We start from the raw sequence: 230,686 nt of genomic DNA, 5'->3' as shown, positions 1-230,686 counted from the left end.
ACCTGGCATTCCGCGATCACCACACGCACGCGCCCCAACCTACCCGACGAGCCGCGGGCTAGGCTTGTGGCGTGGCCCGTCGTCCCAGCAAGCACCTGCGGCCTGCCCGTCCGCTGCGCATCGCCGACCAGTCGTCCGCCCACAAGGCCGACGGCCTGTGGGTCGTGCGCCACGTCCGGCCGGAGAACGCGGTGAAGTCGTACACCTGCCCCGGATGCCTGCGGACGATCCCGCCCGGCGTCGCCCATGTGGTCGCCTGGCCCCACACCCCGCCCATCGGGTCGACCTCGGGGGTGGAGTTCCGCCGCCACTTCCACACGGCCTGCTGGAACGCCAGGCCATGACGACACCCCACGAGCCCCTGGGCCCAGCGCCCGTCCTCAACACCCTGACCATCGGAACCGGACCGGCCCGGCTGGTGTTCGTCCACGGCCTGTTCGGCCAGGGACGCAACTTCGGCACGATCGCCAAGACGCTCGCAGACCAGGCGACCAGCCTGCTCGTCGACCTACCCAACCACGGCCGCTCGCCCTGGACGCAGGAGTTCGACTACGGCCTTTTCGCCGGCATGCTGGCCGCCGACCTCGAGGCACGCGGTGCCCGCGAGCAGCCGGTCGTCCTCCTCGGGCATTCCATGGGCGGCAAGGTCGTGATGCGCCTGGCGCTCGATCGCCCCGACCTGATCCGCAAGCTCGTGGTCGTCGACATCGCACCGGCGAACACCGGGAACCCCGAGGAGTTCCAGCACTACGCCGATGCGATGGCAGCGCTCGACCTGGCGTCCCTCACCTCGCGGGCCGACGCCGATGCCGCGATGCGTCCCGCGGTGCCGAACGACATCACACGGTCGTTCCTGCTCCAGAGTCTCCACCGCGGCGAGAACGGGCAGGGCTGGCACTGGCTGCCGAACCTCGACCTGCTGCGACGATCGATGCCACTCATGTCGGGCTGGCCCGACCTGCCGGGCGCCCACTGGGACGGCCCGGTGCTGTGGCTCGTCGGCGAGCTTTCCTCACTGCTCCCCCACCGCCACGAACAGGCCATGCGCGGCTATTTCCCGAACACGCGCCTCCAGGTGATCCCTGGCGCCGGGCACTGGGTGCACGCCGATCAGCCCCGGGCGTTCGCGGACGCCCTCGCGGCTTTCATCGACGAGTGAGCGCCTGAGGATCAGCGGTACCGGCCGACCACCGTGTAGAGGCCTGGCGTCGCCTCGGCGATCTGGGCAGTGCGTTTCGCGAACGCTGCGGACTCGGGATCGGTCTGCACGTTGCGCACGTCCTCCGGGTGCTCCCAGGTGGCAAGGTTGATGACGTGCCGGCCGTCCCGGGCGGCGTACAACGTGACGGAGATGAAGCCGGGCATACGGCTGATGACCCGTTCGGTGCCCTCCTTGAGGATGTCGATCACCTGCTGCTGGGTCTCGGGGGCGGTCTCGATGATGTTGACGAACGTCGCGCCGACCTCGGGTGTACTACTACTACTCATTGCGCATGGTCCTTCCTGTTCGGTTCCGGACGCCGATCGCGCCCGTAATGTTGACGACGCACGGGGCGGGAACGTCAGACAGCCAGGTCGACCACAGCCCCACCTGACGTTTCGCCGGGCTGCCTCGTCATTTCGATGGGTACGCAACACGCCCGCGGTCCACTCGCCGGAAGAAGGGGTCGAAGCCGCGATGGAAAGCCTGGGGGATGCCGAGAAGGACGAATGGGTACGGCTACGGTCGGCCGCGTACCGCCTGCTCGCAACACTGAGTGATGCCGAGGACGCCGTCCAGGAGACGTTCGCGCGGTGGGCGAGGCTCACCGAGGGGCAGCGCGCCGAGATCGTCGCGCCGCAGGCGTGGCGCAGGCGCGTCCTGGGGCGAGTATGCATCGACCAGTTGCGCTCGGCCCGGGCACGCCGCGAGACCTACGTCGGGCAATGGCTGCCCGAGCCCGTTCCGGACGTCGTGTTCGCTCCCCGGACAGGCCGGAGCCCGGCCGAGAGCGCCGAGACGGCTGAGGCGGTGTCGATGGCGCTGATGATCGTGCTCGAGCGGATGACTCCGGCCGAGAGGGTCAGCCTGCTCCTCCATGATGTGTTCGGCTACTCGTTCGCCGAGATCGCCGAGATTCTCGATCGAACACAGGCGGCCTGTCGTCAGCTGGCGTCGTCGGCGCGGGGCAGGATCGATCGCGAACGCTCCCAGGCGGTCTCCGTGGCTGAGCATCGCCGCGTCAACGAGGCATTCCGCGCAGCATGGGCGAGCGGCGACATCGCGGCGCTGGTCGCTGTGCTCGACCCGGACGTCGTCATGGTCACCGACGGCGGAGGTCGCGTCCACGCCGCTCTCGACCCCCTGGCCGGCCCCGACGACGCCGCCGCGTTCCTCCGCGATGTCCTCGTCCACGAGGCTCGGCTGCGGACGGCCCCCGTCTCCGTCAACGGGGAACCCGGAATCCTGGCCATCGCCGACGGAAACGTGCTCGCCGTCATCGCCACGAAGATCACCGACGGACGCATCGCGCGACTCTGGGTCGTCCGAAATCCCCACAAACTCGGTGCATGGGGTCCCGACGCGTCAGCGAGACCCTAGCCATTCCCGGATCGCGGCGGCCAGCGGCGCCGGGTCGACGAAGAAATCGAGCTCATCCCAAGGCTGGATGACCGTCTCGACGTTGGGCAAGCTCGCGGTCAAGTAGGCCTGCCGTGCGGTCGGCGGCCGGCCCACGTTGTCATGGGACAGCCAGATGGTCGCCGCGCCGGGCGGGGCGTCGCGGAGGTCGGCGAGCCAGTCGAAGCCGGGCTCGGGCTGCATGGGCGGCCAACGCTGCTCGTCATAGGGCTGCCGGGGCTTCTCGACAGCCCGAAGGGCTGCCTCCAGCTTTGCGTGTGCCTCGGGACGACGGCTCATGCCGCGGACGAGCACCCCGTAGGCCGTCTCAGGTAGAAACCCCCGCTTGATCAGGGGGTCGGTCCAGATGGCAAGAGCCTCGGGGTCCGGCTCGATCGGGGCTCCATTAGCCAACTGCTCGAGCCGCGCGAGCAGTTGGCTATCGGTCCGATCGGCCTCGCTGAAACCGCCGTCGGCGGTGGACGTCGCGACCGGGTCGATCAGCAGGACACGGGTGACGATACCGTCGGCCAGCAGCCGCGACCCTGTGTTGCAGCCCGCCGCACGGGCGACAACGACTCGCGGTGGAACGCCCTCAGCACGGATCCCGGCCAGGGCGTCGTAGGCCTGCGGAAGCGCCCGCATCGAACTGATGGTGGCTGCCGGCCACGTGCGAGCATCCGGCAGCGCGCTCTCCAACAGCCCGAGCCCGTGCACACCGAACTGGGGATCGATCAGCATCAACGCATCGGCCATGGTGACTCCTCGGATCTGCGCTTCGGTCTGCAGTCGAACCCGTCCCCGGATCGGGCCAGGTATCGGCTTCCCCTACCCGACGCTCACGCGCTCGATGACCGCCGGTGCGATCGGCTTCGGTGATTCGTCCCGCGAGACGCCCCGGGACGCGATGGTCTGCACCACCGCCAGGGAGGGCTCGTCGATCGTCCCGAAGACCGTATAGGTGGGTGGCAGCGGGCTGTCGGCCCACACGATGAAGAACTGCGACCCATTGGTGTTCGCCTGCTCGGCGTTGGCCATGGCCACCGTCCCCGCCGGATAGGTCTCGGAGCCGGTCAGCTCGTCGGCATAGACGTATCCCGGCCCGCCGGTGCCTGTGCCGGTGGGATCACCGCACTGGAGGATGAAGATGGTCTGGTCGATGAGCCGGTGGCACGCCGTGTCGTCGTAGAACCCCTGCTTGGCCAGCGCCGCGAACGAGTTCACGGTGCACGGGGTCTTCGCGCGGTCCATGGTGACGGCGACGTCCCCGGCGCTCAGAGCGAGCGTGTAGACGACGGTGCCTGTCGCCGGCACATCCTTCGACGGCGGCGGATCCACCGGCCTCGCCGGATTGCCGTTCGCCTCGTAGACGCACAGCGCGGTGCCCTCGGCAGCTGTGGCGGACGACGTCACCGCGCTCGTCGTGACCGCGGTGGAGGGTGCGTCGAGTGCCGTGGCCGCTGCGGAGGACGCCGATGACGACTGTCCGCTCTCGCCGCTTCCGCCCGGCGGCGCGGCGCATCCGGTCGCCAGCAGCCCGCATCCGATCACCATCACGATCGCCGTGGCCACCGGCCGCGGCGCCCTCCAGCGTCCTGCCATCCGATCGTCCTTCCCGTCCGCCGACAGCGCTAGGCTGCCCCCATGCCCGTGCACCTCACACGCATCTATACCCGAACCGGCGACCAGGGCCAGACCAGACTCTCCGACAACTCCGTCGCGAACAAGACCGACCCGCGCGTATGCGCCTACGGCGACGTCGACGAACTGAACTCGGCCATCGGCCTGCTGCTCGCGACGCACCCGCTGAGCGACGAGATCCGCGCCGCGCTGTCGCTGGTCCAGAACGAGTTGTTCGACGTCGGCGCCGATCTGTCGAATCCCGTGGTCGCCGACCCGCCGATGGAGCCGTTGCGCATCACCGCCGGGAGCATCGAGCGACTCGAGCACTGGTGTGACCAGTTCTTGGAGGGGCTGCCCGATCTCAGGTCGTTCATCCTCCCGGGCGGCTCCCCCGCCGCGGCCCAACTCAACGTCTGCCGGACGATCGCCAGGCGCGCCGAGCGATCTGCCTGGATGGCGGCCGACACCTACGGTCTGACCGTCGACGGCGAGCCCGAAGGCGGAATGAATCCCCTGGCCATCCGCTATCTCAACCGCCTGAGCGACCTGCTGTTCATCCTCGGGCGCCGCGCCAACCATGAGGCGGGCACCTCCGAGGTGCTCTGGCTTCCCGGGGGCGAGCGGAATCCGTCGATCAGGGGACGCGATACGTCCACTCCGGAGTAGCGAACTTCGTGCGCACCAATTCCTCGGCACGAGCCAACTCGTCGTCGGTGTAGTCGGAGTCGACGCAGGCATAGCGTCCCCTGAAGTAGTCGAGGAAGCTCGCCATGATCGCCTCGCGGGTCATCCCCGTCTGCGACCGCATCGGGTCGACCCGCTTGTTGGCGCTCTTCGTCCCCTTGTCCGACAGCTTCTCACGGCCGATCCGCAGCACTTCCAGCATCTTGTCTGCATCGATGTCGTAGGCGCTGGTCACGTGATGCAGCACCGTGCCGTCGGTGAACCGCCGCTGGGCCGCACCACCGATCTTGCCCTTGTCGGAGGCGATGTCGTTGAGCGGCAGGTACTTCGCGTCCACGCCGACCCTGGCCAGCGCCCCGAGCACCCAGTCGTCGAGGAACACGTACGACTGCTCGAAGCTCAACCCCTCGACGAGGGCCCCCGGCACCACCAGCGAATAGGTGATGCAGTTGCCCGGCTCCATGAACATGGCTCCGCCGCCCGAGATCCGCCGCACCACCTGAATGCCGTGCCTGTCGGCACCGGCCTGGTCTATCTCGTTGCGATACGACTGGAACGATCCGATGACGACCAGCGGGGAATCCCAGTCCCACAGCCGGAACGTGGGGTGGCGCCGCCCCGCCCCCACCTCTTCCGAGATCACCTGATCGAGAGCCACATGCATGGCCGGCGGCAGCGTCCGGGGCCCGATCACGTCGAAGGTGAGATCCTCCCAGCGAAGGGCGTGGCCCAGCGCGCGGCGCACGGCGATGCCGACCGCCTCGGGGCTGAAACCGATCATCGCGACACCGTCGTCGAGCGCGTTGTTGATGGCACTCGCCAGTTCACGCACGGACGAACCGACGGGCATCCCGTTGAGCGACGCGTCGATGTCCTCGAGCGCCCGGTCGGGTTCGAGGAAGAAATCCCCCGAGATGTGGGCATTCGCGAGCCTGCCGTCGATCACGTCGACATCGACTGCGACCAGCTTGCCGCCACGCACCTTGTATTCGCCGCGCACTGTGCAACTCTCCTGTTCCCGGGGGCTCAACCGTCCAGGCGACGACGATAGCCCACTTGGCCGGGCGGCGCCGCCTCCAGCCAGCTGAGCAGGCCCGTCGCCGATCCCTCGTTCAGCGCCAACTCCCACTGCACATCAGGATCGGCCTTCGACTGGACGCGGACGACCCTTGCCGTGCCGTAGGTGAGCATCGCCTCGTCCCTGGTGGGCTCGCGCTGACCACGAAAAATGACCGCCGACCGCCGGAAGACAAGTGTGGGACGCGGGAGCGGGTGCCAGACACGAAACCACTGCAACGTGTCCTCGGCATACCGCGCCAATCCCGGGTGCCAGGACCCCCCGACCTCACGCAGAGCACAGTCGAACAGCCCACCGGAGGCATTGAGCCACCACCGCCGCGCCAGCAGCGCGACGACGTAGAGCAGGGCCCCGACCACCGCCGTGGTGATCGCAACACCCAGCCAATCCTCCGGCGTCATGGGTAGACGCTACCGCAACGAGCGGCATGCGGCGCCGCGGTCCGCCATTCGTGAGGCGTATCAGGCCAAGACCCCACGCCCGTTGGTGAGCAGCTCGTACTTCTCGGCTGCTTTCACCTGGGCCTCAAGCCTGCGGTACTGACGCAACTCGCGATCATCGGCCTCGGCCGCGTCCACCTTGTCGTGCAGCCGCGCGAGCCCCACGCGGGCCTGTTCGAGCGAGATCTCCTGGGCGAGCTCGCCGAACGCCGACAGCACCGACACGTTGTTCTCGAACACCGAGATGAAACCGCTGTCGATCGCGATGACGTGCCGTACGCCGTCGGGGGTCACGATCTCGGCGCCGTGGGGCACCAGCGCGGCCATCACGGGCTCGTGATTCGCCAGGATGCCGATGTCGCCCTCGGTGGTGCGGACGAGCACGCTCACGGCGTCGCCCTTCCACACGAGGCCGTCGGTGGCGACCACCTTCACCGACAGCAACGGGGCTGCCATCAGGCGCCCTTCTTGATCTGTTCCCACTTCTTCATGACGTCGTCCATGCCACCGACGTTGAAGAACGCCTGCTCCGGGATGTCGTCGCATTCACCTTCGCAGATCTTCTTGAAGCTCGCGACGGTCTCGTCGACAGGAACCGTGGAGCCGGGCACCTGCGTGAACTTCTCGGCCACGTAGAAGTTCTGGCTGAGGAACTGCTGGATGCGCCGGGCGCGGTTGACGAGGATCTTGTCCTCCTCCGACAGCTCGTCGATGCCGAGGATGGCGATGATGTCCTGAAGCTCCTTGTTGCGCTGCAGGATCTGCTTCACGCGCGTCGCGACGTCGTAGTGGTCCTGCCCGATGTACTGCGCGTCCAGGATTCGGCTGGTGGAGGCCAGCGGATCGACGGCCGGGTAGATGCCGCGGGACGCGATCGCGCGCGACAGTTCGGTGGTGGCGTCGAGGTGGGCGAAAGTGGTCGCCGGTGCGGGATCGGTGTAGTCGTCGGCGGGCACGTAGATGGCCTGCATCGAGGTGATCGAATGGCCGCGCGTCGAGGTGATCCGCTCCTGCAGCTGCCCCATCTCGTCGGCCAGGTTGGGCTGGTAGCCCACGGCCGAGGGCATGCGTCCGAGCAGGGTCGAAACCTCCGAGCCCGCCTGCGTGAACCGGAAGATGTTGTCGATGAACAACAGCACGTCCTGGTTCTCGACGTCGCGGAAATGCTCGGCCATCGTCAGGGCCGACAGAGCGACACGCAGGCGGGTGCCCGGGGGCTCGTCCATCTGACCGAAGACGAGCGCGGTGTCCTTGAGGACGCCGGCCCCGTCCATCTCGTTGATCAGGTCGTTGCCCTCACGGGTGCGCTCCCCCACCCCGGCGAACACCGAGGTGCCGCCGAAGTTGTGGGCGATGCGGAAGATCATCTCCTGGATGAGCACCGTCTTGCCCACCCCGGCACCACCGAACAGGCCGATCTTGCCGCCCTGCACGTACGGGGTGAGCAGGTCGATGACCTTGATGCCGGTCTCCATCATCTGGGTCTCGGGCTGCAGTTCGTCGAACTTCGGCGGGTCGCGGTGGATCGGCCAGCGTTCGGAGACCTGCACGGTGGCGGGGTCGACGTTGAGCACCTCCCCCGTCACGTTCCACACGTGACCCTTGGTGATCTGCCCGACGGGCACGGTGATCGGGGAGCCGGTGTCCTGCACCGGGGAGCCCCGCCTGATGCCGTCGGTCGGCTTGAGCGCGATGCAGCGCACCTCGTTGTCGCCGATCTGCAACTGCACCTCCAGGGTGATCGGACGCCGCGCGTCCCCCACACCTGCGTCGACGAGCAGCGCACTGTAGATCTCCGGGATCCGGTCTGAGGGGAACTCGACGTCGACCACCGACCCGATGACGCGGGTGACTCGTCCGTCACCCGAGGTCGGTGCGGCAGCGGTACCGGTGCCCTCGGCAACTGTGGTCATGGGTTCAGCGCTCCTGTCCCAACTCCGACAGCGCTCCAGCGCCGCCGACGATTTCGTTGATTTCCTGGGTGATCTCTGCCTGCCGTGCCTGGTTGGCTTGCCGGGTCAGGTCGCGGATCAACTCGTTGGCGTTGTCCGTGGCGGAATGCATGGCCTGTTGGCGCGACGCCAGCTCCGAGGCGGCTGCCTGGCGCAGCATGAACTTGATGGAGTCGATGATGTACATCGGCAACAAGGCGTCCAGCACCGTCTCCGGATCGGGCTCGAAGGCGTAGTCGGGCACGGGGCCGTCCTGCTCCTCGAGGGTCGGGGCCTGCTCGTCGGCGTCCGAGATCTGTTCCTCCGCGCCCTCGACCACCTCGAGGGGAAGCAGCCGGACGATGCGCACGCGCTGCGAGAACTGCGACCGGAAGTGCGTGTAGACCACGTGGAGTTCCGACACGCCGCCCTGCGACTGGCGGGTGAGGAACGCGTCCATCAGTACACGGCCGATCTCGCTGGCGTGCTCGTAGTGCGGTTCCTCGCTGAATCCCACCCACGACTGCTTGAGCTGCGTGCCGCGGAACTCGAAGTACTCCTGGGCCTTGCGTCCCGAGGTGTACAGCTCGACCTCCATGCCCTTGGCCCGCAGCATGTCGATCAATCCCTCAGCGGCACGCGCCACGTTGCCCGAGTATGCGCCCGCCAGGCCACGGTCGCTGCTGATCACGAGCACGGCCGAGCGTTTGCGCTCCCGATGCTCGTTGGTCAGCGGATGATCCACGTGGGCGAAGGTCGCCACCGCGTTCACCGCCCGGTGCAGTTCGTAGGTGTACTCCTGCGACGCCTCCGCCTTTTGCATCGCCCGGTTCACCCGGGACGCAGCGATCAACTCCATGGCCTTGGTGATCTTCATCGTTGTGGCCACGGAATTGCGGCGCTGCCGCAGTTCTCTGAGGGACGACGCCATGGTCAGCGCGCCTGCTTGACGATCTGCTGCTGGTGGATGTCGTCCTCGGTGACCTCGTCGGCGTCCGAATCGCCGAGCAGGTGCCCGTCGGCCGTGCGGAAGGTCGCCTTGAACACGGTCATGAGCTCCGCCAGCGTCGCCAGGTTCTCGTCGCTCAACTGCCCGGTGGACGCCACCTCGGTCAGCAGGGTCGAGCCGTGGCGCAGGTGGTCGAGGAACTCGCGCTCGAACCTTTGCACATCGGCGACCGGGACGTCGTCCAGTTGCCCGGTCGTCCCGGCCCAGATCACCGCCACCTGCTCCTCGGCGGGCATCGGATGGTACTGGGGCTGGCGCAGGAGTTCCATGAGGCGAGCGCCGCGGTCGAGCTGGCGCTTCGAGGCCTCGTCCAGGTCGGACGCGAACATCGCGAATGCCTGCATGTCGCGGTACTGGGCCAGTGAGATCTTCAGAGTGCCGGCGACCTTCTTCATGGCCTTGGTCTGCGCGGCGCCGCCGACCCGGGAGACCGAGATGCCGACGTCGACGGCCGGACGCTGGTTGGCGTTGAACAGGTCGGACTGCAGGAAGATCTGCCCGTCGGTGATCGAGATCACGTTCGTCGGAATATAGGCCGACACATCGTTGGCCTTGGTCTCGACGATCGGCAGCCCCGTCATGGATCCGCCGCCCAGGTCGTCCGACAGCTTCGCGCAGCGCTCCAGGAGGCGGCTGTGGAGGTAGAAGACATCGCCCGGGTAGGCCTCGCGGCCCGGCGGACGACGGAGCAGGAGCGACATGGCGCGGTAGGCCTCGGCCTGCTTGGTGAGGTCGTCGAAGACGATCAGCACGTGCCGACCCTGGTACATCCAGTTCTGGCCGATGGCCGAGCCGGCATAGGGGGCGATGTACTTGAAGCCCGCGGGGTCGGACGCCGGCGCGTTGACGATCACCGTGTAGTCCATGGCGCCGCCCTTGGTCAGCACATCGTGCACCTCGGCGACGGTGGTGTTCTTCTGGCCCACCGCCACGTAGATGCACAGCACCTGCTTCTTCGGGTCACCCGAGGCCCAGTTGGCCTTCTGGTTGAGGATCGTGTCGATCGCGATCGCGGTCTTGCCCGTCTTGCGGTCGCCGATGATGAGCTGGCGCTGGCCGCGCCCGATCGGGGTCATCGCATCGACGGCCTTCAGACCCGTCGCCAGCGGCTCGTTGACCTCCTGACGGCTCATCACACCCGCGGCCTGGAGTTCCAGCGGGCGCCGCTCCAGCGACCCGGTGATCGGCCCCTTGCCGTCGATCGGGTTGCCCATCGCATCCACCACACGGCCCAGGTAGCCGTCGCCGACCGGCACCGACAGGATGTCACCGGTGCCGCGCACGGTCGATCCCTCCGCGATGCCCTCGCTGTCGCCGAGCACCACCACGCCGATCTCACGTGGTTCGAGGTTGAGCGCGATGCCGAGTGTGCCGTCCTCGAACTCCAGCAGTTCGTTGGCCATCGCCGAGGGAAGTCCCTCGACCCGGGCGATACCGTCGCCCGAGGTGATGACGGTCCCGACTTCTTCGCGCGCGCTCTGCGCGGGGTTGTAGCTCTCGACGAACGAGGTCAGCGCATCACGGATCTCGTCCGGGCGAATCGTCAGTTCCGCCATGGCGTCGTCTCCACTTCCTTACCTCCCCGCCAACCGGGGTCGTCCCTTGTTGCCCTGCCGCGGGCAGCTGTACATGTCAGCTGATCAGGCGGCGCGCATCGTCCAACGTGTTGCGGACCGTGCCGTCGATGAGGTCGTCGCCCACCTCCACGCGGACGCCGCCCACCACCTCGGGGTCGACGAAGACCTCGGCGTCGATCCCCTGCCCGTAGATCCGGGTCAGCTGGGTGCGCAGCCGCGACAGCTGCTCGCCGGTCAGCGGTGTGGCCACCGTCACCCTCGCCACCTGATGGCGCCGCAGCGCCGCCGCCTCCTCGACGTACTCGTCAAGCGTACGCACGATCGTCCGCCCCCGGTCCAGCACCGCACGATCGGCCAGGGTGAGGGTCTCCGGCTGGCTCCTGCCCGCCAGGATCTGGGCGACCAGGGCCTGGCGCGCGGGCACCTCGACCAGCGGATCGGTCAGGGTGCGCTGCAGATCGGGGTCGGCCTCCACGAGCCGCGCCACGTGGAACAGTTCGTCGCGCACGGCATCCACCGACGCGGCCCGCATCAGGGTGACCCGCACGGCCTGGCGTTCCACGGCCCGTTCCAGCTCTCCCGCGCTCGTCGACGCCGCTGAGGCCGCCGCCAGGGCATCGGCCGCCCCGGCCGGGATCCTGCCGTCGAAAAGCCTGTGGGCGATCAACCGGCGCGACCCGGCCGGGATCGCGGGATCGCTCAACGTCGCCCGCAGCCGGAACTGCGCTGCCAGCGCGTCGGAGGCGTCGAACAGACCCTGGACGTCCGCGGCGGTCAGGCCGAGGGCGTCGATCTCGCGGTCGAGCCGGTCGCTCATCAGTCGCCCTGCCCCGTGAGGTCATCGGGCACGTAGTCCGGGGCGGTGCGGGCCGGCTGATGCTCCAGTTCGTCCAAGAACCGGTCGACGGAGCGCTGAGCCAGGGCGGAATCGCGCAGCGACTCGCCCACGATCCTCTCCGCCAGCGTCATGGCCAGGCCGCCGACCTCGCCGCGGAGGTCGTCGAATGCCTGGTCGCGCTCCACCTGGATCTGCTGGCGAGCACGCTCGATGATCCGCTCCGACTCCTGCTGGGCCTGCGCCCGGGCTTCGGCGAGGATCTGCGTCCCCTGGGCACGAGCCTGCTCGCGCAACTCCGCCGCCTCCTGGCGCGAGGCGGCCAACTGCTCCTGGTACTGCTTCTTGACCTGCTGGGCCTCGGCCTGCGCGACCTCGGCCCGGTTGATGCCGCCCTCGATCTGCGCGGATCGCTCGGCGTACATGGCCTCGAACCGGGGCACCACGAGCTTCTGCACCCCGGCGGCCACGATGACGGCCAGGACCAGCCCCACCGCGAACTCCTGCCAGTGCTCCGGCGCTAGCGGCCCCAGCATGCCCTCCAGGGGGACCAATGCGAAAACCGACATGCCGGGCCCGATCAGCGGATCACGAACGCGAGGACGAAGCCCAGGATGGCCAGCGCCTCGACGACGGCGAAGCCGATGTAGACCGCGCCCATCAGGGCACCGCGGGCCTCGGGCTGACGGGCGATGCCGTTGATGGCCGAGGAGAAGATCATCGCGACACCGATGGCGGGGCCGAGCGTGGCAAGGGCGTACCCGATGACGTTGATGGAGCCGGTCATTGGTTGTTCCTTTCGATATGGATCGTCGGAGGACGAGGCTTGCGCGATCAGTGGTTTTCGCTGATCGACGATGAGATGTACTGGGCGGTCAGAAGGGTGAAGATGTACGCCTGCAGGAACCCGATGAACAACTCGAATCCCATCATGACGAAGCTGAACAGCAGCGAGAAAGCCCCGCTGACGTTGTAGACGGCGTTGCCGGCGTAGGTGAGCAGGAACGAGCCGCCCAGGACGAAGACCATGATCGTCAGATGACCCGCGAACATGTTCGCGAAGAGTCGCACCCCCAGGGTCAACGGCCTGGTGATGAAGGTCGATATGAACTCGATCGGGATGATCATGATGTAGAGGTACCAGGGCACGCCCTCGGGGATGAGCGCGTGCCGTAGATACCCCGGGCCGTGGGCCTTGAAGCCCGCCCACACGTAGATGACGAACACCATGGCCACCACACCCCAGGTGTAACCGATGTTCGAGAACGTGGGGAACATGAACAAGAACAACTCGCCGAACCAGTTGTTGAGCAGGACATAGGAGAACAGACCGACCAGAAGGCCGATGTAGGGACGGAATCCCGGGCCCAGCATGTCGCGTCCGACCCCGTTGCGGATCGAGTCGTAGATGAGTTCCATGACGTACTGGGCCTTGCCCGGGACGACCCGCAGTCGGCGGGCCATGACCGCCCACACGACGACGACCACGACGGCCGCGATCACGGCCTGGAGCATCGGCTTGGTGATCCAGTCGGTGCCGAACAGACCCTCGAACTTGAAGTCGTCCAGGCCTGGCGCGGTGTAGCCGCCGCCCTCCATGGGGATCATTCGCCGCTCCCGAACCTCTTGATGATGATGTACAGGCTTGCCGCGAGACCCACTATGATCCCGACGGGCAGCCCCCACGAGATGTGCCAGAAATGATCGGCCAACCAGCCCAACCCACCATAGAGCCCGATGCCCGCGAGCAGGTAACTGAGGATCACCATGCCTTGATCCCTGCCCCCCGGGCGCGCACCGGACGCGGCGTCGGCGGCCCGATGCTGCGGCTCACGCACGCTCATTCGTCCCACCCCGCCGGGGCACGATAGGGCTGATCGTAGATCGCGACACGCGAGCGGGCGTGACCGGTCACGAGGCCGGCCAGCCAACCGATGACCGACGCCAGGGCGCCCACGACCACCCACACGGGGCGCGTCCAGCCGGTCAGACCGGGATGGGACACAGCCCACCACAGGACGATGCCCAGCAGCCCCACCCGCACCGCGTACGAGGCGAGGACGATGGCCAGGCCGGTGACGTCGGCGAACCCGAGGGCGAGGCTCTCGACGATCTGCCCCGAGACGAAGTAGGCCAGCACCACGACCGACACGATCGCCACGCTGCCGGTGCCGCGGAACCCGCCGACGAACCCCGCGACCACCGCTGCCAGCGCCGACGCGCCCACGCAGCCGACCAGGGCGCCCGTGATCGGGCGTGACCGGACGGAGAGGGCTCCAGGCTGCGACCCCACCCGGCACCTCCTCATCGTCCCTGATCGTCGTGGAATAGTCCCACTGTAGGCCACCGGTGGCCGACGCGACGAGTCACCCTTCGTGCAAGCCGAGTCACTTTTCGGACGTCCAGGGTCACTTGTCTGCCACGTCGGCGGGTACCCGGGGTGTCGCGGGCTCCCGCGGCGCAGGCGCCACGCGGGCGGTCGTCACGATCAGCGTCACCACGGCGGCCACGAACGCGACCACCACCCACCAGGAACGCAGCAGACCGATCAGGACGACCCCGAACCCGATCACCGCGGTCCACAGGTACATGACGAGCACGGCTCCCACCACCGAGTGGCCGCGCTGGAGCAGACGGTGATGCAGGTGCTGCTTGTCGGCGACGAACCACCATTTCCCGTTCCACGTGCGGCGGACGTAGGCCGCCACGAGGTCGAACAGCGGAAGCGCCATGATCGCGAACGGAAGGACGAGCGGCAGCCAGCTGGGCAGCACGCCCGTTCCGCTCTCGCTGAGCGCGCGGGAGTCGATCTGGCCGGTGAACGAGAGCGAGGAGCAGGCCAGCAGCAGGCCCAGGAGCATGGAACCGGAGTCGCCCATGAACATCCTGGCCCGGTGGAAGTTGTGGGGCAGGAACCCGAGGCATACGCCCGTGGTGGTCGAGGTGACGAGGCTGGCCGTGGTCGCCACCACGAAATTCTGCTCACGGGCGAGCACATATGTGTAGGTGAACATCGCCGCGGATCCGATCGCGACCACCCCGGCGGCCAATCCGTCCAGGCCGTCGACGAAATTGATCGCGTTCACGCAGATGAAGATGAAGACCACCGTGATGATGATCGACGTGGGCTGGTCGAGCGCGATGATCCGGTCGGGCAACGAGATCCAGTACATGCGGACGCCGTTGAGCACGGCGATGCCCGCAGCGAGCACCTGGCCGGCGGCCTTGGCGACGGCGGGGAGTTCGATCGCATCGTCGACGACACCGACGGCGCAGACCAGCGCCGCGGCCGCGAAGATGCCCAAGGAATCACGTGTGACCACCTCGTGACGTCCCAGGAACGGCATGATCGAGGCCAGCAGGAACGCCACGGCGACACCGGCCAGCATCGCCACCCCGCCGAGGTAGGGCGTCGGCCTGCTGTGCACGTCCCGCTCGCGCACCTGGGCCTCGATGCCCAGCTTGATCGCGACGGCCCTGGCCAGCCCTGACAACAGATAGGTCGTGGCGGCGCCGGCCAGCATCACCAGGATGTACTCACGCATCCGGTTCTTCCTCGCCGGCCGGAGGTGCCAGGTCGACCAGGCCGGGGGCGACCTCGGCTAGTTCCTCGAACGGGATGACACCCGCGCGCACGATCCTGCCGGTCGCGGTGCCGGTGAAGTCGATGATCGTGGACGCCACGGCTCCCGGTGTCGGCCCGCCGTCGAGATACACCGCGACGGCCTCACCCAACATGGCCGAGGCGTCGTCCACGGTCGTGGCCGGAGGGCGGCCGGAGATGTTCGCCGAGCTCACGGCGAGGGGGCCCGTGTGGCGCAGGAGGTCGCGCGCGTTGCGATCGTCGGGGACGCGCACCGCGATCGTCCCGTGGGTCGTCCCCAGATCCATCCGCAGTTCGGACTGGGCCTTGCAGATGAGGGTGAGGGCACCCGGCCAGAACGCCGACACCAGCCGTTCCGCGCTGTCCGGGACGCTGTCCACGAGAGCGCGCAGCATCGCGGGCTCGGCGATCAGCACCGGCGGAGGCATGTCACGACCGCGCTGCTTGGCGTTCAGAAGACCCTGCACGGCGTCGGGATCGAACGGATCGGCACCGATGCCGTACACCGTGTCGGTCGGCAGGACGATGCAACGCCCCTGGCCGATCGCACGTGCGGCGGCGTCGAAGGCGGCCTCGCGATCCTGCGAGAGGTCGAAGCGCGAGGAAGTGGGTTCGGGAACGGACTCGTTCGTCACGGTGCTCATCCTCCCACGCCGGATCCGTGAAGGCCCCGATCGCCGTGGGAACCCCGGTCGTCGTCCGCGCGCCGCGCGGTGGTGAAGCGAGGGCGTCCGGCCAGGTCGTCGTGGTCCTCGACGTCGACGAACCTACCGTCGGCGACGGCCACCGCTGGCGCGGAGGCACCCTGGGAGTCGTCGTGCTCGAAGGCCAGCACTCCCCCGGGACGCAGCAGCCGCCCGGCGACGCCCACGAGCACACGGACGGCATCGAGCCCGTCGGTGCCCGCGAAGAGCGCCTCGTCCGGATCATGACCCGCCACATCGGGCGGCAGATGCGTTCCCGAGGGCACATAGGGTGGGTTGGCCACAACGAGGTCGACACGACCGTCGAACTCGTGCGGCACCTCGGCCATGTCGCCCGCCACGATCTCGACCGGTGTGCCCTCGACGTTGCGCCGCAGCCACACCAGTGCCTGCGGCGAACGTTCCACGGCCAGCACGCGGGCACCCGGCAGCACATCGTGCATCGCCAGCGCCAGCGCACCGGAGCCCGAACACAGGTCGACGACGAGGGGCGACTGCCCGCTCGTGCCCGGAGACGTGACCACCCCCCGGGAACGAAGCCGTCGTCCGGCCCAATCGGCCAGCATCTCGGTCTCAGGACGGGGGATGAACACACCCGGTCCGACGGCCAGGTCGCGGCCCCAGAACCCCGCGATCCCGGTCACGTGCTGCACCGGCGTGTGCGCCGCGACGCGATCGGCACCCTCGCGCGCCCTGCTCACCGCGGCGGCGTCCAGACCCGTGACCGCGTACAGGCGGCCCGGAGTCACCCCGGCCACCCAGGCGACGAGTTCGCGGGCGACGGCTGCGGCCTGGTCGATGCCGGCGGATTCCAGGCGATCGGCCAGTTCGCGGACGAGGACGTCGGCCCTCATGTCAGCGCTCCGCGACGCGGTCCAGGCGTTCGGCGAGGTCGGCAGCCTGGAGCGCCTCGATGAGTGGGCCGAGGTCGCCGGCCAGCACCTGGTCGAGGTTGTGCGCCTTGTACCCGATGCGGTGGTCGGTGATGCGGTTCTCCGGGAAGTTGTACGTGCGGATGCGCTCCGAACGGTCGACGGTGCGCACCTGCGACTTGCGCTGTGCCGCGGCGGCCTGTGCGGACTCCTCCTCGGCCTGGGCCACCAGTCGGGCACGCAGGATGCGCATGGCCTGCTCCTTGTTCTGGAGCTGCGAGCGCTCGTCCTGGCACGTCACGACGATGCCCGTCGGCAGATGGGTGATCCGCACCGCGGAATCGGTGGTGTTCACGCCTTGACCGCCCTTGCCATGGCTACGGTAGACGTCGATACGCAGGTCGTCGTCGGCGATCTGCACCTCGTCCGGCTCGACGTCGGGCATCACGAGCACACCGGCGGCCGAGGTGTGGATGCGTCCCTGGGACTCTGTGACGGGCACGCGCTGCACACGGTGCACACCGCCCTCGAACTTCAGGACGCCGTAGGGTGCCTCGTCCGGCCCGGGCTGTCCGGGCGCCCGGATGGCGATCGTCGCCGACTTGTAGCCGCCGAGGTCGGTGGGCTCGGCGTCCAGCATGTCGAGCTTCCACCCGTGCTGCTCGCTGAACCTCGTGTACATCGAGAGCAGGTCGCCGGCGAACAGCGCGGATTCCTCGCCGCCCTCCCCCGACTTGATCTCCATGATCGCGTCGTTGGCGTCGTTGGGGTCACGCGGTGCCAGCAGGGCGGTCAGCTTGTCCTGGACGACGGCCAGGCGCTCACGAATGGCGTCGCCCTCCGGCGCAAACGCCGGATCCTCCGCGGCGAGCTCGTCGGCAGCCTGTTCATCGGCGGCGAGCTGGTCGTACTCGTCGAGCGCCTTGACTATCTGGCCCAGCTCCGCGTAACGGCGGCCGATGGTGCGCGACCGGCTGACGTCGGCCAGCACCGCGGGATCGGCCATCTGGGTCTCGAGCTCGGCGTACTCGTGACGCATGCCCTCGGCTGCCTCGAACAAACTTTCCTCCCGGGTGCGAACAGGTTCGGACAATGCAGCAGGCGCCGGACGACGGACCTGCCGCCGACCAGCGCCTGCACGCGATGCCTACTTCTTGTTCCCCTTGCCGTAGCGGCGCTCGAACCGTGCCACGCGGCCACCGGTGTCGAGGATCTTCTGCTTGCCGGTGTAGAACGGGTGGCACGCGGAGCACACGTCGGCGGCCATCACGTCGCCGGTGAAGGTGCTGCGTGTGGTGAACTGGTTGCCACAAGTGCACACGACCTTGACGTCGTGGTACTCGGGATGAATGCCCTGCTTCATGGGTTTCTTCTCCTTGTATGTCGTGCCGGGTCGCCTGCCGCCCGGGGGCGGTCCTCCTCTCGGAGGCATGGCGTGAACCGGCGCCGAGGAACAAGCCTACAACGCGGGGGCCGCTCGTCCTATTCCACGTGGTCAGCCCGGCAGACACCGGCGACCGCCCGGTTCTCGTCAGGACGCGGACCGGCTGTCCCCCGGTTCCGTGAGTTCGGCCGGCCGGTCCCACTCGTCGTTGAGCTTGCGATAGTACGAGCCGTTCAGGTAGAGCGCCGCGATCGGGTTGTGCCCCGTGACCCTGTCCTTGGCGACCAGGGTGGTGGCGTAGGCCTTCGAGTGCCGGACGAACAGCGCGTCGTGGCCCACGCACAGGCCCACCACGATGTTGAGGTCGGTGCCCTCCTCGTTGAGCAGTTCGGCCTGGAGGATCGGGTTGCACATGTTCACCCCGGTCTGCTCGCAGGCCGCGTCGATGCCGACCTCGTGCTTGGCCGTCGTCCCCACCTTGCACCCCACACCGAACACCTCGAAGCCCCGATCGCGCAGGATGCGAGCCAGGGTGCGGGACTCCTGGATCAGCCCCACGCACGTGGCGATCCCGAGCTTGTGCGCACCGATCTTGCGGGCGAACTGGATCGTCTCCTCCACCCGCGGCCAACGGCCGTATCCCTCGTGCTCGGTCTCGGCGGCGGCGACCATGACGCGGTGCGCATCCTGCTCGTCGTAGCGGCCGAGGACCTCGGTGAGGGTCGAGGGATCGAGCGAGGTGCTCAGGCAGAAGTCGGGGAAGCGTGTGCCGTTGCCCAGCCCGGTGCCGACCCGGCAGGCCGTCACGGCACAGTCGGTGCACGTGAGGTCCGTGGCCTTGACGCGCGCTGTCTGCCGCGTCCTCGTGGTCGTCTTCTTGGCAGTCATGGTGTTCCTTTTCAGATCGCGTGCTCGGTGACGGTGCCGCGAGCCGGGTGGGCGAACCGGCGCTGTCACGGGATGAGGGGCTTTGCGAGGGCCGTGGTCCGACGGCGTGAACCGGCCGGCGGCCCGGGCGGGAGCACATGCGCGTCCCCACGAGGCCGAACGGCGTATCGCGAAGGCGAGCGAGCCGCGCGTCAGGCGCGACGACAGCAACACAGGCGCACCCATGCCAGCGACGCGGCGGCATGGGTACTGGGTTGCATGCGCGTCATGCTAGCAGCGCCGGGCGCGGCGCCACAGGCCGAGCCACGACGCCGGATGCTTGCGATTCCGTCCGTTCCCCGATGGAGTTGAGACATGCAGGAACGAGCGAACGACACGGCAACGGGCGGGCCCGAGGACACTCCGCCGAACGACGCGGGCCAGGCCGGGAACGACGACCACGGCCACGCGGACGGGAACCAGGCCGGATGGCCGGAGATCGCGCCCGTCGACTACTGGGAGGATCGCTACTCGGGTTCGGGACCGGTGTGGTCCGGGCGGGTCAACCGGGTGCTGGCCGACATCGCCGGGGCCCTTCCACCGGGACGCGCCCTCGATCTGGGCTGTGGCGAGGGAGGCGACGTCATCTGGCTCGCCCAGCACGGCTGGACCGCGACCGGCCTCGACATCTCACCGACCGCGATCGCCCGGGCGGCGGAGGCCGCCCGGGAAGCGGGCATCCCCGGCAACCGGGCGCAATTCCTGGCCACCGATCTGTCCGAACCGGGCGGCCTCGGGGACTACGACCTGGTGACGGCGAGTTTCCTTCACTCCCCGGTGGGTCTGCCCCGCACCGAGATCCTGCGCCGTGCGGCCGGTCATGTGGCTCCCGGCGGGCACCTGCTCGTCACCTCGCACGCCGCTGCCCCGCCCTGGGCGAGTGCCCTCCACGAAAAAGAGCACCGATTTCCCACTCCACGGGAGGAGGCCGAGGCTCTGGCTCTCGACGAGCGCGAATGGCAGGTGCTCGTCTGCGAGGTCAGGCAGCGCCTCGCCACGGGCCCGGACGGCGAACCGGCGACCCTGAGCGACGGGGTGGTGCTGGCGCGGCGATACCCGGACGCAACACGCGGGGACGCTTGATCCGTGCCCCGGGGGCGCACAGAGTTGATCCATGAGCCCGAGCGAGCCCCGGCCCACATCCTCGTCCACCCCCACGATGCATGCTCGTGATCTGACGGAACTGATCACGGAACTGCGGACCGATCCGGCCGCGGGCCTGAACGCCGCCGAGGCGGCACGCCGGCTCGCCGACGAGGGCCCCAACGAGCTGCGCGGCAAGCCACCGGTTCCCCTGTGCCGAAAGGTGCTGGCACAGTTCCAGGATCCGCTGGTGTATCTGCTGCTCGTCGCGATCGCCATCTCCGTGGCGGCGTGGGTGGTCGAGGGCGGGCACGGCCTGCCCGTGGACGCGATCGTCATCGCCCTGATCGTCGTCGCCAACGCGGTCATCGGCTTCGTGCAGGAGGCGAGGGCCGCTGACGCCGTCGCCGCGCTGTCGTCGATGACCGCCCCCAATTCCACCGTGGTGCGCGACGGTGCCCGGGTCACGATCCCGACCATCACGATCGTTCGCGGGGACGTGCTCGTCCTCGCCGAGGGCGACACCGTGGGCGCCGATGCGCGGCTGGTCACGGCCGCCGCACTGCGCGTCCAGGAGGCCTCGCTCACCGGCGAGTCGGAGGCGGTGGACAAGACCGAAGGGACGCTGCCACCCGATGCCCCGCTGGCCGAGCGCACCAACATGGTCTTCAAGGACACGTCGGTCGTCCAGGGTGTGGGACGCGCCGTCGTGACCTCCACCGGGATGGGCACGCAGATGGGCGCGATCGCCACCCTGCTCGACGAGACCGAGCAGGCGCCCACACCGTTGGAGCGCGAGATCGCCGCGGTGTCACGCATGCTGGGCCTTCTGGTCATCGGGATAGCCGTGGTGGTCATGGCGGTGCTCACCGTCATCAGCGGCGCGCGATCGCCCGAGGACCTCGTCGACATCCTGCTCATGGGCGTGTCCCTGGCCGTCGCCGCTGTGCCCGAGGGGCTGCCCGCGATCCTGACCCTCGTCCTCGCGATGGGGGTCCGCGTCCTGGCGCGGCACAACGCGGTGATGAAGGACCTGCACTCGGTGGAGACGCTGGGCTCGGCATCGGTCATCTGCTCGGACAAGACCGGCACCCTCACCCGCAACGAGATGACACTCGCCCGCGTCGTGACGCCCTCGGGTGAGCTGGAGCTCACCGGCACCGGCTACCGACCCGAGGGGCAGGCGCGTGTCGTCGATGCCGGACGCGACCCCGACACCGTGTTACGGGAGGCCACCGGCGTGCTGCTGGCCGGGTCGCTGGCCAACGACGCCGCTCTGAACGAGGACGACGGCGAATGGGGCATCCAGGGCGATCCGACCGAGGCGGCCCTGCTGGTCGCCCTGCGCAAACTCGACGGGGCGGCCGAGCACGCGGAGGGCTTCACACGCCGCGCGGAGATCCCGTTCAACTCGCAGCGCAAGATGATGTCGGTGGTGCACGATGCCGGGTCGGGGCTCGTCCTGTTCAGCAAAGGCGCCCCGGACGTCCTGCTCGACCGGTGCACGGCGGTGAGCGTGGACGGGGGCGAGGAACCCCTGACCGACGCCTGGCGGCGCCGGATCCTCGGCCGGGTGGAGGAACTGTCGGGCCAGGCCTATCGCACCCTGGGACTGGCCAGGCGTGATGTCGACGCCGGCGAGCTGTCCTCCGAGAGCCGGATGGGCGAGGAGGCCGAACACGGGCTGACGTTCCTCGGGGTCGTCGCCATCATCGATCCGCCGCGCGAGGAGGTCACCGGAGCCATCGCGCAGGCGCATCGAGCCGGTATCCGCACCGTCATGATCACCGGGGATCATCCGGCCACGGCCACCCGCATCGCACGCGACCTGGGCATCGTCCCCGGTGGAGCTTCCACTGCGCTCACCGGCAACCAGATCGACGCCATGACCGCGGACGAGTTCCACCAGGCCACCCGCGAGGTCTCCGTCTATGCCCGGGTCGCCCCCGAGCACAAGCTGCGCATCGTCGACGCGCTGCAGGCCGACGGCCACGTGGTCGCGATGACCGGCGACGGGGTCAACGACGCACCCGCGCTCAAGAGCGCCGACATCGGCATCGCGATGGGGATCACGGGCACCGAGGTCACCAAGCAGGCCGCCACGATGATCCTCGCGGACGACAACTACGCGACCATCGTCACCGCGGTGCACCAGGGCAGGATCATCTTCGACAACATCCGCAAGTTCCTGCGCTACCTGCTGTCGTCCAACATGGGCGAGGTGGCCACGGTGTTCCTCGGCGTGGTGCTCGCCGACGCGCTCGGCCTCACCGAGGCCAGCCCGGCGGGTGGGATAGTCGTGCCTCTGCTGGCCACCCAGATCCTGTGGATCAACCTGGTGACCGACTCCGGGCCGGCACTGGCCATGGGTGTCGATCCCGAGATGGACGACGTCATGGCGCGTCCGCCGCGCGACCCGCGGGACCGCATCATCGACACGGCGATGTGGACCCGCATCATCGTGATCGGGCTCGTCATGGCGGGGTGCGCGCTGATGGCCATCGACGTCCTGCTGCCCGGCGGCCTTGTGGAGGGCACCGAGTCCCTCGCCGTCGCCCGCACCGCGGCCTTCACCACGCTGGTCTTCGCGCAGCTGTTCAACGCCCTCAACGCACGCTCGGACGCGACGAGTGCCTTCCATCACCTGTTCGCCAACCGATGGCTGTGGGGCTCCCTGGCGCTCGGCGCCGTGCTGCAGGTGGCCGTCGTCCACGTGCCCTTCCTGCAGGTCGCCTTCGGCACCGCGGCCCTCCGGCCGGCCCACTGGGCGATGGCTCTGGGCCTGGCCTCGGTCGTGCTGTGGGTGGACGAGGCCATCAAGCTGGTGGGACGCCTGCGCGCCTCCTGAGCGGCCGAAGGGTCACACCAGGCCGTCACGCAGCCCGCGGGCGATGGCGTCGGACCGGGTGGACACCCCGAGCTTGCGATAGATCGACCGCAGCTGGGTCTTGACGGTGTTGCGCGAGACCTGCAGCGCGATGGCGATCTCGCCCGCCCCCGGCGAACGGACGAGTTCGGCCAGCACGATCCGCTCCCGCTCAGTCAGGTCTGCCTGACGAGCGGCCGGGACGAACCGGAACGGCACGTCCAAGAAGTCCCGTCCACGCGGGTCCAGGGCGGCGAGTTCCTCGCGATCCTCCAGCGGTATCACGCCGAAGGCGGCCCGCAGCCCGTGACGCTCGGCGATCCCCAACGCCCGGGAGAACGCGTCCGCGGGCGAGGAACCGAGCCGCAAAGCAGCCGATGCCTCCAGGAGCAGCAGTGACAGACGGGGGGCCGCCGTCAGCCGGGAATCGGAACGATGCGCGGCACCGAAGGCGGCGAGCGAGGTCCATCGGCCACGCTGGAAGAGCAGCAGGGCCTGGGACAGCACCAGCCTGGGCCGGGCGGCGACCGACCCGCTGCCGATGACGCGCGCCGCTTCGGCGGTCCGGCCCTGGGCGAGCAGCAGGTCGGCTCTCAGCGCACGCAACACGTCAGCCAGCCCCGGGGTGATCGGTGGCACGCCACGTTTTTCCCCCATGCCCGCGGACAGATGCCGGAGCGCCTCCTCGGCGCCTTCGGTGAACCACAGCAGCCGCGTGCCCACTTCCAGCAGCATCGGCCACCGCTCGATCGTCGCCCAGCGGGGGCTGAGGATCTCGAGTTCGTGGGAGGCCACGTCCAGGTCCAGTCTCTCCAACGCCACCTCGGCGGCGGCGAGGTGCAGCGGATTGGCATAGACCGTCCCGACGAACTGGGCCGCTCCGGTCATCGCCCGCACCTCGTCGATCGCGCGGGCCGCCCGGTGGGTTTCCCCGAGTCGGGCCGCGGCGAGGGCGCGCAGGGAGACCACGTGGAGTTGCGGGATCCAGAAGTCGGGGGAATCGAACAGCGCCGGGCGCTGGGCGAGTTCCCGGGAGGCATCCTCCAACTGGTCGAGGTTGATGAGGGTCGAGGAGCGCTGGATATGGAAGAAGCTGCGTAGCTGATCCAGATCGGGATCGGTGTCGTCCATCGCCTCCAGGGCGCCGGAAGCGTCGGCGAAAGCCTGCGGCACCTCGTCCCAGCGACCGAGTTGGCGCAGGGCGAGCGCCGCGAGGCCGCGGCACCACGCGGCCTCGACGGGAGGCCCGCCGTGCCCGGAGGTTCGTTCCTCGCAGGCCTCCACCGTCCGGCGGTACGCGGCGGCGGCCTGCGGCCAGCGGCCACGAGTGCTGTGCGACACGGCCACGGCGTAGCCCAGCAGGGGGTCGCGGGCGCGGGCGGCTGCCGGGACGACGGCAAGATCGGGCCCCTGCGGGCCAAGGATCTCGGTTATCCCTCCGATGCAGTGGCGCAGCGCTCGGCCGGCAGCCGCCCAGTCGCGGGCCTCGACAGCGGCGGCCAGCGCCCGCGCATGGTCGCCGTGGGCGGCATGCCACACGGCGAGTGCACGGTAGGCGGCGCGCTCGGCGTCCGGATCCGCCGCGAGTTCCTCGCGGAGCATCCTGCGTACCAGCAGGTGAAAACGGAACTCCCGGACGCCACCGGCTTTCTCCCACGTGCCGAGTCCCCGACCAGCGAGCCCCGTGAACAGTTCGCGGGAACGGGGCTCCACGCCGAGGGCCTCGGCCAGAGACATGGAGAACGTGTCCACGACGCTCACCGCCCGCAACCGGTCGAATCCCGGCAGGTCGGCCACAGCGTCCCGGAGCAGACCGTGCACGACGTCGGCATCCGCCGTGGCTCCACGGCCACCGGGCGCCTCGAACGAGGATGGCACGGAGGGCGCCCTCCGACGGCGCTCCAGCACCGCACGGACCCCGAACGGCCAGCCGTCCGTCGCGTCCCACACCGTGCGCACGTCGAGCGGTGACAGCTTCAGATCGAGCCGGGCCGCCAAGGCGGAGGCTTCGTCCACCGTGAATCGCAAGGCCTCGGGGCCGACCAGGATCGTGTCCAGGCGTGCGGCGGTGGAGACATCGCCGACCAACGAGGTGACGCGGGTACCGACCAGCAACCGCAGACCGGGAGCCCGCGACACCATGGTGATCAGGTCGCGCTCCACCGGGCTGCCGGCGAGCCGCTCGAACTCGTCGATCACCACGCTCAGCCCACCGGGGACCTCACCGGCCGCCCGGCCCAGGGCCGCGACGAAGCCCGGGCCCACCTCACGGTGCTGAGCCAGCGGCTCGATGCCTCCCACGGGCCCGATCGCCTCTGTCAGGCGGCCCGCCAGCATCCCCCAGAAGTCGGCCGGATCGACGACGGCGCCCGCGGTGACCCACACCAGGCTGGTGGAGGCCGCCTGGTGGTGTGCCCAGGAACTGAGCAGTGCACTCTTTCCGTATCCCGACCCCGCCTGGAGCACCACCAGCGGCTCCGACTCGGCTCCGCCCAGCAGCGACAGCAGCCGGGGCCGGTCCAGATGCGACGGGGTGCTCCGCGGCAGGCCGGTCACATCCGTTGGGGAGCCACCAGCACCGGCCATCTCGTCCTGCACGCCTTCAGGCTAGACGAGTGCTCCCCCAGCCTCGTCGCAGGCCGTCGGACCTTGATCGGCCACGCTCGCGTCATGGCAACCGCGGGCAGACCCGCCATCAGCCGCGGGCCTGTCCGGCGGTTTCCCGGCGACGCCGAACGCCTGCCACGAGCCACACGCCACCGGCGAGCGCCACGAGCGCCGCACCGAGAGCGAGCACCGCCTGTTGCGACGATCCCGTCCGGGGCAGCCCGCCGAGGAAGGGCAACGGGACGCCCCAGCTGTTCTCGACCTCGATGCCGACGGTGCCGGCCGGGACGACCACGGCGGCGCTGGCTCCGGTGACGTCGACCTTGTGCCCGTCGGCGCTCATGGCGACATGATCGGCGTCCCCGGTCCTCGTCTCCGTGAGTGTGCACGTGGCCCCCGCGGGCAGATCAGCGTAGGAGGTCGTCCATCCGCCGTCGGCCGACACCGTGCGCCCGGCGCCGCCGGGAACGGTCACGGCCGTGCCGTCGGACAAGGTGCAGGCAAGCGCGAAGTCGAACCCGTCATCGGTGCGGCCGTTGCTGAAGCCCGCGAAGGTCTTCGTGATCTGCAGCGCCCCGAGGTCGAACGTGTTGGTCACGCTCGCCCGGACGGGCCCGTCCGCCACGATGCCGACCTCGTCGGTCTGCTCGCCGTCCACCTCGACGACCGAGGTGGTGGCCCCGCCGTCATCGGTCTCGTCCAGGACGCACTGCGCCCCGACAGGCAGGCCGTCGTAACGTGCCGGGTCGTCCACCGAGAACGCACGCGTCGCACCGCCCGGCACCTCGATCGGCGCGTCGGCCAAGGTGCAGGTCAGCGACACCTCGAACGGGCCGCTGCCGTAGAGCCCTGCGCCTGCGCCCGTGACCTGCTTGGTCACCTCGAGGGAACCCACGGCGTAGGTGTTGGTGATAGTCGCCGTCACCGTCTGGTCCGCGACGATCTGTACCGTTCCCGGATCGATCGCCACGCTCGTCGCCCCACCGGTGCCGGTCTCGTCGGCCTCACAGTTGGCGCCGGCAGGGATGTCGGTGATCTCCGCCGTCCACGGCTGGGTGCCACCGAGGGTCACCTCGCCGTCCCACACCGTTCGCGTCCCGTCACCGTCGGGCAGGGTGCACCGCACGTCCACGGTGAACGGCCCGACGCCGAAGGCGGCGCCGTCACCGTCGACCACCTTGCTCAGGGCGAGAGTTCCGGTCGCGAAGACGTTGGTGATCTCGGCCGTGGACGCGGGCTGGTCCTCACCGGCCACCAGGATGACCCCGGCGGACGCCCCGTCGGTGACCACAGGCTCCCCGTCGCCCTGACTGACGGAGATCGAGGTGCTGCTCGCCCCCGCGGTGTCGGTCTCGGTCACCGTGCAGACCGCGCCCACAGGCAACCCCGTCAGGTCGGCGGACTCGCCCGCGGCCAGGTCGACGCTCATGGCACCCTGGGCGTTCGGCTCGTAGCCGTCCGCGTACACGGGCCGACCCGCGAAGGTGCACACCGCCTCCGCCGAGAAGAGCCCGAATCCGATCGGTTCACCGGACGCGTCGACCGCGCTGGTGTCGACCGTCTTGAGCAGACGCAGGCTGGTGGCGTCGTACCGGTTGGTGGCCACGATCCTCGCCGGTGAGCCCGTGGCGTCGCCGACGGTCACGGTGGTGGCGGTGAACTCGGTCGCTCCCGAGCCACCGGGCTCGGTCACGGTGCACTCGGAGCCGTAGGGGATCCCGTCCACCGTCGCCGGCACACCGGCGGTCACCGTCAGGTTCGCTGCGTCCCCCAACGGCACGTCTTCTCCCAACGAAGTGCACTCCAGCGTGAGATCGAAGCTCTCGGGTGCGACGTCGGAACGATCGCCGGTCACCTCCTTGACCACCTCGACCGGGCCGCTGGCCAGCGCGACACCGACCCGCAAGCCCTCGGCGGGAAGCGTCGACGCGCCCGCAGCCGTCTCACCGATCGCCGCAACCGAGTTGTAGGCGATCTGATCGACGTCCGCATCGGCCGCGTAGGCCGGCGTGGTGGTGGTCAGGTCGATCGAGAACTGCCCACCGCCGGCCCATGCTCCGGTCTCGGGGAACGTGACGCTGAACCGCAGGGCACGGATCCCGGCCCGCACGTCGCGGGTCTCGGTGCCCGTCAGCTCCTGCCACTCGTCCTCCGGGCAGGTCAGCAGGCTGGTGCCCGAGCCGACGTCACAGGCCGGGACGCGGGTCATCACGTCCTGCGTGAGGTACTCGACCTTGAGTGTCGCGCCTTGCGGTGCATCCACCAGGACGGGAAGGCCGGCGAGCACCGGCTGCCACTGCGACCCACGTGATCCGGGGTTGATCGCCCCGGTGTCACCCGGGTAGGGCAGGAGGTCGTAAGCGACCATCTGGGTCTGCGCCTGGTTCCCGGTGTTGGTGAACACCATCCGCCACTGCTCGTCCTGGCCAGGCGCGGTGCGCGGGACGCAGGGGTTGGCGTAGAAGCCCTCGGCCGCCCCGGAATCCTCCGGCGCGCACTCCACGCCCTGCTTGGTGGCGAAGACCCCCAGGTCGGGGCCGCTGCTCAGATCGGCGCGGACGAACTTCTGCGAACGCAGCGCCACCGCGGAGGTGACGCGGAAGTCGGCCTGCGCCGTGCAGGCCTCCGCGGTCGCGGGGTTGCGAATCTCGCCGTTGCACGAGTCCCAGGCCCGCTCACCGGTGACGCCGACCGTGTTGGTGTAGGAACCCTCCACCAGGCCGGGCCGGGTGGTGACCGCGACCGTCACGGTGTAGGTCTGGCCGACCTCCAGCACGGTTCCGGCCGGGAAGCCGAATCGGAGCTGGGTGATCGTGCCGTCGTCCGCCAAAATCGCCTCGGAGGTCACCTGGGAGGCATCGGTGGGCATCGCGGTGCCGGACGCGGGATCCGGCGCTTGCCCACTGAGGGCGTAGCTGTAGTAGCTCTCGGGTTCGGTGTCCGGATCGAACTGGAGCACCGGGTTCCCCGAGCCGTCGGTCGGCATGTCGTCGACCATCACGGGATCGACGATCGGCACGTCGCCGGTGTTGGTCATCGTCAGGGTGTAGGTGATCGTGCTGGCCGGAGCCACCTGAGGCGTCGTCGACACCCCGTTGACCAGCTTCGTCACCTCCACCGCGTTGAGCGCGTGGTGGTAGGTCACATCGTCGGTCGCGGTGTCTGTCGCGCTCACCGGGACGAAGCCGCCGTCGCCGTCGGGCACGAGATCCGCGCCCTCCACGAACCCGTCGACCGTGTCGGTGGCCACGCCCGGTGAGGTCTCACCCGGGGCGGGCTCGTTGCCGAGCAGATCGCTTTGCACCGGGGAGTCACTGCCGCCGTCCGTGCCCACGTTGAGCGTGGCACGCCGCGTGGCCTGGAAACCGACCGTCTCCACGGGGTACTGCGGGTTCTCCCAGATACCGCCGTCGGCGCGGCTGAAGACGTACCGCAACCCCTGCACGTCGGCGGGCTGCACCTCGTCGGGCAGCGTGGGCGCGCTGCCGTCGCTCCAGGCGCCCTCCACCCAGGTGCCGCCGGTCAGCGTCGGATTGCCGTCGACATCGAGCGAGAAGGTGCCGCCGACCAGCGCGTCGACGCGCACCTGGTCGACCGGGGCGGCCAGCGTGATCGCATCGAGCCCGGTCAGGTCGTACTGGTTCCAGAACCTCGGGTCGTCGTCGGTCAGGGTCATCTCGCTGGCGCGGGAGTAACCCACGCACGTCCCGTCGGCCATCTCACAGGTGGGCTGCCCGGTCAGGACGACGGCCACCGGCCCGCTCTGCGGTTCGGTGACCTGCTCCGGGGTGATCGTCTTCGTGACGTCCAGACCGATACCGACCGCCTGCAGCGTGATGGACGCATCGTCCTGCGCCGTCGGCGTCGCCTCGGACGTGTTGCCGCCCGCATCGGCGACCTGCGCCTCGGCGACGTTGCAGATGGTCTGTCCAGCGGTGACGTCCGTACCGTCGCTGCGGAGCGTCTCCCGCAAGCGCGTGTCGAAGACGAGCACCGCCTTGGCGCTGGCGTCGATCCGGCCACCGAACTCGACCGTGACGCCGGTCACGCCGGCCAGGTCGTCGGCGTCGAGGGCGAGTACCTGCGAGATCGCGTTCGCACCGCTGTAGACCGCCGGGTCGGCGCCGTCGAGCGTGATTCTCGTACGCGTCGCATCGGCGCCCCCCGGCGTGCTGATCGACACGATTCCGGTCAGATCGAAGACGTCGAAGGTGTTCTGGCTGGTGGACGCCGCGCAGGCGTTCGGATTGCTGGCCTGGACGGGATCGCTGATCGTCAGCGAGTCGACCTTGGCCGCCGACCGGTTCGTCGCGGAGATCGTCACCCGACCGGACGGATAGTCCTGCGCCGAGACACCGTCGGGTGGCACGCTCAGCGGTCCACCGCTCCAGGACTTGTCGATGCCGACGTTGAGCGGGACGTCGAGGATCGTGACGGTGTCATCGGCTGTGTCGGTGGCCACTTGGGAGTCCCCGTCGTAGCCGGTGGCGCGCGCGGTGTTGTCCACCATGCCCGGTTCGCCCGCGACGTTGTAGGTGGTGCCGGTCGGCGTGGGCAGCAAGGTGCCCAGCGCCGGTGCGCTGTCGCTGCGGCGGGTGTCCCGTACCTCGAAGACCAGTCGCAGTGCGCGATCGTTGCCCATCGAGCTCGCCACCCCGGTGCCGACCTGCGGAGCGGTCGGATCGGTGCCGATCCGGTCGGCCCGAGTCGGTGACTCGACGACTGCCAAGCGCACGCCCAGGGTCGTGTCCTGCTCGTCCGAGGTCAGCGTGACCCCGGGGAAGGTACCGTCACAGGCGTCCGGGCAAGGGTCGTTGGTGGCCCGCACCCAGTCCGTGCCGTTCCACAGTTCCACCCTCGTGACCTGGTCGTAGGTGAGCAACGGGTCCATCGCGGCGGTGATCCGTTGGACGGACACCAGGTCGAAGGCGTCGAAGACGCTGCTGGCCACCGCGGTGTCCTCGGGATCCGCGGTGTCGCTGATCACCATCTGGTCGAGGTACTGGTAACCACCGGTCGACCAGTTCAGCTGAGCGGTGACCTGGTCGCCGGACCGCGCCTTGACCGTGGCCATGCCGGAATCGGAGACGAACTCCTTGTCGATGAGGTTACCGGTGCCGTCCCCTGCCGGAGGCTCGACGCCCACCTCACCGGTGTCCCCGTCGTCGTCGCTCAGGTCGCCGTTGCTGGCCGAGGCGGCATACGCGTTGGTGAAGGAGCGCTCCTGCGTGAGGGTCTCACGCAGGGTGGCGGTGTAGTTCGGCTGCACAGTGGTGCCGGGATCGAAGGTGGTGCCCTCGTCGCTGACGAAGGTGAACCTCAGGCCCCCGATCACGTCGCGGATCGAGTCGTCGATGGTGTGGTTGACGATGGCCGGGCCGGCGATGTCGCTCAGCAGCGTCCGCCACTCGTGCGCATTGAGGTCGTAGTAGTCGACGCGCAGCGTCGCATCGGCGGGTACCGCTGTCTGCGTGATGGCGCTGGCGTCGAACGCGGACCACCAGTCGTCGGTGCCGGTCGGGGTGCCGGAGGGATCCTGGACGACGATCGTCCGGGCCCCGACGGTCGAGGCACCCTCGAGATCGGACGGCGTGTCCGGGTAATCGGCGACGGTCGTCGGCAGCTGGACGACGACGCCCGTGCCCGCCACACCGAGGATCCGACTGGGCGTGATGTTCTTGGCGGCGTCCACCTGGAGCTGCGGCGAATAGGTGGTGAGCACGGCGTCGCCGGTGGCCACCCCCTGGGAGCCGTTCAGCGGGTTGTCGGGGTCGGTGATCTGCGTGGTGAGCTGCACCTCGTTGGGCCACTGCACACCGGGGGTGGCGGAGTCCGCGTCGAGATGATCGCCACCGTCGGCCGGGGTGCTCAGCGTCACGCCGATGCTGGTGGACGCGCCGGCCGGCATGTCGCCGGTGAAGCCCACGCCGAAGCCGACAAGGACGTCACCCGGGTTCGTCGGCTCTGGGATCGCCGGCAGTGTGCCGACGACATCGGTGGTGAACGGGCCGACGGTGTAGGAACCGCCGGTGGACGGCTGCCATTCGAAGGTGATGTCGGCCTCGGTGGCACCCGTCGGCCAGGTCACGTTCCCCCACCCGGTGACCGACACCCCGTCGCTGAAGATGTCGGTGGCGTTGTCGAGGAAGATCATCCGGTTGACGGTCTCCGACGAGGTGTTGGTGCCCGTCAGCGTCAGGGTGGTGTCCTCGCCCGATGTCACGGCAGACGGGCTGAAGGACTTGCCCGCGGAGGCCGCCAGGTCGCCGGAGCCGATGAAGTAGGTGTCGGAACTGGTGTCGGGGTTCGAGGTCGTCTCGCCGACCGCGGTTGTGGCGGATGCCTGGTTGTTGACGGTGTAGTCGTCGGTGAGCTCGGTGACCCGGTCGTTCTGAGCGACGTTCACCTGGACGCGAGCGACCGCCTGGGCCTCGATGGCCCCGGAGAAGACCAGCCGGACGGCCCGCACGGTGGACAGGTCGGCGACTGCCGGGCCCGAGACCGTGCCACCGGCGCTGGCCGGACCGTTCACCCAGCTGCCGTCGACGTAGTAGGACAGCACCACCTGGTCGGCGCCCTCGGGCAGCTGGCTGACGGTCGCCGTCCCGGTGGGCGACAGGTAGTGGAACGGGTTGGTCGTCGAGCTGAGGTTCGACAGGTCGTAGGGATCCTGGATCGTGAGGTTGTCTACAGCGTCGTTGGACGAGTTCGTCGCGGCGAAGGTGAGCAACGTACTGGTGCCGGGATTCGCGGTGCCGCTCTCCGGCGTGATGATCTTCGTCAACTCCGCGCCCAGCGTCAGCGGCACCTCCGGGGTGACGACGGCACTGTCGGAGACCGGATCGGCGTTGGTCGCCACGATGGTCGCGGTGTTGGTCACCGGTAGCCCACTGGCCGATCGCGGGAGGTCGGGATCGACCCGTACCGGAATGGTGATGGTGTGGGTCGAGCCCGCGCTCACCGGCGCGCTGAAGTGGACGGTCACGTTCTGGCCGTCCACCGACGCCTCGGCGGCGACGTTGCCCACCACCGTCACGTCGCCGTTGATCAGGTATTCCGCGGGCACGGGGTCGGTGACCACGACGTCCTCGCAGGGATCGTCGAAGTCGGTGCACTGGATCTGGATCTGGTAGTCGAACTCGTCGCCCGGCGCCACGGTCGTGGCGGTCGCGCTCTTGACGATCGAGGTGCGATCACCCACTGCGGCCGACACCGGCGCTGTGGGCAGCGTCAGCATCCCGCAGGCCACGGCGAACCCACACAGTACGGCCAGAAGTTTTCTCGAGCGCCCCACGACCAACCCTTTCAAGCCAGGTCGAATGCGTTGGCCCAGCGGCTCATCGTCCGGAGCGGCGCATTCGGTGGTCCATCCCCCGCGGACCATCCCTATGGGAGGCTAGGAGTGCCGCTCAGGTGGCCGGCACCGCCGCTGAGCCCGGGCCGGTGAAATCACCCCGGTTTTCACCCCGCGGGGACGCCGAGGCTCCTGATTGCCTCAGCAAGGAGGCCCGGTTGTCCCGGCAGGCGGACGATCCCGTGCGGTCCCCAGGGTGTCCGCCATACGGGCGTCACCGGCATGCAACATCGGGGCCTCAGGCTGGTGACATGTTCCGAGGAGGCACCGTGATTGCACCGAGCACCGCCCTGATCGATCGGCTGCTGGCCGAGGACGTCCCCTACGGCGACCTCACCACCCACCTGCTCGGCATCGGCGACCGAGCGGCACGCATCCGCTTCGCCGCCCGTGACGAGATCGTCGTCGCGGGCGTCCCCGTGGCACGGGAGCTCTGCCGACGCGTCGGCGCGGAGATCACGTTCAGCCTCGACAGCGGGCAGCGCGTCGGACGCGGGGATCCGCTGCTGGTGGCCGAGGGCCCGGCGGCCGGTCTGCACGCGGCATGGAAGGTGTGCGCCAACGTCTTCGAGAGTTGCTGCGGGATAGCCACCAGAACCCGCGCACTCGTGGACGCGGCCCGCTCGGCGGCGCCGGGAATCGGCGTGTTCGGCACCCGCAAGGTCTTCCCCGGCGTCAAGGAACTCGCCATCGAGGCCCTCGAAGCGGGCGGCGCGCTGCCGCACCGGCTCGGGCTGTCGGAGACCGTGCTCGTGTTCGAGCAGCACACGGCGCTGTTGGGTGGCATCGAGGCACTCGTCGACGCCGTCCCCGGGCTACGGCGCGACGCGTGCGAGAAGAGGGTGCTGGCCGAGGTGACGAGGCGGGACGAGGCGCTGTTGCTCGCCGCGGCCGGGGTCGACGGGCTGCAGTTCGACAAGGTCCCGCCGTCCGAGCTGGCCGGGATCGTCGCCGCCGTCCGGGAAGTGGATCAGCGCATCGTCCTGATCGCGGCAGGTGGCATCACCGGGACCAACGCGGCCGACTACGCGGCCACGGGCGTTGACGGCCTGGCCAGCTCGTGGATGTACGCCGGGCGACCCGCCGACATCGGCGTGGTCATCGAGCCCGCATAGGGAAACGCTGACCAACGACCCCTGAGCCTGTCGAAGGGTCGTGGAGCTGTCGTCCGGAAGCGGGCTTCGACAGGCTCAGCCAGCGTTGCCCACATTGATCAGCGGGTCCCTAAAGAAACGCTGACCAACGATCCCTGAGCCTGTCGAAGGGTCAGGGAACTGTCGTCCGGAAGCGGGCTTCGACAGGCTCAGCCAGCGTTGCCCACATTGATCAGCGGGTCCCTAAAGAAACGCTGACCAACGATCCCTGAGCCTGTCGAAGGGTCAGGGAACTGCCGTCCGGAAACGGGCTCCGACAAACTCAGCCAGCGTTACCCGCATTGATCAGCGGGTCCATAGGCGCGGCGGCCTCCCGGCCGTTCCGCCGCTCGGAGCGAGGGAACGGCCGGCGCGGCTCAGTCGGCGCTGGGCGTGGTCTTGCTGATGAGGACGAGGAACTCGGAGTTGTTCTGGGTCTTGCGCATACGGCTGAGCAGCATCTCGAGGGCCTGCTGGTCCTCGAGGCCGGACAGCACCCGGCGCAACTTCCAGATGATGTCGAGCTCCGTGCGTCCCATGAGGAGTTCCTCACGCCGCGTGCCGGAGGCCTCCACGTTGATGGCGGGGAAGATGCGCTTGTCGGCGAGCTGACGCGAGAGCCGCAGCTCCATGTTGCCGGTGCCCTTGAACTCCTCGAAGATGACCTCGTCCATCTTCGATCCGCTCTCGACCAGCGCCGTGGCCAGGATCGTCAGAGAGCCGCCGTTCTCGATGTTGCGCGCCGCACCGAAGAACTTCTTCGGCGGATAGAGGGCCGCGGAGTCGACGCCGCCGGACAGGATCCGGCCGGAGGCCGGGGCGGCCAGGTTGTAGGCGCGTCCCAGGCGGGTGATGCCGTCCAGCAGGACGACGACGTCGCGTCCCAGTTCGACCAGGCGCTTGGCCCGTTCGATCGCCAGTTCCGCGACGATCGTGTGGTCCTCGGCCGGACGATCGAAGGTCGACGCGATGACCTCACCGGTGGTGGTCCGCTGGAAGTCGGTGACCTCCTCGGGACGCTCGTCCACCAGGACGACCATCAGGTGCACCTCAGGGTTGTTGGCGGTGACCGCGTGCGCGATCGACTGCATGACCATCGTCTTGCCGGCCTTGGAGGGTGACACGATGAGGCCGCGCTGTCCCTTGCCGATCGGGCTCACCAGGTCGATGATCCGGCCGGTCATGTTCTGCGGTGTGGTCTCCATGCGCAGCCGCTGCTGCGGGTACAGGGGGACGAGCTTGTTGAAGTCCGGGCGGTCCTTCATCTGATCGGGAGAGACCCCGTTGACGGTGTCGAGCCGGACCAGCGGGTTGTACTTCTCGCGGCGTTCGCCCTCGCGGGGCTGGCGGATCGCGCCGCTCACGATGTCGCCCTTGCGCAGCCCGTTCTTGCGGACCATCGACAACGACACGTAGGCGTCGTTCGGACCGGGCAGGTATCCGGCAGTCCGGACGAAGGCGTAGTTGTCGAGGACGTCGAGGATGCCACGCACATCGATGAGGACGTCGTCCTCACGCACGGTCTCGTCCACGCGATCGACGTCGCCTGACGAGCCCCGGTTGCGGCGGTTGCTGTTGTTGTTATTGTTCCGGTCGCGCTGCCGGCGATGCCGCGAGCGGCGGCTGTTGGGCTGGGACGAGTCGTCGTCCCGCGAGGGGCTGACCACGGTCGCGGGCGCCTGACGTTGGGTCGGCGCCAGATCGACGCCGGCGTCGGCCGGCTTGGTCTGCTCGGCGGGCCGGTTCGTTCCCCGCTCACGCAGGCGCTCACGCACCTTCGGGTCCTGGCTCAGTGCCGCCAGGCGGGCGCCGACCTCGTCCGACGTGCCGTCGGAGTCCACCACGGGCGCCGGCTCGTTCACACGCTCGTGGGTCTCACGCACGGGGGTCTCGACGCGGGCTTCGACGGCCTGCTCACCCGCTTCCTGGGGACGCTCGCCACGCTGCCGACGGCTGCGGCGCGAGGGCTGAGCCCCGTCGGACTGCGGACCGGCGACGACGGTGTCACCGGAAGCGGACGCCGCAGGCGTCTTCGCGGGCCCGGCCTCGGTCACGGCGGGCAACGCTTCCTGGTGGAGTTCTACGGCGCCCACGGAGGCGCGCGGCGTCGACGGCGCGGCGCCACGACCACGTTGGGACGCCTGGATCGCCGTCACAAGATCGGCTTTGCGCATGGTGCCCGCACCCTTGATGCCCATCCCGGAAGCCATTTTCTTGAGCTCCGGCAGCAACAGGGACGACAGGCCGGTCTGTGGGCCAGTTGAAGTCTCGGTCACGAGATTCCTTTCCTTTGGGGCTGTCCCCGCAGCCCCGACGCATCGCCACGGCTCGAATTGCACAGGCCTGAGGCGTGCTGATGTTCGGGTTCGGTCATCCGGATGATGTGAATCGGAGGTCACCCGAAGGGCGAACCGGTGGATCCGGTGGTCCTGAGGAGGTGGCCAGTCGTCCAGCTTTCTCGGACGCATGGGTTTGAACAATCAGACCCATGACGGCGTCTCAAATCGCCGTGCCGAGTCAAGGCTAGCAAATCATCCACCGAAATAACGACCCCGGGAATGCACGTATTCCCGTGATCCGTGCAGTTGTGAGCCGCGCAGGGCGGTCAGGACGCGGTGATCCGCTCCTGCGCCGCGAGGAATTGCGTGCGTAGCTCGGCGTAGTCGTACGCCACCGGATACTGCGGGAAGCGGTCGGCCAGGGCGCGCGGCGGGTTGAAGAAGATCCCCTCGTCCGCCTGACCGAGCATCGACGTGTCGTTGTGCGAGTCGCCCGCGGCGATGCAGGCGAACCTGACCTGCTGCAACGCCGCCACACAGTGCCGCTTCTGGTCGGCCATACGAAGCCGGTAGCCGGAGATGCGCCCCGCGGCGGTGACCTCGAGATCGTGGCAGAACAGTGTGGGACGGCCCAGCTGGACCATCAGCGGATCGGCGAACTGGTAGAAGGTGTCGGACAAGATGATCACCTGGAAGCGCTCGCGCAGCCAGTCGAGGAACTCCGGCGCCCCGGGGAGAGGCGTGAGACCCGCGATCACCCGCTGGATGTCGGCCAGACCCAGCCCGTGCTCGTCCAGCACCCGCAGACGATGCCCCATGAGCTCGTCGTAGTCGGCGATGTCGCGAGTGGTGAGGGCCAGATCGGCGATACCGGTCTGCTCCGCCACATTGATCCAGATCTCGGGCACGAGCACGCCCTCGAGGTCGAGGCAGGCGACGATCATCGGCGTCCGGCTTCCGGGATCCGGCCGGGCATGCTCATCACATGCCCTCGACGCGCATGAAGCGCACGGCTGCCTGCACCTGCGGGCTGGCCTGTAGGTCTGCGACGCATTCCAGCAAGTCGGCCTCCTTGGCCTCGTGGGTGAGCAGGTACAACTCGGCCGACGCGTCGCCGGCCTTGCCACCCGCGGGTGTCTGCTGCACGTCCTGCACCGAGATGTGGTGCCGGGCGAAGACGCCGGCGACCCCCGCCAGGACGCCGGGCTCGTCCTGCACCCTCAGCCGGACGAAGTAGCGCGTGGTCACCAGGCCCATCGGGGCGACCTCGTGGTCGTTGTACATGGGCTGCACGGGGCCGACGACGCCCCGCGACCGGTTGCGGGCCACTGTCACCAGGTCGCCGACCACGGCGCTGGCCGTCGGCGCGCCGCCCGCGCCCGGTCCGAGGAACATCAGGCGCCCCGCCGCAGCTGCCTCGACGAAGATGGCGTTGTACGCGCCCTTCACCGAGGCGAGCGGATGCGTGTTCGGCACCATGGCCGGGTGGACGCGCACGCTGATCTGGCCGTCGTCGAGGAGCTTGGCCACCGCCAGCAGTTTCACCACGCATCCCAGGCCGCGTGCCGCACGGATGTCCTGCGGCGCGACGCCGGTGATGCCCTCGCGATGCACCTGGTCGCCCCGGACGCGTGTGTGGAACGCGAGGCTGGCGAGCAACGCGGCCTTCGCCGCCGCGTCGTGCCCCTCGACGTCCGCGGTGGGATCGGCCTCGGCGTACCCGAGGTCCTGGGCCTGCACGAGGGCGGTCTGGTAGTCCATGCCCTCGGCGGTCATCTTGTCGAGGATGTAGTTCGTCGTGCCGTTGACGATGCCCATCACCACCTGGATCTCGTCACCGACCAGCGACTCGCTCAGCGGACGCACGATCGGGATCGCACCGGCCACCGCGGCCTCGTAGTAGAGATCGACGCCGGCGTGCTGGGCCGCGCCGAACAGCTCGTCCCCCTTGGCCGCCAGCAGTGCCTTGTTGGCCGTGACCACCGAGGCACCGTGCGACATGGCCTTGAGGATCAGGTCCTGCGCCGGGTCGATCCCGCCGATGAGCTCGATGGCGATGTCGATGCCCTCGCGTGTGACGAGCCCCTCGGCGTCCGTGGTGAGCAGGCTGGCGGGCAGGCCCGGTCGCGGCCGATCGAGGTTGCGGACGACGATCCCCACCAGTTCGAGCGGACGGCCGATGCGGGCCGCCAGGTCGTCACCGTGCTCGAGGATCAGGCGGGCCACCTGGCTGCCGACGGTTCCCCCGCCGAGCAGCCCGACCCGCAAGGGTTCACCGTCCATCGGGATTCCTCCTCCACTCACCGCTCACTCCCCCACGTCCAGGGCCAACAGGTCGTCCAGCGTCTCGCGGCGCAGCAGGGTCGTCAGCGACCCCTCGCGCACCGCGACCACAGGAGGACGCGGGGTGTGGTTGTAGTTGCTCGCCATGGCCCGACTGTAGGCGCCCGACGCCGGCACCGCGACCAGGTCTCCCGGCCTGATGTCGGAGGGCAGGAAGACGTCGTGGACGAGGATGTCGCCGCCTTCGCAGTGCTTGCCGACGACCCGGCACAACACGGGGGACGCGTGCGAGGCCCGGTTCGCGAGTGCGGCGGAGTACTCGGCCGCGTACAGCGCGGGCCGGATGTTGTCGCTCATCCCACCGTCCACGCTCACGTAGACCCGCTGGGCCCCGCTCTCAAGGTCGACGGGCTTGACCGTCCCGACGGTGTAGACGGCCATGGTGCTCGGTCCCACGATCGCGCGGCCGGGCTCGATCGACATCCGCGGCACCGGCATCGAATGGGCCCTCGCCTCCAGTGCGACGATCTCGCGCAGGTTGGAGGACAGCTCGTCCGGCGTCGAGGGGCTGTCGTCGCTGGTGTAGGCGATCCCGAAGCCGCCACCGAGATCGAGGTCGGGCAGCAGCTCGCCGGTCGCGTCGCGGAACTGCGCCATCAGCTTCATCGTGCGGCGGGCCGCCACCTCGAACCCGCCGGTGTCGAAGATCTGTGAGCCGATGTGGCTGTGGACGCCGATCAACGTGATCTGGGGGCTGTAGTGGCACCGGACCATCGCCACCATCGCCTGCCCGTTGGTGATCGAGAAACCGAACTTCTGGTCCTCGTGGGCGGTCGCTATGTACTCATGGGTGTGCGCCTCGACGCCCGGGGTGACACGCACCATCACTCGCGCGTGCCAGCCGTGCAGCTCGCAGAGCCGCTCGATGCGGCCGATCTCGTCCAAGGAATCGACGATGATCCGCCCGACCCCGGCCTGCAGGCCCGCGGCCAGCTCGTCGGAACTCTTGTTGTTGCCGTGCATCCCGATGCGCTCGGCGGGGAACCCCGCGAGCAGGGCGGTGCGCAGCTCGCCGCCCGAACACACGTCGAGGAACAGTTCCTCCTCGGCCACCCAGCGAGCGATCGTCCTCGTCAGGAAGGCCTTGCCCGCGTAGTAGACGTCCCAGCCGGCGAAGGCCGTGCGGAAGTCCCGGGCGCGCCGACGGAAATCGGCCTCGTCCAGCAGATAGACGGGCGATCCGGTCTCGGCCAGTGCGGTGGTCACGGGCATGCCACCGGTCACCAGCGCGCCGTCCGAGCCGCGGAACGTGGTGTCGCTCCACAGCGACGCATCGAGCGCGTTGACGTCGGCCGGTCGCTCCAGCCACTGGGGCCCCGGCGAGGAGACGTCCGCGTGGATCGCCCCGGCAACATGCATGTGGGTCACAATGTGCCATTGTCCCAGACGGCGCAGCCACGGGCCAGTCGCCGCCGAACGATGGAATCTGCGGCGGTTTCCGCTTCAGCCGCCGGGCTGCTAGCCTGAACTTTGCGCGCTGGCCGGCTTACGGCCATGCCCCCGTAGCTCAGGGGATAGAGCACCGCCCTCCGGAGGCGGGAGCGGGCGTTCGAATCGCCCCGGGGGCGCCCCATCGGGCCAGGTCATTCCCCGCGCCGTGGCCACCGAAGGTGAAGGGCTCCGGAAGGAAGGCACGGCAATGGACGAGGCACCCCACTCGTCGGGTGCCAGCAGGGCGAAACCACCGGTGTGGCATCGTCGGCTCATCTCGATCAGCCTCCGCGTGTTCCGCGACTGGGATCTCGAGACGCCCCGGAGCCTGCTTCTGCTGTGGTTCGTCGCACGCCTGGCGGTGCTCCTCGTGTGGGGGGTGCTCACCCCGTCCACACAGGGCGACGTCGTCTACTACTACGAGCACATCGAGAACATGATGAGCGTCGGCCCGGCGCAGACCATGACCGAATACCCGACGCCGGTGCTGTGGCTGCTGACGGTGCCCTGGCTGCTCGGGTTCGGCACCCAGCAGGGCTACGTGATCGTCTTCGTCCTCATGATGCTCGGGCTCGACATCTGGTACACCCTGGCCCTGTGGCGCCTCGGTGGACGCCTGGGGGCGCACGCGGCGGTCTTCTGGACGTTGTTCATCGCCTTCATCGGGCCGACCGTCTACCTGCGCTTCGACCTGGTCACCTCGGTGCTGGCCGGGGCCAGCCTGCTGCTGCTCCTGCGGCGCCGGTGGTCGGCCTCGGGCGCCCTGGCCGGGGCGGGTGCGGCGATCAAGCTGTGGCCCGCCCTCCTGTGGCCGGCCCTGTGTGGGGGCACCTGGCGTCACAAGCTGCGTGCGTCCCTCGGATTCTGGGTCACGGGAGGAGCGCTGGCCCTCGTCTCCCTCCTGTGGGCGGGGTGGGATCGCCTGATCTCCCCGCTCACCTGGCAGAGCGGACGCGGGCTGCAGGTGGAGTCGATCTGGGCGAGCGTGCCCATGCTGCTGCGCGCGACCGGCCTGTTCGACTACGCCGTCACCATCTCGCGGTACCAGGCCTTCGAGATCTACGGCCTCAGCGTGCCGTTCTGGGAAGCCACCAGCTCGATCGCCACGATCGTCGGCATGGTGGCGATCGCGATCGCCTACCTCGCTTGGTGGCGGCGGGGCCACGGGCGGGCGATGGAGGCGGCGGCGCTGATGCTGCTCGTCATCCTCGTCATGATCGCCACCAACAAGACCTTCAGCCCCCAGTACATGATCTGGCTCGGCGGGCCGCAGGCGGCCGCCTACGCGATCCTCGGCCGGCGGACCACCGATTCGCCCGGCTACGCCGGCGACCGGGCACGCGTGTGGCACACCTCGGTGATGATCCTGCTGATCACGCTTCTGACCGGTATCGTGTACCCGATCGGGTACGACCCCCTGGTGCGCGACACCACACTGGCCGGATGGGTCCGCTTCCCGATCACCGTCGTCCTCGTGATCCGCAATGTCCTCGTCTGCGTCCTGTTGGGGGTCGTGGTGAAGTGGGTCTGGGGATTCGTGCGCCCCGGCTCGCGGTCGGTGGGCCGGGCGGGCCCGACGCCCGCCGACCAGGACCACCCGACCATGGAGGACGCATGAGCGCCACCGCCGCGACGGCACGCCCCACTCCCCCCGTGCCTGCCGCGAGCCAGTCGGGACGAGCCGTCGCGGCGCTGGCGTCCACCGTGATCTGGCTGCTGAGCCGCGCCGTGATGGGCGTCCTGTGGTACAGGCGGGAGCAGTTCATCGACAACGACGTGCGCTACTACCTGTGGCAGTCGGCCTCCGGCGACATCGGGAGTTCCCTGGTGGAGTACCCGACCCCGATCGCCGTGTTCCTGGGTGTTCTCGCACGGGTGGCGGGCTCGTCCGAGAACACCTACGTCGCCACCTTCGTGGCGTTGATGTTCCTGCTGGACGCGGCGGCCACGATCTGGCTGTGGACGCGTTTCAGCCGCAGGGCGGCCACCTACTGGGCGACGTTCACCTTCCTCGTCGGCTCACTGATCTGGTTCCGCATCGATCTGATCCCGGCCGTCACGGTGCTCGCCGGACTGGTCTGGCTCAACCGCCGACCGGGATCGGCCGGGGCAGCCGTCGCGCTGGGGGCCGCGACGAAGCTGTGGCCCGCCGTCCTCGTGGCCCCCATGCTCGGCGTCGACCGGCCGGGACGACGCCGCGGCCTGGGCTTCCTCGCCGCGGGCGGCGCCCTGGGCCTGGTCTCCCTGCTGCTCTTCGGCTGGGAGCGCTCCGCCTCACCTCTGGTCTGGCAGTCCGACCGGGGCCTGCAGATCGAGTCGATCCCCGCCACGTGGCTGATGGCCCTGCGCGCCTTCCACCCCGATTCGTCGCACTGGCTGGAGTTGTCGCAGTACAACGCATGGGAGATCTACGGCCCGGGTGTGGACGCGTGGCTGGTCGTCGCCGACGTGCTGATGGGGCTGTTCGTGGTGCTCGCCGTCGTCCTGGCCTGGTTCATCGCCCTCGGCGGGGCCGGCCTGCCGGGCCACAGCGCCCGCGCCGCAGCCGATCCCGAGCGGAGCATGGCACGTACGCACGCGATCGTGCTGGCCCAGACCGCGTTGATCTGCGCCGTGATGGTCGCCAACAAGACGTTCAGTCCCCAGTACATGATCTGGTTGTCCGGGCCGCTGGCGGTGCTCGTGACTCTTCCGGTGCCGCGCCGACAGCGCATCGAGGCGCGATGGCTCGGCGGTCTCGGGCTGGTCGTCGCCGCGCTGACGCAGTTGGTCTTCCCCCTCGGCTACGGCGGCATTCTCGCGGATCCGCCCCATGTCTCGACCACATTGCTCCTCGTCGGACGCAACCTGCTGATGATCATTCTTACGGTGGCGACGGCCACTGCTGCCCTCCGTGAGGCCTGGCGACTGGGGAGCGTAGGGTAACGACCCGGAAAAAGACTCGCTGGCGGGGTTCACAAGGGGTGACCCAAGGCCGTTAGAGTTGACCATGCAACCACCGGCCCGCAACCGTGGGAACGGACTCACACCGGAAGGGGCGAGGAGTGGCCTGCGGCCACATCTGACATGTCTGACGACTTCGGCGCGAACGACTGGCTCATCGACGAGATGCGCGAGCGGTACCGGCAGGATCCCTCATCGGTCGACCAAGTGTGGGTCGACTTCTTCGAGGGGCAGCAAACCGCGGTGGCCAAGCCCACCGCATCAGCCCCCACGAAGCGAACGGTCGACGCGGTGGCCAGCCTTTCCGCGCGGCCCAGGACCACATCGACATCCTCCGCTCCCACCAGCCCGCGCCCCGCCGCGAGGCCCACCGGCACCGGCGGAGCGCCGATCCCGACCGTCGAACCGCGCAAGGCGGGGGTCGAGACCCCCAGCCAGCCGGGTGCGGCGAGCAGCCTCGGCCCCGAGGTCCCCAACCCGTACGAGCGCCCCACGTCGGCCTCGGACGAGCCGCGCCGGACCATCCTCAAGGGCGCCCCGATGCGCACCGCCCGGAACATGGACGCCTCCCGGTCGATGCCCACCGCAACATCGGTGCGCACCGTGCCCATGAAGCTGGTGATCGAGAACCGCGCGACGATCAACAACTTCCTGCGCCGCAGCCGCGGCGGCAAGGTGAGCTTCACCCACATCATCGGCTTCGCCATGCTGCAGGCCATCAACGCCGTTCCGGCGATGAACTCCAGCTACGACGAGACCGACGGCAAGCCGGTGCTGGTCGAACATCCCAACGTCAACCTCGGCATCGCCGTCGACGTCGTCAAGGGCGAGACCCGCCAGCTGCTGGTCCCCAACATCAAGGCCGCCCAGGATCTCGACTTCAGCCAGTTCTACGCGGCCTACGAGGCGATCATCCGCAAAGCGCGTGACGGCAAGCTGACCGTCGACGACTTCGCCCACACCACGGTCTCGCTCACCAACCCGGGCGGGCTGGGCACCAACATGTCGGTGCCCAGGCTCATGCCCGGCCAGGGAGTGATCCTCGGGGTCGGATCGATCGACTACGCCCCCGACTTCGAGGGGACGAGCCAGTTCAACCTCACCCAGATGGGCATCAGCAAGGTCACCACCCTGACGTCCACCTACGATCACAGGGTCATCCAGGGTGCTCAGAGCGGCGAGTTCCTGCGCGAGATCCACCGGCTGCTCCTCGGCGCCGACGGGTTCTACGAGCGCATCTTCGAGGCTCTTCGCATCCCCTACCCGCCGCTCAAGTGGGCGGCCGACATCCCGATCAACCGCAACCATCAGGTGGGCAGGCAGGCCCGCGTCGCCAGCCTCGTGCACGCCTACCGCGTCTACGGGCACCTGCAGGCCGACATCGACCCACTCGAGTACCGCATGCGCACGCACCCCGATCTGGAACTCGAGAGCCACGGCCTGACGCTGTGGGACCTCGACCGTGATTTCCCGGTCAAGCGCATCGGCGGGCAGGACGGGCTGTTCCTCACCCTGCGCCAGATCCTCGACATCATGCGCGACTCGTACGCCCACACCACGGGGCTGGAGTACATGCACATCCACGATCCCGAGCAGCGACGCTGGCTGCAGGAGCGCCTGGAGGGGCCGCACCAGCCACGCCCCCGCACCGAGCACCTGCGGATTCTCGATCAGCTGTCGGAGGCCGAGGTCTTCGAGACGTTCCTGCAGACCAAGTACGTCGGCCAGACCCGGTTCAGCCTCGAGGGGGCCGAGTCGGCGATCGTCATCCTGGCCCAGATCTGCGAGGAGTCCGCCGACGACGGCATCGACGAGGTGTGCATCGGCATGCCCCACCGCGGGCGGCTCAACGTGCTCACCAACATCGTCGGCAAGCTCTACTCCCAGGTCTTCCGCGAGTTCGACAACCGCGCCGACAGCGTCGAGGTGATCAGCGGCGACGTGAAGTACCACCTGGGCGCCGACGGCGAGTACACGGCCGCGAGCGGACGCACGGTGCGCACGTCGGTGGCCGCCAACCCGTCCCATCTGGAGGCCGTCGACCCCGTCCTGCAGGGCATCGCCCGCGCGAAGAACGACCGGCAGTCGTCCGACGGCGAATACCGGGTGCTGCCGGTGCTGATGCACGGGGACGCGTCCTTCGCCGGGCAGGGGGTCGTGTACGAGACCCTGCAGATGAGCCAGCTGCGCGGCTACCGCAACGGCGGGACGATCCACATCGTCGTCAACAACCAGGTGGGGTTCACCACCGGCACCGCCGAGGGCCGCAGCTCGATCTACGCCACCGACGTCGCCAAGACCATCCAGGCGCCCATCCTCCATGTGAACGGTGACGATCCGGACGCCTGCGCGCGCGCCGCGCAGATCGCCCTCGAGTTCCGTCAGAGGTTCGGCAAGGACGTCGTCATCGACATGCTGTGCTACCGGCGGCGCGGGCACAACGAGGGTGACGACCCGAGCTTCACCCAGCCGTTGATGTACGACCTCATCGCGAAGAAGCGCTCGGTGCGCAGGATCTACACCGAGCAGCTGATCGGCCGTGGCGACATCTCGATCGAGGACGCGGAGCAGGCGGTCAACAAGTTCCGGGCCCGCCTCGAGGAGGTCTTCACCAACGTCCGCGACCCGGAGGTGCCGCGCGAGGCCGACGAGTACCGGCTCGCCCCCGAGTACCCCGTGAAGCCGAAGCAGGGGCTCGCGACCCCCACCACCGCCGAGGCCATGGCCCGGGTCGCTGCCGTGTACAGCACCCTGCCCGAGGGCTTCCACGTGCATCCGAAGGTCGCCCCGCAGCTGGAACGCCGCGCGAAGGCGATCCTGTCGGGCCCCATCGACTGGGCGACCGCCGAACTGCTGGCCTTTGGCACCCTGCTGATGGAGGGCCACCAGGTACGCATCAGCGGCCAGGACACGCGCCGGGGGACGTTCAGCCAGCGCTTCGGTGCCATCGTCGATCGGACCACCAACGAGTCGTGGGTGCCGCTCAAGCACCTCACCGCCGATCAGGCCCCGTTCGACATCTTCGACTCCCTGTTGTCGGAGTACGCGGCGATGGGCTTCGAGTACGGCTACTCCGTCGCCGCCCCGGACGCCCTGGTCTGCTGGGAGGCCCAGTACGGCGACTTCGTCAACGGTGCCCAGACGATCATCGACGAGTTCGTCAGCTCCGGCTTCAGCAAGTGGACGCAGAAGTCCGGCGTCGTCCTCCTGCTGCCGCACGGCTACGAGGGCACCGGCCCCGACCATTCCAGCGCACGCATCGAGCGCTTCCTGCAGTTGTGCGCGGGCGACAACATGGCCGTCTGCCAGCCGTCGACCGCCGCCAGCTACTTCCATCTGCTGCGTCAGCACGTCCAGGTCAACTGGCATCGTCCGCTCGTGGTCGCCACGCCGAAGTCGATGCTGCGCAACAAGCTGGCCGCGTCCATGCCGGAGGAGTTCACCTCCGGCACCTGGCGGCCGGTGCTGGGCGATCCGACGATCGCCGACCCGTCCACGGTCGGCAGGGTGCTGCTGTGCTCCGGAAAGATCCGCTGGGAACTCGTCCGCGAGCGCAGCCGCCTCGGTCTGGATCAGAAGGTGGCGATCCTCAGCCTGGAACGCCTGTTCCCGCTCCCCGACCGGGAGCTGGCCGCCGAGCTGGCCCCCTACGGCCACGTGAGCGACATCCGGTGGGTGCAGGACGAGCCGTCGAACCAGGGACCGCGAGAGTTCCTCGCCGCCCACTTCCAGCCGGCGATGTCGGCCAGGCTGGGCCGGGAGTTCGATCTGGGGCTGATCTCGCGGCCGGTCGCGGCTGCGGCGTCCACCGGCTCGTACGCCGTACACACCCAGGAAGAAGAGAAATTGCTGGAATCCGCCCTCCTGGGCGGGTAGGGTCTCGCACGGCGTTTCCGTGATCCGCCCGAGGTCGCACGTTGGCCGAGTTTCCGGCGGGGGCTACCGATCCTTGCCCTGACATGGCAAGGTTGTCTGGCGGGTTTTCTCCCGCGTCGTTTAGAAGGAGTCGAATTTCGATGGACTGGCGCCACCGCGCAGCGTGCCTGACCGAGGATCCCGAGCTGTTCTTCCCGATCGGCAACACCGGGCCCGCGCTCGCTCAGGTCGAAGAAGCCAAGCGCGTGTGCCGGCGCTGCGATGTGCGCGAGGAGTGCCTGAGTTGGGCCCTCGACGCCGGGCAGGACCACGGCGTGTGGGGTGGATTGTCCGAGGACGAGCGGCGCGCCATGAAACGCCGCGCGTCGCGGGCGCGGCTGCGCACCAGCTGACTACTCCGACTCCCAGCTCACCCGCGCCCGCGCCGTCGAGCCGCCGTTCGCGTTGTTCGTGAGGCTGAACTCGCCCCCCAGGTCTTTCACGAGCGTCGACACGATCGACAGCCCCAGGCTGCTCGCACTCGACAGGTCGAACCCGTCCGGCAGCCCGGCGCCGTTGTCGACGACGTCGAGGATCAGGCCGTCGGCCGTCCGCTGGGGGTGGACGAGCACCTCGCCGCTACGCGACATCAGGCCGTGCTCGATGGCGTTCTGGAGCAGTTCGGTCATGACCAGCGACAGTGACGTGGCCACGTCGGCCGGCACCTGGCCGAACGAGCCCTCACGCCGGGCCTGTACCTGTCCCGTGGCCGATGCGACGTCTCCCACCATCAACAGGATGCGGTCGGCGATGTCGTCGAACTCGACCGCCTCGTTGAACCCCTGCGACAAGATCTCGTGCACCGCGGCGATCGACTGGACCCGCCGCATGGCGTCGCGAAGCGCGTCCTTCGCCTCGGGCGAACTCATCCGGCGCGACTGGAGCCGCAGCAGAGCCGCGACCGTCTGCAGGTTGTTCTTCACGCGGTGGTGGATCTCGCGGATGGTCGCGTCCTTGGTGACGAGCTGGCGCTCGCGCTCGCGCAGGAGCGTGACGTCGCGGCACAGGACGACGGTGGCAACCCAGGCGCCTCCCGCGGTCAGCGGGAGCACGCGGAAGCGCACGCTCGCGTCGGGCTGTTCCGCGGTCAGCTCCCACGGGCTCGTGTGATGGTCGCCGTGGCCCGCGAGGTGCTCGGCCACCGACGGCACGATGGTCCGCACGTCCTCGCCGATGAAGTCGCCCACCAGCCCCAGCTTGCGCAAACATGACACCGCGTTCGGGCTGGCGTAGTCGACGCTGCCGTCGACGTCCACCCACAGCACCCCGTCGCCCACCCGGGGGCTCATGGTCGGGTCGCTCGGCGGGCTGACGGGGAACTCGCCCCGCCACAGCATGTCGCTGAGGGTGTCGGCCATCGCCAGGTAGGTGTCCTCGAGCGCTCCCGGCGCACGGACACCCATGCGGTTGGTGTGGCGCTCGACCACGGCGATGACCTCGTCGTGCCGGACGACCGGGATCGCCCAGACGTCCACCGGTATTCCGGCGCGCAGGCGGTTGTCGCTGGTCTCGACGATCTCGCGGCTCAGCCAGGCGGAGGTGACCAGCGACTCGGGGTCGTAGCTGACCGTGTCGCCGACCACGTCGTCCTCGACCGCCGTCGGGCCCGTGGTGGGACGCACCTGGGCGGCCGCCCAGAAGACGTTCTCGTCGTCCGCGTCCTGCAGCCACAGGATGAGGTCGGAGAAGCTGGTGTCGGCCAGCAGGTGCCATTCCCGCTCGAACGCCTCCAGCCAGGCGGAATCATCAGGACCCAGACGGGTGTGGTCGGACATCACCTGGGACAGGCGCAGCATGATGACCACAATAGACCGACCCCCACAGCCACCCATCTCTGAGCCCCCGGCAAGCAACGATGCCCCCGGTTTGGGAGCTGGGCCCGAATTTGGCACAATGGACGATTGTGCGCCTCGGGCGCGGAAGGCTGACGACCCCGAGCGGGGAGATCTGGAGGACCGACATGGGTAAGGGTGGACGCAAGCGTCGCGCTCGTCGCAAGGGCGCTGCCAACCACGGCAAGCGCCCCAACGCCTGAGAGCGCAGACCTGATCAGCACAGATCCCCGGCAGCATGGCTACCGGGGATCGTTGGTGTCGTGGGGCGACGCATGAAAGTGTGCAGGGGCACGCGCGATGCCTCAGCCGTGCGCGGTCATGCCCTCAGACCGATTCGGGACCGGTCTCGTGTGTGGTGATGGAGAGCCTGGTGATGCGCATGCGCAGCGGTTCGGGAGCCTGCGTCGGCCCGTAACAGCGCCTCAGCAGCGCTCCGATGAAGGTCTCGACATCGAAGTTGTCCATGCACTTCTCGCAGGCGAGAAGATGCCTGCGGATCTCATCGGCGGACGATTCGGGCAGTTCCCCGTGCAGGAAGGCGTGGACGCCGCGCATCGCGAGATCGCATTCGTTCTCGGCCGCCAGGTCGTCGGGGAACTCGATCGGGAACTCAATCATCGGCGTGCTCCCGTTCCGGGTCGCGGCTGCGGTCGCGGCCGATGCCCCGCTGCGCCGCATAGTCGGCGAGCTTGGTGCGCAGTTGTGCGCGTCCCCGGTTGAGTCTCGACATCACGGTGCCGATCGGCGTCCCCATGATCTCGGCGATCTCCTTGTACGAGAAGCCCTCGACATCGGCCAGCAGAACCGCCTGACGGAAGTCGGGCGACAGCGAGTCGAGTGCCTCGGTCACCGCCGAGTCGGGCATCTTGTCGAGCGCGTCCCGCTCCGCCGAGGGCAGCCCCTCGGAGGTGTGGGACGCCGCGCGGGCGAGTTGCCAGTCCTCGACGTCGGCCGACCCGCTCACCTGGGGCTGGCGTTGCGCCTTGCGGTACGAGTTGATGTAGGTGTTCGTGAGGATCCGGAACAGCCATGCCTTGAGGTTCGTCCCGGGCTTGAACTGCCCGAACGACCCGAACGCCTTCGCGTAGGTCTCCTGGACGACATCCTCGGCATCGGCGGCGTTCCGTGTCATGCGCAGGGCGGCACCATACAACTGATCGAGGTACGACATGGCGTCCCGCTCGAAGCGGGCGGCGCGTTCCTCATCAGTCTCGGTGTCCCGAACATCGGCGGCAGGAATGCTCATCGGGGCCCAGACTACCGAATCCCGCACAACCCGGCTGTGACCGCCGCGAGTTGAGGTACCCGCCGGATCGCGTTCAAGCGTTGCGCACGTGGACATACCCACCCAACGCGTCACGCGATGCGACTATTCCCCGGACGCGGGTCGTGGTGCGACCTTCGTACGCCCCCGAGCCCGTCGTCCCCCCGCCAAGGGTCCCTGAGCCCGTCGAAGGATCCCTGAGCCTGTCGAAGGGTCCCCGAGCCCGTCGTACGCCCCCTGAGCCCGTCGAAGGATCCCTGAGCCTGTCGAAGGGTCCCCGAGCCCGTCGAAGAGCTCGTCTCGAACGCTTCAGGAAGCCTCGGCGATAGGAACGACGAGATCAGGGCCGTCGTTGCCCACCCGGTTCACCCGGGTGGAGACCGCATGCGCGGTCATCTCCCCGGGCAGTGGTACGTGGACGAGTTGTCTTGCCTTGCCGGAGTCGGTGAGCGCGGGGTCGAGCCAGGCGTCCCAGTCATCCGGGGCCACCTGGACGGGCATGCGATCGTGGATGCGCCCGAGATCGTCGGAGGCCGCGGTCGTGATGATGGCGCAACTGACCAGCCACCCGTCGTCCGGGCCGTGGCGCGGGTCGCGCCAGAACTCGTAGATGCCGGCCATCGCCATGAGACCTTCGTGGGGATGAATGTAGAAGGGCTGCTTGTACGCACGCCCGGCCGCGGTCGCCGGATACCACTCGTAGTACCCGTCGGCCGGGAGCAGACACCGCCGGGCGGCGAAGGCGCGCTTGAAGGACGGCTTGGTGGTCACCGTCTCGAGCCGGGCGTTGATCATGCGGGCACCCGTGGCGGCCGAGGTGGACCAACTGGGGACGAGCCCCCACCGCAGGCCTTCCAGCCGCCTGACGACCTGACCGTCGCGTTGTCGTTCGAGGATGCTCGGGACGACATCGGTCGGTGCGATGTTCCACCGCGACCGCGTCCAGTCCGTGGGCCCGGTCGCCTCAGGCTCCGGATCACGCCGCGGTCCCCCCTCGGTCCCGAAGATCTCGATCAGCCTGTCCGTCTGGACCGAGGCCGCGTAGCGCCCGCACATGCCGCCAGACTAGTGTGGGAAATCCGCAAACCGGTGGCTCCGGCCGCCTCGACCGAGTAGGAATGGACTATGTCATTGCTGCGATTCGCCGGTCGCGTCCTGTACTCAGCCTTCTTCGTGGCGGACGGCTACCAGTTGCTCACCAAACCCGATCAGCACGCCGACGAGCTCGGCCCCACGGTCGACAGGGTCGTCCCCGCGGTGCAGTCCGTCCTGCCTCCCGACGCCGCCGATCGTGTCCCGGAGGATCTCCGCACGTGGACGCGTCTGCTCGGCATCGCCCAGATCGTCGGCGGCATCGCCTACGCCACGGGCTTCGCCCGTCGTCCCGGTGCCGTGCTGCTCACCGTCGCGACGGTTCCCAGGGTCGTCAGCGCCGCCGGCAGCCGCGACTCCGCCGACATCCTCACCAGCGCCGCACTCCTGGGCGCCGGCGTCGTCGCCACGCAGGACACGAACGGCAGGCCCGGTCTCCGCTGGCGCGCCCAGCAGTCGCGGGCAGCCATCGAGGGTCGCGCCAGTTCGGCGAGCAAGTCGGCCGGCAAGCAGGCCGGGCGCCGCGCACGGGCTCTGAAGCGCGCGGCCAAGCGGGCCTCGGCCGCCCCGGAGAAGATCGTCAAGAAGGTCAATCACCAGGTGAAGGGCGTGCTCAACTGAGCGCCGAGGGGTGGCCCGCCCCAAGGCCGGCCGGGCCCGTCGACGCCGTCTGCCCGCTTCCCGGATCGAAGTCCGAGAGCAACCGCGCGCTCGTCCTGGCCGCCTTGGCCGGCGCGCCGAGCCGCCTGATCGGCGTCCTCAGGGCGCGCGACAGCGACTTGATGATCGACGCCCTGTGTGCCCTCGGCGCGCAGATCAGTGACGAGCCGTCGGAATCGGACGGCTCCCCGATCCTGGTCGTGCGACCCCCGGATGCCTTCCAGGCGGTGCCCTCGGGCATCGACTGCGGCTTGGCGGGCACGGTGATGCGGTTCGTCCCCCCCATCGCGGCCCTGGCTCCCGGGACGACCCGGTTCTTCGGGGACGAACGCGCCGGTGAGCGCCCGATGGCCCCACTGCTCGATGGGCTGCGCCAACTCGGGGCCGAGGCGGACGCTGACTCGCTGCCGTTCACGCTCACGGCGCCGCATCGGCTTCGCGGACCCGAGGTCGCCATCGACTCCAGCGCGTCCAGCCAGTTCGTCTCCGCGCTCCTGCTGGCCGCGCCCCGCCTGCCCCACGGCATCGTCCTGCATCACACCGGTAGCACGGTGCCCTCGGCCCCGCACATCGCGATGACCGTCGCGATGCTGCGCGCCCGTGGCGTGGAGGTCGACGATTCCCGCCCCGGCGTCTGGCGCGTGTCGCCGGGCGTCATCGCCGCTCGTGACCAGCGCATCGAACCTGATCTGACCAACGCGTCGGTCTTTCTCGCCGCGGGGGTCGTGAGCGGCGGGCGGGTGACCGTGCCGGGGTGGCCGTCGTTGACCACCCAGCCCGGCGACCACATCCGTCATGTCCTGGACGCTCTGGGCGCCCGCTATGAGCTGGTCGGCGACCTGCTGACCGCGCACGCCGCCGGCCCGTTGCACGGCGCCGACCTCGACCTGCACGCCGCGAGCGAGCTGACACCGGTCGTCGCGGCGCTCGCGGTCTTCGCCGAGGGCACGACCGTCATCCGCGGAGTCGGCCACATCCGGGGACACGAGACCGACCGCATCGCTGCCATCGCCCGCGAACTGGCCAGCCTCGGCGTCCACGTGGACGAACTGGACGACGGACTGCGCATCGAGGGAGCCGGATTCGAGGGCACCGGTCTTCGTCCCACCCGGCCGCTCCGCGCCTACGCCGACCATCGGCTGGCGCACCTGGCCGCCATCGTCGGCCTCAAGGTGCCGGGCGTGGTCCTGGACGACATCGCGGCGGTCGGCAAGACCATGCCCGACTTCACTACCAGGTGGGACGCCATGCTCGCCGCCGGGGCGGGAACCCGCGCGTGAGCCCGGTCGCGCGATCGGCCGGCCGTTATGCCGATGTCGACCCCGATTCGTTCGGGCGACCGGCCAAGCGCTCCCGGCCGCGTACGAAGGATCGTCCCGACTTCACCGGCGCGCAGACGGGCCGGGTCATCACGATCGACCGGGGCCGATACCGTTGCCAGCTTCTGGACGCCGGCACCATGGTGACCGCGACCAAGGCCAGGCGGCTCGGCCGCAAGGGTGTGATCGTCGGCGACATCGCCCGGATCGTCGGCGACACCAGCGGGGACGAAGGAACCCTCGCGCGAATCGTGGAGGTCGAGCCCCGCACGACCGTGCTGCGGCGCACGGCCGACGACACCGACCCGAGCGAGCGTCCGATCGTCGCCAACGCCGACCAACTCATGGTGGTGACCGCGCTGGCCGACCCGCCGCCCCGGCCGGGCATGATCGACCGCATCCTGGTGGCCGCCTACGACGCCGACGTCGCTCCGATCCTGTGCCTCACCAAGGCCGATCTGGCGGCGCCGGACGACATCGTCGCCCAGTACACCCCGCTCGGGCTGCCCGTGGTCGTCACCGACCCCGATCGTGCCCTCGACGAGGTGGACGAGCTGCTGAGCGGACATGTCACCGTGCTCGTCGGGCACTCCGGCGTCGGCAAGTCGACGCTGATCAACCGGCTCGTGCCGGGCGCCGACCGTAGCACCGGGGCGGTCAACGAGGTGACCGGACGAGGCCGCCACACCTCCACGTCCGCGATCGCGTTGCGACTGCCGAGCGGCGACGGTTGGGTGATCGACACACCCGGCGTCCGAAGTTTCGGTCTCAGCCATGTGACACCGGCATCGGTGCTCGAAGCGTTCACCGATCTGGCCGACATCGCCGAGGCATGCCCTCGAGGCTGCCGCCACACCTCCGACGAACCCGAGTGCGCGCTCGACGACGCCGTGGCCCGCGGCGACCTCACCCCGGAGCGCCTCGAGTCGTTCCGGCGGATCGTCGGCGCGCTGGTGGAGCAGTCCCCCGCCGACAGCCACTAGCCTTGGGGGCATGGCCTCCTACACCGACGACTTGCGCCTTGCCCACCTGATGGCTGACAACGCCGACTCGATCGCCACCAACCGTTTCCGGGCTCAGGACCTGCGCGTCGAGACCAAACCCGACCGCACCGCCGTGTCGGACGCCGACAAAGCCGTCGAGGAGGCACTTCGCAGGACGCTGGCGACCGCTCGTCCGCGCGACGCCGTGCACGGTGAGGAGATGGCCGACACCGGTTACGGCCCCCGCCAGTGGGTGCTCGACCCGATCGACGGCACGGCGAACTACGTGCGCGGCGTGCCCGTCTGGGCGACCTTGATCGCCCTCATGGTCGAGGGCCGTGTGAAGGTCGGCGTCGTGAGCGCACCTCTGCTGGGACGCCGCTGGTGGGCCGCCGAGGGTGAGGGCGCCTTCGTCGGCAAGACCCTCCTCAAGGGGACGCCGATCCATGTGTCCGGTGTCGGATCGGTGGAGGACGCGTTCTTGTCCTATTCGTCGGTCGGCGGCTGGATCGCCGCGGGACGAGGCCAGGGCTTCGTCGACCTGCTGCGTGACGCCGACCGCACGCGAGGCTTCGGGGACTTCTGGAGCTACATGCTGGTGGCCGAGGGGGCCGTCGACATGGCCTGTGAGCCGGAACTCGCCCTCCACGACAAGGCGGCGCTCGACGTGATCGTCCGGGAGGCAGGGGGCAGGTTCACCGACATCGACGGCGTCGACGGCCCCCACGGGCCTGGAGCCATCGCGACCAACGGCAGGCTGCACGCGGCGCTCGTCGAGCGTTTGCGTCCGCCTGTTTCCGAACAGGGTGCGGACAGCTGAGGAACCGCTGATCAACGCCGGCAACGCTGGCTGATGATCAATGCGGGCAAAACGCCGGCTGATGATCAACGCAGGCAAAACGCCGGCTGAGCCCGTCGAAGCCCGTCGCCGGACCACAGCCCCACGACCCTTCGACAAGCTCAGGGATCGCTGACCAACGCTGGCTGAGCCTGTCGAAGCCCGTCGCCGAACCACAGACCAACAACCCTTCGACAAGCTCAGGGATCGCTGATCGATGGCGGCTGAGCCTGTCGAAGCCCATTGCCGCACGACAGCTCCACAACCCTTCGACAGGCTCAGGGATCGCTGATCAACATATCCCTGACTCCGGATCTCCGGGACTTCAACGGGCGGTCACACGCCGTTCACCTGTGCCGGGGAAGCTGGAGAGGTGACCACAGTTCAGCCGACCCATCGGATCGTCCAGCTCAGTGACCTGCACCTGACCGCCGAGCACCGCCCGTTACACGGTGTCCTCGACAGCGACGCGCTCCTGCAGGCAGCGTTCGATCGTGTAGCGGCCCGGGGCCTGCGGGTGGACGCATTCGTCTGTTCCGGCGATCTCGCCGACGCCGGGGCCCCCGACGCCTACCGTCGTCTGCGCGCGATCCTCGACGAGCAGTCTGCCCGGTTCGGCTGCCCTGTGCTCGTCGGGATGGGTAACCACGACGAGCGTGGGAGCTTCCACGAGCACCTGCTGGGTTCCGCGCGGACACAGGACGAGATCGACTCGGTGACCGATGTCCGCGGCCTGCGGATCGTCCACCTCGACTCGTCGGTCCCGGCATCGGGATACGGGGAGCTCACCGGATCACAGCTGGCACGGCTACGTGATGTGCTGTCGTCCCCTGCCCCTCACGGGACCGCACTGGTCGTCCATCATCCGCCCGTGCCTGTTCCTACCCCGCTTCTGCAGCCGTACGACTTCCGCAGCACCGAGGCGCTCGCCGAGGTTGTGGGTGGAACCGATGTGCGGGTGATCCTGTCGGGCCACTGGCACGTCGCTGCCACCAGTGCCCTGGCCGGTGTGCCCGTCGTGATCTCCAGAGCGGTGGCCTACGACAACGACCCCGCGAGCGCACAAGACGGATACCAGGCCACCCGGGGAGACCAGGGGTTCACCATCGTCGAGTTCTTCGAGGGCCAGGTGCTCGCGACCTCGGTGCCCATCGCCGCGCCGGACGCGCTCGAGACCGCCTGACCTTCTGCCGGCTGTCCCGCTTCGCCGAGCCGGCCTGCTTCGCCGAGCCGATCTGCTCCACCAGATCCGGCCGCTCAGCCGCGCACGTTCACGCGGGCCGCGTGACCTCGCGCGGGCGCGATGTGTTCCCGCAGGCGTCACAGTGCGCCAGATACCCTTTCGACAGGCTCAAGGGTCGGTCCCCCCACGCCCGCTACGGCGTCCCCTGGTCGGTTCCACCCGCGCCCCTTGAGCCACCGGCGGCCAGCAAAGCTACGGCGTCCCCGTGGTCGGTCCCGCCCACGCCCCTTGAGCTTGTCGAAAGGGGTCCTGGGAGCACACGACACCCGCGGGAATCACCTATCTCACCCGCGTGGACCGGGCTGGTGGAGCCTCGACTCAGATGACACGCGAGCGGATCGTCGCCGGGATCTCCGCGAGTTCCTCGGCGAGCCCCGCCGACGCCGAGGTGACGTCGGTCACCACGTAGCCGACCGAACCGCTGGTGCTCAGAGCCTGGAACGCGATGTTGGCGTCGTGGGCGCTCAGCACCCGGTTGAGTGCCGCCAGCACCCCCGGGACGTTACGGTGGATGTGGAGGACGCGTCGTCCCTGCTGCGTGGGCACCTGCACCTGCGGCAGGTTCACGCTCATCACGGTCGAGCCCGAGTCGACGTAGTCGACCAGCTTGCCCGCGACGAACCGGCCGATGTCGACCTGTGCCTCCTGCGTCGACCCGCCGACGTGTGGGGTCAGGATGACGTTCGGGAGCCCCTGCAACTCGTTGACGAACGGCTCACCGGCGGCCTTGGGCTCGGTCTGGAACACGTCCACCGCCGCACCCGCGAGGTGACCCGATGTGATGTTCTCGGCGAGCGCCTTCGTGTCGACCACGAAGCCGCGGCACAGGTTGAGGAACAGCGAACGCGACCGCATCTGCGCGAACTCATCGGCACCGAACAGCATCCGGTTCTCTGCCCGGCCGTCGACGTGCAGCGACACGGTCTCCGCGTTGGCCAAGAGTTCCTCCAGGCTGTCGCAACGCTTCGCGTTCCCGAGCGCGAGCTTGTCGACGACGTCGTAGAACAGGACGTGCATGCCGAACGACTCCGCGAGCACCGACAGCTGCGAGCCGATGTTGCCGTAGCCGACGATGCCCAGCGTCCGGCCGCGCACCTCGTGCGCCCCGGCAGCCGACTTGTCCCAGACACCCTGATGCATCTGCCGGTTCTTATCGGTCAGATGCCGGGCCATCACGACGATCTCGGCCATGGCGAGCTCGACGACACTGCGCGTGTTGCTGTAGGGGGCGTTGAAGCACGCGATACCCAGGTCTCCCGCGGCTTCCAGGTTGATCTGGTTCGTACCGATGCAGAAAGCACCGACGGCCCGCAGGTCGCCCTGGCAACTCGACAGCACACGTTCGGTCACCTGGGTGCGCGATCGGATCCCGAGAAGCTGGACGCCGTCCAGCGCGTCGATCAACTCGTCCTCCGACAGGGCGCCACGCCGGTTCTCGACGTCCCAGCCGGCCTCGGTCAGGATGCGGGTGGCTTCGGGATGGATGTTCTCGAGCAAGAGTGCCTTCACGACGAACCATTGTATGGTCCGTCCGTGCGTCCCTCCGACGCACGCCGTCCACGTGATTGGGGTGGATCCTGGGTCGTAGTCGACCTACGATCCACCCCAATCATTTCTCAGGGACGCGCTGATCAACGATCCCTGAGCCTGTCGAAGGGCTCCCTGAGCCTGTCGAAGGGCCCCCTGAGCCTGTCGAAGGGCCCCCTGAGCCTGTCGAAGGGCCCCCTGAGCCTGTCGAAGGGCCCCCTGAGCCTGTCGAAGGGCCCCCTGAGCCTGTCGAAGGGCCCCCTGAGCCTGTCGAAGGGCCCCCTGAGCCTGTCGAAGGGTCGTGGAACTGCCGTCCGGCAACGGGCTCGACAGGCTCAGCCAGCGTTGCCCGCATTGCGCGGCGTATCCTCAGGGGTTCACATCCCGCCGCAGTCGAGGCACCGAGGCCAGCAACTGCCGCGTGTAGGGGTTCTGGGGGTCCACGTACACCTGCTCGGTCGGGCCGTGCTCGACCACCCGCCCCGACCTCAGCACGAGCACGGCATCGCAGACATGCCGGACGACCGTCAGGTCGTGGCTGACGAACACCAGCGTCAGGCCGTACTCGGCAACGAGGTCGCCGATGAGGTTGAGCACCTGTGCCCGGACGCTGACATCGAGGGCGGAGACGGCCTCGTCCGCGATGAGGACGCGGGGTTTGGGCGCCAGTGCCCGCGCGATGGCGATGCGCTGTCGCTGGCCGCCACTGAACTGGTGGGGATAGCGCGAGGCATCCTGCGGATCCAGGCCCACCTGCGTCATCACCTCCACGAGCCGGGCTGCACGATCGGTGCGCGTGATCCCTTTCCAGACCCGCGAACGCAACGGCTCGGTGATGATGTCGCCCACGGTCATGCGTGGGTCCAGCGAACTGCGCGGATCCTGGAAGACCATCTGGACGCCGCGTCGCAGGCCGGTGAGCTCGTCGTCCGTGCGTCCGACGATCGACGTGCCCTCGAATGCGATGTCTCCGCTCGTCGGACGCGAGAGAGCCGCCATCATGCGAACCAGCGTCGACTTGCCGGAGCCCGACTCCCCCACGATTCCCAGCCGCTCTCCCGGCATCAGGTCGAAGTCGACGTGGTCGACGGCGACGACCTCCTGCGAGCCACGCCTGTACAGCTTCACGAGGTCGCGTATCTCGTAGATCGGGGTCGCCGTCATCGCTGTGTCCTCCGCGTCGACCCGAGCGGACGACGGGCACCTGCGCGGCCCGGCACATCCACGGGGACATCCCAGAAGTCGTCGATGACCGGCAGGCGCTGCCCGGGCGACACACTCGCGATGTCCGCCGTCGCGATCAGTCCCGCCGTGTACGGGTGGCTGGGCCGGGCCAGGACGTCGGCGATCGCGCCCTCCTCGACCACGCTGCCGCGGTACATGACCAGCAGCCGATCACACATCTGGCTGACCACCGCCAGGTCGTGGCTGATGAACAGCATCGCCGAGGACGAGACGTCCAGCGCGTGTCGCAGTAGCTCCAGGACGCGAGCTTGCACGGTCACGTCGAGGGCGGTCGTCGGCTCGTCGCAGATGAGCAGTTCGGGTGTGTTGATCAGGGACATCGCGATCAGGACGCGCTGGCGCTGGCCACCGGACAGCTGGTGCGGAAAGCTGTCCGCGACGCGCTCGGCGTCCGGCAACCCGACCGCAGACAGCATCTCGCAGACGCGTCCCCTGGCCCGTCCCGGTGGCGCCCCCTCGTGGAGCCGAAGTACCTCGGCCACCTGTCGTCCGACCGGCATCGTGGGGTCCAGGGCCGTCATCGGCTCCTGGAAGACCATCGCGAACTCCTCGCCGCGCAACCGCGAGTATTCGGCGTCCGGCATCCCGATCAGTTCCCGATCGTGCCAGCGGATCGATCCGGTGCACGACGCGGTGTCGGCGAGCAGCCCCATGATCGCCAGCGCGGTCACCGACTTGCCCGACCCCGACTCGCCGATCAGGCCGACTCGTTCCCCCGGCTCGATCGAGAAGCCCACCCGTTCGACGGCGGGCTGCCGGGATCGGCCGAATCGCACGGTCAGATCGTCCACCCGCAACAGGCTCATCGCTCCACCTCCCGCAGCGTCGGATCGAGCAGGTCGCGCAGGCCGTCACCCAGCAGGTTGAACCCGAGCACGGCGATCGCGATGAACAGCCCTGGCCAGATCGCGAGGTTGAGGTCGGAATACATGTAGGGCTGCGCCTCGAAGATCATGCGACCCCAACTCGGGGTGGTCGGCGGGGTGCCGAGCCCCAGATAGCTCAGCGAGGCCTCGGCGAGGATGGCCAGCCCGAAGCTCACCGAGGCCTGCACGACGACGACCGGGAGAATGTTGGGCAGCACGTGACGTACGGCGATGGTCGTCCGCCGAATGCCCGAGGCGCGTGCCGCCAGCACGTAGTCCTGGCTAAGGACTTGGAGCGTCGCCCCCCGCGCCACACGCGCGAACGCGGGGATCGACGAGATCCCGATGGCGGTCATCGCGGTGAGGGTCGAGCCCTGCCCGCGGGCCGCCGCGAGCAGGATCGCCAGCAGCAGCGCCGGGAACGCGTACAGGATGTCGCTGGCTCGCATGAGCACTCGTCCCAGCACGCCACGATCGATGGCCGCGACGACACCGAGCGGGACGCCCAGCAGCGCGCCGATCGTCACCGCCACGACCCCTACCAACAGGCAGCTGCGTGCCCCGATGAGGACGCGGCTGAAGATGTCCTGCCCGAAACCGTCGGTGCCCATCAGGTGGGCGGACCCCGGTGGCCAAAGACGGTCGGGGCTCACCTGGGTGGCGGGCCACGGCGTCCACACGACGGAGACGAGGGCGAGTGCCACCACGATGCCCACCATCGCGGCACCGGCCACCAGAGTCGGGTTACGCCTCATTCGTCGGCCTCCGATGCGGCGGTGGCGTCGCCGCGCAGCCGAGGATCGATGAACGTGTAGGCGAGGTCGACAAGCAGGTTGATCACCAGCACGAGGGCCACCAGCACCATGACGATCGACTGGACGACCGGCAGGTCACGGTTGGCCACCACCTGCAGCAGGTAGAGGCCCAACCCGGGCAACGCGAACACGCTCTCGACGACGATCGCCCCGACGAACAGGGTGGCCATCTGCAACCCCAGTACCGTGACGATCTGCAGGGACGCGTTCCGCAGGCCGTGGCGGAGCATCGCCGGCCAGCGCCGCCAGCCGATCGCACGGGCGGTGCGGAAGTACTCGGTCTGCAGCACCTCGATGAACGCCGAGCGCACGTACCGGACGAGCACGGCCCCTTGCACCAGCCCGAGCGTCAGACAGGGAAGGACAAGGTGTGCCAGCCATTGCCCTGGGGAGTCGGTCAACGGTACGTAGCCGTTGGCCGGTAGCCAGCGCAGCTTCACCCCGACGATCAGGCTGAGTGCGAGCCCGACGACGAACACGGGCACCGCCATGCCCAGCTGGCTCAGGCCGGAGGCCGCCAGCCCGTCCACGCGTTGGCGGCGCATGGCCGCGAACATGCCGACCGGAAGGGCGATCAGGAGGGCGAGAAACATGCCGAGGACGACGAGCCAGGTCGTGACGGCGAGCCGGGACCCGATCACACCGGCGACCGGATCGCCGCTCAACGCCGAGGTGCCGAAGTCCCCCGTCAGCAATCCTCCGAGCCAGTCGAGGTAACGCAGCCACACCGGACGGTCCAGGCCCAACCTCGTCCTCATCGCCTCGATGGACTCCGGGGTGGCGTTGGGCCCGAGGATCACGCCCGCGACGTCGCCCGGCAACAGGTTGAGCAGTCCGAAGACCACCGCCGAGGCACACAACAGGCTGACGGCGAACGAGAGGAGCCGACGTCCCAGGGCCGCGAGGCTCACTGCGGTGGTGCTACGGCCGCCGTCATGTCGAAGCTGAGGCTGGGCGCATTGGCCTGCACACCGGTCACGTCCGACTTCGTGACCACCAGGTTGGGCAGCAACCACAGGAAGTCGGCGGCGGCATCGTCCGACAGGATCTGTGCGGCCTGTTTCATCAGGGCGGTCTGTTCGGTCTGTGTGGACGCCTCGTCCGCCTCGACGAGAAGCTGCTGGAACTCGGCGTTGTCGTAGTGCCAGTAATAGGTGGGGTCTGCCCACAGCGAGATGTCGCGGCTCTCGACGTGGGCCACGATCGTCATGTCGTAGTTGCTCTGTTGCAGCACCTGGTCGATCCACGTCGCGGGGAACTCCAACTCGTCCACCTGCACCTGGATGCCCACCTCGGAGAGCTGACTGGCGATGTAGGTGGCCGCCGGCGTCGCGTACGGCAGGGTCGGGACGCGCAGCCGCAGCGTCAGGCTCCCCGATGCGATGCCGGCCTCGGCCAGCAGTTCGCGGGCCTTGTCGGGATCGTAGGGATACGCGCCCGACAGGTCCTCGTACCAGGGGTCGGTCGGCGCCACCATCGAACCGATCAGCGGCCCCTTGCCCGCCCACACCGCGTCCCGGAGGGCTTCGCGGTCGATCGCGTAGTTGATCGCCTGGCGCACCTTGAGATCCTGCAGCGCCGGCGTCTGGTGGTTGTAGCCGAGGACGATCTCACCCGTCGTGGTGCCCTCGAGCACGGTGAAGCGGCTGTCCTCGAACTGATCGAGCGCCTGCGGCGCAGCCACGTTGGACAGCACATCGAGGCTGCCCGAAAGCATGGCGGCGTTCAGCGCGTTGGCGTCCGTGTAGTACTTGAACGTCACCCCGGCGAGCCGGGTCTCGGTGCCCCAGTAGCTCTCGTTGCGCGTGAGGACGACCGAGTCACCCTTGACCCACTCGGAGAAGACGAAGGGGCCGGAGCCGACAGGCGTGGTGGCCAGGTCTGCCAGCGAGGTCGGCTCGTAGATGATGCCCGCCCTCTCGGCCATCGAGTACAGCCAGTTGTTCGACGGATGCTTCAGGACGAACTCGACGGTGGTGTCGTCCACCGCCCGCACCGAGTCGACGACCTCCATCTGCGTCTTCAGGACGGGCAGCACCGCGTCGTCGTCGATGATCCGCTCGACCGAGGTGACCACGGCCTCTGCGTTGACCGGTGCGCCTGTCGAGAACTTCGCCTGGGAACGCAGTGTGAACGTGTACGTGAGGCCGTCAGGCGACACGGCCCACTCGCTGGCCAGCAATGGCTGGAGTTGCCCGTCGCCGTCGATCTTGAGCAACGTCTCGTAGACGTTGTAGAGCAGGGCCTGTGAGATCGCGGCGGCGTCGGACGTCGAGGGATCCATGGAGTTCGGGGCGACGCTGGCGCCCACGACCAGCTGGCGGTCCGCGGTCTCGGTGGACGACTGCCCACACCCTGCGAGAACGATCACCAACACGGAGATGAGGGCCGAAGCAAGTGCCCTGGCTCGTGTGGACTTCATGGACGCTCCTGACTGACATGGTCGCACGATGGCGTTGAGTCTAGTCATACGGGTGCTACCACGGGCCTCGCGGTGGTTTCGCGTCCCCACTGCCACGGTGGACGAGGTCTCGGTTTGTCAGCCTCCGAGAAGCTGGCTATAGTTGATCGAGCGCCGCGGGGTGGAGCAGCTCGGTAGCTCGCTGGGCTCATAACCCAGAGGTCACAGGTTCAAATCCTGTCCCCGCTACGAAGTTCGACTCGTTCGGACAAATGGATTGAGGGTAATGCCCTAGGTCCGATGCGTGAGAAGCGCTGGGTGAAAGCCCAGCGCTTCTCTCATGCCCGGCCTTCCCGGACTACCTAGCGCTTGACGACCTGATCGCAGCCTGGAGCAACGGCTTTACCACCTGCGTCATGCTTCCGCTCGCCGGCGAGTATGCGACGCGCTTAGGACGCCACATTCTGCTTGTCTCGCCGACGACTCGCCATTCACCCGATAGTTATCGGGACGCGTTGCGAGTCCTGTTCGCATGAGGGCGAGCTGTAGTGGATTCTCTAGAGCGTCCAGCGTGGCGAGGGTCCCGTCCAGGTCCTCAAGATTGCGCCTGAGGATCCTGTCCGGCTCCTTCGCGTCGCTGTGAATCCGTCGTCCACCCTGATTTCTGCACATCGACACACCAAAACGCTGGTGGAAAGCGCTTGCTCTGGCGTGTCGATGTGCAGAAATCAGGGTGAAGCCGCAGCCTCGGGACCTTCGCCACTGAGGACGCGTGCCGGTCGTCCGGGCGGCGTCCCCTGGTCATGAGGGCGCCCGAGGATGCCGCCGAGGACAAGGCGACCCCCGGCACTCCACTGCCTTCTCTACTGGGGACGCCCGCCGTCCAGCCGGGCGGCCTCGCCGTCGATGAGGTGCTGGGCGCGCTCCAACGCCTGGGAACTGTAGGTTCCGGACGCCCGGGCGTCCAGCAGTGCCGTCTGCTCGGCATCGATGAGAAGCCTCTGCAACTCCCGGAACTGGCGCGCGGGGCTGTCGGGGTCGTGCTCGCCCACCATTTTCTCGATGGCCTGAGCGGCGACCAGGCGCCGCTTGCGCATCTGCTCGACGAGGGCCGGGTCGAAGGGCTGACCGTCCTCGCGCCGCAGCGCCGGGTTCTGCAGGAGCGCGTCCGAGGCGGTGTTGAGCTCGTCGGCGAGGCGGGCCAGCTCGCGACGCGCATGCTCCGCGTCCGTGCCCTGAATGCCGAGCTTCTTGATGAGTGCGGGAAGGGTTCCTCCCTGCACCACCAGGGTGACGATGGCCACGGTGAACGCGATGAGGACGAGCTCCGACCGATGCGGGATATCGCTGGGCAGCGACTGGGCCGCGGCAAGCGTGACGACCCCGCGCATCCCCGACCAGGCCAGCACCGCTCCCCCGCGCCAGTCCAGCCCCTCCTGGGCGAGGAACGTCGCGTCGGCGTGACGCCGCCTCAGGATGCGAGTGACTTTCTGCCGTCGCCCGTGCTCGAGTTCGTGGGTCGGAAGGGACGCGAGATCGTCCAGCCTGGCGTCGATGCGTTCCGCCCGGTCGCTCGCCCGTTGCTGTCCCCCGCGCAGGACGACGATCAATCCGGTGACGAAGGCGAACCGGATGAGGATCAGGACGAGCACCGCGAGCAGGCCGAGGAGGAAAACGCCCCACGGCCCCTCCCCCGACTCCTGCACGGCGGTGACGATGGCGGTGATCTCGAAACCCATCAGCAGGAAGACGCCGTTCTCCAGCAGCAACTGGATCGTGCGCCAGTTCGTACGCTCGGTGATGCGATCGTGGGCGCTGAAGCGTTTCGCACTCTGGTTACCCGTGATGATGCCCGCGGTGACGACGGCTATCACGCCGGACGCGTTCAGCTCCTCGGCCGGAATATAGGCGATGAACGGCACGACGAAGGAGATCGCCGTGGTCAGCACCGGTTGCTGGCGGATCTGCGAGCGCGCCCACACGGTGACGACGCCCGCGGCCGCGCCGACGGCCACGCCCACGAAGACGGCGAAGGCGAAGTCGCCGATAGCTCCCCAGAACGACACCGAGCCGGCGATCGCGGCGACGGCCGTGCGCAGCATCACGAGCGCGGTCGCGTCGTTGACCAACCCCTCGCCCTCGAGGATGGTGACGAGCCTTTGCGGCAGCCCGAGCCGCTTGCCGATGGACGTGGCGGCCACGGCGTCCGGCGGGCTGATCACCGCACCGAGGGCGATCGCGGCGGGCAGCCCCAGTTCAGGTAGCAGCCACCACAGCAGCAGCCCGGTGCCGAACGCCGACGCCACCACCAGAAGTACCGACAGCGCCCCGATCGTCCCGAGGTCGCGACGGAAGTCCATGGCAGGCACGTTGACCGCAGCCGCGTACAGGATGGGCGGGAGCACCGCCGACAGGATCCACTCGGGCTCGACGAGGAGCTCGGGGGTCCAGGGCAGCAGACTGCAGCCGATACCGACGACCACCAGGAGCACGGGGGCCGCGATGCCCAGCTTCGGGGCGAAGTAGGACACGACGACGATCAGCAGGACGCCGATCACCGCGAGCATCGCCAATTCCTCCATGACGGGCCTCGCTTTCGTCGGTGAACGCGAGCGGCTCCCGGCCGCTCCGCGCGTGAGGGGTCGCGTCCAGGGGCCTGGCTTGTGAGGGGCTTCGTCCCGGGGACGACGAGTGTCGATTGCGACAGTACCCGAGGGGGCAACGGCACGTGAGGGGTCTAGCGACGGTCAAGGCTCACAGGACGATCAGGCACACGATGCGATCGCCAGCGAGCCTCGCCGATGAGATACCTTCCGGCGTCTCCATATTCCATTCGCGGTTCCACTCTGGCCCGATCGACGAATTGATGCTGGCGGCAGTGAGGTTCCACACGAGAGTTCCGCTGTCGGTTTGCAGCCATCCAGACGCTCTTTCGGCGAAACAGTGCTCGAAGACGAATGCGGTCGACCCAAGTTGATCGGCGAGCACATCCCCGGTCACTGGGACGACTCCACTGATGAACTCCGCACCAGGTGAAAAGCAGTCGACCAGCGAGTACGACGTTGGCGAGTTACTGCCGGTGGCCGATGCCACGCAGTCACCGGGGCCGTAGTCGACGATCTGCCCCTCGGCGTTCGACACCGCAAATCCCTCAATCCTCGTGACATTCCCACTTCCGCAACCAATCGCTCCCGGCCCACAGAGCTGAGACGATGGTGAAACGGGCTGCGTGGATTCGAGTGGAGCGGTCGGTGGCTGAGGCTGAATGGACAACGCGGGTACCGTGTCGTCGGAGGAGGAGATCGGTTGCACAGTCGACAGCTCCTGGGCCTGCCGTGGCGTGGAATCACTGTTCCCGGGCGATGACTCATCCACTTCGTCGCTTACCGTGTGTTGCGGCTCGGCGGTAACTACGAGTTGCGGTGGTAGGTCTACCGAGGCGGCGCCCCACGCGATCGCGACCACAATGATCGCCAAACCCGCCAGTGCAGCGAGCCTGATGCGCCATTTTCGGCGACGCTCAGCGGCACGAACCTCCGCGAAAGGACTTTCGCTCACCCGTCGACCTCCGAATGTCGGCCGAGCAGTCCCACCACGGCTGCTCGCGCAGCATTGTTTCTCTTTCCTGCACCGACCACCGCGAACATGGTGATCCTCTCTGCGGCGGGGTAGCCGCGACGGTTCGCCCGTTTCGCGTCCGATGCCGAGAATGAGGGGTTTCGCCTTGCGCTCGGCAGGGTCGCGTCCAACAGCAGCGCCACGAACGTACCGGACCGGGAGCGATCACGCACTCTCCCTGGCGACCTGTAAGCGATAAGGGAAAGAACACTGCGTTAACTGCATGTGGCCAGCTGGCACCAGCCGCTCAGACGCCGCGCCCCCGCGCATGGGCACCAGCGCCTCGCACCCTAGGCTGATCCCCGATCGGAGCGATCAGCTCTCCGAGTGCCACCGCATCCCAGGAGCCGTCATGCCCGATGCCCACGACCAAAGGCCGCCCATCCGAACTCTGCGCACGATCCTGCTCGTCCTCGCCGTCGCCAACGTCCTCGGGTGCGCGGGCGGCGCGGGAGGAATTGCTATCGCGGGACCGTCCTTCTTCGGCACCGACCTGTTGGCGGGCACCCCGTTCGAAGGTCGCTACTGGCTGGCGGTGCTGCTACTGGGCGGCGTGGTCGGCGGCACGCAACTCGTGGCGGCGGTCGTGACGCTACTGAAGTCGGCCTGGTACCCCTTCTTCCACCTCGTCGCCGGAGTGACGATGGTGTGCTGGATCTACGGCGAGGTCACGGTCATCGGCGGCGGCGCCTGGCTCCAGCACATCTACTTCGTCCTCGGCCTGCTCCAGATCGGCCTGGTCACCCTGCTGCTGGGAGTGATACCCACCCGGGACGCGCCCCGCGGCGCCGACCCGACGCGGAGCTGACGCGGCACCGGGCCGAGGACGCCGACCCGGCCTCGCCGTCCACGACCGCCGCCCTGGCTCGCGGCTCACCGTCCGACCTGGGTTGTACGGTTCGGTCATAGGGCATTGCCGGACGACCATGACGCGCCGGCCGGGCACGGCGCCTCGCCCACGCCGGTGGGCGGAAGGACACCGATGACGACTGGGGAGATCGTCCTCACCGAGGAGTTCCGACGCGCGCTGGCGATCCTGGATGCCGGCGGCAATCTGTTCCTCACGGGCAAGGCGGGCACCGGCAAGTCGACGCTGATCCGCCACTACATGGCGAACACCTCCAGGCGCGTGGTGGTCGCCGCACCGACCGGCATCGCCGCGCTCAACGTCGACGGCTACACGATCCACCGGCTCTTCGGATTCGGTACGAGCACGGGCCTGGACGACGTCATCGGCGGCGACTATCGACCCACCCAGTTCACGAAGACTCTCGCCTCGCTCGACACCCTGATCGTCGACGAGGCTTCCATGGTGCGCGCGGACACGTTCGACATGCTCGTGGCGGCCCTCGAACGATTCGGCCCCAGGCCGGGCACCGCGTTCGGCGGGGTACAGGTCGTCCTCGTAGGTGACCTCTTCCAGCTGCCGCCGGTCGTGACCGACCCCGAGGCCGACTTCTTCACCACCCGCTACGCGACGCCGTACTTCTTCTCTGCCGACCGGTTCAGCCGGGACGATTTCCCCACCGTCGCGCTCACCACGGTGTTCCGGCAGCTGGGCGACCAGCGGATGACCTCGATCCTCAACGCGATCCGCGAGGGAGTGCTCGTCGAGCAGGCCCGGGACGAGCTCAACGCGCGCACCGACCCCGATTTCGTGCCTCCGGACGACGAGTTCTGGCTCACCCTGGCACCCACGAACCGGATCGTCGACGCGCGCAACCGCCAGCAACTCGCCCGCCTTCCCGGTGACGAGATCGAGCACCACGCGCGCCAGTCGGGCGATCTCGGTCTGTTCGACGCCCCTGTCGATCGGGTGCTGCGATTCAAGCCGGGTGCCCAGATCATGATGCTCACCAACGATCCCGGCGGTGCCTGGGCCAACGGGACGCTCGGCCGGATCGCCGAGGTCCGTGACGGGGACGACGGCCCGCAAGTCGTCGCAGAATTCATGGACGGGTCGACCGCGGAGTTCAGCGAACACACCTGGGAGGCGACAAGGCCGGTCGTGGACGGCGGCAGCCTTCGCCGGGAGGTGATCGGCTCGTTCACCCAGTTGCCGTTCAAGCTCGCCTGGGCGATCACCATCCACAAGAGCCAGGGTCAGACGCTCGACAGGCTCGTCGTCGACCTGACCGGAGGCGCCTTCGACTACGGACAGGTGTACGTCGCGCTGAGCCGGTGCACCTCGATGGACGGGCTCGTGCTGAAACGGCCCGTGCTCGCCAAGGACCTCAAGACCGACCGGCGCGTCGTGCGTTTCCTGCGCGAGTCGACCTCGGACGCGCAGCCGCTGCGGCACTGCGCCGTGGGCATCCTGACGGTCGGCGAGGAGGGACGGATGTCGCGTCCCCGGCCCGTCGAGATCGCCGTGGCATTCGACGACGGCTCCGCGATCAGCACACTGGTGAATCCCTGCCGCGACCTCGCAAATGCCAGGGACGACTACGGCATATCTGTCACCGACATCCTGCTGGCGCCGACGCTGGCACAGGCGTGGTCGGTGCTCGGCCCGGTGCTCGAAGGAGCCACGCCCGTGGGTGTGGGAACCGACGAGGCGCTGGGGCTGATCGACTTCGAGCTCAAGCGGCTGGGCGTCGTCCGCCCCCTGCCGCTGGGCATCGACCTGCCCACCGCGGCCCTGACGGCCGCCGAGCGTGGCGGGCTGCGAGCGGGACGAGCGCTGGAGCGCGCACGGGCGGCTCTGGCGATCCGCACCCGCACCGGCATCGAGGACGCGAGCGCCGGTCCCTTCGAGGCGTACGAATCCGAGCCGGACGACAACGACGCGTCCGGCATGGGATACCTGCTCACCCGCGACCCGGACGCCGCGCCGCCGGTGTCGTCCCGTGCCCCGACCCTGTCTGCGCTGCTGACCGTCAGCCGTGCGATCAGCGCCGTCCTGCTCGACGGACGCAGCGCGGCTGATGCCGGGTCGCTGCTGGGATCGGGCATCGACGACCTCGACCCCCTCGCACTGCGCGGCGTGGTCGGCGGTCGCCTGGCGTCGGCCGTCGAAGGGGCGATCGGGCTTCCTCCCGTGTTGGGGGCACGGATCGGGGAACTGGAGAAGCTGTTCGGGATCGCGCTGGTGGATGGCCGGGAGCACGGCTCCCGGCGTGCGCCGATCGACGACGTCCTGGTGCCGGGCGCACGCGTCTGCTTCACCGGCACCGTCCACGACCCGGACGGCCGCGCGATGAGCAAGGGCGAACTCGAACACCTGGTGACCGGGCTCGGGCTCCGCTGGGCCGCCAATGTCTCCCGGACACGGTGCGAGGCCCTCGTCGTCGCCGAGGTGGGAACGCAGTCCGGCAAGGCCCGCAAGGCCGGCGAATACGCCAAGCCGGTCTTCTCGGCCGACGACTTCTTCGGCTGGGTCGCGCGGTCGCGAGCGGAGAACCGATCGTCCGGCCACTGAGACAACAGGCCAACAAACGCCCCTGAGCCTGTCGAAGGGTAGGACAGCCTTCCCTGATGCCGCTATTATCTGCGCATGGATGCAGATATGCAGACACGAACGCTCACCGCCCCGGACGCCGTGCCCACAAAAGCCCCGGAAGCGAGCACCACACGGTTCGACGCAGCGCAGTTCGATCCCGCACGGTTCGACCTGCGCAGCGAGTATGTCGAACTGGCCGCCGAGGTGTTCTCCCTACTGTCCGACCCCACCCGAATCCGCATCATCCTCGCGCTCAGCTCCGGCGAGCTGTCGGTCGGTGAGCTGGCCGACCGCGTCGGCAAGGCACCGACGGCCGTGTCGCAGCACCTGGCCAAGCTGCGATGGGCCAAGGTCGTCCAGACCCGTCAGGAGGGGACGCGCGCCTACTACAGCCTGATTGACGAGCACGCCCAGCTACTGGTGAGCCAGGCGATCTTCCAGGCCGAGCATGTGATCGACTTCTGGCCGCGCCACCACCGCGGCACAGCCGGGACGAGCGATCGGACGCGCCGTGAGCAGCGCTGAGGCCGGGACGATCCCCGGCACGGAGCCCGGCCAGGGCACGCCGCCGACCCCGTCCCTGTGGGCGAGGATCGATCGCGGCGACCTGACCCGACTCGGTGCCGTGGCCGTGCTGGGCGTGCTCGCCGCGCTCTCGTCGGGGCTCGGCGCCTGGTGGTGGACGACGCCACTGCTCGCCGGGGCCGGGCTCGTGGTCGGCTGCTGGCCGATCGTCGTCGAGGCCTGGCAGGACGTGCGTGCTCGACGCATGAGCATGGAACTGTCGATGCTCATCGCCATCGCCGCCGCCGCGCTCATCGGCGAGTGGGTGACGGCCGTCACCATCACCGTGTTCGTCCTGGCGGCCGAGATCCTCGAGGACCTGTGCGTCGACCGGGGCCGTGACGCGCTGAGCGAACTGCTGGCCTTCCTACCCTCCAGCGTGCACGTGCGGCGCGGCAACGAGGTGTGCGACACCCCGTTGGACGAGGTCGTGGAGGGCGATGTCCTGTCCGTGCTCCCGGGTGAGAGGATCCCGGTCGACGGAACGGTGATCGACGGCGCCTCCAGCGTCGATCAGTCCCGCATCACCGGCGAGCCGCTTCCGGTGGACGTCTCGGACGGCAGCTCCGTGTTCGCGGGCTCGGTCAACCAGTTGGGCGCCATCGGTGTCGTGGCCGAGCGTGTCGGCGAGACGTCGTCCTACGGCCAGATCGTGGCCGCCGTCCGGGCCGCCCAGGGATCGCAGGCCCCGGTTCAGCGGCTGGCCGACCGGATCGCCGGGCTCCTGGTCTATGTGGCGCTCGCCGCCGCCGCCGTGACCTACCTGATCACCCGCGATCTCCGCGCGACCATCTCGGTGGTGATCGTGGCGGGCGCCTGTGGTGTGGCCGCAGGCACTCCCCTGGCCATCCTCGCCGCCATCGCGCGCACCGCGCGGGCGGGGGCGTTCGTCAAGGACGGCACGCATCTCGAGTTGCTCTCGGGCATCGACACCGTGGTCTTCGACAAGACCGGCACCCTGACCAGAGGCCAGCCGGTCGTCACCGGGGTCGTCCCGGCCGAGGGATTCGACGTCACCGAGGTGCTCCAGGCCGCCGCCGGTGCGGAGATGCTGTCCGAGCACCCCCTGGGCGCGGCGATCCTCGCCCATGCCCGGGACGAGGGACTCACCCCGCACACCCCGTCGGACTTCGGCTACCAGCCGGGCCGTGGCCTCACAGCAACGGTGGACGGCCGGTGTGTGCGAGTGGGCAACGCGGAACTCGTCCCCGAGGCCTCCGCGTGGACGCCACCCGCCGACGTCCAGGGCGTGACATCACCCGGCACGTCCCTGCCCGGAACCTGGGTGCACGTGGCCATAGGCGACGCGTACGCGGGCACCATCGTGCTGGCCGACGCCGTCCGGGAATCGGCGCGCCGGTGCATCGACGAACTGCGCGGCATGGGGCTGCGAACGGTGATGATGACCGGCGACGCAGAAGCCGCGGCCCGAGCGGTCGGCCGGACCCTCGGCATGGACGAGGTGCATGCCGAGTTGCTCCCCGCGGACAAGTCCCGGCTGATCGAGGCCCAGGTCGCCGCCGGGCGGCGTGTCGCCATGGTGGGCGACGGCGTCAACGACGCTCCCGCTCTCGCACTGGCCGGCGTCGGCATCGCCATGGGCAGCGGCACGCACATCGCACGCGAGAGCGCCGACATCGTCCTCATCAGCTCCGACCTCGACGACCTGACCTCGACGATCCGCACCTCACGCCGTGCCCGCCGGATCATCATGGCCAACGTCGCAGGCACGATAGCCGTCGACCTGCTCGGCATGGTCCTGGCGGGCTTCGGCGTTCTCGGGCCGTTGGCGGCGAGCATCGTCCACGTGGGGAGCGAGTCCGCGTTCATCCTCAACTCCGCGAGGCTGATTCCCGGACGCCGGGGACGCTAGGTGTACTTCCTCGGAACGTTGTGAATGGCTGAGTTGAGGGGGAGGCCTCCGGCAGGATGTGGGTTACCACACTCGCATCGCTGAAACCGGAGGCCTCCGTGACCCACGCTAACGCACCACTGACCCCTGCTGGCCGTGTCCGGCTTGCCCGCTGCATTGTGGAGGACGGGTGGAGCCTGCGCCGTGCGGCGGAGCGGTTCCAGGTCGCTCCAGTGACCGCGAAGCGGTGGGCTGACCGGTACCGGGCTGGGTTGCCGTTGACCGACCGTAGCTCGCGTCCTCACCACAGCCCAGCCCGCCTGCCGACACGGACGGAACGTCGGATCATCGGGTTACGGTTCACCCATCGGTGGGGTCCCCACCGCATCGGCTATCACCTGGGGATACCTCGTTCCACTGTCGGGCGGGTCCTGGCCCGTTACCAGATGCCGCTGTTAGCCCATCTGGATCAGGCCACGGGTCTGCCGGTGCGTCGACCCCAGCCACGCCGCTACGAGAAGAACACCCCCGGAGAGTTGGTCCACGTCGACATCAAGAAACTCGGCCGGCTCCCCGACGGCGGAGGCTGGCGGGTCCACGGACGCGATTCCGACCAGGCCAGGGCCGTGGCGGTATCCCGAGTACGCGCTGCTCGAACGAAAGCAACCCCCTCACGCGGCTACCGATACCTCCACCACGCTGTCGATGACCACTCTCGGATCGCGTACTCAGAAATCCTTGATGACGAGCGTAAAGAAACCGCTGCCGGGTTCTGGATCCGCGCGAACGCGTTCTTCACCAGCCTCGGAATCCGGGTGAGCGCAGTGATGACCGACAACGGTGCCTGCTACCGCTCTCACGCCTTCGCTGAAGCCCTCAGCCAAGACATCAAACACAAGCGAACCCGCCCATACCGGCCACAGACCAACGGCAAGGTCGAACGGTTCAACCGCACCCTGGCAGCCGAGTGGGCCTACGCCATGCCCTACACCAGCGAGACCGAACGCGAACAGGCCTACACCGACTGGCTCCACTACTACAATCACCACCGACCCCACACCGGGATCGGCGGCCAGACCCCCTCAACCCGCGTTCACAACCTCACAGGGAAGTACAGCTAGGGAAACGCTGATCAATGCGGGCAACGCTGGCTGAGCCTGTCGAAACCCGTCGCCGGATGACAGTTCCACGCCCCTTCGACAGGCTCAGGGATCGTTGATCAGCGTTTCCCTAGGCGCCCGGGCGTCCCGCCGGGCCGTGGGGCGCGTGGTACTCGGCGACGCCGCGCTTCCAGTAGCCCTTCACCACGGCGCGATCGAGGTCGACGCCTCGCTCGGCGAGGAGTTGCCGGGCCGGGGAGACGATCGCCTGCTCGGCGGCGACGAAGGCGAACCCCTCGCCGTCGCGACGCGGCACCTCGGCGAGCGCCGCCACAAGCGCTGTGACGTCGCCGGTGGGCCATCCGGGCTCGGGGTGTACCCACCTCACGGTCAGGTCCCCAGGACTCGACAGTTCCTGCTCGTCGGCGGCATCGTCCGACCAGACGATCGCGTCCACGGGGGTCCCCGAGGCGACCGCCGCCAGGTGGCGGCGGATGGCGGGCAGGGACGTCAGGTCCCCCGCCAGGAGCCACCAGTCGGGCGCACCCTCGACGAGGAGCGATCCGCGCGGCCCACCGACGAACACCTCGTCACCCACTCGCGCGGACGATGCCCAGCCGGACGCGACACCATCGGCATGCAGCGCGAAGTCGATGCTCAGGATGCCGTTCTCGGCGTCCCATACCGCCGGGGTGAACTCGCGACTGGCCAGCCCCGCAGGCATTCCCTCACCCTCGGCCGGTGGGAGAGGCTCACCCTTCGGCGGGAAGAAGATCCGGATGTGGTCGTCAGCACCCGGTGTCCGGAATCCTGCCAGTTCCTCACCGGCGAAGCGGATCCGTCGGTACGACGGGGTGAGGTCGGCCACATGGTGCACGGCCACGCGCCGGCGCTGGAGGGGCAGAGGACAACGGGTCAGGGCGAACGCGGCCATGGATGTGAGACCACCTATCTGAACTCGACACGACTCCTGTATGTTGCGCAGGCAAGCCTAACCTCACCAAAAACTCCGAGAGGTGACAGCTCGCCGTCACCCATGAGGGTGACCCGAGCGTCGGCGGTCACACGTGGCAACAGCAGATTGACACCTACTTAGGATAGCCTAAACTTAGTAATGGTTGAGTTGCCGGACCCGGTCACCGGGTCCAGGGCGGTTCACCGATGTCCTGTCGGTCGTGACACAACACCGATGTCGCCATATGAACTTGGGAGTTCCCTTGACCAAACTTGCACAACGCCGCCGATTCATCGCGCTCACCGCCGCCTCCACCGCGCTGGCACTGACTCTCGCAGGCTGTGCCTCCGGCGAGGATTCCACGACGGAGGCGAGCAGCGCGGCACCCACGTCCGTCGAGATCGAGGACAACCACGGCACGTACACGATCAGCGTGCCGCCGACGAGCGTGATCGCGACCGACAACCGCCTGTTCGAGACCCTGTCGGACTGGGGCATCACGCTCGCCGCCGCGCCGGTCACACTCATCCCGGCCGACAACCCCTACAAGACCGACTCCTCGATCGTGAACCTCGGCTCGCACACCGAGCCCGATCTGGAAGCCGTGGTGGCCGCAGAACCCGACCTGATCCTCAACGGCCAGCGCTTCAGCCAGTACTACGAGGACCTGACGACACTCGTCCCGGAAGCGACGATCATCGAACTCGATCCGCGCGACGGAGAGCCCTTCGACGAGGAACTCAAGCGGCAGGTCGAGGTGCTCGGTCAGATCTTCGGCCACGAGGAGGACGCGCAGCAGCTCATCGACGACTTCGACGCGTCGATCGCGCGTGTGCAGGCCGCCTACGACTCGTCCGACACCGTGATGGCGGTCATCACCTCCGGCGGAGAGATCAACTACGCGGCCCCCGACACCGGACGCACGCTCGGCCCGGTGTTCGAGATCCTCGGCCTGACCCCCGCACTGGAAGCCGAGGGCTCCAGCGACCACCAAGGCGACGACATCTCGGTGGAGGCCATCGCCGCATCGAACCCCGACTGGATCCTCGTGATGGACCGTGACGCCGCGGTGAGCGCCAACTCGGGCGAGTCGTACACCCCGGCGAACGAACTGATCGCGAACTCCGCCGCGCTGCAGAACGTCACCGCCGTCACGCAGGACCGCATCATCTACATGCCGCAGTACACCTACGTGAACGAAGGCATCCAGACGTACACGACCTTCTTCAACTCGCTGGCCGACGCCCTGGAAAGCAACTGACGGGCAGGCTCGGGACGCCCGGCCGCCCGGCAGTCATGTGACGCCGGGCGGCCGGCGACCTTTCGACAGGCTCAAGGGACCTTCCCTCCGACAAGCTCAAGGGACCTTCCCCTCGACGGGCTCAAGGGGCCTTCCCTCCTTTCGACAAGCTCAAGGAGCCTTCCCCTCGACGGGCTCACGGAAACCCCTTTCGACAAGCTCAAGGGGCCTTCGCAGACTTCGCTCCTTGAGCCTGTCGAAAGGAGCAGCCCCGATCCGCATCCGACCGACACGCAGACCACAGGCCACACATGACTGAACCGCTCATCAGCGCCGCCTCCGCTCCGGCGCAGCCACCGCCCTCGGCGGCGCCTCCCGTCCGGTCCGGAACCCCGAAGGGTCGCCTGCTCACCTGGCCACTGCTCATCGGCCTCGCTGTCACGGCCGGGCTGGTCGTGCTCTCCCTGTTCGTCGGCGTCTACGACGTCCTCGGCGCCGACGACGGGGCCGAGATGTTCGTGATCACCCGCATACCGCGCACGATCGCGCTCATCCTGGCCGGAGCAGCGATGTCGATGTCCGGACTGGTGATGCAGCAGCTCACGCAGAACCGCTTCGTCGAGCCGACGACGACCGGCACCACGGAGTGGGCCGGGCTCGGGCTGCTCATCGTCATGATCGTCGCCCCGGAGGCGCCGCTGCTGGTGAAGATGATCGGCGCGGTGATCACCGCCTTCCTCGGGACGATGACCTTCTTCGCCTTCCTGCGCCGGGTGACACTGCGGTCGTCGATCATCGTCCCGATCGTCGGCATGATGCTCGGCGCGGTGGTCGGCGCCGTCTCCACCTTCATCGCCTTGTCCACGAACATGTTGCAGAGCATGGGCGTGTGGTTCCTCGGCTCGTTCACCTCGGTGCTCCAAGGCCAGTACGAGCCCCTGTGGGCCGTCACAGTGGTCGTCGTGGCGGTGTTCATCGCCGCCGACCGCTTCACCGTGGCCGGGCTCGGCCAGGACATCGCCACCAACGTCGGCCTGAACTACAACCGCGTCGTGCTCCTCGGCACCGGCCTCATCGCCGCCGCGACCGGCATCGTCACCGTCGTCGTCGGCAACCTCCCGTTCCTCGGGCTCATCGTGCCCAACATCGTCTCCCTGTTCCGCGGAGACGACCTCCGCTCGAACCTGCCGTGGGTGTGCCTGCTGGGCATCAGCGTGGTCACCGTGTGCGACATCATCGGGCGCGTCATCGTCATGCCGTTCGAGGTGCCGGTGGCCCTCATCCTCGCGATGCTGGGTTCGGTCGTCTTCATCGGGCTCCTGTTGAGGCAGCGTCGCCGTGGCTGAGCAGACGCTGACACACGAGCAGGCTCCGGCACTCGAACAGACGCCGGCGCCCGGCCGGACTCCGCTCACGGGTGAGCGTCGCTCCGGCGCACTGCCCACCGCACGGGCGGGACGACGCTATCTCGTCGTCGTGGTGGCGCTCGCCGTCCTCACGGTGCTCATCACGCTGGGCAACCTCGCCTGGGACAACCCGATGCCGATCGGCAGCACGGGATTCTGGCGCATCGCCGAACTGCGAGCCACCAACCTCGTCATCATCACCGTCGTCGCGTTCTGCCAGGCGCTGGCGACCGTCAGCTTCCAGACCGTGACGAACAACCGCATCATCACGCCGTCGATCATGGGCTTCGAATCGCTCTACCGGGTCGTGCAGACCGGGGCCGTGTTCTTCTTCGGGGTCGCCGGGATCACGATCATCCAGGGTGTCTGGCAGTTCATCGGCCAGGTCGTGCTCATGGTGGCCTTCGCCGCGATGCTGTACGGCTGGTTGTTGTCGGGCAAGTACGGGAACCTCCAGATCATGCTGCTCATCGGCATCATCCTCGGTGGCGGTCTGGGCGCACTCTCGACGTTCATGCAGCGCCTCCTGACTCCGACGGAGTTCGACGTGCTCACCGCGCGACTCATCGGCAGCATCGCCAACGCGGACGCCAGTTACCTCGCGATCTCGATCCCGCTGGCCGCCGTGGCGGGCGGGGTGCTGTGGCTCCGGGCGAGGCAGCTCAACGTCCTCGCGCTGGGCCGCGAGACCGCGGTCAACCTCGGGGTGGACCACCGGCGGCAGACGATCGCCGTGCTCCTTCTCGTCTCGGTGCTGATGGCCGTGTCCACCTCACTGGTGGGCCCCATGACCTTCTACGGATTCCTCGTCGCGATGATCGCCTACCAGCTCGCCGACACCCACGATCACCGTTACGTCTTCCCCGTCGCCTGGCTGACGGGTTTCGTCGTCCTCGGCGGCGCCTACTTCGTGCTCAAGAACGTCTTCTACGCCCAGGGATCGGTCGGCGTCATCATCGAGATCGTCGGGGGGACCTTCTTCCTCGCCCACATCCTGAGAAAGGGACGACTGTGATCACCCTGAGTTCTGTCGCCAAGAGCTACAACGCCGAGATCGCCATCGGCCCGGTCGACCTCACGATTCCCGCCGGCGGTATCACGGCCCTCGTCGGCCCCAACGGCGCGGGCAAGTCGACCCTGCTCACCATGATTGGCCGGCTGCTGGGCATGGATTCCGGGTCGATCGAGATCGCCGGGTACGACGTCGCGTCCACGAACTCGAGAGACCTCGCGAGGATCGTGTCGATCCTGCGTCAGGAGAACCACTTCGTCACCCGGCTGACGATTCGTCAGCTCGTCGGCTTCGGACGCTTCCCGTATTCCGGGGGCCGGCTCACCGCAGCGGACGAACAGATCATCAGCCGATCGATCGATTTCCTCGGTCTCGGGGAGATCGAGGGCCGATACCTCGACGAGCTGTCCGGGGGCCAGAGGCAGCGCGCCTACGTCGCGATGGTGCTTGCCCAGGACACCGAGTACCTACTCCTGGACGAGCCCCTCAACAACCTCGACATGCAGCATTCCGTACAGATGATGCAGCACCTGCGCCGGGCCGCCGCGGAACTGGGACGAACCGTCGTCATCGTCCTGCACGACATCAACTTCGCGGGCCACTACGCCGATCGGATCTGCGCGGTCAAGGACGGCCGGGTCTGCCAGTTCGGCACCCCCGACGAGATCATGCGGGGCGAGGTGCTCTCGGCCATCTTCGACACCCCGGTCGAGGTCGTCGAGGGCCCGCGCGGCCGACTCGCCGTCTACTACTGAGGCCCGCGCACCCGTCTCGGCCGGTCAGGCAGCGACTAGGGAAACGCTGATCAACGACCCCTGAGCCTGTCGAAGGGTCGTTGACTGCCGTCCGGCAACGGGCTTCGACAGGCTCAGCCAGCGTTGCATTGATCAGCGGCGACTCGCACGGAACACCTTGCCGTGCCCTTGGTAGCATTCAGCGCATGCCCGAGCTCAGTTCACTGGTTGACTACGAGATCGAGGACAAGAGGCTCGACAACGGGCTACGTGTCCTGGTCAACCCCGACCCGCTGGCCCCGGGAATCGCCGTCAACCTGTGGTACCGCGTCGGCTCCGGGGACGAGCGGTTGGGCGCGACCGGGTTCGCGCACCTGTTCGAGCACCTGATGTTCGCGGGATCGGCCAATGTCGCCTCCGGCGAGCACCTGGAGGCGATCCAGGCGGTCGGCGGAAGCGCGAACGCCACCACCAGCTTCGACCGCACCAACTATTTCGAGACCGTCGGCCCGCACGCGCTGGAACTGGCCCTGTGGCTGGAGGCCGACCGCATGTCCACCCTCAACGTCGATCGGGCCAACCTCGACACGCAGCGCGAGGTCGTCAAGGAGGAGAAGCGGCAGCGCTACGACAACGTGCCCTACGGCGATCAGCTGCAGCTGTTGCTCGAACTGAACTTCCCGACCGCCCACCCTTACCGCCACGCCGCGATCGGATCGATGTCCGATCTGGACGCTGCCACGCTGGACGATGTGCAGGCCTTCTACCGCACGTGGTATCAACCGGGAGCCGCCGTCCTCACACTCGCCGGGCCGATCACCCCGGACCAGGGGCTGACCCTCGCCGACCGCTATTTCGGCCACCTGCCGAGCATCGACGTGCCGACGCCTGTGCGGCCTCGGCCCCTCGCGCCTCACCGGGGCGCGCCCGAACTGGTCGTCGTCCGCGACGTGCCCCGGCCGATGCTGCACGTGTGCTGGCGCACGCCGCAGCTGTCGCATCCCGACCGGGTACCGCTGGATCTCGCCGTCGCGCTGCTCGCCGAGGGCCAGTCGTCACGCCTCTACCGTGAACTGGTGCGTGACGAGGAGCTGGCCGAAGGCGTGGGCAGCTTCGACCTCGGGCTGGCCCGGGGCACATCCGTCGCCGTCGTCTCGGCCCGGGCACGCGAAGGCGTCGCGCTGGAGGCCATCGACGAGCGCATCCTCGCCGCGGTCGCCGATCTCGCCGAGGTGGGACCCACCGATGCCGAGCTCGCGCGGGCCAAGGCATCGTCCGAGCGCCAATGGCTCGAAGCCCTCGCACCGGTGGAGGACCGCGCCGACCAGCTCGGCTTCTACGCCACGCACTTCGACGACCCGGCGCGGATCAACCACGAGCTGGACGACATCGAGCGGGTCACCTCCGACGACATACGAGCGGTGGCGGCCCGATGGCTGCGACCGGAGTCCCGGGCGACGCTGCGCTACCTCGTGGGGAGCAACCGATGAACACGTCGCAGCCCCGCCCCGAGGTCCGACCGGCCCGGCAATGGCGTTTCCCCGAGCCCCGAGTCTCCGAACTCATCAACGGCATCAGCCTGTGGCTGTTCGACATGCCCAGCCAACACGTGATCAGCTCCCAGGTCGTACTCGATGCACCCGTCAGCCTCGAGCCGTCCGGTCACGAGGGCGTCGGGACGATCACCGTGAGTGCCAGCGACGAGGGCAGTCGCACACACCCCGGCGCCCTGCTCGCCGAGCTCCTCGAGGATCAGGGCGCGGTGTACGGCGGCATCGCCACCCAGTCGGGCACGATCTGCCAGTTGGATGTGCCCAGTCCCCGGCTGCTTCCCGCCCTCGATCTGCTGGCCGAGATGATCCGGGAGCCCGCCTTCGATCCAGGGGACGTCGAGCGCCTCGTGGCCCTGCGACTCGCTGAGATCGAGCAGTCGGTGGTGCGCAGCACGACCGCCGTCCAACTCGCCTTCCAGCAGACCGTCTTCGACCCGGCCAGCCGCTCGGGCCGCCCGACCAGTGGGAGACAGGCCGACGTCACGCGGATCACGGCGGACGACGCGCTCGCGTTCCACCGACTCTGGTGGCAGCCGACCGGCGCCACCATCATCCTGGCGGGGGCCCTGCCGCCCGGCATCGACGCACAGGTGGCTGCCCGCTTCGGTGACTGGCAGCCCAGCGGGACCGCCGTTCACCACGAGCCTGCCAGGCCCAACCCGGGCGCTCCCGCGATCCGGGTCGTCGACCGGCCCGGCGCGGTTCAGGCCGACATCCAGATCGGCGCCTTCGGTCCCGACCGGAACGACCCGAACTGGGCGGCCCTGGAGGTCGCCGCGTGCGCGATGGGCGGTTCTTTCGGCTCCCGGCTCAACCGGGTGCTGCGCGAGGAACTCGGCTACACCTACGGGGCCCACGCCGGCTTCCGCCCGCTGCGTTCGGGCGGAAGCTTCTCGATGCGGACGAGCAGCCGCACCGAGGTGGCCGCCGAGGCCGTCCGCGAGGCGCTTCGGCTCCTCGATCTCGAACGTGAGCCGTTCGTCCCGGACGAGATCGCCGACGCCCGCACCTATCTCCTGGGCATCGCTCCCCTGCAGTTCCAGACCGCCGACGCGATCGCGGCCCAGGCCGGGATCCTCGCCGCGGCCGGAATGTCACCGGACTGGGTGAACGCGCACCAGGAGCGTGTCTCGGGCATCACCGCAGAACAGGCCAACGCGTCGTTCATCGGGACCGTTCGTCCCGAGGCCCTCAGCGTGGTCGTGTGCGGGGACGCGGAACGGCTCGTCCCCGGGCTGGCGCAGGCCGGGCTGACCGCCGACGTGGTCGAACTCGACATCTGAGCGAACGGCCACGTCCGGGCGGATCGCCGGCGGCGGTCAGCCGAGCGCCGACTGGGCCTCCTCGACACGCTGCTTGGCGATCTCGATCTGGGCCTGGTACTCGGCCAGATCGCCTGCCTTCAGGGCCTCGTCGGCCGCGTCATAAGCCGCCACTGCCGCCTCCAGCGCGGCCTTCACCGCCTCTGACCCCGTCGTGGTGCCGGACGACGACCCCTCGTCCGATCCTCCGCTGGTCTGGTCGCTGCCCTCACCCGTGTCGACACCGGCATCACCCTGGAACACCGTGTCGAGGGCCTCCTGCAGCGTGTCGCCGATGCCGATGTGGTCACCGAACCGCACCACGATGAAGCGCAGCACCGGGTAGGACCCCGTCGCCTTGCCCTGCGTGTAGATCGGCTCGACGTATATCAGCCCACCGCCCAGCGGGAGCGTGAGCAGGTTGCCGTAGACCGGCTCGGCCGCACCCTGGCTGGTGAAGGGCAACAGTGCCTGCTGCACCTGTTCATCGGTCTGGATCGCATTGAACGTCTGGTTGGGCCCGGGCACCTGATGGGTGTCGGACAGCCTCAGCACCCGTATCTTGCCGTAGTCCGGGCTGGCCGCGTCGGCCACGACGGCCATGTACGCACCCAGGTTCTCGCGTCCTCTGGGGACGTAGACCGCGGTCTGGCTGAAGACCGGCGCGTCGTCCTCGGGCCACTTGATCGACAGGTAGTAGGGCGGTTCCTTGGTGTCGTCATAACGCGGATCGTCGGGCACGACCCACAGGTCGGACTGCTGGTACCACGCCATCGGATCGGTCATGTGGTAGCGACCCAGGATCTCGCGCTGCGCCTTGAACAGGTCCTGCGGGTAGCGCAGGTGCGCCTTGAGGTCGTCGCTGATCTCGTCGACCGAGTGCAACAGCCCCGGATAGACCTTGTCCCACGTCTGCAGCACGGGATCGCTGGTGTCCCAGGCGTAGAGCGTCACGGTCCCGTCGTACGCGTCGACGACCGCCTTGACCGAGTTGCGGATGTAGTTCACATCGCTGCTCTCGGAACCCACGGGCGTCCAGCTCGAGGTCGAGTCGCTCGTCGCACTCGACAGGTCGACCCGCTGCGAGTTCGGGTAGCTGTTGGAGGTGGTGTATCCGTCGATGATCCACACCACGCGCCCGTCCACGACCGCGGGGTAGGGATCCTGGTCGATGGTCAGCCAGGGCGCCACCTTGGCGACGCGCTCGGCCGGCGTCCGGTCGTACAGAATCTTGGACTCGGAGGTGACCCGCGAGCTCAGGAGCAGGTTGATGTCGCCGAATCGGGCCGCGAACAGCGCGCGGACCAGGTAGTTACCGACGGAGACACCGCCGGTGCCGCTGTAGGTGGTGTAGGTCTCGCCGCTGCCGGACTCGCCGCCGGGCGTGTCGAGCTCGATCGCCGAACCGCCCTCGGTCGTGCCCACGATCGAGTAGTCGGTGGTGTTCTCACCGAAGTAGACGCGTGGCTCCACCTGGTTGAGCTCCCCTTCCGGGGGAATGTCGCGCTCGATCCACTCGGGCTCACCGCTGGCCTGGCGGCGGTTGCCGTAGGCGCCGACCATCGCGTACCCGTGCGTGTACACCGTGTGCACGTTGTTCCAGGTCTGGTTCTCCTCCGGCAGGCCGGACGTGTTGATCTCGCGAACCGCGACGATCGCGTCGGTCTCCTGGCCGTCGATGGTGTAGCGATCGACGTCCAGCACATCCGGGAACGTGTAGTAACCACGCACCTGCTGCAACTGCTCGAAGGTCGGCGCGATCACCTGCGGGTCCATGAGCCGGATGCCGGGGAGCGCGGACGCGTCGGCGATCAGCTGCCCGGCGCTCACGGTGGTCGTGGCGGAGTAGTCGGTGACCTCCACGTCGGCGACGCCGTAGGCCTCCCGCGTCGCGCTTATCTGGTTCGCGATGTAGTTCCGCTCCCGATCCGGCTCGTTCGGCTTCACGTCGAACTGCCACACCAGCCCCGGGTAGGCGACCTGGACGACGAGGCTCGACGCGACGGCGAGCGCCACCGCGGAGGTCGGGAGCATCCACCGCCGCAGTTTCGCGTTGACGAAGAACACCACGGCGCATACGAGGCAGATGATCGCCATGATGAGCTTCGCGGTGATTCGCGCGTGGTCGTCGGTGTAGCCGATGCCGGTGAACAGGGTGTCGTTGTCCGTATAGGCGAACGCGTAACGGCCCAGCATCTGGTCGATGCCGATGAGGATCATGATGATGCCCAGCAGCACGGACATGTGTGCCTGCGCGCTCGCACCGAACGGGTTGCTCACCTTGATCTCGGGGGCCTGTCCCTCCACCGGCGAGCTGAGCCGCAGCGGGCTCGTCCGGGTGGCACCGGAGATGAAGTGGACGACCGCGGTCGCGACCAGGCTGATGATGAACGTCCACATCACCTGGCTGACCACGAAGCGCCACCACGGCAGATCGAAGACGTAGAAAGAGATGTCCCGGTTGAAATAGGGATCCGTGGTACCGAACGGCGTGGCGTTGAGCCAGGCCAGGAAGGTGTCGGTCACCGACACCGCTCCAGCGCCGGCCAGCAGGCCGAGCACGATCACCGGCACCGCGACGAACAGCTTCGTGCGTGCGTCCATCACTCGGCGGTAGCGGCTGAGCGTGCTGGATCGCCCGGCCTGCGCGGGAACGCCGTGGGGACGCATCCGCAGAGCCACCACCATGTTGACCAGCACCACGACCGCCATCAGCAGCCCGAAGACGCAGAACAGGCCCACGGTGCTGAACAGCCGGATCGTGAAGACCTGCTGGGCGTCCACCGACCGGTACCACAACAGGTCGGTCCAGACGCGCGAGAAGAGGACGAACCCGAGGATCAGGACCACCAGGATGCCCAGCGTCAGCGCGAGGGTGTTCCGCTTCCGCGGTGCAGTCGGGTCCTCTTCGACCAAGCTACTCATGATTACCCTTCGTTGTCGGGCCCCACAGGGTGAGGGCGAGCGCCTGCGTCAACGCGGGCACCATATCGGCGCCCACCAGCAGGTCTTCGGGATTGGACGCGAGCCTGGCCACGCAGTGGACGATCGGCTCGCCGAGAGAATCGCGCAAGGCCCCGGCCACCACGCGCAGGTCGCGGCGCTGCGGATGGTTGGCGACGAACTCGGCCGCCAGCCCGGGGTCGTCCGGCACACTGGGCTCGAGTTCGGCCGGAAGGAAGCTGCGTTCGGTCGCCAAGGCGCAACCGGCGACGGTGCCCGGCCACGCGAGCCGGGCGAGAGCTGTCATGAGATCGGCGCCCGACGGGTTGAAGTCGTCCTGCTCGATCGAGGACAGTGCGTCGGGTGCGGTGACCGTGAGCTGATCGGCGAGGCTGGGCTGGGCTTCGAGGAGTTCCGCGGTCGGGGCGAGGGCGAACAGCCTCGCGGGCTGGTCCCAGCCCGAACGCCCGACGAACCGTTCGATCTCCACGAGGGCCGCGAGCAGGGAATCGCTGCGGCTGGTCTGCTCGGTCAGCATCGCGGCACCAGCCCCGACGCGTCCGGATCCTTGAGCAGTTCGAGACTGTTGACCGCATCTTCCAACGTCGTCACCTTCACAAGTGTCATGGACGTCTTCACCCCTGCGACATCGGCGCAGTTGCTCTCCGGCACGAGCATGATCTGGGCGCCTGCCCGCTCGGCCCCCCGCACCTTCTGCCGCACGGCCCCGACGCTGCCCACCTCTCCGGTGGAGGAGATCAGGCCCGTTGCCGCGACGTTGCGCCCGTCGACGACCTGCCCGGGGGTGAGTTCGTCGTAGATGGCCAGTGCGAAGGCCAGGCCCCCCGAGGAGCCCGCCAACTCGTTGTCGATGCCGAACTCGACGTCGACGGAGTGCTGGTAGCTGTTCTCGGTGTCGATGCCGAGCTTGGCGATGCTGGGATCGTCCTGCGAGGCGACCGTCGTGATGGCCGCCTCCAACTCCTGCCCGTCACGAGTCAGCCCCAGGCGGACGACGGTGCCCGGCTCCACCCCGGCCAGCGCGTTCTGCACGTCGGTTCGCCGCTGTACGGGAGCCCCGTTGACCGTCGTGATGAGGTCGCCCGCCTCCACCTTCCCGTAGGCGGGCCCGGAGCTCGACACCTGCGTCACCACCGGCTGCCGGACGATGGGGATGCCCGCCTGTGCCAGGGCAGCGACGACCGCGTCGCGCTGCGAGGTCGCCATCTGTTCGGTCGCGGCCGCCTGCTCCTGGGCGCTCGGCGTCCCGACCGGGTAGACAACCTCGCGCGGAAGCACCTGTTCGTCGGGCAGGAGATAGGACAGAAATGCTTGCGGCAAGGTCATGCTGGCGTCGACCCGGGTGACCGCGACCGTCGTGAGCTGAACCTCGCCGGGAGTGTCGTAGGTGGGCGCACCGGAGATGGCGATCGTCGGCTGCCCGTCACGTTCGCCCAGCAGGTCGGTGGAACCGCCCGGCTTCCAGCTGACGAACGACACGGGCACCAGGGCGACGAGCGTCATGAGCACGACGAACAGGGCCGTGGACACGGTCGCCGTCCAGCCCTGCTTGGTCATACGGATACCCTATCGGGTCGGCCAACCGACGAGCCGGACGGTTGCGTCCTGGGGTTGAATGGATGCATGAACGACGACGAACATGAGGACCCGCTCGCCAAGTGGCTGGCCCAGTTCGGCTTCGAGACCGGCTCGGGCATGGACCTGGGTCGGCTTGTCTCCCAACTGCAGCAGGCCATGCAGTCGATGTCAGGACGCACCGGTGCGTCCGGAATCGATTGGAAGGGCGCCCGGTCGGCCGCGCGCCAGGTGGTGGCCGGGCTCGGCCCCGATCCGGCTCCGAACGAGCAGAATCAACGCAAGGTGGCCGAGGCCGATCGCCTCGCCGGGTTGTGGCTCGACCAGACGACCTCCTTCGACCAGGTCGAACGGCCGGCCGCGGCCTGGAGCCGTGCCGAATGGGTCGAGCGGACGATGGGATCCTGGCGCACCGTCGCCGAGCCCATCGTCACCCGCATCGCCGACGCGCTGGCGTCGTCCTTCGGTGCGCAGTTCGCGGCCGCCGAGGACGCGCCCGCGGAACTGGGGCAACTGGGCGCGATGCTCACGCCGATGCTGCGGGGCGCCGCGGGGTCGATGTACACCCTGCAGCTGTCGCAGGCCATCGGCCAGCTCGCCGGCGAGGTCGTCTCGGGCACCGAGCTCGGCCTGCAGGTGATGCCCGAGCCCCAGGTGGTGCTGCTGCCTGCCAACATCGCCGCGTTCGGCGAGGGCCTGGGCCTGCGGGACGAGGACGTGCTGCTCTACCTGACGGTCAGGGAGGCCGCCCGGCAGCGGCTCTTCGCGAACGTGGGGTGGCTGGCCCCGCAGCTGCTCGCCTTCCTCGAGCACTACGCGCGCGAGATCACGATCGACGTCGCGGCGATCACCGAGGCCGTCGAGGTCGACGATCCCTCGGCGCTGACCCCCGAGCGGCTCGCCGAGATCAGCGAGCAACTCCAGGGCAGGCTCTTCTCCCCCACCCAGACCCCCGAGCAGCGCAGCATTCTCGGGCGCCTGGAGACGCTGCTGGCGCTCGTGGAGGGATGGGTGGACGAGGTCACGGCCACCACCGTGACCAAGTGGATGCCGCAGGCCTCCGTCCAACTGGCTGAGGCGATCCGTCGCCGGCGGGCCACACGGGGGCCGAGGGAACGGCTCTTCTCGACCCTCGTCGGCCTCGACCTCAGCCCCCGCCGCGTGCGGGACGCCGCGAATCTGTGGGCCGCCATGACCGAGGCCAGGGGTGCGGCCGAGCGCGACGCCATGTGGGCCCACCCCGACCTCATGCCCACCGCGGAAGATCTGGACGATCCCCTACGGCTGCTCGACCCGGACACGCACGACCACGTCGCCGACGAGATGGACGTGGCGCTCGCTCAGCTGCTGGAGCAGGCTGAGCAGGAGCGCGGGGAGTCGTCCGACTGAGTCGCGAACGGACCCGTCAGTCGAAGTCGCCCTCCGGCTCGGCGCACCCGCGCCCGGAGGCCGCCGACCATCCCTCCAGATAGCCGCGCGCGCGTTCGGCCTGCGGGTAGTGCGCCAACAGTTCCTGGAACCTCGGCCCGTGATCGGGCACCAGCAGGTGGACGAGTTCGTGGGCCAGCACGTAGTCGAGCACCCAGTCGGGCATCTGCTGCAGGCGATGGCTGACGCGAATGGTCCCCGCGTCGGTGCTGCACGACGCCCAGCGCTGATTCATCGTCGTCACCCAGCGCACGGACGTCGGACGGAGCGCCTGGCCGACCGCCGGCTCCAGGTGACGCCGGGCGACGATCGCGGCGCGTGCCGCGAGTTCGTCGTCGCTGCCGGGCGCCCGGTGCCGGCGGCTCGCCAGCCGGGCGACCATCGTCGTGACCCATCGCTGCTCGTCGGCGCGGCTCATCCCGTCGGGCAGCAGGAGGACGGCCGTGTCTCCCTCCACCCGCGCCGAGACCGTCTTGCGGCGGCGGGCGCTGCGGCGCACCTCAACCCGTGAGACCCCCGGCGGCAGGGACGCCGGCAGCGTGAGCTCGCGGGTCGGCAGGTTCTCGGTCACCGGCCGCCGTCGCCGATGTGTCGCCATCGGGCCCCCCATTTCGTCGAAGCCCCAGCCTACGTGCGCCGGCTGCGGCGTGGACACCCCCGGGCCGCTCGCAGGTCGCCGGAGCCCCCGGCGACCGACGCTTCGGGCACCGTGCGGACGTCCCCGCGGGGCGGGTGCATCCTTGACGCCTTCCCCGGGCGGGCAGTACTTTTTTCGGGAGGCCCTCGGACGGCCGGTCGCACGCAGGGGAAGGCGCGCGAACTGAGCCCCGAGGGCCTCGCGTCGCGTCCGGCGGGACGCGGGAGGCGCCCGACCTGCGGCCAGGAACGTCCGGTTCACCCAATTTGAGGCACTCGGGCCTGGGACAAGCGCACACGCTGCGCATACAGATAGGGTTGTGCCCACAGTCGCCGAGCGCTCACAGCGATCACCGGCAGACTGCTTGGCCCCACGACAGAGGAGGAGACTGTGGCTGAGGAAACCTATGAAGGCGAGTTCTACTGCGTCAAGTGCAAGGAGAAGCGCTCCGCCAAGGGCAAGGTCGTCGTTAACGACAAGGGCACCAAGATGGCGAAGGCCAAGTGTCCCGTGTGCGGCACCAATCTGAACCGCATTCTTGGCAGGGCCTAGCGGACATCCTCGTGCGGGGGTGACGGGGAGCTGGCACCCCGGTCACCCCCGCTTGTGCGTCGTGGTGACGTCGCCAGTGGCCGGCCCACCGGCACGGATGATCCCCAACACCTGATCCCCATACCGTTCGGCCTTGTCGATTCCGATTCCCTGGATGCGCAGGAGCCCCGCACGGTCGCTCGGCCGCTGCTCGGCCAGCGCCCGCAGCGTCGCCTCGGTGAAGATGACGAACGCGGGCAGCGACTGCTCCCGCGCGCACCGCAGCCGCCAGGCCCGGAGTGCCTCGAACAACTCGACGTCGACGTCGCCCGGGCAGTCCGCGTGACGCCCGAGTTTGATCTCGGCGGCCTCGCTCAGTGAGCGCCCGCACACCCGGCACAGGGGCAACGTCCGTGGTCGGGCGCGTCGTCGCACCGGCATGGTCGTGGTGGACGATGTTCCGCCCGTCAGCCCACAGTCGCGCAGGAACCTGGACGGTTGACGCTGGCCGTGCCCCGAAGCCCCGCCGGGGGCCCACGACAGCCGCAGGTCTGTACGCGCGCGGGTGATCGCGACATGGAGCAGCCGCCGTTCCTCGGCGATCTGTGCCGGCGTCGTGGCCAGGACGAAGGGCAGCATCCCCTCGGTGAGGCCGATGACGGCCACGGCCTCCCACTCGAGTCCCTTGGCCGAGTGGATCGTCGACAGCGTCACCGCGTCCACCACGGACGAACGGTGATCGCGCGATCGGCCGCGTCCCTCGGCGTCCCGTAGGACGCAGGGAACACCGGCCTCGTCCAGCGCCTCCTGCACCATCTCGGCCTGCGCGTTGATACGGAACAGCACGGCCTGCTCGGCCCACGTGATTCCGGCCTCGTGCCTGAGGCGCAGCCATTCGGCGACCTCGGCGGCCTCGGAGGGCTCGTCGGCGCTCATGGCCACCTCGACCCGCGGGCCCGCAGGCCTCACGGCCCGCAGCCGCAGACCGCGCCCCATCGTCGCGTTCGCGGCCTCCAGCACCTCGGGGGTCGAGCGGTGATTCGTCTCGAGTCGCAGAGTGAGCGCACCCGGGTGCTCGCGCGCGAAACCCTCGAGATAGCGCGGTTGGGCACCCGCGAAGGTGTGGATCGCCTGGTTCGGGTCGCCCACCACGCAGACGTCCCTGCCCTCGCCCAGCCACAACTCGAGCAACGTGCGCTGGACGGGGCTGACGTCCTGGAACTCGTCCACCGTGAGATGCCGGTACTGTGCGCGGACCTGCTCGGCGACCTCCGGGTGCTCGTGGAGCAGGGCGATGGTGCACAGCAGGATGTCGTCGAAGTCGATCACCGCGCGGCGTTTCTTGACCTGCTCGTACCGCACCAGCACGTCCGAGACCTGATCGGGGTCGAGTGCGGCCACACTGCGTCCCGCCGCGCCCGCGAGTTCCGGGTAACGGTCGGCGGGAACGTTGGACACCTTGGCCCAGCTGATCTCGCCCGCCAGGTCGCGCAGCAGCCCGGTCTCCAGCTCGACGCCGAGGGGACGAGCGGCCTCAGCGACCAGGCCGAGGACGCTGGACGCCACAGGAGGCAGTTCGGTGCCGTTCACCCGGGGCCAGAAGTACGACAGCTGCCGCAGCGCCGCCGAATGGAAGGTGCGGGCCTGCACACCCGGCACGCCGAGAGAGTGCAGCCGTGATCGCAACTCCCCCGCAGCCTTCGTCGTGAAGGTGACCGCCAGGGCCCGGCGAGGATCGATCCGCCCCGTCAATGCCCCGTAGGCGATGCGATGGGTGATCGCGCGGGTCTTGCCCGTCCCGGCGCCGGCCAGCACGACGACGGGCGATCCGAAGGAGGTCGCCACAACTCGCTGCTGGGGGTCGAGACCGCCCAGCACCTCGTCCGCCCCCAACCGCCCCATGGATTCCACGGGCACTCACTCTAGGTCAGCGCTCCGACAGACCCGGGGCTCCCTGCTCCGGGGTTCGCGCGCCGGTGACCCCGCCGGGCGAACAGCCCGGCGATGCGGCGATGTCGCGCTGGAGAAATGTCACAAACGACTCCTAGGGTTGGTCCCGAACGGTGGGATCCTGAGGGGATCCGGCGATATCCGGCGAAACGAGGTGCGCGGCGTGACTCCAGCAGGAGCATTCGGGTCAGGCCCGCGTCTGCACCCGGTGACGACCTGGAGTCAGGCCTGCGACGTCGCTGCCACGATTCTCCACGACTCCCCCGGCGCGCCTCTGGAACTCGACCTCGTCGTCACGCCCGGGTCGGCACACCAGCGGGCGCTCTCGCAGACCCTCGCCGAGCGTGCGGACGGTCCCGGCATCAGCGCGGGCATCGAGTTCACCACGCCCGAGGGCCTGTGGCGTCGCGCTCAGGCAGACAGCGAGGACGACCCCTGGTCGCCCTCCGCGCTGCCGTTCGCGGTGCTGGCCGAACTGCAACGCGAGGAGCCCGAGTTCGGCGACGTACATCGTCACCTCGGCGCACCGGGCACCCGGCCCGGACGCGCCTGGGCGACCGCGAATCGTGTCGCCGGCCTGCTGCTCCGGTACGCGCGTGACGCCCCCGGCATGATCGACGCCTGGAGCCGGGGCTCCGACGTGGACGCCGCCGGCCGGGTGCTGGCCGACCGGGACGCCTGGCAGCCGCGCCTGTGGCGTGCCCTGCGGGACCGGCACGGGGACGACCCCGGTGCCCGGCGCTCCCGGCTGCTCGACGGCCTGCGAGCGGCACCCGCGCCCACGCTGCCCGCCCGGATCGTCGTCCTCGCGGTGGACGATCCCCCGCCCTCCCAGTCGGAGCTGTACGCCGCGCTCGCGGCCCACCACGACATCGACCTCATCCAGTTGGCGGGTTCCACGCCGGCCGACGGAGACGAGGGCTCACCTTTCGTCCGGCGATACGGGCGGCGCGCCCCGCTCGGGACGAGCCCCGATGTGAACCCCGACGGCACTCTGCTGCACGCGGTCCAGGACGATCTCCGGCGCAACCTGCCGCCGGCAGGAGCCAGGACGTGGGATCCGAGTCTGCAGGTGCACGCCTGCCACGGCCCCGACCGCCAGGTGGAGGTGCTGCGTGACGTGCTGTGCGGCCTTCTCACGGACGACCCCACGCTGCAGCCCCGCGACATCGTCGTGCTCAGCCCCGATCTCGAGTTGTACGCGCCGCTGATCGCCGCATCCTTCGGGCTCGCCGCCGACGGCGCCGACGACCTTCATCCCGGGCACCGCCTGCGCGCCGCCATCGCCGCCCCGTCAGTGGCCTCCGGCAATCCGGTCCTGGGCGTACTCGCGCAGCTGTTCGCTCTGCAGTCGGGACGCGCGACGGTGACCGACCTGGTCGACCTCTGTCAGTCCCCACCGGTCGCACACCGATTCGGCCTCGACCGTGACCAGCTCGACCGGCTGCGCGAACTCGTCGCCGATGCGGGAATCCGATGGGGAATGGACCGAGCCCAGCGCCGGCGCAACGGCGTCCCGTTCTCACAGTCGACCTGGCTCATGGGGGTGCAGCGACTGCTCCTCAGCCTGACCTTGACCGATCTTCCCCCTACGCGGCTCGACATGCTGACGCCTGTTGCCGGGGTCGATCCCTCGGACGCCGACGTCATCGGGGTGCTCGCCGAGATCGTGTCGCGGGTGCGCAAGACGACCGGAACGTTCGCCCAGCCCTGCTCCGCCGCATCGTGGGCGGCCAGGCTCCGCGAAGCGATCGAGTTGCTGGTCGACGTGCCCTTCGAGGACGGTTGGCAGATCACCCACGCACTGTCGGAGTTGGCGCGGCTCTCCCGGGACGGCGGCGACGAGGGCCCTGACCTCGACGCGGGCGACATCGCCGTCTGGCTGACCGACCGGACGACGGGCCATCGCAGGCGACCCAACTTCGGCACCGGATCGCTGCTGTTCGCGGGGCTCGGCGACCTCGCCGCCATCGAGGCGCGAGTGGTCTGCGTCCTGGGTCTGGACGACCGCGTGTTCCCCGGTGCCCCGGACCTCGACGGGGACGATCTGCTGGCCAGACCCGGCTCGGGGACCGAGTTGCACTGGACCCGGACGCGCCGCGAACGCAACCGCCAGCGTCTCCTCGACGCGCTGCTGTCGGCCCGCGAGACCTTCATCGTCGTCACCCAGGGCGCCGACGAGCGCACCGGTCAGGCCCGGCCCTGCCCGCTCAGTGTGTCGGGCATCCTCGACGCCGCCGCCGTCGAGGGGATGGCGGGCCGGTGGCGTCCCGAACAGGAACGGGACACCCTCGTAGCCTGGCATCCGCTCCAGCCCTACGACTGGGCGTCGTTCCGCTCCGTCGGCAGCGAGCCGCCCGCGAGCTTCGATCAGCAGGCATTGAGGGGCGCTCTGGCGCTCGCGCACCCGCCGACCACCCCCGCCGAGCCGATCCGGCTCCGCGCCCACGGCACGGCGCCCGAGCCGGAGCCCGTCGACCTCGACGACCTGATCGCCTTCTACCAGAACCCGGCACGTGAACTCCTCCGCAGGCGTGTGGGCGTCACGCTGGGCAACCGCGACCGTGTGCTCGACCCTGATCTGCCCATCGTCCCGGACAGTCTGCAGGAGTGGCAGGTCGGCACCGCGCTGCTCGACGCCATGGTCGAGGGGTACGACGCGCGGGACGCCGTCGACAGCGAGTGGCTCGCGGGCCGCGTCCTGCCGGGCAGGCTCGGTGAACGGGTGCTGAGCGACCAGTTCGAACAGGCAGAGGAGATCGCCCGGTGCATCCAGGCGGCCCGGTCGGGGCCGGCGGACGACCTCGACTGCACACTGGATCTCGGCGGCCGCGTCCTGACCGCCCGGGTGCGCGTGTACGGCAATCGGATCGTCCTCCACCGCAACGGCAGGCTCCGTGCCCCCGACGCGCTCGCGGCATGGATCCAGGTGCTGGCCCTGGCCGCGTCCGGCGCCCTGGGGCAGAGCTCCGCCGAGGCGATCGTCATCGGCCGCAGACGTGAGCGGCTGCGCCCACCCGACCGCGCCAGGGCACTCGGGCTCCTCGGCGAGATGCTCAGGCTGCGTGAATCAGGTCTCGTGCGGGTGCTTCCGCTTCCCCCGTCGACGGCGGCCACCCGGTGCGGCATGTACACCTGGCGGCGGGGCGAACCTGCCGATGCGGCACGCCAGGAATATGCCTCCGAGGCCGACAAGGACCCCAACTGGCGGTATTTCTTCCCGACCTTCGACGATCTGGTGGCCGAGCGCCCGCACGCGGACGATCCGCCGGGCGCCGACGGGGGCTCGCGCTTCGAGACGCTTGCAGCCTGGCTGTGGCGGCCGGTGGCCGACGCCGTCGAGCGGTGGCATCCGGGGCAGGAGGCGACGTGGTGACCGACGACGTGTTCCGCCTCACAGGCCCGCTGCCGCCCGAGCGCACCACCACGGTGCTGGAGGCCAGCGCCGGGACGGGCAAGACGTACTCGATCGCGGGGTTGGTCGCCCGCTTCGTCGCCGACGGCCATCGGCTCGACGACGTCCTGGCCGTCACCTTCAGCCGCCGCGCCACCGCCGAGCTACGGGACGCGATCCGCGGTCGGCTCGTCTCCTCCCGCGCCGCGGTGGCCGCCGTGCTCGCGGGAGGGCCGTGCCCCGGCGACGACGTCGACCGGCTGCTCGCCGACGGCGATCGCGCAACGCTCGCCCAGCGCCTCACGCGGCTGGACGATGCCGCGGCCGACGTGGACGCGGCCCCCATCCTCACCCTGCACACGTTCGCCGGACGCATGCTGACCGAACTCGGCCTGCTGGCGGACCACGACCCGGCGACCCGGCTGGGGAGCGACCTCGATGTGCTGGGCGGCGAGGTGGTGGCCGACGTGTACCTGTCCGACGAGCACGTCTGGGGCTCGCTGCCCTGGTCGTACGCACAGGTCCTCGGCAGGCAGGCGCTCGCACATCCCACCGAGGTGCTCCATCCCCCGGACGAGGAGTCGGCGGCCCGGGTGAGTTTCGCGTCGGCGGTCCGCGCCGAATACGACCGGCGGAAACGGCTGCGGCGCGTCCTCGACTACGACGACATGATCGGACGCCTGGCCAGCGCCCTCACCGACCCGGTCACCGGCCCGCCGGCCGCCGACCTTCTCGGACGACGCTTCCGCCTCGTTCTCGTCGACGAGTTCCAGGACACCGATCCCCAGCAGTGGGAGTTCCTCCGCGCCGCCTTCCACGGCCGCTCCACCATGGTGCTGATCGGCGATCCGAAGCAGGCGATCTACCGTTTCCGGGGCGGCGACATCGAGACGTACACGGCGGCGAAGTCGCAGGCGCAACATGCCCTGCGGATGGACACGAACTACCGCTCGGACTCCCCCGTCGTCAGGGGCATCGAGATGATCTTCGGACCGGTCGACCTGGGCACCGCCTCGACGCCGATCCCCCTTGCGCGGGTGGAGGCCGATCGCCCCGGGTCGCGGCTGTCACACGACGGTCATGAACTCGACACCGCGGTCGAGGTGCGGGCGCTGCGCTCGCGCGGATCGCTGAGGGTGGCCGATGCCCGAGAACTGGTCCGCCGCGACGTCGTCGGGCAGGTCGACCGGCTGCTGAACGGCGGGTACCGGCTGGTCGAGGGCGAGGGTTCGCGCCCGGTGCGCCCGAGCGACATCGCCGTCCTCGTCTCGACCAATGCCTTCGGGACGGCCGTCCACCGGGCGCTCCGCGCCGCCGGGCACTCCGCGGTGTTCACCGGCGAGGCCAGCGTGTTCGGCTCCCCGGCGGCCAGGGAGTGGCTGGTCGTCCTCGAAGCGCTCGAGGACCCTTCGCGATGGACGATCCGGCGGGCCGGCCTGACGCGTCTGCTGGGGTGGACCAGCGACGAGCTGGCCGACCCCGACGCCGGGCCGATCGTCGAACTGACATCGCTGGTCAACCGGTGTTCCCGGCTGTTGACCACGCATGGGATCGCAGCCGTCTTCGAGACCCTCGTCGCCGCACGCGACCTGTACGGCCGGCTCCTCGACGCGCCCGACGGCGAGGCGATGATCACCGACCTGCGGCACATCGCCGAACTCCTCAACGAGGCCCAGACCCGGCAGCGGCTCGACGCGACGGCGCTCACCGAGCACCTGCGCCGGGCGATGCAGCACGCGGGCGCCGATCAGGACGAACGGACACGGCGCCTGCCGACGGATCGTCCGGCCGTCCGGGTGATGACCGTCCACCAGGCCAAGGGGCTCCAGTTCCCGATCGTGCTCGTCCCCCAGGCCGCCGACTCGCGATCGGGAACCTCCGAGGACGACGTGCCCATGCTGGGCCACCTCGACGGTGTCCGCGTCCTGGACGTGGCCCCGCCCGCCTCGCGGGAGGAACGGGCCGAGCGGTACTGGGCCGAGGACCTCGCCGAGTCGTTGCGTTCCTTCTACGTGGCCTGCACCCGGGCCCAGTCCCTGCTCGTCTGCTGGTGGTCGCCGACGCAGTACAACACGCCTAGTTCGCCGCTCCACCGGCTCCTGTCGAACACGCAGCCGCACACACCACCCGAGCCCGGCTATCCGCTCTGCCCCGCCGACGACCTCCCGCTCAGGCCAGGGGTCGGGCTCACCGTGTTCGACCCACCCGATCCCCTGCCGCGGCGAAATACTCACGCGCCGGACGCCCCGAGCACCGGTGTGCTGGAGGCACGCACGTTCGTCGACCGCATTGACCGCGACTGGGTACGCACCTCGTACACCGGGCTGACCCGGGACATCCACGACGAGGCCATGCGTCCCGAGGCGCTCGACGACACCTCGGACATGGAACTCGAGGACGTGGCCGGGGTCGCCGTCCCGCCGCTCGCGGGAACGCCGGGGAACACCGGCACGTCGCCGGCGTCCCGCCTGGCCTCGTCGCCCGGAGGCACGCAGTTCGGCAGCCTCGTCCACCAGGTGCTGGAGCAGGTCGACCCGGCATCGTCGACCCTGGACGACGACCTTGCCGCCGCTGTGGCGGAGTTCGCCGACCAGTACCAGCTGGAAGGGCTCGACCGCCCCAGCCTGGTCGCGGGGCTGCGCGAGACCGTCGAGACCCCGCTGGGCGTGCTCACCGACGGCCGATCGCTTCGAGACCTCGGAGCGATCAATCGGCTGGCCGAACTCGACTTCGAACTGCCGCTCGGCGGGCAGGTGGGTCGCAGCCGGCTGGAGGATCTCGCAGGGTTGTTCGGACGATGGCTTCCTCCCGGCGACCCTCTGCGTTCCTACGGTGAGGCCCTGGGCACCTCCGCGGCCGCGACCACAGTGCTGGCAGGGTTCCTCACGGGCTCGATCGACGTCGCGTTGCGGGTTCCGCCCCCCGATGGGACGCGGGCGCAACGCTTCGTCATCCTCGACTACAAGACCAACCGGGTCCCGGCCCCACCCGATGAACCCCTCACCGCCGCCCACTACTCCCCCGCCACCATGACCGCCACCATGATCGCCGCCCACTACCCGCTCCAGGCGCTCCTGTACGGTGTCGCCCTCCATCGCTATCTCGCCTGGCGTCTTCCTGGGTATCGTCCGCAGACGCACCTCGGCGGGGTGGGTTACCTGTTCGTCCGCGGCATGGTGGGCCACGACACCCCGCTGATCGACGGCATGCCCGCCGGGGTGTTCACCTGGCTGCCACCGGCGGACATGATCGTGGAAGCCTCCCGGATTCTCGCAGGAGGTGAGCGACGTGGTTGATCCACGGGCCGTTCCCGTCTCGGCGACCGGTCTGCTCGCCGAGTTCGCCCGCGCCGGGGTGCTCGGGGCCTCGGCGGTGCACCTGGCGCAGACGCTCGGTCTGGCCTCCGGCGAGACCGACCAACGGGTTCTGCTGGCCGCCGCGCTGTGCCTGCGGCACCAGGACACCGGATCGGTGTGCCTGCCCCTCGACCAGGCCAGGGCCTCGGTCACCGTGCTCGAGACTCCCGACGATGATGGCCCTGGCGACGTCCCCGGCGCCACGGACACCTCAGGGCTTCCCTGGCCACCGATCGACGAATGGCTCGACGCGGTAGGCGGTTCGCGGCTCGTGCACACCGGCACGCAGGCCCCCGCCAACGAACGACCATTACGGCTCGTGGGGACGAACCTGTACCTGGAACGCAACTGGCGCACCGAGGAACAGGTGCGGATCGGCCTGCTCGAACGGCTGGCGCTGGTCCCGCCCCTGCTTCCTGCCGAGCTCGTGGACGCGGCGGTCGAGGCCGCCTTCCACCCCCTTGAGCGCGACGCCGGCTCGGTCGACGGCCCTGAGCGTTCGATCGAGCAGCGCCAAGCCGTCCGCACCGCTGCGACGACGTGGACGAGCGTCATCGCCGGGGGCCCGGGAACCGGGAAGACCACCACCGTGGCGCAGTTGCTGCGCGTCCTCGATTCCCTGGCGAGCGGGCCGACGACGGTCGCCCTGGCGGCGAACACGGGCAAGGCCGCCACCCGCATGCAGCAGTCGCTGGACAACTCGCTCACCGGCACCGGCAACCCCCACGAGCACTGGAGAAACCTCCGGGTGGACAGGGCCCGGACGCTGCACTCGCTCCTCGGAGCCGTACCCGGCAACGGTTTCCGGCGCAATGCCGGCAACCCGATGCCCTACGACGTGGTCATCGTGGACGAGATGTCGATGGTGTCGCTCGGGCTCATGGCAGCGCTGCTCGCAGCGCTCCCCGCCACCGCGCGTCTGGTCCTCGTGGGCGATCCCGACCAGCTGGCGTCGGTCGAGGCCGGTGCCGTGCTCGCCGACATCGTCGCCGCCGGTCTGCCCGCCGGCCCGGGCGAGGCGACGAGCGCCATCACCGTTCTGAGATACAACCACCGGTCGAGCGGAGCCATCCAGCGGCTCGCGACGGCGATCCGCGACGGCGATCCGGACGCGGCGCTGGCCCTGCTCGACGAGCAGCCCGACGGCCTGCGGTTCGTCGACCGCGACCCCGACCCGACGCTCCTGTCGGGGGGATCCGATCTCGGCGCCGAACTCGTGCGGCAGGCGGCGAGCATCCGAACCGCCGCCCTCGCCGGGGACGCCGCCACTGCTTTGTCGGTGCTGGACGACCACCGCCTGCTGTGTGCGCATCGGGCCGGGCGATACGGCGTGTCGCAATGGTCGCGCGCCGTGGCCCAAATTCTGCGACACGATGTGCCCGGCTACGGACGCGACGGCGAGTGGTACGCGGGCCGCCCGATCCTGGTCACCCGGAACGCTCCCGACGTCGGCATCGCCAACGGGGACACCGGGGTGGTCATGCTGGGTGGCGACCATGCCCAGGTCGCGCTGCCCGACGGGGATCGTCCGCGTCTACGCTCGCCCTGGCTCCTGGACTCGGTCGAGACCATGCATGCGCTCACCGTGCACAAGTCGCAGGGCAGCGAATACGGCACGGTGACGGTCGTCCTGCCGCCGCCGAGTTCACCGCTGCTGAGCCGTGAACTCCTGTACACGGCGGTGACACGGGCGCGGCATCGGGTGAGGATCCTGGGCACCCGCGAGTCGGTGGTGAAAGCCATCGGAACGCCGGCACACCGAGCCACCGGTCTGGGCGAGCGACTCGGATCCAGCTGAGCGCGGCCTCATTCGGGCAGCGGCAGGCTGCCCGCGCGCCAGGCGTCCAGCACTCGCCGAGCGACCGATCCGGGCCCGGGCAAGGAGAGTTCCCCGTTTCCGACGGCTGTCTCGACGTCCTGCCTGCTGTACCAACCTCCCCATTCCAGTTCCTCGCCGTCGACCGTTCCCGCCGACCGGCTGCGCGCGACGTAGGCCAGCATCAGCGAGCGCGGGAACGGCCAGGGCTGTGATCCGAGGAAATGCAGCGAGTCGATGACCAGCGAGGCCTCCTCCGCGAGTTCGCGGTGGACGGCGTTCTCGGCGCTCTCTCCTGCCTCGACGAAGCCCGCCAGGATCGAGGCACGCCCGGCCGCCCATGTGCCCTGATGCGCGAGGAAGACCCGGTCGTCCGGGTCGAGCACCGCCACGATGACTGCGGGGTCGGTGCGCGGGAAGTGTTCCCGTCCGCACAGCAGGCACACGGCGGCGAACCCGCCCTTGGTGCGCCGCAGACCACCACCGCAACGCGAGCAGTAGCGCGCCGACTCGATCCAGTTGAGCACGGCCAGCCCCGCACTCACGACCTGGTACTGCAGACCCGACAGGGCGGGGTCGCGGATCGTCACCCCGTCGTCCAGGGGCTCGGCCCGGCGGGCGAACCACGGCACTCCCTCGGCCACCCCGAGAAAGGCGGTCCGATCGTCCAGATCGCCGTCGACGGGCACGCCGAACTCCTCGTCGCGGAAGCGTGACTCCCGATCGATGAGCAGGAGGCGCGTCCTCGGATCGCGCCAGGCCCGGGCGATGTCGTCCGGATCACGCTGGTCGCCGGCGTGGTCGAGGATCGGTGTGCTGTCCCAGGGGCTGAGGTCGATGCTCCGGTCGCGCTCGGTGATCATGCGTTGAGGCTAGCGCGGCTGGGATCCGGGCGAGCCGGGCGAACATGGCGCGAGACCCGTCACCAGCCGGGTGATCCCGGCGGTGTCCAGCAGCCCCTCCGGCCGCTCCAGTTCGTCGGAGATCACATGGTAGAAGGCGGCATCCACCCTGGACTCGGGGATGCCCAGGCTCTGGGCCCACGCCACCCGGTAGAGCGACAACTGGAGCGGGTCGGGAGACGACGTGGAGGTCTTCCAGTCGACGACCAGGTAGTCGAAGTCGGCGTCACTCGAAGTGAACACGGCATCGATGCGGCCTCGGATCTGCTGGTGGCCGACGACGAGGATGAACGGCTCCTCCACCGCCACGGGGACGCGGTCGGCGAACCGGCCGCGCTGGAACGCGCCCATCAGCCGGGCGAGTTGCAGGTCGGTCGCAGGCTCGTCCGGATCCTCGGGAGCATCGAAGTCGTCGTCATCGGTCAGGGACAACGGTCTGTTGAACCGGAGTTCGAGCCAGTGATGGAACCGCGTCCCCACCCCGGCCCTCGTGCTCACGGGCCGCGGCATCGGACGCATGAGTTGCGAGGCGAACGCCGCCGGGTCGCGGTGCGCCACCATGAGCGCGGACGCGGAGACCGACCTCGGCAACTCGACCGGCACGGCGCGCGCCCGACGGCGTCGCTCCTCGGCGACGAGACCCTCGGCGAGCTCGTGCCAGGCGGTCTGCCGCAGCGCGACGTCCAGCGACCGGCCGGTGCCGGGCTCCGGGGCGATCACGCTGTGACGCACCAGATCGGCCGCCTCCTGTTGGGCACGCCGCCGCTCCTCGTCGAGAGGCACCGGCCAGGTCTGCTCGGACAGGGCCGGCGGCGCGGGGTTCTCCGGCGGCGGATCCGACCAGGCGACCACCCCGCCGGCGAGCCGTGCGAGCCGTTCGAGCACCTCGAAGTAGGGAGAAGCAGGACGCACCCGCACCTCACCCGGACGCCAGTGGTGCGCGCTCGCGACCACCAGGTTGCGGGCACGCGTCACCGCCACGTAGGCCAACCGGTCCTCGGACTGTCGTTGCGCCGCTCGCAACGCGTCCGGGTAGACCTTCAACCCCTGGGTGGACAGGTCGTCCAGTTGCGGCACCCACTGCCGATCCCCTCGCAACGACGCGGGCAGGACGGCCGAGTTGGTCGTCCACTTGTCGTTCACCGTGTCGTTGGGAAACACGCGACCGACCAGGCTCGGCACGAACACGACGTCCCATTCGAGCCCCTTGGCCCGGTGAACGGTCATGAGTTTGACCGAGTCCTCGCTGGTGGGCAGCGCCTGATCGAGCCCGACGCCGTGCTCCAATTCGGCATCCAGCCAGGCCAGGAGCCCTCCCAGACTCCCGTCGCCATCGACGTCCACATACTCGGCGACCGCGTCGACGAAGCGGACCAGTTGGGCTCGTCGGTCGGCGCGGAACAATTCGGCATCGGCCTGGAGCTCAAGGCCCACCCCCAGAGCATCGATGACCCGGTGGGTGAGTTCCAACACCGGCTCGTCGCGATGCGCGCGCAACCCGCGGAGTTCGGCGCTGAAAGCCGCGAGCCGCCGCCTTCCCTCGGACGACAACGGCGCCTCCCCGGGATCGTCGATCGCGTCCATGAGACAGCTCAGCTCGCTGGTGTCGACAGTGGCGACGGCTCGACGCAACACGTCGTCGAGGCCGTTCCCGGCCTCGTCGGGAGTCGCACGGCCGGCCAGTTCACGAGCCCTGGTCCCCAGCACCGCGAGGTCCTGTTCCCCGATGCGCCACCTGGGCCCGGACAGCAGGCGCACGACTTCCGGGTTGGCGGTCACGTCGTCGATCACCGTCAGCGTCGCCACCACGTCGGCCACCTCCGGCAACCGCAGGAGCCCGCCGAGGCCGACGATCTCCACCGGGACGTCCCGGTCCGACAGCGCCCCGAACAGCGGCCCGATGTCGGCGTTGCGCCGGACGAGCACCGCGATCTGCGACCATGAGGCCGCCCGACCGGAATCGTGGGCCGCCGCGACACGGTCGGACACCCAGTCGACCTCCTGCGGCCAGGTGTCGAAGCAGGCGACCTGCAACTCACCGCCCCGCTTGCCCGCGGGAGCGTGCAGCATCTGGTCCACCGGGCGTCCGTCGGCCCCCACCGCCCGGAGACGCTCGTCGGCCCGTAGCGGCGCCGACAGTTCGTTCGCCGCCACGAGGATCGCCGGCCGGCTGCGCCGGTTGACGGTGAGCGCGTAGGCGGTCGCCGGTGTCCCGTCCCCGCGCGGGAAATCGTGGGCGAACTGCAGGATGTTGCTGGGCGCGGCACCGCGCCAACCGTAGATGGCCTGGAACGGGTCGCCGACCGCCGTCACGGGGTGTCCCCGCCCCGATAGAGCGTCCCGGCCCGAGAAGAGCCCGTGCAGCAGCCGCGCCTGCGCGGACGACGTGTCCTGGTACTCGTCCAGCAGGACGACGGCGAACTGCCCTCGCAAGGCTCTGGCGACTCCGGGAACCCGGTCGACCAGCGTGCAGGCGTTGGCCATCTGATCGGCGAACTCGACGGCACCGAGACGGCGTTTCATCTCCTGGTAGTCGTCGACGAGCCCCGCGAGTTCGTCGCGCTCCCCCGCCGCTGCCACGGCGTCGCGCACCGCGGCGGTCGGCCTGCCGCGATACAACGGCACGTCGGCCAGATCCTTGACCAGGGCGTCATCGAACTCGCGCAACTCCTGGGTGGAGACCAGGTGTGACCGCAGCTGGCCGTCGAGTCGCAGCACTCGTTCGACCACGGTCGGGGGCAGCACACGCGACAGGTACCGGAACGGCCCTCTCGCCTCCGCGACCACCGACGCGGCCAACCGATACCTGGTGGCGTCGGTGATCATCACCTGGTCGGTCTCCACACCCATCCGCAGTCCGTGCTCGCCCAGCACGCGCCCGGCGAACGCGTCGTAGGTCATGACCACCTGCCGACCGGATTCGTCCGGGCCGTCCGACCCCAGGATTCCCGCCGACTCGAGCGCGTTCTCGACCCTGGCCGACAGCTCGGCGGCCGCCTTCCGGGTGAACGTCAGCCCCAGCACCTGGGCGGGCTGCACCTGACCGGTGCCGACCAGCCACACGACGCGGGCTGCCATGACCGTCGTCTTGCCCGTGCCCGCACCCGCGATGATCACCCCCGGCTCCAGCGGTGCCGTGATGGCCGCCAACTGCTCGTCGCTGAAGGGGATGTCGAGCAGATCAGCAAGCCGCCCGGGGCTGTCGATCGCGACTGGGTGCCCCATGGTCATGCCAGTGTCCCTTCGGGCTGTGCCGGGCAGCCGATCTGGAACGCGCAGAAGCGGCACCTCGACTGCAGACGTGCCGGGAAGCGCTCCGAACGGACGGTGGCCGCCGCCTCCGCGAGATGGTCGTGCACCCAGGTCGGGCCCGGGCCGGCTGCGTCCTCCAGCACCGGATGGTCGTCCAACGACGGCTGCAGCATCACTTTCGGATACCCACCCGCGTCCTCGATGCGCAGATAGACCAGTTCGGCATCGGCGAGCCCCCGTAGACCGCCGCTGAGTTCGTCGAACGCCCCCAGGCTGCCTGCCAGCTGGTAGACACCGAGCTGATCCATGCCCGCCACCTGGGCCCGGGTCGGGGCACTGCGGCCGGTCTTGAAGTCCACGATGCGAAGCCTGTCATCGGCGTCCACCTCCAGGCGATCGACGGTGCCGACGATCATCACGTCATGGCCACCGACGACCACGGGCACCTCGAACGGCACCTCGACGCCGAGAATCCGCCGGTGGTCGTTGGACGATGCCCAGGCCGCGAACCTCTCCAGCGCGGCCAGCGCCGCCGATCGCTCCGACGCGGACAGCCAGGCGGCGTCGAAGCTGATCTCCCCCCAGACGTCGTCGAGCCGCTCGATCAGGGTTCTCACATCGACGCCCGATGTCAGGGCGTACTGCGCGAGTGCGTGGACGACCGTGCCGAGCGTGGCCGACGAGCGCGGCGACTGATCGGCTCGTGCCCGGTGCTGCAGGAACCACATGCGCGGGCATGCCCGCAGTTGTTCCACCTCGCTGCCGGTCAGGCGTACGGGACGATCCCGCGGTGCGAGCGGAACTCGCCCCCGGGTGTAGTCGCGCAATCCCCACCAGTGGTCGGGATCGGCTCCCGGCGCCAGCGGACGCCCGGAGTCGTCGTTCTGCGACGTCAGCCATCCCAGCTCCCCGGCCGCGGCCTCGCGTACGTCGGACGAGGCCGACTGATCCGCGGCGACGCGGCGCAACTCCGCGATCAGGCCGTCGATCGTCGTCGGGCCCCCGACGGGACGGCCCTGCTCGACCGGCACCCCCAACTCGGTGAGGAACCGGGAGGGCCCGCCGCCCTCCCCGCTCACGCCGGTGACCGCCGTGGCGACGAGCCGCTCGCGCGCACGGCTCACGGCCAGCAGGAAGGCACGCCGCTCGTCGGCCAGCCGCTCGGCGTAGGTCGGCGGCGGCTGCGGCCCGTCGGCCGCCAGCTGCTCAGGCTGCAACAGACTCGCCGGCGCCCCCGCACGCGGCCATGCGCCCTCCTCCAGGCCCACGAGCACGACCAGCCGCCATTCCAGGCCCTTGGCCCGATGCACGGTCAGCAGGTCTACAGCCGAGGCCTGTCGCCCGGTCTCGCGGGCCGTGTCACCGGGGATCTGCTGCCCCTCGACCTCGGCGAGCAGAAGGCGCATCCCCTTGTCACCAACGAGTTCGGTGCTGCGTCCGGCGACGTCGAACAGCGCGAGCACCGCGTCCAGATCCCGGTGGGCGCGCTGGGCACCGTCTCCTCCGCCCAGAGCGGCGGCGCGCAGCCGGGCCGGCCACGGGGTTCCCGACCAGGCCCGCCACAGCAGCGTCGCGGAATCGGCGCCGCGCGTCAGGAGCCGGGAGAGGTCGGTCAGCAGCCCACGCAGGCGCACGAGGCCGGTCAACTCGACCGACAGATCCGCGTCCTCGTCGCTGACGAGCACCCCCGTCTGCAGTTCGGAGGCCATCAGCACGTCCGACGGCGCCGGGGCGAACCGGTCGTCCCGCTCGACCGCCCGCCGCCTCAGCTCGCGGCCCAGCCGCCGCAGCCCGAGAGCGTCCAGCCCACCGATCGGTGACCTCAGCAGCCGCGTCGCCCGCGCAGGCGAGATGGGCTCCCCCTGGGAGAGCCCGAGCGCCGTGGTGAGGACGCCGAGCAGGTGCCTCACCGCAACCTCCTCGCTCAGCGCGATCTCGTCCCCGGCGACCCGCACGGGAATGCCGTTCGCCGCCAGCCGCCGGGCGAGGCCGGAGACCGCTCCCCGCCCCGACCGGGTGATGACGGCCATCTGCGACCAGTCGATGCCCTCGGAGAGATTCGCCCGCCTCAACTCGGCCGCGACCCAGTCCGCCTGCTGACCGGCATCGGGCAGGACGACCGCCCGTACACCGGGGTTCTGCGCGTCGACCGACAGACCCGGAGCGCGTGCGGCCCCGCGGCTGGGGACGCGTGCGGACACGGACATGACCGCCGAGACGATTCCGGGGACGCTGCGCAGGTTGTCGTCGAGCCGCAGCACGAGGGCCTTGCGATCCGGTGCATCGAAGCGCTGCCCGAAGTCGGCCACCGCGCGCGGGTCGGCGCCACGGAAGCCGAAGACGCTCGTGTCGGGGTCGGCGAACCCGACCACGGTGCACCCGGCGTCGTGCGCGTCGGCGAGCAGGTTGATCATCCCCGGGTCGAGTTCGGCGAACTCGTCGCACAGGACGATCGGTGCCTCCTCGGCCAGCCGCGAGCGCACCGCGGCAACGGTGAGCAGCAAGCGGGTGCGGTGGACGAGTTCGGCGTAGTCGATGACGCCCTCGGCATCGAGCACGTCGAGATACTCGTCGAAGAACCGGGCGGCCCCCACCCACTCGGGACGCGTCGCGGCCGTGCCCGCGCGTCTCATCCCTAAGGGATCGAGACCCAGCTGCCGGGCCCGCGCGAGCATCTGGCGCACCTCCCTGGCGAAGGCCCTCGTCCCCAGTGCCGGGCGCACCTGGGACGGCCAGATCGTGGGATCCGCCCCGTCGAGCAGCTCGCGGACGCGGAACTCCTGCTCCGGAGCCGTCAACAGCCTCGCGGGCGCGGAGGGATCGCCGAACCGTCGCTGCAACCCCTGGCACCAGCCGTGCACGGTCGTCACCTGCAGACCACGCTGCGTCACCCCGACCGCCGCCACTATGCGCGCTCGCAGCTGCTGGGCCGCCGGTCGTGAACCGGTCAGCACCGCCATCCGCGAGAGCGGAACCCCGGCACGCACCCTGTCGAGCACCGTGGCCACCAGTGCCGTCGTCTTCCCCGTCCCGGGCCCGCCCACCGCCATGACGGCCGCCCCCTGATGCCCCGCGGCCTCGACGACAGCGTCCTGGATCGGCGTGAGTGGCCGTGGCTCGACCGGAAACTTCGCAGCGACAAGCCCGGTCATTGATGAAGTCGTGGCCTGTTCACTCGTCCCCAGCACCATCCGGCCCACCGCGCCACGTCCGCTCACGATCACAATGCAATCACGGACCACCGACAATTCCACTGGCCGCACTGACAATCGCCCCGTGGTTGTGGAAGAGTGGTAGTGCTGCCGCAAGGCCAGGACGCAGCAATACCCGAGCTGTTCCCGTTCTTGCTCCATCCCCCAGGGGCTGGGACGGCAGGGGGCCGCGCGGTGCGACCCCGGAAAGATGCAATAGGAGATCACATGGCGCAGGGAACCGTCAAATGGTTCAATGCCGAGAAGGGCTACGGCTTCATCGCCGTTGAGGGATCGAATGACGACGTCTTCGTCCATTACACGGCCATCGAGGCCTCCGGCTTCCGTTCCCTCGAAGAGGGGCAGAAGGTGGAGTTCGACATCACCCAGGGCCCCAAGGGCAAGCAGGCGGATGCCGTTCGGGTGATCGGCTGATCACCTCTTCGTCGCTTCAACCTCGGGGCCGCACCGTCATGGTGCGGCCCCGTCCGCATATCCTGACCGTTTCGCGGGCCGCGGCCTTCGCAACCGTCGGGTACCTTTGAGCCCGTGGAGATCAGGATTGGCGTACAGAACATTGGACGCGAGCTCACCGTTGAAACCGACAAGAACGCCGCTCAGCTCGAGAAGGGGCTGCGCGAGGCGTTGGCGACCGAGGACGGCCTGTTCGTGGTCGAGGCCACCAAGGGCCGCAAACTGCTGATTCCGGCCGATCAGATCGGCTACGTCGATCTCGGTCAGGAGCTCACCCATCCCGTGGGCTTCGGCTTCGGCTCCGACGAGGCCTGAGGGCTCTTCCGGGTCAGGCCCGGCGTGCTCTCCGTGGCTCCCGCCGGCCTGCCCCAGAAGGATCCGCCGGGCCCTCAGGAACGCAGCCCCAGTTGGGCGAGTCTGGCCGATGTGGCGACCAGCACGTCGTCCAGGCATGCGATAGACCGTGCGAGGGGATCGTCGACCCCGCCGGACGGAGTCTGCCCCGCGGCCAGCGCACGTAGTCCCGTGTCTCGGACGAGCAGTCGCTGCCCCGCGGCCGCGGCCTCGCCCAGCACGCGCCGGGAGTAGTTCGACAATTCGTCCAGCCCGTGGATCATGCCGGTGACACCCTCCAGCACTCCGGCGCTGCCGTAGTCCATGGCCCGCCACGTGCCCGGAGTCAGCGCGAGGACCTCCCGCGCGGCCTCGTCCAGCCCGTCGGCCACACGCTGGACGATCTCGAGTTCCATGCCGGTCACGGCCACGAGCCGCACCATCGCCTCCCCGCGGACGCGGGGCTGGGTGAGCCGGATGAACTCGTCCACCGGGCTGATGACGGGCTGCATCGCCGCCAGCACGCCCGGCACGCCGCCGGGGATCGCCTCCGACAGGCGTGCGTACCGCGCCAGCTGATCGGCGGCGACCCGGCCCACGGGCAATCGCTCGGTCAGGTCCGTCTCGCCGGCGGAGCGGCGCATCAACTCCTCCGCCGAGCACAGGTTGACGTAGGCCAGCAGGGCAAGCAGCGAAGTCCCCGGATCTTGAGGCGGTTCGGTGGTCACATCTTCAGGCTAACCGGGCAAACCCAGCGCTGGCTCGCGGCGCCACCAGCGCCTTCGCCTGAAAGTGGTCGTCGGCGGCTAAACTGGCTGGTGGCGCGTCCGAGCGCCCCGCGCAACGTCTCGTGCATTGTGTGGCTCCCGTGCCGGGTCGAAGGCCTGGCCGACCAAACTGCCGCCCCCGGCGGGTGAAAGACAGCACATGACTCAAACCGACTTCCCGGCCGGTCACACCCAGACCGATGCCACCACGACCTTCGCCGACCTCGGGGTGGCCGAGCCCATCATCCGGGCGCTTGCCGACGAGGGCATCACCCATCCGTTCCCGATCCAGGAACTGGCCATCCCGATCGCGCTCACGGGCGCCGACCTGATCGGTCAGGCCCGCACCGGCACGGGCAAGACACTCGCCTTCGGCACCCCGCTGCTGCAGCGCCTCGTCCTTCCCTCCAGCGACGACTTCGACGAGTTCGACCACTACGGCAAGCCCCAGGCCCTCGTCCTGGCGCCCACCCGCGAGCTGGCACTCCAGGTGTCCACGGACCTCACCGTGGCCGCGCGGCATCTGGGCGCCCGCATCATCACGATCTACGGCGGCGTCGGGTACGACGAGCAGCTGGACGCGTTGCGTGAGGGCGTGGAGGTCGTCGTGGGCACGCCCGGTCGTCTGCTCGACCTGGCGCATCGCCATGCGCTCGATCTGTCGGCCGTGCGGGTGATGGTGCTGGACGAGGCCGACGAGATGCTCGACCTGGGCTTCCTCCCGGACGTCGAGCGGCTTTCGGGCATGACGCCCGGCGATCGGCAGACCCTGATGTTCAGCGCCACGATGCCCGCCCAGATCGTGGCCCTGGCCCGCTCCAGCCTGCGCCAGCCGGTTCATGTGCGCGCCGAGGGCCAGGACGCCCAGGCCACGGTCCCCGACACGACCCAGTACATCTACCAGGCTCACGAGCTGGACAAGCCCGAGATCATCGGCAAGCTCCTCCAGTCGCCGGCCACCGAGAAGGTCATGGTCTTCACCCGGACGAAGCGTTCGGCCCAACGTCTGGCCGACGAGCTCGTCGACCGGGGTTTCGCGGCCGGATCGATCCACGGGGACCTCAACCAGGCCCAGCGCGAGAAGACGCTGAAGCGATTCCGCCGGGGTGAGACGAAGGTGCTGGTGGCCACGGACGTGGCCGCACGTGGCATCGACGTCTCGGGGGTCAGCCACGTCGTGAACTACGAGGTTCCCGACGACCCGCAGCAGTACGTCCATCGCATCGGCCGCACCGGTCGCGCCGGGAACCTCGGCGTCGCGGTGACGCTCGTCGACTGGCAGGACATCACCCGCTGGAAGGTGATCAACAAGTCGCTCGGCCTCGAGTTCAACGAACCGGCCGAGACCTACTCCACCAGCCCGCATCTGCTGGCCGACCTGCAGATTCCCGAAGGGACGACCGGACGCTTGCCCGGGGCCGTCCCCCATCATGACGACAAGCACCACGGTGACCACAAGCATGATGCCCACAAGGGCAAGCATGGCGACAAGCACCACGGCGACGACAAGCACCACGGCGACAAGGAGCGCGGACCGCGCGACGACGGATCGGCCGACCGACCGCGACGCAAGCGCGTCCGCCGCCGCAACGGTGAGGTCGTCGAGCCCGCGGCCCACGAGACCGGCGGGCACCCCGTCGCCCAGCAGGGACCGGAGGCCTGACGCACGGGCCCCGGACGACGGTCACACGCGCCTGCGAGAATGCGTCCATGACTGATTTCAGCAACAAGCGCGTACTCGTGACCGGCGGCGGCGTCGGCATCGGTCTCGGGATCGTCCGTGCGTTCGCCGAGCGCGGGGCCAAGGTGGCCTTCACCTGGCTCACCCACGAGCCCGAGGCCTCCGTCATCGACGAGCTCCGAAGCCTCAGCGGCAGCGAGCCGCTGGCGCTTCAGCTCGACGCCACCGACGAGGCCCAGGTGAACGCCGTCGTCGCACAGGTGGCGAAGGAGTTCGGCGGGCTCGACATCCTGGTCAACAACGCCGGCGGGATGGTGCAGCGTGCTTCGCTCGCCGACCTCACGGCCGAGTTGTGGCACAAGGTGCAGGACGTCAACATGACGAGCACGTTCCTGGTCAGCAAGGCGGTGCTGCCGGTGATCGCCGACGGCGGCAGCATCGTCAACGTGGCGTCCCTGGCGGGCGAGAACGGTGGTGGGGCCGGGTCCGTCGCGTACGCGACCTCGAAGGCCGCGTCGATCGGCTTCACGAAGGCTCTGGCCAAGGATCTTGCTCCCCGGCAGATCCGGGTGAACGCGGTGGCGCCCGGCCTGATCCTCGACACCCCGTTCCACGAACTGTTCAACACCCCCGAGGGGCGCGCCGCGGCGATCGAGGGCATCGCCCTGAAGAAGCCCGGTCATCCGGCGGACGTCGCCGGGCCAGTGCTGTCGCTCTGCTCCGACGAATGGGGCTTCGTGACCGGCGCGACGATCGACATCAACGGCGGCCAGTACTTCAGCTGATCGCGGCTCCGCAGCCGATCTGCGTGCAACGACCCCCTGGGCATCCCCGCCCCAGGGGGTCGTCCCTGCTCGGGCTCGGCATGCCTCGCCCGAAGGTCAGTGAACCGCCATCAGCACATGAGTGCTCAATACACCATCTGCATGGCGGTGCGCACCTCGGTCAGAGTGGCGTCGGCCACTTCGTTGGCTCGTTCGATGCCTCTCATCAACACCTCACGCAGGTATCCCTGATCGCCGACGATCTGCGACCTTCGTTCCCTTATCGGGGCGAACTTCTCGTTGACAGCGGCGGTCACCAGTTTCTTGAGCCCGCCGCCCCCGCCGTCGCCGATCTCCTCGGCGATCGACTCCGGGGTGCGATCGAGGCACAGGGCCGCGAGATTGACCAGATTGCTCACCTCGGGCCGGCTCACCGGATCGTAGGTGATGTGACGATCCGAGTCGGTGACAGCCCTCTTGATCAGCTTGGCCGTCTCGTCGGCGGTCATGCCGATCTCGATCGTGTTGCCGCGGGACTTGCTCATCTTCGTCCCGTCGAGCCCGAGGATGAGCGCGCCGGACGACAGCAGGGCCTCGGGCTGCGGGAAGACGGGCTTGTCCGAGTCGGCACGCCCGTACCTCTCGTCGAACCGGCGTGCCACTGCCCGGGTCTGTTCCAGATGCGGCAGCTGGTCCTTGCCGACGGGCACGAGGTTGGCCTTGCAGAACAGGATGTCGGCGGCCTGGTGCACAGGGTAGGTGAGCATGAGTCCCGACATCGGACGATCGCCTGTCGCCTCGAGCTCGCTCTTCACGGTCGGGTTGCGCCGCAGTTCGGCGTCGGTGACCAGGGACAGGAACGGCAGGAGCAACTGGTTGAGCGCAGGCACCGCGCTGTGCGCGAAGATCACCGAACGCTGCGGGTCGATGCCGACGGCCAGATAGTTGGCGACCGCCGAGTACACACGCTCGCGGATGGCCCCGACGCCGTCACGGTCGGTGATCACCTGGTAGTCGGCGATCAGCACCCAGGAGTCGACTCCGAGATCCTGCAGCTTGACCCGGTTGGCCAGCGAGCCGAAGTAGTGGCCGATGTGCAGTTCGCCCGTGGGCCGGTCGCCCGTCAGCATGCGATAGCGCTCGGGATGGACGGCCAGATCTGCCTCGATCGCCACGCTGCGCCGCTCGCTCGCACGCAGCGACGCCTCCGATGTCGACTCGCTCAGCGCATCGCCCTGGTCGTCGTCGGCCACCTGGGCCTGTGTCATCGTCGCACTCCTCGTCCTCGGTCGGCCACACCGACCGGTCGTCGTCCCGCCGACTGCGCCGGCCAGCCCTGACAGCTTAGCGATTCCCGCTCACACGGGGGCGAGGCCTCCGTGTGAGCGGATCCGACGCAGGAGTTCGCGGTAGGCCGATTCCCTGGCCGTGGCCACGCCCAGCGGATGGTCGACCTTTCCCGAGCCGTGGTAGTCGCTTCCGCCGGTGCGCACCAGTCCCAGGCGAGCTCCGATGCGGTGGTAGAGGTCACGGGTCGACGCGTCGTGCAACGGGTAGTCCACCTCGATCCCGTCCAGGCCGTGCTCGGACGTCAACCCGGCGATCACGTCGCCCGTCAATGCCTCGGCCATCTCCCGGATTCCCGGGTGGGCCAGCACCGCCGCACCCCCTGCCTCATGAATGAGGTCGATGCCCCTGCCGAGATCCACCATGGAGCGGGGGACGTAGGCCGGGCCGGTGCGGTCGAGATACTTCGCGAACGCCTCGTCCCTGTTGGCCACATAGCCACGAGCGACCATCGCATCGGCGACATGGGGGCGGCCGACGGTGACGTTGGCCGATTTCCTCTGCGCCATGACCTCGGACAGGTCCAACGGCAGCCCGAGGGCCGCCAGCCTGGTCAGCATCGCCGGCAGCCTCTGCTCGCGCGATGCCCTGCCCCTCGCCAGCTCCTCGTTGAACGCCTCGTCATGCTGCCCGATGCCGTAACCGAGCAGGTGCACTTCCGCTCCTCGCAGCTGGGTGCTCACCTCCACCCCGGCCAGAACCTTGACACCCACGCGCCGGCCCGCCTCGGCCGCCTCGTCCAACCCGAGCAGGGTGTCGTGGTCGGTGAGCGCGATGACGTCCAGTCCGGCCGCCTGGGCCTTCAGGACGAGCCGCGTCGGGGTGTCGGTTCCGTCGGACACCGAGGAATGTGTGTGCAGGTCGATCCGCATGCCTCCATACTCCCGCACGTGCTCCCGGCGCGACAGGGACTCGGCGCCTGACGCGCCGTCCGGTCAGCGTCCCAGAAGTGCGCGCAGGCTGCCCGCCGCCACCGACACACGGGCCAGGTCCACCTGCCCGGCACTCGCCTCGTCCATGAGGGTCCGCTGGTCCCGCGCCCGCGGATGCGCCTCCCACCAGGTGTCCACGATCCGGTCGGCGTCCGCCCCGGGATCGTTGCACGCGGTGAGAGCAGCCGCGGTGACCGTCTCCTGTGCGTTGATGAGTTCGTCCCGGATGGCCGCGCGCGCCATGATCTCCCACCGGCCGTTCCTCGGCAGACCCTCGGCCGCCCGCAGGGTCTCGTCGATGCCGAGCCCGGCGCCGAGGCGGTAGTACACCTCGGCCGTGGTGGCCACGTCGCGCCCGCACCGGGAGGCGACGCGGACGATCGGCAGCGCCAGGTGCGCGTCCGGCCAGGCGGACAGGCGCCCCGCCAGCTCGGCGGGAACCCCCTCGGCGGCAAGCTCGGACGCGGCCGAGGCGTGCCGCTCCCCCATGAGCCGGGGCAGGTATTTCATCGCCTCGCGCACACCGGGCTTGAGTTCGCCCACGACCCGGTCGATGTCGAAGTCGGCGCCCTGCTCGTGCAGCAGCCAGCGCGTGCCCCGCTCGACGACGTCGCGGATCCGCACCCGCAGGGTGGTCTTCACGGCCGCGGGCAGGTCGGACTTCGCAGTGCGGGTCTCGAGCCAGCCGGCGTCCAGCAGGTTACGTGCCGCGAGCTGTGCCCGGACGACGTCGGCGGCCCCCGCCCCGGTCTCCGCCCCGAGCCTGTGCGCCGCGACGATGCCCTGCGAGTCGACGAACCGGTTGACGGCGACCGTCGTGATGATCTGACGCGCCAGAGGATGCGACGGCATGCGGTCGGCGAACCGCTCGCGCAGCGGCGACGGGAAGTACTTGACGAGACGATCGGCCAGGTACGGGTCGTCGGGCAGATCGGAGGCGAGCAGCTCATCGGCCAGGGCGATCTTCGCCGTCGCCAGCAGCGTGCAGAGTTCGGGAGCCACCAGCCCCCGGCCGGCAGCCGTGCGCTCGGAGATCTCGGCCGTGCTCGGCAGACCGTCCAGCGCGCGATGCACGTATCCGGCGACTTCGAGTGAAGCCATCAGGTCCTCGTGGTAGCCGATGCATTCCGGAGCGTCGTACAACGCGTCGGCCAGCGCCCGGTTCTGCCCGACGTTCTGGTCGAGGACGAGCCGGGTCACCTCGTCGGTCATCCGGCGCAGCAGGTCGTTGCGATCGTCCGGGGCCAGCCTGCCCCCGGCCACCTCGGCATCGAGGAGGATCTTGATGTTCACCTCGTAGTCCGAGGTGCTCACGCCCGCCGAGTTGTCGATGAAGTCGGTGTTGATGCGCCCGCCGGCCCGGGCGTACTCGACGCGGGCGGCCTGCGTCCACCCCAGGTTCCCGCCCTCGACGACCGCCTTGGCCCGCACCTGGTTCGCGTCCACCCGGACGGCGTCGTTGGCGCGATCACCGGCCGCCGAATGCGGTTGCGTGCCGGCCTTCACCCAGGTGCCGATGCCGCCGTTCCACATGAGGTCGACCGGGGCGCGCAGAATCGCCTGAATCACCTGGTTCGGCGTCAGTTCGGTGATCTCGGGCCCGAGGCCCAGTGCCTCGCGCACCTGCCCCGACATCGGGATCGACTTGACCCTGCGTCCGTACACCCCGCCACCGGCGCTGATCGCCTCGCGGCGATAGTCGTCCCAGCTCGACCGGTCGAGTTGGAACAGCCGTTCCCGTTCGGCATAGGACGTCTCGGGATCGGGATTCGGGTCGAGGAAGATGTGCCGATGGTCGAACGCTGCCACCAGGCGCGTGTGACGCGACAGCAGCATGCCGTTGCCGAAGACGTCGCCCGACATGTCGCCGATGCCCACGCAGGTGAACTCCTGCGTCTGGCAGTCGGTCCCCATCTCCGCGAAGTGCCTGATGGCCGACACCCACGCGCCACGCGCCGTGATGCCCATCACCTTGTGGTCGTAGCCCTCCGAGCCGCCGGACGCAAAGGCGTCGCCGAGCCAGAAGCCGCGTTCGTGGGAAATCCGGTTGGCCAGGTCGCTGAAGCTCGCGGTGCCCTTGTCCGCGGCCACCACCAGGTACGGATCGTCGCCATCGAGGGCCACCACGTTCGCCGGACGCACCGTCCGACCACCCCGCAGGTCGTCGGTCACGCTGAGCAGAGCCCGGATGAACGCGGCGTAGCCGGCCCGTCCCTCGGCCTCGCGCGCGGGGCCGTCGAGACCTGCCAGCCGGAGCGGATGGAATCCGCCCTTGGCTCCGACGGGCACGATGATCGCGTTCTTGACCATCTGCGCCTTGACCAGCCCCATCACCTCGGTGCGGTAGTCCTCGGCACGGTCCGACCACCGGATGCCGCAGCGCGCGACCCTGCCGTAACGCAGGTGGACGCCCTCCACCTGCGGCGAGCAGACGAATATCTCGTGCTCGGGCTGTGGCGTGGTCACGAAGTCGAGGGCTCCCGGGTCGAGCTTCAGGGCCAGTGCCCCGCGTCCGGGACGCGGTGTGCCGCTGGGCAGCGTGCTGTTGTCGAGGGCGTAGTAGTTCGTCCGGACGGTGGCCCCGATGACGCCGAGGAACTGCCGCAGGATCCTGTCCTCGTCGAGCGCGGTCACGTCGTCCAGAGCGGTGAGCACCTCGGCGCGCAGCCGCTCGACGGCATCCTGGCGGGCCTCGTCGCCGGGAGCGCGCGGGTCGAACCTGGCTTCGAACAGCGCGACCAGTCTGCGCGCGATCCGGCGCTGGCGATGCAGCGCCTGGGCGATGTAGGGCTGCGAGTAGGTGGTCCCGACCTGCCGCAGATAACGGGAGACAGCCCGGAGCACCGACACCTGCTGCCAGGTGAGCCCGGCATCGGTGATGAGGCGGTTGAGCCCGTCGGGCTCACTCAGGCCGACGAAGCTCGCCGCCAGGGCGGTGACGAACCGGGCCTTCTCCTCCTCCGGCCAGCCGTCCAGCCGCTCCGGGACGTCCGGCAGGTGCAGGCCGAAGTCGTAGACGTGGGCCGGGGTGCCCCTCAACTCGATGTCGAACGGACGCTCGTCGACGACGTCGACTCCCAGGCTCGACAGGTGGGGCAACACCTGCGACAGCACCATCTCGGAGCCCACCCGCAGGATCTTCAGGCGCACGTCGACACCGTTCTCGGGCGCCTCGGGGGTGTAGAGGGTCTGCGCCATGTCGTCCGGGCCGCCGACCCGGTCGAGGGCGAGAAGGTCGTCGATCGCCTCGGCCGGCGAGTACGCCTGCCTGTAGGCCTCCGACCACTCGACACCACGACGCGAACTGTCCAGGTGCTCGGCGAGGTCGATGAACCGCTCCTCCCAGTCGCGGGTCGCCTCCGCGATCGCCGGGCGCAACTCGTCGGGATCGAGGAGCGGCAGTTCGACCCCGGACGGCATCTTCAGGGTGACGTAGAGCCTTGCCAAGGTCGATTCCGACACCTGGACGCTCCACTGCGACGACTCCGCACCGGTGGCCTGGGTGAGCAGCCCGAGGATCCGCTGGCGCACCGCGGTGTTGTACCGCTCGCGTGGGAAGTAGATGAGCGCCGTCAGGAACCGGCCCCAGGCGGCACGCCGGAAGAAGCTCAGGACGCCCCGCTGGTTCTCCAACTCCGCCACCTCGGCGATGATCGGTGTCAGCTCGGCGACGTCGGCCTGGAGGAGTTCGGTGCGCGGATGGGCCTCGATGGCGGCGGCGACCGCTCGTCCGCCGTAGGAGTCGGGGTCGTATCCGATGGCGGACGCGATGCGGTCCGCCTTGTCACGCAGCACCGGGATGCGCCACACGGGCTCGGCGAGCGCCGCCTGGGTGAACAACCCCAGGATGCGGCGCTCGAACCGTCGTCCCTGGTCGTCGTGGAGCCACAGACCGAGATAGTCGGGATGGTTCGCCCGGCGCACGCGCGAGCGCTCGGAGTCCTTGGTGATCACCAGCAGGGTCCCGGGATCGACGGATGCGCCGAATGCCGCGGACGCCCGCTCGTCGTCGCGTAGCGTGCCCAGCCCGCCGGGCCGCGGACGGAACCGCTGACCGGCTTCGCCGCCCCTGTCGACCACGTCGAAGTCACGCAACCCCAGCAGGACGAACCGGTCGTCGCTGAGCCAACGCAGCATCTCGGCCACCCCGGCGGCCTCCGGGTGCCCGCTCCTCGCGGCCAGTTCGGCCCCTTCGAGGACCAGGCGGCGCATCTCGGGGAAGTCCGCGGTCACGGCGTCCAGATCGGCCAGGCTCGCCGCGACGGCCCGGGCCAACGCGGGCATTGCACGGTCGGCGGAAGCGCCCAGCGGCGGGTAGAGCTCCATCCAGATCCACGACTCGGCGATCACGCGGCCACCGGGGGCTCCCGGCTCGACGAGCGCACCCTGGGGATCGCGGACGACGTGGAGCTGCGGATGGACGAGTTCGCGCAACGCCCATCCCTGTTCCTCCACGGCCAGAGTGACCGTGTCGACGAGCCACGCCTTGTCGTCGGCGACCAGCGCGAGCACGGTGTGCCCGTCGGCGTCCCAGCCGTCGTGCTGCGGGTCGGGGGTGAACAGCTCGAAGGGCGAGGTGCCGGGTGGACGCATGCGTCCCAGCCCCACGTGCCGGAGCACACCCGCCGCGATCTGTGCGGCCGGACGCCTCAGCAGCGGCGAGGCGTCCGCGTGCCGGAAGTAGTTCCCGCAGAACTCACCGAGGCGCTGTGCCCCGGCCATGTCCGGCACCTGTTCAGCCAGTATCCCGGCGATCTCGCGATGCAACTGTTCGCGGGCATTCCGTGATGCACCGACGTCCTCACTCATACCCAACGCACCCCTGCATCCACACGTCACCGCACTTGTCGGACCGCGTCCCCGGGACCGGTCTCGTGCCGGAGACAGCCTAGTCGGCACTGCCACCGGCGTGCAGCACAATAGTGGTCATGCACATCAGCATTCGTCACTCCTATGCCGCCGATCCAGCAACCGTCCACGCCATGATGGCCGACGAGAAATGGCTGACCGCGGTAGCCAAAGAAACCGGTGCCACTACCTGGGAGGTCGCCGGAAGCGACCAGGTGAGCCACGTGCACGCCGAGGTTCCCGCCCCCGCCCGCGCCAAGCAGTTCACCGGACCGACCCTCAGCATCGATCTCGACATCACCTGGCAGCCCGTGCGCGCCGACGGGGGACGCGACGGCGAGGTGACCGTCAAGGTCGCAGGCCTGCCCGCGAAGCTGGCCGGCACGGCGAACACCCAGGCGGCGACGGTCGCCGGCCAGCCGGGCACCACTGTCGACTACGAGGCCGAGTTCTCGATCAACATCCCGCTGGTCGGCGGCAAGCTCGAGGAGGCCGCGGCCCCGTATGTGCAGCGGGTCATCGACCTGCAGCAGGACGTCGGCAACAAGTACCTCACCGGCGACCTGGTCTGATTTCCCATTCGTGCCGACGGGCTCCCCGCGAACCGGGGAGCCCGTCTGTTCCCGGAGCGAGAGATCGCTCACTTCATGTGCTTGCCGCCGTCGACGTTGAAGGTGGCGCCGTTGACGAAGCTCGCACCCTCCGACAGGAGGAAATCGACCACGTTAGCGATCTCGGTCGGCTGACCGACCCGGCCGAGCGGGATGTCGGCCGACATCGAGGCCTTCCGATCGTCGGTCAGCTTGCCACCCATGATCTCAGTGTCGATCGGGCCGGGACAGATCGCGTTGCAGGTGATCCCGTACTGACCGAGCTCGCGAGCGCCACCACGCGCCAGACCGATCACAGCGGCCTTCGCGGCCGCGTAGGCGATCTTGCTGAACGTCCCGCCCCCGTCGTAGGCGGTGATCGACGAGAAGTTGACCATCCGGCCGACGCCGGTGGTCCTCATGCGCTGCGCCCCGTACTTCATCATGAGCATCGTGCCCCGCGCGTTGACGGCCATCACCCGGTCGAACTCCTCCACGGTGAGCTCGAACAACGGGGTCGGGCATGCGATGCCGGCGACGTTGGCCAGGCCCGTGACCGGGGGCAATTCCGCATCGATGCGCTCCCACGCGGCCTTCACCGAGTCCTCGTCCGCGATGTCGCAGACGAAACCGGCCACGGCCAGGCCGGGGAACTCCGCGGCCAGCTCGACGCCGAAATCGGCGACCTGGGGGTTGATGTCGAGCGCGGCGATGCTGTAGCCGGACTGCGCCAGGCGGCGCGCCACCCGGCGCCCGATGCCCGCCGGATGCCCGCAGCCTGTGACGACGGCCGTACGAGCGGGTGGGAACGGGTTTCCGGTTTCGGACATGCGTTTCTCCTTTGAACTGTCCCGACCCGCGGCCTCGCGGGTCCGTATGGTTGAGGTGCTCGCTGACGGGTGGTCCGGTGCGTCCTCGCCCGGCCGACCCGACTGCCGAACCTCGGAAGAATCATATATCCTGAATGACGAAAGGCGGCGCGATGATGCGTCCCGCTGCCCGGCCCGACAACCGCCCGGAGGAAAAATGAAGATCGCATTCGGCTGTGACCCGAACGCCGCAGACCTGAAGAAGGCCCTCATCGAGAAGGCCGAATCGCTCGGTCACGAGACCGTCGACTACGGTTCGGACGATCCGATCTACGCCAACGTCGCCGCCGATGTGGCCCGCGACGTCGCCGCCGGCAAGGCCGACCGGGGCGTCGTGGTCTGCGGCACGGGAATCGGCGTCTCCATCGCCGCCAACAAGGTCAAGGGCGCCTACTGCGCCCTGCTGTCCGACGTCTACCAGGCTCAGCGCGCGACCCTGTCGAACAACGCCAACATGATCGCCATGGGCCAGCAGGTGATCGGTGTCGAGGTGGCCAAGGTGCTGCTCGAGGAGTACCTGAAGAACTCGTTCGACCCGAACTCGCGTAGCGGCGCCAAGGTCGCCCGGATCACCGAGATCGAGGCCGAGCAGCTGTGAGCGACCGCGTCGCCAACCTCGAGCTCATCGCGGCAAGGTGTCGGCGCAACGTGGTCCGCATGATCGAGACCGGCCACTCCGGCCACCTCGGCGGCGCCATGTCGGCGATCGACGTCCTGACGGCCCTCTATTTCGACATCATGCGCGTCGACCCGGCACGGCCCGACTGGCCCGAGCGTGACCGCTTCCTGCTGTCGGCCGGCCACAAGGCCATGGGCCAGTACGCCGTGCTGGCGGAGCGAGGATTCTTCGACACGTCCCTCCTCGACACCTACGGCGCCATGAGGACGGCTCTCGGCGGGCATCCCGACATGCACAAGCTGCCGGGCGTCGAGGCCAACACCGGGGCGCTCGGCCACGGCCTGTCGATCGCCACGGGCATGGCGCTGGGGCTGCGCAAGCAGGGCATCGCCGCGCGCGTCTTCGTGGTCACCGGCGACGGCGAGTTGCCCGAGGGCTCCAACTGGGAGGCTGCTGCCGCGGCCGCCCACCACGGAGCCGACAACCTCGTGGTCGTCGTCGACAACAACGACCTGCAGATCTCGGGCCGCGTGTCCGACGTGATGAGCATGGCGCCCATCGCGGGCAAGTTCGCGGCCTTCGGCTGGGCGACCCGTGAGATCGACGGCAACGACATGTCCCAGGTGCTGGAGGCACTCGACGCGACCCCGTTCGAATCCGGGAAGCCGAGCCTCATCGTCGCCCACACGGTCAAGGCCAAGGGCCTCGCCTTCGCCGAGGACCAGGCCGCCTACCACTACTGGAAGCCCAAGGACGACGAGTTGGCCCGCGCGGTCGCCGAGTTGGACGCGAGGATCGCACAGCTCGAGAACTCCGCGAAGCAGCTTGAGGGAGCGGTGAAGTGAGTGGTCTGACGGATCCCCGCAAGGAGTTCGGGCGGGCAGTGACGGCCCTGGCCGACGACAACGAACGCATCGTCGTGCTGTCGGCCGACTCGGGCAAGAGTTCCGGGTTCGGCGAGTTCGCCACGGCGCACCCCGACCGCTATTTCGAGTTCGGGATCATGGAGCAGGGCGTCACCGGCATCGCGTCCGGAATGGCGTCCACGGGACTCATCCCGGTGTTCGCGGCCATCGCGCCGTTCGTCACGAGCCGCAACTACGAGATGTTCCGCAACGATCTCGGCTACATGCGCCAGAACGCCAAGATCGTCGGGCGCAACGGCGGCTTCACGTACTCCGACCTCGGTGCCACGCACCACTCCCTCGAGGACTATGCGATCATCCGCATGATCCCCGGGGTCGTGGTCTTCGCGCCGAGCGACCCCGGCGAGTTGCGCAGTTGCGTGGCCGCGATGATCGAGCACGACGGGCCCACCTACACGCGCATCGGCGCCCAGCCCCTGCCCGACCTCTTCGATGAGGAGCCGGTGGTCATCGGCAAGGGACGCCACCTGCGCGAGGGCTCGGACGTGACGGTCATCACCACCGGTTACATCACCACGGAGACCGTCGCGGCCGTCGACCTCCTGACCGAGCGGGGCATCGGCGTCGATCTCATCGGCATGCCGACCCCCTCCCATCTGGACGCCGAGCTGATCTGCGCGTCCGCCGCCCGCACGGGAGCGGTGGTCACGGTGGAGGAGCACTACGTCACAGGTGGTCTCGGCGGAGCGGTCGCCGAACTGCTCGCCCAGGAGCAGCCGACCCGGATGCGTCTGGTCGGCGTCCCGCACGCCTACGCGCCCTCGGGGCCCTACGACGGCCTGCTGGAGTACGCGGGACTGGACGCCGCCGGCATCGTCCGGCAGGTGACCGAGTTCGTGTCGCGTTGAGGACGACGGCTTTCCGGTGCGGGTGGAGGCCTGCACCGGAAAGTCACGCGACGCCGACGGCGCTGGGGTCACGCCCGGTGACCGGCGGCGTCACCAAAGCATCGATCATGTATGATTTTTTACTGCCGAGCGGGGTGACCGGCGCGACGCCGGGTGGCCCCGCAGCAGTTCCGGTAACTCTCCCCTGACCTGAGGAGTCGACGATGACTCGGTTGTTCAATGACCCATCAAGCTTCGCTACGGAGGCCGTCGCGGGCATGGCCTCGGCCTACCCGCAATACCTCACCGCCGTCCATGGCGGTGCGGTGCGCGCCACAGCAAGCCCGCAGGGGCAGGTGGCGCTGGTGGTCGGAGGCGGCTCCGGGCACTACCCCGCGTTCGCGGGATGGGTCGGCCCGGGCATGGCCCATGGCGCGGTCTGCGGCAATGTCTTCGCCTCGCCGTCGGCCTCGCAGGCATACTCCGTGGTGAAGGCCGCGGACAACGGCGGCGGCGTCGTCCTGGCCTACGGCAACTACGCGGGTGACGTGCTCCACTTCGGCCAGGCCGCCGAACGGCTGCGTGCCGAAGGCATCGACGTGCGGACGATCGAGGTGTCCGACGATGTAGCCTCCGCCCCTGCCGACCAGCTCCGCAAGCGCCGCGGGGTCTGCGGCGACGTCGTGGTCTTCAAGATCGCGGGCGCGGCCGCGGAGGCGGGCAAGTCCATCGACGAGGTCGAGGCACTCGCATGGAAGGCCAACGACCGCACCCGGTCGCTCGGCGTCGCCTTCGACGGCTGCACGCTCCCCGGTGCCGGCGAGCCCCTGTTCCACGTGCCGGCCGGACAGATGTCGGTCGGGCTCGGCGTCCACGGGGAACCCGGCATCTACGAGGTGCCGATGGGATCGGCGGCCGGCGTGGCCGACCTGCTGGTGGACGGAGTCCTCGCGGAAGCACCTGCGATCGGCACCGACGGGTACACGGGACGCGCGATCGTCCTGCTCAACGGCCTGGGGACGATCAAGGTCGAGGAACTCTACGTCACCTGGAACCGTGTCGCCGAACGGCTCTCCCAGGTCGGTATCACCCCCGTCCTGCCCGAGGTGGGCGAACTGATGACGAGCCTCGACATGGCCGGTGTCTCCTTGACCCTCACCTTCCTGGACGACGAACTGGAAACGCTGTGGACCGCCCCGGTGGACACCATCGCCTTCCGCCGCGGCGCGGTGACCCATCGCGAGCATCGCGACGTGGCCTCGGCCGAGGAACCGCATGCCGAGCCCATCGTCCCGGGCAGCGAGGCCTCCCGGGCGCTGGCGGCCAAGGTGGTGACCGCACTGCAGCTGATGCAGCAGGTGACCGTCGACAAGGAGGAGGAACTCGGCCACCTGGACGCGATCGCCGGCGACGGTGACCACGGACAGGGCATGCGCTTCGGCGCCACGGGCGCCTTCTCGGCGGCGAAGGACGCCGCCCAGGCCGACGCCGGGGCCGGGACCACCCTGGTCAGGGCCGGAGCACAGTGGGCGGAGAGCGCCGGTGGCACGTCCGGAGCGCTCTGGGGCTCGATGCTCACCGCGATCGGCGGCGTGCTGGGCGATCAGGAGCCTGCCACGGCGACGACCGTCGCGGACGCCGTCGCGGCGGCGGTGTCCGCGGTCCAGCGGCTCGGTGGGGCGAAGCCCGGCGACAAGACGATCGTGGACTCCCTCGTTCCCTTCACGCAGACGCTGTCGTCCGCTGTGGAAGGCGGCACTCGGTTCGCGGATGCCTGGCGCCAGGCATCCGACGCGGCACAAGCGGCCGCCGACCAGACCGCCGATTTCGTCTCGAGACTCGGGCGCTCGCGAGTGCTCGGGAACAAATCTCTCGGCGTGCCCGACCCGGGCGCGGTTTCGTTCTCCCTGCTCATGAAGGCCCTCGGCGACGCGGGCACCTTCGATGCGCTCTGACCTCCCTGCCCATCGCGACCCATACCAGGACATGACCGTGAAGAACTCACTGAACCTCATCCTCGACGAGATCCCGATTCCGCGATTCGCCCGCGTCCACCAGGACCTGCCCGCGCCGACCCTGGACGATGTGCCGGGACGGATCACCGGGCAGCTGGCCGCCCCGGAGTACCACGGCCTGGTGGCCTCGGGTCAGCGGATCGGCATCACGGCGGGCTCCCGAGGCATCGCCAACATGCCGCTCATCGTGCGCACACTCGCGGACTGGGTGAAACAGCAGGGAGCCACCCCCGTGGTCATCCCCGCGATGGGCAGCCACGGTGGGGCCACCGCCGAAGGGCAGCGCGACATGCTCCTCGGTATGGGGTTCACCCCCGACGTCACGGGTTGCGAGATCGTCTCCAGCCTGGACGTGACCAAGCTGGGCGAGGTCGACGGCCTCGATGTGCTGTACTCCACCGACGCGCTCAACTGTGACGGCGTCATCCTGACGAACCGGGTGAAGGCGCACACCGACATCGTCGGCCCGATCGAGTCGGGGCTGATGAAGATGGCCACCATCGGCACCGGCAAACATCGGGGTGCACTCCAGGCGCACTCACGAGGGCTGGGACGCGCCGGGGAGTCCATCGAGAAGATCGCCCCGGTGATCTTCGAGAAGGGCAACATCATCTTCGGGGTGGCGGTGCTGGAGAACGCGCTCGACCAGACCCGCGACGTGGTGCTCGTCCCCACCGACCGGATCGTCGACGTCGAGCCGGATCTGCTGGCCGAGAGCCGTCAGCATCTGCCACGGCTGCTGATCCATGACATCGATGTGCTGGTGGTCGACTGGATGGGCAAGAACATCTCGGGTGACGGCATGGATCCCAATGTGTTGGGACGCTCGCTGATCGGGGTGAAGAACCCCGACATGCACGTGAACCAGATCGTGGTGCTCGACATGACGCCGGAGTCGCACGGCAACAGCACGGGCATCGGGCTGGCCGACATCACCACCAAACGCCTGTTCGACGACATCGACTGGGTGGCCATGTTCACCAATGGCGTGACCTCGAACGGCATAGCCGGCTCACGTGTGCCGCCGCACATGCCGAATCAGAAGATGGCGATCCAGTGCGCCGAGCGGCTCACTCTCAACCCCGATCCCCTGTCCCTCCGGATCGTACGGATCGTCAACACCCTCGACGTCCAGGAGATCCTGGTCTCCGAGCCCCTCTTGGACGAGGTCCGCGACAACCCCGCCCTCACGCAGGTGGACGAGCCCGCCGAGTTGGTCTTCGACGACAACGACGACCTCTTCCCTGCGGCAGCCCCGCACTAGGACTCATCTCGTTTCGACAGGCTCAACGAGCGTTCCTTGAGCTTGTCGAAAGGCCCTTGAGCCCGTCGAAAGGCCCTTGAGCCCGTCGAAAGGTCCTTTCCCCTCCCGACGAACTCAAGCTCTTCGACAAGCTCAGAAACGTCTTTCGACAGGCTCAGGGAAAAGGTCCTTGAGCCTGTCGAAAGGACGATCAACCCCGCTCAGTCCTGAAGAGCCAGCTTGGTGCGCAGCACCGACCTCAGGTACTCGCGGCTCTCGGCCAGGTTCCACAGCGAGTCGGACCCGTAGTGCTCCACCATGAAGGCGCCCTCGAAACCGAGTTCCAGGGCACGGGCGATGATGGGCCGATAGTTCACGTACCCGCCGCCCAGGGGAACCGGGTGCGTCGCGTAGGAGCCGGTGGCCGGATCGAAGTCACGCGTGTAGTTCTTGATGTGCCAGTAGTTCGTGTACGGCAGCATCCGCTCGAACGCCTCGGTGATCGGTTCCAACGGCCGGTGCAGGCGGACGAGGTTCCCGAAGTCGGGGTTCAGGCCGCAGGCGGGATGGTCGACGTCCTGGACGAACTGAAGGCAACCCTCGGAGCTGCCCAGGTACGTGTCCTCGTACATCTCGAGGGTGATCTCGATGCCCACGGATGCCGCGTGCTTCGCCAGTTCACGGACGCGCGCGACCGCGAGTTGGTAGATCTCGGGATCGGGCGAGTCCTTGTACCCGTCGGCCAGCCAGAACCAGATCGCGGCGTTCTGCGCCGGAGTGGTCGCCTGGAAGAACCCGAAGCTCACGTAGCGAGCCCCCAGCAGAACCGCAGCATCGATGACCCGATGGCCGTAGGCCAGGTAATCGGCGCCGCGGTCGGCGTCCACCAAGCTCTTGCGCGAGGTCGAGACTCCCGGGATGGTCAGGTTGTTGGCAGCCATCACCTGCTTGAACAGGTCGAGCCGCTCGGGCGACAGGTCGCCGACGCGGACCCACACGTCGAGCGGGTCCATCTCGGTGAAGCCCATCAGCGAGACCTCACGCATCTGCCGGTCCCACTCCTCGGGCGCCGCATCCTGGATCGGGCCCCCCTTGGAGTCCAGACCCCCGAACAAGAGCATCGGGCAGGCGATCGGCCAATTGTCAGCGGTGTACTTGGGCATGGTCTGTGTTCCTTTGTGCGTGTCGGATTCTGGTGGTGTCACTTGACGGCCGGCGCCTGGCCGAGTTCGTCCACCAGGCGTGCCAGGCGTCCGTAGGCAGTGTTGCGGTAGGCGACCAACTCGGTGGTGTCGCCCGCCGGGATCACGAAACCGCCACCCTTCTTCGTGCCGAGATGGCCACCCGCGACGAGTTCCTTGAGGCCCTCGGGGGTGGCGAAACGCTCACCGTAGTGGTCCTCGAAGGTGCGGAAGCAGTTCAGGTAGACGTCCAGACCTGCCATGTCGGCGATGGCGAACGGCCCGAAGAACGGCAGACGGAACCCGAAGGTCGTCCGCACGACGATGTCGAGGTCCTCGGCCGTGACGACCCCCTCGTCCACCATGTTGATGGCCTCCTTGAGCAGCGCGTACTGCAGGCGGTTGAGGCAGAAACCGGGCGAGTCCTTGACACGCGCGGTGAGCTTGCCGGTCTGGGCGACCAGCGCCTCGACATCGGGGACGATCGCCTCGTCTGTTCCCTCGTGGGCGATGATCTCGACGCCGGGGATGAACGGCGCGGGGTTAGAGAAGTGGACGCCGAGGAAGCGTCCCTTGTGCTCGAGGGCCTCGGCCAGCTGCCCGATCGGCAGGGTGGAGGTGTTGCTCGCGATCACGGCGTCGGGCCGGCAGGCCGCTTCGATCCGGCGATACACCTGCTCCTTGATCTCGGGCACCTCCGGAACGGCTTCCTGGATGTAATCGGCGTCGGCCACGGCCGCCTCGATGCTCTCGCCCGCGGAGAGGTTCTGCTCGACGAGGGCGGCCTCACCCGGACGGAACAGGCCTCGCTCCTCCCAGTCCTTGGCCTCCGCGACGAGGCGTGCCCGGTTCTTACGCGTCAGTTCCGCGTCCACGTCGGCCAGGACGACAGGGTGCCCGGCGATCGCGTACTCCTGCGCGATGCCACCCCCCATGTAGCCTGCCCCGACGACCGCGATCTTGTTGATCTGCATGCACTACTCCCTTTCAGGTGACACGTGCGTGTGTGGGCACGTGGCTTCGTTGCCAGCGGCCGGGAGGCCAACTCGGACGATGGGCTGACCTCCGGGAGCCTCGGGTTTTCACAAACCCTCCGGACACCACTATGATATAGGAAAGTTGGTTGGATGGCTCGGCCGACATCAAGGACGTCCGGGAGTCGCCGTCGCCGCGTGACAGCGCCCCGGAGAAGCCGCGATTGGACGCCAATCCGGTGACGACCGACGGGTTCTGACAAGCCCCGACGGTCGTCTTCCCGAAGCGCGAGCCTTCTTGACCGACTCACGTTTGGCCAACTATGCTATAGGAAGCTGGACGGCAAAGGTGCCCCACGGGCCGACGCCCTCCAGCCGAAAAAGGAGGCAGCGTTGCCAGCGATCAACAAGCGTACCGGTCAGGCGATCCCCCGGAACGAACCGAGGACATCCGCCGTGACGAACCGGCCCGCCGAGGCGCTGGACTTCAGCCATCCTCCGCGTCACGCATGCCGCGCGACGCATTCCACCCACGACTCGCCCGTATCAATATTGTTCGGCGGGTCGGTGGCGGTTCCGGAGCTGTCGCACCCGGCGCAGCTCCCCGGTCACAAAGGAGCGATCCGATGAGTACTGGGGTTGAACAACCCGTACTGGAGCCTCTGCGGTATCCCGAACAAGAGCCGAAGCTCTCTTCCAAGAAGTTCTTCGACCTGTTGAGCATTGTCGGCCCGGGTTTCATCCTGGCCTCGGTCACCATCGGCAACGGCGAGATCTTCTCCGCCACTCGCGGTGGCGCCATTTTTGGTTACACGATCCTGTGGACGTTCCTCTTCGGTGCGATCTTCAAGGCCACGGTGACCTACGCCGCCGGTCGCTACATGGTGATCACCGGTGAGCATCCGTTCCAGCGCATGGGGCACCTGCTCCCCGGCGTCGGCACGTCGGGCATCGGCCGCCACTGGCTGGCCGTGTTCTTCGGCATCCTCGCGGCCGTCTGCTTCCCGGCATGGTGCGTCGCCTACATCCTCGCCCTGTCGCAGTGGACCCCGTGGACCTTCACCGGTCAGAGCGGCAACTGGCTGTGGGCAGGCATCCTGTGGGGCCTCATCGCCTACGCGACGCTGTGGATCAAGAACTTCAGCGTCGTCGAGAACCTGCAGACCGTCATCGTCGGCATCATGGTGTTCTTCTCGCTCATCGCGGTGTTCGTCTCGACCCCGAACTGGGGCGGCGTCCTCGAGGGCCTCCTGCCGCAGCTGCCCAGCAGCTACCCGGACTGGGTGCAGGCCGACTTCCCGTCGGTCGCCGCACGCGCCATCCCGATGGAGATCATCTCGTACCTGGGCGCTCTCGGCGGCGGCCTCTACGACTACATCGGCTACGTCGGTACCTTCCGCGAGAAGACCTGGGGCATGCTCGGCCGCTCCGACAACGCGGAGATCAACGCGCAGCTTCAGGCGCTGGGCCCTGGCCAACTCATCCCGATCGCCCAGGACGACGAGAACCTCGATCGCGCTCGCCTCGGCGTCAAGGCCGTCAAGATCGACGCCGTCACCTCGTTCATCGCGGTCGGCATCTTCGCCATGACCTTCATGATCCTCGGCACCGTCATCCTCGGCACCGACGGGGTGCGTCAGGTGCCGAGCGACACGAACATCCTGGAGGAGCAGGCACGGTTCTTCACGAACATCCTCCCGGTGTTGAAGTACCTGTATCAGCTGGCCATCTGGTGCGCCTTCTGGGGTTCGATGCAGGCACTGCTGACGACGACCTATCCGTACACGTTCCGTGAGGCGTTCTCGCCGGCCTTCCCGGCCCTGAACAACCCGAAGAACTGGTTCAAGGTCAAGCTCGCCGTCGCCACCTACACCCTCGGCACTGCCATCATCCTCGCCGTCTCGGGTGTGAGCTACACGGTGGTGATCTCGTTCGCGGGCATCCTTGGCGGCGTGTTCGCCCTGGGCCTGTGGGCGTTCATCCTGCTCTACACAGAACACAAGGTGCTACCGGCGAATCTGCGTATGAAGCCACTCATGCAGGTGATCCTCGCGATCTCCGGCGTGGCCATGACCGTCATGGGCGTGATCGGCCTCATCCAGTTCTTCCAAGCGCTCTAACCACCACGTGGGGGCGGCCACCGAAAGGGGCCGCCCCCACGTCCCCCAGGCCATCGACGAGTCGATCCATCGAACAAAGGAGATCCATGAGCGAGAAACTGCGCGGCATCATCATCCCCGTCGCCACACCCTTCGATGCCGGCAGGGACGACGCCGTCGACGTCGCCGCACTGGAGCACAACTTCGGGCTGTGGGGGGAAACCGGCGTCGCCGGCTACATGGTGCTCGGCACGAACGGCGAGTTCAAGGCGCTCGACGACGACGAGTCCCGCACCGTGATCGGCACGGCCGCCGGGCTCAAGGGCGACAAGACCCTCATCGCCGGCGCGGGCCGTGAGTCCACGCGCACCACGATCGAGTTCATCAGATCGCTGGAACCCTGGATGGACCGGATCGACTACATCTCCGTCCTGACCCCCAACTACTTCGCCAAGCTGGCGAACGGGCCGGCACTCATCGACTACTACACCGCGGTCGCGGATGCCAGCCCGGTCCCGATCCTCCTGTACGTGGCCCCGGGCTACGCCAACGGGGTCGTCGTCCCGCCGAACGCGCTGACCGAGTTGGCCAACCACCCGAACATCGACGGCATCAAGGACACCTCGCCCGCCATGATGGCCGACTACATGCTCGCCGCCGGGGCTCGCGACGACTTCGAAGTGCTCGCCGGCTCGTTGAGCAACATCATGACCGCCCTCGCCTTCGGGGGCATCGGCGGCGTCGTCTCCGCGTCCGACTACCTGCCCGACGAGTGCGCCCGGCTCACCGACCTCTACTTCGGCGAGAGCCCCGAGGCCGCTCGCCGCTACTACCGCATCCTGGCCGCCGTGGCGAAGAGCGGCGGTGGCAAGCAGGGGGTCGCGAGTCTGAAGGCCGCCATGAACCTGCGCGGCTACCACGCCGGCGCCCCGCGCCGCCCGATCCGCCCCGTCACCCCCGAGCAGGAGGCCGAGATCCGCACCGCGCTGGAGTCCGGTCTCGAACGACTCCACAACTTCCAGGCCTGAGAAGGGATCATCACCGCGATGTATTACCTGTCCATCGACTTCGGCACCTCCACAGTCAAGATGGAGGTGCTGGACGACAACCTCACCGTGCTCGCCTCGCAGAAGCAGGAATACCCCTACATCCTGCTGCCGGGAGAGAAGGTCGAGATCGATCCGGACGTGCTCTTCGAAGCCACCGAGCAGGCCGCGCAGCGGCTGCCCGCCGATCTCCGCTCGCAGGTCGGCGCCCTGTGCTACGACACGTTCTCCCCCTCGCCGGTCTTCATCGCCGAGGACGGGACGCTGGCCTACCCGAACATCATCACGCACATGGACCGCCGCAGCCGCGCCATCACCGACTACATCGACGAGGTCGTCGGCAAGGAGCGGTACCTGTCCATCGCGGGCATCTACCCCTTCGCGGGCGGCGCCGGCATCATGACCATCCTGTGGATGCAGCAGAACGAGCCCGAGGTGCTGGAGAACACGTACCGCATCGGGCACCTGCCGACCTATGTGCACCACCGCCTCACCGGCGAATGGATGGTCGACCTCGTGAACGCGTCCATGCTGGGCCTGTACGAGACGACCTCCCAGGGCGGCTGGTCGGCGGAGTTGCTCGACGCCTTCGGGCTCAAGCACGAGTGGTTCGGCGACATCCGCAACCCCGGTGAGTTCCTGGGCACGCTGCTGCCCGAGGTGGCCGAGCGTTTCGGCATCCCGGCTGGGATCCCCGTCGCCGTCGGCACCAACGACATGGCCTCGGCCCAGATGGGCGCCCGCAACGACCGCGCCGGCCGCATTATGAACACCGCCGGCAGCAGCGACATGGTCAGCATCCTGATCGACAAGCCCGTCACCAACCCCGGCTACTACCTGCGCAACTCCGCCCTGCCGGGCGTCTGGCAGATCTACGCCACCACCGCGGGCGGTTTCGGCATCGACTGGTTCTACGAGCAGTTCTGCCGCGAGCTCGACCGCGCCACGTTCAACAACGAGTACCTGCCCAGCTGTGTCGAGCGGTTCGTCGCCGACGGCGAGGTCACCTTCGACCCCTACCTCACCGGCGACCGGCAGAGCCTGGAGAAGCGAACCGGTGCCTGGCACGGCCTCACCCTGGCGGCCACCCGGGACGAGATGCTCGCCGCCATGCTCAAGTCGATGAACCGGGTGCTGTACGACGTGGTCAAGCTCGCGTCTGACGTCGTCGATCTCGACAGCGTGATCAAGCTCACGGGTGGATTGTCGGGCCCCGCGTTCATCAAGTTGAAGGAACAGGAGTTCCCCGGCTTCACCTTCGAGGTGGTCGACAACTGCTCCGTGCTGGGCAACGTCGAACTCGTCCGCCATCACAACGGAAGGCTGGCTGCATGACGAACCGATGGGCTTTCTACCTCATGACGATCGCGTCATGCGGTGTGCTGTCCACGATCTTCTGGTCACGTGGGCAATACCCCTTCGCGGTGGGAGTGGCGGTGATCGCGGTCGCCTACCTCGTCCGGGGCTTCATCCTGCAGCGGCGGGACGCGACGGAACATCGCACCGAGCTCTACCAGGATCTGTCGCGTGAACAGACGACGTCGGAGAAGAAAGCCATCCTCGCCAATCTGCTCGACACGCGCAAGCACCTTCAGGGTGCACGCCTGCGAGAGACCCTCGGCGGCTTCGTCGTGATCATCGCCATCGTGTTCATCTATCCCACCAACGCACCGTTGTCGATGGCACTGGCCATCTTCCTCATTCCGCTGGGATACCTCATCGTCCGCCACACCCGCGCCATCACGACCATCGAGCGCGGGCTGGCCGAACGCAATCTCCTCCCCCGCAAGAACTCACCCAAAGGAGCCTGATAGACAATGCCGTACGACCCCCTCACGCCGCCGCTGAACCTCTACGTCCGTTCGCTCGGACTGCAGCCGGCACGTGGTGTCAGCGACCACCTGACGCGCGTCCTCGACAAGCGACTCGACCCGGTGGAACTCTCGATCATCGCCGAGCGTGCGACGTACATCGGCGTCACCGACGAGTTCGCCCGGATCTGCGACTACTTCAAGCCCGCTGACGGGCACACCCCCGCGGGTTTCCGCTTCGAGTACGACCTGGAGCCCGACGGCCTGCTCAACGTGAACCTCGTCCGAGACATCTCGTACGACTCCGACGGACGCAAGCGGCCCACCAACGTGATCTACTCCGCTGACAGCGCGAATCCGTACGAGGTCGAGCCCATCGCGCCGCTGCTCGGCAACCTCACCTGCAACCCGGGCATCATCTACGACCTGTTCATCAACAACGACAAGGCCAACGTCGGTCACAAGTTCTCGACCCGGGACGAGGTGATGGCCGAGCTCGGACGCATCCTGGGCCCCGGTGTCGACATCTCGGTCGAACTGAACAACCCCTTCGAGCCCGACTTCAACAAGATCCTCGAGGAGGCGGCGTTCTTCAAGGAGATGCTCTCGGAATGGCGGGTCGTCATCAAGGTGCCGCACACCGGCCCCGTGAACGCCGACAACGTCGGGCAGTTGCTGGAGGGCAACGGCCGGTTGGACACCCGCTACTGGGAGCCCGGCACCGCCGACGCCCTGCGCGGGCACAACCTCGCGCTCAAGCTGCACGAGGCCGGCTACCGCATCAACTACACGCTGATGTTCGAGCCCTACCAGACCCAGATGGCCTTGCAGGCCCGGCCGTACTTCATCAACTCGTTCATCCGCCATCGCCTGGTGCAGTCACGCAAGTTCGTCGAGTTGCTCGATCGCATCGATGCCGGTGATGCCGACGCCAAGGTGCAGTTGCGCGACTACATGCTCTCGACCGACTACCTCTCGGGTGCCGACGAGGGCTTCGACCCCGACCAGGCGGTCGAGAAGGCCCGCACCGTCGTCGAGTACCGGCACATCGAGGACGACGAGGGCAGCGACGGTCTGGACGGCGTCCGCCACAACCTGCGCGTGCTACGCAACGCCAACCTTCCTGACACGCGGCTCATCATCTGCTCGATGGAGGGTGACCAGAACTACCCCGACATCGACAGGCTGCTGGCCAGCGAGGAGTTCGAGGACATGGCGGATCGCGTCGTGGTGACCGCGGAGCCCAGCTACCTGGCACGGTTCACCTCGACGAACCAGGTCGTCAGTTACCAGCGCCGGTTCATGAAGGCCGCTCAGGGCGAGAAGTGACCTCCAGGGAGTGACCTGATCCCGGGGCGGGGTCGTCCGTCGGACCACCGATGACGGCCCCGCCCCGTGTTCTGCTCGCGGTACCGATCCCCCGCGGCGATCAGCCGATACCGTCCTCGCTGATCCGGGTGCCCTTCGGCAGGAGCGCAGCGACCTCGCTCGCCCCCGCAGGCGTGGCGACCAGGAAACCGTCTGGCTGCTCGTCCTGCCCGCCGACGGTCACCACCGCCACCTCCAGGCCCGCGGACTCCAAAGTCTGAGCCATCGCCTGGGCGGTCGGCTCGTCGTCCACCTGTATGCGCGTCGTCATGCCACAGCCCCTTCCGCGCCGATCACCTGCCACCGGCCCATGTCAGCCGGCCTCTTCCGTCCTACCCTGCCCGCTGTCGGCCCCCGGGGACGCATCACCCGCGCTCTGGCGGCGCTTTCGTGCCGCCTCCACCGAGGCGCGCAACGCCGCCATCAGGTCGACCACCTCGCCGCCCTGGTCCGCGGACGTCGGCGCCTCCTCCGGCAGCGGCACACCGGACAGGCGGGCCGCCACCAGCTGCTCCAGCGCGGCCCTGTAGCCGTCGGAGAAGTCGTCCGGACGCCAGGGCCCCGTCATCTGCTCGATGAACGACTCCGCCATACCGACCTCGGCACGGCTCGCGATAACCTCGGCGGACGGACGGGCGAAAGCGGGGTCGCGCACCTCGTCGGGCCACAGCATCGTGTCCATGACCAACAGGTCACCCCGGGGCCGGACCAGCGCCAACGACTCGCGTGAACGCAAGGCGACCTTCACCACTCCGGCTCGCCGGGTGGCTGCCAGTGCGTCGCGCAGGAGGACGTAGGGCTTGGCACCGACCCCCGTGGCCTCGACGAGGTAGGTCTTCTCGAAGTACACGGGGTCGATCTCCGACTCGTCGACGAACTGCACGATCTCGACCGTCTTGCCGCTTCGCAACGGCAGTTGCGTCATGTCCTGTCTCGTGAGCACCGCGACCCGCCCGTCGGGGGCCTCGAAGCCCCGTGCGATGCCCTCGAACGGAATCTCCTCACCGCACTTCTCGCAGACACGCCGATAGCGGATGCGGCCGCCGTCCTCGGCATGCACCTGGTGCAGGACGGGATCCTTCTCCTCGGTCGCACCGTAGAGCTTCACCGGAATGACGATGAGCCCGAAGCTGATGACCCCGTCCCAGATCGCCCTGGGCATGGCTAGTCCCGACCGAGTTCGACGATCGAGTGCCACAAGAGATCGTGGCCGGCCAGCAGGTCGGCCACCTCGGGGGTCTCCCATGCCGCGTCCAGTTCCAGCCCGGCCGCGGCAGCTGCCGCGCCCGCCACGGGAGCGTCACCGTCATCGGCGAACCACGCCTCGACCGAGGGCGCTCGCAGCTCGCGCAGCAGCCGCCCCCCGTTGGTCTGTTCGAAGCCGGCGTCCAGCAGCCCGTCGTCGACCTGTGCGGTGAGGACGAGCCGCTCCCCGTGCCGGGCCAGTGCATAGATGCTGGCAAGCAGCAATGCCGCGTACTCGGCTTCCTCGGTGTCGGACGCCTCCAGACCGAAGGTGCCGAGCAGTTCGGGGGTCACGGTGAAGACCGGCAGTGGGCCGGGCAGATCCAGCCCGGACGCGATCACACGCGCCTGCTCACGATCCACCGGCACGCACACCAGCAACCGCGCCATGACGGCCCTCCCTCCCGCCCGCAGGCGTCTGGATGATCACCCGTTCAATCGAGTTTTCCACAGATCGGCGTCCTGCGGGCCACACCCGCACGAGATGGGCCATGCTGTGACCCATGCCCACCATGATCCTGGAACCCCGTAGCGACGGCTGGCTCGACCTGCTGGACGAACCCGCTCACAGCCGTCCCCCGACGATCCCCGTGCCCGACGTGGCCACCCGCCTGGCCCGCCACATAGCGCTGGCGCTCCTGGAGGCCCTGGCCGGACGGCGGCCGTCGACGCAGTTCAGCGCCTGGCTGCCTCCCAAGTCCTGGCACACCCTGAACTCCTGGGTGCGTGACAACCGGGCCGATCCCGCGAGGCTGGCGAGCATCCGTCTTGTCCGCGACCCCAATGGGCACGTGGACGCCGTCATCCGCTACGAGACGTCCCGCCGCTCGCTGGTCGCGACGGCCGTGCTCACCGAAGGGACGAGCGGATGGTGCTGCGCCGGCCTCGCTGTGCTGTGGCCGGGAAGCCGAACGCGCTGAGCGCCGGCACCGAACCGTCAGGCGACGTTCGGGTTGCGTCCGTGGCACATCTTGAACTTCTTGCCCGACCCGCACGGGCACGGGGCGTTGCGTCCCACACCGGCATAGGGGTCGTCGTCCGCCACTGTGGCCTGCTTCTCCTCGTCCCCCTGCTCGTCGGGGGCGCTGTAGCTGAGCTTCCCGGCCGAGACCTGGTCACCGGCGCCCTTGATGCGGATGGACCCCACCGAGCCGGTGGCACTCCCCGTCTCCGCAGGGGCGTCGTCCTCCTCGGCGTCCGGCACCGCGACCGGTCGCCGCACCGGCTTGCGAGAAGCCCTCCTGGACGCCCGCGAACCACCAGCGGCACCAGCCGACGCCTGGTCGGCGGGCTCGCTCGTGGACGCGGAATCGTCCCCGTCGGCCGACGATGCCTCCCCCGCTTCGTCCACGCCACCTGAGGCAGCCGAGTCGCCCTCAGCGGGCGCGGAATCGGATGCCGGCACAACCTGGACGTCGATGTTGAACAGGTAGCCCACGACCTCCTCGGCGAAGCCGTCACGCATGGCGTCGAACATCTGCGCGCCCTCTCGCTGGTACTCGACCAGCGGATCGCGCTGGGCCATCGCCCGTAGCCCGATGCCCTCGCGCAGGTAGTCCATCTCGTAGAGGTGCTCACGCCACTTGCGATCGAGCACCGTGAGCCACACCTGCCGCTCGAGCTCCCGCATGTTCTGCTCGCCGAGCTTCTCCTCGCGCAGGTCGTAGGCAACCGCCGCGTCCTCGGAGAAGGCATCCGCCAGCGCCTGGGCGTCGTCGTTGTCGGCCCACTCGTCCGGATCGAGGGCGACCGGGTAGAGCTTCTTCATCTCGACCCACAGCCCGTCCAGGTCCCAGTCGTCCGGCAGCCCCTGCGTGTATTGCAGGACGCCCGCCCGCACGACGCGATCGACGGTCACGCGCAACAGGTCGTCCACCTCGGTGCCGTTCAGCACCTTCGTCCGATCGCCGTAGATGGCATGACGCTGACGGTTCATCACATCGTCGTACTTCAGGACGTTCTTGCGCATCTCGAAGTTCTGCGCCTCGACCTGCTTCTGGGCGCTCTCGATCGCCCGTGTGATGAGGCGGGCCTCGATCGGCTCGTCCTCGGGCAGGTTCATGGTGACCATCGCGCGCTCGACCACGTCGGCCTTGAACAGCCGCATCAGGTCGTCCTCCAGGGACAGGTAGAAGCGGCTCTCCCCGGGGTCGCCCTGGCGGCCGGAACGACCACGCAACTGGTTGTCGATGCGGCGGGACTCGTGACGCTCCGAACCGATCACATAGAGCCCGCCGGCCTCGACGACCTCATCGTGCTCGTCGGAGACCTGGGCCTCCAGTCCGGACATCGTCTCCGACCACTCCGCCTCGTACGCCTCGGGGTTGTCGACCGGATCGATCCCCTTCTCGCGCAGCACCTGATCGGCCAGGAACTCGGGGTTGCCGCCGAGCATGATGTCGGTGCCACGGCCGGCCATGTTGGTCGCCACGGTGACGGCGCCCTTGCGCCCGGCCATCGCCACGATCGCGGCCTCACGAGCATGCTGTTTCGCGTTCAGCACCTGGTGCGGGATGCCCGCCTGCTTCAGCCGCTTGCTCAGGATCTCGGACTTGTTGACCGAGGCGGTGCCGATCAGCACCGGCTGCCCGTTCTCATGGCGTTCGGCGACATCGGTGACGATGGCGTTGAACTTGGCGTCCTCGGTGCGATAGATGAGGTCGGCCTGATCGACGCGGATCATCGGCTTGTTGGTCGGGATCTCCAGGACGCCGAGGCCGTAGATCTTCTGGAACTCGCTCTCCTCGGTCTTCGCCGTGCCCGTCATGCCGGCCAGCTTGTCGTACATGCGGAAGTAGTTCTGCAGGGTGATCGTCGCGAGCGTCTGGTACTCGTCCTTGATCGAGACGCCTTCCTTGGCCTCCAGTGCCTGGTGCAGCCCCTCGTTGTACCGGCGCCCGATGAGCGTACGCCCGGTGTGCTCGTCGACGATCAGCACCTCGCCGGTCTCGACGACGTAGTCCTTGTCGCGATGGAACAGTTCCTTGGCGCGGATCGAGTTGTTCAGGTAGCCGATCAGAGGGGTGTTGGCCGACTCGTAGAGGTTGTCGATGCCGAGGATGTCCTCGGTGGCCTCGATGCCGTGTGCCAGCACCGACACGGTGCGCTTCTTCTCGTCCACCTCGTAGTCGAGATCGCGTTCCAGCCGCCCGGCGAGACGGGCGAACACGGGGTACCACTTCTTGTTCTCCGCAGCCGGCCCGGAGATGATCAACGGCGTACGGGCCTCGTCGACGAGGATCGAGTCGACCTCGTCGACGATCGCGAAGTGGTGACCGCGCTGGACGAGATCGTCGGGGCTCAGCGCCATGTTGTCGCGCAGGTAGTCGAAACCGAACTCGTTGTTCGTGCCGTAGGTGATGTCGGCGCCGTATGCCTTGCGCCGCGCCGCCGGAGTCATCTGAGCGAGGATGACGCCCACGTCGAGACCCAGGAAGTGGTGCACACGACCCATCTGCTCCGACTGGTACTGGGCCAGGTAGTCGTTCACCGTCACGATGTGAACGCCCTGTCCGTCCAGAGCATTGAGGTAGCTCGGCATGAGGGCGACGATCGTCTTGCCCTCGCCGGTCTTCATCTCGGCGATGTTTGCCTCGTGCAGGGCCGCGCCGCCCATCAGCTGCACGTCGAACGGACGTTTGCCGAGCACGCGACGGGACGCCTCGCGCACCGTGGCGAACGCCTCGGGCAACAGACTGTCGAGAGATTCCCCGTTGTCATGGCGCTGCTTGAAGTCGTCCGTCTGGGCGCGCAACTCCTCGTCGTCCATCTCGAGGTAGTCGTCCTCGATACTGGTGACCTGTTGGGCGATCTTCTCCAGCCGCTTGAGGGTGCGTCCCTCGCCAACGCTGAGCAGGCGGTCCATGAAACCCACGGGAAACGTCCTTTGCCTTGTGATCGCTGCCGGACGCACCGGATGCGCGCCTGTCCCGCGGCAGCACGAACCATCCTAGTTGCATAGTGGAAGCCGCCCGCCACCCGCCGGGAATGGGCACCGGCGAATGGCGGGCGATCAGCGATTCGGGATCGCGGCCTCAGATCGCCTGCTGCTGCGCGATCTCGGTGATGCTGAGGTGGATGACCCCGTAGTCGTAGGCACGCCGCCGGTAGACGACGCTGGGCTCCAGCGTCTCGGCGTCGACGTACAAGAAGAAGTCATGGCCGACGAGCTCCATCTCGTCGAGTGCCTGCGCGAGGGTCAGAGGGGACGTCGCGAAACGCTTCTCACGGACGACCAGGGGCCCGTCGCCGGTGACGTCGAGCCCGGCCACGCGGGTCGTGGGAACGACCTGCTCGTCGGAGGCCGTGCTCGGGATCGGGGCTAGCTCGAGCTCCGAGAGCTCCTTCGATCCGCGCAGTCCGCGGCGATGCTTGCGGCGATCGGCGGCGCGCCGGAGCTGGGCCTTCAGCTTGTCCTCCGCGCGGTCGAAGGCGACGAGCTTGTCAGAGGCGCTCGCGCAGGCTCGTACGACCGGCCCTTTCCCCCGCAACGTGATCTCGCAGCGGATGTCGTCGTCCGGACTGCCTTTCGAGTCGGCCTTCGTGAACTCCACCTCCGCCCGGATCACGCGATCCTTGAGTTTGGCTATCGTCGTGGTCAGACGATCCGTCACCTGCTCGCGGGCACCCTCACTGATCGTGAGGTGCCTTCCGGTGATGCTGACGTCCATGATCACTCCTTCCCAACGAGGTCAGGCGCGGGAGCGCTACGCCGCCCGTGACTGACACGGCGATAAACACAAAGCACGACCCCCAGCCAACGAACGCCCCACGATGGGGTGCGACGATCGCCGTGCCGAATGGTCGTGCCATAAAGCAACGTTACCCATCAACACCTGAGAAGTCGCCGAAACGCGAAGTCCGGTGCGTTCGCCCACGGACGACGGTCTCGCAGGCCACGGCGATCCCGGCGACCTCGTGCCCGGCGGCGCGCAGCGCGCGGACCGCTTCGGCGCACGTGGCGCCCGTGGTGACGATGTCGTCCACGAGGACGATCCGAGCCCGTGCCCGACCGGCCACGGCATCGGCGACCATCGTGTCCTGCTGGGCAGCCAGGCGTCCCGCCCGGTCACGATCAGCCTGATCGCCTGCCGCTCGCGACCGCCGGACGAACCGGCGCACCGGCACCCCCAGCCGTCGTCCGGCGGCCTGCGTCAGCGCCAGGCAGTGGTCGTAGCCGCGCTGCCGGACGGCCTGCGCGCCGGAGGGCACGGGCACCAGCACGATCCCGGGCGTCTCGCCCGGCGCGATCACGCGGACCCCGGCCGCGACCAGGCCCGACAGCGGCCATGCCAGCTGCCAGCACCCGCGTTCCTTGTGCGCCACGACCAGGTGCGACAGGGGCGGCTTGTACACGCCACCGGCGACGACGGGAGGCAACTGCGGCCACCGCGGCCGCTCCACGCGGTGCACCGCGGGCTCCAGTGCCGCTCGGCACGCGATGCACACACCGAGGCCGGCTCGGCCGCATCCCGGGCACGCCGCTCCGAGGAACAGGTGGGTCGCCGCCGAGACACACTCGGCCAGCATCCGTCCGCGTTCGTTCGTCGACATGCCCGGATTGTGGGTGCGGGGTCGCGTCCTGGCTCAGATTCCCGCGAGCTGTGGACAACGTGCCGGGGTCACTTCAGATTAATGCGGGCAACGCTGGCTGAGCCTGTCGAAGCCCGTTGCCAGACGACAGCTCCACGACCCTTCGACAGGCTCAGGGACCATTGATCAGCGTTTCGCTAAGGAACCGCTGACCAATGCGGGCAACGCTGGCTGAGCCTGTCGAAGCCCGTTACCAGACGACAGCTCCACGACCCTTCGACAGGCTCAGGGACCATTGATCAGCGTTTCTCCAGGGAACCGCTGATTAACGCGGGCAACGCTGGCTGAGCCTGTCGAAGCCCGTTACCAGACGACAGCTCCACGACCCTTCGACAGGCTCAGGGACCATTGATCAGCGTTTCTCCAGGGAACCGCTGACCAATGCGGGCAACGCTGGCTGAGCCTGTCGAAGCCCGTTACCAGACGACAGTTCCCTGACCCTTCGACAGGCTCAGGGACCATTGGTCAGCGTTTCTTTAGCGCAGTTGAGAGCGCGCGGATCTCCTTCCATGAGCCTCCGTTGCCACTCACACCCCTACGACGGGTAGGCGAGGTCGGTGACACCCTCGACGAAGACCGGCCAGCGGTACTGCGCCTCGTAGCGCAGACCTCGGTGGGCCGATGTGACGATGGCGACCGTGCTGGTGCTGGACGACACCAGCGCGGTGATGCCCACCGCGTCCACGTCGCTCATCGGGCCCTGGGACGTCACCGTCGAAGCGTCGATGTCGAGTGTGTACACGGTGAACTGGCCGTAGCGATCGCTCGTGCCCAGCACCATGAGCCGATCCGCGGTGGTGAACGCGACGTCACGGAACCGCGTCACCGGGCCGTCGCTGGTGTTGACCGGCAGCTCTCGCCAGCCGTCGAGCACCAGTTGGTCGGTGCCCCGTAGGTGCAGCATGCCGAGACGCTGCTCGGAACCGACCTGCGCGACGACCGCAACGTGTGTCTCGTCAGGCCCGATGCGAAACGCGACCACCTGGGCGCCCGCCAGTTCGCCGATCGGCAGCACACTGACGCTCCCGTCGGTGGATACACGCACGGCGACAGGGCCGTCTGCCGTGTTGTCCACCGCCCACAGCGCGGACTCCGTGTCGAACTGGGGTGAGACCAGACTCGTCCCGCTGTACACGAGGGTGGGTTCGGCGTCCTCCGATCCCGCGGTGTAGAGCCGCCGGCCGTCCTCGCTGGTGACCCCGAAGCGCTCATCGGTCCACGAGACGGCCACTCGTCCCGGACGATCCGACCAGGTACCGCCCAGCGGTCCGGCCACCGGCTCACGGGCGGGGAAAGCCTGATCGGCGGCGATCCGCACCACCACCCCGTCGCTGATCCCGTACAGGTCGCGGTCGGCGTCGTGGCGCTCCGGCGCGAACTGGGCGACCGCAGCCGTGCGCACGACCCCGTCGGCATCGGCACCCGGGATCGACATCGTCCGGCCGTTGACGTCGATCTCGATGCCCTGGATAGCTGTGAAATACCGCAGCGTGTGGAGCAGCTGAGCGGCGGCCTGAAGTCGCTGGTTCGCGCTCAGGGCCTCGGCCTCGGCGCTCAGGTTGACGTGCGCGATGCCGTCCTCGTCGACGGTCGTGCCGAGGCTGTGCACCTCGCTGGGCAGGACGTCGAGCACCGCCGGGCGCAACCAGCTGCCCGGATCGCGCAGCAGCGCTCTCACCAGCACGTCCGGGGAACTCGACGCGAGGTCCTCCTGGCGCAGGAACACACGCTGGGCGACGAGCCGCTCGCCCGCGGAATCCAGGTAGTAGACCGGCACCGAGCGGAAGGCGCGGCGGAAGCGCTGCACGGACATGAGGACGCCGTCGCCCGGGTTGCCGATGCGCCATTCGCCGTCGACCTGTGTCATCTCGAAGTCGTGCGACAGGCTCTCCTCGTCGGCCGCGGTGAACACACCGTCGGCGTCCAGCCGCCCGGCGAGCGGGGCGCGGAGAATGGCCACGTCGTCGTCGGTGACAGCAGTCGACTGGCCCGTGGTGTCGTAGATGGTGACGCCGGATTCCGGATCCCATGCCGCTGCGGCCTCTGCCGTGAGGTACTGGCGTGCCACGGCGTAGCCCTCACCCGGCGACTCGAGCGCGGAGAAGAAGCCGTCCAGGATCGCCTCGGGCGAGGCCCCGGAATCCGGCGGCTGGGCGGCGACGTCGATTCCGGGCGCCACACCGGCGGTGCGGGCGTCGCTGGCCCGTTGGACGGGCCCGCTCGTCGGGAAGGACGCGCAGCCCGCCAGCACCAGCACGACCCCGACCACACCCAGGTGCCTGGCGATTCGGCTCATCATGCGGTCCCCCCTGTCGTCTGCCGGGCCGGCCCACCGGGCGCGTCACGGGGCTCCAGGGGCAGCGGCGAATCCTCCAGGACGACGTCCTGGGTGCGTGGGAGCGTGAGCCGGAACTGGGCGCCCTCACCCGGACGCCCCCATGCCTCCAGCCAACCGCGGTGCAGCCTCGCGTCCTCGATCGAGATGGCCAGCCCGAGCCCGGTGCCCCCGCCGACCCGGTTGCGGCTCTCGTCCGCCCGCCAGAAGCGATGGAAGACCATCTGGCTCTGCGAGGGCTCGAACCCGACCCCGTGGTCGCGCACGGTGACCGCCACCGCGTCCTCGTCCCCCGCGACGTCGATGACGATCGGCCGCCCCTCCCCCAGCCCGATGGCGTTGCTGAGAAGGTTGCGGACGATGCGCTGGATGCGCCGGACGTCGCCCTCGACGGTCGTGGCGCCCATCTTGTGCAGTGTGATCCGGCTGCCCATCTGCTCCGCCACGGCCGACTCGGCGGCGACCTCCTGCTCCACGACGTCCCATACGTCGACCTCGTCGGCGCTCAGGACAGCTGCTCCCGCGTCGAACCGGGAGATCTCGAGCAGGTCGGTCAGCATGGACTCGAAACGATCCACCTGGTCGTGCAGCAGTTCGGTGGTGCGCTGGTGATCGGGGCTGAACCCGTCGCGCGACTCGTACAGCACCTCGGCGGCCATACGCATGGTCGTGAGCGGCGTCCGCAACTCATGGCTGACGTCGGAGACGAACTGCTGCTGCACCCGCGACAGATCCTCCAGCCGGCTGATCTGGCGCTGCAGTTCCCCCGCCATGTTGTTCATGGAGGTGGCCAGGCTCGCCAGTTCGTCGGTGCCCCGCACCTCGAGGCGCTGGTCGAGATCGCCGGCGGCGATGCGCCCGGCCACGTCGCGCGCCTGACGGATGGGGACGGTGACCTGATGCGAGACGAGATAGGCGATGACGGCCAGAGCCACGATGAGCAGAGCACCGGTCGAGTAGAGCGCTCCGCGCAGAGCCAGGATCGTCTGAATCTCCTGATCTGCGGGAAACAGGAAGTAGACGGGGAAGGTCTGCCCCGACGGCGCGATCAGACAGCCCCCGACGGCGACCCCGGCGGTGCTGCTGCCGTCGGCGTACTTGATGTCGGCCGGCGTCACGAACACGCTCTCGGGTTCGTCGGCGAGTTGCTCCCGAAGAGACTCGGGCACGCTGGCGGGCAACACGTCCCGCGACATGTAGACCGTGGCCGAGGCCTCGATGATCACCTTGAACTGGCCGGGTTCGGTGCCCACCTCGTCGGCCAGTTGCCCGAGGCGCTCGAGCAGCGACTCCGTTCGCAGGTCGGTGTCGTCCAACTGGTTCTGCATGCGCTGCAGCGCGGTCGTGGCCTCCGCGGAACTCGCCTGCATCTTCGCGTCCACGATGCCTCGGGACGCGTTCTGCAGAAGCATCCAGCCGCCGAGGACGAGCACCAGCACCGAAGCCCCCAGCGTCGTGACGATGACGCGAAGAGGCAGGGACGACCCCCACAGCCCGCGCGGGCCGGATGGCCGGTGGCTCCGGGGACGCTCGACGGCATGCGACATCAGGACACGCCAGCCGCCGTATCCCCGGCCCGGTACCCGACGCCGCGCACCGTGATCACTATCTCGGGCCGTTCCGGGTCCAGCTCGACCTTCGAGCGGAGCCTTTGCACATGCACATTGACCAGCCGGGTGTCGGCGGCGTGTCGATAGCCCCAGACCTCCTCGAGGAGGGTCTCGCGGCTCAGCACCTGGCGCGGGCGGCGTGCCAGGGCCACCAGCAGATCGAACTCGAGGGGGGTGAGGCTGATGACCGTCTCGCCACGGCGCACGGTGTGCGAGCGGGTCGAGATCACCAGATCGCCGATCCGCAGCTCGTCGCTGACACCCTCGGACGCGCGCGCCCGAAGCCTTGTCCGGATACGGGCGACCAACTCTTTCGCCTTGAAGGGCTTCGAAACGTAGTCGTCGGCCCCTTCCTCGAGACCACGGACGACATCGGTGGTGTCGGACCTCGCTGTCAGCATGATGATCGGCACACCGGACGTCTCACGGATCTGGCGGCACACCCGGATCCCGTCCATCCCCGGCAGCATCACGTCCAGCAGCACGAGTGCCGGCTGCACCTGCAGGAACGCTCCGTAGGCCTGATCACCCGTGGCACACCATTCGGTGTCGAATCCCTCTTGGCGCAGGACGATCTGCAACATCTCGGCCAATGCCGCGTCGTCGTCCACCACAAGAATGGTTTGCCGAGGGCCGACGCGCCCGTTCACCTCAGTCATGCACCCCTCGCCGGTTCAGACCTGCATTGTCCCCATGCTAACCATCGGCGGCGTGCATCGGCGCGTCCGGCGTCAGGCCAGTCGCTGGCCGTCAAGGCCGAACACGATGGAACCGGTGCCGGTCTCCCCACGGAGCACCGGCTGATTGGCCCCGGAGTCGAACTCGAGCGTGATGAGCCCACCACCGAGGCCCCCGGCCGCGTCCCCGGCCGCCTTCACCTGTTCCACCAACGAGCCCACCGCCGCCGGGTCGATGGTCGAGATCTCGATCGGAGTGCCGGCCTGCGTCCCACTCGCTTCGGAGGGAGTGCTCGCGTCCGCCGAACTGCTCTGTCCCGTACCGTCCTCGTCCGCGCAGGACGTCCCGACCCAACTGCTGAGGTACAGCGTCCAGGCGCAGGTGGTGCCATCGCTCAACGTCACGGACTCGTCGGCGACGTCGACCGGCATGCTTCCCTCGATGATCGAGAAGCGGTAGATGCTCGTGATGCCCAGCGACTTCACGAGCGCCAGCCTGGACTGCACACCGGCTGCCGTGTACGGGTCGCCGAACTGATCGACCGTGCTGCCGCCGACGGACACGAACCCGGGATTCTGCGCGTCACCGTCGCAGATGCCGGTCGCCAGTTGTTCCCCGTTGTGCATGACCGACCAGGTGAGTTCCACGGCCGCGCAGTCCGGCATGGCGTCGAGCGCCTGGGTGTAGAGGTCACCGATGGGGATGTCGTCGGTCACCGGAATCGTCGGGACCGGCTCGGCGAGCGCACCGTCCTGTTCACTGATCTGCCCCGCCGGCCACGACAACGTCACCACATGGCCGTCCTCGGTCGCGCCGTCGGCCAGCAGGCTGACCTCGATGCCCTGGTCGGGATCGACGTGCACCGACGAGATCTGGTCGTATCCACGGTCATGAGCGAGGTCCTCGAACGACGCCTGGATGCCGGCCGCGTCCGAGGGGAGCGCCGTGACGCCCTTGGTGGGATCGTCTTGCTCGGTGGTGCACGCGGACAACGCCACCAGCCCTGCCATAGCGATCATGGCGAGACGCTTCATCGGGAACCTGCCTTGCAGTTGGGACGATGCGGCACAGCCGCCCGGACCCCTGCCAGTGTACCGAGAACCCCTCCCGGGCTGGCGCGTCACGGCGACCCGGGGCGACCGGGTCAGTTCAGTTCGGGGTCGGTCGGCCAGGTGGACATCAGTGCGGCCTGCCCGCCCTGCCGACGCAGAACCCGGCGCCACAGTCCGGTCGGTTCGGCCGTGAAGATGTCCTCGTCGCGCGCCGATGCGCGGTACCACAGCCCACGCGACAGTTCGTCCTCCAGCTGCCCGGGGGCCCAACCGGAGTACCCGGCGAAGATGCGCAGGTTGCTGTAGCCACCCTCGGCCAGCTCGACGGGGGTATCGAGGTGCAGCAACCCGATGTCGCGGATCACCCGTCGCCACCCAGGTGGGTCCTCGCCCGCGTCCACCAGTTTGGCGACGCAGATGGCGCCGTTCGGCGAGACCGGCCCACCCGCGAACAGCACCTGCGGGGGTGCGACCAGATCGCGCCACTGGGGCAGCACCGAGTCGAGTTCGGTCGGCGAGAGCTTGTTGAGCGCGACACCGAGGGCACCGTCGCCGTCGCAGTCGAGGAGCAGGACGACGGATTGGTCGAAGAAGTCCTCCGAGCCGCCGGCAGAAGACACGAGCAGCTCGCCAGCCTTCGGGGGTCGCGAGCTCAACACATCGTCGATTCTGGCACCTGTGCCCCCGACTGTCGCGCAAACCCACGGACGCCGGACTGCCCGCATGATCGTCCCGAGGAGGCCGATGATGGGGTCTTCTGCGCTCGAAAAGCCGCGACGACAGCCTGGGGGTGGGGGTGAGATCCCGCTCGCCAGGTTCGACGACCGATACGATGACGCCGATCAGAACGCGTCGTCGATGGGTGTCTCGACGACGGCCTTGATGTTGACGAACTCGTGCAGTCCGAGGTCGATGAGCTCGTGCCCGTAACCGGAGGTCTTGACTCCCCCGAAGGGAATGTCGGCCTTGACGCCGGTGGGGTGGTTGACGAACACCATGCCCGTGTCGATCTGGGCCGCCACACGGCGCGCCCGCTCAGGATCTTCCGTGAACACCGACCCACCGAGCCCGAACGGGGAGTCGTTGGCGACTCGCACGGCCTCGTCCTCGTCGGCGACCCGGAACAGCTGAGTGACCGGACCGAACATCTCGGTGATGTAGCCCGGGTTGTCAGGAGTGATGCCGGTCAGGATCGTGGGCTGGTAGAAGGCACCCTGCGCAGGCACCGGATCCCCGAGCGTCTCCGCCTGCGCTCCGGCGGCGACGGCGTCGGAGACCTGCGTGGCGAGGAGATCGGCAGCATCCTGCGAGGATAGCGGGGCCAGAGTCGTCGCCGGGTCCATCGGGTCACCGGCCTTCAGCGCCGCCACACCGTCGCGGTACTTCTCCAGGAACCGGTCGTAGACCGCGTCGACGACGATGAGGCGCTTGGACGAGACGCACACCTGGCCAGCATTCCAGTGCCGCCCCACCACCGCCCATTGCGCTGCCTTGTCGACGTCCGCGTCGTCCAGCACGAGGAACACGTCCATGCCTCCGAGTTCGAGGGTGGACTTCTTCAGGTACTTCCCGGCCGTGGCGGCCACGGCGGCACCGGCTGCCTCGCTGCCGGTCAGCGCCACACCGCGTACACGCGGGTCCGACAGGATCAGCTCGCTGTGATTGTGCGAGGCGTAGAGGTTCGTGAAGACGCCCTCCGGCAGGCCTGCCTCACGGAACAGAGCCTCGAAGGCGGCAGCGGCCTGCGGGACGTTCGAGGCGTGCTTGAGGAGCAGAGTGTTGCCCGCGATCAGCTGCGGTGCGCCCACCCGCACGATCTGGTAGTAGGGGAAGTTCCATGGCTCGACCAGGTAGAGCACGCCGAGGGGCTCGTAGACGAGCTTGACGGCTCCTTCGTCGAATCCTTCGGCCGGGAGCGTGCGCGGGTTCAACTGCTCGGCGCCGTGCTCCACGTAGTAGTCGAGGATCTTGGCACTGAGCTCGACCTCGACTTCGGCCTCGGAGATGAGCTTGCCCATCTCCAGGGTCAGGATCTGGGCGTATTCGGCGTGACGCTCACGCAGGATCCGTGCGGTGTTGGCGAGTACCTGCATCCGCTCGGCGATAGGGGTGTTCTTCCACGACTGGAATGCCGTGTCGGCCGCCGCGATCGCCGCGGTGACCTCCTCGTCGGTCGCGGTCGGGAAGGTCTTCACGATCTCACCGGTGTAGGGGTTGGTGGTTGTGTACGGCATGATCTGATCTCTTCTTCCTCAGTTTTGTCTTCTTGCCGATTCCGAGGGTGTAGCGCGAGGAGGCGGCAGGGATATTCCCTCCGTGTCCCGTGACAGGGATGTGGCCCCCGCGCTTACGTCGCTGCCTTGATCCTCAGTAGCTGAGAGCCCGCAGATCGAGGGCATCCCAGACCTGGCCGAGTTCCCCGGCGCTCATGACCGCGTCCTTCTCGCCCGTCCACGGATCGTTGTAGTAGAAGCGCTCCGCGTCGAACCCCGTGACAACGATGGCGTGGACGGAGAACCCGTGCATGGCCACCCAACAGACCACCGGTTTGCCCTGCCTGAGTGACTCCCGCAGATCGTCCAGGGTCGCCCCCGTCAGGTCGGAGAAGCCGCCGGTTTCCTCGACCATCAGCTGCGCGAAAGCGGCGGGGTAGATGGTCCACCCGCTGTCGCTGTAGGGATCGCCCACATAGCCCTGATCCGGATCGTCGGCGCTGTAAGGCATCCGGTCGGCAACCTCGATCTTCGAGATCTCGGCACCCGCGTAGGTGACGAGCATCGCGACCGCGGTCGCCTCGCATCCGGTGGGTAGTTCGGGGTTCTGCGCGAAAGCAGGTACATCGAGGCGGACGACGTCGACCGGCATCGCCTGCGTCGGGGGCAACGTCTCCTCGGGAACGAGGGTCGCGGGCAGCCGGGAGTCATCGCCTCCAGCGGACGAGCAGGACACCCCGATCGGTATGTGACAGGACGACTTCATGCGCGACACGTCGACCACGGCGGCCGCGCCGCGCATGACCGCCACGAGCGAGAAGGCGATCAGCACCGCCACGGCGAACGCCGGAACCGACAGCCGACCAGGCCGCCTCCCGGCGATCGGCCGACCGCCCACGTGCCACGGTCTCCTGGTGCTCGCCATCGTCTTCTCATCACCCGACCTGGTCTCGGCGCCACAGGGTGCGCGCACCCTCGAACGTCGAAGATATGCGAGCCGACCAGTTCGAAACAGGCCCTCTCAGTACCCGTCCGACGCGCAACCTCACCGCACCGTCGCCAGTTCCCGCATGCCGCGGGAATCGCCGAGCAGTTCGAGGAACAGCACTGCGGGGATGTCGGTGTGCTCCTGCGCGGTGGTGATCGCGCTCACGGTCCAGTCGGGTGTCGTCGACCCCGGCAGTGCCATGCTCATCAGACTCGACGCCCCCGGTTTGGCCGCGACGTGCTTCGGCACGATCGCGATGCCCAGGCCACGACGCACGAGGTCGAGAAGCGTGTTCACATCGTTCACGCTGCAACGCACACGCCGGTTCACCCCGTGCGCCGCGAGTGCCTCGTCGTTGAGCGTCCGGACGCCCCACGAGGTGCCGAAGTCGACGAAGTCCTGGCCGTCCAGCGAACTCCAGCGCAGCGGCGTGCTCGCCGCGACGCGATGCTCCGGAGGAAGGAGCACCACCAGCGGCTCCTGCCCGATGACCGTCTGGCGCAAGGTTCCCAGGCGTTTGTTCGTCGCCACGAACGCGACGTCGATCTCCCCGGAGCGGGTCGCCTCGACCAGATCGTGCGACCCGGCCTGGACGAATTCCGTCTTCACACCCGCATACCGGCGATGGAAGCGCTCCAGCAGCGCCGCGACATCGACGAGGCCGAGGCACTGCTCGGCACCTACACGGAGCGATCCGGTCGCCGCGCGGCTGGCCCGCACGACGGCGTCCCTCGCGCGCGCCACCTCGTCGAGGATCGAGCGCGCGTGCGGAACCAGCGCGAGGCCGGCGGCTGTCGGTTCCACCCGCCGTGTGGTGCGCTCGAACAGTTGCGTCCCCAGTTCCTCCTCAAGGCTTCGGATCGCCGACGACAGCCCCGACTGGGATATCCCGGTCAGGTCCGCGGCGCGTGTGAAGTTGCGCTCTTCCGCGAGGGCGATCACGTACTCCATCTGCCGGATATCCACTGATCCGCCTCACTTCTCAATCTCATGACCGCAAGCTGTTGGACTTGTAGATTAGCGGTTCCTACCCTTGGCGTCATGACCATTCCCTCAGTGACCCTCAACTCTGGCTTCGACATCCCCCAGCTCGGTTTCGGCGTCTTCCGCGTGCCTTCGGCGCAGACCGAGAGAGTCGTGAGCGAAGCCCTGGAGGTCGGCTACCGACACATCGACACCGCCGCGATCTACGGGAACGAGGACGGCGTGGGCGCCGCGATCGAGAGCAGCGGCATCCCCCGCGACGAGCTGTTCGTGACGACCAAGCTCTGGAACGACCGGCAGTCGGGTGACCAGCCGCTCGACGCGATCCGTGAGAGCCTCGACAAACTCCGGCTGGACTACGTCGATCTCTACCTGACGCACTGGCCGACGCCGGCGAAGGACACCTATTCGCATGCCTGGTCGAAGCTCATCGAGATCCGGGACGCGGGACTGTCCCGCTCCATCGGCGTCTCGAACCATCTGCCGGAGCATCTCGACCGCATCGTCAAGGACACCGGTGTCGTCCCCGCCGTCGACCAGATCGAGTTGCACCCCGCCTACCAGCAGCGCGACGTGGTCGCGTGGGCACAGGCCAACGGCACCAGGATCGAGGCATGGGGCCCACTCGGTCAGGGCAAGTACCCGCTGTTCGAGAATCCGGCCGTCGCGGACGCGGCGGCCGCGCACGATGCGACGCCCGCGCAGGTGGTCATCCGCTGGCACCTGCAGAAGGGAGTCATCGTCTTCCCGAAGTCGACCCACAAGGCGCGCATGGCCGAGAACCTCGACGTGTTCGGCTTCGAACTCACCGCGGACGAGATCGCCGGTATCGACGCGCTCGACCCGGGCGACGGATCGGGACGCGTCGGCTCGCATCCGCTCGAATTCAACTGATGCCCGTGGTCGTCCCGCCCGGAGCCACACCGGGCGGGACGACCTGTGGCCCCTGGCTATTCCGCTTTGGTCGCGGCGTTCGTGCTGGACAGCTCGGCACTCAGCTGGTCCTGGGTGGCAGCCCAGGATGCGAGCACCTTGAGGGCATCGGCCGTCGGAGTGCCAGGTTCAGCGGTGTAGACGAGCAGGACGAGGCCCGGGTCGGACGGGAACTCCATCGCCTGAAAGCCCATGTCGAGATCGCCGACCACCGGGTGATGGATTTTCTTGGTACCGGTTCGGTGGAAACGGACGTTGTGTTTGGCCCAGCGCTGCCGGAAGTCCTCGCTGCGGGTCGACAACTCCCCGATCAGGTCGCTGAGTGACTTGTCGTAGGGGTTCTGGGCGGCTTCGGCGCGCAGGAACGCCGCGGTGTCATCGGCAGCTCGTTCCCAGTCACACCAGAACTGTTTCGCTGCGGGGTCGAGGAACATGAACCGCGCGCTGTTGGCGGGACGCTTCGGGTCGGTGAGCATCGGCGCGTGAAGGGCGAGGGCGAGTCGGTTCGCGGCGAGCATGTCGTGGCGTGCGTTGCGTACCCAGGCCGGGGCTTCGCTGATCGTGTCGAGCACCTGCCGGATCGAGGATCGCACACGTGGCTCGGCCGGCCTACGCCGAGGAATCGGGCCCGCGTTGGCACGCCGAGCGAGATCGAACAGGTGCTCGTGCTCGGCCTCGTCCAGGTGCAGGGCCCGGGCGATGTTCGCCAGCACACTCTCCGAAGCGCCGGCCAGATTCCCTCGTTCCAAGCGGATGTAGTAGTCGACGCTCACGCCGGCGAGCATGGCGACCTCCTCGCGACGCAATCCGGAGACCCGTCGCTTTCCGCCGTACGCGGGCAGACCGGCATCTTCGGGGCTGAGGCGTGCCCGGCGAGTGATCAGGAACTCGCGGACCTCGGCTTTCTCGTCCATGCCGTCAACGCTACGCACAGCATTCACCGACAAGGAGGCTCTGGTGTTACCTGTAGCCGACGACCCGTCTGTGGTGCCCCGGACGAGAGGCCGAGAGCGTCCGGCCCGCGTCCTCATGGAGGTTCTGCCAGTACCCGGAAGAACAAAGACTCCCGCACCGCCGTGGGCTGGCGTTTCCTTGGTAGTGGCCCGACAGGGGCTATCTATTGACTCTGACAGAAAGACGCGGCTGACTTTATGAAGGCGACGTTCATGTACGGTGCCGGCGACGTGCGCATCGAGACCGTTCCCGACCCGATCATCCAGGAACCGACGGACGCGATCGTGCGCACCGTGCGCGCGTGCATCTGCGGTTCCGATCTTCACCCCTACCACTCTCTGCCGGCCTCCGGCATCGGCACTCCGATGGGCCACGAGCTCATCGGAGTCGTCGAGGAGGTCGGTTCGCAGGTGACCGCCGTAGCGAAGGGCGACTTCGTGATCGCCCCGTTCGCGTTCAGCGACAACACCTGCGTGTTCTGTCGTGAGGGCCTCAACACCGCGTGCATCCACGGCGGGTGGTATGGCACCCCTGAGACCGGCGGTCTGCAGGCCGAACTGGCCCGCATCCCGCAGGCCAACGGTTCTCTCGTGCGAGTCGCCGGCGTCGACCCCGACACTGCCGACGAAAGCCTGCTGGCATCGCTGCTGACCCTCTCGGACGTGTATCTGACCGGATACCACGCCGCTCACATGGCACAGCTCAAGCCCGGGCAGACCGTGGCCGTGATCGGTGACGGTGCGGTCGGGCTCTCCGCCGTGTTGGCCGCGAAGCAACTCGGCGCGGAGCGGATCATCCTGATGGGCCGTCATCAGGATCGCACCAGCCTGGGCGTGCAGTTCGGCGCCACCGACGTGGTGGCCGAGCGAGGCGCCGAGGGAATACAGAGGGTTCTGGACCTCACCAACGGCGAGGGCGCTCACGCGGTGCTGGAGGCCGTCGGCCATCTGCCCGCCTACGAGCAGGCCTACGGCATCGTCCGACCCGGCGGCATCATCTCCCGGGTCGGAGTGCCCCAGTACGAGGAAGCGCCCATCGGCTTTGGATCGCTGTTCGGCAAGAACGCTCGCCTGGCCGGTGGCCCCGCCCCGGTGCGCGCATATCTCGAACCCGCCATCGAGCAGGTCCTCGATGGCACGATCAACCCCGGCAAGGTGTTCGACCGCACCGTAACCCTCGACGAAGTGCCCGCCGGCTATGCCGCGATGAACACCCGCGAAGCACTCAAGGTCATGGTCAAACTCGCCTGATCGCGCGCGTCCTCCCGCTCGGCCGTCGGTGTTGTTGCCACACACCGGTGGCCGAGCCAAGCTTCCTCTTCCTCGTCGCAAATCTGCTCAGCACTCTTGCCCTCATCGTGCCCGCCGCCTTCACCGTGCGCCGAGCGGTGATCGTCCCCGCGAATGCCTCGACCGATATACCTGTGACTTCCTGAATCGCCTACCGCAACATAAGGAGAAAGCCTTGCTCACCGTCAATGCCTATGCCGCGCCGTCCGCCACCGATCCCCTCGTGCCCACCACCATCGAGCGCAGGGACGTCGGCCCCACCGATGTGCTGATCGCGATCCGCTACGCGGGCATCTGTCATTCCGACATCCACACCGTTCACGGCGACTGGGGGCCGATCACCTATCCGCAGGTGGTCGGGCACGAGATCGTCGGCGAGGTCGTCGAGATCGGCCCCGAGGTCACCCGGCACAAGGTGGGCGACAGGGTCGGAGTCGGCTGCATGGTCAACTCGTGCCGCGAGTGCGACAACTGCCGGGCAGGCATGGAACAGTACTGCCTCAAGGGCAACGTCGGCACCTACGCCTCCGTCGATCGTGATGGCACGATCACCCAGGGCGGTTACTCCACTCATGTGGTGGTCGATCAGGACTTCGTGCTGCGGGTGCCGGAGTCCATCCCGTACGAGAAGGCGGCACCACTGCTGTGTGCCGGAATCACGACCTATTCACCGCTGGCGCACTGGCATGCCGGGCCAGGCAAGCGTGTCGCTGTCGTGGGCCTGGGCGGGCTCGGCCACATGGCCGTGAAGATCGCCCACGCGATGGGCGCGGAGGTCACGGTGCTGTCGCGGTCGCTGCGGAAGAAGGACGACGGCCTCGCGCTCGGCGCCGATCAGTACTACGCGACCGGTGATCCGGGCACCTTCGAGCGACTCGCGAACCACTTCGATCTGATCGTCAATACTGTCAGTGCCCCGCTCGAACTGGACGCCTACCTGGGTCTGCTACGGCTGGACGGCACGATGGTCAACGTGGGCGCCCCCGCGGAGGCGCTGCCTCTGCACGTGTTCACCCTGTTCGGCAACCGCCGTTCCTTCGCAGGCTCTGGGATCGGGTCGATCGCCGAGACCCAGGAGATGCTGGACTTCTGCGCGGAACACGGCATCGCCCCGGAGACCGAGCTGATCGCGGCCTCCCAGATCAATGATGCCTATGCCCGCGTCCTGGCCTCGGACGTGCGCTACAGGTTCGTCATCGACATCGCCACTCTCACAGGGTCCGGCGAGGACGCGGCCTGATCCGCCCTGCCCCGAGGCAGGTAAGAACAGGCCCTCCCCGGCCAGTGCGCAGCGGCATAGCCTCGCACGAGGTGTTCGGCGGTCATATGCGCCGTCACCATGGAAAGGAGCAATCGATGAGGTACCGTCCGCTCGGCCGCACCGGCGTGCAGGTCAGCCCCCTCTGCTTGGGGACCATGATGTTCGGCCCGTGGGGCAACAACGACAAAGCCGATGCCATTCGCATCATCCACACCGCTCTGGACGCAGGCATCAATTTCGTCGACACCGCCGATGTGTACTCCGGCGGAGCATCGGAGGAGATCGTCGGCGAGGCCCTACGGGGCCGACGCGAGGACGTGTTCCTTGCGACGAAGTTCTTCATGCCGATGGACGACGACCCGAACCATCGTGGTGGATCACGCCGATGGATCGTCCAGGAGGTCGAGAATTCGCTGCGCCGGCTGGGCACCGACCACATCGACCTGTACCAGGTGCACCGGCCCACCCCCGACACGGATATCACCGAGACTCTCGGCGCGTTGTCGGATCTCGTGCATCAGGGCAAGGTGCGCTATGTCGGCTCCTCGTCGTTCTCCGGCTCGCAGATCGTGGAGGCCCAGTGGATCTCCCGTGAGCGAAACCTGGAGCGATTCGTGACCGAACAGCCGCCGTACTCGATCCTGGTGCGCGGAATCGAGGAGGACGTTCTGCCGACCGTGCAACGGTACGGCATGGGCACCCTCACCTATTCGCCGTTGGACGGTGGGTGGCTGTCGGGTCGCTGGCGCAAGAACGCCGCTTCCACCCCCACATCGGCCGCGCGGCCAGGAGCCCGATTCGACATGTCGACCGCGGCGAACCAGCGCAAGCTCGACCTCGTCGAGGAACTCGCCACCGTGGCCGAGCAGGCCGGTATCCCGCTGTTGCAGATGGCGATCGCGTTCGTCATCAACCATCCCGGTGTCACCGCCGCCATCGTCGGGCCCCGGACGATGCAGCACCTGGAGTCCTACCTGCCGGCCGCCGACATCACGCTGCCGGCCGACGTGCTGGACCGCATCGACGCCATCGTCGCCCCCGGCGTGACGGTCAACCCCGATGACAACAGCTACGGAGCCCACGAACTCCTTCCGGAAGCTCGCCGGCGCTGAACAACAGACGATGGGTATCCGCTTCCCCGGCACGGCCTGGGAGCGGATACCCATCGCCTCATTCTGGACGGGATTCTGCGCGGGACCCCGCTGAGGTCTCGGTGGCTATGTGGGTCACGACCGCGAGCGCACCGCGTCCAGGTCCACACGTACCCGCGCCGGTTCGTCGCCCAACGGCAGGTTCGCCGCGTCCCGGACCCCGTCAAGGCTTCCGACGGCATCCGCGCTGAGCGCGGTGAACAACGGTTCCAGATCGGTCTGGGCCGGGCCGCGTTCAGCGACCAGTTCGAACGTCTTCCGTGCCGCCGCCGCGCTGGTCACCGACGCCACGAGCACCTGTGCGATCTGGCTGCGTGCAACGACACCATCCGCCGGGCTCCCGGCATGTCGTGTGTCACCCTGCAGGAAGTGCAGATGCTCCTGATCGGCGTCGTTGCAGTCGAACCATCCCGGACGCACGATCGTGTAGTCGTGGCCACTGGCACGTACCAGCCGCTCCGAGCGCCGCTTCCAGTCGTGCAGGGCCCCCAGGCCCGTCACACCGATCGCCGTCATGAGCGCGATCCGCACCGGACGATCACCGATCGCCGCCAGGACGTTGCGCACACCGCCGTAATCGATCGCCTCCAGGCCGTCACTTCCATACGCCGCGCCGTGGGTGAACACCACGGCCTCGACGCCCGCGACCGCGGCAGTAAGCGTCTCGGGACGAGTCAGATCCCCCACCACAACTTCCGCGAAGGAACCGAACCCGCGGCCACGGCTCTGGTCGCGCGTGAGCGCGCGCACCGTATGACCTCGTCGCGAGGCTTCTGCCACGACATGACGTCCTATGCTGCCCGTCGCGCCGACACTGAGAATCTTCATGGCCTCAGCCAAGTCTCCCCGAGGCCTGTGAGGCAGTCCCTGTCATTACCCGGATCGGGAGCACTCCCTCACGCGGGCTGAGATAGTTGGCGGTCGTGCTGTCGGCGAGAGCGCCGTCCCAGTCGAAGATCAGTGCCTGCACACCTGCGCCAACACGAACACGGCCATTGCGGCGATCACGGCGCCGAAGGCGAGGAAGGCATCCTCGCGGATTCCGGCTGCAGCGAGCACGCGCCCGCCGATTGCAGCCCCGACAGCAATGCCGACATTGGATGTGGCGTTGATCCAGGCCCCGGCGAGTTCGGGCGAGGTAGCTCGAGTTCGGACGGCGGCCACCTGGTAGACCGACGACACGGGTCCCCACGCGCCGTTCCACACCGCGCCTGCCACGACGACCCCGGCGAGATGTGGGTAGCCGATCGCTGCCGCAAGGATGCCCACACCGACCATCCCGAGGATCAACAGTGCGCTGGTGCGGGGACTGCGGTCGAGCCACGGGCCGCCGAACCAGACGCCAAGAAGCCCGAACACACCGAAGACCAGCAGGATCGGCGCGACGGCAGCTTGCGTAGCTCCGGATCGGAGCAGCAACACGCTCACATAGGTGTAGAGCGTGAAGTGGCCGACGAACGCGAGCGCGTTGGACGTGACGACGAGGGCCATCCGACCCCGCTGCCCGGGGATCGCCGAGGCCGTGGTCGCCGGGGCGTCGACATCGGGCAGGACAACGGCGATCAGCGCCAGCACCAGGAGCATCAGTGCCGCCAGCAACCAGAATGCAACGTGCCATCCGACCGCGTTCCCGAGCGCCGTGGCGAGAGGAACACCCAGGACGAAGCCGACCGAGGCCCCGGATGAGACGAGCGCCAGCGCCCTGCCCGTCATGGCCGGCGGCACCAAGCGCACGGCGTACCCGATGACGACCGAGAAGAACAGCGCATGCGAGAGGCCTCCGATCGCGCGGCCCACCGCCAGCACGGCGAAGGTGGGCGCGGCCGCCGCGACGACATTGCTCAGCGTGTAGCAGCCCATCACCGCCAGCAGAAGCCGCTTGCGCCGGAACCGACGCGTCAGGACCGCCAGCGGGACCGCACCCAACGCCACCATCACCGCATAGAAGCTCACCAGCAGGCCTGTGGTGGACTCCGACACCTGGAGACTGTCGGCAATCGCGGGAAGCAGACCGACGGGCAGCATCTCTGTGGTCACCCCGGCGAAGACCGCAGCCGCCAACACCAAGATCCCGGGACGCGCCCGCGCCGACCCGACGCCAGACCTACCGCCCACCACAGCCTCAACCACGCTCAGCCCATCTCTCCAGTTTTTACTCGCGCTACGAGTATATTAAGCGAGTGGAATACTCGTGGGCAATGACGCATACGCCGAGCCCTCGCGCTGCCCGACAACGCTGGTCGACAGCCTCGGAGTTGCTGCGCCTCGTCCATGCCGAGCCCGGGATCACGCGCACCCAGGCGTCCGATCGGCTGCGACTCTCGAGTGGGGCATCAACCGAACTCATCGAGCGCCTACGAGACGCCCGTCTGCTCTCCGAAGAACGCGCCGAGGCCAGCGGCCGGGGTCGCCCCACCACCCTCCTCGCGGCAAACCCGCAAGGTCCGCTGGTGGTCGTCGTCGATCTGAACACCCCGCGATGGCGAGTCCTGATCGCCGACCTCACCGGCAACCAGAAGGTGGTCGGGGCGGGCGACTACGGCGATCGCGAACCCGCGGCGTTCCTGTCCGAGATCGCCGACATCGTGGCCACGACACAGGCAGGCGCTCCTCGGCGAGTGCGCGCTGTCGTCGCGGTGGTGGCCGGGCTAGTAAGCGGGACCGAATTGCTGCAGTTCACGATCCGTGGCTGGAACGACGTCGACCTCGGAATTCTCACCAGCCGTATACCGGACCCATCACACGTTCAGCTCATCGTGGGCAACGACGCCACCCTGAGTGGCCTGGCCGAGGCACGGACCGGCGCCGCCCGCTCAGCGCGGGTCGCGCTCCACATCCTGATCGCCGTCGGACTGGGCGGTACGATCCTGGTCGACGGACAGCCTGTCACCGGCGCCCACGGCGCGGCGGGCGAGTTCGGACACCTGCCTTTCGGCGACCCCACCGTCCCGTGCCCGTGTGGTGCCTACGGCTGCTGGGATCTCATGATCGACGGCCGCGCCCTGGCCCGGAACCGTGGCGACGAACCCCCGAGCGACCCCATCGCTTACGCTCAGCATCTGCTCGACGCCGTCCGATCCGGCACATCGACCAGCCCTCGCGACAAGCGCGCCGTCGACGCCGTCGCACGCGCACTTGGAGCCGGTATCGCCGGCCTGGTCAACATACACGACCCTGAGATCGTCACCATCGGCGGACTGGCAACCGGCATCCGCGCAGCGGCACCCGCCGCCTTCGACGACGCCTACGAACGGGGGTTGATGGCCTTCCACCGGCGGCTACCCCCGCCCATCCGCGACAGCGTGCACCAAGCCGACGGGCCCGTCCGCGGCGCCATCGCACTCGCCATCGACGAAATCACCACGCCGTCGGCACTCGCCGCGTGGGAGGCGTCCAACGCGGACTGAAAACCAGCGTCTCTGCCTCCCTGATGCATGGGTTGGAGGCAGCGTGAGCACGAGACTCTCACCAGTGGATGCCGAGCATGTCGGCGCTGCGTTGCCAGTGGTCGCGCACGGTTTCGGGGCTGTAGGCCTGGCGGTTCGTGCGCCCGATCCATCCCGGTGTTCCGTAATATTCGCCCGACCTCCATGCCTCTCCCGGTCTGCCGTCGACGAAGTACCGAAGTCTCGCGCCGCCCTTGCTCGGGGAGATGAGAAATCGTTTGAATACGCCGTGGTAAACGCGCTGAAAGTAGCTGTCAGCGTCCGAGGCGAAGTTCGTCGCGACGTTGCCGGGGTGGAACGCCACGGATGACACCCTTCACGGTCATGGCGGAATAGTCGACCTCGACGAGGAGGTCGTCGTCCATCAGGCCCATCATGCGGCGCTGGAGGGAGCCTGGCGAGAAGCGACCCCTGCGCGAGCTCCTCGACGACGCGCTGGGCTCCCCGCGCCGCATCGCAACGCCGTAGCGTGCGGAAGCCCAGCGCCCGGTGCACCGAGACGCTTATTACGAGTCGTACAGTAGCGTAATGGTGCTAGATTGACTTCGACGATGAACGGTCACTGAGTGCGGCGCCCGGCTCCGCCAGCGCCGCCGGGACGTGCAGGCACGCATCGAGCGCCTCGAGCACGGCCACCGCGCCACTGACCCGCAAGATCGCATTGTTCGAACAGGTGAGAGGGGCTTTCATGCTTCAGCAGACACGGCTCGGGGCAGGCGGTCCCGAAGTGGGAATCATCGGACTGGGCTGCATGGGGATGTCCGCGTTCTACACGGGCGCCGGGCAGGGCGAGGATGAGTCGATTCGCACCGTCCGCCGGGCCGTCGAGCTCGGGGCGACATTGATTGATACCGCCGAGCTCTACGGGCCGTACACGAACGAGGAGTTGGTCGGCCGGGCGCTACACGGCATCCGCGACCAGGCGGTGATCGCCACGAAATTCGGCACCATCTCGTACCTGGACGGCGACCGCCAGGGCAACGACGGGCGGCCGGAGAACGTGCGCCTCGCCGTCGAGGGGTCGCTGACGCGGCTGGGCACCGATCGCATCGACCTCTACTACCAGCACCGCCCCGACCCGTCCACGCCCATCGAGGACACCGTGGGCGCCCTGGCCGAGCTGATCCAGGAGGGGAAGATCCTCGCCTACGGACTCTCGGAGGCCGATGCGTCCACGATCCGCCGCGCTCACGCCGTGCATCCGGTCGCCGCGGTCGAGACCGAGTACTCGCTGTGGTCGCGGGACGTCGAGGACGAGGTGCTGCCCACGCTGCGCGAACTCGGCATTCCCCTGGTCCCGTACTCGCCGCTGGGGCGCGGGTTCCTCACCGGCCAGATCCACAGCAGCGACCAGTTCGATGCCGGCGACACCCGGCGCAACCATCCGCGTTTCGCCGACACCGCGCTTACGGCCAACCTGCGCATCGTGGAGCGCATCGAGGCGATCGCCACCGAACTCGACGCCACCCCAGCCCAGGTGGCCATCGCGTGGCTGCTGGCCAAGGGCGGCGACCGGCACGACATCGTCCCCATCCCCGGCACCCGGCGCGTCACCCGGTTGGAAGAGAATCTGGCCGCAGCGTCCGTCCGGCTCACCGGCGACCAGCTGCGCAGCCTCGACGCACTCCCGCGTCCCGTCGGAGACCGCTACTCGGACATGCGCCATCTCGTCACGCGGGCCGAACCCGTGCAGGACGCCAGGTGAACGAGGGACGCTGGAGTACAGCTGCGCGACCGGCCGCCAGGATCGGCATCACGATCCATCAGACCACCCTGCAGCACTAGGCAGAGCTCAGCGAGAGGCGGCCCCTGCGCGAAACCCTTGCCGAGGCCTGAGTCCCTGGGCCGTATCGCGGCGCCGTAACGGGCTGAGGTCCAGCGCCCGGTGTGCGGAGACACCTATTACGAGACCGTCAGTAGCGAAACAGTGGTAGTTTCGCCACTGACGGTCTCGTAATAGCGAAGGGATCTGCGATGGCCTCGACGGTGCATATTGACGACGCTCTGACGCCTCGGCCCGGTTCGGTCGTGCGCCGTGGCGCGATCCCGCATCGCGGCGGCTTCTGGATCATCGCGCTCGCCTTCCTCACGGAGATGGCGTTCTGCGCGGTGCCGACGCCGTTGTATGCGATCTATCAGAAGCGTGATGGTTTCCCGACGCTCGTCCTGACCGTGATCTTCGCGGCGTATGCGGTCGGCGTGATGCTGAGCCTGTATCTCGCCGGTCACCTGTCCGACTGGTTCGGCCGGCGTCGCGTCATCCTGGCCGCGCTGCTGTTGGACCTGATCTCGGCGGTCCTGTTCGTGGTCTGGAATGATGTCGCGGGGCTCATCGTCGACCGGCTCATCTGCGGTCTCAGCGTCGGCGTCTTCACCGCCACCGCGACCGCGCACCTGTCGGAGCTCGGCACCGCGGTAAGGCGCGCCCCTGTCGTCTCGAACATCGTCGCCATCTTCGCGAACCTCGGCGGCATCGCCCTCGGCGCGCTCTTCGGGGGCGTCATCGCCAGCTACACCGCGCGGCCGCTCGTCGTGCCGTACGTCGTGTTCGCGGTCCTGTTCGTCATCGAGGGCGTCCTCGTGTCGTTTGTCCCGGAGACCGTCGAGCGGTGCGAGCCCCGGCCGGCATACCGGCCGCAGCGGATCGCGGTGCCGACGGCGTCCCGCGGCGCCTATGTCGCGGCGGGCGCGGCGGCCTTCGGTGCCTCCGCGGTGTTCGGCACGTTCACCGGCCTCGCCCCGACCTTCCTGGTCGGCATCCTCGGCCAGCACTCACACCTGCTCGCGGGGCTCGCACCCTTCATCGCGTTCATGGCCGCAGCTGTGGCCCAGGTCTTCACCGCGCGAATCGCATTGCGCACCCAGATCCTCATTGCGATCATCGTCGCGATGCTCGGCTGCGCGGCGCTCGGCTGCGGTGCCGTCTTCGCCTCGCTCGGGCTGTTCCTCGTCGGCGGTGGGCTCGCCGGCGCCGGCGTCGGCATTCTCTACCGCAGCGCCCTCGGCGTCGTGGGCAGTCTCGCCGACCCGGCACGGCGCGGCGAGGCACTGGCCGGCGTCTTCCTGTTCGGCTACGCGGGCATGATGATCCCGCCGCTGCTGGCCGCGGGCGCCCTCATCGCCTGGCCCGAGGTACCCGTTCTCGTCAGCCTCACGATCCTGGTCGCTGCCCTCGTCGTGGTCTCCGGCTCGCGGATGCTCCGCCGCTGAACCGTTGCGCGGCGGACACGAACCCTGATATTACGAGTCATTCAGTAGCGAAACCGTGCTATTTTCGATGTGGACCGACTCGTGACGAGGAAAGGAGCCGCGATGGCATCGACGGTGAGCGTGGGCGACGGCTTGGAACTCAGCCGACTGGGGCTGGGGTGCATGGGGATGAGCGGCACCTACGGCGCTGCAGACTGGGATCGCTCGGTGGCGACCATCCACCGCGCGCTCGACCTCGGAGTGAGCCTCCTGGACACCGCCGCCGTCTACGGCCTGGGCCACAACGAGGTCCTGGTCGGCCGCGCCGTCCACGACCGGCGTGAGCAGGCGACGATCGCGACGAAGTTCGGCATCGACCGTAGCATGGGTCACTACCAGCAAGCGTTCCGCGGACAGGCCGGGTACGTGAAGGCGAGCTGCGATGCGTCGCTGGTACGCCTGGGCGTGGACGAGATCGACATCCTCTACTGCCACCGCCCGCCCGAGGACGCGTCCATTGAGGAGACCGTCGGCGCGATGTCCGAGCTCGTCGCGACCGGCAAAGTGCGGCACCTTGGCGTCTCGGAGTTCGACGCAGACCAGCTGCGCCGAGCCTGCGCCGTGCACCCGATCGCGGTGATGGAGAGCGAGTACTCGCTGTGGACCCGCGACCCCGAAGCGCTCGCCCCCGTCATGGCGGAGCTCGGCGTGGGCCTGGTCGCCTTCTCCCCCCTCGGCCGCGGCTTCCTGACCGGCACCGTCGACCGCTCCGCACTGTCGCCGAGCGACTTCCGCGCCCACAACACCCGCTTCGTCGGCGAGGCTGGCGACGCGAACGAAGCCATCGTCGCCGGCGTCCGGCGCTTCGCCGACGACCTCGGCCTGCGCCCGGCCGCCGTGGCGCTGGCCTGGGTCTACGCCCAGAGCGAGCGGCTCGGCATCCCGATCGTCACCATCCCCGGCACGACCCGCCCGGAGCGAGTGGACGAGAACCTAGCCGCCTCGGCCCTGACCCTTCCGGCTGAGGCGCTGGCCGCACTCGCGCCGCTCGGCGACCTCGTGCAGGGCGAGCGCTACGGGGTGCGATGAACGCCGGGACCCGCGCCGTGGGCCGACCCCGCGACGACACCCTCGACGCCGCGATCATGGCTGCCGCCCTCCACCTCGTCGACGAGCGCGGGTACACCGCGGTGACCCTCGACGCCATCGCCGAGCAAGCCTGCACCAGCAAGACCGCGATCTACCGGCGCTGGCCCAAGAAGGCCGCGATCATCATGGACGCCTTCCTCGCCGAGGCTGAACCGCTCATCCAGCCGGTCACCGGCCTGCCGTTCCGCGACACGATCATCGCCCAGATGACCGCCCTGACCGACTTCCTCCAGACCACCCCGGGCGGACGCACGCTCCGCGGACTGATCGCCGAAGCCCAGACCGATACCGCGCTCGCCGACGCCATCCGCGAGCGCTGGCTGGCCCCTCGGCGGGCCGTAGCCGCCGCGATGTACGCCGATGCCCACGAGGCCGGGGAACTCCGCGGCGACATCGACTCCGGCGCCCTGGTCGACGCGCTCTACGGCCCCCTCTACTTCCGACTACTGCTCGGCCACGCACCGATAGACCACGCCTTCATCGCCCAGACCGTCGACACCGTCCTCGGCGGAATGAAGGCGCACTGACGCCCCGGGCACGACAGCAGCAACTCTACAAATCGATCCTGTCGCCACCCGGATGTTCTTCCAGGCGAATCACCTAGCCAGAGCAGGGTTGAGGTCACCTCGTAGTAAATCCGCCCATCGACGAAGAACGAGCAACCATGCTCCCGACCCGCCCGACGCGCTGAGCCAGGCTTCGGAACGCCCCTCAGAGGTAGTCGCGGAGATGCAGGGCGCGCTCACGCGGTCGCTCAATGCCAACCATGCACACAACGAAGAAGGGGCGGTCCAGATGGACTGCCCCTCTTCCGTGACAACATCGTGGGCTTCGTGCCTGGGCCGCCTTTCGGCGGTCCCGGGTTCTACTAAGCCCTCTATGGTGGAGGTGGCGGGAATCGAACCCGCGTCCTGACGAGGCGGACCAGACATTCTCCGGGTGCAGCTGACAAATCGTTCTGCTCGGCCCCTGCGCTCACGTCAGCATGTCGCAGACAGGCCCAGCCCGGTTTAAGTCCCCATCAGCCCTCCGGACTGGAGCTGATGAGCAAGCCTCCTAAATTAGGCCAGTATCCGGACGGAAGGCTACATCCGGGCTGACCCTTCGTTCACTGCTCAGGCAGCGAGAGCGAAGTCAGTGCGCTTTGCGTTGGCACTTATTGGTTTCCAAGGGACATTAACGAGTTGACCTTGGATTCTCGACCCGCTTCTCCTGGAACTACCATCTCCAGTCGAAACCGATCACCCCCATGTTCAGTTGTCAGCGATACCTGAGTGCTGACCACTCCGTGCGGGCGCGAGACGCTGGTCCCGGCCGCTGTTCGTACAACGATACCCGCTCACCGGCCATTCCCGTACCCGGGATGCCGTCGTCCGCGCTCACCGCCCGTCGGTCGGGAGAGGCGACAGGTGCGTGAGCCGATTGACGGGATTGGCCCAGTCCTGGCCGGACGCCGCCTTCACGCCGCCGTAGATCGTGAACCCGAACCATGCCAGCCAGGCCAGCGGCACAAGCCCGCCGAAGTCGATGATCCCGGCTATGACGGCGACAGCGACGAAACTGATGCCAGCCACCAGTTGGAAGTTGAACGCCTTGGCCGCCTCGCGGCGCATGTAGGTGCCGGGCCGGGCGATCGAATAGGCGACGAGCGGCCCGAAGATACTGCTGATCAGGCCGGACAGGTGGGCGAGGGTGGCACCGGTCGTGCCCGGCGACGGCATCGCGGCCGGCAGAGGTGGCGCCTGACGGCCTCGGCTGTTGGCGTTGAACCGGTCGTTCATCACGGTGAGAGCGCTGGACGCCCTGGCAGGGATCCCCTCCACGGCCTGGGCGAGTTGGTCGCGCCGGGAAGCGTTCATGACCGAGGTGAATCGGCGCTCGAACTCCGCGGTGGTCAGACGGCCATCGCGGAAGGCGTCATGGAGGAAGCGCTCGGCGCGGTCGCGCTGGGGCTCGTCCACGGGCGCATCGGGGTTGGCGGTCGACGGCCGACTGGACGACGGGTCGCCGCTGTTGATCAAAGGCCATTGCGGAGTGGAAGTCATGTTCCCATGGTCACCGCACCGACGGTGGAAGACCATGGGCGAGAGCCCCCGAAAGCCCCCGGACGCGTCCCTGAGAACCCGGATCGGCTCCGGCGAACCGGCGCCGATCAGCGACGTCGGCGACGGTGCTCGGCGAGCTCTCGATCGGTGTCGCGTTGCGCGTCGCGAGCGGCGATGGACTGCCGCTTGTCCCAGTCGCGTTTGCCGGTCGCGACGGCCAGTTCGACTTTCGCATAGCCGTCGGAGAAGTAGATCGACAAGGGGATGAGGGTACGGCCCGAATCCTCCACCTGGCGTTCGAGCCGGGTGAGCTCCTTGCGGTGCAGCAGGAGCTTGCGGTTCCGTTTGGCCGCATGGTTGTGGAACGTCCCGAATGTGTATTCGGGGATGTTCACGTTGCGGAGCCATGCTTCGCCGTCGTCGATGGTCGCGAACGCGTCCAGCAGACTGACCCGCCCCGCCCGCAACGACTTGACCTCCGTGCCGGTGAGGACCAGCCCGGCCTCCACGCGATCGCCGATGGCATAGTCGTGCAGCGCTTTCTTGTTCTGCGCCACCACCGTGCGACCCTTTTCCCTGGGCATGGTTCCTCCCCTCATCCGTGTCGGACACCCCAGCCTAGTACAGGCCCCACGCGGAGGGCATCCGCAACGACCCTTCGACAGGCTCGGGGAACGACCTCCTAGAATCGCTTGGGTCCCATGGCGATACAAGACCCTTCGACAGGCTCAGGGAACGACCCGGTGGGCGACACCTCGACCTGTGCGGCTGCCTCATTCCACAACGACCCTTCGACAGGCTCAGGGAACGACCCTGTACAGGCCACACGCGGAGTGAGAGTGACACGATGTGAGTCGGGCTTCGGTTCCCGGCGCTCGTCCGGCTACTCTGCGTGAGTGAAACCGAGCAGTTCGGCGGCTCCCGCGATCGACGTACGACCGGCCGCATCAACATTCCGGCCAGAGATCCAGGGGTTGCGCGCCATCTGCATGCTCCAGGTCATGGGCTTCCACGCCTGGCAGGTCGGCTCCCCGATCGGCGTGGACGTGTTCTTGATGATCAGCGCGTACCTGCTTGCGGGCTCGTTCATCCGCCGCAGTGAGAGCGGGACGATGCCGAGCCTGCCCGACCAGTGGCTGCGCCTGTTCAAGCGCCTGCTGCCTCCGCTCGTACTCGCGATCTGGTTCGCCGTGACCCTCACCTACATGTTCCTCCCGCGCACGAGGCGCCCGGAGATCCTCGAGCAGGCGATCGCGTCCCTGTTCTACTTCCAGAACTGGCGACTCCTCGGCAACCAGACCGACTACTACGCCGCCGAGCATTCGCTGTCCAGCCCGCTCATGCACCTGTGGTCGATGTCGATGCAGGGGCAGGTCTTCCTCATCTGGCCGTTGCTGATGGCCGCGTGCGTGCTCATCGCGCGCCGTCTGGGCAAACGGATCCGTGTGATCGCGATGGCCGGTTTCGGCACACTCGCGGTCGCGAGCATGATCTGGCTGCTCGTGGCCCGGGCGACGGAGTACCAGGGTCTGTATTTCGACACCCGCTCACGCATCTGGGAATTCGCCCTGGGATCGATGGTGGCCGTCGTCGCTCCCCTGGTGCGCGTCCCCGATCGATGGAAGGCGGTCATCGGATGGGGAGGGCTGGGCACGATCGTCCTGTTCTCCCTGGTCTCCATCGGCACCTACCCCGGCCCGATGGCCACAATCCCGATGCTCGCCGCCGCCACCGTCCTCACCGTCGGCACCGCGGACGCCCCCGGCGGCCTCGCCCGATTCCTGTCGCTGAGGCCACTGGTGGCCCTGGGCGACATCTCCTACGCGCTGTACCTGGTGCACTGGCCTATCATCGCGGTGTACCTCGGCGCCCGCGAACAGGACCAGCTCTCGCCGGCCGAGGGTGTGGTGCTGATCATGGTCTCTATCGGCACCGCTACGCTGCTCACCAAGTGGGTCGACGCTCCCCTGCGCCGTCTTCCCTGGACGAACTCCTCGCTGTGGCACAAAGCGGCCGTCGTGGCGACCTCGCTGGCGGTCGGCGTCGCACCGATCGCGTTCCTCGAGCACCGGCAGGACGTCCGGGCGAGCGAGTCACCCGTCGGTGATCATCCGGGGGCCCGCGTCTTCTCCGCGGGTGAGTTGGACGACCCGGCTCGTCAGTTCGGGGTCGACACCGTGCCGATCCCCGAGGCCAGGGGCGAGAGCTGGGCCGGCCTGCCCGATGCCTGTGACGGTGCGTACGCAGCCATCGATCGACGCGAGAAAGCCACGTGCGCCCAACAGCTCCCGGACGACGGGGTCTACACCTCGACGGTCGTGGCCATCGGTGACTCCCACATGGAGCAATTGCTGCCGGCCATCACACCCGGCTATCTCGCCGACGGGGCCCGCGTCGTCACGCTTCTGCTCGGCGGCTGCCAGTTCCGTCCCCCCACCGACGACCAGGTCGAGACCTGCGTCGCCTGGAATCAGGACGTGCTGGCGACGGTGGCCGCCGAAGCCCCCGACACGGTCCTGTTCTACGCGACGGCCGCGTCCGCGGACACACCTGACGTCGCGGTCGCCGGCATCGAGGAGTACGTGCGCGTCCTGGCCGATGCGGGTGTCACGAGGCTCATCGGCGTACGCGACAACCCACGCTTCCCCTTCGACATGTACGAGTGCTCGCTCGGCGTGACCACCACCAACCCTGTGACCGGGTGCATGGTGTCGAGATCGATGATCTACTCCGAGACCATGCCGGACGCCGACCTGAGCGAGATCGAGGGCTACATGTCGCTCGACCTGTCCGACGTGATCTGCACCGGCAACGTGTGCCCGGGAGTCATCGGCGGCGTCAACGTCTATCTCGACGACAATCACCTGACCAGGGAGTTCTCCGAGTCGATGGCCGACATCACCAGGGAACGGCTCAGAAGCACCAGCATCTGACCCCTGGCCGTGTCACACCGGTCGCATCACAGGTAGGGAGCCGGGTCGGTCACGCTGCCGTTGATCCACACGTGGAAGTGCAGGTGGCAGCCGGTCGACAGACCGGTCGTCCCGACGTACCCGATGACCTGTCCGCGGCTGACGGACTGACCGACGCTGACGATGTAGTTCGTCATGTGGTTGTAGCCGGTGCTGACCTGCACGCCGCTGATCCAGCCGTTGTCGATGACCACCCGGTTGCCCCAGCCACCGCTGGAGGCCGCGGGGATCGCCTGGGTGACCACGCCGGACGCGGCCGCGTAGACGTTCGTCCCGCAGGAGGCGCCGATGTCGAGGCCGTCGTGCAGTTCGGAGTAGCCGTACACCGGGTTGTACCGGTAGCCGAAGGGCGAGGTGTAGGGGCCGTTGGCCGGCATATAGAGCGGGAAGCCCGATCCGGACGACGACCCGCCGCTACTGGACGAACCGCCGCTGTTCGACGAACCACTTCCCGACGACCCGGAGTTGCTCGACGAGCCACTGGAGCTGCTCTGCTGAGCAGCTGCGGCAGCCGCCACACGCTGCGCGTTGCGCGCGTTGATCTGGGCGGTGACGTCATCCATCTGGGCCTGCATGTCCGCATAGGCCGCCTGTCGCGCCGACAACGCGTCCGCGGCGGTTGCCTCGGCGGTCTCGTTCTGGGCGACCAGATCGGACACCGCGGCTGCGGCGTCATCCGCGGCCTGTTCCGCGGCCTGCGTCGCCGAGAGCTGGTCGGCCGCGGCCTCGCGAGCGACGCGTGCCTGGTCCTCGAGCTGGGCCAGGGACGCCTGCTCGTTCTGCAGCTGCAGCTGCAGTTCGGTGAGCCGGTTCAGTTCGGAGGCATTCGCCTGGTAGAGGGTGGACGCCCACTGGATGCGTGAGCTGACGTTGGTGGGGTCCTCGCTGTCGGTGAAGAGCATGCCGACCGCCATCATCGCGGTGTTCTGCTGGTGGCTGACGGCCAGATCGGACGCCGCCTTCTTCTGCTGCGCCGTCACCGCCGCCTGTCCTTCGGCGACGCGGGCCTTGGCATCGTCGAGCGCCTGGTTCGCAGAATCGAGTTCCTCGGCCTTCTTGGCGTCCTCGGCCTGGGCCGCGTCCCGGTCGCTCTGCGCCTTGGCCAGGACGGCCTGCGCGTCGGCGAGTGCCTGACGGGATGCCGACACCGCGTCGGTCGCCTGCGACAGCTGCGAGTAGCCCTCGTCGACCGACTGGCTGCTGGCGTCCAACTCGCTTTGCAGAGCCGCCTGCTGATCGTCCAGGTCGTCGGCATGGGCCGGGACCGCGATGCCCACGACCGCCCCGATGACGATGATGCCGGCGAGCGCCCGGCCGAGCCAGGGCGCACGCCGCTTAGCCGTGTACCTCGAGTGGCCGCCGGCGGCCCGGGAAAGTCCTCGAGTCACGTCTACACCCCCACATAGGTTCAGACGCGCAGATACCTGCGCGTGGTGATCAATGTGGGCACGATAGACAGCACAACCGCCACTATGGCAACCGCTCCGACGGCCAACCACGCGTTTGACCAGGTAATCCAGGGTAAAGCCTGGATTGAGACTTTAGCGTTGCGGTCGATCAGGAAGAAGTACGTGCCCAGGAGTGCGGCCCCGGACAACGCGGCACTGATGAGGCCCGCGAACAGCGATTCCAGCAGGAACGGCAACATGATGTAGACGTTGGACGCACCGACCAGACGCATGATGCCTATCTCGCGCCGGCGCGTGAACGCGGACATGCGGATGGTGTTCCCGATCTGCAGCATGGCGGCGACGAGCAGCAGCACGGACATACCCATCGTCCCCCACTGAAGGCCGTTGAGCACCGAGAAGATCGGGTCGAGCACCTCGTGGAGGTCGAGCACGTTCTGGACGCCGGGCAGGCTCTGTGCCTCGGCCACCACTCCCTGATAGTTCTCGGGATCCTTGAGTTTGACCCGGAACGAGTCCTGCATCTGGTCGACGGTCAGGGAGTCGAGGAGGGGCGAGTCGGCGTAGGTGCGCCGATAGTCGTCGTAGGCCTCCTGCTTGGACTCGTAGAAGACCTCCTGCACATCGACGTTCTGCTCGAGCCGGGTCTGGATGTTCTCGCGCTGTACGTCGGAGGTGCCCTCCCCCGGTTCGCAGGTGCCGCTCTGGCTCGTCCCGGCCGAATCCTCGGTGCACAGGAAGACCGAGATCTCGATCCTGTCGTACCACCGGCCCTTGACCCGATCGACCTCCTGGAAGGTCATGACCGACAGCCCGAAGAGGGTCAACGAGACGGTCATCGTCACGATGACGGCGATCGTCATCGAAGCGTTGCGCTTCAGCCCCGACCACGTCTCCCGAAAGGTGTGCCGCATTGGTCTTCGTTCTCCTGATCTGGTGTGGACGGACTAGGCGGTGCCGTAGACGCCGCGAACCTGGTCGCGTACGAGGTTGCCCTGGTCGAGTTCGATGACCCGCTTGCGCATCTGGTCGACGATCGTCTGGTCGTGGGTGGCCATGATGACCGTCGTGTCCCGCTTGTTGATGCGGTCGAGCAGCTTCATGATGCCGACGCTCGTCTGTGGGTCGAGGTTGCCGGTGGGCTCGTCGGCGATGAGGATCTTGGGACGGTTGGCGATAGCCCGCGCGATGGCGACACGCTGCTGCTCGCCGCCCGACAGCTCTTCGGGTTGACGATCCTCCTTGCCGGACAAGCCGACGAGGTCGATGATCTCCGGCACCGTGCGCTTGATCTCGGCGCTGGGCCGGCCGAGCACCTGCAGGCCGAAGGCGACGTTCTCGTGCACCGTCTTGCCGGGCAACAGGCGGAAGTCCTGGAACACCGTGCCGATCTGGCGCCGCAATGCGGGCACTTTCCATTGGTGGAGTCGTCCCAGTTCCTTGCCGAGGACGAAGATCCGCCCGGACGACGCGCGGTACTCGCGCAGGATCAGCCGCAAGAAGGTCGACTTGCCCGACCCCGACGTACCTACAAGGAAGACGAACTCTCCCTTGTCGACCTGGAGGTTGATGTGCCGGAGAGCGGGCTTCGACTGGCCCGGGTATATCTTCGACACGTCCTCGAATGTGATCACGTGACAGTCCTTTAGCCTTGCACCGTGTTGGGCGTCCTCACGTGCCACGGAGAACACGGACGCCACCGAGCGGCGATCGTCGCGATCACCGCGTGCACCCGAGCCCGCCGCGGAAGTGGGGAAGTTTCCTGAGAAAATCTCAGTCCGCGATGTTGAGTCTAAACGACGCACCTATGACGATCGAGTCCGCCACGCGGGGCCGACCCCGGCTGACCGCACCCGGCCATGCCTCACATACGGCTCGCGCCTACGCGTTCGCCTCGTCGCGGCGGCGCCAACGGATACCCGCGTCGATGAACGGGTCGATGTCGCCGTCGAACACAGCGTCGGTGTTACCGGTCTCGTAGTTGGTCCGGAGATCCTTGACCATCTGATAGGGATGCAGCACATAGCTGCGCATCTGTGAGCCCCAGGAGTTCCCGTCGGACTTCAACGCGTTCATCTCGGCCTCGCGATCCTTGCGGGCCTTCTCGAGCAGCCGCGCCTGCAGGACACGCAACGCCGCCGCCTTGTTCTGGATCTGGCTCTTCTCGTTCTGACAGCTCACCACCAGACCGGTCGGCAGGTGGGTGATGCGCACCGCGGAGTCGGTGGTGTTCACCGACTGGCCACCCGGGCCGGAGCTGCGGAACACGTCCACGCGGATGTCCTGCTCGGGGATGTCGATGTGGTCGGTCTCCTCCACGACGGGCAACACCTCGACGCCCGCGAAACTGGTCTGGCGTCGTCCCTGGTTGTCGAAGGGGCTGATACGGACGAGACGGTGCGTCCCCTGCTCAACGGACAGCGTGCCGTAGGCGTAGGGGATCTTCACCGTGAAGGTGGCCGACTTGATGCCCGCCTCCTCGGCGTAGCTGACGTCGTACACCTCGATCGGGTAGCCATGACGCTCGGCCCAACGCTCATACATGCGCAGGAGCATGGACGCGAAGTCCGCCGCGTCCACTCCCCCGGCCTCCGACCGGATCGTCACCAGGGCGTCCCGCTCGTCGTACTCCCCCGACAGCAGGGTACGTACCTCGAGCGCCTCGATCTCGCCGCCCAGACCGGCGACCTCACGCTCGGCCTCGGCGAGGCTCGCCTGGTCACCCTCCTCGGTGGCGAGCTCCAGCAGCACCTGCACATCGTCCAACCGGCGACGCAGGCCCTCCACCCGCTCCACCTCGGCCTGGAGCCGCGAGAGCCGACTGGTGACGCGCTGAGCGTTCTCCTGGTCGTTCCACAGGTCGGGGGCCGCGGCCTCCTGCTCGAGCTCGGCGATCTGCGCTTTCTTGGTCTCCGGATCGACGACAACCTCGATGGACGTCAATGAGCGATCGAGTTCGCTGATGCGCTCGGGAAGGTCTGCAACTGCCACAGCGAACCATTCTACAGCGGGCACGGTACGGCCTGTGGGAAGCGGGATCACCACGGATGGCCTGGCGGCCGGACGTCGCCCGCAAGGCCGCCGTGCCAGAATGGACGTTCGGGGCGCGTTCGCGTCCGACAGGCGACGCCGCCGGCATGAGGGCGCACCGTGAGGGATCGATCCAGGAGGAACAGATCGTGGGCGCAATCAAGGAGAGGCTCAGGGCCGATCTCACGGCCGCCATGAAGGCGCGGGATGATTTCGCCAAGTCGACCCTCCGCATGGCCATCGGCGCGATCCAGTACGCGGAGGTCGCGGGCGAACAGGCCAAGGAACTCACGGACGCCGAGGAGATTGCGGTCCTGACCAAGGAGCAGCGCACGCGCATCGAGTCCGCCGAGACGTATGCCGCAGCCGGACGGCCGGAGCTCGCCGAGAAGGAATCCGGGGAAGCCACCCTGCTGGCGCGCTACCTGCCTCAGCCCCTGACCGACGACGAGTTGACGGCGATCGTGGACGAAGAGGTGGCCAAGGTCGAGGCCGAACTCGGATCGAAGCCGACGATGAAGCAGATGGGCGGCCTCGTGAAGGCTGTCAACGCGAGGGTGGCCGGACGCGCGGACGGCAAGACCGTCGCCACTCAGGTGAGGGCCCGGCTGGGCTGAGCGGCGCGATCGCGGTCGCTTCGGCGGTCTTCCACGGCATTCTCGGGGGGTGTTCAGGCCCTTTCGACAGGCTCAAGGGCCGTCTGCGGAAACGCCCAACTTGATCGGCGGGCTCGCACCCGGAACGTTGACTCAAGGGCCGTCTGCGGAAACGGCCCTTGAGCCTGTCGAAAGGGCCTGGACGACCACCAACCCCACCCCCTGAGCCTGTCAAAAGGCCTGGGCGACCACCAACCCGCCCCTTGAGCCTGTCGAAAGGGCCGACGACACGCCTCAGAGCTGTCCCCGCACCGGCAGGATCCCACGCTCACACAGCACATCCCGGGCGTGGGATGCCCCGCTGAACACGACCGCTTCGAGGCCTGCAGCCCGGGCCGCGTCCACGTTCGCCTTTCGGTCGTCGAAGAACATCATGCGGGCCGGTGGGACCCCCGTTGCGTCGCCCAGCGCCCGGAACGCGGCGGGATCAGGTTTACGCGCGCCGATGTCGCTGCTGATCACCCACGTGCCGATCCGCCGGTCGAGCCCGAATCGCTGTCTCACCAGCGCGGACCATTCGGTGACGTCGTTGCTCAGGCAGGCCGTCGGCACACCGGCACGAGCAAGGTCGCCCAGCAATGCCTCGATCCCGGGAACCATCGTGTGGCGAGCACAGTACGTCCGATCATCGGCACCGACCCCGCATGATGCCCAGAACTCCGCCGAAGTCAGCCGCCCCAGACTGGCCTGGTGATAGAGACGCCCGATGTCGGCATCATCCAGCGCGCAGCCTGACTCGCGGAGGAACGGGACGAGCAGGTCGGCGACATCGTCACCGGCCTCGTAGAGGACGCCCATGGCGTCGAACACGACCATGGTCATCCGATGCTGGACTCGGGCCATGAGCTATATACTCGACCCGTCACGGCGGTGGGGCTCGCCATAACCGCAGCGGAGACGCTGCCAACGGTCCCTGTGTTCGACCCGGTGAGGGTCGCGCCGTGACGTCTGCCCCACGGCTCGGCCGCTCATCCGGTGCTTGCTCACACGAGATGAAGGGACGCAGATCATGACTCGCAGCAACGTGGGGTTCTCGCAGGTTTCGGCACTGGAGATCCTCGACTCGCGCGGCAACCCGACCATCAAGGTCACGGTGACGACCCTTGACGATCACCAGTACAGCGCCGCGGTACCGTCCGGGGCCTCGACGGGCACCCGCGAGGCCGTCGAGCTACGGGACGGGGACACCGACCGGTACTCGGGCAAAGGTGTGCTGCACGCCGTCGCCAACGTGCAAGGCCCCCTGCGGGAGCTTCTGCTGTCGCGCTCGTGGGGCTCGCTCGCCGAGGCCGACCACGCGATGATCGAGCTGGACGGCACGCCGAACAAGGCGCGGCTCGGTGCGAACGCGATCCTCGGCGTCTCGATGGCAGTCGCCCGCGCGTTCGCCGCGGACACCCCGCTGTGGGAGTACCTGACCCCGGCCGGCGTCACGGCGAGGCTGCCCGTCCCCCACTTCAACGTGCTCAACGGCGGCGTCCACGCGGCCAACGACCTCGACTTCCAGGAGTTCATGATCGCTCCGCTCGGGGCACCGTCGTTTCCCGAGGCGCTGCGGGCCGGGGCGGCGGTGTACAGCTCGCTCCGAGGCATCCTGCGCGCACGGGGCGATTCGACCGGCCTGGGCGACGAGGGCGGGTTCGCGCCCGACATCACCCAGCCCGAGGATGTGCTGCGCCTGCTGGTCGAAGCGATCGAGGCCGCCGGCTACCCGGCCGGCATGGACGGCGTGGCGATCGCGCTCGACCCGGCGTCCAGCGAGTTCTACAGGGACGGTTTCTACCAGGTCGCGGGCGAGGCGCTGACATCGGACGACATGATCGCCCGCTATGAACAGATCGCGCGCGACTTCCCCGTCTGGTCTCTGGAGGACGGGCTCGCCGAGGACGACTGGGACGGGTGGGAGCGCCTCACCCGGCGGCTCGGCGGCACCGTACAGCTGGTGGGCGACGACATCTTCGTGACCAATCCGGCGATCATCCAGCAGGCGATCGACCGTGAGGTCGGCAACGCCGCACTGATCAAGCCCAACCAGATCGGGACGGTCACCGAGACCCTCGATGCGCAGGCCTTGTGCCGTTCAGCCGGGTACGACCAGATGGTGTCGCACCGTTCCGGCGAGACCCCTGACACGTTCATCGCGGATCTCGTCGTCGCAACCGGCGCCGGGGAGTTGAAAAGCGGTGCCCCGGCACGTGGCGAACGAGTGGCGAAGTACAACCGCCTGCTCGAGATCGCCGCGGCCGATCCGCGGCTGCCGTACGGTCTGGCCGGGCATCGCCGGTAACAGGAGGCCACGTGCTCACCAGACGAGGAGAAGTTCGATGAGGGATGCACACACGGTTCCCCAGCCGAGCCTGGACAGGATCACCCCACCGGGTGGGCACCCGTTCGTGGTCGGCGTGGTGCCCGACCAGGCGAGCCTGGTCGCGCTGACGGCCGCCCGTTGGGCCGCCGACCTGCCCGTGGGCAAGTTGTACTTCGCCTTCGTGGACACCTCGCGGATCACCATCGAGGAGCACACGGACGGCTCGGTGCGGCACGCCGCACTCGACCCGGACAGCGGCGACGACGAGTGGCTGCGACGCCGGGACGCGCTGGAATCGGGACTGCACGCGCTGCTCGATCCCATCGGCACCGACTGGGAGTTCCGGTATCTTGCCGGGGCGCCCGACCGTGCGCTCACCCATCTTGCGAGGGCGGTGGACGCGTCCGCGATCGTGGTCGGCACACGCGCCCCCGGCGTTGCCGCGACGACCCGTGAGTTCATCGAGGGATCCGTCGCGGCCAGGCTCGCGCATCACCAGCACCGGCCCGTGTTGATCGTCCCTCTGGCGGTCACCGATTGGAGCAACAGGATCGCATGACACCCGCGACGACACGATCGGACGACAACACGGAGGCGGACGACGCCGCGACGACGGCGGGCGCGAGGGTGACGCGCCCGCCGTTCGCCCAGGCGCGGTATCTGCTCGCCGTGTTCGTCGGCGGAGCCATCGGCGCCACGGTGCGCTACCTTCTCGAGGACGCCTTCGCGAATCCTGACGTCGCGTGGCCGTGGCCGACCTTTCTCATCAACCTCAGTGGGTCACTGGTCCTCGGGTTCGGCTATCGCGCGCTGGCACTCAGTGGCCCGGACGCGGGGTGGCGCCAGCTCGCCCGGATCGGCGGCGGCACCGGCGTCATCGGCGGGTATACGACCTACAGTGCGTTCGCGTTGGAAGCGACCCAGCTCATTCGCGCTGACCAGATCGCCATCGGGACCGCCTACGCACTAACCAGCGTCGTGCTGGGCATCGCCTGTGCATGGGTCGGCGCGACGCTCGCACAGCACATCGTCCAGCCGGCAACAGACGAGGGGGATGCCGAATGATCGTGCTCGGAGTCGCCATCGCCGGCGGTCTGGGAGCCGTCCTGCGCTTCGTCCTCGACGGCCTCATCGGCCGCGTGAACAAGCTTCCCCTGCCGGTCGGGACGTTCCTGATCAACGTCACAGGCTCTCTGTTCCTCGGCCTGGTGACCGGTTTCGCAGCCACCCACCTGGGCTGGGACCAATGGAGGCTCATCCTGGGGACGGGGCTCGCCGGCGGCTACACCACGTTCAGCACGGCCAGTGTCGAGGGGGCGAACCTGCTCACCGGAGGGTCGGCTCAGCGTCCCTGGCTGATCACCGCATCCCACTGCCTGCTCATGCTGGTGTTGAGCCTGGCGATGGTGATGCTCGGGTTGTGGCTCACACGTTGATCCAGGTGGCGCCCCTACTCCTTTGCTAGGTAGACTGACCTACCTAACGAGGGGGTCACACATGAACTCTGCACAGCGTGGGGCGGGTTCCGCCCGGGAACGCCTGCTGGACGCGGCGTCCCGGTTGTTCTATGCCGACGGCATGGTGGCGACAGGGATCGACACGATCACCGCCGAGGCGGGGGTCGCGAAGATGAGCCTCTACAACAACTTCTCCTCGAAGCAGGAACTGATGCTGGCCTACATCGAGGCCCGTCATCAGGAATGGCTGGGGCTGTACCGTGCGCGCGTCCAACACGCCGCATCGCCCGCGGAGAAGGTGCTCGCGGTGTTCGACGCCTACGTCGACCACGCGGAGGCCGCGTATGAGCACGGTTTCCGGGGGTGTGGCCTGCTCAATGCGGCGGCCGAGTTGCCCGTCGGATCACCCGGCCGTGACGCGGTGCGGCAGCACAAGGAGTGCGTCGAATCCATCCTGGTCGAGCACCTTCGCGCGATGACCTCGGAGGACGTCGCCACCGACACGGCGGAGCACCTGTCGTTCCTGTTGGAGGGAGCCATGAGCCGCGCCGGGCTGGAAGGCCGATCCGATCGGCTCCTGCACGCACGCCGGATCGCCTCGACGCTGCTGGGCGCGCTGTGAACCGGGCACGCCTGACCGGCATCGCCGTCATCAGCGCCGCGTCACTGCTGTGGGGCACCACCGGGACGGCTGCGACGTTCGCGCCCACCGTGGGGCCGCTGGCGATCGGCGCGGCTGCGCTCGGCATCGGCGGGCTGTTGCAGGCCGTGGTCGCCGTCCCGGCCCTGCGGGCGGAGTCGGCCATGCTGCGGACCAACGGCCGGACGGCCCTGGTGGGGATGCTCGCCGTCGCCATCTACCCGCTCGCCTTCTACAGCTCGATGCGCTACGCCGGGGTCGCAGTGGGAACCGTGGTGTCGCTGGCATCGGCGCCGCTCGCGTCCGGGCTTCTGGAGCGCCTCGTCGAGCGCCGGATCCTGAGTGCATGGTGGACGCTCGCGGCGGTCCTCGGAGTCGTCGGCAGCGTCTTGTTGGGCGTGTCCAGGATGAACGGACTCGCCTCGTCGGCCGGTCACGCCGCCGTCGGCATCGGCCTCGGCCTGATCGCGGGAGCGACCTATGCCACCTATTCGTGGACCGTCCGTCGCCTGATGTCCCAAGGGATCAGCCGTTCGGCCTCCATGGGGGCGGTGTTCGGCGGCGGTGGGACGCTGCTGATGCCCGTCCTGCTCGTCACCGGGGCACCACTCCTGGCCTCCACCCGGGCTTTCCTCGTCGCGGGGTACATGGCGTTGGTCCCGATGTTCGTCGGCTACCTCCTGTTCGGCCTCGGCCTCACACGGGTGCCGGCGAGCACCGCCACGACGGTCACGCTGCTGGAGCCCGCCGTCGCCGCGATCCTCGCGATCATCGTCGTCGGGGAACGCCTCTCCGCCGTGGGCTGGGCGGGGCTTGCCGTCATCGCCGGCGCCCTGGTCGTCCTCGCCGTCACACCGACGACTGTTCCCGACACACAGGACGAGGACGACCGCCTGGACGTGATGTCCGCGAGCCTCGTGCCGTGACCGCGCGCCGACGACGGCCGGGCGGCGCGGAGTCGCAGGCCGTGCGCCAGTATGCTTCTCGGAACGATCGGCGTCGCAGATGACACCTCCGAGCAGGACGAGACACTCGCGTGCATTGGCGCCTCCGCGTTCCACCCCGCCGCCCGCCAGCCCCGAAAGAGGAGACCGGAAAATGTCTGTGACGCTGAACGCACTCATCACCGTGAAGCCGGAGTTCCGCGAGTCGTATCTCGCTCTGGCCAGGACGATGATCGAGAAGAGCAGGGCGGAAGAAGGCAACATCAGCTACACCCTGTACGAGAACATCGAAGCCCCGAGCAGCTTCGTCTTCGTCGAGGAGTGGGTCGACGTCGCCGCCATCGAAGAGGTTCACAACGTCTCGGCGCACTTCATCGAGTTCCGCAAGCAGAACAAGGAGATGCTGGAGCGCGAGACCGTGGTCAAGCGCTACTTCCCCGCTGAGTGAAAAACCGCGGAGACAAGCACTCTCACCAGTTCCCGGGGAAGTGAACGCGTCCTCCCCGGGAACTGCGGGGCACCAGGGTTCCGTTCCCCGGTCAAGCGCACCGAGCCCTACGTCCAACTCGATGAAGGCGCCGCGACGCGGAGGAACTCCCCCACCAGGTCGCGAGGATCGAGGTCTCGCGGCTCCCTTCCGCTGAGGATCCAGAAGAACACCGGCCCGACGAGCAGGGCGGTGCGGCCAGACCCTCACCGGTTCCAGTGAGCGCACCCGTGAGCTGCTCCCGTGGGAGCCGACCGGCCCCACTCTCATCGAGTGAGAGCGGCAGCCATCACTCCGTCACCGGTCCGGTGACGAGATAGGCCGAAGATCCGCTGCCGGTCCCTCGTGCACGCTACGGCGAGCAATCGAGACGAGACCACGGTAGACGTGAGGAGACCTGAGCGACTGCTACAGGAGCAGTCGTGAGCGGGTCGGCCCCGACGTCACACCAGCGCGACTGAGGTCTAGAGGGTGACTGTCAGATGGGCGTATGGTGCGGAACAGGATTGTCGGCCGTCGTCGTGTCCGCTGAGGGACACAGGTGAAGCCCTGTGCGTAGTGATGAGGGCATCGGGTAAGCGGTCCACGGGAACGGTCGTCCGGCTCTGGTTGGAGGGGGTTCGCGTGAGCCAGGACGACAGAGTTCGGAGCGGGGCATCGTCGATCTCCTCGGGCGGGCGCACGGTGTACGACGCTGCGCAGGAGCGCCTGGGACGAGTGTTCGCCGACTTCGACAACGTGATCGTGGCATTCTCCGGCGGCAAGGACTCCGGGGCGATGCTGCATCTGGTCCTGGACTACATGCGCACCCACGCCATCACCCGCCCGGTGCACGTCTTTCACATGGACTACGAGGGCCAGTACACCGCGACCACGCGATACGTGGACCGGATCATGACCTCCGACCGAGACCTGACCGTGCCGTGGCGGGTGTGCCTGCCGTTCGCCGCCGGATGCGCGGCGACGATGTACGCCGACCACTGGAAGCCCTGGGATCCCGAGTCGCGTGCCCTGTGGGTGCGCGAGCTGCCCACCCATTCGGGCGTCATCCACACCGGGAACGTGCCGAGGGGCTTCCCACGCTTCGACGGCGTGTGGGACTACGTCTTCCAGGAGGCCTTCGAGCGCTGGCTGCACGAGACGACAGGCGCACGGCGCACAGCGGTGCTGATCGGCATCCGCCAGCAGGAGTCCCTGCACCGCTACGCGGCGATCAACCGCGAGGACAAGCATGCCATGTACGCCGGGCTGCGCTGGACCTCTGTGATGGCGCCGGGAGTGGTGAAGGTCTACCCGATCCACGACTGGTTGCTCGAGGACGTGTGGCATGCCCATGCCCTGTTCGGGTGGTCCTACAACCATCTGTACGACCTCATGTACACGGCGGGCGTGTCCCCGCACCTGATGCGGGTCGCCTCGCCGTTCATCAGTCAGGGCATCCGCCAGCTCCAGCTGTACCGGGTGATCGAACCGGAGCTGTGGGCACGGCTGGTCGGGCGGGTCAACGGAGCCAACTTCGCCGCGATCTACGGCGACACCCAGGCCATGGCCGCCAGGAATGTCACTCTGCCGACGGGGCACACCTGGAAGACGTACCTGAAGTTCCTTCTCGACACGCTGCCCGTCGCGGCCCGGCAGCATTATCTGACCAAGTTCGCCACCTCGGTGCGCTACTGGACGGAGAAGGGCGGCGCACTGCCCACCGACACCGTCCGTGAGCTTGAGGCTGCCGGCATCCAGGCCGAGTATCTCGGCCCCCCGCACACCGGGCGCGTCTACACGCGCCCGCACGAGATCGTCCGCTTCCCCACCTACCCCGACGATCTGCCCGGCATCCGGGCTTTCGCCTCCCTGCCCACCTACAAGCGCATGTGCATCACCATCCTGCGCAACGACTACACCTGCCGGTACATGGGCTTCGGCCCCACCAAACAGGACGAGGACAGGCGCCGCTCGGCCATGGAGAAGTACCAGGAGGTGCTGACGTGACCGAGGAGGACGACTTCCTGTCCCCCGTCTACCGCGTGAGAGGCGTGCCCGTGGAGAAGATCCGCGCCAACGCCTACAACCCCAACATCGTCGCCCCACCCGAGATGAAGCTGCTCGAACGCAGCATCTGGGAAGACGGCTACACCCAACCCATCGTGTGCTCCTACCTCCCCGGGAAGGACGTCTACGAGATCGTCGATGGCTATCACCGCTACAGGGTCATGCTCACCTCGCAGCGCATCCGCGAACGCGAGCACGGGCTGCTGCCCGTGGTCACCATCGACGAAGACCTCCCCCACCGCATGGCCTCCACCATCCGCCACAACCGCGCCCGCGGCACCCACAGCGTGGAGCTCATGACCGAGGTGGTCGCCGAACTCGTCGAGGCGGGCATGAGCGACGCGTGGATCATCGCCCACATCGGCTTGGACACCGACGAATTGCTGCGCCTCAAACAGATCACCGGCATCGCAGCCCTCTTCGCGAACACCGGCTTCAGCCCTGCCAGCCCGTCGGACGACGACGCGGGGGACGAGCATCCGGGGCTGTGATCGTCGGAACCGGACGAGACGTCGGTTTGAACGACGACTCACTGCCAGTACGGCTTCGAGCATCCGACCCCGTCGTGCTCAGCGCACGGCGGCGGTCGACGTGTAGTCCCGAGCGGCGTCGGCAGCCGCCCGCCTGATCCAGTGGAGCGGGTCCGCAATTGCCGACTCCACGCTCCCGGCCACGGCAGTGAGTGCGTATCCTCTCTCCACCGGGCTGTCGATCTGGCCGGCGATCACGATCAGTTGAGCCGGATCCGCCGATCGGCGCACCATGTCCAGCACGTGTCCCACCACCTTGCCGTGCAACGAACTGGCGTCGAAACGCCCTTCCCCTGTGATCACCACGTTCGTTCCGGCGATAGCCGCGCTCAACCCGCTGACCTGGGCGATGACGTCGGCTCCGGGGGCTCGTGTTGCGCCATAGACAGTCATCAACCCATACCCGACGCCGCCTGCCGCCCCAGCACCGGGCATATCGGGATCCCCACCGAGTACTCGGCTCCAACAGCTCAGACAGTTGTCCAACACGGCCACGTCCTCCGGGCCGGCACCCTTCTGCGGGCCGAACACCGTAGCGGCGCCCCGCTCGCCCAGAAGCGGGTTGTCGACGTCGGCCAGCAGCGTGACGGGAGGCAGCGGCACCAACTCGGTCGTGTCCACCCGCACCGCACCCGCCAGGCTCGCGCCGCCAGGGCCGAGCATCCTCCCCTGTGCATCGAAAGCTCGAAGTCCCAGAGCAGCCAAGGCTCCCCAACCGCCATCAGTGGACGCGGAACCGCCGATCCCCACCAGGATCTGGGTCGGCTGTTCCTCAGCGACAGCCCGCAGTACCTCCCCCAGGCCGCGACTCGTCGAATACAGCGGATCGAGGCGTCCCATGTAGGTGATGCCTGAGCTCTCGGCCAACTCGACAGCAGCGGTTCCGTCCGGGAGCCATAGCCACCGGGCGGTCACCTCTCGCCCGTCCGGTCCGGTGACGCCCAGCCGACGCCACTGGGCTTCGGGATGGGCGGCCGCCAAAGCCTCGAGCGTGCCTTCCCCGCCGTCAGCCATCGGATACTGCTCGACGAGGTCGGCACCGCGTACCGCGAGCCAACCGTCCGCCATCGCCTTGGCTGCCTCCACAGCCGATGCGCTGCCCTTGAAAGAATCGGGAGCCACCGTAACTCGTACCATTTCCACTCCGATCCACACCAATACCGTCACAACACCCACGGCACAACGTGAGCGACAGATGCGGCGTCCCCTGCCCCGACAACGCCGGGACGTTCGCCACGAACGGTCCACCGCAGCGCGACGGCGCGATAACGGCTCTCCGCGTTTCCCCCGCGGTCCCGACCGCTGAGCGCCTGGCTTGAGAAACCCATCGCCCCTGATATCCTCATAAAAATTGCACAACCTTTCGACATGCGGAGAACGCAGCGCGAGTGGCTATCCTCCGAGACCGGTAGCCGGTCTCGGGTACTCGTCTTCGCGAGGAGACAAGTGGCCACAGCTGAGCATCCGCCTTTTGTACAGTCGGTTGACCGAGCATTCGGCATCCTCGAGCGGATGGCCGAAGCCGGTGGGGTGATGGGGCTGAGCGAGCTTGCCGAGCAGCTCGACCTGCCGACTCCGACACTGCATCGACTGATACGTACGCTTGTTGCCCGCGGCTACGTTCGCCAGCTCCCGTCACGTAAATATGCGCTTGGAACGCGGCTGATCCGGCTCGGAGAGGTTGCGTCCCAACTCACCGGCAACTGGGCACGCCCCCTCCTCGCCGAGCTCGTGGCCAAACTCGGCGAGACAGCGAACATGGCAACGCTGGACGGCGACATGGTGGCCTACGTTGCTCAAGTTCCCTCTCCCCACCCCATGCGCATGTTCACCGAGGTGGGCCGTCGGGTTTTCGCCCATAGCACCGGAGTCGGCAAGGCGATCCTGGCAAGCCTGCCCGAGGCCCAGGTCAGGACGATCGTCGGGCGAACCGGCCTGCCGGCCCAGACCGGCCGCACTATCACTGATGTCGATGCTCTGCTCTCCGAACTCTCCGCGATCCGCGAGCGCGGCTTCGCTGTGGACGACGGTGAGCAGGAACTCGGTGTGCGCTGCTACGCCGTAGTGGTGCCGAATGCCTCGGTGCACACCGCGATCTCCATCTCCGGCCCGGGAATCCGGGTGGACCCGGCACTGGGCGACAAAGCCGTTCCGCTACTGCAGGCGGCAGCGGAACGACTCGCCGCAGAGTTGGCGGTGCCGGAGAGCGATTGACGATCGCCCCGGCCTCTGCCTCACCTACTTCAGCACCGGATTCTTCAGATCTCCCTTGAGCCAGTTCGCGATGTTCTCGTCGAAAGTGAGGTGGGCCCTTCTCACCATGGCTTCTTCCGTCGCGAAGCCGATGTGAGGTGTCACCACCGTGCGAGGAGCACTCAAGAAGGGATAGTCCGGCGCAAGGGGCGGCTCGGTGTCGAACACATCGAAGGCTGCACCGAATATCGTGCCTGCCTGCAACGAATCAGTCAGAGCCTGGATGTCCACGATCGGACCCCTCGCGGCATTCACCAATATCGCCGTAGGCTTCATCAGCGCCAGCTTTTCCTTGCTGATCAGCCCCTTCGTGCTCGGCAACAGCGGACTGTGGATTGTCACGATGTCACTCTGTGCCAGCAATTCATCGAGTGGCACATACTCGACGCCCAACGCCTTGAGATCATCCTTCTCGTAGAGGTCGTGAGCGATCACCCGGGCCTCGAACGCAAGCGCGATCCTCGCCACCCTTGCTCCGATGGCCCCGGTGCCTAGCACCCCGAAGGTCTTTCCATAGATTTCCTGCTGCCGGTACCCTGCCTTGGTCCGCCCCTTTCTGGTGGCGCTATCTGTCGCCACGATGTTCCGCAGAAGTGCGAGAATCAGTCCGAACGTCAGTTCCGGGACGGCAACGGTGGCATATCCGGCCGCATTCGAGACCTGGATGTTCTTCTCTTTGCATGCCTCCAGATCGACGTGATCATAGCCGGTGAACGCCACCGCAATGTAACGCAGTTTCTCTGCGGCTCGTATGACCTCACTCGCCAGAGGCATGTTGCCGATCACCAGGATCTCGCAGTCCTTGACATGAGCCTTCTGCAGATCGAGATCGTCTGTCTTCTCGAACAAGACCAGCTCATGACCTTGATCAGTGATGGGCTTCGCGATTTCCCTCAGTTTTTCCTCCGGAACTGCTAGCCCTTCCAGCACGACGATTTTCATGGGAAATTTCTCCTCTTGTTTCTGGGTCGTTGCCATTCACTTCTTTGTGATGCCGCTCAGTCCACTCCCTCGTGGTACTGAGCCCAGCCCCAACCGCGTCCGGTGGTTGAGCTACTCGGGCAGTGGTTCGAACTCTTTGATCTTGTCCAGGTCCGGGCCCATGGAGACGTTGGTGACGCGCTCGAGGATCACTTCCACCACAACCGGCACCCGGTGGGTCTTCGCCTGCTCTTCCGCCCATGCGAAAGCCGAAGCGAGATCTTCGGGACGCTGCACCCTCCTTGCCAGACAGCCGAGGCCCTCGACGACCCGCACATGATCGACCCCGTAGCCGCCGGTCTCGGGTGCATTGATGTTCTCGAAGGAGAGTTGCACCTGGTAGTCCATGTTGAACACGGCGTTCTGGGCCTGCCTGATGAGACCGAGGTAGGCGTTGTTGACCAGGACGTGCACGTACGGCACATTGTGCTGCGCGCCGACTGCCAATTCCTCGATCAAGAACTGGAAGTCGTAGTCGCCACTCACGCCGACGACGAGCTCGTCCGGGAGCGCCGTGGCCACTCCGATGGCCGCCGGCCCTGTCCATCCCAGTGGGCCTGCTTGCGCAGCGTTGATCCAGCCGCGATGTCCGTAGACGTGCAGGTATTGTCCGGCGGAGATCTGCGACAGTCCGATGGTCGTGACGTAGCGGCAGCGACCGCCGAACGCCTTGTTCATCTCGCCCCAGACCCGCATGTACTTGATCGGAACGTCGTCGAAGTCGTCCCTGCGAAGCAGGGTGCGCCGATACTCCAGAGTCCGCTCGACCCACTCGCTGTAGTCCGGCAGTTCGCCTCTGGCTCGACGTGCCTCGGCCTGGGCCACGAGGAGTTCGAGGGCAGCTCCGGCGTCGGAGACGATACCGAGGTCGGGAGCGAAGATCCGGCCGATCTGAGTCGGCTCGATATCGATGTGCACGAAGCGGCGCCCGCTGCGGTAGGTCTCCAGTCCGCCGGTGTGCCGGTTCGCCCACCGGTTGCCGAACCCGACCACGAGGTCCGAGTCGAGGAACGTCGCATTGGCGTAGCGCTGGACCGTCTGGATTCCCACCAGCCCGACCGCCAAGCGGTGGTCGTCGGGGATCACTCCCCAACCCATCAGTGTCGAGGCAACAGGAATGCCGAGGATCTCGGCCAACCGAACCAGCAGATCCTCCGCGTCCGCACTGATCACCCCACCACCGGCGAGCAGCAACGGCCGCTCGGAGGCGACGATCATGTCGAGTACGGCGTCGGCCTGCTCAACGGTGGCAGCCGGCCGGTACGGCGGCAGGGAGCGGTAGTTGCCGGGTTCGAAGTCGATCTCCGCGAGCTGCACGTCGAGCGGCAGGTCGATCAGCACTGGGCCGGGCCGACCGGAGCGCATGAGATGAAAAGCCTGCTGCAGGATGGAGGGGGCCTGCCCGGGCTCGAGGATGGTCCGCGCCATCTTGGTGACCGGTGCCGCGATCGACGCGATGTCCACTCCTTGGAAATCCTCCTTGTCGAGGACAGCGCGCGGTACTTGCCCGGTCATGCACAGGATAGGCACTGAGTCTGCCCAGGCGGCATAAAGGCCGGTGACCATGTCGGTTCCTCCGGGCCCGGAGGTGCCAAGACACACACCGATGTTGCCTGCGCGGGCACGCGAATATCCATCGGCCATGTGTGATGCGCCCTCGACATGCCGCGCGAGGACATGGTGGATTCCGCCGTGGGCACGCATCGCCGAGTACAGCGGATTGATGGCAGCTCCTGGTACACCAAATGCCTGAGTTGCGCCCTCGATTTCGAGGATCGCGACGATAGCGTCGACTACTCGCATTCGTGGCATAGCGTTCTTTCCTTTTCTTTGTGAGTGTTTACGATGATCGGGACTGATCGAGGCTGCGTCCCGACAGCCGCTCCACTCCGCGGAACAGTGCGGAATGGTCCAGGCTGCCGTCGCCGCAGGCGCGGGCCGAGGCCACGAGCTGCGCGACAAGTGCGCCCAGCGGAATGACCACGCCTTTCTCGCGCGCGGCCGATGTGACGATGCCCATGTCCTTGTGATGCAGATCGATTCTGAAACCGGGCGCGAACTCGCGGTCGAGGATCTTTCGGATCTTCTGGTCGAGCACAGCGGAACCGGCCAAACCGCCACCGAGCACGGTGATCGCGGCCTCCAGGTCAACGCCGTAGGCCTCCAGGAAGGCCACCGCTTCTGAGAGAGCCTCGATGTTCGCCGCAACGATCAGCTGGTTGGCGGCCTTGACCGTCTGCCCGGCACCATTCGGCCCCACCCGGACGATCGTCTGCCCCACGGCCTCGAGCACCGGCCATGCCGCCTCGATGTCGGAAGGTTCTCCTCCGACCATGATCGACAATGTCGCGGCCCGCGCACCCGGCTCGCCCCCAGAGACGGGGGCATCGATGATGCGGAACCCGGCGGCCTTGGTGCGGGCGGCGAGGTTTGCGGTGACATCAGGACGGATGCTGGAGAAGTCGATCACGAGGGTCCCCGGCGAAGCGTTCGCCAGGACGCCACCCTCCGCGGTGAGCACCTCTTCCACCTGGGGAGAGTCGGGAACCATGATGGTGACGATCTCAGCACCGGTGACAGCCTCAGCGATCGAAGTGGCACGGGTGCCCCCGACGGCCACCAACGCGTCGGCAGCCGCTGGCGCCAGGTCGTAGCCGGAGACGTCGTAGCCGGCCTTCTGCAGGTGGACTGCCATCGGCGAGCCCATGATGCCGAGGCCGATGAATGCCAAGTGGGTCATAACGTATGTCCTTCCAGGACGGGTGGATGCGAATCAGGAATGTGGATACGGGTCAGAACTGGGCCAGCCATGCGAAGGGATCGCTGTTGTTTGCGACGTACTCCAGGGCTATCCGGCCCGTGTACCCGCGCTGACGCAGATCGTCGAGCCACCGCGCGATCGGCAGCCTGCCGGTTCCGGGAGCCCCCCGGCCGGGCAGGTCGGCGATCTGGACATGCGCGATGCGATTCGCGTGGGAGGCGATCGCGGCGTCGACATCGTCACCGTTGGCGGCGAGATGGTAGACGTCGAACAGCAGCCCGAGCCTCTTCGCCCCATACTGGGCGGTCACGCGATCGAGCACGGCGACGACGTCATCGGCTGTACGCAACGGATACTCTGGCGCTCCGCTGACGGGTTCGACCAGGACGGTTCCACCGATCCGCCCGACCGCCTGGGCCGCCAAAGCCAGGTTTTTCGCCGCCAACGCGTCCTGGATCTCAGGCGTGGAATCGGGACGGCGCAGTCCGTAGAGGGCGTTGAAAAGGCGGCATCCCGTCTGTTCGCCGATCATGGTCACTGCATCGAGGTTTGCGCGTAACTCGGCCTCGCGACCTGGCCAGGACATCAATCCACGATCTCCGGCGGCCATGTCTCCGGCAGCGAAGTTGAGACCGGCCAGCTGGACCCCGGCGTCACGTAGGGCACGGACCAATGCGTCGATCTCGTCGTCCGACGGCGTTGCAGAGGCGAAAGGCCACCACAACTCGATTGCCTCGAACCCGGCCTCACGTGCTGCGGCGGGGCGAGCCAAGAGTGGCAGATGTGTCAGAAGGATCGAACAGTTCACCGAGAGATCACGAACGTTCATATGTTCTTCTTTCGTATCGTGGAACTTTTGTTCCACATAACGTAACTATATTGGAACGTCGCGCACGCGGTCAACAGTGTGAGTCGATCCACATGAAGCCTTCGCCCGGGCTTGCCATCTGAGGCGAGGCGCCTCGGCGACCGACGAGAGCTCCGCCACACCAGGCACTGGGGTCGATGCGGGCGCGGTGCGCCAAGCGGTAGCCAGCTCGGGCGGACAGATTCGACCGCATGGTCGTCGCTCGCGATCAGCGTCATAGGTGCATCGTCCGAAACCGATCCACTTCGTCGCGCATGATGCACCAGTGCGGCATCGATCACTTCTTGCAACATTCAAGCAATTACTTGAATATTGACGCATGGTGATCAACCCAGTGCGCATGCGGGCTTGATCTCGCGGCACCGCGAAGGTCGCACTCGACGCGTGCAGCTACAAGCTGGCCCCATCTCGGAGGCCGTCGAATGGCTGGATGCCCGCCGGCGCCGCCTGGAAGAGCGTTACGCAAGGCTCGACGATCTGCTGTCCGCCATGGACGACACGCCAAGACCTGAACAGAAAGAGACGTCATGACCGAGCAGCACGACATCCGCCGCCCCGGGCTCACCGAACACACCCGCGTCGGGGAGCAGAGCATCCGTCATCGTCGCGAGTTTGCGGCATCCGCCGAACGCGTTCAACAGGCGCATACGGATGCTGGCTTGTTTGCCCGGTGGATGGGGCCGCGAGGAACGACACTGCAGATCGACCGGCTCGACGCAGTTACAGGTGGAGCATTCCGGTACGTCGTTCACGCACCGTCAGGGGGCTCGTGGGCATTTCGCGGTTCGTACCACGAGGTGAGCCGGGGGCTGATTGCGCACACGTGGGAGTACGAGGATGCTCCCGGCGCGACGCTCGAGGTTCTCCGCTTCGTCGACCTCGATGATGGGCGCTCCGCTCTCGAAGTGACATCGATCTACACATCGAAGGAGTCCTGCGACGCGATGCTGAAAAGCGGCATGGACGCTGGAATGGACGAAAACTTCGAACGACTCGACAGCGTCCTCGAAGACAACGCGTCGGCTAGCGAGTAGCACCCACCGGTCCGTCTGCCGGTCGTAGTGGCTATGCACACCAGGTCAGGCTCGACTCACCGCTCAGGGTCAGGAGGTCTCCACGGTCGGGAAGATGGCCGGCCTCGTACCCGGCACCCGCTCCGGCCTGTGGGCAGACATGACCACCGTGATCGACGCGCTGAGACCCGAGTGGGTCGTCATCGAGAACGTCCGCGGGCTGCTCTCGGCTCCCGCGATCCGCGCGAGTTCGGAAGGAGACGACGATGAGCGACGCAACCCCGAACCCGCAACCCCCGCAGGTGCAACCCTTCGCGGTGTGGAACCCGATCCGTGGGGTCTGGGAGACCAGCCAGCCCGACCTCTACGGGCGCTTGGCGCCGTACTCGGAGACCTGGCCGACCTCCGGTACGACGCACGATGGATCGGCCTACCCGCTTCCGCCACCGGCACACCGCACCCCCGGTTCCGCGCCTTCATCCTCGCCCACCGCACTGTCCAGGACCCTGTTGGCCTCGGACTCGGCACGCGGCGGGGAGACACCGAACCAGATGAAGGCCAAGCGCGGCACGATCGCGCTGAGCCACAGGTGATCGCCCTCGTGGCCCAGCGCGGGCGCCGACCCTCGGAGGAGACGTTCGCGCCGATCGAGGAGTTCTTCGATGCTGGGGATGCTACGCCGGAGCCATCGCCCGATGGGAACGCATCACCGGACGGGCCGCCCCAGCCCCCGCGATCCCGAACGAGAGCGCCGACCCGCGACCGGCGCCAGCATTCGCGGAACGGCTGATGAGCTTCGACGAAGAATGGGTTACCGGCACCCAATTCGGGCTCACCTACGTCCAGTAATCTGCCGCGCTCGGCAACGAGGTCATGCCTCGTCAAACCCTTGCCGCTATTCGCTTCCCTGATGAGGAATCGGCCTCCGCAGGCGAGCCAAGCGTCAACGCTAACGGTCACGCGCTGGTGGTCGCGGTGTCGCCCTCACCGTCGACAGTAGATGCAGACGTGGAGCGGTCCAGCGCTTGATACAGGTATTGGAGAAGGTCACTGTCCCAGCCAAAGAGGTCAGCGGGAGGTTCCTGGGTTCCGAGGTGTCTAAGGGCGGCGTACATCGACATGTCCCCTCCGGTGAAGGTGTCGATCAGCGCACGGGCTCGTTCCACGACAGACTGAACCTGTGGCGAACTCGGATCGTTGTCGGCGTCCCTCATGGTGCGGAGAGCTACGGCGATTTCCGCCCACGCGGCCTCGACTTCACGCTTGCGACGTCGGCCGCGCCCGGAACGACGACGATCCATTTGCATGAGTTGATCGTTCGTGAAGTACCGATCCATGAGGTTGAGGGCTTCAATGAGCGAAATAGCTTGCTCCGGGGACGGTTCTTCGGCCAAGTCACTCGCCAGTCGGCGCAAGCGATGCTGCAACCTATCCAGCCGGGCGACCTCACCCTCGATATAGACGAGGTGCTGGCGAACAACGCTCGCGAGGTCGGCGCCGTCAAGGACGCCGGCGATCTGCGCGAGAGGCAGCCCCAGTTCCCGCAGCGCACAGACCTGGTAAATCCGTTCGACATCTGCCTGGTGGTAGAGACGGTGGCCACCAGTAGAACGGTCGGTGGGTCTGAGTAGCCCGATCTGTTCCCAGTGGTGCAGTGTGCGCACTGACAGCCCCGCCGCACGGGCAAGGTCTCCGACTCGCCAGGTTCCATCTGAGTCCGGTGCCGGCAGTCGGACTGGAGTTGGCATGGAGGACCGGTCCTTCCCTCGTGACACAATCTGCCTGGCGACAGATCAGCAGTCGCCGACCGAGAGGACCTGAGTCGGTCGTACCCGCTGTCAGCCCGACCACCTTCCGATGCGTGTAAGCGGGGCCGTACGAGCGTCACTGTCACCCTCAAAACCTCATTCTGCGTTAGGTTCTGGTCACTGACGTAGCGTCTCACAGCGACACGACGTGCTGAGCGAAGCGGGATGGGCGACGACCAGACCACAACGCTGCCGCCCATTCCGCCGACGTTTCGAGGCGCCTCCTATACGGCAGGTTCTGACGACGCAGGCCATCGACCCGCGCAGACGTCAAGAAGCGTGCGCGCAGCCACCCCTGCTCCGTCCGTCGCGATCTGCTCGCCTCGGGTCGTTGCCACAGCGGGGAAGGGATCGCCGAGGACCCTTGCCAACGCGGTTCGGAGCACGTCCCCGGTAGGTTCCTCCCGGATCGCCACTCCGGCCCCGAGCGCTTCCACGCGTGCCGCAAAGTAGAATTGGTTGAAGTTTTGCGGAATCACGATCTGTGGCGTGCCGGACGCCGTTGCGACGGTGGTAGTACCCGCTCCGCCGTGGTGTGCAATCGCCGCAACGCGAGGGAACAGCAGCCGCTGGTTGACATCTCCCACCGCGATGACGTCGCCCGATCCCTCGGAAATGTCAAGATCGGCCCAGCCACGCGAAACCACCGCACGACGGCCGGCTGCGCGAGTGGCATCAAGGACAGCCCGGGCGAGAGCTGGCGGAACGTGTGCGCTGCCGAGTCCGAAATAGATCGGTGGTTCCCCGGAGGTCAGGAATGCCTCAAGCTCCGGCTCCAGCGGCCGCGGGTCCTCAAGCAACCATGCCCCAGTCTGAAAGACCTCCATGTCGGATGATCCCGGCCATGGGGCGAGAACCGGGTCCGCAGCCAACCACGGGCGATCGGTGAACAGATGCGATCGCACATCCTCGATCTGTGGGAGGCCGAGCAGTTCACGCTGCGCATTCAGCGGGCGACGCCACATCGTGTTCCAACGCGAGCGTTCGGCCTCCCAACGAGGCGCGAACTCTGCTGGGTCATCCGTGTTCTGCTCACCGAGCAGCCCGAACGCCGGCGGGGCATGAAACGGTGACGGCAACGTGATCGGCGCGAACGCCGCATAGACGTATGGCACAGACAAATGCTCTGCAATCGAATGCGCTGCAATCGCGAGCCCACCTCCGCCAACGATCACGTCACACCCTTCGGCCGCCTTCCCGACCGCCTCGAACTGCACAGCGACCGTCCCGTCGATCATCTGCTGCCGTTGCTCCGCCATCACTGGTCCGGATGGCGGTCGTTTTGCTGTCCCGTGCAGTTCGGGGCCGACCGGTATATAGCGCACGCCAAGCGATTCCGCCCACCCCTGAAAGTCTGGCGGCGCACACACCACGGCTTCGTGCCCTAGTTTTCCCATCTCGACAGCGACCGCAATGATCGGCTGGGTTTCTCCTCGCGAACCGATAGTTGACAACAGCACTCGCATCACACAACTCCTCTACTTGCGGCCGCTCCGCGACGCCATCCAAGACTTCGCGTCGCCCGACGAACTTGGCCGCAACCGTCCGTCTTCGGGGGAGAGATAAGATGGGAGGGAACAACTCTTACCGGCATGTCCCTAACCTGCACCGTTTCCAGCGGTTGAGATGCTGGCCATGAAAGCCATCTGCGCTTCACCGCGTTACAGTCACGGAACCCGCTTTCTGACTCCGAGCCCGACCGTTCCGCGCGGACTCGGAGGGCGGTTCTCTCCATCATGTCCATCAGGCTTTCACCTCACGCAGCGTCAGATTCAAGTCCCGATCGCGGGAAGGAAGGGCGATGAAGACCATCGAGATGATTGATCCTGTGAGGGGAAAGATCATCGATCAGCAGTGCCTGTTGTCGTAACGCGGTCGCTTTCTCCACGGGCCGAGGTCAGACACGCTGGGCGAGCAGGTGGAAGCCCGCACTCAACGCCTTCACAATCACCTTCGAAGGCCGAATCAACTGAAATGCGCCAGGCCAGATCCATCGTTAATCTGACGCACCCGAACCAGGGAGGCCCCTCAACGTGCTGTTCAACCCCGAAGTCCAGGCCCTGGCCCGTGCAGGCCAAGAGAGCGAAAGGAGGAACTGACCCGGAACCGTCGCCGGTTTGAACAACGACCTTCTGGTGGGCGCAGTCGGACTCGAACCAACGACCCCCTGCTTGTAAGGCAAGGATGACCGCTAGTCACAGCTGGCGGGACCACCCTGGGCACATCACTACGATCCGGGGATCATCGCGTCGAGGCGGGCCGCGACGTCATCGAGGCCCTTGTCGAACAGATGCCCGTACAGGTCGAGGGTCATGGCCGCGCTCTTGTGGCCGAGCATACGCTGCACGGCCTTGACGTCCGCGCCCGAGGCGATGGCCAGACTCGCCGCCGTGTGACGCAGGTCATGGATGCGCAGGCCGTCCAGGCCCGCCCTCGAAGCCGCCGGACGAAACGCTCGCATCCGCCAGTTATGGACATCCAGGCGTCCTCCGCGCGAAGCCGGGAAGAGCGGGTCGGCAGCACCACGGGAGAGGTCGAGCATCGCCAGGACCGACGCCGCCACAGGGACGTCGCGCGCTTCCCCGTTCTTCGAGCGCCGTACACGAACGCGCCCCCGCTTCGCATCGGCATCCCCGACGGTCAGGGCCGCGGCCTCCGAGATCCGCAGGCCGGTCGTGCCGAGGAACCAGACGAGCGCCGACCACTCCCCCGACTCTGACGCGAGGCGCTCCAGCTCCGCGACCGTCAGGAAGCTCGGATCGACGCTCCGCTGCCGACCGGCCCTCACCCCCTGGCACGGATTCGAGCTGACAGCCTTCTCCCCGACTGCGATCCGCATGGCACCCGACAGTGCCTGCAACGCCTTGTGCCGCGTCGACCCGGCGGCCGGGACGGTGACGACGACACGCTGTCCCGCAGCCTTCGACGCGTGAGCCGACGCGGCGTTGTCGATCGATGCGAGGTTGGCGACCCACTCCTGCACGTCCGCCGTCCTGACGTCGCACGCCAGCGTCGTCCCCCAGCGTGCCCGCGCCATCCTCGCCGCGAGCTCGCACGCTTCGAGGCCCTTCGGCGACAAGTGCCGCTTGCCCGCGACCCAGCGATCGAGCAGTTCTCCGACAGTGATCGTCGACTCCGGCTTCGGCGGCCCGGCGACGATGCGCCTGGCGTTGACCGCCTCGGCCTCGGCCTTCGTCCGGTGCAGCGTGCTCGGATAGCCCTCGACGCGCACGCGGTATCGCTTGCCACGGCCGTGCCGCTTCGATGGCGTCACCCTGTCCTTGAGGTACCACAGATCATCGATCGCCATCGAGCCTCCTCGTCAGCCATGCGCGCTCCCCCGGGCGCAACCGATCCAGACGGGCTCTCAGGGTGTGGGTGTCCACGCCGAGCTCGTCGGCCGCCTCGGGGAGGTTGTGTGTCCACGCGAGCGTGTCGGCCAGCTCATCGATGCCGATGAGACGGCGCGCGGTTTCCTCTTCCACCGCGTGTTCCTCGCGTGCGATCAGCACGGGGTCGCCGAGCACGGGACCGCGTTCGGCGTGGATCACCTCATGGGTGAGCGTGCAGCGCTGACTCTCCGGTGATCGTGTCGGGTCGATCACGATCGTCCGGTTGGGCCAGCTGATCTCCCCTGTGCGGTGGCCGGCAAGCGGACGCCATTCCAGCGTCCAGCCGTCCGGCACTTGCAGCATGTAATCCATGCTGCAATCGAGGTATGACAAAACCGCTAGCTAGCGGTCATCGTCGTCAACCTCTCTTGCCGCGACGTCCTGCACCTTCGGTATGGGCTTGCGTCGCGGGAACCGGATCACGTCATCGCCGGTGTCCCCGGCACCCGGCGTCTTCTGAGCCTCAGCGTCGCCAGCATCCCGACCTCGTTTCTTGCCACGGGCGAGCAACGTGATCATGCGGTCAACCGCTTCGCGCTCGTCCTCGTCCAGTAAGTCAGCGTCGGATGGCGGCTGGTACGGAGCCCGCATGGCGCGAGCCCTCCCCACCCATCCATTGACGATGCGAACGTCGACCCCGAGCGCGTCGGCCACTTTCCCGACGATGTCGTTACTCGTCTCGCGCGCTCCGCTCGCCATGGCCGACAGCGTGCTGGGATGCACCTCGATCAGCTCCCCCAGCGCCCTCCATGACGGGCGGTCACCGCCGCGACGGTCGGTGAGGCCCTTATCCCTCATCGCCTTCGCCCACGGCTCCGGTATGTCGTTCACGTCTACCAACTCTCAGACTCGGCAAGGACGGTTGTCTAACGTCACTGTAGACAAAGTGTCTACGAATTACAGGGCTGTAAGCCCGACATGAGCCCGAAAATTGTGGACTGGGGGTAGACAAATCTGTCTCAATCGTCTAATGTCTTGCGCATCGTTAGTCAGTCGTCTACAGTGAAGGAACAAACATGATCGTCATCGAAAGGAGGTTCGAGGTGCGACTCATCAGCCCTGATGCCCTGCGGCAGTACATGAAGTTCCGGCACTACACCATCCGGGGCCTGGCCGCTCGCGTCGGCTGCTCGCACAGCCTCATCGGATTCCTGGCCAAGGGGACTCGCCGGACCTGCGGGCCCGAGATCGCGACCGCGATCGCTAGTGCCCTGGACTGCCCCGTCGAGTCTTTGTTCGTGGCCCGAACGTCTAACGTCCAGCGCGAGGTTGGACGCCTGGAGGCCGTCCGATGACCGCCACAGCGACCCCCGTCCCCCTCCTGGAGTTCGCGGGGGACAAGACAGGCCACCTCACCCCCAAGGAGGCCGCCAACTACATCCCCTACAGCGAGAAGACCATCCGCGACATGTGCGCCTCCCAGCAGCTCAAGCCGGTGCTCGAACTCGGCGGGCTCAAGCAGAAGCGCTACAAGATCCCGCGCTCGACCATCCGCGCGTTCCTCACCTCCAAGACCCCCCGCTGACCGAAAGGAAAGACCCCCATGCCCACTACCATCGTCAACCCCGAAGCCCTGTTCGCCGGCGCCGTCGCCGCGACCGCGAGTCAGGCCCGGTTGCACTCCATGGCCGAGCGCGCCGACCAGCTGATGGCCGAGCGTGACCAGCTCGCCGACCAGCTCACCCGCGTCGCCCACGAGATCGCTCTCGCCCGCCGCAACCCGGATCGCATCGACCCGGTCGACGCCGCCCTGATCGCATTCAGCCGCATCGAGGGCATCGTCATCGAGGACCCCTCCCCCGCCCCCAGGCGCGCCATGGGGCCAGCCGCGCAGCAGCTCGACGACCTCGCCTGCGACATGCGCGCCACCCGAGTCCCCGCCCACCGCGCCGAGGCCGAGGGGACCGGGCGATGAACACCGAGGACCTGGTCAGCGAAGACCTGGTGTGGAAGATCGCCGCCCAGACCGACCCTCACGAGCTGACGCGGCAGGCCGTCCGGTCCGTCCTGGCCGCGCTCATCGCCCCCCTCGGCGAGAACCCGCCATCGGCACCAGCTGGCATCGAGCTCAGCGGGGACGACACATACCAGATCTGGCACGCCCTCGACGAGCGGGCCGCCGAGTTCGAGCGTGACGCCGAAGTCGCCGGGTCCCCGCTCGACCGCCTCGCATTCCGCAAGACCGCCGCGCGATGCGAACGCCTCGCCGACCTGTTCGGTGACCTCGCAGCCGCCACCCTCACCCCACGGGGCACCGACCCCTACAACGCCGACGACCGCGAGCAGGACGCCCGCTGGGCCGAGATCTGCGACCTGGCCGATGGGCAGGAGGCCGACCTGTGAGCGGCACCTACTGCCCCTGGTGGCTCGGCGACCAGGGCGACTACGACCCGCAACTCGAAGCCCGCGTCCTCGCCGAGGCCGAGCGCCTCGCTGCCCTCGACAACACCCGATCAGAAAGGAATCAGGCATGACCACCACCATCCCCCAGGCCGACTGGAAGGTCGATCCCGCCGACGTCAGCCGCTACCGCGAACTCGCGGCCATGGCCGAGCAGATCACCGCCGAGATGGAGGCCATCAAGGCCAAGTGGCGGGTGCTCGCACCCGGCAAATACGGCCCGGTGTCGGTCACCCCGCAGAAGCGGTTCAGCTCCGAGCTGGCCCTCGACTGGGTCACCGCGAACGCCCCGCAGCTCCTGCCCGCCATCCAGGAGACCGTCATCTCCCGCGCCAAGGCCAAGGAGATCCTGCCTCCGGCCGTGTATGCGTCGCTGTCGGTCGCCTACGGCGAACCCCGCGTCTCGGTCAAGTAGGCCCGGCATGCCCGACATCGTCGATCCGCTCCCGCCCGGGGTCCTCGACCTCGGCAACGTGGAGCGCGCCACCGCCGACATCCTGGCGGCTATCCACACCGCGATCACCGACCACCCCCGATCCCAGCAGACCGAGATCGGCCCGTCCGAGGTCGGGATCGAGTGCGACCGGCGCCTCGCCTACAAGCTCCTCAAGTTCCCCGAGCCCGAGCGCGACAACTGGAAGGCGACCGTCGGCACCGCTGTCCACGCCTGGATGGAGGAGGTCTTCGACGCCTACAACCTCGCGCACCCGGAGTTCGGCGGCCAAGAGCGGTACCTGATCGAGAACAGGGTCTCGGCAGGTGTGGTCCCCCACCTCGACTATCAGCTGGAAGGCAACTGCGACCTGTATGACCGGGTGACCGCCACGGTCGTCGATTGGAAAGGACTCCCGCTCGACACCCCGATCCCCACCCCCGACGGATGGACGACTCAGGCTGACCTGAAGGCCGGGGACACGGTCTTCAGCCCGCACGGCCTGACCTGCCAAGTCGTGAAGACGTATCCAGTTCAGCAGCGACCCTGCTTCCGCGTCTCGTTCACCGACGGCACGTCCATCGTGACCGACGACGTGCAGCAGCTGACCGTCAGCGTCGGCGGCAAGAAGACGGTGACCGCTTCCGTCGCCGACCTGAGAGCCATAGTCCGCGAGCCGGGCGGGCACCGTCAACGCCAGCTCCGCCTCTACAACGCCAGCCCGCTCCTACTTCCCGAGGCTGAGCTGCCTGTCCACCCGTACGTGCTGGGTGCGTGGCTCGGCGACGGTGGAACGGTCCACGGGACGATCGGCAAACCAGATGAGGCTCTGTTCGACAACATCCGGGAATGCGGCTACGACGTCGGCCCGGCCGACAAGCGGGGAATCACGCGCACGGTTCACGGCCTGCAGACCCAGCTGCGGGAACTCGGTCTCCAGTGGGTCGACGGGCATCGCGGACGACCCGGCGAGAAACAGCGACAGGTCATCGCCGGGAAGAAGGAAATTCCGGCCAGCTACCTACGCGCCAGCTACCATCAGCGGCTCGACCTGCTGCAGGGCCTCATGGATACCGACGGCACGTGGAACAGGCGCCGCAATCAGGCCGTGTTCACCACGACATCGGAAGTCCTCGCTGAGGGCGTCCGCGAGCTTGTCGCGACCCTCGGATGGAGGGCCCGGATCTACCCACAGCTCGCGCACGGGTTCGGCAAGACCGTGACCGCCTACCAGGTGGCGTTCGTGCCGTTCGGAGCGAACCCGTTCAGGCTCCCCCGCAAGGCCGACCTGGTCCACACCGAGGGAACGACAAGGTCGCAATACCGGCTGGTCGAGTCCATCGAACCTGCCGGCTCCGTGCCGACACGATGCATCGACGTCAACTCATCCAGTCATCTGTATCTGGCGGGCAGGGACATGATCCCCGTGCATAACTGCGTCGGGCCCTCCCAGCTCAAGCACTACCGCTCCGACGGACCGAGCCAGCAGTACCGGGTGCAGGCCAACCTCTACGGCTACGCGTGGGTGCTGTCCGGCTTTCCCGTCCGCACCGTCATGATCGCGTTCCTTCCCCGCAACGGCGAGCTGTCCGAGGCCTACCTGTGGTCCGAGCCCTACACCGAGCAGGTCGCCCTCGACGCGATCGCCCGGCTGGCGGGCATCGCCCAGGTCACCTCGCTGCTCGGCCCGGCATCCCTCGCCCTGCTCGGCACACACGACAGCTGGTGCGCCTTCTGCCCATTCTTCCGGCGCGGATCGGCCGATCTCGCGACCGGATGCCCGGGACATCCCGGGTCCGTCGCCAACGCGGCACCGCAACCCCACCTAACCCTCACCAAGTGAAAGGCATTGCCATGACCAGTTTCGACATCGGCGGAGACGCCGGTAACAGCTTCCGCTTCGACACCGTGGGCGACCAGGTGACCGGCACCGTCGTCGACCTCGTCGAGCAGCAGCAGACCGACCTCCAGACCGGCGAACCCCGGACGTTCAGCAACGGACAACCAATGATGATGTACCGCGTCGACCTCCAGACCAGCCTCCGCGAACCCGGAGACCAGTTCGACGACGGCAAGCGCTCGATCTTCCTCAAGGGGTCAAGGGCGGCCGAGTCTCAATCCTCGCTGGCCGCCGTGCTCGCGGCGGTGAAGGCGGCGACCGGGACGACCGCGCTCGCCACCGGCGGCACCCTCACCCTGAAGTACATCGGCGAGGGTGTCGCGAAAACCAGGGGCTTCAACCCGCCCAAGCTTTACGCGGCCACCTATCAGCCGCCCACCGTCGACCTGGCCGGGCCTCAGTCCGTCGCCCCGCCTGTCGCGGCACCCGCCACACAGACCTTCCAGCAGTTCGCCCAGAACGCGGCACAGCAGGCGCCGACCGAGCACATCAACTACGCGACCGGTGAAGTGACCCAGCAAGCCACCACACCGGTCCAGCAGGCTCCCGCTCCGGCGGTGCCCGGCGTGCAGCTGCCGCCCGGCATCACCCCCGAAGTCCTGGCACTCCTCCAGGCCCAGCTCGGCGCGATCCAGGCCTGATGGGCCGCCCCTGCGGCTCCGCCCCCAACTTCCCCGGGGGACGGAGTCACGGGGCCGACCCATCAAGCCCTCACCAAAGGAGTCGGACATGCGCATCCCTATCGCCGCCTCGGTCATCGCCGTCGCGGCCGCGCTCCTCGGACTCGACGGCCTCACCTACGCCGCCGTCGCAACCCTCACCCTCACCGTCACCGGCCACCTGCTGGCGACCGACCCTCGCACCCAAGGAGATCCCCAATGAGCATCATCACCGTCACCACCCAGGAAGAGCTGGATAAGGCGTTCGCCGAGCACGGCGACGACATCGACACCACCATCGTCATCAAATCGCCCCCGGGAACCTGGCTCACGGTGAGCCAGGACCACTCGGCCACCGTCGAGGCGTCGGACTCGGCCACCGTCCGGGCGTCGGGCTCGGCCACCGTCGAGGCGTCGGGCTCGGCCACCGTCCGGGCGTGGGACTCGGCCACCGTCGAGGCGTCGGACTCGGCCACCGTCGAGGCGTCGGGCTCGGCCACCGTCCGGGCGTGGGACTCGGCCACCGTCGAGGCGTCGGGCTCGGCCACCGTCCGGGCGTGGGACTCGGCCACCGTCGAGGCGTCGGACTCGGCCACCGTCGAGGCGTCGGGCTCGGCCACCGTCCGGGCGTGGGACTCGGCCACCGTCGAGGCGTCGGACTCGGCCACCGTCGAGGCGTCGGGCTCGGCCACCGTCCGGGCGTGGGACTCGGCCACCGTCGAGGCGTCGGACTCGGCCACCGTCGAGGCGTCGGGCTCGGCCACCGTCCGGGCGTGGGACTCGGCCACCGTCGAGGCGTCGGACTCGGCCACCGTCGAGGCGTCGGGCTCGGCCACCGTCCGGGCCGGGAAGTACGTGGCAGTCCATCGCCAGTCCAAGACCGCGACCGTCACCGGCGGCGTCGTCATCGACACGACCGACCTCGATCCCACCAACATTCAGGACTGGCTCGACTACACCGGCGTCACCGTCGACGAGCAAGGCCTCGTCCACCTCTACAAGGCCGTCGACGACAACCTGACCGCCGGCCACAACTACGTGCCGACCGTCTACCCGATCGGAGGCGACGTCACTCCCGACGAATGGCGCGACAACCACCAGTGCGGCTACGGCCTGCACGCCTCACCAACCCCCGCCCAGGCACACCAGCATTTCTGGGGCGCCACCCGCTTCCTGGAGGTCACCTGCCCCGTCGCCGACCTGCGGCCCATCGACTGGTCGAAGGCCAAGGTCCCGCTCCTGCACGTGCTCCGCGAGGTCGACATCAACGGGAACGAGATCATCCGATGAGCGCCGCTGACCGTCTCGCTGATATCGAGGCCCCGCATCGAGGCTGGCGTGCAGGACGACACCGACATCCGGCGTCTGATCGACGCGCTCGAAACTCTGCTCGACGTCTTCGAGCCGATCCCCCAGGACGAGCCGCTCGGTTAATGGGGAGACGGCCGACTACCGGGCAGGACTTGTCGAGATGGCGCGGCTCGTCTACCGCGTCATCGACCTGGCGCTGTCCGGATGGCACAACCCGGACGGCTCACCCGACTGGGCCGAGATCGACCCCGAGACGGTTAGAAGAGCACTCGGGGGTCGAGGTGAGCACCGATGAGCAATCTCGTTGATCCCGCTCGTATCGAGGAGATCGTGGGCTGCAAGCGGCACCCGACCAAGCACATCGCCCGGGCCATATCCGCCGAGCAGACCGTCTACATCCTGCACCCCGACACCTGCGCGGCACGGCTCATGCGCCGTCCGCTGACCGAGTGCCGATACTCCCGGAGCCTGGACGTCGCGGGAATCCTGCCGGATCGGTGGGCGGCCTGGCTGGACCAGCCAGTCTTCTGCGAGTGGCTGGACGCCGAAGGACGGCTCGTGCCCCGGGGCCCCGCGACTGAGCAGGAAGGCGACTGATGCCCACCCCCGACCCCGCGCAGGCATGCCCGGCGCTGCACCGGCTCGACGGCCTCATGGGCCGCGACGACCAGGGCCGCACCCAGTGGCCCGCACACGCACCAGACGACGACGGCAGATGCCGACACTGCCAGCCACAGGCGGCGGACAGGAGATGGGGATATGGACACTGACGCCGGGTTGATCGTATGACGCTCAGCCTCACCGACATGTTCTGCGGCGCCGGCGGCTCGTCGACGGGGGCCATCGAAGTGCCCGGCGTCGAGGTGGCCAGCGCCCTCAACCACTGGAAACTCGCCATCGAGACCCACAACACCAACCATCCGAACGCCCGCCACATCCTCGCCGACATCTCCCAGATCGACCCGCGATACGTGCCCGGCTCAGATCTGCTGTGGGCCTCTCCCGAGTGCACCAATCATTCCGTGGCCAAGGGCAGGAAGCGCGCTACCACCCAGGCGGCCTTGTTCGGCGACGACAAGCCCCTGCCCGACGATGCTGCCGAGCGATCCCGCGCCACCATGTGGGACGTCCCCCGGTTCGCCGAACACCACCATTACCGGGCGATCATCACCGAGAACGTCGTCGACGCCGCCAAGTGGATCATGTTCCCTGCCTGGCTGCACGCCATGGATCTGCTCGGCTACGACCGTCGCATCGTCTGGCTGAACAGCATGCACGCCCAGGCCCACGGCGCCCCGGCGCCCCAGTCCAGGGACCGCATGTATGTGGTGTTCTGGCGCCGGGGCGACCGGGCCCCCGACCTGGACCGCATCCAGCGGCCCGTCGCCTGGTGCCCCTTGTGCGGCGAGTTCGTCGAAGCGATGCAGACCTTCAAGCACCCCGAGCGGCCGTGGGGGCGCTACGGCGCCCAGTACTACTACCGCTGCCCCAAACACTCCTGCAAGGGCCAGCGGGTCGAGCCGGGTTGGCTGCCCGCCTCGACGATCATCGACCAGGATCTGCCCGCCGAGCGTATCGGCGACCGCGCCCGCCCCCTGTCGCCCAAGACAATGGCCCGCATCAGAGCAGGACTCGAGCGGTACAGGTCGGACGGACTGATCATCGAGGCCTTCGGCAATACCTACGACGCGGCCAATCCCAAACATCCGAGTTATGGCCAGCCCGGCGGCTACTACCGCGTCTGGCCAGACTCCGACCCGCTGAGAACGCAGACGGGATCCGCCACCAAAGCACTGCTCATCCCCGTCGAGGGACGAGCAGGCAAGAGAGCGATGAGCGCCGGTGAGCCGCTGAGGACACAGACCGCCCGCAACGAGACCGGCCTCCTCATGCCCATGGACACGATCGCGGCGGCAGGCACCCACCACGCACTTGCCGAGGTCGGCGTCCCAGCAGTCGAGGACTGCCGGTTCCGCATGCTGGAGCCACCCGAACTCAAACGTGGCATGGCGTTCCCCGACTCCTACGCGATGCTCGGCACTAAACGCGAGCAGGTACGCATGACCGGGAACGCGGTCACCCCACCGGCCGCACGGGATCTCGTCTGGGCGGTCGCCGAGGCACTGGGGGCCGCGGCATGACCAGGAACAAGGCGTCGGCGAAGAAGGCCGGGACGGCCTTCGAGACCCTTATCGCCGCCTATCTCGCCGCCCACGTCGACGACCGGATCGAGCGGCGCACCAAGGCGGGCAACAAGGATCGCGGCGATATCTCCGGACTGCGGCACATGGGCCAGCGCATCGTCGTCGAGGCCAAGAACACGACCCGTATCGACCTCGCCGGATGGGCCGAGGAATCCGACATCGAACGCGGGAATGACGATGCCGGAGTATCGGTAATTGCGCACAAGAGGCACGGCAAAGGCCGCCCCGAGGATCAATGGATCACGATGACGCTCGGCGAATTCGTGGCATTGATGAATGGCAACAGGGACCATTTGGAGGACAGATGAGCATGAAATTGAGCCCGTCGGCACGGGCGAAAGAAGCAGCTTTCTTCCCCGGATTCGTCGGATTGAGGCCGCTGGAAAGAGACGAGCGCGGCGAGCCGGAATGGCTGAAATCCAAGGGCCTGAAACGGCGCGAGAACGTGGGCCTTCTGGTCGGGAACCAGGAGGCTGTCTGGCTGGTCACCGACGCCGGAATCAGGGCCGCCGTCATCGACGTCGACACGAGGGAGATCGTCCGCTGGGTGACCCCGGCGACGTGCGGGAACTGCGGAGCCAACGAAACCGCACACCAGCGGGCGAACCTTCCCTCCGGCAGGCGCCCGGCCTGCACCGATTTCAAAGAGGGCCAGCCCAGCGAAGAAAAGGCGTCATGATGGCGAGAGTCTGCGACGTCGAGGGCTGCGGCCTCCCGCACAGGAGCCGCGGTCTGTGCGAGATGCACTACAGGCGGGCCAAGCGCGCCGGCCAGCTGCCGCCGCTGCCGCCAAAAGCCCCCGTCGCTCCCGGCAGGCGCCGCCTCGCCGTGATCGAGGACGCCATGTGGCTCGCCGGGACCGACAGTCCGGAGGCGATCGCCAGCCGCCTCGGCTACACATCGTGGGACAGCCTGGAGGCGGCCCTACGCCCCCTCGGCCACGCCCCCCTCGTCCGGGCCATCCTCGACCGCCGCGAGCTCCCCAAGCACATCCGCGACGACGGCACCCTGGAGGCGATACCGGCATGACGATGCTCGACTCCGCCCTGGCGTGGTGGCGGGCGGGATGCGCCCCCATCCCCCTGGCCACGTCGGGCACCAAGAAACCGGCCGTCAACTGGGGCGACTTCGTGCCCGACGGCCCCACCGAGGACGAGGTCCGCACCCTGTTTGGCACCGTCGACACCGACGGCATCGCGATCATCTGCGGCACACCCTCGGGCGGCCTGGAGATGGTGGAGTTGGAGGCGCGCGCCGTCAAGGAGGGGATGCTGCAGCGCCTCGGGCAAACCATGGCCGACAACGGCCTGGCCGAGCTGTGGCAGCGGCTGCATACCGGATATGTGGAGGCGTCGCCGTCCGGCGGGGTCCACTTCCACCTCCGCGTCACCGACGGGGTGGCACTCGGCAACACCAAGCTGGCCCGGCGCCCGTCCACCCCCGAGGAGCTGGCTGATCATCCGGGCCAGCGGGTACAGGTGCTCATCGAGACCCGGGGGGAAGGCGGCTACACGGTCGTCTCCCCCTCGGGTGGGCGCACCCATCCCACCGGCGGATCCTGGGTCGTCGTCGCCGGCACGCCAGAGACGATCCCCGGATGCACCGTCGAAGAGCGCGATGCCCTCTACGCCATCTGCTGTCTGCTCGACGACATGCCCGTCCCTCAATCCCAGCCGATCCCCAGCGTCGGCCCCACGGACCGCCCAGGAGGCACAGGACAGCGTCCCGGAGACCAGTTCAACGCCGAGACAACGTGGGATGAGTTGCTCGTCCCCGACGGCTGGACTCGCATGCACCAGCACGGCACCGTGGTGGCCTGGTGCCGCCCCGGCAAGAAGCCGCGCGACGGCATGTCCGCCACCACCGGCAGAAGATCTGGCGCCGAGGACTGCCTCTACGTGTTCAGCTCCTCGGTCGACCTGCCCACCGAAGAACCCATCACCAAGTTCCGCTACTACGCGCTCACCCGCCACAACGGCGACAACTCGGCCGCGGCCTCCGCGCTCGCCAAGGACGGCTACGGCGACCCACCACCACTCGAGCGCCACCTCACACTCATCCGATCGGAGGAACCATGCGACTCACCTGCGGCGCCAGAAGCGGCAGTGGCACCGTCGTCGACGGACACCTACGGCACCCCATCTGTTCCCGGCCTCTCGGCCATCCCGGCGCCCACTCCGGCCGGATCTACAACGCCCGCTACGAGCCTGTCATCGTCCGCTGGACCAACAGCCCAGCAGGCCCAGGCGATCGCCACCAGACCTAGAACGGTCCCCGTCGGCATCCTCGCCAGCCTCACCGACAAAGGCAACGCCGACCTCGTGGTCGCCGAACACGCCACCGCCATCCACTACGTCCCCAGCCGCAAGGCCTGGATCGCGTGGGATGGGCTGCGCTGGAAACTGTCCGACGACACCGCGCCGGCAATCCAGGCCGCCCAGGCCTCGATCATGTCGATCGATCCGGGCGGGGACAAGGAGGTCGCCAAGCACAAGGCCAAGTCGCTGTCCCGCCGATCCCTGGAGGCCGCGGTCGCCCTGGCCTCCACCCATCCGGCCATGCGCATCGACGCCGACCTGCTCGACGCCGACCCGTGGGCACTCAACACCCCGGGTGGACTGGTCGACCTGCGGACCGGGCAGACTCGCCCACCCAGACCGGATGACTGGTGCACGAAGATGACGGCATCCCACCTTGACAGAAGCGCCCCGACACCACGCTGGGACGCTTTCCTGGACGACACGTTCGGCGGCGACACCGAAATGGTCCAGTTCGTGCAGCGGCTCGCGGGCATGTCGATCATCGGGCAGGTCCGCCAGCACGTCCTTCCGTTCCTCCACGGCGGCGGCGCGAATGGCAAGAGCGTCCTGCTCGACGTCATCGTCCACGTGCTCGGCGACTACGCCACCACAGCCCCCAGCGACTTCCTGATGGCAGGAAGGGCCGACGAGTCGGCTATCGCCCGCCTGTCGGGCATGCGGCTGGTCGTGTGCTCCGAGGTGTCCCAGTCGGCCAGATTCGACGAGGCGAAGGTGAAGTTGCTGACAGGTGGCGACCGGATCACCTCCCGGTTCCTGTACGGCCAGTACTTCACCTTCGCCCCCACCCACCACCTATGGCTGATGGGCAACCACCAGCCACGCGTCGAGGCCGGCGGGACATCGTTCTGGCGAAGACTCCGGCTGGTGCCGTTCGAGCGCACCGTCCCGGTCGACCAGCGCGTCGAGGACCTCGCCAGCCAGCTGGTGGCCGACGAGGCCCCCGGCATCCTCGCCTGGATCATCGAGGGAGCCATTGAGGTGCAGCGCCGGGGGCTGGCCGAACCCGAGTCCGTCATGGCCGCCACCCGCGCCTACGCGGCCGAGGAGGACGCCCTCGGCCGGTTCGTCGCCGACCGGGTGCATCTGGGTGGCGGGGACATGGTCAGAGTCAACACCGCCGAAGTCCGCCACGCCTACGTGCAGTGGTGCCGCGACAACGGGGAGGCCGAGGTCCCACCCCAGACCTTCGGCCGTGAGCTGCGGAGCCGCTGGGGCATCCAGACGGTGCGCTCTCACGGCAGCAGGTTCTACGCCGGCATGACCCTGCTCGCCGACGAGATGGAAGAAGAGGAGCCCGAGGAGAGGTGGGACCAGCGATGAGCGCTCTCCAGGTGAACCCGTTCGGTCACCCGGTTCGGTCACCCGAGCCCCTCCAGGATCAGTTGTTCGGGCCCGAATCATCCTCGACGGGTAACCGACGGGTGACCGAGGGTGACCGACGGGTGACCGAAAAAACAGGCTTCGGTCACCCGGATAACTTCGACGTGACTTCGGTAAACGCGTCACGGGTGACCGAAGGTGACCGAGTTTCCTATACACCGCATGTAGCAAGGCCGGAAGACTCCGGAGAACGCGATGTAGAGGGGTACATAGGGGATTTTCGGTCACCTTCGGTCACCCTGACCTTGAAGGACCTCGAAACCATGGCGGGCAGGAAGACGCCCCGAGGCGTCCGGGCACATCGCTGCCGCACCTGCCGAGCCCCCGTCCTGTCCGGGCTCGACAACGACCGCATGGCGTTCCAGGTGTCCGTCGACTGGCAGCCCCTCGACGCCACCGGCGAACTCGTCGCCCTCCTCGCGGGACGCGCCACCTTCCGGATCGAGCCGTCGCCCAGCGGCAACCCTCGCCTCACCCGCAGGACAGCCGAGGCAATCACCAGGCCGCGCCGCTGGTGGGAGGCGTGGGACATCATCCCCGAGCACCGATGTGGCGCCCCTCCCCTGCCGACCGCCGGATCCCGGCTGCTGCACCGCCCCGGATTCGGCGACCTGCCCGCCGACGCACCCGCCCCGTTCTGAGGAGATCCACGTGAAGAAGTTTTCCGGTGCCACCCGCCTAGACCGGTGGGGATGCCCGTTGTGCGATCGGGTGGGCGCCGCGCTGGACGCGCGTGCTGCAGCGATCGAGCATGGCCTGGATGAACATCCCGCCACCTATCCGGCGGTCATGACTACCGCCCAGCGCCTGGCGTGGCTGCCGATGCTCGCTGCGGAGGTGCGCGCCACGTCGGGGCATCCGAACCCGACCGACAGGAGTGCGCCTGGTGGCTACCAGGACGGCTCAGGACGCGTTCCGGCCGACCTCGCGGCTCTGTGCGCCCTGGAGCCCGGCGACACTCCTAGAGTGGCGTACGGCGATCCTGCCGAGGTGCTGTTCCGGTGCTCGCGGATCGTCTGGGAGGCCCTCGATTCCGGCCTGAAGGCCTCCCATCCCCAGCCGCTGGTGACGCCGACCGTCGAGTCGGAGTCCGCGTGGTTGGCCGGGGTGTGGAGCGACGCCCAGGCGGTGCTCGATCTGGTTGACATCGAGCGCATTGAGTCGGACGTGGCCGAGGTGTGCATGACACTCGCACGTGCTACCCGTATGCGCCCGACGCCGAGCGTTCCGTGCCTGGTCGATGGCTGTCAGGGTTCCGTGCCCGCGCTCGGGGAGACTCCGGAGGGCTGGCTGTGGGCCGACGTCTGTGTAAACAACCATCCTGTCGACCGGCATGCGATCGCCCGCCGCTGGGCTGATCTGCGCCTGGTGACGCTCACCGAGGCGTCAGGGCTCGTCGGTGTCCCAGTGCGCACGCTGCGCTACTGGTCGACCGTCGGCGTGCTCACTGCGGAGTCCAGGCGCGGCAACGCGGCGCTGTTCGAGCTGGGCATGGTCCGGCGTGCCGCGTCGCGGATCAGACGGCGCAGGACGGCGTGAGTGCTACTATTGCCGTGTCTGGATGCGAAGCATGCCCAGATGTCAGCGCCCTTGAACCCGTGAGGTTCGGGGCGCTTTGCCGTGTCCGGCGCTGGTCGATCCACCCTCGTGAGGGCATGGGGGTCGTGGGTGATCCTGGCGCCGGATGCTCGGCGGGACGGTGCACTGGTGGGCACGCCGGGTTCATAACCCTGGAGGTTGCGGGTTCGACTCCCGCTCCCGCAACGAACTGTTCGAGGTGTGTGGCGCTGGAACGTTCGAGGTCACGCGCGCGGGACACCGCCTCGTTTGATGCGTTCGACGATCTTCATGACGCTGCGGAGGGTGACGCCGGCGGCGCGTGCCACAGCCTCCCACGAGTTCCCGGCGTCGTGGGCGGCGATGATCGCCTGGTCGCGTTCGAGGGCGGCGTCGGTGACTCCCTGGTAGGCGCGGGTGACGCGGTCGAGCGGGTCGTCGTTCATGACGACGAGTCTAGCAGCGGAGTGAACCATGAGACATGCATCTATGTGCACAACATTCTAGGTATGAACTACTTGACATAGTGCCTTATGTCATGTACCGTAGTTCACATGAACATTACTCGTAGCTCCAAAGTCACCGCCACCGACATCGCCAATCATGTCGCATGGGCCGGACACCAGTCCCGCTCGGCGCTCGTCCAGCAGTTCAAGCAGGCGCGCAACCTTGACCAGGCCATCGACCAGGCCGTCAAGCAGGGCCTCATCCAGCAGGCCCCGCGCATCGGCGGCTATGTGGCCACCGGGGCAACCCGCCGCCAGACCTTCGGCAACCGCTTCGCCGATGCGTGGGAAGCCGGCGAGCTCTGATGGACCCCATCACCGTCTGGAAGAGCGGCCGCCTGTATGCGGCCAGCGAACTCCACCCCAGCGTGGCGATCTACTCTCCGTCGTGGGGCGGTCCGCTGGAGGGAGGGGCCAGCGGGCTCGGCGTCCGGGTGACCGAGCGGCACCCTGATGGGTCCGCCGTCGTGTCGACCTGCGACCCCATCACCGGCAGGATCGCCAAGCGCCACCGCGTTTATGTCGCCCAGCCGTCCGAGATCGTGCTATCGCCGAGAGAGGTGACCGCGTGATCTCCATCCCCGGGGTCCGGACCTCCGAGAGCATCAGGACCGAGCTGGCCGCAGATGGCCGCCCGGTCCTGCTCGCGTTCTCCTGCGGCAAGGACGCGATCGCCAGCTGGCTGGCTCTCCTCGACTCAGGAATCCAGGTCGTTCCCTACCACCTGTACTGCGTACCCGGCCTCAAATTCGTCGCCGACGAACTCGACTACTTCGAGCAGCGCTTCCAGACCCCGATCGCCCGCTACCCGCATGTGAGCTTCTACCGCATGCTCAACAACTTCGTCTTCCAGCCACCCGAGCGGCTCGCCACCATCGAAGCCGCCAACCTGCCCGAGCCCGACTACGCCGATATCCTGCGCCTGATCGAGCAGGACCTCGGCCTGCCCGCCTCCACCTGGGTGGCCGACGGCGTCCGTGCCGCTGACTCGATCGTCCGGCGCGTCTCTATCAAGCGCCACGGGCCCATGAAGCCTGTGAGTCACAAGGTCTCGGTCATCTGGGACTGGCGCAAACGCGAGGTCTACGACCGCATCGAGGCGGCCAAGATCCCGCTCCCCGTCGACTACGAATGGTTCGGCCGCAGTTTCGACGGCATCGACTACCGATTCCTGGAGCCGCTGAGCAGGCATGCGCCCGACGACTATCGCCGCGTTCTCGATTGGTTCCCGCTCGCCGAATTGGAGCTGATCCGCCATGAGCTTTGAGTTCGGGAAATCGAAGCCCGGAAAGCAGGCCGGATTCATGCGACCGGCGGCATCGGTCCCCGATCCGCTCTCCGACATCGAATACACCGGCAACGTCGAGACCGATTCGGCCACCGAATTGGATGCCCTTGCCCAAGGATTCCGCTCCCGCCGGAACCAGGAGGAGAAGCGGTTCCGAAATGCCACCGATTCCGAGTACTGGTTCGCCGTGTGCTTCCGTGACCGCGCGGCCAAGGACAGATTCCTGGCTGCGATCAATGCCACCAGGCTCGGCGACAAATACGTCGACGGTCACGCGCTCGCGCGGCTCCTCGGGATCGACATCGATGCCTGAAACCCCGAGGGGAGGTGTCACATGCGCCGAGCACTTGGAAACGTCGTCTCCCGCATTCGCGGAGCATTCAGCCGCCGAGCTGGATCGTCGTCCGGTTCCAGCACGTCGGGGTCCGCTAGCCGGCCTAGCCGGTAACCCGAGCCGGAGGGGGTGAGCGAGTTGGTCACCCCCTCCACCACCCCGCCCCCCGAACTGCCGCCCGAGGTCGCATGGCCCGAGCGGACGCGCGACTGGTGGAAACAGCTCACCACCGACCCTCCCAAGGACATCGACTGGGAGTACGCCACCGAGACCGCCCTCGTCCACGCCGACGTATGGGCCGGGAACCTCGATCGCCTGCCCGAACTGCGCAAGCGCCTCGACAAGCTCCGGCCCCCCGGCCGCAACCACCCGTGGACCACCGAGGACTCCCGGATCCTGACCTCCCTCCACGCCGAGGGGAAGACGCTCGGCCAGATCGCCGACCTGATGGGCCGATCCAAGGGGACAGTCTCCCTGCACGCCCGAAAGCTCGAACTCGACTGGGATCGGGCACAGACAGCGGTCGCCACTGAAGCCCACATCACCGACGCCAAGGCCGCTCGCGCCGAAGCCGCACTCGCCGAACTCCAGCTCCTGCGCATCATGCAGGAGGACGTCCTGGACGTCCAGCGCGGCCGGAAGGGCTGGAAGACGATCCTGCGCGGTGCGATGGGCGTCGAGGAGTCGACAGTGCTCGGCTTCGTCCCCGTCCGCGACGCCGACATGGCCGCCCGGGCCCGCTCCTCGTCATCCCAGACCATCGACCGCCTGACAGCCAACCTGTCCGGTGTCGACGAGCAGGCCGTCAGCCTCATCGATGGCATTGCCGCCCAACTCGGCCTGGACGACAACAAGGAGGTCGGTGACGATGGCGGCGAGCCCGAGACTGTCGGCCAAGCAGGTCGCGTCGATCCGTGACGCCGACCGCCGCGTCAACCTGTGGGAGGGCGCGGTCCGCTCGGGCAAGACCATCGGCTCGCTGGTCCGCTGGCTGATCTTCGTTCGCGCCACCCTCGCCCGGTCCGGCCAGCTCGTCATGTTCGGCCGCACCCGCGACGCCGTGTGGCGCAACGTCATCGGTCCCTTGCAGGACGCCGAGCTGTTCGGCCGGGTCGCCTCCCAGGTCATCGGCAATTACGGGGCGCCCACGGTCAGTATCTTCGGCCGCCGCGTCCATGTCCTCGGTGCCTCCGACGCGAAAGCCGAGAAGGTCATCCGCGGCATGACCGTCCTCGGAGCCTACGGTGACGAGCTCACCGTGGTGCCCGAGGAGTTCTTCAAGCAGATGCTGGCCCGCATGTCCACGCCGTGGTCGCGAATGTTCGGCACCACGAACCCGGACGGCCCCCGTCACTGGCTCAAGGTCGACTTCCTCGACCGTGTGGCGGGCTGGAACGGCAACATCACCAGCACCCTGCCGGACTGGCGGGTCTTCCACTTCAACCTGGAGGACAACCCCAGCCTGACAACCTCCTATGTCAGCTCACTGAAGCGCGAATACACAGGCCTGTGGTACAAGCGGTTCATCCTCGGGCTGTGGGTGCAGGCAGAGGGCGCCATCTACGACATGTGGGACGAGGCCACCCATATCGTCCCTCACGCATCCCTGCCCGCCATGATCCGCACGCCCGGTCTGGGCGTCGACTACGGCACCACCAACGCCACCCGGGGAATCATGCTGGGGCTGTCGATCACCCCCCAGCCCCGCCTCTACCTGGTCGACGAGTGGGCCCCCGGGCGAATGTCCCCAGCTGGCCACTCGAAAGACCTCCGGTCCTGGCTCACTACTCGAGCCCCCGAATGGATCTACGTCGATCCGGCGGCCGCGGCGTTCAAGGAGCAACTGTTCGCCGACCGCGTGCCGAACGTCACTGACGCCACCAACGACGTCGTGTCCGGCATCCGCACCATGTCGGCGCTGCTGGCGACCGGCAACCTGCTGGTGTCCGACCGCTGCCGCAACCTCATCCGGGAGATACCCGGCTACGTGTGGGACGACAAGGCAACCGAGCGCGGCCTGGATGCCCCGGTGAAACGTGACGATCACGCCATGGATGCCGCCCGCTACGTCGTGCATTCGACCCGCTATCTGTGGCGCCCGTTCCTGCCCGTGCTGACCATCGACCAAGACGAGGAGGAGGCAGCGTGATCGACTACGGCATCAATGCCGACTGGCCACCCAAGCGCCTGGTCCCCGTCTACGACAAGATGGCCGAGTGGTCGGTGTGGTGGGCCGGTGACCGTGAACATCTGGCCTCCTACTACGGCGGCGGCTTCTACGGCGACCTGTCGAACGCCCTGTACCGGCCCCGCCCCGCTCAGCTCGCCGGCGGCGTCGTCGGCTGGTGGGCACGCTGGTGGTGGGGTCAGCCTGTCAAGCCCAATCAGCAGTCCCCCAACTTGCACATGCCGCTGGCCGCCGACATCGCGGTCGGGTCGGCCGATCTGCTGTTCGGCGAGGAGCTGGCAATCGAGACGCCCGGCCTCAGCACGGCCCAGCGCGAGAGGCTGGACAAGATCCTCGACGCCAACAGCCTCCATGCACGCCTCCTGGAGGCGGCGGAGGCGGGTGCGGCGCTCGGCGGCACCTACCTGCGTATCGTCCAGGATGCCGAAGTCGACAACGGCGATCCCATCATCACTGTGGTGCCCGCCGACTGCGCCATTCCCACCTTCCGCTGGGGGCGCTTCCAGTCGGTGCAGTTCTGGCACGTACTGCCCACCGACGGGAACGCCGTGTGGCGTCACGTCGAGGAGTACCGGCTCGGAGTGGTCGAGCACGCATTGTTCGAGGGGTCAGACACCCAACTGGGCGTTCGCCGTGAGTTGACGGCTTTGCCCGAGACGCGCGGCGTGGCGGCGATGGTTGACGCGTCCTCGTCGATTCCCATGCCGGGCATGAACGCGTTCTACGTGCCGAACATGCTGCCCAACAGGCTGTGGAATGTCGCTCCCGACCTGGGGCGTTCGGACTTCAACCAGGCCGAGCCCCTGTTTGATGCCCTCGACGAGGCGTGGACCTCGCTCATGCGGGACGTCCGGCTCGGGAAGGCACGCCTGATCGTGCCGGAGTCCTCGCTAATTCCGACGACGCCCGGCAAACCGATGCTCGCCGACATCGACCAGGAGGTGTTCACCGGGCTCAACATCCCGCCGAACGCAGGCAAGGCGTTCGAGGAGTTCCAGCCTGAGATCCGTGCAGAGCAGCATCTGTCGGTCATCGGCGAGCTGGTGCGCAACACGATCGAGCGTTGCGGCTACTCGGCCGCCACGTTCGGCCTGAATTCGGAAGGCGGCGCCCAGACGGCCGCCGAGGTACGGTCTCGCGAGCGGCGATCCCTATCGACCCGGGAGAAGAAGACGCGGTACTGGACTGAGCGCCTGGAGGCTCTCATTGACCAGGTGGCCGTTCTCGCCGGGATCGGGGACGCCCAGACGAAGGTGACGTTCCCGGCGGCTGTCGCCCCGAGCCCGCTGGAGCTGGCGAACGTGGCCCAGGCGCTCAAGAACGCCGAGGCCGCCTCGACCCGGGAGCGCGTCCGCGTGGTGCACCCCGACTGGGATGACGAACAGCTGGACGAGGAGGTCGAGGCCATCGAATCCGCCACCAAGGTGGAGGACCCGACGACGGTCGCCGATCGCGCCGTCCAGCGCCTCCAAGCCGGTGCCGTCCAGCCCGAGCAGCAGGTCACACCTGAGCCTGAGCAGCAGCCACCGGCGACGGCCCGAACGTAGGATGACGCCGTGCCCGTCTCGAATCAGGACGCCGACGGCCTCGCGGACCCGATCCTCGGCATCTACACCGATGCCGAACGGCTGCTGCTGGAGCGCATCGCCCGCGCCCTCGGGCAAGGCCTGGATGCTCCGGACTGGGCTGAGCGGAAGCTCGCCGAGCTGCGCCTGCTGATCGCCCGCGTCAAGGGCGATCTCGACAAGCTGACCGATCGGTCTGTGGATGCGATCGTCGAGGCGATCGTGACGGCATGGGGGCGTGGCGAGGCGATCGCCACGTGGGACACCAAGGACCTGCTGGCCACTGTGGCCGCAGGGAAGGACCCTGCCTGGCTGCCCGCCGTGCAAGCCCTGGTCGGCGAGACCGTGGCTACGGTCACCGGCGCCAACACGGCGATCCTGCGGGCCGTCGACGACGCCTACCGGGCCGCTGTGTCCCGCGCTGATGCCCAAGTCCTGCTGGGGGTGCTCACCCGTCGTGAGGCTGCCCAGCTGGTGCTCGATGATCTGGCGACGCGGGGAATCTCGGGGTTCATCGACAGTCGCGGGCGTCGCTGGGACATGGCCTCCTACGCGGAGATGTCGGTCAGGTCGGCGACCGCCCGGGCGACCCTTGACGCCCATACGGCCAAGCTGCTGGATCTTGGTCATGATCTCGTGCAGGTGTCGGATTCGCCCGCAGAGTGCCCGCTGTGCCGCCCGTGGGAGGGCAAGGTCTTGTCGCTGACCGGCATTCCGCATGTCGATGTGCCGGTCGCCGGGACGCTGGAGCAGGCCCGAGCGGCCGGCCTGATGCACCCGAACTGCACGCATCGTCTCGGCGCCTACTTCCATGGCGTCACCGAGCCGATGCATGACACCGCGAACCCCGAGGGGTACGAGGCCAGGCAACAGCAGCGTTACATCGAGCGGCGGATCCGCGAGTGGAAGCGCCGCGAGGCTGTCGCCCTCGACGAGGGTGCCCGGAAGAAGGCTCACGCCAAGGTCCTCGACTGGCAGGCCAGGGCGCGCGAGAACGTGGCCGACACGGGCACCAAGCGCCTGTCCTACCGCGAGCAGGTCGGCAAGGCTCACTGAGCCCGGGCGGCCTCCGCGGCGGCGTTCAGGCGGGCCGCGAACGTCATCGCCGCCGCCTGGTCCTTGGCCGGTCCCTCGATGACCTGTGGGCCGTCAGGGGTTTGCAGGGCGACGTAGACCTTCGTCTTGTCCTTCTTGGCCATGCCCCCGAGCACCGCACCCAGCGGCCCGAGGAGGACGGCACCACCGGCCACCCGCCCGAGTGACATCTTGTGCAGTTCGGCGCCTGTCTGAGCCTGAGCTGAGCAGTCGGCAACCGGCCACGTCTTGAATCCGTAGCTGACCTCGCCCCCGTTGATCCGGGCGCCCTGGAATACAGCATCGAACTTGTGGTCAGCCGCGAATGTGCGGCTGCGCTCCATCTGATCCTTCCACCAACCCATGCCGTCAAGCATGCCGTCATCGGCCAGACGCCGGGGCGGAAAACCACCGATCGAGAAGCCCAGGAGGCCAATCCATCATGTCCGAACCAGCAATCCAGACTTCCCAGAACGCCACCCAGACGGCCGAGGGCACCAAGCAATCCGGAAGCACGGGAGCGGCCCAGCAAGGCAGTCAGCAGTCCGCCCAGCAGGCTGCCGAGTGGGATGGGAAGGTTGAGAGCCTCCCCCAGGGTGCCCAGGACATCATCAAGTCGCTGCGCACCGAGAACGCGGCCAAGCGGACCGCCGCGAAGGGCGCAGAGGACGCGGCCAACGCGAAGATCACGGCGGCGCTCAAGGCTCTCGGAATCGAGGATGCCGGAACCGACGACCCGGTGAAACTCGCCGAACAGGCACAGAAGGAGCGCGACGCCGAGAAGGCCGCCTCCCGCTCCGCCCAACTCCAGCTCGCGGTCTACAAGGCCGCCGGTCAGCATGGTGCCGACCCCGACGCCCTGCTCGACTCCAACTCGTTCCTCGCCTCGGTCAAGGAGCTGGACTCCACCGACGCGAAGGCCATCGGCGAGGCCATCAAGAAGGCTGTCGCCGCCAACCCCAAGCTCAAGACCAGCCTCCAGGCGGGCGCCGGTCAGACGGGCGCGGACTTCTCCGGCGGGACCGGGGGCCAGCCGAAGGGGATCGCCGAGCAGATCGCCGACGCCGAAGCCAAGCACGACTTCAAGACGTCGGCCCTGCTCAAGGCCCAGCTGCTCACCGCACAGCAAGCGCAACAGCAACCGCACATCAAGTAACGCCCAACGCAAGGAGACATCATGGCATCCGTTGTCGGGCAGGGGACCACCTTCAACCTGCCCAACTACGCCGGCGAGCTGTTCAACATCTCGCCGACCGAGACCCCGTTCCTGTCCGCCATCGGCGGCCTGACCGGCGGCAAGGGGGTGAACGCGAAGGAATGGGAGTGGCAGACCGCCACCATCCGCAACACGGCCGCCGGTGACACCGCACTGGAGGGCGCGAACGCCCCCACCGCGAACAACCAGACCCGCACCAGCGTGTCGAACGTGGTGGAGATCCACCACAAGGCGATCGAGGTCAGCTACACCAAGCAGGCCGCCACCCAGCAGCTCGCCGGGGTGAACACCGACCAGACCAACCCGGTCACCGACGAACTCGCCTTCCAGACGAACCTCGAACTGTCGGCGATCGCGATCGACATCGAGAAGTCGTTCCTGTCCGGCACCTACGCGAAGCCCGCCGACAACGCCCTGCCGCGCAAGACCCGGGGAATCCTGTCGGCGATCACGACCAACGTGAACGCGGCCGCCGATCCGGCGACCCCGCGCGCGCTGTCCAAGGCGATCGTCGACGAGACGCTGGCGACCATGTCGGCCAACGGCGCCCCGCTCACCCAGGACCGCACCGTGCTCCTCATGCACCCTGCCACCAAGGTGAAGGTGTCGAATCTGTACGGCACCGCCCCCCTGGCGGCCGCCGTGCAGTCCCGCACGGTCGGCGGTGTCAACATCACCGACCTGGTGACCGACTTCGGCACGTTCGGCATCATGACCGACCGCTGGTTCCCGCTCGGGCAGATCGGCATCATCGACCTGTCGGTGTGCCAGCCGGTCTTCCTCCGCATTCCCGGCAAGGGTTTCCTGTTCGTCGAGCCGCTGGCCAAGGTCGGGTCGTCCGACAAGTACCAGATCTATGGCGAGTGCGGCCTGGAGTACGGCCCCGAGGTCTACCACGGCCTCATCAAAGACCTGTCCTGATGACCGCCTTCACCAGCCACTACAAGGGCTTGGTGCTGCAGGACGGCCCGTCCACTTCGGGCGGGCCGTCCCCTGCACCTCTCGCGGTGTTCATCGACGGCCGATTCGAGACCGACGATGAGCAGGTCATCGCGAGGCTGCGCGCATGCCCCTACGTCACAGCCGAGCCCGAACCCGAGACGGCCGAGTCCGAACCCGAGACGGCCGAGCCCGCCAAGGCGACCCGCAAGAAGGCATGACCCGAAGGGGGCGATGATGGCCATCGTCTACGCGACCGTCAACGACTACCAGGAGTGGTCGGGTGACAACTCGAGCGTGACCGGACAGGAACTGCGGTCAGCCTCCCTGCGAGTCGCCGAGCTCACTGTCGGCGTCATCTACGACGCTGACCCGGCGACCCATCTTCCGCTGGAGACGGCCGTCACGGAGGCCTTCCGGGATGCCACCTGTGCGCAGGTGGCCGCCACCCGGGAGGTCAAGGCGCGAATGTCGGCGTCCAGTAAGCCCGTCGCCCTCACCAGTGCCTCGTCCAATGGAGTCAGTTACTCCTTCGACGCATCGGCGGCCAGGGCTGCCCTGGAGGCCACCAATCCGGTCGACGCATCCGGTTACTCGCTGGAGGCGATCCGCATCCTGCGGGTGGCGGGGCTGACACACCGCACCATCGTGACGGTGGGGTGAACCATGGCAGCGATTCCCGAGTGGATGCTCCCCCACACCGTGACCGTCGAGCCCCTGACCGGAAACGGCGCCTACGGGCCCGTCTTCGGTCAGGGTGTCGAGGTCTCCGTGAGCAGGTCGGTACAGGCTGCCGACCGCGTCGAGGACGGCGGCAAGCACACCACCGTCTACGAGGGCACCCTCGTCGCAGTCCCCGACAAGGCGGGCCTGTTCTCGGTCGGCTCCAGGGTGACCCTGTGGCCTGGAGCGCTGGGGTTCGTCCGCGACGTCCACCTGAACATCGACGGCGACCAGGGCATCTGGGAGCACACGGAGGTGACCATCGGATGAGCGATGACGGAATCAGCTTCGACATCGGCGAGGTCACCGCGAAGCTGCGCGCGTTCTCGGCGACCGAGCGCGACAGGGCGGCCAAGGCGCTGCAACTCGGCGCCGAACACATCCTCGCAGTCTCCGACCGGCACGTACCGCACGAGGAGGGCATCCTGCAGGACTCCGGCACCACCAGCCGGGACGAGCAACGCCTGGAGGCAGCCATCTCCTACGACACGCCCTACGCGGTCGTCCAGCACGAGAACCTGTCGTTCCACCACGACAAGGGGAAGACCGCGAAGTTCCTAGAGAACGCCATGAACTCGGAGCGCGACAACGTCGGCAAGATCGTCGCCCAGCACATGGAGTTCCAGTGAGCTACGACAACGATCTGATGGCCGGCGCTGCCCAGCTCCTCGCCGATGCCGGGGTGGCCCGCTGGATCCCGACCGGGGTCTATCCGTCCTCCGGGCTTCCCGCCGTGTTCATCCGGGCGATGCCCGACAGCCCCGACGACGCGATCTCGCTGGCCACCTATCCGGTGCAACCGGCCATCGCGCCCGACGACGAGGTGATCGGGTTGCAGGTCCGTATCCGGGCCGACGGATCTTGCCCGGCGGCCACCGACGAATTCGTCGAACAGGTCCGGCAGGTGCTCCACAACCTGCGCGGGCACCTCGGCACCGTGCCGATCACGCTGTGCGCGCACCAGTCGGGCGCGTCACTCGGGCAAGACGACCGGGATCGCTGGGGCTGGAGCAGCAACTTCTACATCACCGCACCGAGGCCCACGCCTCACTTCCACTAGGAGAGACATGCCGAACATGAAGAAGGGCGGGGACGTGGTCCTGGTGCATCCGGACCTCGTCCCGGCCATGAAGCGCGAGGGGTACGTCCTCGTGGACACCTCGAAGCCCAAGGCGAAGGCGGACCCGAAGCCCAAGGCGAACCCGAAGCCCAAGGCGGACCCGAAGCCCGCGCCTGAGACCGACGAGGAGGCCACGAAGTGAGCGCAACTCCCACTGAGCGTACCGAGCTCGGCTCGGCGGCCCTCAACGGCGACTGGTGGCTGGACGTCAACACCGGCACCTCCATCGCTCCCGCCTGGACTCCGGTCAACGGAATCTACGACTTCAAGGGCACCGCCGAGACCAGCACCACCGACGTCTCCGACTTCAGCTCCGACGGCTGGGCGGCCGAGCAGGCCACCGGCCGGTCGTGGTCGATCGATGCGAAGGTGTACCGCAAGCCTCAGCGCTCCGCCGCGGCTTACGACCCCGGCCAGGAGTACCTCCGTCTGCACGACGGCCAGGTTGTCGAGGTCCGCTACTACGAGATGGGCGGGGACGGCACTCTCACCACCCCCCTTCCCCGCGTCGAGGCGTACCAGGGCTTCGTGTCGGTCGCCTGGGCCGACGACGGTGGCAAGCACAGTGACCCCCGTTCTGTCAGCGTCTCGCTGAAGGGCCAGGGCAAGCGCACCGCCATCACCCATCCGGCCCCGAACGCCGGGGCCTGACCCACCACAACGACCACCCCGGGGGCCTCCTGACTCCCCCGGGGTGGTTCCCATGCCCGCAAGTCAGGAACAGCAAGTCAGGAGACCACTATGACCACCACCACCAGCAGCGAACCCGAGACCATTGCCGTCAACGAGGACCTGAATCCGTGCCTGCACGTCGAAATCGGCGGCCACGTCTACGACATCAAGCCGCCCTCGGCGCGCGCCGGTCTGCAAGCCAAGAAGATCCTGTCAGCCATTCAGGACGCCGAAGATCGTGGCGTCCCGGTCGACCTGGATGCCCTGCAACGCCGTCTCGGCATCACCGATCCGGTGAACTACGACATCGACGTGGCCCTGTTCGGCGATCTGTATGACCAGCTGCTCGACGACCTCGACATCGACCAGTTCGGCATCGTCGAGCAGGCGATGTTCATCTGGGTGACGACCTCGAAGGATCTCGCCGAGTTCTTCCTGCAGGACCCTACTGCGAGCCCGGCGAACCGGGCACAGCGACGGGCGGCGGCCAAGCAGGGCACCAAGACGGCGGCCAAGAAGCCGGTATCCCGGAAGCGGGCTACGTCGAGGTAACCCCCGACAACCCCGCAGGCCTGCCCCGCGTGTGGCGGGACGCGCCAGAAAGGCCCCGGTTCGACCCGTTCGACCACTGGAGCCTGCTGGCCGCAGACCTGCACGAGCTGTTCGGGATCGACACCGGCGATCCGGTCGTCTGGGAGCGCTCGTGGCCGTGGCTGCGCTCCCGCGTCGACGCCGTCATGTCAACCCCACCCAACCGGATTCTCGTGCCCACTGAAGGGGGGTACGAGATCCGGCTGGTGTGGCGAACCCGCACACAGCACGCCTGCTACGAGGGGGTGACTCGGTGAGCACCCTCGATCTCGGCACTCTGTCGGGCCGTGTCGGCCTCGACATCTCCCCGCTGGAACGCGGCCTCGGCACCTCGGTGCAGCGAATCCAGTCGTGGTCCAACCAGATGTCGGGGCTCGGCAAGAGCGCTGGCAAGAAGCTGGGTGAAGGCCTCGGTGACGAAGCCCCCAAGCAGACCGAGGACGCCGGGAAGAAGTCGTCGGAGTCCTTCGACCGGGGCTTCGACGCCAGCGGCCTGGCAGCGCGCATCAGCGGCGTCCTGGCCGCCGTCGGGCTGGGCCGGATGGCGAAGGACGCCATCCAGACCGGTATCGAGACCGCCGCCGGGATGGAGACGGCGCAGATCGGCTTCGACACGATGCTCGGGTCGGCGCAGAAGGCGCAATCCTTCCTGTCCGACCTGCAGAAGTTCGCCGCAGAGACGCCCTTCGAGTTCCCCGAACTGCAAACCGCCGCCAGCAGCTTGGTGTCGATCGGGATCGACGCCGACAAGGTCATCCCGATCATGACCACGCTCGGCAACGTCACCTCCGGCATGGGGACCGGCTCGGAGGGCATCAAGCGCGCCACCGTCGCCATCCAGCAGATGAACGCGGCACAGAAGATCTCCGCCGAGGATCTCAACCAGCTGCGCGACGCCGGTATCCCCGTCTACGACCTGCTGTCCGGCGCCCTCGGGAAGACGACGCAGGAGATCGCCGACATGGTCCAGAAGGGCCAGCTCGGCAAGGATGCCCTCGACGCGATGATGGGCGCCCTGGAGTCCGGTGCCGGGCTGGAGCGGTTCTCCGGCCTGATGGACAAGCAGTCCCAGTCGCTGACCGGCATGCTCTCGACGTTCAACGACACCACGCAGATGGGACTCGCGAACGCCGTTCAGCCGATCATCCCGCAACTGAAGGAGGCCCTCGGTGGGCTCTCCGGCTGGCTGACCGACACCGTCTTCCCGGCGGTCACGACCGGCATCGGCTGGGCCGTGAACGCCGCCCGCGGCCTGTACGACCTGTTCGTTAACGGCGACTTCACCGGCGCCCTCCGTGACGCCTTCGGGATGGAAGAGGATTCTGCCGCAGTCGGATTCCTGTTCGGGATCCGCGACGCTGTCATAGCAACAAAGAATGCGTTCGTCGACGTGGTGGCGTGGGTGCAGGCCAATCAGGAGTGGCTCGCACCGGTCACCATCAGCATCCTCGCGCTGGTCGCCGGATGGAAGGCGTACCAGACCGCCTTGACGGTCGGGAAGGCCGTCGTCAACGGCTACAAGGCCGCTCAGGCCGCCCTTAATGTGGTCATGTCGGCCAATCCGGTAGCGCTCGTCGTGATCGCGCTGATGGCCCTTGCGGCCGGTCTGATCTACGCCTACAACCACTCGGAGCGGTTCCGCGAGATCGTCGACACCGCCTTCCGGATGGTCGGCAACGTCGTTCAGTCCGTGGTCGGCTGGATCACCGGAACGGCCGTTCCGTGGCTCGTCGGCGCCTGGGAGACGATCGTCTCCGGGGCGATCGGTCTCCGCGACGGGGTCGTCGGCGCTTTCGAGGGCGCCTTGCGCTGGGTCCAGGACATCTTCGGTCCCGGCTGGGAGCAGGTGCAGGCCATCCTGCTACTGCCGATCAACCTAGCCCGGACGCTGATCGATATCGCCTGGGGCTGGGTGACCGACCGGTTCGATCAGGCCCGAACGTGGGTCGAGCAGATCTTCGGCCCGGCCTGGAGCATGGCACTCGAATTCGTGACGCGGCCATTCGTCAACGCCTGGCTCGCCATCCAGGCCGCCTGGGGCTGGATCCTCGACAAGTTCGAGTCCGCCGGATCGGCCGTGTCGTCGTGGGCGCTCACGAAGTGGTCAGCCCTCGAAGCCACCATGCGGGGCCCGATCGACCGAGCTCATGACTGGATCGATACCGCCCTGAACGGCATTCGGGGCGGGTTTGAGTCCGCCGTCGACTTCATCGGCCGCGTCTGGGAGGGCATCCAGGAGCACGTCAAGAAGCCGATTCGATTCGTCATGACGACCGTCATCGACCACGGTCTGATCGATGCCTTCAACAAGGTCGCCGATTTCGCCCATTCGCCGCGCCTCGACTACGTGACGCCTGTCGGCTTCGCCGGGGGCGGCTACACCGGGATGGGCGGCAAGCACGTGCCCGCCGGTGTCGTCCACCGCGGCGAGGTCGTGTGGTCGCAGGACGACATCAATGCCTGGGGCGGCCCGGGCGTGGTCGACGCGATGCGCCGCTGGCGCGGATACGAGGACGGCGGGATTGTCGGCGACATCGTGGGCGGCATCGGTAGCGCCGTGTCTGCGGTCATGGGGTTCATCTCCGATCCGATCGGATCCCTGCGCCGGGTGATTGACGGCCTGATCGGCGGGATCGGGGACTTTCCCGTTGCCCAGATCGTCGCCGGTCTTCCCGGCGCGCTGGTCGACGGGCTCGCCTCGGCGATCAAGACAGCGATCTCCTCGATTGTTTCCTCTGGCGCCGGGTCAGACGCGTTCGACACATGGTGGGCGCAGGCCGTGGCGATCAACCCGGCCATGGCAAGCGCCTATGGGGCGGCGAAGATCGTCGCCCAGCACGAGTCCGGCTTCCAGCCTGCCGTGATGAACGACTGGGACGTCAACGCCGTCAACGGCACCCCGTCGGGTGGCCTGATGCAGTTCATTCTGCCGACGTTCAGAGCCTTCATGCAGGCTGGGTTCGGCGAATGGCTGAACCCGGTTCATCAGCTGCTCGCGTTCTGGAACTACGCGAACTCCCGCTACGGCGGACCGTGGAGTGTGCCCGGTGTGGTCGCGGTCATGAACGGCCAGTCGTATGTCGGCTACGCGAACGGCACCTCGTCGGCATCGAAGGGCTGGGCGAGGGTCGGCGAATACGGCCCGGAGTGGATCAACTTCGGAGGCGGTGAGCAGGTCCTGCCGAACGGTACCGGGGCGCTGTCGCGCCCGGAGCTGCACGTGCACCTGGAGTCCACCGGAGACATCCGGAGAGACACGGAGACGGCCGTCTGGGCGATCACCACCGACCGCTTCAGCCAGGTCAGCAAGGCCTTGGAGGGGGTGTCCTGATGGCTGAGGCGAAGGATGTGACGATCACCGACCCGGCCGGTGTGGCGATCGCTTCGTCGGCCACGATCTCGATCGTGCTGGACGGCTGGGACAACACTCCCGCCCTGACGGCCGAGCGGGCCGAACGGGCGACCGGGGACGGCACCTTCCCGGCGACCATCCACCGGTCGCGCCTCCAGCTCACCGCGCGCGGGATCACCACGGGGCTCGGGTCGGCGGCGGCCGTGGATCAGGAGGGCCGCCGGTTGCGGGGCATGTTCGCCGACCTCGCGAATCTCGGGACGATCGAGGTCGTCGAACGCGATGGGCGGGTGCTCACCGCGAAGGTGGAGCTCGACGGGGAGACGAAGGTCTCGACGCATGCCGAGTTCGGGTGGCTGGAATGGGAGATCCCGCTGTCCATGCCCGATCCCTTCCGGTACGGCTCATCCCGCACCTGGCGGATCATGCCGCCGGGCGCGGATTCCGGGCTCGTGTGGCCTCTGTTCAGCGAGGGTGACGAGCTGACGTGGGGAGCTGACGCCCGGGTGCCCGCCGTCGTCGCCAATCAGGGGCGGGCACCGGCGTGGCCGGTCATCACGGTCGTCGGTGACTTCCCGGCCGGAGTCCGGCTGGGTGACGGTCTCGGCGCCTGGGTGGCATGGAGGAGGCCTTGTCTGCCTCAGACCCCGGTGGTGTTCGACTTCGCCAGTCACTCGGTGACGGTCGGCGGTGCGGACCAGTCGTGGGCGCTGACCGAGCGCGGCTTCTGGAGCGTCCCACCCGGTGGCTCGGTGTCACCGGTGCTCCAGCCGCTCGGCTCGGGTGGTGGATACGCCGACGTCGAGATCCGCGATACCTACCTGTGAGATGAGAGGGGGCCCTCATGGGCCAGTACGGCGCTTCGGCCGACTCGAACGGCCACCGGTCCCAGCCGGAGGACGTGCAGCAGATGATTGCCGCCCAGTACACCAACAGCGCGGATTCGCCGATCGTTGCGGGCGGCCTGGTGTCCGGGCTCGCCACGATGGCCTACGCCTACACCGCTGGTGTCGGTGTGGTGAAAACGGCGGCGGGAGCGGTGCTGGTCTGCTGGACGGCTGGTCAGACGGCGCTCACCACCGCGCCACCGTCGGGCACCGCCGTCGACGCGATCTGGGTCGACGCGGACGGGGACGTCAACCTGTCCCGCGAGGCCGACATGCCCACCGATGTATGCGTCCTGGACAAGCGGAACGTCGCGGCCGGGACCATCTCGACAGCGGCTACCACGAGCACGTGGGGGCGGCGGTATGCCATGCCGTACGGCGCGAGCCTCGGCCTCCTTGGCCAGGATGTTATGCCGATGGATGGCACGGGAAGCGGAACCCCGTGGGAGTGGTACGTCGAACAACCCGTCACCTTCTACCTTCCCACCTCAAGGCTTGTGAAGCTGGATTTCACGGGATGCATATCGGCGAGCGGCGGGGAGGCTGCGCGGGGTGGTTGGTTCATCAACTTCCGTATCGATGGAGCCGACGTCCCGGGTTCTGGGTGCGAGTTCAGCCTCGACAACATCTGGCAGGGGAAGCACTGGGAGGTCACGGTGGAGTTGCCCGAGGGTATGCACACGGCTCATGTGCGCTCCTGCAACTCTTGGGGAGCAGCTCCGGTTTTCCATTACAACTCGAAGAGCGTGGAAGGGCAGCAGTCGACGCAGTACATCGGCCGAGTCTTCCGGGTCTGGGATCAAGGCGTCGCGGTATGACCTGGTCCGCGTGGCTGGTCGAGACGACGACCGGAGCCGTCGGCCCGCAGGTGCCGCTCGCTGCCGGGGGGTCGTGGGAGATCACCCTCAACGGCATCGAGTCGTGGACTCTCAGCCTCCCGGACAGGTGGCTCGACACGGTACCGCGCCGCTGGTGGAACAAGTGGCAGGCGTCCGCGCTGATCTGCCACTCCTGTCCGCTGTGGCCCGAGGATCACCCGTGGGTGCTCGGTCCGGTGACCAGCGTCCCGAAGGCATCGACGGTCACCTCGGCCGACAAGCAGAAGACGGTCATCGACACCCTGTCGGGTACGGGGCTCCGCGAGATCCTGCGATGGCGGAAGATCACCGGCGTCGTCGACTGGACCAGCAATGATGCCCTCGACGCCCTTAAGAACTCGGTCGCGACCTTTACCGGCATGTCCCTGGGGACGATCCAGGAGGAGATCGTCAGGCTGGCGATCGCCCGGAAAGCGGGGCGGCTGCCGATCCGCTTCGACGAGCGCTGGCGGCAGACCGGCCTCGCCCAGGACGACGGGCACACCCGCAACTATGAGGGCTGGAATGTTGCCAACAACGATGCCGACAAGCTCATCACCGAACTGTCGGAGGTGATCGGCGGCCCTGATTTCATGCTGCGGCCCGGGCTCGACACCCGGGCCGATGACGTGTGGCGGGCCTACGCGACCTGCCTGCACGGCCTGGAGGGGCAACCGTGGCTGCCCCAGGAGCGCCAGATCGTGTGGGATGCCACGGCTCCGAACGGCCCGGTGTACGGCCTCGACCCGGCTGCCGACGCGGGTGGTATCCGTACCCGGCGCTGGGCGACCGGCGCCGGTGAGGGCGCGGGGATCGCCATGCAAGTGTCCGAGGACGATGGCGCGCTGGCCGACGGCATGCCGCTGCTTGAACAGTCCGCGGCGTACCAGTCGGTAACGAACCTGCCGCCCCTGCTGGATCACGCACAGGCCGATCTTGCAGCCTCCTCCAAGCCGACGGTGCAGCTCGATCTCAAGGTCCGGGGGGATCACCCCCAGGCCGTCGTCGGCTCGTGGCATGTCGGTGACCGGGTGCAGGTCATCACTCCGAGGCTGCGCGACTTGGATGCCGGCGAGCACTTGATGACGATCATCTCGGCGCGCGGAGGCCTCGACTCCGAGGAGATCGCGGTCCAGCTACAGGAGGACTGAATGAAGCGCGTAAACCTTCGTCCGTCGCCCGAGCAGCAGGACCGCCAGCTCGGGCAACGGCTGTCGCAAGCCGTCATGTCGGGCACCACGGTGCCGACCGGCGTGAAAGACCTCGGCGCTTCCGGTGATGTCACGTGGACGAAGCCTGGCGAGGGTGGGGAGCCGGGCACGTCGAAGTCGGTGCGGGAGTCGACGGAGCAGCTGGAGCAGGCCGCGGTCGATGTGGCCGAGACGATGGCTGAGGTGCGGCAGGCCGTGGATGTGGATCTTCCGGCGGCGATCGATGAGGCGGCTGCGTCGATCGTGACCGGGCAGCGGCTGGCTGATGGTGCGGTGACGGCCGACAAGATCGCGGCTGGCGCGGTTTCTGGGGACAAGATCGCCGACTGGAGTGTGGCCGTGACGAAGTTCGCGGCGTCTCGAACCGATCACTACTTGTATTGAGGGGGGCCGTCATGGCCAAGCGTGAAACCATCGACCAGCGAATCGAACGTATCCTCCACACCCGGCTCGCCCACATCCTCGCGGACATCTCCTGGCGGCTGGATCAACTCCGCCAGGTGCAGGCTTCACCGGACCCGGCGGGCAGACAGGTGTTCGCCGAGGACCTGAACTTGCAGGGCCACGCGATGTTAACCGGGTATGCGGTGACAGCGAACTCGCCGTCTGCAGGCAGCATCGCGTGGACGGATCTGCACATGGTCTACAACGGCACCGACACGGCGATCGTCGACGCGAACACGGCGATGAAGTATGCGTGGTGGTCCCCGACAACTACGCCGACCGCGCTGCAGGTCTCGAACACGAAGCCGACCCTGTCAGACGGCGAAACCTTGGTGTTCGTCAACAACAACGGAACACCGGTTGTGGCGTTGTCGTCGACGAACCAATCCCTGCCGTCCACGCTGGCCAACGGGGCGGTCGACTCGAGTGCAATCCTGGCGAATGCGGTGACCTCCACAGCGCTCGCTGACGGTGCGGTGGGCGCGGCCGCGATCGCGGCGAACGCGGTCACGGGAGCGAAGATCGCCGATGGGGCGGTGTCCCGCACGGCACAGCTGGCGGCGAACGTGGTGTCGACCAGCGCGATCGCCGCGAACGCGGTCACGGCGACCGAGTTGGGTGCGAACGCTGTCACGGCTGCGAAGGTGGCCGATGGTGCGGTGTCCCGGTCGGGGCAATTGTCGGCGAACGTGGTGGGGTCGACGAACATCGCGGCGAACGCGGTCACGGGCGCGAAACTCGCCGATGGGGCGGTGTCGCGGTCTGGGCAGCTCGCCGCGAACGTGGTCGGTGCCTCCCAGCTGGCCGACAATGCGGTCGACTCGGGGGCTCTGGCCGCTGGTGCGGTGTCCGCGGCGAAGCTGAACATCCTCCAGCACGTCCTCTACTGAGGGGCGCACCGTGAAGATCGTGCTGGCGACTCCCTGCTACGGGGGTCAGGTGACCGAGCCGTACATGCAGTCCGTGCTCCGGTTGGTGTTCGCGGGTCTCGATGGCATCGATATCGCCGTGCTGACCACCACCGGGGAGTCCCTGATCACCAGGGCCCGGAACGCGATCGTGGCCCAGTTCATGGCCGGCGACGGAGATGCCCTGCTGTTCGTCGACGCTGACATCGAGTTCCAGCCCGAGAACGTGCGCAGGCTAGTCGACTCGGGGCACCCGGTGTGTGCGACGCCGTATCCGATGAAGGCCATCGACTGGGACCGGGTTGTGGCCGCTCGTCCTGCCACCGTTGTCCAAGCCCGTGAGGCGGGCGTGTACAGCGTGGTGAACGCTGCCGGTGAGCCGGGCCCGGACGGTTTCGCGCCGGTCCTGGACGCCGGGACCGGGTTCATGCTGATCCACCGGCGGGCCATCGACCTCATGTGTGCCGCGATGCCGGAGCTCGCTTACCAGTCCGACCAGATCGGGATGCCCGCTGGCACCCAGTACGCACTGTTCGACACCTCGATCGACGCTGGCCGTTACCTGTCGGAGGACTACACGTTCTGCCGCCGCTGGCAGCGTCTCGGCGGGCTCGTCATGGCCGACATCCAGGGACCGACCCTGCATCACCACGGCCACTACACCTTTGGAGGATGACATGGCGTTGCCGACCATCACGTCGAACTCCCCGTCCTCGGGCTACATCGCCTGGACCGCGTTCTCGATCCAATACAACGGCGTCTCCTACACGGTGGCGGCCGGGAACACGAACAAGAAGTTCACGTGCTGGCGATACAACGGAGCACCCACCCTCGAATTCTCCGACACCCTGCCGAACGACCTGACCGCCGACGACCTGCTCCTGTTCCTCAACAAGTCTGGTATCGGGGTACTGGCACCGACCGCGTCGGTCATCGACGGCAGCCTGATCGTGGCCGGGTCGATCCTGGCGGACGCGATCGCCGCCAACCAGATCCAGGCGTTCCACATCGACGCGGGCGCGGTCACCGCGAACGCGATCGCCGCCGGAGCTGTCACCACTGACGCCCTCGCGGCCGGGGCGATCACCGCATCCAAACTGTCCATCGGTGCCGTGTCCGACAACATGGTGGTGAACGGGTCATTCGAGGACGGCGTGCAGGGCTGGGGGCTGGGCACC

The 230,686-nt window shown here is 68.1% G+C and carries 212 protein-coding genes, 3 tRNA genes, 1 other RNA gene and 1 pseudogene (2 of these 217 running past the window's edge); 123 read left to right on the top strand and 94 right to left on the bottom strand.

Annotation, left to right across the window (positions count from 1 at the left end; translation table 11 throughout):
• Positions 1 to 29, bottom strand: the beginning of a protein-coding gene (nucS, locus tag FB473_RS05530) for an endonuclease NucS (RefSeq protein ID WP_341770037.1). Its footprint begins 685 nt before the window's first position; 29 of the gene's 714 nt are visible here — the first part of the coding sequence; it begins with the start codon at positions 27 to 29; its stop codon lies beyond the left edge, outside the window.
• A 42-nt stretch (positions 30 to 71) separates the two neighbouring features.
• On the opposite strand from nucS, the gene FB473_RS17600 reads away from it, so the two are divergent.
• Positions 72 to 344: a hypothetical protein gene (locus tag FB473_RS17600; RefSeq protein WP_341770036.1), complete on the top strand. Its 273-nt coding sequence runs from the start codon at positions 72 to 74 to the stop codon at positions 342 to 344.
• A complete protein-coding gene (locus FB473_RS05525) occupies positions 341 to 1,159 on the top strand; it encodes an alpha/beta fold hydrolase (protein WP_167165446.1) in 819 nt (272 codons plus the stop codon). Before FB473_RS17600 ends, FB473_RS05525 begins: the two co-directional genes overlap by 4 nt.
• Before the next feature lie 11 nt (positions 1,160 to 1,170).
• Here FB473_RS05525 and FB473_RS05520 read toward each other — a convergent pair whose 3' ends face one another.
• The gene (locus tag FB473_RS05520) at positions 1,171 to 1,488 is read right to left on the bottom strand and encodes an antibiotic biosynthesis monooxygenase family protein (protein ID WP_167165445.1); all 318 of its coding nucleotides are present in this window, start codon (positions 1,486 to 1,488) and stop codon (positions 1,171 to 1,173) included.
• Positions 1,489 to 1,678: 190 nt separating this feature from the next.
• Between FB473_RS05520 and sigJ the strand changes: the two genes are divergently transcribed.
• Complete coding sequence (gene sigJ / locus FB473_RS05515) at positions 1,679 to 2,581, top strand: RNA polymerase sigma factor SigJ (RefSeq protein WP_167165444.1); 903 nt, start codon at positions 1,679 to 1,681, stop codon at positions 2,579 to 2,581.
• Here the strand turns inward: sigJ and FB473_RS05510 are convergent.
• A complete protein-coding gene (locus FB473_RS05510) occupies positions 2,567 to 3,355 on the bottom strand; it encodes a hypothetical protein (RefSeq protein ID WP_167165443.1) in 789 nt (262 codons plus the stop codon). The genes sigJ and FB473_RS05510 overlap by 15 nt on opposite strands.
• Positions 3,356 to 3,427: 72 nt before the next feature.
• Positions 3,428 to 4,201: a peptidylprolyl isomerase gene (locus FB473_RS05505; protein WP_243863481.1), complete on the bottom strand. Its 774-nt coding sequence runs from the start codon at positions 4,199 to 4,201 to the stop codon at positions 3,428 to 3,430.
• 42 nt (positions 4,202 to 4,243) lie between these two features.
• On the opposite strand from FB473_RS05505, the gene FB473_RS05500 reads away from it, so the two are divergent.
• A complete protein-coding gene (locus FB473_RS05500) occupies positions 4,244 to 4,888 on the top strand; it encodes a cob(I)yrinic acid a,c-diamide adenosyltransferase (protein ID WP_167165442.1) in 645 nt (214 codons plus the stop codon).
• Here the strand turns inward: FB473_RS05500 and lplAB are convergent.
• The 18 genes from lplAB to FB473_RS05410 form a co-directional block, all read right to left on the bottom strand.
• Positions 4,857 to 5,906 (bottom strand): lipoate-protein ligase LplAB, encoded by a 1,050-nt coding sequence (lplAB, locus tag FB473_RS05495; RefSeq protein ID WP_167165441.1) that lies wholly within the window; start codon positions 5,904 to 5,906, stop codon positions 4,857 to 4,859. The two genes, FB473_RS05500 and lplAB, sit on opposite strands and share 32 nt — an antisense overlap.
• 26 nt (positions 5,907 to 5,932) lie before the next feature.
• Entirely contained in the window at positions 5,933 to 6,385 is a 453-nt protein-coding gene (locus FB473_RS05490; protein WP_167165440.1) for a DUF2550 domain-containing protein, read from the bottom strand.
• A gap of 60 nt (positions 6,386 to 6,445) precedes the next feature.
• Entirely contained in the window at positions 6,446 to 6,880 is a 435-nt protein-coding gene (locus tag FB473_RS05485) for a F0F1 ATP synthase subunit epsilon (RefSeq protein ID WP_167165439.1), read from the bottom strand.
• Positions 6,880 to 8,337 (bottom strand): F0F1 ATP synthase subunit beta, encoded by a 1,458-nt coding sequence (gene atpD / locus FB473_RS05480; RefSeq protein WP_167165438.1) that lies wholly within the window; start codon positions 8,335 to 8,337, stop codon positions 6,880 to 6,882. The genes FB473_RS05485 and atpD overlap by 1 nt, the downstream gene beginning before the upstream one ends.
• A 4-nt stretch (positions 8,338 to 8,341) precedes the next feature.
• Positions 8,342 to 9,286: a F0F1 ATP synthase subunit gamma gene (locus FB473_RS05475; protein WP_167165437.1), complete on the bottom strand. Its 945-nt coding sequence runs from the start codon at positions 9,284 to 9,286 to the stop codon at positions 8,342 to 8,344.
• Positions 9,287 to 9,288: 2 nt separating this feature from the next.
• Complete coding sequence (gene atpA, locus FB473_RS05470; RefSeq protein WP_167165436.1) at positions 9,289 to 10,920, bottom strand: F0F1 ATP synthase subunit alpha; 1,632 nt, start codon at positions 10,918 to 10,920, stop codon at positions 9,289 to 9,291.
• A gap of 76 nt (positions 10,921 to 10,996) precedes the next feature.
• Entirely contained in the window at positions 10,997 to 11,758 is a 762-nt protein-coding gene (gene atpH / locus FB473_RS05465; RefSeq protein ID WP_167165435.1) for an ATP synthase F1 subunit delta, read from the bottom strand.
• Positions 11,758 to 12,312 carry a F0F1 ATP synthase subunit B gene (locus FB473_RS05460; RefSeq protein WP_376837187.1) on the bottom strand — a complete coding sequence of 185 codons (555 nt, stop codon included), beginning with the start codon at positions 12,310 to 12,312 and terminating at the stop codon, positions 11,758 to 11,760. Before FB473_RS05460 ends, atpH begins: the two co-directional genes overlap by 1 nt.
• Before the next feature lie 44 nt (positions 12,313 to 12,356).
• On the bottom strand, positions 12,357 to 12,563 hold the full coding sequence (atpE, locus tag FB473_RS05455; RefSeq protein ID WP_167165434.1) for an ATP synthase F0 subunit C: 207 nt from the start codon (positions 12,561 to 12,563) through the stop codon (positions 12,357 to 12,359).
• Between the two features lie 47 nt (positions 12,564 to 12,610).
• A complete protein-coding gene (gene atpB, locus FB473_RS05450; RefSeq protein ID WP_167165433.1) occupies positions 12,611 to 13,384 on the bottom strand; it encodes a F0F1 ATP synthase subunit A in 774 nt (257 codons plus the stop codon).
• Positions 13,381 to 13,620, bottom strand: a complete 240-nt coding sequence (locus FB473_RS05445; protein WP_167163662.1) for an AtpZ/AtpI family protein — start codon at positions 13,618 to 13,620, stop codon at positions 13,381 to 13,383. Before FB473_RS05445 ends, atpB begins: the two co-directional genes overlap by 4 nt.
• Entirely contained in the window at positions 13,617 to 14,069 is a 453-nt protein-coding gene (locus FB473_RS05440; RefSeq protein WP_167165432.1) for a hypothetical protein, read from the bottom strand. Before FB473_RS05440 ends, FB473_RS05445 begins: the two co-directional genes overlap by 4 nt.
• A gap of 115 nt (positions 14,070 to 14,184) precedes the next feature.
• A complete protein-coding gene (locus tag FB473_RS05435; protein ID WP_167165431.1) occupies positions 14,185 to 15,321 on the bottom strand; it encodes an MraY family glycosyltransferase in 1,137 nt (378 codons plus the stop codon).
• Positions 15,314 to 16,015, bottom strand: a complete 702-nt coding sequence (locus FB473_RS05430; protein WP_341770035.1) for an L-threonylcarbamoyladenylate synthase — start codon at positions 16,013 to 16,015, stop codon at positions 15,314 to 15,316. Before FB473_RS05430 ends, FB473_RS05435 begins: the two co-directional genes overlap by 8 nt.
• 5 nt (positions 16,016 to 16,020) lie before the next feature.
• Positions 16,021 to 16,938, bottom strand: coding sequence for a N5-glutamine methyltransferase family protein (locus tag FB473_RS05425; protein ID WP_167165429.1), 918 nt, complete (start codon positions 16,936 to 16,938; stop codon positions 16,021 to 16,023).
• A gap of 1 nt (position 16,939) precedes the next feature.
• On the bottom strand, positions 16,940 to 18,016 hold the full coding sequence (gene prfA, locus FB473_RS05420) for a peptide chain release factor 1 (RefSeq protein WP_167165428.1): 1,077 nt from the start codon (positions 18,014 to 18,016) through the stop codon (positions 16,940 to 16,942).
• Positions 18,017 to 18,103: 87 nt separating this feature from the next.
• Positions 18,104 to 18,319, bottom strand: coding sequence for a 50S ribosomal protein L31 (gene rpmE, locus FB473_RS05415; protein WP_167165427.1), 216 nt, complete (start codon positions 18,317 to 18,319; stop codon positions 18,104 to 18,106).
• 168 nt (positions 18,320 to 18,487) lie between these two features.
• Positions 18,488 to 19,228 carry a DUF1847 domain-containing protein gene (locus FB473_RS05410; RefSeq protein ID WP_167165426.1) on the bottom strand — a complete coding sequence of 247 codons (741 nt, stop codon included), beginning with the start codon at positions 19,226 to 19,228 and terminating at the stop codon, positions 18,488 to 18,490.
• Positions 19,229 to 19,582: 354 nt separating this feature from the next.
• Between FB473_RS05410 and FB473_RS05405 the strand changes: the two genes are divergently transcribed.
• On the top strand, positions 19,583 to 20,350 hold the full coding sequence (locus tag FB473_RS05405; protein WP_167165425.1) for a class I SAM-dependent methyltransferase: 768 nt from the start codon (positions 19,583 to 19,585) through the stop codon (positions 20,348 to 20,350).
• A gap of 31 nt (positions 20,351 to 20,381) precedes the next feature.
• On the top strand, positions 20,382 to 23,198 hold the full coding sequence (locus FB473_RS05400; protein WP_243863480.1) for a cation-translocating P-type ATPase: 2,817 nt from the start codon (positions 20,382 to 20,384) through the stop codon (positions 23,196 to 23,198).
• Positions 23,199 to 23,210: 12 nt separating this feature from the next.
• Here the strand turns inward: FB473_RS05400 and FB473_RS18410 are convergent, their stop codons facing one another.
• Complete coding sequence (locus tag FB473_RS18410) at positions 23,211 to 25,814, bottom strand: LuxR C-terminal-related transcriptional regulator (protein ID WP_167165424.1); 2,604 nt, start codon at positions 25,812 to 25,814, stop codon at positions 23,211 to 23,213.
• A gap of 97 nt (positions 25,815 to 25,911) precedes the next feature.
• A complete protein-coding gene (locus tag FB473_RS05390) occupies positions 25,912 to 33,117 on the bottom strand; it encodes a DUF5979 domain-containing protein (RefSeq protein WP_167165423.1) in 7,206 nt (2,401 codons plus the stop codon).
• A gap of 329 nt (positions 33,118 to 33,446) precedes the next feature.
• On the opposite strand from FB473_RS05390, the gene modD reads away from it, so the two are divergent.
• Positions 33,447 to 34,292 (top strand): ModD protein, encoded by an 846-nt coding sequence (gene modD / locus FB473_RS05385; protein WP_208390448.1) that lies wholly within the window; start codon positions 33,447 to 33,449, stop codon positions 34,290 to 34,292.
• A gap of 395 nt (positions 34,293 to 34,687) precedes the next feature.
• On the opposite strand, the gene rho is transcribed toward modD, so the two are convergent.
• The 4 genes from rho to lysA form a co-directional block, all read right to left on the bottom strand.
• Entirely contained in the window at positions 34,688 to 36,586 is a 1,899-nt protein-coding gene (gene rho / locus FB473_RS05380; protein ID WP_341770034.1) for a transcription termination factor Rho, read from the bottom strand.
• Positions 36,587 to 36,915: 329 nt separating this feature from the next.
• Positions 36,916 to 37,533, bottom strand: coding sequence for a bifunctional phosphoserine phosphatase/homoserine phosphotransferase ThrH (gene thrH / locus FB473_RS05375; protein WP_167165420.1), 618 nt, complete (start codon positions 37,531 to 37,533; stop codon positions 36,916 to 36,918).
• 37 nt (positions 37,534 to 37,570) lie between these two features.
• Entirely contained in the window at positions 37,571 to 38,872 is a 1,302-nt protein-coding gene (locus FB473_RS05370) for a homoserine dehydrogenase (RefSeq protein WP_167165419.1), read from the bottom strand.
• A gap of 24 nt (positions 38,873 to 38,896) precedes the next feature.
• Positions 38,897 to 40,300 carry a diaminopimelate decarboxylase gene (gene lysA / locus FB473_RS05365; protein ID WP_341770033.1) on the bottom strand — a complete coding sequence of 468 codons (1,404 nt, stop codon included), beginning with the start codon at positions 40,298 to 40,300 and terminating at the stop codon, positions 38,897 to 38,899.
• Between the two features lie 128 nt (positions 40,301 to 40,428).
• Here lysA and FB473_RS05360 point away from each other — a divergent pair.
• From FB473_RS05360 to FB473_RS05340, 5 genes are all read left to right on the top strand, one after another.
• Positions 40,429 to 40,500: transfer RNA gene (locus tag FB473_RS05360), tRNA-Arg, on the top strand.
• A gap of 71 nt (positions 40,501 to 40,571) precedes the next feature.
• On the top strand, positions 40,572 to 41,981 hold the full coding sequence (locus FB473_RS05355; protein ID WP_167165418.1) for a glycosyltransferase 87 family protein: 1,410 nt from the start codon (positions 40,572 to 40,574) through the stop codon (positions 41,979 to 41,981).
• Positions 41,978 to 43,288, top strand: coding sequence for a glycosyltransferase 87 family protein (locus FB473_RS05350; RefSeq protein WP_167165417.1), 1,311 nt, complete (start codon positions 41,978 to 41,980; stop codon positions 43,286 to 43,288). Before FB473_RS05355 ends, FB473_RS05350 begins: the two co-directional genes overlap by 4 nt.
• A 141-nt stretch (positions 43,289 to 43,429) precedes the next feature.
• Positions 43,430 to 47,182, top strand: coding sequence for a multifunctional oxoglutarate decarboxylase/oxoglutarate dehydrogenase thiamine pyrophosphate-binding subunit/dihydrolipoyllysine-residue succinyltransferase subunit (locus FB473_RS05345; protein WP_167165416.1), 3,753 nt, complete (start codon positions 43,430 to 43,432; stop codon positions 47,180 to 47,182).
• Positions 47,183 to 47,322: 140 nt separating this feature from the next.
• A complete protein-coding gene (locus tag FB473_RS05340) occupies positions 47,323 to 47,574 on the top strand; it encodes a WhiB family transcriptional regulator (protein WP_167165415.1) in 252 nt (83 codons plus the stop codon).
• Here FB473_RS05340 and FB473_RS05335 read toward each other — a convergent pair whose 3' ends face one another.
• Positions 47,575 to 49,017 (bottom strand): sensor histidine kinase, encoded by a 1,443-nt coding sequence (locus FB473_RS05335; RefSeq protein ID WP_167165414.1) that lies wholly within the window; start codon positions 49,015 to 49,017, stop codon positions 47,575 to 47,577.
• Between the two features lie 164 nt (positions 49,018 to 49,181).
• On the opposite strand from FB473_RS05335, the gene FB473_RS18575 reads away from it, so the two are divergent.
• The gene (locus FB473_RS18575) at positions 49,182 to 49,256 is read left to right on the top strand and encodes a 50S ribosomal protein bL37 (protein WP_376837189.1); all 75 of its coding nucleotides are present in this window, start codon (positions 49,182 to 49,184) and stop codon (positions 49,254 to 49,256) included.
• A gap of 124 nt (positions 49,257 to 49,380) precedes the next feature.
• Here FB473_RS18575 and FB473_RS05330 read toward each other — a convergent pair whose 3' ends face one another.
• The 3 genes from FB473_RS05330 to FB473_RS05320 form a co-directional block, all read right to left on the bottom strand.
• Positions 49,381 to 49,674, bottom strand: coding sequence for a zf-HC2 domain-containing protein (locus tag FB473_RS05330; protein ID WP_167165413.1), 294 nt, complete (start codon positions 49,672 to 49,674; stop codon positions 49,381 to 49,383).
• A complete protein-coding gene (locus FB473_RS05325; protein WP_208390447.1) occupies positions 49,667 to 50,302 on the bottom strand; it encodes a sigma-70 family RNA polymerase sigma factor in 636 nt (211 codons plus the stop codon). Before FB473_RS05325 ends, FB473_RS05330 begins: the two co-directional genes overlap by 8 nt.
• A 327-nt stretch (positions 50,303 to 50,629) precedes the next feature.
• Positions 50,630 to 51,376 carry an SOS response-associated peptidase gene (locus tag FB473_RS05320; protein WP_167165412.1) on the bottom strand — a complete coding sequence of 249 codons (747 nt, stop codon included), beginning with the start codon at positions 51,374 to 51,376 and terminating at the stop codon, positions 50,630 to 50,632.
• A gap of 69 nt (positions 51,377 to 51,445) precedes the next feature.
• Between FB473_RS05320 and FB473_RS05315 the strand changes: the two genes are divergently transcribed.
• The 5 genes from FB473_RS05315 (at position 51,446) to FB473_RS05295 (ending at position 56,395) form a co-directional block, all read left to right on the top strand.
• A complete protein-coding gene (locus FB473_RS05315) occupies positions 51,446 to 52,033 on the top strand; it encodes a DoxX family membrane protein (protein ID WP_167165411.1) in 588 nt (195 codons plus the stop codon).
• Positions 52,030 to 53,352: a 3-phosphoshikimate 1-carboxyvinyltransferase gene (aroA, locus tag FB473_RS05310; protein ID WP_167169118.1), complete on the top strand. Its 1,323-nt coding sequence runs from the start codon at positions 52,030 to 52,032 to the stop codon at positions 53,350 to 53,352. Before FB473_RS05315 ends, aroA begins: the two co-directional genes overlap by 4 nt.
• A complete protein-coding gene (rsgA, locus tag FB473_RS05305) occupies positions 53,349 to 54,374 on the top strand; it encodes a ribosome small subunit-dependent GTPase A (RefSeq protein WP_167165410.1) in 1,026 nt (341 codons plus the stop codon). The genes aroA and rsgA overlap by 4 nt, the downstream gene beginning before the upstream one ends.
• A 10-nt stretch (positions 54,375 to 54,384) precedes the next feature.
• Positions 54,385 to 55,194 carry an inositol monophosphatase family protein gene (locus tag FB473_RS05300; RefSeq protein WP_167165409.1) on the top strand — a complete coding sequence of 270 codons (810 nt, stop codon included), beginning with the start codon at positions 54,385 to 54,387 and terminating at the stop codon, positions 55,192 to 55,194.
• A 391-nt stretch (positions 55,195 to 55,585) separates the two neighbouring features.
• Positions 55,586 to 56,395, top strand: a complete 810-nt coding sequence (locus FB473_RS05295; protein ID WP_167165408.1) for a metallophosphoesterase — start codon at positions 55,586 to 55,588, stop codon at positions 56,393 to 56,395.
• A 378-nt stretch (positions 56,396 to 56,773) separates the two neighbouring features.
• Here FB473_RS05295 and serA read toward each other — a convergent pair whose 3' ends face one another.
• The 6 genes from serA to FB473_RS05265 all read right to left on the bottom strand — a co-directional run bounded on the left by serA (position 56,774) and on the right by FB473_RS05265 (position 63,330).
• Positions 56,774 to 57,964 (bottom strand): phosphoglycerate dehydrogenase, encoded by a 1,191-nt coding sequence (gene serA / locus FB473_RS05290; protein WP_167165407.1) that lies wholly within the window; start codon positions 57,962 to 57,964, stop codon positions 56,774 to 56,776.
• A gap of 387 nt (positions 57,965 to 58,351) precedes the next feature.
• On the bottom strand, positions 58,352 to 59,146 hold the full coding sequence (locus FB473_RS05285; protein ID WP_208390446.1) for an ATP-binding cassette domain-containing protein: 795 nt from the start codon (positions 59,144 to 59,146) through the stop codon (positions 58,352 to 58,354).
• Positions 59,143 to 60,033, bottom strand: coding sequence for an ABC transporter ATP-binding protein (locus FB473_RS05280; protein ID WP_167165406.1), 891 nt, complete (start codon positions 60,031 to 60,033; stop codon positions 59,143 to 59,145). The genes FB473_RS05285 and FB473_RS05280 overlap by 4 nt, the downstream gene beginning before the upstream one ends.
• The gene (locus tag FB473_RS05275; RefSeq protein ID WP_167165405.1) at positions 60,030 to 60,848 is read right to left on the bottom strand and encodes an ABC transporter permease; all 819 of its coding nucleotides are present in this window, start codon (positions 60,846 to 60,848) and stop codon (positions 60,030 to 60,032) included. Before FB473_RS05275 ends, FB473_RS05280 begins: the two co-directional genes overlap by 4 nt.
• Positions 60,845 to 61,819, bottom strand: coding sequence for an ABC transporter permease subunit (locus FB473_RS05270; protein WP_167165404.1), 975 nt, complete (start codon positions 61,817 to 61,819; stop codon positions 60,845 to 60,847). Before FB473_RS05270 ends, FB473_RS05275 begins: the two co-directional genes overlap by 4 nt.
• Positions 61,816 to 63,330 carry an ABC transporter substrate-binding protein gene (locus FB473_RS05265; protein WP_167165403.1) on the bottom strand — a complete coding sequence of 505 codons (1,515 nt, stop codon included), beginning with the start codon at positions 63,328 to 63,330 and terminating at the stop codon, positions 61,816 to 61,818. The genes FB473_RS05270 and FB473_RS05265 overlap by 4 nt, the downstream gene beginning before the upstream one ends.
• A 154-nt stretch (positions 63,331 to 63,484) precedes the next feature.
• Here FB473_RS05265 and FB473_RS05260 point away from each other — a divergent pair.
• A tRNA-Met gene (locus FB473_RS05260) sits at positions 63,485 to 63,558 on the top strand.
• Positions 63,559 to 64,172: 614 nt separating this feature from the next.
• Here FB473_RS05260 and FB473_RS05255 read toward each other — a convergent pair.
• Both FB473_RS05255 and FB473_RS05250 read right to left on the bottom strand, forming a co-directional pair.
• On the bottom strand, positions 64,173 to 65,891 hold the full coding sequence (locus FB473_RS05255; RefSeq protein ID WP_167165402.1) for a cation:proton antiporter: 1,719 nt from the start codon (positions 65,889 to 65,891) through the stop codon (positions 64,173 to 64,175).
• A 172-nt stretch (positions 65,892 to 66,063) separates the two neighbouring features.
• Positions 66,064 to 66,450, bottom strand: coding sequence for a hypothetical protein (locus FB473_RS05250; protein ID WP_167165401.1), 387 nt, complete (start codon positions 66,448 to 66,450; stop codon positions 66,064 to 66,066).
• 829 nt (positions 66,451 to 67,279) lie between these two features.
• Between FB473_RS05250 and FB473_RS05245 the strand changes: the two genes are divergently transcribed.
• The 5 genes from FB473_RS05245 (at position 67,280) to FB473_RS05225 (ending at position 73,906) form a co-directional block, all read left to right on the top strand.
• Entirely contained in the window at positions 67,280 to 67,735 is a 456-nt protein-coding gene (locus FB473_RS05245; protein WP_167165400.1) for a hypothetical protein, read from the top strand.
• 174 nt (positions 67,736 to 67,909) lie between these two features.
• Positions 67,910 to 70,348, top strand: coding sequence for an AAA family ATPase (locus tag FB473_RS05240; RefSeq protein ID WP_167165399.1), 2,439 nt, complete (start codon positions 67,910 to 67,912; stop codon positions 70,346 to 70,348).
• A 75-nt stretch (positions 70,349 to 70,423) separates the two neighbouring features.
• On the top strand, positions 70,424 to 70,894 hold the full coding sequence (locus tag FB473_RS05235; RefSeq protein ID WP_376837185.1) for an ArsR/SmtB family transcription factor: 471 nt from the start codon (positions 70,424 to 70,426) through the stop codon (positions 70,892 to 70,894).
• The gene (locus tag FB473_RS05230) at positions 70,881 to 72,806 is read left to right on the top strand and encodes a heavy metal translocating P-type ATPase (protein WP_341770032.1); all 1,926 of its coding nucleotides are present in this window, start codon (positions 70,881 to 70,883) and stop codon (positions 72,804 to 72,806) included. The genes FB473_RS05235 and FB473_RS05230 overlap by 14 nt, the downstream gene beginning before the upstream one ends.
• 98 nt (positions 72,807 to 72,904) lie before the next feature.
• On the top strand, positions 72,905 to 73,906 hold the full coding sequence (locus tag FB473_RS05225) for an IS481 family transposase (RefSeq protein WP_167165398.1): 1,002 nt from the start codon (positions 72,905 to 72,907) through the stop codon (positions 73,904 to 73,906).
• A gap of 109 nt (positions 73,907 to 74,015) precedes the next feature.
• Here the strand turns inward: FB473_RS05225 and FB473_RS05220 are convergent, their stop codons facing one another.
• On the bottom strand, positions 74,016 to 74,819 hold the full coding sequence (locus tag FB473_RS05220) for a siderophore-interacting protein (RefSeq protein ID WP_167165397.1): 804 nt from the start codon (positions 74,817 to 74,819) through the stop codon (positions 74,016 to 74,018).
• A gap of 283 nt (positions 74,820 to 75,102) precedes the next feature.
• Here FB473_RS05220 and FB473_RS05215 point away from each other — a divergent pair, with 283 nt between their 5' ends.
• The 6 genes from FB473_RS05215 to FB473_RS05190 all read left to right on the top strand — a co-directional run bounded on the left by FB473_RS05215 (position 75,103) and on the right by FB473_RS05190 (position 82,068).
• Positions 75,103 to 76,101, top strand: coding sequence for a siderophore ABC transporter substrate-binding protein (locus tag FB473_RS05215; RefSeq protein WP_243863479.1), 999 nt, complete (start codon positions 75,103 to 75,105; stop codon positions 76,099 to 76,101).
• 290 nt (positions 76,102 to 76,391) lie between these two features.
• Positions 76,392 to 77,426 (top strand): ABC transporter permease, encoded by a 1,035-nt coding sequence (locus FB473_RS05210; protein ID WP_167165395.1) that lies wholly within the window; start codon positions 76,392 to 76,394, stop codon positions 77,424 to 77,426.
• The gene (locus FB473_RS05205) at positions 77,419 to 78,501 is read left to right on the top strand and encodes an iron chelate uptake ABC transporter family permease subunit (protein WP_341770031.1); all 1,083 of its coding nucleotides are present in this window, start codon (positions 77,419 to 77,421) and stop codon (positions 78,499 to 78,501) included. Before FB473_RS05210 ends, FB473_RS05205 begins: the two co-directional genes overlap by 8 nt.
• Positions 78,498 to 79,253, top strand: coding sequence for an ATP-binding cassette domain-containing protein (locus FB473_RS05200; protein ID WP_167165394.1), 756 nt, complete (start codon positions 78,498 to 78,500; stop codon positions 79,251 to 79,253). The genes FB473_RS05205 and FB473_RS05200 overlap by 4 nt, the downstream gene beginning before the upstream one ends.
• A 185-nt stretch (positions 79,254 to 79,438) precedes the next feature.
• Positions 79,439 to 80,722 carry a M16 family metallopeptidase gene (locus FB473_RS05195; protein WP_167165393.1) on the top strand — a complete coding sequence of 428 codons (1,284 nt, stop codon included), beginning with the start codon at positions 79,439 to 79,441 and terminating at the stop codon, positions 80,720 to 80,722.
• Positions 80,719 to 82,068: a M16 family metallopeptidase gene (locus tag FB473_RS05190; RefSeq protein ID WP_167165392.1), complete on the top strand. Its 1,350-nt coding sequence runs from the start codon at positions 80,719 to 80,721 to the stop codon at positions 82,066 to 82,068. The genes FB473_RS05195 and FB473_RS05190 overlap by 4 nt, the downstream gene beginning before the upstream one ends.
• A 36-nt stretch (positions 82,069 to 82,104) precedes the next feature.
• Here the strand turns inward: FB473_RS05190 and FB473_RS05185 are convergent, their stop codons facing one another.
• From FB473_RS05185 to FB473_RS05175, 3 genes are read right to left on the bottom strand one after another with little or no spacing between them, the layout of a single operon-like run.
• On the bottom strand, positions 82,105 to 85,011 hold the full coding sequence (locus FB473_RS05185; protein ID WP_167165391.1) for a UPF0182 family membrane protein: 2,907 nt from the start codon (positions 85,009 to 85,011) through the stop codon (positions 82,105 to 82,107).
• Positions 85,004 to 85,567: a PPA1309 family protein gene (locus tag FB473_RS05180; RefSeq protein WP_167165390.1), complete on the bottom strand. Its 564-nt coding sequence runs from the start codon at positions 85,565 to 85,567 to the stop codon at positions 85,004 to 85,006. The genes FB473_RS05185 and FB473_RS05180 overlap by 8 nt, the downstream gene beginning before the upstream one ends.
• Entirely contained in the window at positions 85,561 to 86,607 is a 1,047-nt protein-coding gene (locus FB473_RS05175) for a YlbL family protein (RefSeq protein ID WP_167165389.1), read from the bottom strand. Before FB473_RS05175 ends, FB473_RS05180 begins: the two co-directional genes overlap by 7 nt.
• Before the next feature lie 66 nt (positions 86,608 to 86,673).
• Here FB473_RS05175 and FB473_RS05170 point away from each other — a divergent pair, with 66 nt between their 5' ends.
• Entirely contained in the window at positions 86,674 to 88,014 is a 1,341-nt protein-coding gene (locus FB473_RS05170; protein ID WP_167165388.1) for a zinc-dependent metalloprotease, read from the top strand.
• 16 nt (positions 88,015 to 88,030) lie between these two features.
• On the opposite strand, the gene FB473_RS05165 is transcribed toward FB473_RS05170, so the two are convergent.
• Positions 88,031 to 88,651: a M48 metallopeptidase family protein gene (locus tag FB473_RS05165; RefSeq protein WP_167165387.1), complete on the bottom strand. Its 621-nt coding sequence runs from the start codon at positions 88,649 to 88,651 to the stop codon at positions 88,031 to 88,033.
• A 429-nt stretch (positions 88,652 to 89,080) separates the two neighbouring features.
• Between FB473_RS05165 and FB473_RS05160 the strand changes: the two genes are divergently transcribed.
• On the top strand, positions 89,081 to 89,242 hold the full coding sequence (locus FB473_RS05160) for a DUF5679 domain-containing protein (protein WP_167165386.1): 162 nt from the start codon (positions 89,081 to 89,083) through the stop codon (positions 89,240 to 89,242).
• Between the two features lie 42 nt (positions 89,243 to 89,284).
• Here the strand turns inward: FB473_RS05160 and FB473_RS05155 are convergent, their stop codons facing one another.
• Positions 89,285 to 91,123, bottom strand: a complete 1,839-nt coding sequence (locus FB473_RS05155; protein WP_167169101.1) for an ATP-dependent DNA helicase UvrD2 — start codon at positions 91,121 to 91,123, stop codon at positions 89,285 to 89,287.
• Between the two features lie 211 nt (positions 91,124 to 91,334).
• Here FB473_RS05155 and FB473_RS05150 point away from each other — a divergent pair, with 211 nt between their 5' ends.
• Genes FB473_RS05150 through recD form a run of 3 tightly spaced genes read left to right on the top strand, consistent with a single transcriptional unit; the run spans position 91,335 to position 99,719 of the window.
• The gene (locus FB473_RS05150) at positions 91,335 to 94,547 is read left to right on the top strand and encodes an exodeoxyribonuclease V subunit gamma (protein ID WP_167165385.1); all 3,213 of its coding nucleotides are present in this window, start codon (positions 91,335 to 91,337) and stop codon (positions 94,545 to 94,547) included.
• Positions 94,541 to 97,861 carry a UvrD-helicase domain-containing protein gene (locus FB473_RS05145; RefSeq protein ID WP_167165384.1) on the top strand — a complete coding sequence of 1,107 codons (3,321 nt, stop codon included), beginning with the start codon at positions 94,541 to 94,543 and terminating at the stop codon, positions 97,859 to 97,861. The genes FB473_RS05150 and FB473_RS05145 overlap by 7 nt, the downstream gene beginning before the upstream one ends.
• On the top strand, positions 97,854 to 99,719 hold the full coding sequence (recD, locus tag FB473_RS05140) for an exodeoxyribonuclease V subunit alpha (RefSeq protein ID WP_208390444.1): 1,866 nt from the start codon (positions 97,854 to 97,856) through the stop codon (positions 99,717 to 99,719). The genes FB473_RS05145 and recD overlap by 8 nt, the downstream gene beginning before the upstream one ends.
• An 8-nt stretch (positions 99,720 to 99,727) precedes the next feature.
• On the opposite strand, the gene nudC is transcribed toward recD, so the two are convergent.
• Genes nudC through FB473_RS05125 form a run of 3 tightly spaced genes read right to left on the bottom strand, consistent with a single transcriptional unit; the run spans position 99,728 to position 107,043 of the window.
• Positions 99,728 to 100,600, bottom strand: coding sequence for an NAD(+) diphosphatase (nudC, locus tag FB473_RS05135; RefSeq protein ID WP_167165382.1), 873 nt, complete (start codon positions 100,598 to 100,600; stop codon positions 99,728 to 99,730).
• A gap of 9 nt (positions 100,601 to 100,609) precedes the next feature.
• A complete protein-coding gene (locus FB473_RS05130; RefSeq protein WP_167165381.1) occupies positions 100,610 to 103,870 on the bottom strand; it encodes an ATP-dependent DNA helicase in 3,261 nt (1,086 codons plus the stop codon).
• The gene (locus FB473_RS05125; RefSeq protein WP_167165380.1) at positions 103,867 to 107,043 is read right to left on the bottom strand and encodes an ATP-dependent helicase; all 3,177 of its coding nucleotides are present in this window, start codon (positions 107,041 to 107,043) and stop codon (positions 103,867 to 103,869) included. Before FB473_RS05125 ends, FB473_RS05130 begins: the two co-directional genes overlap by 4 nt.
• 267 nt (positions 107,044 to 107,310) lie before the next feature.
• On the opposite strand from FB473_RS05125, the gene FB473_RS05120 reads away from it, so the two are divergent.
• Together FB473_RS05120 and FB473_RS05115 are read left to right on the top strand one after the other, a co-directional pair.
• Positions 107,311 to 107,517 carry a cold-shock protein gene (locus FB473_RS05120; protein ID WP_167165379.1) on the top strand — a complete coding sequence of 69 codons (207 nt, stop codon included), beginning with the start codon at positions 107,311 to 107,313 and terminating at the stop codon, positions 107,515 to 107,517.
• 114 nt (positions 107,518 to 107,631) lie between these two features.
• Entirely contained in the window at positions 107,632 to 107,871 is a 240-nt protein-coding gene (locus FB473_RS05115; RefSeq protein WP_167165378.1) for a DUF3107 family protein, read from the top strand.
• 74 nt (positions 107,872 to 107,945) lie between these two features.
• On the opposite strand, the gene FB473_RS05110 is transcribed toward FB473_RS05115, so the two are convergent.
• On the bottom strand, positions 107,946 to 108,617 hold the full coding sequence (locus FB473_RS05110) for a ferritin-like fold-containing protein (RefSeq protein ID WP_167165377.1): 672 nt from the start codon (positions 108,615 to 108,617) through the stop codon (positions 107,946 to 107,948).
• 199 nt (positions 108,618 to 108,816) lie between these two features.
• Between FB473_RS05110 and FB473_RS05105 the strand changes: the two genes are divergently transcribed.
• A complete protein-coding gene (locus FB473_RS05105) occupies positions 108,817 to 110,319 on the top strand; it encodes a DEAD/DEAH box helicase (RefSeq protein ID WP_167165376.1) in 1,503 nt (500 codons plus the stop codon).
• A gap of 47 nt (positions 110,320 to 110,366) precedes the next feature.
• Positions 110,367 to 111,122, top strand: a complete 756-nt coding sequence (locus tag FB473_RS05100) for an SDR family NAD(P)-dependent oxidoreductase (RefSeq protein ID WP_167165375.1) — start codon at positions 110,367 to 110,369, stop codon at positions 111,120 to 111,122.
• Between the two features lie 125 nt (positions 111,123 to 111,247).
• On the opposite strand, the gene trpS is transcribed toward FB473_RS05100, so the two are convergent.
• The 3 genes from trpS to FB473_RS05085 form a co-directional block, all read right to left on the bottom strand.
• Positions 111,248 to 112,369 carry a tryptophan--tRNA ligase gene (trpS, locus tag FB473_RS05095; protein WP_167165374.1) on the bottom strand — a complete coding sequence of 374 codons (1,122 nt, stop codon included), beginning with the start codon at positions 112,367 to 112,369 and terminating at the stop codon, positions 111,248 to 111,250.
• Positions 112,370 to 112,459: 90 nt separating this feature from the next.
• A complete protein-coding gene (locus FB473_RS05090) occupies positions 112,460 to 113,320 on the bottom strand; it encodes a PHP domain-containing protein (protein WP_167165373.1) in 861 nt (286 codons plus the stop codon).
• A 63-nt stretch (positions 113,321 to 113,383) separates the two neighbouring features.
• Positions 113,384 to 118,189, bottom strand: a complete 4,806-nt coding sequence (locus FB473_RS05085) for an NAD-glutamate dehydrogenase (protein WP_167165372.1) — start codon at positions 118,187 to 118,189, stop codon at positions 113,384 to 113,386.
• 119 nt (positions 118,190 to 118,308) lie between these two features.
• On the opposite strand from FB473_RS05085, the gene FB473_RS05080 reads away from it, so the two are divergent.
• Positions 118,309 to 118,800: a DUF2505 domain-containing protein gene (locus FB473_RS05080; RefSeq protein WP_167165371.1), complete on the top strand. Its 492-nt coding sequence runs from the start codon at positions 118,309 to 118,311 to the stop codon at positions 118,798 to 118,800.
• Between the two features lie 68 nt (positions 118,801 to 118,868).
• Here the strand turns inward: FB473_RS05080 and FB473_RS05075 are convergent, their stop codons facing one another.
• Positions 118,869 to 119,648, bottom strand: coding sequence for an SDR family NAD(P)-dependent oxidoreductase (locus tag FB473_RS05075; RefSeq protein ID WP_167165370.1), 780 nt, complete (start codon positions 119,646 to 119,648; stop codon positions 118,869 to 118,871).
• A gap of 196 nt (positions 119,649 to 119,844) precedes the next feature.
• Here FB473_RS05075 and FB473_RS05070 point away from each other — a divergent pair, with 196 nt between their 5' ends.
• The 5 genes from FB473_RS05070 to FB473_RS05050 all read left to right on the top strand — a co-directional run bounded on the left by FB473_RS05070 (position 119,845) and on the right by FB473_RS05050 (position 125,338).
• On the top strand, positions 119,845 to 120,285 hold the full coding sequence (locus FB473_RS05070) for an RpiB/LacA/LacB family sugar-phosphate isomerase (RefSeq protein WP_167165369.1): 441 nt from the start codon (positions 119,845 to 119,847) through the stop codon (positions 120,283 to 120,285).
• Positions 120,282 to 121,151: a 1-deoxy-D-xylulose-5-phosphate synthase N-terminal domain-containing protein gene (locus tag FB473_RS05065; RefSeq protein ID WP_167165368.1), complete on the top strand. Its 870-nt coding sequence runs from the start codon at positions 120,282 to 120,284 to the stop codon at positions 121,149 to 121,151. The genes FB473_RS05070 and FB473_RS05065 overlap by 4 nt, the downstream gene beginning before the upstream one ends.
• Positions 121,148 to 122,080, top strand: a complete 933-nt coding sequence (locus tag FB473_RS05060) for a transketolase C-terminal domain-containing protein (RefSeq protein ID WP_167165367.1) — start codon at positions 121,148 to 121,150, stop codon at positions 122,078 to 122,080. Before FB473_RS05065 ends, FB473_RS05060 begins: the two co-directional genes overlap by 4 nt.
• Before the next feature lie 203 nt (positions 122,081 to 122,283).
• Positions 122,284 to 124,014 (top strand): dihydroxyacetone kinase family protein, encoded by a 1,731-nt coding sequence (locus FB473_RS05055; protein ID WP_167165366.1) that lies wholly within the window; start codon positions 122,284 to 122,286, stop codon positions 124,012 to 124,014.
• A 37-nt stretch (positions 124,015 to 124,051) separates the two neighbouring features.
• A complete protein-coding gene (locus tag FB473_RS05050) occupies positions 124,052 to 125,338 on the top strand; it encodes a nickel pincer cofactor-dependent isomerase, group 22 (RefSeq protein WP_167165365.1) in 1,287 nt (428 codons plus the stop codon).
• A 200-nt stretch (positions 125,339 to 125,538) separates the two neighbouring features.
• On the opposite strand, the gene FB473_RS05045 is transcribed toward FB473_RS05050, so the two are convergent.
• Both FB473_RS05045 and FB473_RS05040 read right to left on the bottom strand, forming a co-directional pair.
• The gene (locus FB473_RS05045) at positions 125,539 to 126,480 is read right to left on the bottom strand and encodes a sugar phosphate isomerase/epimerase family protein (RefSeq protein ID WP_167165364.1); all 942 of its coding nucleotides are present in this window, start codon (positions 126,478 to 126,480) and stop codon (positions 125,539 to 125,541) included.
• A 38-nt stretch (positions 126,481 to 126,518) separates the two neighbouring features.
• Complete coding sequence (locus FB473_RS05040; protein WP_167165363.1) at positions 126,519 to 127,472, bottom strand: 3-hydroxyacyl-CoA dehydrogenase family protein; 954 nt, start codon at positions 127,470 to 127,472, stop codon at positions 126,519 to 126,521.
• Between the two features lie 626 nt (positions 127,473 to 128,098).
• Between FB473_RS05040 and FB473_RS05035 the strand changes: the two genes are divergently transcribed.
• The 5 genes from FB473_RS05035 to FB473_RS05015 all read left to right on the top strand — a co-directional run bounded on the left by FB473_RS05035 (position 128,099) and on the right by FB473_RS05015 (position 133,757).
• Positions 128,099 to 129,592, top strand: coding sequence for an Nramp family divalent metal transporter (locus FB473_RS05035; protein WP_167165362.1), 1,494 nt, complete (start codon positions 128,099 to 128,101; stop codon positions 129,590 to 129,592).
• 86 nt (positions 129,593 to 129,678) lie between these two features.
• Complete coding sequence (locus FB473_RS05030; RefSeq protein WP_167165361.1) at positions 129,679 to 130,599, top strand: dihydrodipicolinate synthase family protein; 921 nt, start codon at positions 129,679 to 129,681, stop codon at positions 130,597 to 130,599.
• Between the two features lie 18 nt (positions 130,600 to 130,617).
• The gene (locus tag FB473_RS05025) at positions 130,618 to 131,952 is read left to right on the top strand and encodes an FGGY-family carbohydrate kinase (protein ID WP_167165360.1); all 1,335 of its coding nucleotides are present in this window, start codon (positions 130,618 to 130,620) and stop codon (positions 131,950 to 131,952) included.
• On the top strand, positions 131,949 to 132,428 hold the full coding sequence (locus tag FB473_RS05020; protein WP_167165359.1) for a hypothetical protein: 480 nt from the start codon (positions 131,949 to 131,951) through the stop codon (positions 132,426 to 132,428). The genes FB473_RS05025 and FB473_RS05020 overlap by 4 nt, the downstream gene beginning before the upstream one ends.
• Positions 132,429 to 132,434: 6 nt before the next feature.
• The gene (locus tag FB473_RS05015; protein WP_167165358.1) at positions 132,435 to 133,757 is read left to right on the top strand and encodes a transaldolase family protein; all 1,323 of its coding nucleotides are present in this window, start codon (positions 132,435 to 132,437) and stop codon (positions 133,755 to 133,757) included.
• Between the two features lie 100 nt (positions 133,758 to 133,857).
• Here FB473_RS05015 and FB473_RS05010 read toward each other — a convergent pair whose 3' ends face one another.
• The 3 genes from FB473_RS05010 to FB473_RS05000 are packed head-to-tail and all read right to left on the bottom strand — an operon-like array spanning position 133,858 to position 135,431.
• On the bottom strand, positions 133,858 to 134,067 hold the full coding sequence (locus FB473_RS05010) for a hypothetical protein (RefSeq protein ID WP_167165357.1): 210 nt from the start codon (positions 134,065 to 134,067) through the stop codon (positions 133,858 to 133,860).
• A 42-nt stretch (positions 134,068 to 134,109) separates the two neighbouring features.
• Complete coding sequence (gene ku / locus FB473_RS05005; protein WP_167165356.1) at positions 134,110 to 134,958, bottom strand: non-homologous end joining protein Ku; 849 nt, start codon at positions 134,956 to 134,958, stop codon at positions 134,110 to 134,112.
• A 2-nt stretch (positions 134,959 to 134,960) separates the two neighbouring features.
• Positions 134,961 to 135,431, bottom strand: a complete 471-nt coding sequence (locus tag FB473_RS05000) for a DUF6912 family protein (protein ID WP_167165355.1) — start codon at positions 135,429 to 135,431, stop codon at positions 134,961 to 134,963.
• Between the two features lie 113 nt (positions 135,432 to 135,544).
• Here FB473_RS05000 and FB473_RS04995 point away from each other — a divergent pair, with 113 nt between their 5' ends.
• Positions 135,545 to 135,961, top strand: coding sequence for an Rv3235 family protein (locus FB473_RS04995; protein ID WP_167165354.1), 417 nt, complete (start codon positions 135,545 to 135,547; stop codon positions 135,959 to 135,961).
• A 17-nt stretch (positions 135,962 to 135,978) separates the two neighbouring features.
• On the opposite strand, the gene secA is transcribed toward FB473_RS04995, so the two are convergent.
• The 11 genes from secA to FB473_RS04940 form a co-directional block, all read right to left on the bottom strand.
• Complete coding sequence (gene secA / locus FB473_RS04990) at positions 135,979 to 138,915, bottom strand: preprotein translocase subunit SecA (RefSeq protein ID WP_446680465.1); 2,937 nt, start codon at positions 138,913 to 138,915, stop codon at positions 135,979 to 135,981.
• A 160-nt stretch (positions 138,916 to 139,075) separates the two neighbouring features.
• Positions 139,076 to 139,711 (bottom strand): ribosome hibernation-promoting factor, HPF/YfiA family, encoded by a 636-nt coding sequence (gene hpf / locus FB473_RS04985; protein ID WP_167165353.1) that lies wholly within the window; start codon positions 139,709 to 139,711, stop codon positions 139,076 to 139,078.
• Positions 139,712 to 139,862: 151 nt separating this feature from the next.
• Positions 139,863 to 140,594 (bottom strand): ComF family protein, encoded by a 732-nt coding sequence (locus tag FB473_RS04980; protein WP_167165352.1) that lies wholly within the window; start codon positions 140,592 to 140,594, stop codon positions 139,863 to 139,865.
• Positions 140,595 to 141,168: 574 nt separating this feature from the next.
• Positions 141,169 to 142,932, bottom strand: coding sequence for an LpqB family beta-propeller domain-containing protein (locus tag FB473_RS04975; protein WP_167165351.1), 1,764 nt, complete (start codon positions 142,930 to 142,932; stop codon positions 141,169 to 141,171).
• Positions 142,929 to 144,515 (bottom strand): MtrAB system histidine kinase MtrB, encoded by a 1,587-nt coding sequence (gene mtrB / locus FB473_RS04970; protein ID WP_167165350.1) that lies wholly within the window; start codon positions 144,513 to 144,515, stop codon positions 142,929 to 142,931. The genes FB473_RS04975 and mtrB overlap by 4 nt, the downstream gene beginning before the upstream one ends.
• The gene (gene mtrA / locus FB473_RS04965; RefSeq protein ID WP_167165349.1) at positions 144,515 to 145,237 is read right to left on the bottom strand and encodes an MtrAB system response regulator MtrA; all 723 of its coding nucleotides are present in this window, start codon (positions 145,235 to 145,237) and stop codon (positions 144,515 to 144,517) included. The genes mtrB and mtrA overlap by 1 nt, the downstream gene beginning before the upstream one ends.
• Positions 145,238 to 145,309: 72 nt before the next feature.
• Positions 145,310 to 146,275: a hypothetical protein gene (locus FB473_RS04960; RefSeq protein ID WP_167165348.1), complete on the bottom strand. Its 966-nt coding sequence runs from the start codon at positions 146,273 to 146,275 to the stop codon at positions 145,310 to 145,312.
• A 125-nt stretch (positions 146,276 to 146,400) separates the two neighbouring features.
• A complete protein-coding gene (locus FB473_RS04955; protein WP_167165347.1) occupies positions 146,401 to 147,033 on the bottom strand; it encodes a YqgE/AlgH family protein in 633 nt (210 codons plus the stop codon).
• Between the two features lie 117 nt (positions 147,034 to 147,150).
• Entirely contained in the window at positions 147,151 to 148,542 is a 1,392-nt protein-coding gene (locus FB473_RS04950; protein WP_167165346.1) for an NAD-dependent succinate-semialdehyde dehydrogenase, read from the bottom strand.
• A gap of 133 nt (positions 148,543 to 148,675) precedes the next feature.
• On the bottom strand, positions 148,676 to 149,446 hold the full coding sequence (locus FB473_RS04945) for a C39 family peptidase (RefSeq protein ID WP_167165345.1): 771 nt from the start codon (positions 149,444 to 149,446) through the stop codon (positions 148,676 to 148,678).
• A gap of 120 nt (positions 149,447 to 149,566) precedes the next feature.
• A complete protein-coding gene (locus FB473_RS04940) occupies positions 149,567 to 150,475 on the bottom strand; it encodes a LysR substrate-binding domain-containing protein (RefSeq protein WP_208390443.1) in 909 nt (302 codons plus the stop codon).
• Between the two features lie 75 nt (positions 150,476 to 150,550).
• On the opposite strand from FB473_RS04940, the gene FB473_RS04935 reads away from it, so the two are divergent.
• A complete protein-coding gene (locus FB473_RS04935; protein WP_167165344.1) occupies positions 150,551 to 151,387 on the top strand; it encodes an aldo/keto reductase in 837 nt (278 codons plus the stop codon).
• 56 nt (positions 151,388 to 151,443) lie between these two features.
• Here FB473_RS04935 and FB473_RS04930 read toward each other — a convergent pair whose 3' ends face one another.
• On the bottom strand, positions 151,444 to 152,340 hold the full coding sequence (locus tag FB473_RS04930; protein ID WP_167165343.1) for a helix-turn-helix transcriptional regulator: 897 nt from the start codon (positions 152,338 to 152,340) through the stop codon (positions 151,444 to 151,446).
• Between the two features lie 237 nt (positions 152,341 to 152,577).
• Here FB473_RS04930 and FB473_RS04925 point away from each other — a divergent pair, with 237 nt between their 5' ends.
• The 3 genes from FB473_RS04925 to FB473_RS04915 all read left to right on the top strand — a co-directional run bounded on the left by FB473_RS04925 (position 152,578) and on the right by FB473_RS04915 (position 156,042).
• Entirely contained in the window at positions 152,578 to 153,630 is a 1,053-nt protein-coding gene (locus FB473_RS04925; RefSeq protein WP_208390442.1) for a zinc-binding dehydrogenase, read from the top strand.
• 214 nt (positions 153,631 to 153,844) lie between these two features.
• Positions 153,845 to 154,909, top strand: a complete 1,065-nt coding sequence (locus tag FB473_RS04920; RefSeq protein ID WP_167165342.1) for an NAD(P)-dependent alcohol dehydrogenase — start codon at positions 153,845 to 153,847, stop codon at positions 154,907 to 154,909.
• 116 nt (positions 154,910 to 155,025) lie between these two features.
• Complete coding sequence (locus tag FB473_RS04915; protein ID WP_167165341.1) at positions 155,026 to 156,042, top strand: aldo/keto reductase; 1,017 nt, start codon at positions 155,026 to 155,028, stop codon at positions 156,040 to 156,042.
• 114 nt (positions 156,043 to 156,156) lie between these two features.
• On the opposite strand, the gene FB473_RS04910 is transcribed toward FB473_RS04915, so the two are convergent.
• Both FB473_RS04910 and FB473_RS04905 read right to left on the bottom strand, forming a co-directional pair.
• Positions 156,157 to 156,909, bottom strand: a complete 753-nt coding sequence (locus FB473_RS04910; RefSeq protein WP_167165340.1) for an SDR family oxidoreductase — start codon at positions 156,907 to 156,909, stop codon at positions 156,157 to 156,159.
• 129 nt (positions 156,910 to 157,038) lie between these two features.
• Complete coding sequence (locus FB473_RS04905; RefSeq protein WP_208390441.1) at positions 157,039 to 158,211, bottom strand: MFS transporter; 1,173 nt, start codon at positions 158,209 to 158,211, stop codon at positions 157,039 to 157,041.
• 68 nt (positions 158,212 to 158,279) lie between these two features.
• Here FB473_RS04905 and FB473_RS04900 point away from each other — a divergent pair, with 68 nt between their 5' ends.
• Complete coding sequence (locus tag FB473_RS04900) at positions 158,280 to 159,488, top strand: ROK family transcriptional regulator (protein ID WP_208390440.1); 1,209 nt, start codon at positions 158,280 to 158,282, stop codon at positions 159,486 to 159,488.
• Between the two features lie 58 nt (positions 159,489 to 159,546).
• Here the strand turns inward: FB473_RS04900 and FB473_RS04895 are convergent, their stop codons facing one another.
• A complete protein-coding gene (locus tag FB473_RS04895) occupies positions 159,547 to 159,831 on the bottom strand; it encodes a hypothetical protein (protein WP_208390439.1) in 285 nt (94 codons plus the stop codon).
• Between the two features lie 384 nt (positions 159,832 to 160,215).
• Here FB473_RS04895 and FB473_RS04890 point away from each other — a divergent pair, with 384 nt between their 5' ends.
• From FB473_RS04890 to FB473_RS04875, 4 genes are all read left to right on the top strand, one after another.
• Positions 160,216 to 161,232, top strand: coding sequence for an aldo/keto reductase (locus FB473_RS04890; protein ID WP_208390438.1), 1,017 nt, complete (start codon positions 160,216 to 160,218; stop codon positions 161,230 to 161,232).
• A 269-nt stretch (positions 161,233 to 161,501) separates the two neighbouring features.
• Positions 161,502 to 162,737, top strand: a complete 1,236-nt coding sequence (locus tag FB473_RS04885; RefSeq protein WP_167165339.1) for an MFS transporter — start codon at positions 161,502 to 161,504, stop codon at positions 162,735 to 162,737.
• 102 nt (positions 162,738 to 162,839) lie between these two features.
• Positions 162,840 to 163,805, top strand: coding sequence for an aldo/keto reductase (locus tag FB473_RS04880; protein ID WP_167165337.1), 966 nt, complete (start codon positions 162,840 to 162,842; stop codon positions 163,803 to 163,805).
• A complete protein-coding gene (locus FB473_RS04875) occupies positions 163,802 to 164,392 on the top strand; it encodes a TetR/AcrR family transcriptional regulator (protein ID WP_167165335.1) in 591 nt (196 codons plus the stop codon). The genes FB473_RS04880 and FB473_RS04875 overlap by 4 nt, the downstream gene beginning before the upstream one ends.
• A 353-nt stretch (positions 164,393 to 164,745) precedes the next feature.
• On the opposite strand, the gene ssrA is transcribed toward FB473_RS04875, so the two are convergent.
• The 3 genes from ssrA to smpB all read right to left on the bottom strand — a co-directional run bounded on the left by ssrA (position 164,746) and on the right by smpB (position 166,494).
• Positions 164,746 to 165,114, bottom strand: a transfer-messenger RNA (tmRNA) gene (gene ssrA / locus FB473_RS04870).
• A 130-nt stretch (positions 165,115 to 165,244) separates the two neighbouring features.
• Positions 165,245 to 165,910 (bottom strand): DUF1707 and DUF4870 domain-containing protein, encoded by a 666-nt coding sequence (locus tag FB473_RS04865; protein WP_167165333.1) that lies wholly within the window; start codon positions 165,908 to 165,910, stop codon positions 165,245 to 165,247.
• Positions 165,911 to 166,017: 107 nt separating this feature from the next.
• On the bottom strand, positions 166,018 to 166,494 hold the full coding sequence (gene smpB / locus FB473_RS04860) for an SsrA-binding protein SmpB (protein ID WP_167165331.1): 477 nt from the start codon (positions 166,492 to 166,494) through the stop codon (positions 166,018 to 166,020).
• A 312-nt stretch (positions 166,495 to 166,806) separates the two neighbouring features.
• Here smpB and FB473_RS18405 point away from each other — a divergent pair, with 312 nt between their 5' ends.
• A complete protein-coding gene (locus FB473_RS18405) occupies positions 166,807 to 168,843 on the top strand; it encodes an acyltransferase family protein (protein ID WP_167165329.1) in 2,037 nt (678 codons plus the stop codon).
• Between the two features lie 26 nt (positions 168,844 to 168,869).
• Here the strand turns inward: FB473_RS18405 and FB473_RS18400 are convergent, their stop codons facing one another.
• From FB473_RS18400 to prfB, 4 genes are all read right to left on the bottom strand, one after another.
• Positions 168,870 to 170,270 (bottom strand): peptidoglycan DD-metalloendopeptidase family protein, encoded by a 1,401-nt coding sequence (locus FB473_RS18400; protein WP_167165327.1) that lies wholly within the window; start codon positions 170,268 to 170,270, stop codon positions 168,870 to 168,872.
• 20 nt (positions 170,271 to 170,290) lie between these two features.
• A complete protein-coding gene (gene ftsX / locus FB473_RS04845) occupies positions 170,291 to 171,205 on the bottom strand; it encodes a permease-like cell division protein FtsX (RefSeq protein WP_208390437.1) in 915 nt (304 codons plus the stop codon).
• Between the two features lie 33 nt (positions 171,206 to 171,238).
• Positions 171,239 to 171,925 carry a cell division ATP-binding protein FtsE gene (gene ftsE, locus FB473_RS04840; RefSeq protein WP_167165325.1) on the bottom strand — a complete coding sequence of 229 codons (687 nt, stop codon included), beginning with the start codon at positions 171,923 to 171,925 and terminating at the stop codon, positions 171,239 to 171,241.
• Positions 171,926 to 172,172: 247 nt separating this feature from the next.
• A complete protein-coding gene (gene prfB / locus FB473_RS04835; protein ID WP_167165323.1) occupies positions 172,173 to 173,282 on the bottom strand; it encodes a peptide chain release factor 2 in 1,110 nt (369 codons plus the stop codon).
• A gap of 56 nt (positions 173,283 to 173,338) precedes the next feature.
• On the opposite strand from prfB, the gene FB473_RS04830 reads away from it, so the two are divergent.
• Complete coding sequence (locus tag FB473_RS04830; RefSeq protein ID WP_341770030.1) at positions 173,339 to 173,938, top strand: GatB/YqeY domain-containing protein; 600 nt, start codon at positions 173,339 to 173,341, stop codon at positions 173,936 to 173,938.
• A gap of 273 nt (positions 173,939 to 174,211) precedes the next feature.
• On the opposite strand, the gene FB473_RS04825 is transcribed toward FB473_RS04830, so the two are convergent.
• Positions 174,212 to 174,820, bottom strand: a complete 609-nt coding sequence (locus FB473_RS04825; RefSeq protein WP_167165321.1) for an HAD-IA family hydrolase — start codon at positions 174,818 to 174,820, stop codon at positions 174,212 to 174,214.
• 166 nt (positions 174,821 to 174,986) lie between these two features.
• Between FB473_RS04825 and eno the strand changes: the two genes are divergently transcribed.
• The 9 genes from eno (at position 174,987) to FB473_RS04780 (ending at position 182,353) form a co-directional block, all read left to right on the top strand.
• On the top strand, positions 174,987 to 176,264 hold the full coding sequence (gene eno, locus FB473_RS04820) for a phosphopyruvate hydratase (RefSeq protein ID WP_167165319.1): 1,278 nt from the start codon (positions 174,987 to 174,989) through the stop codon (positions 176,262 to 176,264).
• A 37-nt stretch (positions 176,265 to 176,301) separates the two neighbouring features.
• Positions 176,302 to 176,844 (top strand): universal stress protein, encoded by a 543-nt coding sequence (locus tag FB473_RS04815; RefSeq protein ID WP_167165317.1) that lies wholly within the window; start codon positions 176,302 to 176,304, stop codon positions 176,842 to 176,844.
• A complete protein-coding gene (locus FB473_RS04810; RefSeq protein ID WP_167165315.1) occupies positions 176,841 to 177,350 on the top strand; it encodes a fluoride efflux transporter FluC in 510 nt (169 codons plus the stop codon). The genes FB473_RS04815 and FB473_RS04810 overlap by 4 nt, the downstream gene beginning before the upstream one ends.
• Positions 177,347 to 177,721, top strand: coding sequence for a fluoride efflux transporter FluC (locus FB473_RS04805; protein WP_167165313.1), 375 nt, complete (start codon positions 177,347 to 177,349; stop codon positions 177,719 to 177,721). Before FB473_RS04810 ends, FB473_RS04805 begins: the two co-directional genes overlap by 4 nt.
• A gap of 61 nt (positions 177,722 to 177,782) precedes the next feature.
• Positions 177,783 to 178,364, top strand: coding sequence for a TetR/AcrR family transcriptional regulator (locus FB473_RS04800; protein ID WP_167165311.1), 582 nt, complete (start codon positions 177,783 to 177,785; stop codon positions 178,362 to 178,364).
• The gene (locus FB473_RS04795; RefSeq protein ID WP_167165309.1) at positions 178,361 to 179,308 is read left to right on the top strand and encodes an EamA family transporter; all 948 of its coding nucleotides are present in this window, start codon (positions 178,361 to 178,363) and stop codon (positions 179,306 to 179,308) included. Before FB473_RS04800 ends, FB473_RS04795 begins: the two co-directional genes overlap by 4 nt.
• A gap of 172 nt (positions 179,309 to 179,480) precedes the next feature.
• Positions 179,481 to 179,774, top strand: a complete 294-nt coding sequence (locus tag FB473_RS04790) for a putative quinol monooxygenase (RefSeq protein WP_167165307.1) — start codon at positions 179,481 to 179,483, stop codon at positions 179,772 to 179,774.
• A 663-nt stretch (positions 179,775 to 180,437) separates the two neighbouring features.
• A complete protein-coding gene (locus FB473_RS04785; protein ID WP_341770029.1) occupies positions 180,438 to 181,802 on the top strand; it encodes a DUF3440 domain-containing protein in 1,365 nt (454 codons plus the stop codon).
• Complete coding sequence (locus tag FB473_RS04780) at positions 181,799 to 182,353, top strand: ParB N-terminal domain-containing protein (protein WP_167165303.1); 555 nt, start codon at positions 181,799 to 181,801, stop codon at positions 182,351 to 182,353. Before FB473_RS04785 ends, FB473_RS04780 begins: the two co-directional genes overlap by 4 nt.
• A 78-nt stretch (positions 182,354 to 182,431) precedes the next feature.
• Here FB473_RS04780 and FB473_RS04775 read toward each other — a convergent pair whose 3' ends face one another.
• Positions 182,432 to 183,514, bottom strand: coding sequence for a glycerate kinase family protein (locus FB473_RS04775; protein ID WP_341770028.1), 1,083 nt, complete (start codon positions 183,512 to 183,514; stop codon positions 182,432 to 182,434).
• Positions 183,515 to 183,838: 324 nt separating this feature from the next.
• Between FB473_RS04775 and FB473_RS04770 the strand changes: the two genes are divergently transcribed.
• Complete coding sequence (locus FB473_RS04770; RefSeq protein WP_341770027.1) at positions 183,839 to 184,606, top strand: IclR family transcriptional regulator; 768 nt, start codon at positions 183,839 to 183,841, stop codon at positions 184,604 to 184,606.
• 24 nt (positions 184,607 to 184,630) lie between these two features.
• Here the strand turns inward: FB473_RS04770 and FB473_RS04765 are convergent, their stop codons facing one another.
• The 4 genes from FB473_RS04765 to FB473_RS04750 form a co-directional block, all read right to left on the bottom strand.
• Positions 184,631 to 185,623: an NAD(P)-dependent oxidoreductase gene (locus FB473_RS04765; RefSeq protein WP_208390435.1), complete on the bottom strand. Its 993-nt coding sequence runs from the start codon at positions 185,621 to 185,623 to the stop codon at positions 184,631 to 184,633.
• Positions 185,624 to 185,698: 75 nt separating this feature from the next.
• A complete protein-coding gene (gene gcl, locus FB473_RS04760) occupies positions 185,699 to 187,429 on the bottom strand; it encodes a glyoxylate carboligase (RefSeq protein WP_243863476.1) in 1,731 nt (576 codons plus the stop codon).
• Between the two features lie 37 nt (positions 187,430 to 187,466).
• Complete coding sequence (locus FB473_RS04755; protein WP_167165295.1) at positions 187,467 to 188,366, bottom strand: 2-hydroxy-3-oxopropionate reductase; 900 nt, start codon at positions 188,364 to 188,366, stop codon at positions 187,467 to 187,469.
• Between the two features lie 52 nt (positions 188,367 to 188,418).
• Positions 188,419 to 189,252, bottom strand: a complete 834-nt coding sequence (locus tag FB473_RS04750; RefSeq protein WP_341770026.1) for a hydroxypyruvate isomerase family protein — start codon at positions 189,250 to 189,252, stop codon at positions 188,419 to 188,421.
• Positions 189,253 to 189,782: 530 nt separating this feature from the next.
• Between FB473_RS04750 and FB473_RS04745 the strand changes: the two genes are divergently transcribed.
• The 3 genes and pseudogenes from FB473_RS04745 to FB473_RS17875 all read left to right on the top strand — a co-directional run bounded on the left by FB473_RS04745 (position 189,783) and on the right by FB473_RS17875 (position 190,861).
• On the top strand, positions 189,783 to 190,289 hold the full coding sequence (locus FB473_RS04745) for an SRPBCC domain-containing protein (protein WP_167165293.1): 507 nt from the start codon (positions 189,783 to 189,785) through the stop codon (positions 190,287 to 190,289).
• 94 nt (positions 190,290 to 190,383) lie between these two features.
• A pseudogene (locus tag FB473_RS18570) lies at positions 190,384 to 190,440 on the top strand (hypothetical protein); the annotation flags it as partial.
• 94 nt (positions 190,441 to 190,534) lie between these two features.
• Positions 190,535 to 190,861, top strand: coding sequence for a hypothetical protein (locus FB473_RS17875; RefSeq protein ID WP_243863474.1), 327 nt, complete (start codon positions 190,535 to 190,537; stop codon positions 190,859 to 190,861).
• A 363-nt stretch (positions 190,862 to 191,224) separates the two neighbouring features.
• Here FB473_RS17875 and FB473_RS04735 read toward each other — a convergent pair whose 3' ends face one another.
• From FB473_RS04735 to FB473_RS04715, 5 genes are all read right to left on the bottom strand, one after another.
• On the bottom strand, positions 191,225 to 192,016 hold the full coding sequence (locus tag FB473_RS04735) for a MerR family transcriptional regulator (RefSeq protein WP_279588565.1): 792 nt from the start codon (positions 192,014 to 192,016) through the stop codon (positions 191,225 to 191,227).
• A 284-nt stretch (positions 192,017 to 192,300) separates the two neighbouring features.
• Positions 192,301 to 193,542 (bottom strand): glycosyltransferase, encoded by a 1,242-nt coding sequence (locus tag FB473_RS04730; RefSeq protein WP_167165287.1) that lies wholly within the window; start codon positions 193,540 to 193,542, stop codon positions 192,301 to 192,303.
• A gap of 761 nt (positions 193,543 to 194,303) precedes the next feature.
• Entirely contained in the window at positions 194,304 to 195,386 is a 1,083-nt protein-coding gene (locus tag FB473_RS04725) for a tyrosine-type recombinase/integrase (protein WP_167165285.1), read from the bottom strand.
• On the bottom strand, positions 195,373 to 195,771 hold the full coding sequence (locus FB473_RS04720) for an ImmA/IrrE family metallo-endopeptidase (protein ID WP_167165283.1): 399 nt from the start codon (positions 195,769 to 195,771) through the stop codon (positions 195,373 to 195,375). Before FB473_RS04720 ends, FB473_RS04725 begins: the two co-directional genes overlap by 14 nt.
• Before the next feature lie 39 nt (positions 195,772 to 195,810).
• Positions 195,811 to 196,299, bottom strand: coding sequence for a helix-turn-helix domain-containing protein (locus tag FB473_RS04715; RefSeq protein ID WP_167165281.1), 489 nt, complete (start codon positions 196,297 to 196,299; stop codon positions 195,811 to 195,813).
• Positions 196,300 to 196,484: 185 nt separating this feature from the next.
• On the opposite strand from FB473_RS04715, the gene FB473_RS04710 reads away from it, so the two are divergent.
• From FB473_RS04710 to FB473_RS04615, 21 genes are all read left to right on the top strand, one after another.
• Positions 196,485 to 196,763, top strand: coding sequence for a helix-turn-helix transcriptional regulator (locus FB473_RS04710; RefSeq protein WP_167165279.1), 279 nt, complete (start codon positions 196,485 to 196,487; stop codon positions 196,761 to 196,763).
• Positions 196,760 to 196,993 (top strand): helix-turn-helix domain-containing protein, encoded by a 234-nt coding sequence (locus FB473_RS04705; protein ID WP_167165277.1) that lies wholly within the window; start codon positions 196,760 to 196,762, stop codon positions 196,991 to 196,993. The genes FB473_RS04710 and FB473_RS04705 overlap by 4 nt, the downstream gene beginning before the upstream one ends.
• 18 nt (positions 196,994 to 197,011) lie before the next feature.
• Positions 197,012 to 197,383 carry a hypothetical protein gene (locus FB473_RS04700; protein ID WP_167165275.1) on the top strand — a complete coding sequence of 124 codons (372 nt, stop codon included), beginning with the start codon at positions 197,012 to 197,014 and terminating at the stop codon, positions 197,381 to 197,383.
• Positions 197,380 to 197,811: a hypothetical protein gene (locus tag FB473_RS04695; protein WP_167165273.1), complete on the top strand. Its 432-nt coding sequence runs from the start codon at positions 197,380 to 197,382 to the stop codon at positions 197,809 to 197,811. Before FB473_RS04700 ends, FB473_RS04695 begins: the two co-directional genes overlap by 4 nt.
• On the top strand, positions 197,808 to 197,942 hold the full coding sequence (locus FB473_RS18205; RefSeq protein WP_279588564.1) for a hypothetical protein: 135 nt from the start codon (positions 197,808 to 197,810) through the stop codon (positions 197,940 to 197,942). The genes FB473_RS04695 and FB473_RS18205 overlap by 4 nt, the downstream gene beginning before the upstream one ends.
• Complete coding sequence (locus tag FB473_RS04690) at positions 197,939 to 198,283, top strand: hypothetical protein (protein WP_167165271.1); 345 nt, start codon at positions 197,939 to 197,941, stop codon at positions 198,281 to 198,283. The genes FB473_RS18205 and FB473_RS04690 overlap by 4 nt, the downstream gene beginning before the upstream one ends.
• A gap of 7 nt (positions 198,284 to 198,290) precedes the next feature.
• The gene (locus tag FB473_RS04685) at positions 198,291 to 200,144 is read left to right on the top strand and encodes an LAGLIDADG family homing endonuclease (RefSeq protein WP_167165269.1); all 1,854 of its coding nucleotides are present in this window, start codon (positions 198,291 to 198,293) and stop codon (positions 200,142 to 200,144) included.
• Between the two features lie 11 nt (positions 200,145 to 200,155).
• Positions 200,156 to 200,842, top strand: coding sequence for a hypothetical protein (locus tag FB473_RS04680; protein WP_167165267.1), 687 nt, complete (start codon positions 200,156 to 200,158; stop codon positions 200,840 to 200,842).
• 88 nt (positions 200,843 to 200,930) lie between these two features.
• The gene (locus FB473_RS04675) at positions 200,931 to 201,083 is read left to right on the top strand and encodes a hypothetical protein (RefSeq protein WP_167165265.1); all 153 of its coding nucleotides are present in this window, start codon (positions 200,931 to 200,933) and stop codon (positions 201,081 to 201,083) included.
• Positions 201,080 to 202,150, top strand: a complete 1,071-nt coding sequence (locus FB473_RS17870) for a DUF7666 domain-containing protein (RefSeq protein ID WP_243863472.1) — start codon at positions 201,080 to 201,082, stop codon at positions 202,148 to 202,150. Before FB473_RS04675 ends, FB473_RS17870 begins: the two co-directional genes overlap by 4 nt.
• Before the next feature lie 181 nt (positions 202,151 to 202,331).
• Entirely contained in the window at positions 202,332 to 202,466 is a 135-nt protein-coding gene (locus FB473_RS18200) for a hypothetical protein (RefSeq protein WP_279588563.1), read from the top strand.
• Positions 202,463 to 202,768 carry a hypothetical protein gene (locus FB473_RS04660; protein WP_167165259.1) on the top strand — a complete coding sequence of 102 codons (306 nt, stop codon included), beginning with the start codon at positions 202,463 to 202,465 and terminating at the stop codon, positions 202,766 to 202,768. Before FB473_RS18200 ends, FB473_RS04660 begins: the two co-directional genes overlap by 4 nt.
• Positions 202,768 to 202,941 carry a hypothetical protein gene (locus FB473_RS04655; protein WP_167165257.1) on the top strand — a complete coding sequence of 58 codons (174 nt, stop codon included), beginning with the start codon at positions 202,768 to 202,770 and terminating at the stop codon, positions 202,939 to 202,941. The genes FB473_RS04660 and FB473_RS04655 overlap by 1 nt, the downstream gene beginning before the upstream one ends.
• Positions 202,942 to 202,956: 15 nt before the next feature.
• Positions 202,957 to 204,312, top strand: a complete 1,356-nt coding sequence (locus FB473_RS04650; protein WP_167165255.1) for a DNA cytosine methyltransferase — start codon at positions 202,957 to 202,959, stop codon at positions 204,310 to 204,312.
• Positions 204,309 to 204,683, top strand: coding sequence for a hypothetical protein (locus tag FB473_RS04645; RefSeq protein WP_167165253.1), 375 nt, complete (start codon positions 204,309 to 204,311; stop codon positions 204,681 to 204,683). Before FB473_RS04650 ends, FB473_RS04645 begins: the two co-directional genes overlap by 4 nt.
• Positions 204,611 to 205,054 carry a hypothetical protein gene (locus FB473_RS04640; RefSeq protein ID WP_167165251.1) on the top strand — a complete coding sequence of 148 codons (444 nt, stop codon included), beginning with the start codon at positions 204,611 to 204,613 and terminating at the stop codon, positions 205,052 to 205,054. The genes FB473_RS04645 and FB473_RS04640 overlap by 73 nt, the downstream gene beginning before the upstream one ends.
• Positions 205,051 to 205,404 carry a hypothetical protein gene (locus FB473_RS04635; RefSeq protein WP_208390434.1) on the top strand — a complete coding sequence of 118 codons (354 nt, stop codon included), beginning with the start codon at positions 205,051 to 205,053 and terminating at the stop codon, positions 205,402 to 205,404. The genes FB473_RS04640 and FB473_RS04635 overlap by 4 nt, the downstream gene beginning before the upstream one ends.
• Positions 205,401 to 208,016, top strand: a complete 2,616-nt coding sequence (locus FB473_RS04630) for a phage/plasmid primase, P4 family (RefSeq protein WP_167165247.1) — start codon at positions 205,401 to 205,403, stop codon at positions 208,014 to 208,016. The genes FB473_RS04635 and FB473_RS04630 overlap by 4 nt, the downstream gene beginning before the upstream one ends.
• 323 nt (positions 208,017 to 208,339) lie before the next feature.
• Positions 208,340 to 208,717: a hypothetical protein gene (locus FB473_RS04625; protein WP_167165245.1), complete on the top strand. Its 378-nt coding sequence runs from the start codon at positions 208,340 to 208,342 to the stop codon at positions 208,715 to 208,717.
• A 10-nt stretch (positions 208,718 to 208,727) separates the two neighbouring features.
• Positions 208,728 to 209,615 carry a MerR family transcriptional regulator gene (locus tag FB473_RS04620; protein WP_167165243.1) on the top strand — a complete coding sequence of 296 codons (888 nt, stop codon included), beginning with the start codon at positions 208,728 to 208,730 and terminating at the stop codon, positions 209,613 to 209,615.
• A gap of 152 nt (positions 209,616 to 209,767) precedes the next feature.
• A tRNA-Met gene (locus tag FB473_RS04615) sits at positions 209,768 to 209,839 on the top strand.
• Positions 209,840 to 209,878: 39 nt separating this feature from the next.
• On the opposite strand, the gene FB473_RS04610 is transcribed toward FB473_RS04615, so the two are convergent.
• Complete coding sequence (locus FB473_RS04610; protein WP_167165241.1) at positions 209,879 to 210,079, bottom strand: helix-turn-helix domain-containing protein; 201 nt, start codon at positions 210,077 to 210,079, stop codon at positions 209,879 to 209,881.
• Between the two features lie 108 nt (positions 210,080 to 210,187).
• Here FB473_RS04610 and FB473_RS04605 point away from each other — a divergent pair, with 108 nt between their 5' ends.
• From FB473_RS04605 to FB473_RS04570, 8 genes are all read left to right on the top strand, one after another.
• Positions 210,188 to 210,445 (top strand): hypothetical protein, encoded by a 258-nt coding sequence (locus FB473_RS04605; protein WP_167165239.1) that lies wholly within the window; start codon positions 210,188 to 210,190, stop codon positions 210,443 to 210,445.
• Positions 210,445 to 210,711, top strand: coding sequence for a hypothetical protein (locus FB473_RS04600; protein ID WP_167165237.1), 267 nt, complete (start codon positions 210,445 to 210,447; stop codon positions 210,709 to 210,711). The genes FB473_RS04605 and FB473_RS04600 overlap by 1 nt, the downstream gene beginning before the upstream one ends.
• On the top strand, positions 210,708 to 211,406 hold the full coding sequence (locus tag FB473_RS04595; protein WP_208390433.1) for a hypothetical protein: 699 nt from the start codon (positions 210,708 to 210,710) through the stop codon (positions 211,404 to 211,406). The genes FB473_RS04600 and FB473_RS04595 overlap by 4 nt, the downstream gene beginning before the upstream one ends.
• The gene (locus FB473_RS04590) at positions 211,396 to 211,740 is read left to right on the top strand and encodes a hypothetical protein (protein ID WP_167165235.1); all 345 of its coding nucleotides are present in this window, start codon (positions 211,396 to 211,398) and stop codon (positions 211,738 to 211,740) included. The genes FB473_RS04595 and FB473_RS04590 overlap by 11 nt, the downstream gene beginning before the upstream one ends.
• 150 nt (positions 211,741 to 211,890) lie before the next feature.
• Positions 211,891 to 212,679 (top strand): winged helix-turn-helix domain-containing protein, encoded by a 789-nt coding sequence (locus FB473_RS04585; RefSeq protein ID WP_167165233.1) that lies wholly within the window; start codon positions 211,891 to 211,893, stop codon positions 212,677 to 212,679.
• A complete protein-coding gene (locus FB473_RS04580) occupies positions 212,630 to 213,910 on the top strand; it encodes a PBSX family phage terminase large subunit (protein WP_167169062.1) in 1,281 nt (426 codons plus the stop codon). The genes FB473_RS04585 and FB473_RS04580 overlap by 50 nt, the downstream gene beginning before the upstream one ends.
• Positions 213,907 to 215,496, top strand: coding sequence for a phage portal protein (locus tag FB473_RS04575; protein ID WP_167165232.1), 1,590 nt, complete (start codon positions 213,907 to 213,909; stop codon positions 215,494 to 215,496). Before FB473_RS04580 ends, FB473_RS04575 begins: the two co-directional genes overlap by 4 nt.
• A 9-nt stretch (positions 215,497 to 215,505) precedes the next feature.
• The gene (locus tag FB473_RS04570) at positions 215,506 to 216,570 is read left to right on the top strand and encodes a phage minor capsid protein (RefSeq protein WP_167165231.1); all 1,065 of its coding nucleotides are present in this window, start codon (positions 215,506 to 215,508) and stop codon (positions 216,568 to 216,570) included.
• On the opposite strand, the gene FB473_RS04565 is transcribed toward FB473_RS04570, so the two are convergent.
• Positions 216,564 to 216,953, bottom strand: a complete 390-nt coding sequence (locus FB473_RS04565) for a hypothetical protein (RefSeq protein ID WP_167165229.1) — start codon at positions 216,951 to 216,953, stop codon at positions 216,564 to 216,566. The two genes, FB473_RS04570 and FB473_RS04565, sit on opposite strands and share 7 nt — an antisense overlap.
• 77 nt (positions 216,954 to 217,030) lie before the next feature.
• On the opposite strand from FB473_RS04565, the gene FB473_RS04560 reads away from it, so the two are divergent.
• The 19 genes from FB473_RS04560 to FB473_RS04470 all read left to right on the top strand — a co-directional run.
• Entirely contained in the window at positions 217,031 to 217,744 is a 714-nt protein-coding gene (locus tag FB473_RS04560) for a hypothetical protein (protein WP_167165227.1), read from the top strand.
• Positions 217,745 to 217,765: 21 nt separating this feature from the next.
• Positions 217,766 to 218,725 carry an SU10 major capsid protein gene (locus FB473_RS04555; RefSeq protein ID WP_167165225.1) on the top strand — a complete coding sequence of 320 codons (960 nt, stop codon included), beginning with the start codon at positions 217,766 to 217,768 and terminating at the stop codon, positions 218,723 to 218,725.
• Positions 218,725 to 218,964: a hypothetical protein gene (locus FB473_RS04550; protein WP_167163660.1), complete on the top strand. Its 240-nt coding sequence runs from the start codon at positions 218,725 to 218,727 to the stop codon at positions 218,962 to 218,964. The genes FB473_RS04555 and FB473_RS04550 overlap by 1 nt, the downstream gene beginning before the upstream one ends.
• Before the next feature lie 16 nt (positions 218,965 to 218,980).
• Complete coding sequence (locus FB473_RS04545) at positions 218,981 to 219,406, top strand: hypothetical protein (protein WP_167165223.1); 426 nt, start codon at positions 218,981 to 218,983, stop codon at positions 219,404 to 219,406.
• Positions 219,407 to 219,409: 3 nt separating this feature from the next.
• Complete coding sequence (locus tag FB473_RS04540; RefSeq protein WP_167165220.1) at positions 219,410 to 219,736, top strand: hypothetical protein; 327 nt, start codon at positions 219,410 to 219,412, stop codon at positions 219,734 to 219,736.
• Positions 219,733 to 220,095 carry a hypothetical protein gene (locus FB473_RS04535; protein ID WP_208390431.1) on the top strand — a complete coding sequence of 121 codons (363 nt, stop codon included), beginning with the start codon at positions 219,733 to 219,735 and terminating at the stop codon, positions 220,093 to 220,095. The genes FB473_RS04540 and FB473_RS04535 overlap by 4 nt, the downstream gene beginning before the upstream one ends.
• The gene (locus FB473_RS04530; protein WP_167165218.1) at positions 220,092 to 220,526 is read left to right on the top strand and encodes a phage tail terminator protein; all 435 of its coding nucleotides are present in this window, start codon (positions 220,092 to 220,094) and stop codon (positions 220,524 to 220,526) included. Before FB473_RS04535 ends, FB473_RS04530 begins: the two co-directional genes overlap by 4 nt.
• Positions 220,527 to 220,533: 7 nt before the next feature.
• A complete protein-coding gene (locus FB473_RS04525) occupies positions 220,534 to 220,728 on the top strand; it encodes a hypothetical protein (RefSeq protein WP_167165217.1) in 195 nt (64 codons plus the stop codon).
• On the top strand, positions 220,725 to 221,237 hold the full coding sequence (locus FB473_RS04520; RefSeq protein ID WP_167165216.1) for a phage tail tube protein: 513 nt from the start codon (positions 220,725 to 220,727) through the stop codon (positions 221,235 to 221,237). The genes FB473_RS04525 and FB473_RS04520 overlap by 4 nt, the downstream gene beginning before the upstream one ends.
• Before the next feature lie 90 nt (positions 221,238 to 221,327).
• The gene (locus tag FB473_RS04515; RefSeq protein WP_167165215.1) at positions 221,328 to 221,810 is read left to right on the top strand and encodes a DUF7426 family protein; all 483 of its coding nucleotides are present in this window, start codon (positions 221,328 to 221,330) and stop codon (positions 221,808 to 221,810) included.
• Between the two features lie 29 nt (positions 221,811 to 221,839).
• Entirely contained in the window at positions 221,840 to 222,106 is a 267-nt protein-coding gene (locus FB473_RS04510) for a hypothetical protein (protein ID WP_167163658.1), read from the top strand.
• Entirely contained in the window at positions 222,103 to 225,180 is a 3,078-nt protein-coding gene (locus FB473_RS04505) for a tape measure protein (protein ID WP_167165213.1), read from the top strand. Before FB473_RS04510 ends, FB473_RS04505 begins: the two co-directional genes overlap by 4 nt.
• Complete coding sequence (locus FB473_RS04500; protein WP_167165212.1) at positions 225,180 to 226,028, top strand: hypothetical protein; 849 nt, start codon at positions 225,180 to 225,182, stop codon at positions 226,026 to 226,028. Before FB473_RS04505 ends, FB473_RS04500 begins: the two co-directional genes overlap by 1 nt.
• 17 nt (positions 226,029 to 226,045) lie before the next feature.
• Complete coding sequence (locus FB473_RS04495; RefSeq protein ID WP_167165210.1) at positions 226,046 to 226,906, top strand: hypothetical protein; 861 nt, start codon at positions 226,046 to 226,048, stop codon at positions 226,904 to 226,906.
• On the top strand, positions 226,903 to 228,096 hold the full coding sequence (locus tag FB473_RS04490) for a hypothetical protein (RefSeq protein ID WP_167165208.1): 1,194 nt from the start codon (positions 226,903 to 226,905) through the stop codon (positions 228,094 to 228,096). Before FB473_RS04495 ends, FB473_RS04490 begins: the two co-directional genes overlap by 4 nt.
• Positions 228,097 to 228,540: a hypothetical protein gene (locus FB473_RS04485; protein WP_167165206.1), complete on the top strand. Its 444-nt coding sequence runs from the start codon at positions 228,097 to 228,099 to the stop codon at positions 228,538 to 228,540. It abuts the gene before it with no gap.
• An 11-nt stretch (positions 228,541 to 228,551) separates the two neighbouring features.
• A complete protein-coding gene (locus tag FB473_RS04480; RefSeq protein WP_167165204.1) occupies positions 228,552 to 229,490 on the top strand; it encodes a hypothetical protein in 939 nt (312 codons plus the stop codon).
• A 10-nt stretch (positions 229,491 to 229,500) separates the two neighbouring features.
• The gene (locus FB473_RS04475) at positions 229,501 to 230,184 is read left to right on the top strand and encodes a hypothetical protein (protein WP_167165202.1); all 684 of its coding nucleotides are present in this window, start codon (positions 229,501 to 229,503) and stop codon (positions 230,182 to 230,184) included.
• A gap of 1 nt (position 230,185) precedes the next feature.
• Positions 230,186 to 230,686, top strand: the 5' end (the start) of a protein-coding gene (locus FB473_RS04470) for a gp53-like domain-containing protein (protein WP_167165200.1). Its footprint extends 1,986 nt past the window's final position; only the first 501 of its 2,487 coding nucleotides appear in the window; it begins with the start codon at positions 230,186 to 230,188; its stop codon lies off the right edge, out of view.

This window comes from Brooklawnia cerclae, assembly GCF_011758645.1.
Lineage (GTDB): Bacteria > Actinomycetota > Actinomycetes > Propionibacteriales > Propionibacteriaceae > Brooklawnia > Brooklawnia cerclae.
Note: the sequence above shows the minus strand (reverse complement) of the source record. Positions and strands in the feature narration are given on the sequence as shown.

Coding starts and splice junctions, on each gene's coding strand:
- FB473_RS05460 (WP_376837187.1), bottom strand. CDS start 12,312: ATGCTGGGGCCGCTAGCGCCGGAGCACTGGCAGGAGTTCGCGGTGGGG.
- FB473_RS04950 (WP_167165346.1), bottom strand. CDS start 148,542: ATGCCGTACACAACCACCAACCCCTACACCGGTGAGATCGTGAAGACC.
- FB473_RS05315 (WP_167165411.1), top strand. CDS start 51,446: ATGTCATTGCTGCGATTCGCCGGTCGCGTCCTGTACTCAGCCTTCTTC.
- FB473_RS04945 (WP_167165345.1), bottom strand. CDS start 149,446: ATGGCGAGCACCAGGAGACCGTGGCACGTGGGCGGTCGGCCGATCGCC.
- FB473_RS04915 (WP_167165341.1), top strand. CDS start 155,026: ATGAGGTACCGTCCGCTCGGCCGCACCGGCGTGCAGGTCAGCCCCCTC.
- atpB (WP_167165433.1), bottom strand. CDS start 13,384: ATGATCCCCATGGAGGGCGGCGGCTACACCGCGCCAGGCCTGGACGAC.
- FB473_RS05490 (WP_167165440.1), bottom strand. CDS start 6,385: ATGACGCCGGAGGATTGGCTGGGTGTTGCGATCACCACGGCGGTGGTC.
- FB473_RS05275 (WP_167165405.1), bottom strand. CDS start 60,848: ATGAGGCGTAACCCGACTCTGGTGGCCGGTGCCGCGATGGTGGGCATC.
- FB473_RS04645 (WP_167165253.1), top strand. CDS start 204,309: ATGACCAGGAACAAGGCGTCGGCGAAGAAGGCCGGGACGGCCTTCGAG.
- FB473_RS05335 (WP_167165414.1), bottom strand. CDS start 49,017: ATGCTGCGCCTGTCCCAGGTGATGTCCGACCACACCCGTCTGGGTCCT.
- rpmE (WP_167165427.1), bottom strand. CDS start 18,319: ATGAAGCAGGGCATTCATCCCGAGTACCACGACGTCAAGGTCGTGTGC.
- FB473_RS05345 (WP_167165416.1), top strand. CDS start 43,430: ATGTCTGACGACTTCGGCGCGAACGACTGGCTCATCGACGAGATGCGC.
- FB473_RS04730 (WP_167165287.1), bottom strand. CDS start 193,542: ATGCGAGTGCTGTTGTCAACTATCGGTTCGCGAGGAGAAACCCAGCCG.
- FB473_RS04720 (WP_167165283.1), bottom strand. CDS start 195,771: ATGCTGCAAGTGCCGGACGGCTGGACGCTGGAATGGCGTCCGCTTGCC.
- FB473_RS04625 (WP_167165245.1), top strand. CDS start 208,340: ATGGCGGGCAGGAAGACGCCCCGAGGCGTCCGGGCACATCGCTGCCGC.
- FB473_RS05035 (WP_167165362.1), top strand. CDS start 128,099: ATGAGTACTGGGGTTGAACAACCCGTACTGGAGCCTCTGCGGTATCCC.
- FB473_RS05055 (WP_167165366.1), top strand. CDS start 122,284: ATGACTCGGTTGTTCAATGACCCATCAAGCTTCGCTACGGAGGCCGTC.
- FB473_RS04600 (WP_167165237.1), top strand. CDS start 210,445: ATGGACCCCATCACCGTCTGGAAGAGCGGCCGCCTGTATGCGGCCAGC.
- FB473_RS05525 (WP_167165446.1), top strand. CDS start 341: ATGACGACACCCCACGAGCCCCTGGGCCCAGCGCCCGTCCTCAACACC.
- hpf (WP_167165353.1), bottom strand. CDS start 139,711: ATGGACGTCAGCATCACCGGAAGGCACCTCACGATCAGTGAGGGTGCC.
- FB473_RS17875 (WP_243863474.1), top strand. CDS start 190,535: ATGAGCGACGCAACCCCGAACCCGCAACCCCCGCAGGTGCAACCCTTC.
- FB473_RS05020 (WP_167165359.1), top strand. CDS start 131,949: ATGACGAACCGATGGGCTTTCTACCTCATGACGATCGCGTCATGCGGT.
- FB473_RS05210 (WP_167165395.1), top strand. CDS start 76,392: ATGACTGAACCGCTCATCAGCGCCGCCTCCGCTCCGGCGCAGCCACCG.
- FB473_RS04540 (WP_167165220.1), top strand. CDS start 219,410: ATGGCAGCGATTCCCGAGTGGATGCTCCCCCACACCGTGACCGTCGAG.
- ftsX (WP_208390437.1), bottom strand. CDS start 171,205: ATGCGGCACACCTTTCGGGAGACGTGGTCGGGGCTGAAGCGCAACGCT.
- FB473_RS04480 (WP_167165204.1), top strand. CDS start 228,552: ATGGCCAAGCGTGAAACCATCGACCAGCGAATCGAACGTATCCTCCAC.
- FB473_RS05350 (WP_167165417.1), top strand. CDS start 41,978: ATGAGCGCCACCGCCGCGACGGCACGCCCCACTCCCCCCGTGCCTGCC.
- FB473_RS05015 (WP_167165358.1), top strand. CDS start 132,435: ATGCCGTACGACCCCCTCACGCCGCCGCTGAACCTCTACGTCCGTTCG.
- FB473_RS05435 (WP_167165431.1), bottom strand. CDS start 15,321: ATGCGTGAGTACATCCTGGTGATGCTGGCCGGCGCCGCCACGACCTAT.
- smpB (WP_167165331.1), bottom strand. CDS start 166,494: ATGCCCAGGGAAAAGGGTCGCACGGTGGTGGCGCAGAACAAGAAAGCG.
- FB473_RS05400 (WP_243863480.1), top strand. CDS start 20,382: ATGAGCCCGAGCGAGCCCCGGCCCACATCCTCGTCCACCCCCACGATG.
- FB473_RS04765 (WP_208390435.1), bottom strand. CDS start 185,623: ATGGCAACGACCCAGAAACAAGAGGAGAAATTTCCCATGAAAATCGTC.
- FB473_RS05245 (WP_167165400.1), top strand. CDS start 67,280: ATGCCCGATGCCCACGACCAAAGGCCGCCCATCCGAACTCTGCGCACG.
- FB473_RS04485 (WP_167165206.1), top strand. CDS start 228,097: ATGAAGCGCGTAAACCTTCGTCCGTCGCCCGAGCAGCAGGACCGCCAG.
- FB473_RS04885 (WP_167165339.1), top strand. CDS start 161,502: ATGGCCTCGACGGTGCATATTGACGACGCTCTGACGCCTCGGCCCGGT.
- FB473_RS04685 (WP_167165269.1), top strand. CDS start 198,291: ATGCCCGACATCGTCGATCCGCTCCCGCCCGGGGTCCTCGACCTCGGC.
- ku (WP_167165356.1), bottom strand. CDS start 134,958: ATGCCCAGGGCGATCTGGGACGGGGTCATCAGCTTCGGGCTCATCGTC.
- mtrA (WP_167165349.1), bottom strand. CDS start 145,237: ATGACTGAGGTGAACGGGCGCGTCGGCCCTCGGCAAACCATTCTTGTG.
- FB473_RS05265 (WP_167165403.1), bottom strand. CDS start 63,330: ATGAAGTCCACACGAGCCAGGGCACTTGCTTCGGCCCTCATCTCCGTG.
- FB473_RS04660 (WP_167165259.1), top strand. CDS start 202,463: ATGAGCAATCTCGTTGATCCCGCTCGTATCGAGGAGATCGTGGGCTGC.
- FB473_RS18200 (WP_279588563.1), top strand. CDS start 202,332: ATGGCGCGGCTCGTCTACCGCGTCATCGACCTGGCGCTGTCCGGATGG.
- FB473_RS05240 (WP_167165399.1), top strand. CDS start 67,910: ATGACGACTGGGGAGATCGTCCTCACCGAGGAGTTCCGACGCGCGCTG.
- FB473_RS05195 (WP_167165393.1), top strand. CDS start 79,439: ATGCCCGAGCTCAGTTCACTGGTTGACTACGAGATCGAGGACAAGAGG.
- FB473_RS04635 (WP_208390434.1), top strand. CDS start 205,051: ATGATGGCGAGAGTCTGCGACGTCGAGGGCTGCGGCCTCCCGCACAGG.
- FB473_RS04805 (WP_167165313.1), top strand. CDS start 177,347: ATGATCGTGCTCGGAGTCGCCATCGCCGGCGGTCTGGGAGCCGTCCTG.
- FB473_RS05425 (WP_167165429.1), bottom strand. CDS start 16,938: ATGAGGGCCGACGTCCTCGTCCGCGAACTGGCCGATCGCCTGGAATCC.
- FB473_RS04640 (WP_167165251.1), top strand. CDS start 204,611: ATGGATCACGATGACGCTCGGCGAATTCGTGGCATTGATGAATGGCAA.
- FB473_RS04710 (WP_167165279.1), top strand. CDS start 196,485: ATGATCGTCATCGAAAGGAGGTTCGAGGTGCGACTCATCAGCCCTGAT.
- FB473_RS05165 (WP_167165387.1), bottom strand. CDS start 88,651: ATGGCGACACATCGGCGACGGCGGCCGGTGACCGAGAACCTGCCGACC.
- FB473_RS04995 (WP_167165354.1), top strand. CDS start 135,545: ATGCCCACCATGATCCTGGAACCCCGTAGCGACGGCTGGCTCGACCTG.
- FB473_RS04875 (WP_167165335.1), top strand. CDS start 163,802: ATGAACGCCGGGACCCGCGCCGTGGGCCGACCCCGCGACGACACCCTC.
- FB473_RS05000 (WP_167165355.1), bottom strand. CDS start 135,431: ATGGCGCGGTTGCTGGTGTGCGTGCCGGTGGATCGTGAGCAGGCGCGT.
- FB473_RS05255 (WP_167165402.1), bottom strand. CDS start 65,891: ATGGAGGAATTGGCGATGCTCGCGGTGATCGGCGTCCTGCTGATCGTC.
- FB473_RS05355 (WP_167165418.1), top strand. CDS start 40,572: ATGGACGAGGCACCCCACTCGTCGGGTGCCAGCAGGGCGAAACCACCG.
- FB473_RS04880 (WP_167165337.1), top strand. CDS start 162,840: ATGGCATCGACGGTGAGCGTGGGCGACGGCTTGGAACTCAGCCGACTG.
- FB473_RS04490 (WP_167165208.1), top strand. CDS start 226,903: ATGACCTGGTCCGCGTGGCTGGTCGAGACGACGACCGGAGCCGTCGGC.
- FB473_RS05170 (WP_167165388.1), top strand. CDS start 86,674: ATGAACGACGACGAACATGAGGACCCGCTCGCCAAGTGGCTGGCCCAG.
- FB473_RS04935 (WP_167165344.1), top strand. CDS start 150,551: ATGACCATTCCCTCAGTGACCCTCAACTCTGGCTTCGACATCCCCCAG.
- FB473_RS04825 (WP_167165321.1), bottom strand. CDS start 174,820: ATGGCCCGAGTCCAGCATCGGATGACCATGGTCGTGTTCGACGCCATG.
- FB473_RS04810 (WP_167165315.1), top strand. CDS start 176,841: ATGACACCCGCGACGACACGATCGGACGACAACACGGAGGCGGACGAC.
- FB473_RS04535 (WP_208390431.1), top strand. CDS start 219,733: ATGAGCGATGACGGAATCAGCTTCGACATCGGCGAGGTCACCGCGAAG.
- FB473_RS05175 (WP_167165389.1), bottom strand. CDS start 86,607: ATGACCAAGCAGGGCTGGACGGCGACCGTGTCCACGGCCCTGTTCGTC.
- FB473_RS05070 (WP_167165369.1), top strand. CDS start 119,845: ATGAAGATCGCATTCGGCTGTGACCCGAACGCCGCAGACCTGAAGAAG.
- FB473_RS05320 (WP_167165412.1), bottom strand. CDS start 51,376: ATGTGCGGGCGCTACGCGGCCTCGGTCCAGACGGACAGGCTGATCGAG.
- mtrB (WP_167165350.1), bottom strand. CDS start 144,515: ATGTCGCATGCCGTCGAGCGTCCCCGGAGCCACCGGCCATCCGGCCCG.
- FB473_RS04910 (WP_167165340.1), bottom strand. CDS start 156,909: ATGAAGATTCTCAGTGTCGGCGCGACGGGCAGCATAGGACGTCATGTC.
- FB473_RS04790 (WP_167165307.1), top strand. CDS start 179,481: ATGTCTGTGACGCTGAACGCACTCATCACCGTGAAGCCGGAGTTCCGC.
- atpH (WP_167165435.1), bottom strand. CDS start 11,758: ATGAGCGACCGGCTCGACCGCGAGATCGACGCCCTCGGCCTGACCGCC.
- FB473_RS05325 (WP_208390447.1), bottom strand. CDS start 50,302: ATGAGCATTCCTGCCGCCGATGTTCGGGACACCGAGACTGATGAGGAA.
- FB473_RS04705 (WP_167165277.1), top strand. CDS start 196,760: ATGACCGCCACAGCGACCCCCGTCCCCCTCCTGGAGTTCGCGGGGGAC.
- FB473_RS04695 (WP_167165273.1), top strand. CDS start 197,380: ATGAACACCGAGGACCTGGTCAGCGAAGACCTGGTGTGGAAGATCGCC.
- FB473_RS05510 (WP_167165443.1), bottom strand. CDS start 3,355: ATGGCCGATGCGTTGATGCTGATCGATCCCCAGTTCGGTGTGCACGGG.
- FB473_RS05520 (WP_167165445.1), bottom strand. CDS start 1,488: ATGAGTAGTAGTAGTACACCCGAGGTCGGCGCGACGTTCGTCAACATC.
- FB473_RS05120 (WP_167165379.1), top strand. CDS start 107,311: ATGGCGCAGGGAACCGTCAAATGGTTCAATGCCGAGAAGGGCTACGGC.
- FB473_RS04700 (WP_167165275.1), top strand. CDS start 197,012: ATGCCCACTACCATCGTCAACCCCGAAGCCCTGTTCGCCGGCGCCGTC.
- FB473_RS05090 (WP_167165373.1), bottom strand. CDS start 113,320: ATGCGGATCGACCTGCACACACATTCCTCGGTGTCCGACGGAACCGAC.
- FB473_RS05185 (WP_167165391.1), bottom strand. CDS start 85,011: ATGAGTAGCTTGGTCGAAGAGGACCCGACTGCACCGCGGAAGCGGAAC.
- FB473_RS05010 (WP_167165357.1), bottom strand. CDS start 134,067: ATGACGACGCGCATACAGGTGGACGACGAGCCGACCGCCCAGGCGATG.
- FB473_RS17870 (WP_243863472.1), top strand. CDS start 201,080: ATGAGCATCATCACCGTCACCACCCAGGAAGAGCTGGATAAGGCGTTC.
- FB473_RS05280 (WP_167165406.1), bottom strand. CDS start 60,033: ATGAGCCTGTTGCGGGTGGACGATCTGACCGTGCGATTCGGCCGATCC.
- FB473_RS04925 (WP_208390442.1), top strand. CDS start 152,578: ATGAAGGCGACGTTCATGTACGGTGCCGGCGACGTGCGCATCGAGACC.
- FB473_RS05340 (WP_167165415.1), top strand. CDS start 47,323: ATGGACTGGCGCCACCGCGCAGCGTGCCTGACCGAGGATCCCGAGCTG.
- FB473_RS05180 (WP_167165390.1), bottom strand. CDS start 85,567: ATGCTGACCGAGCAGACCAGCCGCAGCGATTCCCTGCTCGCGGCCCTC.
- thrH (WP_167165420.1), bottom strand. CDS start 37,533: ATGATCGTCGCCTGCCTCGACCTCGAGGGCGTGCTCGTGCCCGAGATC.
- atpE (WP_167165434.1), bottom strand. CDS start 12,563: ATGACCGGCTCCATCAACGTCATCGGGTACGCCCTTGCCACGCTCGGC.
- FB473_RS04630 (WP_167165247.1), top strand. CDS start 205,401: ATGACGATGCTCGACTCCGCCCTGGCGTGGTGGCGGGCGGGATGCGCC.
- FB473_RS04900 (WP_208390440.1), top strand. CDS start 158,280: ATGACGCATACGCCGAGCCCTCGCGCTGCCCGACAACGCTGGTCGACA.
- FB473_RS05040 (WP_167165363.1), bottom strand. CDS start 127,472: ATGCAGATCAACAAGATCGCGGTCGTCGGGGCAGGCTACATGGGGGGT.
- FB473_RS04890 (WP_208390438.1), top strand. CDS start 160,216: ATGCTTCAGCAGACACGGCTCGGGGCAGGCGGTCCCGAAGTGGGAATC.
- FB473_RS04515 (WP_167165215.1), top strand. CDS start 221,328: ATGACCACCACCACCAGCAGCGAACCCGAGACCATTGCCGTCAACGAG.
- FB473_RS04745 (WP_167165293.1), top strand. CDS start 189,783: ATGACCGAGCAGCACGACATCCGCCGCCCCGGGCTCACCGAACACACC.
- FB473_RS04975 (WP_167165351.1), bottom strand. CDS start 142,932: ATGATGAGCCGAATCGCCAGGCACCTGGGTGTGGTCGGGGTCGTGCTG.
- FB473_RS04650 (WP_167165255.1), top strand. CDS start 202,957: ATGACGCTCAGCCTCACCGACATGTTCTGCGGCGCCGGCGGCTCGTCG.
- FB473_RS04580 (WP_167169062.1), top strand. CDS start 212,630: ATGGCGGCGAGCCCGAGACTGTCGGCCAAGCAGGTCGCGTCGATCCGT.
- FB473_RS04735 (WP_279588565.1), bottom strand. CDS start 192,016: ATGCCAACTCCAGTCCGACTGCCGGCACCGGACTCAGATGGAACCTGG.
- FB473_RS04815 (WP_167165317.1), top strand. CDS start 176,302: ATGAGGGATGCACACACGGTTCCCCAGCCGAGCCTGGACAGGATCACC.
- gcl (WP_243863476.1), bottom strand. CDS start 187,429: ATGCGAGTAGTCGACGCTATCGTCGCGATCCTCGAAATCGAGGGCGCA.
- FB473_RS04545 (WP_167165223.1), top strand. CDS start 218,981: ATGGCCATCGTCTACGCGACCGTCAACGACTACCAGGAGTGGTCGGGT.
- FB473_RS05485 (WP_167165439.1), bottom strand. CDS start 6,880: ATGGCAGCCCCGTTGCTGTCGGTGAAGGTGGTCGCCACCGACGGCCTC.
- FB473_RS04980 (WP_167165352.1), bottom strand. CDS start 140,594: ATGTCGACGAACGAACGCGGACGGATGCTGGCCGAGTGTGTCTCGGCG.
- FB473_RS04610 (WP_167165241.1), bottom strand. CDS start 210,079: ATGAACGACGACCCGCTCGACCGCGTCACCCGCGCCTACCAGGGAGTC.
- FB473_RS04605 (WP_167165239.1), top strand. CDS start 210,188: ATGAACATTACTCGTAGCTCCAAAGTCACCGCCACCGACATCGCCAAT.
- atpA (WP_167165436.1), bottom strand. CDS start 10,920: ATGGCGGAACTGACGATTCGCCCGGACGAGATCCGTGATGCGCTGACC.
- FB473_RS05445 (WP_167163662.1), bottom strand. CDS start 13,620: ATGAGCGTGCGTGAGCCGCAGCATCGGGCCGCCGACGCCGCGTCCGGT.
- FB473_RS05475 (WP_167165437.1), bottom strand. CDS start 9,286: ATGGCGTCGTCCCTCAGAGAACTGCGGCAGCGCCGCAATTCCGTGGCC.
- FB473_RS04960 (WP_167165348.1), bottom strand. CDS start 146,275: ATGATCGCTATGGCAGGGCTGGTGGCGTTGTCCGCGTGCACCACCGAG.
- trpS (WP_167165374.1), bottom strand. CDS start 112,369: ATGACACAGGCCCAGGTGGCCGACGACGACCAGGGCGATGCGCTGAGC.
- FB473_RS05030 (WP_167165361.1), top strand. CDS start 129,679: ATGAGCGAGAAACTGCGCGGCATCATCATCCCCGTCGCCACACCCTTC.
- FB473_RS05085 (WP_167165372.1), bottom strand. CDS start 118,189: ATGAGTGAGGACGTCGGTGCATCACGGAATGCCCGCGAACAGTTGCAT.
- FB473_RS04590 (WP_167165235.1), top strand. CDS start 211,396: ATGAGCTTTGAGTTCGGGAAATCGAAGCCCGGAAAGCAGGCCGGATTC.
- nudC (WP_167165382.1), bottom strand. CDS start 100,600: ATGATCACCGAGCGCGACCGGAGCATCGACCTCAGCCCCTGGGACAGC.
- FB473_RS04755 (WP_167165295.1), bottom strand. CDS start 188,366: ATGACCCACTTGGCATTCATCGGCCTCGGCATCATGGGCTCGCCGATG.
- FB473_RS05300 (WP_167165409.1), top strand. CDS start 54,385: ATGGCCTCCTACACCGACGACTTGCGCCTTGCCCACCTGATGGCTGAC.
- FB473_RS05125 (WP_167165380.1), bottom strand. CDS start 107,043: ATGACCGGGCTTGTCGCTGCGAAGTTTCCGGTCGAGCCACGGCCACTC.
- FB473_RS05080 (WP_167165371.1), top strand. CDS start 118,309: ATGCACATCAGCATTCGTCACTCCTATGCCGCCGATCCAGCAACCGTC.
- FB473_RS05105 (WP_167165376.1), top strand. CDS start 108,817: ATGACTCAAACCGACTTCCCGGCCGGTCACACCCAGACCGATGCCACC.
- FB473_RS05370 (WP_167165419.1), bottom strand. CDS start 38,872: ATGGACGGTGAACCCTTGCGGGTCGGGCTGCTCGGCGGGGGAACCGTC.
- FB473_RS04495 (WP_167165210.1), top strand. CDS start 226,046: ATGGGCCAGTACGGCGCTTCGGCCGACTCGAACGGCCACCGGTCCCAG.
- FB473_RS04500 (WP_167165212.1), top strand. CDS start 225,180: ATGGCTGAGGCGAAGGATGTGACGATCACCGACCCGGCCGGTGTGGCG.
- eno (WP_167165319.1), top strand. CDS start 174,987: ATGACTCGCAGCAACGTGGGGTTCTCGCAGGTTTCGGCACTGGAGATC.
- FB473_RS04680 (WP_167165267.1), top strand. CDS start 200,156: ATGACCAGTTTCGACATCGGCGGAGACGCCGGTAACAGCTTCCGCTTC.
- FB473_RS04830 (WP_341770030.1), top strand. CDS start 173,339: ATGGCCTGGCGGCCGGACGTCGCCCGCAAGGCCGCCGTGCCAGAATGG.
- FB473_RS04675 (WP_167165265.1), top strand. CDS start 200,931: ATGCGCATCCCTATCGCCGCCTCGGTCATCGCCGTCGCGGCCGCGCTC.
- FB473_RS05235 (WP_376837185.1), top strand. CDS start 70,424: ATGGATGCAGATATGCAGACACGAACGCTCACCGCCCCGGACGCCGTG.
- sigJ (WP_167165444.1), top strand. CDS start 1,679: ATGGAAAGCCTGGGGGATGCCGAGAAGGACGAATGGGTACGGCTACGG.
- FB473_RS05405 (WP_167165425.1), top strand. CDS start 19,583: ATGCAGGAACGAGCGAACGACACGGCAACGGGCGGGCCCGAGGACACT.
- FB473_RS05075 (WP_167165370.1), bottom strand. CDS start 119,648: ATGTCCGAAACCGGAAACCCGTTCCCACCCGCTCGTACGGCCGTCGTC.
- atpD (WP_167165438.1), bottom strand. CDS start 8,337: ATGACCACAGTTGCCGAGGGCACCGGTACCGCTGCCGCACCGACCTCG.
- FB473_RS04560 (WP_167165227.1), top strand. CDS start 217,031: ATGTCCGAACCAGCAATCCAGACTTCCCAGAACGCCACCCAGACGGCC.
- FB473_RS04865 (WP_167165333.1), bottom strand. CDS start 165,910: ATGACTTCCACTCCGCAATGGCCTTTGATCAACAGCGGCGACCCGTCG.
- FB473_RS05505 (WP_243863481.1), bottom strand. CDS start 4,201: ATGGCAGGACGCTGGAGGGCGCCGCGGCCGGTGGCCACGGCGATCGTG.
- FB473_RS04555 (WP_167165225.1), top strand. CDS start 217,766: ATGGCATCCGTTGTCGGGCAGGGGACCACCTTCAACCTGCCCAACTAC.
- FB473_RS05155 (WP_167169101.1), bottom strand. CDS start 91,123: ATGGGGCGGTTGGGGGCGGACGAGGTGCTGGGCGGTCTCGACCCCCAG.
- FB473_RS05500 (WP_167165442.1), top strand. CDS start 4,244: ATGCCCGTGCACCTCACACGCATCTATACCCGAACCGGCGACCAGGGC.
- FB473_RS04525 (WP_167165217.1), top strand. CDS start 220,534: ATGCCGAACATGAAGAAGGGCGGGGACGTGGTCCTGGTGCATCCGGAC.
- FB473_RS05190 (WP_167165392.1), top strand. CDS start 80,719: ATGAACACGTCGCAGCCCCGCCCCGAGGTCCGACCGGCCCGGCAATGG.
- FB473_RS04655 (WP_167165257.1), top strand. CDS start 202,768: ATGCCCACCCCCGACCCCGCGCAGGCATGCCCGGCGCTGCACCGGCTC.
- FB473_RS04930 (WP_167165343.1), bottom strand. CDS start 152,340: ATGGACGAGAAAGCCGAGGTCCGCGAGTTCCTGATCACTCGCCGGGCA.
- FB473_RS04550 (WP_167163660.1), top strand. CDS start 218,725: ATGACCGCCTTCACCAGCCACTACAAGGGCTTGGTGCTGCAGGACGGC.
- FB473_RS04955 (WP_167165347.1), bottom strand. CDS start 147,033: ATGCGGGCAGTCCGGCGTCCGTGGGTTTGCGCGACAGTCGGGGGCACA.
- FB473_RS05100 (WP_167165375.1), top strand. CDS start 110,367: ATGACTGATTTCAGCAACAAGCGCGTACTCGTGACCGGCGGCGGCGTC.
- FB473_RS04565 (WP_167165229.1), bottom strand. CDS start 216,953: ATGGGTTGGTGGAAGGATCAGATGGAGCGCAGCCGCACATTCGCGGCT.
- FB473_RS05330 (WP_167165413.1), bottom strand. CDS start 49,674: ATGATTGAGTTCCCGATCGAGTTCCCCGACGACCTGGCGGCCGAGAAC.
- FB473_RS05130 (WP_167165381.1), bottom strand. CDS start 103,870: ATGACCATGGGGCACCCAGTCGCGATCGACAGCCCCGGGCGGCTTGCT.
- FB473_RS04725 (WP_167165285.1), bottom strand. CDS start 195,386: ATGGCGATCGATGATCTGTGGTACCTCAAGGACAGGGTGACGCCATCG.
- FB473_RS05410 (WP_167165426.1), bottom strand. CDS start 19,228: ATGACTGCCAAGAAGACGACCACGAGGACGCGGCAGACAGCGCGCGTC.
- FB473_RS05025 (WP_167165360.1), top strand. CDS start 130,618: ATGTATTACCTGTCCATCGACTTCGGCACCTCCACAGTCAAGATGGAG.
- FB473_RS04690 (WP_167165271.1), top strand. CDS start 197,939: ATGACCACCACCATCCCCCAGGCCGACTGGAAGGTCGATCCCGCCGAC.
- FB473_RS05285 (WP_208390446.1), bottom strand. CDS start 59,146: ATGACGGCGACCCCGATCTACGAGATACGCGACCTCGTGAAGCTGTAC.
- FB473_RS05220 (WP_167165397.1), bottom strand. CDS start 74,819: ATGGCCGCGTTCGCCCTGACCCGTTGTCCTCTGCCCCTCCAGCGCCGG.
- FB473_RS05045 (WP_167165364.1), bottom strand. CDS start 126,480: ATGCCCAAGTACACCGCTGACAATTGGCCGATCGCCTGCCCGATGCTC.
- FB473_RS04800 (WP_167165311.1), top strand. CDS start 177,783: ATGAACTCTGCACAGCGTGGGGCGGGTTCCGCCCGGGAACGCCTGCTG.